The 181,241-nt window shown below is 68.2% G+C and carries 163 protein-coding genes and 1 tRNA gene; 83 read left to right on the forward strand and 81 right to left on the reverse strand.

Going from position 1 to position 181,241, the window contains the following annotated elements:
• Positions 1–433 precede the first annotated feature (433 nt).
• A complete protein-coding gene (gene ubiM, locus HLH21_RS06115; protein ID WP_182942375.1) occupies positions 434–1,612 on the reverse strand; it encodes a 5-demethoxyubiquinol-8 5-hydroxylase UbiM in 1,179 nt (392 codons plus the stop codon).
• 18 nt (positions 1,613–1,630) lie between these two features.
• Positions 1,631–2,218 carry a nitroreductase family protein gene (locus HLH21_RS06120; protein WP_182942377.1) on the reverse strand — a complete coding sequence of 196 codons (588 nt, stop codon included), beginning with the start codon at positions 2,216–2,218 and terminating at the stop codon, positions 1,631–1,633.
• A 178-nt stretch (positions 2,219–2,396) separates the two neighbouring features.
• Between HLH21_RS06120 and hisB the strand changes: the two genes are divergently transcribed.
• The 7 genes from hisB (at position 2,397) to HLH21_RS06155 (ending at position 7,217) form a co-directional block, all read left to right on the forward strand.
• The gene (hisB, locus tag HLH21_RS06125; protein WP_182942379.1) at positions 2,397–2,993 is read left to right on the forward strand and encodes an imidazoleglycerol-phosphate dehydratase HisB; all 597 of its coding nucleotides are present in this window, start codon (positions 2,397–2,399) and stop codon (positions 2,991–2,993) included.
• On the forward strand, positions 2,990–3,373 hold the full coding sequence (locus HLH21_RS06130; RefSeq protein ID WP_182942381.1) for a hypothetical protein: 384 nt from the start codon (positions 2,990–2,992) through the stop codon (positions 3,371–3,373). The genes hisB and HLH21_RS06130 overlap by 4 nt, the downstream gene beginning before the upstream one ends.
• Positions 3,374–3,392: 19 nt before the next feature.
• Positions 3,393–4,064, forward strand: a complete 672-nt coding sequence (hisH, locus tag HLH21_RS06135; RefSeq protein ID WP_182942383.1) for an imidazole glycerol phosphate synthase subunit HisH — start codon at positions 3,393–3,395, stop codon at positions 4,062–4,064.
• Complete coding sequence (gene hisA, locus HLH21_RS06140; protein ID WP_182942385.1) at positions 4,061–5,416, forward strand: 1-(5-phosphoribosyl)-5-[(5-phosphoribosylamino)methylideneamino]imidazole-4-carboxamide isomerase; 1,356 nt, start codon at positions 4,061–4,063, stop codon at positions 5,414–5,416. The genes hisH and hisA overlap by 4 nt, the downstream gene beginning before the upstream one ends.
• Complete coding sequence (hisF, locus tag HLH21_RS06145) at positions 5,416–6,177, forward strand: imidazole glycerol phosphate synthase subunit HisF (RefSeq protein WP_182942387.1); 762 nt, start codon at positions 5,416–5,418, stop codon at positions 6,175–6,177. Before hisA ends, hisF begins: the two co-directional genes overlap by 1 nt.
• A 26-nt stretch (positions 6,178–6,203) precedes the next feature.
• Positions 6,204–6,710: a phosphoribosyl-ATP diphosphatase gene (locus tag HLH21_RS06150; RefSeq protein ID WP_373319597.1), complete on the forward strand. Its 507-nt coding sequence runs from the start codon at positions 6,204–6,206 to the stop codon at positions 6,708–6,710.
• A gap of 129 nt (positions 6,711–6,839) precedes the next feature.
• Positions 6,840–7,217 (forward strand): histidine triad nucleotide-binding protein, encoded by a 378-nt coding sequence (locus tag HLH21_RS06155; RefSeq protein WP_182942389.1) that lies wholly within the window; start codon positions 6,840–6,842, stop codon positions 7,215–7,217.
• Between the two features lie 11 nt (positions 7,218–7,228).
• Here the strand turns inward: HLH21_RS06155 and HLH21_RS06160 are convergent, their stop codons facing one another.
• Positions 7,229–9,052, reverse strand: coding sequence for an ABC transporter ATP-binding protein (locus HLH21_RS06160; protein ID WP_246379322.1), 1,824 nt, complete (start codon positions 9,050–9,052; stop codon positions 7,229–7,231).
• A 216-nt stretch (positions 9,053–9,268) separates the two neighbouring features.
• On the opposite strand from HLH21_RS06160, the gene nth reads away from it, so the two are divergent.
• A complete protein-coding gene (gene nth, locus HLH21_RS06165; RefSeq protein ID WP_182942393.1) occupies positions 9,269–9,949 on the forward strand; it encodes an endonuclease III in 681 nt (226 codons plus the stop codon).
• A gap of 94 nt (positions 9,950–10,043) precedes the next feature.
• Here the strand turns inward: nth and HLH21_RS06170 are convergent, their stop codons facing one another.
• The gene (locus HLH21_RS06170; protein WP_264811779.1) at positions 10,044–12,176 is read right to left on the reverse strand and encodes a ComEC/Rec2 family competence protein; all 2,133 of its coding nucleotides are present in this window, start codon (positions 12,174–12,176) and stop codon (positions 10,044–10,046) included.
• Between the two features lie 102 nt (positions 12,177–12,278).
• Here HLH21_RS06170 and gltX point away from each other — a divergent pair, with 102 nt between their 5' ends.
• From gltX to HLH21_RS06220, 10 genes are all read left to right on the forward strand, one after another.
• Entirely contained in the window at positions 12,279–13,679 is a 1,401-nt protein-coding gene (gene gltX, locus HLH21_RS06175; RefSeq protein WP_182942395.1) for a glutamate--tRNA ligase, read from the forward strand.
• Entirely contained in the window at positions 13,676–14,641 is a 966-nt protein-coding gene (locus HLH21_RS06180) for an aspartate carbamoyltransferase catalytic subunit (RefSeq protein ID WP_182942397.1), read from the forward strand. The genes gltX and HLH21_RS06180 overlap by 4 nt, the downstream gene beginning before the upstream one ends.
• Entirely contained in the window at positions 14,638–15,945 is a 1,308-nt protein-coding gene (pyrC, locus tag HLH21_RS06185) for a dihydroorotase (protein ID WP_182942399.1), read from the forward strand. The genes HLH21_RS06180 and pyrC overlap by 4 nt, the downstream gene beginning before the upstream one ends.
• Positions 15,942–16,580: a glycerol-3-phosphate 1-O-acyltransferase PlsY gene (plsY, locus tag HLH21_RS06190; protein WP_182942401.1), complete on the forward strand. Its 639-nt coding sequence runs from the start codon at positions 15,942–15,944 to the stop codon at positions 16,578–16,580. The genes pyrC and plsY overlap by 4 nt, the downstream gene beginning before the upstream one ends.
• Positions 16,581–16,590: 10 nt before the next feature.
• Entirely contained in the window at positions 16,591–17,787 is a 1,197-nt protein-coding gene (gene dprA, locus HLH21_RS06195) for a DNA-processing protein DprA (protein WP_182942403.1), read from the forward strand.
• Positions 17,784–20,519, forward strand: a complete 2,736-nt coding sequence (gene topA, locus HLH21_RS06200; protein WP_182942405.1) for a type I DNA topoisomerase — start codon at positions 17,784–17,786, stop codon at positions 20,517–20,519. The genes dprA and topA overlap by 4 nt, the downstream gene beginning before the upstream one ends.
• Before the next feature lie 2 nt (positions 20,520–20,521).
• On the forward strand, positions 20,522–22,849 hold the full coding sequence (locus HLH21_RS06205) for a ribonuclease R family protein (RefSeq protein WP_182942407.1): 2,328 nt from the start codon (positions 20,522–20,524) through the stop codon (positions 22,847–22,849).
• A 32-nt stretch (positions 22,850–22,881) separates the two neighbouring features.
• Positions 22,882–24,561 (forward strand): S41 family peptidase, encoded by a 1,680-nt coding sequence (locus HLH21_RS06210; RefSeq protein ID WP_182942409.1) that lies wholly within the window; start codon positions 22,882–22,884, stop codon positions 24,559–24,561.
• Between the two features lie 6 nt (positions 24,562–24,567).
• A complete protein-coding gene (locus HLH21_RS06215; protein WP_182942411.1) occupies positions 24,568–24,906 on the forward strand; it encodes a DUF1491 family protein in 339 nt (112 codons plus the stop codon).
• A gap of 214 nt (positions 24,907–25,120) precedes the next feature.
• Positions 25,121–26,251 carry an OmpA family protein gene (locus HLH21_RS06220; protein ID WP_182942413.1) on the forward strand — a complete coding sequence of 377 codons (1,131 nt, stop codon included), beginning with the start codon at positions 25,121–25,123 and terminating at the stop codon, positions 26,249–26,251.
• Positions 26,252–26,376: 125 nt separating this feature from the next.
• Here HLH21_RS06220 and cysK read toward each other — a convergent pair whose 3' ends face one another.
• On the reverse strand, positions 26,377–27,366 hold the full coding sequence (gene cysK / locus HLH21_RS06225; RefSeq protein WP_182942415.1) for a cysteine synthase A: 990 nt from the start codon (positions 27,364–27,366) through the stop codon (positions 26,377–26,379).
• A gap of 155 nt (positions 27,367–27,521) precedes the next feature.
• Between cysK and HLH21_RS06230 the strand changes: the two genes are divergently transcribed.
• Positions 27,522–27,971 (forward strand): RrF2 family transcriptional regulator, encoded by a 450-nt coding sequence (locus tag HLH21_RS06230; protein WP_182942417.1) that lies wholly within the window; start codon positions 27,522–27,524, stop codon positions 27,969–27,971.
• A 34-nt stretch (positions 27,972–28,005) separates the two neighbouring features.
• On the opposite strand, the gene HLH21_RS06235 is transcribed toward HLH21_RS06230, so the two are convergent.
• Complete coding sequence (locus HLH21_RS06235) at positions 28,006–28,539, reverse strand: Ig-like domain-containing protein (RefSeq protein WP_182942418.1); 534 nt, start codon at positions 28,537–28,539, stop codon at positions 28,006–28,008.
• Positions 28,540–28,888: 349 nt separating this feature from the next.
• On the opposite strand from HLH21_RS06235, the gene HLH21_RS06240 reads away from it, so the two are divergent.
• From HLH21_RS06240 to HLH21_RS06250, 3 genes are all read left to right on the forward strand, one after another.
• Positions 28,889–29,428: a hypothetical protein gene (locus HLH21_RS06240; RefSeq protein ID WP_182942420.1), complete on the forward strand. Its 540-nt coding sequence runs from the start codon at positions 28,889–28,891 to the stop codon at positions 29,426–29,428.
• A gap of 130 nt (positions 29,429–29,558) precedes the next feature.
• A complete protein-coding gene (gene parE / locus HLH21_RS06245; RefSeq protein ID WP_182942422.1) occupies positions 29,559–31,604 on the forward strand; it encodes a DNA topoisomerase IV subunit B in 2,046 nt (681 codons plus the stop codon).
• Positions 31,605–31,685: 81 nt separating this feature from the next.
• Positions 31,686–32,639, forward strand: a complete 954-nt coding sequence (locus tag HLH21_RS06250) for an EamA family transporter (protein ID WP_182942424.1) — start codon at positions 31,686–31,688, stop codon at positions 32,637–32,639.
• 15 nt (positions 32,640–32,654) lie between these two features.
• Here HLH21_RS06250 and HLH21_RS06255 read toward each other — a convergent pair whose 3' ends face one another.
• From HLH21_RS06255 to ileS, 5 genes are all read right to left on the reverse strand, one after another.
• On the reverse strand, positions 32,655–34,166 hold the full coding sequence (locus tag HLH21_RS06255; protein WP_182942426.1) for an NADH-quinone oxidoreductase subunit M: 1,512 nt from the start codon (positions 34,164–34,166) through the stop codon (positions 32,655–32,657).
• 116 nt (positions 34,167–34,282) lie between these two features.
• Positions 34,283–36,166, reverse strand: coding sequence for a DNA mismatch repair endonuclease MutL (gene mutL, locus HLH21_RS06260; RefSeq protein ID WP_182942428.1), 1,884 nt, complete (start codon positions 36,164–36,166; stop codon positions 34,283–34,285).
• A 75-nt stretch (positions 36,167–36,241) separates the two neighbouring features.
• Positions 36,242–36,760, reverse strand: coding sequence for a DUF3035 domain-containing protein (locus tag HLH21_RS06265; RefSeq protein WP_182942430.1), 519 nt, complete (start codon positions 36,758–36,760; stop codon positions 36,242–36,244).
• 10 nt (positions 36,761–36,770) lie between these two features.
• The gene (gene lspA, locus HLH21_RS06270; RefSeq protein WP_182942432.1) at positions 36,771–37,307 is read right to left on the reverse strand and encodes a signal peptidase II; all 537 of its coding nucleotides are present in this window, start codon (positions 37,305–37,307) and stop codon (positions 36,771–36,773) included.
• Complete coding sequence (gene ileS / locus HLH21_RS06275; protein WP_182942434.1) at positions 37,304–40,201, reverse strand: isoleucine--tRNA ligase; 2,898 nt, start codon at positions 40,199–40,201, stop codon at positions 37,304–37,306. The genes lspA and ileS overlap by 4 nt, the downstream gene beginning before the upstream one ends.
• Before the next feature lie 428 nt (positions 40,202–40,629).
• On the opposite strand from ileS, the gene HLH21_RS06280 reads away from it, so the two are divergent.
• Positions 40,630–42,159, forward strand: coding sequence for a flippase (locus HLH21_RS06280; protein ID WP_182942436.1), 1,530 nt, complete (start codon positions 40,630–40,632; stop codon positions 42,157–42,159).
• Positions 42,160–42,216: 57 nt separating this feature from the next.
• Positions 42,217–44,943, forward strand: a complete 2,727-nt coding sequence (locus tag HLH21_RS06285; protein ID WP_182942438.1) for a GMC oxidoreductase — start codon at positions 42,217–42,219, stop codon at positions 44,941–44,943.
• Here HLH21_RS06285 and HLH21_RS06290 read toward each other — a convergent pair.
• The 7 genes from HLH21_RS06290 to HLH21_RS06320 form a co-directional block, all read right to left on the reverse strand.
• Entirely contained in the window at positions 44,940–45,887 is a 948-nt protein-coding gene (locus HLH21_RS06290; protein WP_182942440.1) for a bifunctional riboflavin kinase/FAD synthetase, read from the reverse strand. The genes HLH21_RS06285 and HLH21_RS06290 overlap by 4 nt on opposite strands.
• Before the next feature lie 7 nt (positions 45,888–45,894).
• Complete coding sequence (gene mtnC, locus HLH21_RS06295) at positions 45,895–46,608, reverse strand: acireductone synthase (RefSeq protein ID WP_182942442.1); 714 nt, start codon at positions 46,606–46,608, stop codon at positions 45,895–45,897.
• Between the two features lie 11 nt (positions 46,609–46,619).
• Positions 46,620–47,159, reverse strand: coding sequence for a 1,2-dihydroxy-3-keto-5-methylthiopentene dioxygenase (locus HLH21_RS06300; protein ID WP_182942444.1), 540 nt, complete (start codon positions 47,157–47,159; stop codon positions 46,620–46,622).
• Positions 47,156–47,779, reverse strand: coding sequence for a methylthioribulose 1-phosphate dehydratase (locus HLH21_RS06305; protein ID WP_182942446.1), 624 nt, complete (start codon positions 47,777–47,779; stop codon positions 47,156–47,158). The genes HLH21_RS06300 and HLH21_RS06305 overlap by 4 nt, the downstream gene beginning before the upstream one ends.
• 24 nt (positions 47,780–47,803) lie before the next feature.
• Positions 47,804–48,073, reverse strand: a complete 270-nt coding sequence (locus HLH21_RS06310) for a twin-arginine translocase TatA/TatE family subunit (RefSeq protein WP_182942448.1) — start codon at positions 48,071–48,073, stop codon at positions 47,804–47,806.
• A 150-nt stretch (positions 48,074–48,223) separates the two neighbouring features.
• A complete protein-coding gene (locus tag HLH21_RS06315) occupies positions 48,224–48,676 on the reverse strand; it encodes a CHAP domain-containing protein (RefSeq protein ID WP_246379353.1) in 453 nt (150 codons plus the stop codon).
• Between the two features lie 50 nt (positions 48,677–48,726).
• Positions 48,727–49,398: a RecX family transcriptional regulator gene (locus HLH21_RS06320; RefSeq protein ID WP_182942451.1), complete on the reverse strand. Its 672-nt coding sequence runs from the start codon at positions 49,396–49,398 to the stop codon at positions 48,727–48,729.
• 237 nt (positions 49,399–49,635) lie between these two features.
• Between HLH21_RS06320 and HLH21_RS06325 the strand changes: the two genes are divergently transcribed.
• The 5 genes from HLH21_RS06325 to HLH21_RS17145 all read left to right on the forward strand — a co-directional run bounded on the left by HLH21_RS06325 (position 49,636) and on the right by HLH21_RS17145 (position 54,180).
• Positions 49,636–50,844, forward strand: coding sequence for an aspartate aminotransferase family protein (locus tag HLH21_RS06325; RefSeq protein WP_182942453.1), 1,209 nt, complete (start codon positions 49,636–49,638; stop codon positions 50,842–50,844).
• The gene (gene argF, locus HLH21_RS06330) at positions 50,841–51,842 is read left to right on the forward strand and encodes an ornithine carbamoyltransferase (protein ID WP_182942455.1); all 1,002 of its coding nucleotides are present in this window, start codon (positions 50,841–50,843) and stop codon (positions 51,840–51,842) included. Before HLH21_RS06325 ends, argF begins: the two co-directional genes overlap by 4 nt.
• Positions 51,839–52,162, forward strand: a complete 324-nt coding sequence (locus tag HLH21_RS06335) for a hypothetical protein (RefSeq protein WP_182942457.1) — start codon at positions 51,839–51,841, stop codon at positions 52,160–52,162. The genes argF and HLH21_RS06335 overlap by 4 nt, the downstream gene beginning before the upstream one ends.
• Positions 52,163–52,183: 21 nt before the next feature.
• Positions 52,184–53,134 (forward strand): Hsp33 family molecular chaperone HslO, encoded by a 951-nt coding sequence (gene hslO, locus HLH21_RS06340; RefSeq protein ID WP_182942459.1) that lies wholly within the window; start codon positions 52,184–52,186, stop codon positions 53,132–53,134.
• A 134-nt stretch (positions 53,135–53,268) separates the two neighbouring features.
• Complete coding sequence (locus tag HLH21_RS17145) at positions 53,269–54,180, forward strand: hypothetical protein (protein ID WP_182942461.1); 912 nt, start codon at positions 53,269–53,271, stop codon at positions 54,178–54,180.
• Between the two features lie 53 nt (positions 54,181–54,233).
• Here the strand turns inward: HLH21_RS17145 and HLH21_RS06350 are convergent, their stop codons facing one another.
• Positions 54,234–56,375: a protein-disulfide reductase DsbD family protein gene (locus HLH21_RS06350; protein ID WP_373319594.1), complete on the reverse strand. Its 2,142-nt coding sequence runs from the start codon at positions 56,373–56,375 to the stop codon at positions 54,234–54,236.
• 76 nt (positions 56,376–56,451) lie between these two features.
• Here HLH21_RS06350 and hrpB point away from each other — a divergent pair, with 76 nt between their 5' ends.
• The 6 genes from hrpB (at position 56,452) to HLH21_RS06380 (ending at position 63,704) form a co-directional block, all read left to right on the forward strand.
• Positions 56,452–59,025: an ATP-dependent helicase HrpB gene (hrpB, locus tag HLH21_RS06355; RefSeq protein ID WP_182942465.1), complete on the forward strand. Its 2,574-nt coding sequence runs from the start codon at positions 56,452–56,454 to the stop codon at positions 59,023–59,025.
• A gap of 86 nt (positions 59,026–59,111) precedes the next feature.
• Positions 59,112–60,218, forward strand: a complete 1,107-nt coding sequence (locus tag HLH21_RS06360; protein WP_373319593.1) for a S1C family serine protease — start codon at positions 59,112–59,114, stop codon at positions 60,216–60,218.
• A 100-nt stretch (positions 60,219–60,318) separates the two neighbouring features.
• Positions 60,319–60,999: a winged helix-turn-helix domain-containing protein gene (locus HLH21_RS06365; RefSeq protein WP_182942469.1), complete on the forward strand. Its 681-nt coding sequence runs from the start codon at positions 60,319–60,321 to the stop codon at positions 60,997–60,999.
• A 34-nt stretch (positions 61,000–61,033) separates the two neighbouring features.
• Complete coding sequence (locus HLH21_RS06370; protein WP_182942471.1) at positions 61,034–62,605, forward strand: sensor histidine kinase; 1,572 nt, start codon at positions 61,034–61,036, stop codon at positions 62,603–62,605.
• Positions 62,606–62,625: 20 nt separating this feature from the next.
• Positions 62,626–62,955, forward strand: coding sequence for a hypothetical protein (locus HLH21_RS06375; RefSeq protein WP_182942473.1), 330 nt, complete (start codon positions 62,626–62,628; stop codon positions 62,953–62,955).
• A complete protein-coding gene (locus HLH21_RS06380) occupies positions 62,952–63,704 on the forward strand; it encodes an SIMPL domain-containing protein (protein ID WP_182942474.1) in 753 nt (250 codons plus the stop codon). The genes HLH21_RS06375 and HLH21_RS06380 overlap by 4 nt, the downstream gene beginning before the upstream one ends.
• Before the next feature lie 15 nt (positions 63,705–63,719).
• Here the strand turns inward: HLH21_RS06380 and HLH21_RS06385 are convergent, their stop codons facing one another.
• The 5 genes from HLH21_RS06385 to HLH21_RS06405 all read right to left on the reverse strand — a co-directional run bounded on the left by HLH21_RS06385 (position 63,720) and on the right by HLH21_RS06405 (position 69,961).
• Positions 63,720–65,147, reverse strand: a complete 1,428-nt coding sequence (locus tag HLH21_RS06385; protein ID WP_182942476.1) for a cryptochrome/photolyase family protein — start codon at positions 65,145–65,147, stop codon at positions 63,720–63,722.
• An 83-nt stretch (positions 65,148–65,230) separates the two neighbouring features.
• A complete protein-coding gene (gene infC, locus HLH21_RS06390) occupies positions 65,231–65,752 on the reverse strand; it encodes a translation initiation factor IF-3 (RefSeq protein WP_182942478.1) in 522 nt (173 codons plus the stop codon).
• A gap of 210 nt (positions 65,753–65,962) precedes the next feature.
• A complete protein-coding gene (thrS, locus tag HLH21_RS06395) occupies positions 65,963–67,894 on the reverse strand; it encodes a threonine--tRNA ligase (protein ID WP_182942479.1) in 1,932 nt (643 codons plus the stop codon).
• Positions 67,895–67,956: 62 nt separating this feature from the next.
• Positions 67,957–68,859 (reverse strand): glycosyltransferase family 9 protein, encoded by a 903-nt coding sequence (locus tag HLH21_RS06400; RefSeq protein WP_182942481.1) that lies wholly within the window; start codon positions 68,857–68,859, stop codon positions 67,957–67,959.
• A gap of 328 nt (positions 68,860–69,187) precedes the next feature.
• Positions 69,188–69,961: a tetratricopeptide repeat protein gene (locus HLH21_RS06405; RefSeq protein ID WP_220789703.1), complete on the reverse strand. Its 774-nt coding sequence runs from the start codon at positions 69,959–69,961 to the stop codon at positions 69,188–69,190.
• Positions 69,962–70,060: 99 nt separating this feature from the next.
• On the opposite strand from HLH21_RS06405, the gene HLH21_RS06410 reads away from it, so the two are divergent.
• The 12 genes from HLH21_RS06410 to HLH21_RS06465 all read left to right on the forward strand — a co-directional run bounded on the left by HLH21_RS06410 (position 70,061) and on the right by HLH21_RS06465 (position 78,321).
• A complete protein-coding gene (locus HLH21_RS06410; protein ID WP_182942485.1) occupies positions 70,061–71,287 on the forward strand; it encodes a glycosyltransferase family 4 protein in 1,227 nt (408 codons plus the stop codon).
• A complete protein-coding gene (locus HLH21_RS06415) occupies positions 71,277–71,504 on the forward strand; it encodes a hypothetical protein (RefSeq protein WP_182942487.1) in 228 nt (75 codons plus the stop codon). Before HLH21_RS06410 ends, HLH21_RS06415 begins: the two co-directional genes overlap by 11 nt.
• A 68-nt stretch (positions 71,505–71,572) precedes the next feature.
• Positions 71,573–71,773, forward strand: coding sequence for a hypothetical protein (locus tag HLH21_RS06420; protein ID WP_182942688.1), 201 nt, complete (start codon positions 71,573–71,575; stop codon positions 71,771–71,773).
• Positions 71,774–71,858: 85 nt separating this feature from the next.
• On the forward strand, positions 71,859–72,413 hold the full coding sequence (gene dcd, locus HLH21_RS06425; RefSeq protein WP_182942489.1) for a dCTP deaminase: 555 nt from the start codon (positions 71,859–71,861) through the stop codon (positions 72,411–72,413).
• A gap of 10 nt (positions 72,414–72,423) precedes the next feature.
• Positions 72,424–73,686 carry a UDP-N-acetylglucosamine 1-carboxyvinyltransferase gene (gene murA, locus HLH21_RS06430; RefSeq protein WP_182942491.1) on the forward strand — a complete coding sequence of 421 codons (1,263 nt, stop codon included), beginning with the start codon at positions 72,424–72,426 and terminating at the stop codon, positions 73,684–73,686.
• 106 nt (positions 73,687–73,792) lie between these two features.
• Positions 73,793–74,488: an ATP phosphoribosyltransferase gene (gene hisG, locus HLH21_RS06435; protein WP_182942493.1), complete on the forward strand. Its 696-nt coding sequence runs from the start codon at positions 73,793–73,795 to the stop codon at positions 74,486–74,488.
• Entirely contained in the window at positions 74,485–75,798 is a 1,314-nt protein-coding gene (hisD, locus tag HLH21_RS06440; protein ID WP_182942495.1) for a histidinol dehydrogenase, read from the forward strand. The genes hisG and hisD overlap by 4 nt, the downstream gene beginning before the upstream one ends.
• Positions 75,799–75,941: 143 nt before the next feature.
• A complete protein-coding gene (gene infA / locus HLH21_RS06445) occupies positions 75,942–76,160 on the forward strand; it encodes a translation initiation factor IF-1 (RefSeq protein ID WP_003622234.1) in 219 nt (72 codons plus the stop codon).
• Between the two features lie 13 nt (positions 76,161–76,173).
• Complete coding sequence (locus HLH21_RS06450; protein ID WP_182942497.1) at positions 76,174–76,818, forward strand: Maf family protein; 645 nt, start codon at positions 76,174–76,176, stop codon at positions 76,816–76,818.
• Positions 76,815–77,966 (forward strand): ribonuclease E/G, encoded by a 1,152-nt coding sequence (locus HLH21_RS06455; protein WP_182942499.1) that lies wholly within the window; start codon positions 76,815–76,817, stop codon positions 77,964–77,966. Before HLH21_RS06450 ends, HLH21_RS06455 begins: the two co-directional genes overlap by 4 nt.
• The gene (locus HLH21_RS06460) at positions 77,963–78,187 is read left to right on the forward strand and encodes a DNA gyrase inhibitor YacG (protein ID WP_182942501.1); all 225 of its coding nucleotides are present in this window, start codon (positions 77,963–77,965) and stop codon (positions 78,185–78,187) included. The genes HLH21_RS06455 and HLH21_RS06460 overlap by 4 nt, the downstream gene beginning before the upstream one ends.
• Positions 78,188–78,245: 58 nt before the next feature.
• Positions 78,246–78,321 (forward strand) — tRNA-Phe (locus HLH21_RS06465).
• Between the two features lie 125 nt (positions 78,322–78,446).
• Here the strand turns inward: HLH21_RS06465 and HLH21_RS06470 are convergent.
• The 5 genes from HLH21_RS06470 to HLH21_RS06490 form a co-directional block, all read right to left on the reverse strand.
• Entirely contained in the window at positions 78,447–78,662 is a 216-nt protein-coding gene (locus HLH21_RS06470) for a hypothetical protein (RefSeq protein ID WP_182942503.1), read from the reverse strand.
• Positions 78,655–79,758 carry a hypothetical protein gene (locus HLH21_RS06475; RefSeq protein ID WP_246379327.1) on the reverse strand — a complete coding sequence of 368 codons (1,104 nt, stop codon included), beginning with the start codon at positions 79,756–79,758 and terminating at the stop codon, positions 78,655–78,657. The genes HLH21_RS06470 and HLH21_RS06475 overlap by 8 nt, the downstream gene beginning before the upstream one ends.
• Positions 79,759–80,037: 279 nt before the next feature.
• A complete protein-coding gene (locus HLH21_RS06480; RefSeq protein WP_182942690.1) occupies positions 80,038–80,259 on the reverse strand; it encodes a hypothetical protein in 222 nt (73 codons plus the stop codon).
• A 69-nt stretch (positions 80,260–80,328) separates the two neighbouring features.
• Positions 80,329–80,928: a hypothetical protein gene (locus HLH21_RS06485; RefSeq protein WP_182942505.1), complete on the reverse strand. Its 600-nt coding sequence runs from the start codon at positions 80,926–80,928 to the stop codon at positions 80,329–80,331.
• A 212-nt stretch (positions 80,929–81,140) separates the two neighbouring features.
• Positions 81,141–81,689: a ferritin-like domain-containing protein gene (locus tag HLH21_RS06490; RefSeq protein ID WP_182942668.1), complete on the reverse strand. Its 549-nt coding sequence runs from the start codon at positions 81,687–81,689 to the stop codon at positions 81,141–81,143.
• A 449-nt stretch (positions 81,690–82,138) separates the two neighbouring features.
• On the opposite strand from HLH21_RS06490, the gene HLH21_RS06495 reads away from it, so the two are divergent.
• Positions 82,139–82,648: a hypothetical protein gene (locus HLH21_RS06495; protein WP_264811832.1), complete on the forward strand. Its 510-nt coding sequence runs from the start codon at positions 82,139–82,141 to the stop codon at positions 82,646–82,648.
• A gap of 52 nt (positions 82,649–82,700) precedes the next feature.
• Here the strand turns inward: HLH21_RS06495 and HLH21_RS06500 are convergent, their stop codons facing one another.
• Positions 82,701–83,267: a cytochrome b gene (locus HLH21_RS06500; RefSeq protein ID WP_182942507.1), complete on the reverse strand. Its 567-nt coding sequence runs from the start codon at positions 83,265–83,267 to the stop codon at positions 82,701–82,703.
• 161 nt (positions 83,268–83,428) lie between these two features.
• Here HLH21_RS06500 and HLH21_RS06505 point away from each other — a divergent pair, with 161 nt between their 5' ends.
• A complete protein-coding gene (locus tag HLH21_RS06505) occupies positions 83,429–84,895 on the forward strand; it encodes an amidohydrolase family protein (protein ID WP_182942509.1) in 1,467 nt (488 codons plus the stop codon).
• Between the two features lie 41 nt (positions 84,896–84,936).
• Here the strand turns inward: HLH21_RS06505 and HLH21_RS06510 are convergent, their stop codons facing one another.
• Complete coding sequence (locus HLH21_RS06510; RefSeq protein ID WP_182942511.1) at positions 84,937–85,638, reverse strand: GntR family transcriptional regulator; 702 nt, start codon at positions 85,636–85,638, stop codon at positions 84,937–84,939.
• 122 nt (positions 85,639–85,760) lie between these two features.
• On the opposite strand from HLH21_RS06510, the gene putA reads away from it, so the two are divergent.
• On the forward strand, positions 85,761–89,447 hold the full coding sequence (putA, locus tag HLH21_RS06515; RefSeq protein WP_182942513.1) for a bifunctional proline dehydrogenase/L-glutamate gamma-semialdehyde dehydrogenase PutA: 3,687 nt from the start codon (positions 85,761–85,763) through the stop codon (positions 89,445–89,447).
• Positions 89,448–89,527: 80 nt separating this feature from the next.
• Positions 89,528–90,400: an oxygenase MpaB family protein gene (locus HLH21_RS06520; RefSeq protein ID WP_182942515.1), complete on the forward strand. Its 873-nt coding sequence runs from the start codon at positions 89,528–89,530 to the stop codon at positions 90,398–90,400.
• A 31-nt stretch (positions 90,401–90,431) separates the two neighbouring features.
• Here HLH21_RS06520 and HLH21_RS06525 read toward each other — a convergent pair whose 3' ends face one another.
• On the reverse strand, positions 90,432–90,899 hold the full coding sequence (locus HLH21_RS06525) for an Lrp/AsnC family transcriptional regulator (protein WP_182942517.1): 468 nt from the start codon (positions 90,897–90,899) through the stop codon (positions 90,432–90,434).
• A 203-nt stretch (positions 90,900–91,102) separates the two neighbouring features.
• On the opposite strand from HLH21_RS06525, the gene HLH21_RS06530 reads away from it, so the two are divergent.
• Complete coding sequence (locus HLH21_RS06530) at positions 91,103–93,505, forward strand: TonB-dependent receptor (RefSeq protein ID WP_246379336.1); 2,403 nt, start codon at positions 91,103–91,105, stop codon at positions 93,503–93,505.
• Between the two features lie 20 nt (positions 93,506–93,525).
• Here HLH21_RS06530 and HLH21_RS06535 read toward each other — a convergent pair whose 3' ends face one another.
• Positions 93,526–94,863, reverse strand: coding sequence for a PQQ-dependent sugar dehydrogenase (locus tag HLH21_RS06535; protein ID WP_182942519.1), 1,338 nt, complete (start codon positions 94,861–94,863; stop codon positions 93,526–93,528).
• Between the two features lie 417 nt (positions 94,864–95,280).
• Between HLH21_RS06535 and HLH21_RS16985 the strand changes: the two genes are divergently transcribed.
• Positions 95,281–96,123, forward strand: coding sequence for a GNAT family N-acetyltransferase (locus HLH21_RS16985; RefSeq protein WP_246379338.1), 843 nt, complete (start codon positions 95,281–95,283; stop codon positions 96,121–96,123).
• A gap of 13 nt (positions 96,124–96,136) precedes the next feature.
• On the opposite strand, the gene HLH21_RS06545 is transcribed toward HLH21_RS16985, so the two are convergent.
• The 4 genes from HLH21_RS06545 to HLH21_RS06560 form a co-directional block, all read right to left on the reverse strand.
• Complete coding sequence (locus tag HLH21_RS06545) at positions 96,137–98,521, reverse strand: TonB-dependent receptor (RefSeq protein WP_182942521.1); 2,385 nt, start codon at positions 98,519–98,521, stop codon at positions 96,137–96,139.
• A gap of 415 nt (positions 98,522–98,936) precedes the next feature.
• Positions 98,937–100,268, reverse strand: coding sequence for an MFS transporter (locus HLH21_RS06550; RefSeq protein WP_182942523.1), 1,332 nt, complete (start codon positions 100,266–100,268; stop codon positions 98,937–98,939).
• Between the two features lie 26 nt (positions 100,269–100,294).
• A complete protein-coding gene (locus tag HLH21_RS06555; RefSeq protein WP_182942525.1) occupies positions 100,295–101,506 on the reverse strand; it encodes an FAD-dependent oxidoreductase in 1,212 nt (403 codons plus the stop codon).
• A gap of 6 nt (positions 101,507–101,512) precedes the next feature.
• Positions 101,513–102,508, reverse strand: coding sequence for an alpha/beta hydrolase (locus HLH21_RS06560; protein ID WP_182942527.1), 996 nt, complete (start codon positions 102,506–102,508; stop codon positions 101,513–101,515).
• A gap of 208 nt (positions 102,509–102,716) precedes the next feature.
• On the opposite strand from HLH21_RS06560, the gene HLH21_RS06565 reads away from it, so the two are divergent.
• From HLH21_RS06565 to HLH21_RS06595, 7 genes are all read left to right on the forward strand, one after another.
• Positions 102,717–103,139 carry a VOC family protein gene (locus HLH21_RS06565; RefSeq protein ID WP_182942529.1) on the forward strand — a complete coding sequence of 141 codons (423 nt, stop codon included), beginning with the start codon at positions 102,717–102,719 and terminating at the stop codon, positions 103,137–103,139.
• On the forward strand, positions 103,136–104,113 hold the full coding sequence (locus HLH21_RS06570) for an NAD(P)-dependent oxidoreductase (protein ID WP_182942531.1): 978 nt from the start codon (positions 103,136–103,138) through the stop codon (positions 104,111–104,113). The genes HLH21_RS06565 and HLH21_RS06570 overlap by 4 nt, the downstream gene beginning before the upstream one ends.
• 17 nt (positions 104,114–104,130) lie before the next feature.
• Positions 104,131–104,814: a GntR family transcriptional regulator gene (locus tag HLH21_RS06575; protein WP_182942533.1), complete on the forward strand. Its 684-nt coding sequence runs from the start codon at positions 104,131–104,133 to the stop codon at positions 104,812–104,814.
• A gap of 56 nt (positions 104,815–104,870) precedes the next feature.
• Entirely contained in the window at positions 104,871–105,329 is a 459-nt protein-coding gene (locus tag HLH21_RS06580) for a (2Fe-2S)-binding protein (protein WP_182942535.1), read from the forward strand.
• Positions 105,330–105,334: 5 nt separating this feature from the next.
• Entirely contained in the window at positions 105,335–107,530 is a 2,196-nt protein-coding gene (locus HLH21_RS06585) for a xanthine dehydrogenase family protein molybdopterin-binding subunit (RefSeq protein ID WP_182942537.1), read from the forward strand.
• 68 nt (positions 107,531–107,598) lie between these two features.
• Positions 107,599–108,021: a VOC family protein gene (locus HLH21_RS06590; protein ID WP_182942539.1), complete on the forward strand. Its 423-nt coding sequence runs from the start codon at positions 107,599–107,601 to the stop codon at positions 108,019–108,021.
• A 117-nt stretch (positions 108,022–108,138) separates the two neighbouring features.
• Entirely contained in the window at positions 108,139–108,951 is an 813-nt protein-coding gene (locus HLH21_RS06595) for an aspartate dehydrogenase (protein WP_182942541.1), read from the forward strand.
• Positions 108,952–108,966: 15 nt separating this feature from the next.
• Here the strand turns inward: HLH21_RS06595 and HLH21_RS06600 are convergent, their stop codons facing one another.
• Positions 108,967–109,875, reverse strand: a complete 909-nt coding sequence (locus HLH21_RS06600; protein WP_182942543.1) for a LysR family transcriptional regulator — start codon at positions 109,873–109,875, stop codon at positions 108,967–108,969.
• Positions 109,876–109,988: 113 nt separating this feature from the next.
• Here HLH21_RS06600 and HLH21_RS06605 point away from each other — a divergent pair, with 113 nt between their 5' ends.
• Entirely contained in the window at positions 109,989–110,729 is a 741-nt protein-coding gene (locus HLH21_RS06605; protein ID WP_182942545.1) for an SDR family oxidoreductase, read from the forward strand.
• 16 nt (positions 110,730–110,745) lie between these two features.
• Here HLH21_RS06605 and HLH21_RS06610 read toward each other — a convergent pair whose 3' ends face one another.
• Positions 110,746–111,066, reverse strand: a complete 321-nt coding sequence (locus tag HLH21_RS06610; RefSeq protein ID WP_264811836.1) for a hypothetical protein — start codon at positions 111,064–111,066, stop codon at positions 110,746–110,748.
• A 389-nt stretch (positions 111,067–111,455) separates the two neighbouring features.
• On the opposite strand from HLH21_RS06610, the gene HLH21_RS06615 reads away from it, so the two are divergent.
• Positions 111,456–112,403 carry a hypothetical protein gene (locus HLH21_RS06615; protein WP_220789706.1) on the forward strand — a complete coding sequence of 316 codons (948 nt, stop codon included), beginning with the start codon at positions 111,456–111,458 and terminating at the stop codon, positions 112,401–112,403.
• A gap of 2 nt (positions 112,404–112,405) precedes the next feature.
• On the opposite strand, the gene HLH21_RS06620 is transcribed toward HLH21_RS06615, so the two are convergent.
• The 4 genes from HLH21_RS06620 to HLH21_RS06635 are packed head-to-tail and all read right to left on the reverse strand — an operon-like array spanning position 112,406 to position 117,588.
• Positions 112,406–113,437 (reverse strand): ribose-phosphate diphosphokinase, encoded by a 1,032-nt coding sequence (locus HLH21_RS06620; RefSeq protein WP_264811837.1) that lies wholly within the window; start codon positions 113,435–113,437, stop codon positions 112,406–112,408.
• Complete coding sequence (locus HLH21_RS06625; RefSeq protein WP_182942547.1) at positions 113,400–114,392, reverse strand: 1-phosphofructokinase family hexose kinase; 993 nt, start codon at positions 114,390–114,392, stop codon at positions 113,400–113,402. Before HLH21_RS06625 ends, HLH21_RS06620 begins: the two co-directional genes overlap by 38 nt.
• 38 nt (positions 114,393–114,430) lie before the next feature.
• On the reverse strand, positions 114,431–116,836 hold the full coding sequence (gene ppsA / locus HLH21_RS06630; protein ID WP_182942549.1) for a phosphoenolpyruvate synthase: 2,406 nt from the start codon (positions 116,834–116,836) through the stop codon (positions 114,431–114,433).
• Positions 116,837–116,877: 41 nt separating this feature from the next.
• On the reverse strand, positions 116,878–117,588 hold the full coding sequence (locus HLH21_RS06635; protein WP_182942551.1) for a CBS domain-containing protein: 711 nt from the start codon (positions 117,586–117,588) through the stop codon (positions 116,878–116,880).
• Between the two features lie 270 nt (positions 117,589–117,858).
• Between HLH21_RS06635 and HLH21_RS06640 the strand changes: the two genes are divergently transcribed.
• Genes HLH21_RS06640 through HLH21_RS06650 form a run of 3 tightly spaced genes read left to right on the forward strand, consistent with a single transcriptional unit; the run spans position 117,859 to position 122,260 of the window.
• Positions 117,859–119,790, forward strand: coding sequence for a DUF47 family protein (locus tag HLH21_RS06640; RefSeq protein WP_182942553.1), 1,932 nt, complete (start codon positions 117,859–117,861; stop codon positions 119,788–119,790).
• Positions 119,780–121,405, forward strand: coding sequence for a PEP/pyruvate-binding domain-containing protein (locus HLH21_RS06645; RefSeq protein WP_182942555.1), 1,626 nt, complete (start codon positions 119,780–119,782; stop codon positions 121,403–121,405). The genes HLH21_RS06640 and HLH21_RS06645 overlap by 11 nt, the downstream gene beginning before the upstream one ends.
• A 54-nt stretch (positions 121,406–121,459) precedes the next feature.
• Positions 121,460–122,260, forward strand: a complete 801-nt coding sequence (locus HLH21_RS06650) for an SDR family NAD(P)-dependent oxidoreductase (RefSeq protein WP_182942557.1) — start codon at positions 121,460–121,462, stop codon at positions 122,258–122,260.
• 55 nt (positions 122,261–122,315) lie between these two features.
• On the opposite strand, the gene HLH21_RS06655 is transcribed toward HLH21_RS06650, so the two are convergent.
• The 3 genes from HLH21_RS06655 to HLH21_RS06665 are packed head-to-tail and all read right to left on the reverse strand — an operon-like array spanning position 122,316 to position 125,835.
• Positions 122,316–123,263: an ABC transporter substrate-binding protein gene (locus HLH21_RS06655; RefSeq protein WP_182942559.1), complete on the reverse strand. Its 948-nt coding sequence runs from the start codon at positions 123,261–123,263 to the stop codon at positions 122,316–122,318.
• A gap of 45 nt (positions 123,264–123,308) precedes the next feature.
• The gene (locus HLH21_RS06660) at positions 123,309–124,331 is read right to left on the reverse strand and encodes an ABC transporter permease subunit (RefSeq protein WP_182942561.1); all 1,023 of its coding nucleotides are present in this window, start codon (positions 124,329–124,331) and stop codon (positions 123,309–123,311) included.
• A gap of 13 nt (positions 124,332–124,344) precedes the next feature.
• Positions 124,345–125,835, reverse strand: a complete 1,491-nt coding sequence (locus HLH21_RS06665; protein WP_182942563.1) for a sugar ABC transporter ATP-binding protein — start codon at positions 125,833–125,835, stop codon at positions 124,345–124,347.
• A gap of 536 nt (positions 125,836–126,371) precedes the next feature.
• Between HLH21_RS06665 and HLH21_RS06670 the strand changes: the two genes are divergently transcribed.
• The 10 genes from HLH21_RS06670 (at position 126,372) to xylB (ending at position 137,876) form a co-directional block, all read left to right on the forward strand.
• Positions 126,372–127,382, forward strand: a complete 1,011-nt coding sequence (locus tag HLH21_RS06670) for a sugar ABC transporter substrate-binding protein (RefSeq protein ID WP_246379347.1) — start codon at positions 126,372–126,374, stop codon at positions 127,380–127,382.
• Positions 127,383–127,408: 26 nt separating this feature from the next.
• The gene (locus tag HLH21_RS06675) at positions 127,409–128,371 is read left to right on the forward strand and encodes an ABC transporter permease (protein ID WP_182942567.1); all 963 of its coding nucleotides are present in this window, start codon (positions 127,409–127,411) and stop codon (positions 128,369–128,371) included.
• On the forward strand, positions 128,368–129,210 hold the full coding sequence (locus HLH21_RS06680; protein ID WP_182942569.1) for an ATP-binding cassette domain-containing protein: 843 nt from the start codon (positions 128,368–128,370) through the stop codon (positions 129,208–129,210). Before HLH21_RS06675 ends, HLH21_RS06680 begins: the two co-directional genes overlap by 4 nt.
• Positions 129,211–129,290: 80 nt before the next feature.
• A complete protein-coding gene (locus tag HLH21_RS06685; RefSeq protein WP_182942571.1) occupies positions 129,291–130,919 on the forward strand; it encodes an FGGY-family carbohydrate kinase in 1,629 nt (542 codons plus the stop codon).
• A gap of 299 nt (positions 130,920–131,218) precedes the next feature.
• Positions 131,219–132,496 carry an ABC transporter substrate-binding protein gene (locus tag HLH21_RS06690; RefSeq protein WP_182942573.1) on the forward strand — a complete coding sequence of 426 codons (1,278 nt, stop codon included), beginning with the start codon at positions 131,219–131,221 and terminating at the stop codon, positions 132,494–132,496.
• Positions 132,497–132,505: 9 nt separating this feature from the next.
• Entirely contained in the window at positions 132,506–133,426 is a 921-nt protein-coding gene (locus HLH21_RS06695) for a carbohydrate ABC transporter permease (protein ID WP_182942575.1), read from the forward strand.
• A 5-nt stretch (positions 133,427–133,431) separates the two neighbouring features.
• Entirely contained in the window at positions 133,432–134,259 is an 828-nt protein-coding gene (locus tag HLH21_RS06700; RefSeq protein WP_182942577.1) for a carbohydrate ABC transporter permease, read from the forward strand.
• 40 nt (positions 134,260–134,299) lie between these two features.
• Entirely contained in the window at positions 134,300–135,406 is a 1,107-nt protein-coding gene (locus tag HLH21_RS06705; protein ID WP_182942579.1) for an ABC transporter ATP-binding protein, read from the forward strand.
• A 42-nt stretch (positions 135,407–135,448) separates the two neighbouring features.
• Entirely contained in the window at positions 135,449–136,222 is a 774-nt protein-coding gene (locus HLH21_RS06710) for an SDR family NAD(P)-dependent oxidoreductase (protein WP_182942581.1), read from the forward strand.
• Between the two features lie 154 nt (positions 136,223–136,376).
• Positions 136,377–137,876 carry a xylulokinase gene (xylB, locus tag HLH21_RS06715; RefSeq protein WP_182942583.1) on the forward strand — a complete coding sequence of 500 codons (1,500 nt, stop codon included), beginning with the start codon at positions 136,377–136,379 and terminating at the stop codon, positions 137,874–137,876.
• A 19-nt stretch (positions 137,877–137,895) separates the two neighbouring features.
• Here the strand turns inward: xylB and HLH21_RS06720 are convergent, their stop codons facing one another.
• Positions 137,896–139,308, reverse strand: coding sequence for a carbohydrate porin (locus HLH21_RS06720; protein ID WP_246379349.1), 1,413 nt, complete (start codon positions 139,306–139,308; stop codon positions 137,896–137,898).
• Between the two features lie 660 nt (positions 139,309–139,968).
• Between HLH21_RS06720 and HLH21_RS06725 the strand changes: the two genes are divergently transcribed.
• Complete coding sequence (locus HLH21_RS06725; protein ID WP_182942585.1) at positions 139,969–140,403, forward strand: hypothetical protein; 435 nt, start codon at positions 139,969–139,971, stop codon at positions 140,401–140,403.
• A 166-nt stretch (positions 140,404–140,569) separates the two neighbouring features.
• Here the strand turns inward: HLH21_RS06725 and HLH21_RS17150 are convergent, their stop codons facing one another.
• From HLH21_RS17150 to HLH21_RS06870, 29 genes are all read right to left on the reverse strand, one after another.
• Positions 140,570–142,144 (reverse strand): globin-coupled sensor protein, encoded by a 1,575-nt coding sequence (locus HLH21_RS17150; protein WP_281375017.1) that lies wholly within the window; start codon positions 142,142–142,144, stop codon positions 140,570–140,572.
• Positions 142,145–142,462: 318 nt separating this feature from the next.
• Positions 142,463–143,308, reverse strand: a complete 846-nt coding sequence (gene modD / locus HLH21_RS06735) for a ModD protein (RefSeq protein WP_182942589.1) — start codon at positions 143,306–143,308, stop codon at positions 142,463–142,465.
• 4 nt (positions 143,309–143,312) lie between these two features.
• On the reverse strand, positions 143,313–143,597 hold the full coding sequence (locus HLH21_RS06740) for a ferredoxin family protein (protein ID WP_182942591.1): 285 nt from the start codon (positions 143,595–143,597) through the stop codon (positions 143,313–143,315).
• The gene (locus HLH21_RS06745) at positions 143,594–144,901 is read right to left on the reverse strand and encodes an FAD-dependent oxidoreductase (RefSeq protein WP_182942593.1); all 1,308 of its coding nucleotides are present in this window, start codon (positions 144,899–144,901) and stop codon (positions 143,594–143,596) included. Before HLH21_RS06745 ends, HLH21_RS06740 begins: the two co-directional genes overlap by 4 nt.
• Before the next feature lie 12 nt (positions 144,902–144,913).
• The gene (locus HLH21_RS06750) at positions 144,914–145,963 is read right to left on the reverse strand and encodes an electron transfer flavoprotein subunit alpha/FixB family protein (protein WP_306414188.1); all 1,050 of its coding nucleotides are present in this window, start codon (positions 145,961–145,963) and stop codon (positions 144,914–144,916) included.
• Positions 145,964–146,027: 64 nt separating this feature from the next.
• Complete coding sequence (locus HLH21_RS06755) at positions 146,028–146,882, reverse strand: electron transfer flavoprotein subunit beta/FixA family protein (protein ID WP_182942597.1); 855 nt, start codon at positions 146,880–146,882, stop codon at positions 146,028–146,030.
• A 173-nt stretch (positions 146,883–147,055) separates the two neighbouring features.
• A complete protein-coding gene (gene nifW / locus HLH21_RS06760; protein WP_182942599.1) occupies positions 147,056–147,391 on the reverse strand; it encodes a nitrogenase stabilizing/protective protein NifW in 336 nt (111 codons plus the stop codon).
• A gap of 10 nt (positions 147,392–147,401) precedes the next feature.
• Complete coding sequence (gene nifV, locus HLH21_RS06765; RefSeq protein ID WP_182942601.1) at positions 147,402–148,589, reverse strand: homocitrate synthase; 1,188 nt, start codon at positions 148,587–148,589, stop codon at positions 147,402–147,404.
• A gap of 36 nt (positions 148,590–148,625) precedes the next feature.
• Positions 148,626–149,828, reverse strand: a complete 1,203-nt coding sequence (nifS, locus tag HLH21_RS06770) for a cysteine desulfurase NifS (RefSeq protein ID WP_182942682.1) — start codon at positions 149,826–149,828, stop codon at positions 148,626–148,628.
• 15 nt (positions 149,829–149,843) lie between these two features.
• A complete protein-coding gene (gene nifU / locus HLH21_RS06775) occupies positions 149,844–150,776 on the reverse strand; it encodes a Fe-S cluster assembly protein NifU (protein ID WP_182942603.1) in 933 nt (310 codons plus the stop codon).
• Positions 150,777–150,864: 88 nt separating this feature from the next.
• Complete coding sequence (locus tag HLH21_RS06780; protein ID WP_182942605.1) at positions 150,865–151,185, reverse strand: HesB/IscA family protein; 321 nt, start codon at positions 151,183–151,185, stop codon at positions 150,865–150,867.
• Positions 151,186–151,449: 264 nt separating this feature from the next.
• Positions 151,450–152,061 (reverse strand): nitrogen fixation protein NifQ, encoded by a 612-nt coding sequence (locus HLH21_RS06785; protein WP_182942607.1) that lies wholly within the window; start codon positions 152,059–152,061, stop codon positions 151,450–151,452.
• Positions 152,062–152,090: 29 nt separating this feature from the next.
• Complete coding sequence (gene fdxB / locus HLH21_RS06790) at positions 152,091–152,375, reverse strand: ferredoxin III, nif-specific (RefSeq protein WP_182942609.1); 285 nt, start codon at positions 152,373–152,375, stop codon at positions 152,091–152,093.
• 3 nt (positions 152,376–152,378) lie between these two features.
• A complete protein-coding gene (locus tag HLH21_RS06795) occupies positions 152,379–152,588 on the reverse strand; it encodes a CCE_0567 family metalloprotein (RefSeq protein ID WP_182942611.1) in 210 nt (69 codons plus the stop codon).
• 15 nt (positions 152,589–152,603) lie between these two features.
• Positions 152,604–153,071 carry a NifX-associated nitrogen fixation protein gene (locus tag HLH21_RS06800; protein WP_182942613.1) on the reverse strand — a complete coding sequence of 156 codons (468 nt, stop codon included), beginning with the start codon at positions 153,069–153,071 and terminating at the stop codon, positions 152,604–152,606.
• Between the two features lie 2 nt (positions 153,072–153,073).
• A complete protein-coding gene (gene nifX / locus HLH21_RS06805; protein WP_182942615.1) occupies positions 153,074–153,559 on the reverse strand; it encodes a nitrogen fixation protein NifX in 486 nt (161 codons plus the stop codon).
• The gene (nifN, locus tag HLH21_RS06810) at positions 153,534–154,925 is read right to left on the reverse strand and encodes a nitrogenase iron-molybdenum cofactor biosynthesis protein NifN (RefSeq protein WP_182942617.1); all 1,392 of its coding nucleotides are present in this window, start codon (positions 154,923–154,925) and stop codon (positions 153,534–153,536) included. Before nifN ends, nifX begins: the two co-directional genes overlap by 26 nt.
• 9 nt (positions 154,926–154,934) lie before the next feature.
• On the reverse strand, positions 154,935–156,374 hold the full coding sequence (gene nifE / locus HLH21_RS06815; RefSeq protein WP_182942619.1) for a nitrogenase iron-molybdenum cofactor biosynthesis protein NifE: 1,440 nt from the start codon (positions 156,372–156,374) through the stop codon (positions 154,935–154,937).
• Between the two features lie 66 nt (positions 156,375–156,440).
• A complete protein-coding gene (nifK, locus tag HLH21_RS06820) occupies positions 156,441–157,976 on the reverse strand; it encodes a nitrogenase molybdenum-iron protein subunit beta (protein ID WP_182942621.1) in 1,536 nt (511 codons plus the stop codon).
• Positions 157,977–158,039: 63 nt separating this feature from the next.
• Entirely contained in the window at positions 158,040–159,527 is a 1,488-nt protein-coding gene (gene nifD, locus HLH21_RS06825; protein ID WP_182942623.1) for a nitrogenase molybdenum-iron protein alpha chain, read from the reverse strand.
• 67 nt (positions 159,528–159,594) lie between these two features.
• Positions 159,595–160,494 carry a nitrogenase iron protein gene (gene nifH / locus HLH21_RS06830; RefSeq protein ID WP_182942625.1) on the reverse strand — a complete coding sequence of 300 codons (900 nt, stop codon included), beginning with the start codon at positions 160,492–160,494 and terminating at the stop codon, positions 159,595–159,597.
• Between the two features lie 236 nt (positions 160,495–160,730).
• Positions 160,731–161,558, reverse strand: coding sequence for an SIR2 family NAD-dependent protein deacylase (locus HLH21_RS06835; RefSeq protein ID WP_182942627.1), 828 nt, complete (start codon positions 161,556–161,558; stop codon positions 160,731–160,733).
• Complete coding sequence (nifT, locus tag HLH21_RS06840) at positions 161,555–161,773, reverse strand: putative nitrogen fixation protein NifT (RefSeq protein ID WP_182942630.1); 219 nt, start codon at positions 161,771–161,773, stop codon at positions 161,555–161,557. The genes HLH21_RS06835 and nifT overlap by 4 nt, the downstream gene beginning before the upstream one ends.
• On the reverse strand, positions 161,770–162,048 hold the full coding sequence (locus tag HLH21_RS06845) for a nitrogen fixation protein NifZ (protein ID WP_182942632.1): 279 nt from the start codon (positions 162,046–162,048) through the stop codon (positions 161,770–161,772). Before HLH21_RS06845 ends, nifT begins: the two co-directional genes overlap by 4 nt.
• Positions 162,032–162,844 carry a 4Fe4S-binding leucine-rich repeat protein gene (locus tag HLH21_RS06850; RefSeq protein WP_246379350.1) on the reverse strand — a complete coding sequence of 271 codons (813 nt, stop codon included), beginning with the start codon at positions 162,842–162,844 and terminating at the stop codon, positions 162,032–162,034. Before HLH21_RS06850 ends, HLH21_RS06845 begins: the two co-directional genes overlap by 17 nt.
• 17 nt (positions 162,845–162,861) lie before the next feature.
• On the reverse strand, positions 162,862–163,056 hold the full coding sequence (locus HLH21_RS06855) for a 4Fe-4S dicluster domain-containing protein (RefSeq protein ID WP_182942634.1): 195 nt from the start codon (positions 163,054–163,056) through the stop codon (positions 162,862–162,864).
• A 32-nt stretch (positions 163,057–163,088) separates the two neighbouring features.
• Positions 163,089–164,561 carry a nitrogenase cofactor biosynthesis protein NifB gene (nifB, locus tag HLH21_RS06860; protein ID WP_182942636.1) on the reverse strand — a complete coding sequence of 491 codons (1,473 nt, stop codon included), beginning with the start codon at positions 164,559–164,561 and terminating at the stop codon, positions 163,089–163,091.
• Between the two features lie 186 nt (positions 164,562–164,747).
• Positions 164,748–166,433, reverse strand: a complete 1,686-nt coding sequence (nifA, locus tag HLH21_RS06865; protein WP_182942638.1) for a nif-specific transcriptional activator NifA — start codon at positions 166,431–166,433, stop codon at positions 164,748–164,750.
• 159 nt (positions 166,434–166,592) lie between these two features.
• Entirely contained in the window at positions 166,593–167,189 is a 597-nt protein-coding gene (locus HLH21_RS06870; RefSeq protein WP_182942640.1) for a DUF2478 domain-containing protein, read from the reverse strand.
• 511 nt (positions 167,190–167,700) lie between these two features.
• On the opposite strand from HLH21_RS06870, the gene modA reads away from it, so the two are divergent.
• The 4 genes from modA to rpoN are packed head-to-tail and all read left to right on the forward strand — an operon-like array spanning position 167,701 to position 171,231.
• A complete protein-coding gene (gene modA, locus HLH21_RS06875; RefSeq protein WP_220789707.1) occupies positions 167,701–168,375 on the forward strand; it encodes a molybdate ABC transporter substrate-binding protein in 675 nt (224 codons plus the stop codon).
• A gap of 6 nt (positions 168,376–168,381) precedes the next feature.
• The gene (gene modB / locus HLH21_RS06880; protein ID WP_182942644.1) at positions 168,382–169,071 is read left to right on the forward strand and encodes a molybdate ABC transporter permease subunit; all 690 of its coding nucleotides are present in this window, start codon (positions 168,382–168,384) and stop codon (positions 169,069–169,071) included.
• Positions 168,966–169,805: an ATP-binding cassette domain-containing protein gene (locus tag HLH21_RS06885; RefSeq protein WP_182942646.1), complete on the forward strand. Its 840-nt coding sequence runs from the start codon at positions 168,966–168,968 to the stop codon at positions 169,803–169,805. The genes modB and HLH21_RS06885 overlap by 106 nt, the downstream gene beginning before the upstream one ends.
• Positions 169,798–171,231: an RNA polymerase factor sigma-54 gene (gene rpoN, locus HLH21_RS06890; protein ID WP_182942648.1), complete on the forward strand. Its 1,434-nt coding sequence runs from the start codon at positions 169,798–169,800 to the stop codon at positions 171,229–171,231. Before HLH21_RS06885 ends, rpoN begins: the two co-directional genes overlap by 8 nt.
• Before the next feature lie 42 nt (positions 171,232–171,273).
• Here rpoN and HLH21_RS06895 read toward each other — a convergent pair whose 3' ends face one another.
• Positions 171,274–172,806 carry a carbohydrate porin gene (locus HLH21_RS06895; protein ID WP_373319637.1) on the reverse strand — a complete coding sequence of 511 codons (1,533 nt, stop codon included), beginning with the start codon at positions 172,804–172,806 and terminating at the stop codon, positions 171,274–171,276.
• A gap of 321 nt (positions 172,807–173,127) precedes the next feature.
• The gene (locus HLH21_RS06900; protein ID WP_182942651.1) at positions 173,128–173,646 is read right to left on the reverse strand and encodes a hypothetical protein; all 519 of its coding nucleotides are present in this window, start codon (positions 173,644–173,646) and stop codon (positions 173,128–173,130) included.
• Positions 173,647–173,776: 130 nt separating this feature from the next.
• On the opposite strand from HLH21_RS06900, the gene HLH21_RS06905 reads away from it, so the two are divergent.
• The 3 genes from HLH21_RS06905 to HLH21_RS06915 are packed head-to-tail and all read left to right on the forward strand — an operon-like array spanning position 173,777 to position 175,522.
• Positions 173,777–174,118, forward strand: a complete 342-nt coding sequence (locus tag HLH21_RS06905; RefSeq protein WP_182942653.1) for a cupredoxin domain-containing protein — start codon at positions 173,777–173,779, stop codon at positions 174,116–174,118.
• Between the two features lies 1 nt (position 174,119).
• On the forward strand, positions 174,120–174,950 hold the full coding sequence (locus HLH21_RS06910; protein WP_182942655.1) for an FTR1 family iron permease: 831 nt from the start codon (positions 174,120–174,122) through the stop codon (positions 174,948–174,950).
• 47 nt (positions 174,951–174,997) lie between these two features.
• On the forward strand, positions 174,998–175,522 hold the full coding sequence (locus HLH21_RS06915; protein WP_182942686.1) for an iron transporter: 525 nt from the start codon (positions 174,998–175,000) through the stop codon (positions 175,520–175,522).
• A 71-nt stretch (positions 175,523–175,593) separates the two neighbouring features.
• Here HLH21_RS06915 and trxA read toward each other — a convergent pair whose 3' ends face one another.
• The 3 genes from trxA to HLH21_RS06930 all read right to left on the reverse strand — a co-directional run.
• The gene (gene trxA, locus HLH21_RS06920) at positions 175,594–175,920 is read right to left on the reverse strand and encodes a thioredoxin TrxA (RefSeq protein WP_182942657.1); all 327 of its coding nucleotides are present in this window, start codon (positions 175,918–175,920) and stop codon (positions 175,594–175,596) included.
• A 59-nt stretch (positions 175,921–175,979) separates the two neighbouring features.
• Positions 175,980–179,540 (reverse strand): double-strand break repair helicase AddA, encoded by a 3,561-nt coding sequence (addA, locus tag HLH21_RS06925; RefSeq protein ID WP_373319634.1) that lies wholly within the window; start codon positions 179,538–179,540, stop codon positions 175,980–175,982.
• Positions 179,507–181,241: PD-(D/E)XK nuclease family protein (locus tag HLH21_RS06930; protein WP_182942660.1), on the reverse strand; the 1,735-nt coding region annotated here is incomplete at its 5' end. The genes addA and HLH21_RS06930, both read right to left, overlap by 34 nt.

Here is a 181,241-nt window from a genome sequence, read left to right on the forward strand (position 1 = left end):
AACGAACAGATCCAAGTCAATCCAGTCTCTCTCACATCCAACCACTCAAACCAAAGGCCCAAGCAATCAAACTCGAAACACTTAAAAACGCATATCCAAAAGACATACGAAGAACAGCATCCCAAGAGAAACCAAAACACCCAGAACAAACCAGATGCCTAATCCTCCTTAACAACCCAGATCACTCCAGGTCGTCAGAACGCCGCCAACATATCCCTTCCAAACTCTCTTATTCTATTGTCAAAGACCTCTGAACTCACTCAGTCCAGCCCAACCGGGCCAAAGACCTTAGCAAACCCAGACCCACCAGGCAAGTGCCTTTCGGCCCCGCCCCTGCGGTGAACAGCGATCTACACCCCACCCACATCACCGTCAACAGCGGTCGTCCGATTTTTTCGGACCTTTTTTGACCAAGTGGACAAAAATGGCGGTTTCAGGCCGATTTCCGCTTATCCATCAGCATGTTCGTCACCGCCGACTTGAAGGGCGAAAGCGAATCGGCCAGCCGCAGCCCGGCCCGACGCATCTGCCGGAACGGCATTTCGTCACGGGTATAGAGGGTGGCGATTCCATTCGTCGCCGCGAACAGCGGCGCGGTGGCCAGGCGGTGCCGGGTTTCGAATCGCTTCAGCACGGACGCGCTGCCGGGGTCGCCGTCGCGGGCCAGGCCCACGCCGATTTCCTCGGCCAGCGCCTCCTGTCCCTTCAGGCCCAGATTGAAGCCGTGCGCCGTGATCGGATGCATGCCGACCGCCGCGTCGCCGATCAAGGCGAAGCGATGGGTGACGAAGCGATGGGCATAGACCGCGCGCAATGGATAGACATGCCGGGTGCTGACCAGACGTATCCCCCCCAGCCGATTACCGATCCGCGCCCTTATATCGGCATTGAAGCAGTCGCGGTCCATCACCCGCAATGCCTCGATCCGGTCAGGGGGCAGGGTCAGGACCAATGATGACGCGCCGCCATTGACCGGCAGCAGGGCCACCGTCTGCCCGTCGTCGAACCATTGGGTCGCCACATGATGATGGGGTGAGTCGTGGGCCATCCGGCACACCAGCATCGCGCGATGGAAATCGTGCACGATGGCGCCGATCCCCTGCAGGCGCCTGATGTCGGAAAACCGTCCGTCAGCGGCGATCGCCAGGCGGGTTTCGATTTCACCGCCGTCATACAGGACGCTGACCGCCCCCTGCCCGTCGCGAACCCGGCGCGTCCCCGTGCCCGCGCTTATGGTGATGCCGGGGCGCGACAGGGCCTCTTCATACAAGGCCCGCCGGATCAGGTGGTTGGACACCAGATAGCCCAAGGCTTCCACGCCCTTGCCGTGCGTGTCGAAGGTCAGCGGGTGGTTGTGCCGCCCGGTTTCCACCCGTGCCTCGCGCAGGGGGGAAATCCCGACCGGCGGGATCCGCGCCCACGCGCCGCAGCGCTGCAGGACCGAGACCGAATGGTGCGTCAGGGCGATCTCGCGCCCGTCGAAGGCCGGTTCGGCCAACTGGGCCAGCGGCGCGCGCTCCAGAACCGTGACCGACAGTCCCAACGCCTCCAGCGACAGGGCCGTGGCCAGCCCGGCCGGGCCGCCGCCGATGATCGTGACGTCGCTGTGCATCGCCCTTCCCCTTCCCGGTCAGGTGTCCGCGCCGAAGCGGACCGGCGTGCCCTGCCATTCGGCGACGTAATCCACGACCGGCCGCCGTTTGGGCACCAGCCGGTCCGGGTCGGGCGTACCGACGAACAGGAACCCCGCCAAACGGTGCGGCGCATCGAACCCCAGAGCCGAGGCCACCGCCGGATCGTACGTCATGTCCCCCGTCACCCAGACGCCTCCAAACCCGGTGGCATGCAGGGCGTCGAGGACATTCATCGCGGCGGCCGCCACGGCCATTTCCTGTTCGATGACCGGAATCTTGTCATCGGGGCGGATATGCATGCCCAATGCGATCGTCAGAGGCATGGTGGAAAAGCGCTGCCGACGTTTCTCGATCTTCTCGGCCGCCACGTCAGGATCGCGCGCGCGCATCCCGTCCACCACCAGCTCCGCCAGTTTCGGCCGCGCCTCGCCCCGGATCAGGACGTACCGCCACGGCCGCAGCTTGCCATGGTCGGGCGCGCGCATCGCGGCGGACAGGATGTCCTCCAGCACCGACCCCTCGGGCGCCGGGTCGGACAGCGCGTCGGTCGATGAACGGGACAGGAGGCTGTCGAGCGCTGCCATCCGGAATACTCCATACTAAGGTGATCGGCCGGCGCCCGGCCCGCACGGGGCGGCGGCGGCGGGACGGCACCATGCCGCAGAAGGTCGCCGAAGCCAATATCCGGCCACCCGGGCACCCCGGCGGGACTCGCACGGGAATGGTGGCCTAACCCGCCCCTATCCTGTAGGAGAACGGGACATGGATACCGCCCGCACCGCCACGATTCACCGCGTCACCAGCGAGACCGACATCACGGTCCGGCTGGACCTTGACGGCACCGGCCAGTCCCGCATCGCGACGGGGATCGGCTTCTTCGACCATATGCTGACGGCGCTGGCCCGGCATGCGATGTTCGACCTCGAGATCGCGGCGCAGGGCGATCTGCATATCGACTTCCATCACACGACCGAGGACACCGGCATCGCGCTGGGCCAGGCCTTCGTCCGCGCGATCGGCGACAAGCGCGGCATCCGCCGCTTCGGCCATGCGCTGGCCCCGCTGGACGAGGCGTTGAGCGAAGTCGTCGTCGATATCTCCGGCCGTCCCTACCTGGCCTGGTCGGTGGAGTTCACCCGCGACAAGATCGGCGAGATGGACACCGAACTGTTCGAGGAATTCTTCCGCGCCTTCGCCATGAGCGCACTGCTGACCCTGCATGTGACGCAAAAGGCCGGACGTAACTGCCATCATATCGCCGAGGCGTCGTTCAAGGCCGCCGCCCGCGCCCTTCGCATGGCATCCGAAGCCGATCCGCGCGCCGGCGACCTGATCCCCTCGACCAAGGGCGTGCTGTGACCAGCTATTCCTCCTGGTTCCGGGCCGAGGACGGTCGACCGCCGGTGCTGGTGGCCGAACGCCTGTCCTGGCGCGTGCTGATCCTGGGCTGGTTCGGGCTGGTGCTGCAGGGCTGCTGGATCGCCGGCCTGCTGGCCGGGGCGGCGACCATCGCGGTCTGGGCGGTGCTGGGTCATTCGACGCTGATCGCACCGGTGTGGCTGGGGCTGCATCTGGGGCTGGCGCTGTGCGCCGCCGATATAAAGGAATGGGAGTTGCGGCTGAACGGGCTGACCGCCGGCCCGGTGGTCATCGCCCCGGGCGCCGAGGCCGCGCTGCTGCGCCTGCTGGAACGGCATCCGGGCATCCTGGCCCCGCGCGCCGCGACGGCTGGGGAATGAAAAGGAAATGAGGGACAGGATGGCATCCGCGACCCAGTCCATCGTCGTCATCGACTATAATGGCGGCAACCTTGCCTCGGCCGCGCGGGCACTGACGCGCGCGGCGGCCGACAGCGGCATCGACGCCACCGTCACGATCACCGCAGCACCCGATGCCGTGCGCCGGGCCGACCGGATCGTCCTGCCCGGGCAGGGCGCGTTCGCCGATTGCGCCGCCGGCCTGGCCGCGGTGCCCGGCCTGCGCCAGACGATCCAGGAGGCGACGGACGCCGGCACGCCGTTCCTGGGCATCTGCGTGGGCATGCAGCTGATGGCCGAACGCGGGCTGGAACATGCGACGACCCCCGGCTTCGGCTGGATCGCGGGCGAGATCGCGGCGATGGACGCCCCCGGCCTGCGCCTGCCGCAGATGGGGTGGAACCGGCTGGATTTCGCCCCCGGCGCGCATCCGCTGACCGAGGGGCTGGACCCGGACGCCCACGGCTATTTCGTCCATTCCTACGCGCTGCGCGGCGGTGCGGCGGCCGACCTGGTGGCCACCACCGATTACGGCGGCCCCGTACCGGCCATCGTCGCCCACGGCAATCGCGCCGGCACCCAGTTCCATGTCGAGAAAAGCCAGGCGGTCGGCCTGCGTATCCTGTCCAATTTCCTGCGCTGGTCGCCCACACGCGAAGGAGCCGCCGCATGAACGAGATCGGCGGCATCCGCCGCGACCGGGTGCGGACCGAGCGGCTGCAATCCCTGCATGAAGACGACCTGGGGGCGCTGTGCGAGGCGACCGACGCCGCCATCCTGGACGGCGGCGGCTTCGGCTGGCTGAGCGTGCCCGGACGGCAGGCGATGGAACGCTATTTCCGGGGCCTGCTGATGGTGCCCGAACGCATGCTGTTCGTCGCGCGCCTGGACGGCATCATCGTCGGCGCGGCGCAACTGGTCCGCCCGCCCCGCAACAACGAGGCCCAGGCCATGAGCGCCACGCTCATGCACCTGTATGTGGCGCCCTACGCGCGCGGCCACGGGCTCGGCCGGCTGCTGCTGCTGGAGGCCGAGCAATGCGCGCGGGCCATGGGGTACCAGATCCTGAACCTGGACGTGCGCGAGACGCAGGTCGAGGCCATCCGGCTGTTCCAGTCCTTCGGCTTCCACCAGTGGGGCGTCCATCCCAGCTATGCCCGCACCGACGGCCGCACCGTGCGCGGCCTGTTCTTCACCAAGCGCCTGCAGGACAATGAACGGGTCGTACCCGCGCACCCGCGGGCCCTTTCCGTTCCCATTCCTGCCCGTGGACCTCTCAGCGTGACCGGACACAGCCTGACCCTCTACCCCGCCATCGACCTGAAGGACGGCGCCTGCGTCCGCCTGCGCCGGGGGGACATGGACGCCGCCACCGTCTATTCCGACGATCCGGGCGCGCAGGCCCGCGCCTGGGCCGCCGCCGGGTGCCAGTGGCTGCATGTCGTCGACCTGAACGGCGCCTTCGCCGGACGATCGGCCAACAGCGCCGCCATCGAGGCCATCATCGCCAACGCCACCGTGCCGGTGCAACTGGGCGGCGGCCTGCGCGACATGGCGGGGATCGAACGCTGGCTGTCGGCGGGCATCACGCGCGTCATCCTGGGCAGCGTCGCGGTCAAGAACCCCGCCCTGGTGCGCGAGGCCTGCCGCGCCTTCCCCGGCCGCATCGTCGCGGGCATCGACGCCCGTTCGGGCCAGGTCGCGACCGAAGGCTGGGCCGAAACGTCGGAAATGCAGGCGGTCGAGCTGGGCCGGCGGATGGAGGATGCCGGCGTCGCGGCCATCATCTTCACCGAGATCAGCCGCGATGGCATGCTGACGGGCATCGACATCGCCCAGACGGCGGAACTTGCGAACGCGCTGTCGGTCCCGGTCATCGCCAGCGGCGGCGTCGGCACGGCGGCCCACCTGCAGGCCCTGCGCCAGGCCACCGCCCAGGCCCCGGGCATCGAGGGCGTGATCGTCGGCCGCGCGCTGTACGACGGCCGGGTCGACCCGGCCGAGGCCCTGCGGATCCTGTCCTGATGCTGAAGCTGCGGGTCATTCCCTGCCTGGACGTCAAGAACGGCCGGGTCGTGAAGGGGGTCAATTTCGTGTCGCTGCGCGATGCGGGCGACCCGGTCGAACAGGCCGCGGTCTATGACGCCGCCGGCGCGGACGAGCTGACGTTCCTGGACATCACCGCCAGCCACGAAAACCGGGACACGATCCTGGACGTGGTGAACCGCACGGCCGAGCGGATCTTCCTGCCGCTGACCGTCGGCGGCGGGGTGCGTACCACCGAGGACATGCGCCGCCTGCTGCTGGCCGGGGCGGACAAATGCGCGATGAATTCCGCCGCCGTCAGCCGGCCCGACCTGATTAGCGAGGCCGCGCGGAAATTCGGCAGCCAGTGCGTGGTGGTGGCCGTTGACGCACGGTCGGACGGGCATGGCGGGTGGGAGGTCTATACCCATGGCGGACGCACCCCCACCGGGCGCAACGTCATCGACTGGTGCCGCGAGGTCGCCGCGCGCGGCGCGGGCGAGATCCTGCTGACCAGCATGGATCGCGACGGCACCGGCGCCGGGTTCGACCTGGACCTGCTGCGCGCCGCCTGCGCCGCCGTGCGGGTGCCGATCGTGGCATCGGGCGGGGTCGGCACGCTGGCGCATTTCGTCGAGGGCGCGCAGGCGGGGGCCACCGGCCTGCTGGCGGCCAGCGTCTTCCATTTCGGCCAGTTCACCATCCCGCAGGTCAAGCAGGCGCTGGCGGACGCCGGCCTGCCGGTGCGCCAGACGAACTGACGCGCCGGATATTTCCAGCAGAGTGCATGATGCCCAAGAGCCCCAAGCCCAAATCCGCCAAGCCCACGGCCCCCAAGGCTGCCGGCAAGAAGGCCCCCGCGCCGCGCAAGGCGGCGAAACAGGCCGAAAAGCAGATCGAATCGCCCCGCGCGCGCAAGAAGACCGCCGCCCTGGTCGCGCCGGTCGCCGACACCCCGCCGGCCACGCCCGACGTGCTGGACCGGCTGTTCGCCGTCGTGACCTCGCGCAAGGGCACCGACCCGTCGGTCAGCCATTCGGCGCGCCTGCTGTCGCGCGGCCGGCGCAAGATCGCGCAGAAATTCGGCGAGGAAGCGGTCGAATGCCTGATCGAGGCCGTCGCCGGCAACACCGGCGAACTGGTGGGTGAGAGCGCCGACGTGCTGTACCATCTGATCGTCATGTGGGTGGACGCAGGCGTGCAGCCCGCCGACGTCTGGGCCGAACTGCGCCGCCGCGAGGGCACCAGCGGCATCGCCGAAAAGGCCGCCCGTCCGCACGACCCCCTGGCCTGATGCCAGTTGCCTGATACCGTCAGGGCCCAGTCGTTTTATCCATGATCGGGGTCCAGGGCCTCAGGCCCTGGCGGGTTCGGGCAAAGCCCGGCCTTCACCGGCCCTGACACAACCCGAGGAAGCGCATCCATGGCTGTCTCCGGACTGGGTCCCTACGACCCGCAGAATATTTTCGCGAAGATCCTGCGCGGCGAGATTCCGTGCAACAAGGTGTTCGAGGATTCGTTCGCCCTGGCCTTCCACGACATCGCCCCCAAGGCGCCGGTCCATGTGCTGGTCATCCCCAAGGGCCCGTACGTGTCGTACGCCGATTTCAGCGCCACCGCCTCGGATGCCGAGATCGCGGGCTTCACCCGCGCCGTGGGCCACGTCGCGACCCTGCTGGGGCTGGACGGGGCCGGCTATCGCCTGCTGTCGAACATGGGGGCGGCAGCCGGGCAGGAAGTGCCGCATTTCCACGTTCATCTGTTCGGCGGCGCGGCGTTGGGGCCGATGCTGCATCGCTGAAGGCCTCGGCCCTACCCGTCCAGGGACTGCAACTCGAACAGCCGCCGGTACAACCCGCCATCCTGGGCGATCAGTTCGGCGTGCGATCCGTCCTCGCGTAGTTCGCCGCGGGCGAAGACCAGGATGCGGTCCAGCCCCACGACGGTCGACAGGCGGTGGGCGATGACCAGCACCGTGCGGCCGACCATCAGCCGTTCCATCGCCTCCTGCACCAGGATTTCCGATTCCGAATCCAGGCTGGACGTCGCCTCGTCGAAGATCAGGATCGGCGCGTTGGCCAGGAAGGCGCGGGCGATGGCCACGCGCTGGCGCTCGCCGCCCGACAGCTTGACCCCGCGTTCGCCGACCATGGTGGCATAGCCCTTGGGCAGCCGGTCGATGAAGCCCGCCGCGTTGGCCTGGCGCGCCGCCTCCTGGATTTCCGCCAGGGTCGCGTCGGGGCGACCGTAGGAAATGTTTTCCGCCAGCGACCGGTGGAACAGCACCGGCTCCTGCTGCACGATCGCGATCTGCGACCGCAGGCTGGACTGGGTGACGGTGGCGATGTCGGCGCCGTCGATCAGGATCCGCCCGCCCGACACGTCGTACAGCCGTTGCAGCAGCTTCACCAGCGTCGTCTTGCCCGACCCCGACGGCCCGACCAGCGCGACGCGGCTGCCGGCGGGAATGTCGATCGACAGGTCGCGGAACAGCGGGCCCCGCTGGGCGCGATAGCCGAACGACACATGGTCGAAGCGGATGACCCCATGCGTCACCCGCAGCACCGACGCGCCGGCCGCGTCCGCCACTCCCATCGGCAGGCGATAGATCGCGACCAGCTCCTCCATCTCGTTCACCGAGCGCTGGACCATCGAGATCTGCTGGCCGATATCGCGCAGATACCCCTGGACCAGGAAAACCATGGTCAGGACATAGGCCACATCGCCCGGCCCGGCGCGCCCCCGCCACCACAGCGCCAGCACCGCGCCCACCAGCAGCACGCGCATCGCCAGCGCCGCCAGGTTCTGCAAATTGCCGCTGTTGGTGCCGCGCACCCACGACCGCTCGGTGCGCTTCTGCCAGCGCGACAGGATCCAGGACAGGCGCGCGTCCTCGCGCTGTTCGGCGCCGAACGCCTTGACCACCGCGTTGCAGGTCACGGCATCGGCCAGCGCCGCGCCCATGCGGGTGTCCCACGCATTGGCCAGCCGCGCCGACGGCGCGACATAGCGCAGGGTCAGCAGGGTGGACATCAGCACCAGCCCCACCGAACTGCCGCCCAGCAGTCCCCCCATCAGCGGCCAGCGCAGGGCCAGTACCACCGTCGTCGCACACAGCACCAGGATGCCGGGCAGCAGCATCAGCGTCAGCGTGTCGCCCAGCGTGTCCACCGCCCACATGCCGCGCGTCAGCCGCCGCACGGTCGATCCGGCGAACGTGTTGCCGTGCCAGTCGGTGGAAAAACGCTGCACGCGGGCAAAGGCGGTCTGGGCGATGTCGCGCATCACGCGGGCGGTCAGGAAGGTGATGCCCAGATAGGACATCCGCCGCCCCGCGACCCCCAGCAGCCCCAGCACCCCCAGCCCGCCCAGCAGCAGCAGCACATCGTGCCGCGCCGCCACCAGGGCCGGGGCGGCCGGCCCGGTCATGGCCCCCGCGCGGGCAACATCGTCCACCAGCCATCCGGCCAGCAGCGGCGTCACCACATCGGCCACCGTCGCCACCGCGACACCCGCCAGGGTGCAGGCCAGCGATCCCGGATGGCGCAGCCAGCGCCGGATGACGAAGCCCAGGACCTCGCCGAATTCGTTGCGCGCGCGGCCATGGGCGCCGGGCGCGGTCTGTCTGTCCGCCATGATGTCCCGGCCGGTCCCGACGGCCATCCCTTCCATCCCTGCCGGCCACGGGCGGCGCACAGGCCGCCCCGGGAGCGCCGGGTCCGTTTCACGTTCGATCGGATTCAGGTCCGATTATCGCCATCCCCCCAGGCGAAAGCAAGCAACCGGCGATTTACAGGCCGCCCCATCCGGCCGACAAGAAAGGCTGGCGCCACCAACAGACAACAGGACCGCATGACCCAGCCCGCCCGCCCCGCGAAGGCCCGGCGCCGCATGACGCTGAAGGAAGTCGAACGCTTCATCACCCTGCTGGCCGAGGCCAATCCCGACGCCGCCAGCGAACTCGTGTTCGGCGACGACTATACGCTGCTGGTCGCGGTGGTCCTGTCGGCGCAGGCGACCGATGCCTCGGTCAACCGGGCGACGGCGGGCCTGTTCCGCGACGCCTCCGACCCCGCCGCGATGGTGGCGCTGGGCGAGGACGGGGTGGGCGCGCATATCCGGTCGATCGGCCTGTGGCGGACCAAGGCGCGCAACGTCGTCGCCCTGTCGCAGCGCCTGCTGGACCAGTACGCCGGCCAGGTCCCGCACGACCGCGCGGCGCTGGAGGCCCTGCCCGGCGTGGGCCGCAAGACCGCGAACGTGGTGATGAACGTGGCGTTCGGCGACAGCACCATGGCGGTGGACACCCACATCTTCCGCATCGGCAACCGCACCGGACTGGCCCCCGGCAAGACCCCACGCGCGGTCGAGGACCAGTTGATCGCCCGCATCCCGGCCCCGATGCTGCGCCCGGCGCATCACTGGCTGATCCTGCACGGACGATACGTCTGCAAGGCGCGGCGGCCGGAATGCTGGCGCTGCCCGGCGCAGGAGCCCTGCCAATATACGGCCAAGGTGCTGACGCCGCCCTGAAACCCGCCAAGGGCCACCGGCCGTTGGAAACCAGACTGTCTTATACCAACCCGCCTCGGGATTGACGCCCTGGTGGGTTCGGGCGAAGCCCGACTTATTCCGCCTCGGCCAGCGGCAGGGTCGGCATGCCGTGCTGGCCCGGCCCCATGACCCAGGGCCGCGCGCCGCGCACGGCGCGATCGGTCACGACGCGCGGGCCGTCCGGCCGCAGATAGACGGCCTGCGCGCCCGACTGCCACAGGCTCAGCCCGTCGATGGTGGCCACGCCCGGACAGCCCGCACCCTCGCCCCCCGGCGCGACCAGCAGCGCGACCCCGGCGCAATCGGGCGTGGCCGCGCCCGGGAGGCGCAGCAGCACCCGGCCACCCGCCAGGCGGCACAGCCCCTCGCGACAGGCAACGCGGCCATCGCCCGAGGACAGGGCCGCCAGGGGCAGGGCCAGCGCCTGGCGCCAGTCGGCCTCGACCACCCGGTCCGCTCCCGGATGCGGCCCCACCCGCAGCACACTGCCGTCGCGCACCGCCACCGCCCGCCCGTCCGCCGCCACCAGCAGGTCCGGCGACGTCACCAGGAACGGAGCGACCAGCGCCACCGCCATCGGTCCCACACCGGCCCAGCGCCAGCGCCGGGTCCACAGGCAGACCCAGCACAGGCCCAGCAGCCACGCCGCCAGCGCCCACCCCGGCATCGCCGGCACCATGATCCGCGCCGCCGGCCAGCCGGACACCGCCCGCGCCAGCTCCAGCACCACCCCGATGCCCCAGCCCATCGGCGCCAGGGCCACCGCCTCCAGCCCCAGCGGCATCAGCAGCACCGCCAGCAGCCCCGCCGGCAGAATCCACATCGCCATCAGCGGCACCGCCAGCAGGTTCGCCAGCAGGAACCAGGGTTGCAGCGTGCCGAAATGGGCCATGACCACCGGCACCGTCGCCCCGCCGGCCAGCAGGCTGGCCAAGGCCAGATGCGCGACATGGATGGCGCCGCGCCGCCACCAGCCCCCGTCCAGCACCAGGCGGCGCAAAGCGGGCCGCGCGGCCTCGAACCCGGCGGCCAGCGCCATGACCGCCGCCAGCGACATCTGCAACGGCGTTTCCATCAGGTCGCCCGGCCCGGTCAGCAGCAGCAGCGTGGCCCCCACCGCCAGGCCGCGCATCGACAGCGCCCGCCGCCCGGTCACGAGCGCCAGCACCACCAGCGCCGCCATCGTCAGGCCACGCAGCGCCGGCAGGTGCTGGCCCGTCAGCACCACATACGCCGCCCCGGCCACCAGCCCCGCCAGGGCCGCGACCTGCCGGCAGGGCCAGAACAGGCTGGCATGTTCCGAACAGGCCAGCAGCAGCCGCGCCGCCGCCATCGCCACGCCCATGACGATGCCCAGATGCAGCCCGGCGACCGCCAGCAGATGCGCCAGCCCCGCATCGGCGAAGGCATCGCGGTCGGCCTGCGGCATCGGCGCGGCGGACCCGGTCAGCACCGCCGCCGCCACACCGGCCCGGTCGGGGGGCAGCACGCGCAGGATGCGGGCAAGGATCGCCTCGCGCAGCGCCTCCATCGACCCACGGGCCGGAGCGGGTCCGTCTTGCACCCGCCGCACCATCGCCAGCGCGTATCCACCGCCCGCCGTGCCGTCGAACCAGGCCCGGCGCTGGCGGTCCGGCCCGCCGGGCCAGGCGGGCGGCATCGGCGGACGCAGCATCGCGCGCACCCGCACCCCCATCCCCGGCGACAGGTGCGCCGGATCGTCGGCCCGCAGCCGCAGCCTCACCATGCGGCGCAGGGGCGGCATCCCGTCATCGACCGGGTCCTCCAGCCGGACATCCGCCAGATCCACATACAAGGCCCCCGCCCCGTCGCGCGGCGACAGGACGGACACCGCAGCAACCCGGCCCACCACCATCGTCGCACGGCGCGGCAGGTCGGGCAGCGGCGGCTGGCGATGCGTGGCCGCCCAGGCCGCGACGAACCCCAGCGCCAGCGCCGCCGCGCCGCCGCCCAGCACCCGCGCCGCCAGCGCATGCGGCGCCCGCGCGATCCACGCGAGCGCCCCGCCCGCCACCACCAGCAGCGACAGGATCGCCCCGCCCGCCGGTTCCCGGGTCAGGGCGAAATAGAGCGCGATGCCGATCCCCAGCTCCACCGGCAGCCACAGCGCCAGCCGCGACCGCTCCGCCAGCAGCATCCGCGCCGGCCAGCGGCCCCGTTCGATATCTCCACCCGAATCGTCCACCCCGGCAGCCTAGCCGCCCCGGACGCTGATCGGCCATATGCCGATCCCCCCTTTGCTGATCCCCCTGTATGCAGGCGGCATCCCATGGTATGGAGCCGCCTCATGACCGTTCGTACGCGCTTCGCCCCGAGCCCCACCGGGTTGCTGCATATCGGCAACGCCCGTGCCGCCCTGTTCAATTTCCTCTATGCCCGCCACCACGGCGGCAAGTTCCTCCTGCGTATCGAGGACACGGACCGCGAGCGGTCGACCCAGCAGGCGGTGGACGTGCTGTTCGACGGGCTGGCCTGGATGGGGCTGACGCCGGACGAACAGCCGGTGTTCCAGTCCACCCGGCAGGCCCGCCATGCCGAAGTCGCGCATCATCTGCTGGCGCAGGGGCTGGCCTATCGCTGCTACTGCACGCCCCAGGAGCTGCAGCAGATGCGCGAGCAGGCGATGGCCGAGGGCCGCCCGCCCCGCTACAACGGCTACTGGCGCGACCGCGACCCGTCCGAGGCCCCGCCCGGCGCGCCCTACACGGTACGCATCCGCGCCCCGCGCGAGGGCGAGGCCACCATCCCCGACCTGGTGCAGGGCGAAGTCCGCGTCGCCAACGCCGAAATGGACGACATGATTATCCTGCGCGCCGACGGCACGCCGGTCTATCAGCTTGCGGTGGTGGTGGACGACCATGACATGGACATCACCCACGTCATTCGCGGCGACGACCACCTGACCAACAGCTTCCGCCAGGCGATGATCTATCGCGCCATGGGCTGGGACCTGCCGGCCTTCGCGCATCTGCCGCTGATCCACGGCCCCGACGGCGCCAAGCTGTCCAAGCGGCACGGCGCCCAGTCGGTGGTGGAATTCCGCGAGATGGGATACCTGCCCGAGGCCCTGAACAACTACCTGCTGCGGCTGGGCTGGGGCCATGGCGATGCCGAGATCCTGTCCCGTGACGAGCAGATCCAGTTGTTCGACCTGGATGGTGTCGGCCGGTCGGCCTCGCGCATGGACTACGCCAAGCTGCTGCACCTGAACGGCGTGTGGCTGCGCCAGGCCGACGACGCCCGCCTGGCGGACGACGTCGCCGAACGGCTGGCCGGCCGGCCCGACGTGACGCTGGACGATACCGTGCGCGCCCGCATCCAGACCCTGATGCCGGGGCTGAAGGACCGCGCGAAGACGCTGGTGGACCTGGCCGACAGCGCCGCCTTCCTGGGCCGCCACGTTCCGCTGTCCTTCGACGCGAAGGCCGAGAAGCTGCTGACGCCCGAGGCCCGGACGATGCTGGGCCTGCTGGCCCGCGACCTGGCGGTGATCGAGCCGTTCGACGCGCCGACGATCGACGCCGCCCTGCGCCGCTTCGCCGAGCACCACGGCCACAAGCTGGGCCAGGTGGCGCAGCCGCTGCGCGCCGCGGTGACCGGCAGCACCACTTCGCCGGGCATCGACGCGACATTGGCCGCGCTGGGCCGGGACGAGGTGATGGCCCGGATCGGGTCCGTCGCGCAATGAGCGACGGACCACGCGCCGCGCCACACCGCTTCTTCCAGCACCCGACGCGCCACCTGCTGGGCGTGCAGGGCATGCACCCCACGCGGATCGAGCCGTTCCTGGACCTGGCCGAGAGCTACGCGCTGATGAACCGGTCGCGCAAGACGCCGCGCGACCTGCTGCGCGGCCGCACCGTCATCAACCTGTTCTTCGAGGACAGCACCCGCACCCGCACCTCATTCGAACTGGCGGGCAAGCGGCTGGGCGCCGACGTCGTCAACATGACGGTGGCCAGTTCGTCGGTGAACAAGGGCGAGACCCTGCTGGACACCGCCACCACGCTGAACGCCATGCGGACCGACCTGCTGGTGGTGCGCCACGCGCAGTCCGGCGCGCCGGCGCTGCTGGCGCAGAAGGTCGAGGCCAGCGTGGTCAATGCCGGCGACGGCACGCACGAACACCCGACCCAGGCACTGCTGGACGCGCTGACCATCCGCCGGCATTTCGGCGGCCTGCACGGGCTGACGGTCGCGATCTGCGGCGACGTCAGCCACAGCCGCGTGGCGCGGTCGAACATCCACCTCCTGACGGCGATGGGGGCCAAGGTGCGCGTGGTCGGGCCGCCGACCCTGATCCCCGGCGCCATCGGGGCGCTGGGCGTGGACGTCCATTACACGATGGAAGAGGGGCTGCGCGACGTGGACGTGGTCATGATGCTGCGTATGCAGCGCGAGCGCATGACCGGCGGGCAGGTGCCCAGCGCGCGCGAATATTTCCGCTTCTACGGGCTGGACCGCAGGCGGCTGGCGGTGGCGCGTCCCGGCGCCCTGGTCATGCATCCCGGCCCGATGAATCGCGGTGTGGAAATCGACAGCCGCGTCGCCGATTCCGACCAGAGCGTCATCCGCGAACAGGTCGAGATGGGCGTCGCCGTGCGTATGGCGGTGCTGGACCTGCTGTCGCGCGCCGGAGAACCGACGTGACCATCCTGTTGTTCGAAAACGTCCGCCTGATCGACCCGGCAGCGGGCCTGGACCGTCCGGGGCGGCTGCTGGTGCGCGACGGCGCGATCGCCGGCGCCGACCTGCCGGGGGCCGAGGGCGCGCCCGAGGGCGCCGCCGTCATCGACGGCGGGGGTGCGATCCTGTGCCCCGGCCTGGTGGACATGCGCGTGGCCATCGGCGAGCCCGGCTTCGAATATCGCGAGACCGTGGCCTCGGCCGCGCGGGCGGCGGCGGCGGGCGGCATCACCACCATGGCGGTGCTGCCCAACAGCCAGCCGGCGATCGACGATCCGGCGCTGGTCCGGCTGCTGCGCGCCCGTGGCGAGGAAACGGGCACGGTCTCGATCCTGCCCTACGGCGCGCTGACCCGCCGGTGCGAGGGCGCCGAGATGGCCGAGATCGGCCTGCTGCACGAAGCCGGGGCCGTGGCCTTCACCGACGGCACCAGGGCCATCGCGGACACGCGGACCATGCGCCTGGCCCTGACCTACGCGCGCGGGTTCGACGCGCTGGTCGTCCAGCACCCCGAAGACCCATCGCTGGCGCGCGGCGGCTGCGCCACGGACGGCGAACTGGCGACGCGGCTGGGCCTGCCGGGCATCCCGGCGGCGGCCGAGGCCATCATGATCGCCCGCGACCTGCGCCTGGTCGAACTGACGAAGGGTCGGCTGCATTTCGGCCATGTCTCGACCGCCGAGGGGGTGGAGCTGATCCGCGCGGCCAAGGCGCGCGGCCTGCGCGTCACCTGCGACACCGCGCCGCCCTATTTCGACCTGAACGAAACCGCGATCGGCGATTTCCGCACCTATGCCAAGCTGTCGCCGCCGCTGCGCGGCGAGGCCGACCGGCAGGCCATCTGCGCCGCCCTGGCCGACGGGACGATCGACGCCATCGCGTCCGACCATGCCCCGTGCGACGCCGACGACAAGCGCCAGCCCTTCGCCGTGGCGGCGGCCGGCGGCACGGGCCTGGCCACCCTGCTGGCGGTCACGCTGGCGCAGGTGCATGGCGGCAGCCTGCCGATGATCGAGGCGCTGGGCCTGCTGACCCACCGCCCGGCCGCGCTGCTGGGCGCCGCCGCCGGAACGCTGGCCGATGGGCGGCCGGCCGACCTGTGCTTGTTCGACCCCGACCGCGCCTGGCGCGTCGATGCCGACGACATGCCCGGCCGCGCCCAGAACACCCCGTTCGACGGCCGCGCGCTGGAAGGCCGGGTGCTGGGTACCTGGAAGGCCGGGCGTCCCGTCTTTGCCCATCCAGCCACGGGGCAGGCCGCGCCATGACCGACACCGTTCCCACCTTCGCCCTGCCGCTGCTGGCCGCGATCGCGACCCTGTCCTACTGCATCGGCAGCATCCCGTTCGGCCTGCTGCTGACGCAGATCGGCGGCGCCGGCGACATCCGCCAGATCGGATCGGGCAATATCGGCGCCACCAACGTGCTGCGTACCGGCCGGCGCGGGCTGGCGGCGGCGACCCTGCTGCTGGATGGGGCCAAGGGGGCGTTCGCCGTCGTCTGCGCCTTCATCCTGTCGCCCTTCCATACCGCCCAGGCCGAGGCGATCGCCGCCCTGTTCGCCGTCGTCGGCCATTGTTTCCCCCTCTGGCTGAAATTCCGGGGCGGCAAGGGCGTCGCCACCGGGCTGGGCGCGGCGCTGGCCCTGTCGCCGCTGGCCGGCATCGCCTGCTGCGCGATCTGGCTGGGCGTGGCAAAGCTGACGAAACTGTCGTCGGCCGGGGCGCTGGCGGCGTTCGTGGCGCTGCCGCTGCTGCTGACGGCGCTGGGCGGCGGCGACCCGCGCGCACCGATCGCGCTGGCCGGCCTGCTGATCGCCCTTCTGGTCATCGGCCGCCATCACGAAAATATCCGCCGCCTGCTGGCCGGGACCGAACCCCGAATCGGCCGGTCCCGCCCGTGAACCCGCGCCCGTGAACCCCCACCGGCCGCTGGCCGCCCACCTGCGCCTGGCGCGCACCGAGGGCGTCGGCCCGGTCGGCTATCGCAAGCTGCTGCTGGATTATGGCGACGCCGAAGCGGCGCTGGCCGCCCTGCCCGCCCGCGCCCGGGCGGCCGGGCGGGCGGCCCGCCTGCGTATCCCCCCGCCGGACGAGATCGAACGCGAAATCGCCGGCACCGCCGCCATCGGCGGACGGATCCTGGTCCTGGGCGACCCGGACTATCCCGCCCTGCTGGCCGACCTCCACGACGCGCCGCCCATCCTGTCGGTGCTGGGCGATGCGGCGCGGCTGGGCGGGCGCGCCGTCGCCATCGTCGGCGCCCGCAACGCCTCGTCGGGCGGCGCGCGCATGGCCGAAAGCCTGGCGGCCACCCTGGCGGCGCAGGGGGTTGCGATCGTCTCGGGCCTGGCGCGGGGCATCGACGCCGCCGCCCATCGCGGCGCCCTCCATGGCGGCATTTCGGGCGCGGGGGTCACGATCGCGGCCATCGCCGGCGGCCTGGACCGCCCCTATCCGCCCGAACACGCAGAATTGCAGAACGCGATCGCCCGCCACGGCGTGGTGGTGACCGAAACGCCACTGGGCATCGCCCCGCAGCAGGGCCATTTCCCCCGCCGCAACCGCCTGATCGCCGGCCTGTCGCTGGGCTGCGTGGTGATCGAGGCCGCGTTGCGCTCGGGCAGCCTGATTACCGCCGACATGGCGGTCAATTACGGCCGCACGCTGTTCGCCGTCCCCGGATCGCCGCTGGATCCGCGCTGCCGGGGCAGCAACGACCTGCTGCGGCGGGGCGCGGTGCTGACGGAAAACGAACAGGACGTGCTGGCCGAACTGCCCCCCGCGCCGGTGGCCCGGCCGCCGGCTCCGGGCGCGTCCGGCCCCCCCGCACAGGAAACGAACGCGGGCAAGACGCCCCTTCCCCGGCCCCCTTCGGGGCCCGGGGACATGCGCGACGCAATCCTGTCCCTGCTGTCTTTCACGCCAACGCCGGTTGACGATCTTGTACGGCGCTGCCAGTTCTCGGCATCGGCTATCCTGACCGCGCTGTCGGAGCTGGAGCTGGCGGGCGACGTCGAAACCCTTCCGGGGGGAAGCGTCGTGCTGCCATCCGCCCCCACCGACACCGGCCGGCCCTGGAACGAGATGCGTGATCCGGAGACAGAATGACTGACGTCGTCGTGGTCGAATCGCCTGCCAAGGCGAAGACGATCAACAAGTATCTGGGGGACGGATTCACGGTTCTCGCCTCGTTCGGCCATGTCCGCGACCTGCCGCCGAAGGACGGAAGCGTCCGCCCGGACGAGAATTTCGCCATGGACTGGGAATCCGACGAGCGCGGCAACCGCCAGATCACGGCCATCGCCAAGGCCCTGCGCGGGGCCCGGCACCTGTACCTGGCCACCGATCCGGATCGCGAGGGCGAGGCCATCTCGTGGCATGTCCGCGCGGTGCTCGAGGAGCGGAACCTGCTGAAGGGGGTGGACGTCCAGCGCGTCACCTTCAACGAGATCACCAAGACCGCCATCCGCGCGGCGATGGCCCAGCCGCGCGACCTCGACCAGCCGCTGATCGAGGCGTACATGGCGCGCCGGGCGCTGGATTACCTGGTGGGCTTCACCCTGTCGCCGGTGCTGTGGCGCAAGCTGCCGGGCTCGCGCAGCGCGGGGCGCGTGCAATCGGTGTCGCTGCGCCTGATCTGCGAGCGCGAAGCCGAGATCGAAGCCTTCCGCAGCCGCGAATACTGGACCGTCGCCGCCCAGTTCACCACGCCCGGCGGCGCGCCCTTCACCGCGCGGCTGACGCATCTGGCCGGCCGCAAGCTGGACCAGTTCGACCTGCATGACGAGGCCGGGGCCATGGCGGCGAAGGCCGCCGTCGAGGCCGGCCGCTTCGCCGTCCGCTCGGTCGAACGGCGCAAGGTCCGCCGCAACCCGCCGCCACCCTTCACGACCTCGACCCTGCAGCAGGAAGCCTCGCGCAAGCTGGGCATGGGCGCGCAGGCCACCATGCGTACCGCGCAGCAATTGTACGAAGGCATCGACCTGGGCGGCGAGACGGTCGGCCTGATTACCTACATGCGAACCGACGGCGTGCAGATGGCCGGCGAGGCCATCGCCGCCATCCGCACCCATATCGGCGAGAGCTTCGGCGCGCCCTACGTGCCGGACAAGGCGCGGATCTATTCCACCAAGGCCAAGAACGCGCAGGAAGCGCACGAGGCGATCCGCCCCACCGAAATCACCCGCACGCCCGCCAGCGTCGCCCGCCACCTGACGGACGACCAGCGGCGGCTGTACGAGCTGGTCTGGAAACGCTCGGTCGCCAGCCAGATGCAGTCGGCCGAACTGGACCAGGTCATCGTCGAGATCGCGGACGACGCCGGCGCGGCCGGCCTGCGCGCCACCGGCTCGATGATCGCCTTCGACGGGTTCCTGAAGCTGTACAGCGAAGGCCGGGACGACGCCGGCCAGAAGGACGAGCAGGACGACGACAGCCGGATGCTGCCGCCGATGCGCGAGCGCGATCCGCTGAAGACCGGCGACGTCGCCGCCGAACAGCATTTCACCCAGCCGCCGCCCCGCTATTCTGAAGCGTCGCTGGTCAAGAAGATGGAAGAAATCGGGATCGGCCGGCCATCGACCTATGCCTCGATCCTGTCGGTGCTGCGCGACCGCAACTATGTGCGCCTCGACGCCCGCCGCTTCGTCCCCGAGGATCGCGGCCGGCTGGTCACGGCGTTCCTGACCTCGTTCTTCGAACGCTATGTCGACACGCAGTTCACGGCGGGGCTGGAGGAGCAGCTTGACGACATCTCGGGCGGGCGGGCCGACTGGCGCGACGTCATGTCGGCCTTCTGGCAGGATTTCTCGCGCGCGGTGGACCAGACGAAGGATCTGAAGATCTCCGACGTCATCAACGCGCTGGATGCCGACCTGGCCCCCCATTTCTTCCCCGCCCGGCCCGACGGCGGCGACCCGCGCGTCTGCACCGCCTGCGGCACCGGCCGGCTGGGGCTGAAGCTGGGGCGGTACGGGGCGTTCATCGGCTGTTCCAACTACCCCACCTGCCAGTTCACCCGCCGCCTGGTGGTGGACCCCAAGGAGGAGGGCGAGGCCGACACGCTGAAGGACGGGATGCGCGTCCTGGGCCAGTCCCCGGCCGGCGAGGACGTGACCGTGCGGCGCGGCCCGTGGGGGCTGTACGTCCAGCAGGGCGAACCCGACCCCGAGGACAAGAAGGCCAAGCCCCGGCGCGCCACCATCCCGCGCGGGATCGAAGGCGACAAGATCACGCTGGACCAGGCGCTGGGCCTGCTGTCCCTGCCCCGCCTCGTCGGCACCCACCCCGACACCGGCGAGCAGATCGAGGCCGGGCTGGGCCGCTTCGGCCCGTATGTGAAGATGGGCGCGGTCTACGGATCGCTGGACAAGGATGACGACATCCTGACCGTCGGGCTGAACCGTGCGGTCGATGTGCTGGCGCGCAAGCTGGCCTCGGTCCGCACCATTGCGCCCCACCCCAAGGACGGCGAGCCCGTCATCGTGCGAAAGGGCCGCTTTGGCCCCTATATCCAGCACGGCCAGATGGTGGCCAACGTGCCGCGCGGCGAGGCCATGGAGGACGTGACGCTGGAGCAGGCGGTGGCGCTGCTGGCCGAAAAGGGCAAGCCGCTGAAGCCAAAGGGCAAGGCCGCCGCGAAAAAGACGCCCACCCGCCGGACCAAGGCCGCCGCGGCCGACGCCGATGCGCCGAAGAAGGCGGCCGCCCCCCGCAAGGCCGCGCCCAAGAAGGCCGCGACCACCAAGACCAAGGCCGCAGCCAAAGCAGCCACCAAGACGACAACCAAGACGGGGACAACGACGCGGACACGGCGCGCGGCGGCCAGCGAGGCCGGTTGAGCATGGGGGGACGGGACCTGACCGACCCGCCGCCCGACCGCCTTCCGCCCGCCTCCCCGCACCCCGCGGACGGCCTGCCGGACCGCGAGGCCCTGCGGCGCTTCATCACCGAGTCCGCCGGCCGCGTCGGCAAGCGCGAGATCAGCCGCGCCTTCGGGCTGGGCCCCCAGCACAAGGCCGCCCTGCGCGCGCTGCTGCGCGACCTGGCGCTGGAGGGCACGCTGGTCCCGGCCGGGGCCAAGCGGTTCCGGGCATCCTCGGCGCTGCCCGAGGCCACGGTGGTGCAGGTCACCGGCACCGACCCGGACGGCGACCCGGTGGCGCGCCCCGTCGCCTGGGACGGCGACGGGCCTGCCCCGGTGGTCTTCATGCATCCCGAGCAGAAGGGCCGCCCGGCGCTGGCCCCGGGCGAACGCGTGGTGGCGCGGCTGAAGCGCCTCGGCCCCGGCCGGTACGAGGGCCGGACCCTGCGCCGGCTGACCGACGCGCCGGGTCGGATCGTCGGCCTGTTCCGCCCTGCTCCCACGACCGACGACGCCCCGCCCCGCCTGCGCGCCGAGGCCGGTCGCGTCACCCCGGCCGACAAGCGGTCGAAGGCCGAATGGATCGTCCCGGCGGGCGAGACGCTGGGGGCGGAGGCGGACGAGATCGTCGTCGCCGAACCCCTGCCGCAGGCTGGGCCGGGCCTGAAATCGGCGCGAATCGTCGAACGGCTGGGCCGCATGGGCGACCCGCGATCGGTCAGCCTGCTGGCCATCCACACCCACGGCATTCCTCACACCTTCCCCGCCGAGGCGCTGGCCGAGGCCGAGCGCGCGCGCGGCGTCTCCGCCACCGGCCGCGAGGATCTGCGCGCGGTGCCGCTGATAACCATCGACGGCGCCGACGCGCGCGATTTCGACGACGCGGTCTATGCCGAGCCCGACGGCGACGGTTTCCGCCTGATCGTCGCCATCGCCGACGTGGCGCATTACGTCCGCCCCGGATCGGCCCTGGACCGCGAGGCCCAGCGGCGCGGCAATTCGGTCTATTTTCCCGACCGGGTGGTCCCGATGCTGCCCGAGGCGCTGTCGAACGGCTGGTGTTCGCTACGCCCCGGCGAGGAGCGCGGCTGCCTGTTCGCCGAAATCCATATCGATGCCGCCGGCGCCAAGACCCGCCATCGCTTCGGGCGCGGCCTCATGCGTAGCGCCGCCCGCCTGACCTACGAGCAGGCCCAGGCCGCCGGCGAAGGGGCCGCCGACGAGGGGACGGCGGACGAAAACCAGCCGGAGACCGGCCTGCCGGACGGGCTGATCGCCACGCTGTTCGCGGCATGGCGCGCCCTGTCGACGGCGCGGGCGCGACGTGGCACGCTGGACCTTGACCTGCCCGAGCGTGTGGTGCGATTCGACCCCCAGGGGCAAATCGCCTCCATCGACCCGCGGCCCCGTTACGACAGCCATCGCCTGATCGAGGAATTCATGGTGCTGGCCAACGTCGCCGCCGCCGAGGAACTGGACCGCCGCCGCCGGCCGTGCCTGTACCGCATCCATGCCCCGCCCTCGCCCGAGCGGGCCGAGGCGATGCGCGACAGCCTGTCCACGCTGGGCTACGACCTGCCGCCGGTGGGGGCGATGCGGGCGCGCGACCTGGACGCGGTGCTGGATCGCGCGTCGGGCACCGACGCCGCCGGCCTGGTCAACGAGACGATCCTGCGGGCGCAGAGCCAGGCGGAATACAGCCCCGACAACATCGGCCATTTCGGCCTGGCCCTGCCGGCCTACGCCCATTTCACCAGCCCGATCCGCCGCTATGCCGATTTGATGGTCCACCGCGCGCTGGTCGGCATGGGCGCCACCCCGCCCGACGGCCTGCCCGCCGCCGACGCCGCCCGGCTGGACGAGATTGGCGCGCAGGTCAGCGCGACCGAGCGCCGCGCCGCCCTGGCCGAGCGCGAGACGACCGAACGCTATGTCGCCGCCTGGCTGGGCGGGCAGGTCGGATGCGAATGTGACGGTCATGTGTCCGGCATAACCCGGTTCGGCCTCTTCGTGACGTTGACGCAGACCGGCGCCACGGGTCTGGTACCGCTTTCCACCCTGTCCGACGATGTCTGGATGTACGACGAATCGACCCAAACCCTGCGTGCGCGCCCCCAGCACGGCCAACAGGGCAGCCAAAAGGGCGGCATGCGCTTTCAACTGGCCCAGAAGGTGACGGTCCGCCTGGTCGAGGCGACGCCGGTGACCGGCGGCCTGCTGTTCGCGCTGGCCGGCCCGCAGGCCCCGCCGGCGCGCCCCCCCGGGGCACGCGGGTCGCGCCATCCGCGTGGCGCACGCCCGCGCTGATGCGCCCCCGGACATCCCCCGTTCCGGCGGGCATGGCCCCGTCCCGCCCGCGCGGGACGGCACGGCGGGGCGCGCCCTTCGCGCGGGCGGCGCGGCACATCGCCCTGATCCTGATCGTGATGCTGCTGGTTGCGCCCGTCTCCGCCCACGCCGACCCGGCCGCCGCCCTGCCGACCGTCCCCGGAACACAGCCAGCCCCCGATGCCCAGCAAGCATCGGGGGCGCAGCAAGCGTCCGCGGCGCAGCCGGCGCTGGATTCGGACCAGATGAACGCGGTCATCGGCGCGGCGCTGGCCTTCCTGACACCCCGCACGCTGGACAGCCACAGCGCGCGCGAATTCTGCCTGTGGGGCCTGAACGGGCTGGGCGCGATCGACCCTTCCCTGGCGGTCAATGCCCAGGACGGACGGGTGCGGCTGTCGCTGGCGCAGGACACGCTGCTGGTGCTGCCCGCGCCGCCCGACACCGACCAGGGCGGCTGGACCGCCCTGGCCGTCCGCCTGATGCAGGCCGCGTGGGCGCGGTCCGCCCCGATGCGCGACGCCGGGGCGGACGGCACGCTGCAAGGCTTCTTCGACGAGCTGTTCAACCATATGGACCCGTATTCGCGCTACGTGGCCCCGTCGCCCGCCACCACCGACCGCGACATCCGCACCGGCGGCACGGCGGGCGCGGGCCTGACGCTGGGCCATGACGCGCGCTCCATCCTGATTACCGGGGTCAATGCCAACGGGCCGGCCTGGCCCGTCGGGCTGTCCAGCGGCCAGCGGCTGTATGCCGTCAACGGCCGTTCGACCCGCGACCAGACGCCCGCGACCGTCAGCCAGTGGCTGCTGGGCGACGTCGGCAGCAAGGTCACGCTGCTGGTGGGCGACGAGCGGACACGGCGCACAATCGTGCTGCGCCGCGCCTCGGTCCCGCCCGAGACGGTCTTCGCCTACGCCAGCAACCATACCGTCGTGATCCGCGTCACCGCCTTCTCGGCCGACACTGCCGAGGAAATGAGCCAGTATCTGGACCAGGCCTCCGACGACCCGCATCTGCGCGGGCTGGTGCTGGACCTGCGCGGCAACCGGGGCGGGGTGCTGCAACAGGCGGTGACGACCAGCGCGCTGATGCTCGACCGGGGGGTCGCCGCGATCACCCATGGGCGCGACCCGCAGGCCAACCATATCTGGGCGGTGCAGGGCGGCGACATGACCGGCGGCGCGCCGATCGTGATCCTGGTGGACGGGCGGACCGCAAGCGCCGCCGAAATCCTGGCCGCCGCCCTGGCCGATCACCGCCGCGCGGTGGTCGTCGGCAGCACCACGCTGGGCAAGGGCCTGGTGCAGACCATCGGCCAGATGCCCGACGGTGGTGAATTGTTCGTGACCTGGAGCCGCGTCCTGGCCCCGCAGGGCTGGCCGCTGCAAGGGCTGGGCGTCATGCCGCAGATCTGCACCAGCCGGGGCGAGGCCGACCTGGAACGGCAATTGCAGGACCTCGCCGCCGGCACGGTGGACATGCGCGACGCGGTCCAGGCCGCGCGGGCCGCGCGCTTTCCGCTGCCGGTGTCGCGCATCCTGGACATCCGCAAGGCCTGCCCGGCGGCGATCGGCACCGATTCCGACCTCGACGCCGCGCGGTCGCTGATCGACAATCCGGCGGAATACCGCGCGGCCCTGACCGCGATCCCCGACGACGTCGCCTATGCCCCCCAGGCCGAGTAGGACCCCATGACCGAAGCCCGCCTGCGGACCGGCCTGTGGGCCGCCGCCGTGATCCGCCATGCGAACCAGACCGGCCATCCCGCGATGGTCCTGCGGCGCGGCGACGCCGACGCGGGCGGCGTGCTGGCCGTCCTGCTGGGCCGCGACGGCCGACTGTCGGTGCTGGGCCAGACCCGCGCGCCCGACGGCCGTCCGGCCTGGATCAGGGGCACCGGGGCCGACCCGGTCGACCAGCAGACCGCCGACGCCTACATCGCCCGGCAGGTCGGGCGCGACCCCGACCTGTGGGTCCTGGAATTCGACGCCCCCGACCTGGTTCCGCCCTTCGAGGCCCTGCTGATCTGACGGCCCCGCAGTGTGTCCACCGGCACACACTCCGCCGCCGCCATCACCATCGCGCCGCATTCGGCAGGCCGCATGGCACCTATGGATTGCCATAAGCCCATCTTTCGGCAAAAGAAGGCAGGGACTGGCAGCCCAATGGCAGCCCACCGGACCCTGTCGCATTCAGTCGCCCGGACATCATGCCGTCACGTCCGGCGAAGGGAGAGAAGAAATCATGAAATTGCGGCACGGACTGCTCACGGGGTCAATTCTGGCGGCGATGGCCGCCCTCGGTCCCGTCCTTTCCGTCGCCCCGGCATCTGCCCAGCCCGTCCAGGGGCTGTATGTCGCCGGTGAAGGCGGGGCCAGCTTCAACCAGGACCAGCGCGTCCGGTCGTCGCCGAACTTCCCCGACGGACGCGACAGCTACCATACCGGCGCCACCGGCATCGGCAGCGTCGGCTGGGGCCTGGGCAATGGATTCCGTGTCGAAGTCGAAGGCGACTACCGCAATAACGGGCTGAAGAGCTTCGGCTCATCCGGCGAGGGCCACGGACGCCAGCAGACCTATGGCGTCATGGCCAACGCCCTGTTCGACCTGGATATCGGCAAAAGCTGGCTGTACCCGTATTTCGGCGCCGGCATCGGCTATGCGTGGCAGGCGATGAACGCCGGCGTGACCGCGCCGGGCTTCAGCCAGCAGATCGGCGGCACCTTCGGCAATTTCGCCTATCAGGGCATGTTCGGCCTGGCGTTCCCGGTGCCCTGGGTGGTCGGCCTGTCGGCAACGGCGGAATACCGGTTCTGGACGATGCTGGGCCCGCAGTCGCACGGCGCGCGGTCGGTCGGCACCGTCGGCGGCTATGACAGCGTCAAGGAATTCGGCGTTGCGACCGGCAACCGCAGCACCATGACCGATTTCAACCATTCGCTGATGCTGGGCCTGCGCTACGAATTCAATCCCGCGCCGCCGCCCCCGCCGCCCGCGCCCGAGCCGGCCGCCCCCGCCCCGACGCAGAGCCGCACCTATCTGGTGTTCTTCGACTGGGACAAGGCGGTGCTGACCGACCGCGCGCGCGCCATCGTGGCGACGGCGGCCCAGGCCTCGACCCACACCGGCACGACGCGGATCGAAGTCGACGGCTATACCGACAATTCGGCCGCCCATCCCGGCCCGCGCGGCGCGCGCTACAACATGGCGCTGTCCTTGCGCCGCGCCCAGGCGGTCCAGGCCGAACTGGTCCGCGACGGCGTGCCCGGCACGGCGATCGACATCCACGGCTTCGGCGAGACCCACCCCCTGGTGCCCACCGCCCCCAACACGCGCGAACCCCAGAACCGGCGCGTGGAAATCATCCTGCACTGACGCCACAGGGAGACGCGCCAAGCGCGTTTCCGAGCACTGGAGCGGAGCGGCCTTCATGGCCGTGAGCACCAGCGCGCAGGAAACGCGCGTCGGATCGCCGGCAAAATGCGTTTACAGACCGATTTTCAGGCGAGGCCGGTAAAGAGGGAGGTGGACAGGTACCGCTCGGCGAACGAGGGCGCGATGACGACGATCGTCTTGCCCTTGTTTTCCGGGCGCTCGGCCAGCTTCAGGCCGGCATGCAGCGCCGCCCCCGACGAAATGCCGATCGGCACGCCGTCCAGCCGGGCGCAGCGCCGGGCGGCAGCGATCGCCTCGCGCTCGGACACCGTCAGCACGCCGTCCAGCGCGGCCAGATCCAGTGTCTGCGGGCAGAAGCCCGGACCGATGCCCTGGATACCGTGCGGCCCGGCCTCGTCGCCGTTCAGGATCGCGCTTTCGACCGGCTCCACCCCGTAGACCTCCAGCCCTTCCTTGCGGGGCTTCAGCGCGTGGGCGATGCCGCTGGCGGTGCCGCCGGTCCCCACGCCCGCCACCACGATGTCCACCGCGCCGTCGGTGTCCGTCCAGATCTCCTCGGCCGTCGTCGCGCCATGGATGGCGGGGTTGTCGGGGTTGTCGAACTGGCGCGGCATCCAGGAATTCGGCGTCTTCTTCAGGATGTCCTCGGCCCGGGCGATGGCCCCGGCCATGCCCAGCCGCGCCGGCGTCAGCTCCAGTTGCGCGTCCAGCAGGCGCAGCATCTTGCGCCGTTCCATCGACGCACCCTCGGGCATCGTCACGATCAGCCGATAGCCGCGCGCCACCGCGACAAAGGCCAGCGAAATGCCGGTATTGCCCGATGTCGGCTCGACCAGCACCGTCTTGCCCGGCGTGATCTCGCCCCGCCGTTCGGCGGCCAGCACCATCGCCGCCCCGATCCGGTCCTTCACCGACGCCAGCGGGTTGAAGAATTCCAGCTTCAGCAGGATGCGGCTGGCGACCTCATCCTCGCGGGTCAGGTGGGGCAGCGCCACCAGCGGCGTCCCCCCGACCGTCTCGACGATCGACTCGTACACCCGCCCCCGGGGGGGTGCCAGACCCATCCGGCCGTCCGCCGCCACCGTTTTGTTCATGTTCGCGTCTCTCCTCGAATCCCATGTCGTGAATTTAATCGTAATCCCCGACATAATCCACCATCACACCAAACAGAAGCGTGGATCATCGCCGCCGATCCTGTTAGGTTTCGCCCGATCGTACGACGACAACAACAGGACAAGGGGTCAGGGGCATGCTTCTTCGGCGTGACAGGGCGATGATTGCGGTGCTCATCATGCTGGACGTCGCGTTCCATGCCGGACGCAGCGGCACGGTCAGCGCCGCCGACATCGCCGAGCGCGCGGGCCTGGCCCGACGCGGCATCGAACCCCTGCTCCAGACGCTGTCGCGCTCCAATCTTCTGGAAAGCGTGCGCGGACCGCGCGGCGGCTATCGCCTGGGCCGGCCCCGGCGCGACATCACCCTGGCCGACATTGTCGAGATCGCGACCGCCGACGATTCGTCATCCGACGACGGGCCGGCCGGCGCGCTGTTCGCCCGCGTGGTCGAGCCCTGCTGGCAGAAGCTGGATGACGCGGTGGCCGTGCAGTGCCGGAAGCTCAGCCTGGACGATCTGGTCCGGCGCGCCGAATCCAGCGGCATGCGCCGCCCGCTGGCCGAACCGATCTCCTTTTCGATCTGACGTCCCGGCCCGACTGGACCGGGACCGTAGCGCATCAATGCTTGGTCGTGGCCTTGCGGCGGCGCGCGGACGTCGCGGCCGGCTTGGCGGACGGCGCCGGGGCGGTGACGGCCGGCACCGGAACCACCACGCCGGTGGCGTCCACGGTCGCGGTGACCGCCAGATAGTCGCGCGGCAGGCCCGCGCCACGGATCAGCGTCACCGTGAACCGATCCTGCCCGGCATAGGCCGTATTGGGCGTATAGGTCACATAAGTGTGATTATTGTAATTATAGATGAACGCCTTGCCGTGCTCCGGCGCGGGCGACACCCCGAACGAGGCGTAGGCCCGCTCGCCGGACTGCTGGACGAGAACGCCGCAATTGCCGTCGTCGCTGCGGACGGTCATCGTCGCGGTCATCTGGCCCGGCGACGCCGAGCGCACCGGCCCGACCTGGCACACCGCCGAACGCTTGAGGTAGCCGAACGGATTGGCGGGTCCCCCCGCCTGAGGCATCGGCTTGTTCACACACCCGGCCAGCAGGGCGCCTGCCGTGACCAGGATTGCAGAAGACAGTCGCACTCGCACTCGTCGGCTCCGCTCGTTCAATGTCGTCCGCACCCCGCCAGGGAGCGCGTCACCGGCATTCGCTCTAGAACAATGGCGGCCGGCACGAAAGGCCTAACCGCCGCCGCGTCCGCGCCCCCCCACCCAAATCCTTGCGAGTCGGCGACCGTCGCGATAGAAGCCGTGCCAGGCCCGGTCCGCCCCGCGGACGGCACGGGACGCGGGCCGGACGGCAGAATTCGGTTGCCAACGCCATGGGCAAGGTTATTCTTGCTATTCTAGATGCCTAGAACGCCTGGTTCACATACCGGTTCATGTGGCAGGTCACGGGTCCGGTACTGCGTTTCGCTCGGTCTGGAGAATCCATACGATGTCTTTCTCGATTTGGCGCGTCGCCGTGGCTGGCCTGGCCCTTGCCGGCCTTGTGAACGGCGAGGCCGCATTCGCCGCCACGCAATGCACGTCCTCGCCCGCGCATGAGGCGTTCGACGTGCAGGGCCTCAAGAGCGAACTGATGGTCACCGCGCTGTCGTGCAACGTGCAGGACAAGTACAACGCCTTCGTCGGCAAGTTCCGCGCCAGGCTGCTCGCCGAGGAAAATACGCTGAATGCGTATTTCCACACGACCTACGGCCGCGCCGCCCAGCGCGAGCATGACGACTACATCACCCAGTTGGCCAACGTGCAGTCCGAGCGCGGGCTGAAATCCGGCACCGCGTTCTGCGACCAGCGCGTCGCCATGTTCGACGAGGTCGCGGCCCTCGAATCGTCGGCCGACCTGTCCAGCTACGCCCAGGCCAAGGACATCATCCAGCCGGCCTCGTACGAAACCTGCGCCGCCCCCGAGCGCGTGCTCCGCACCGAGGTGCGGACCCGCTACCGTCACGCGCGCGCCGCCGCACGCAGCTGAAGGACCCCGGCGGGGGACCGAACGGCGCCACGGCCGGGGCGGATGTCCCGGCCTTTTTTCATGCGGCGGCCCCTCGCCCGGCCGGTCGCCCGCTTGACAGGCGGCGGGGTGGCGGAACAAAGAACAGGACATGAACGACGATCTCTTCTCCTCGTCCCGCCCCAAACGGGACACCCACGCCCGCCCGGCCGCGCCCCCGGCGTCGGCACCGGTACCGGCGCGGGGCAACGACGGCGGAGAGTACGACGCCAGTGCCATCGAGGTGCTGGAGGGGCTGGAACCCGTCCGCCGCCGTCCGGGCATGTATATCGGCGGCACGGACGAGGCGGCGTACCACCATCTGGCCGCCGAGATCCTGGACAACGCGATGGACGAGGCCGTCGCCGGTCACGCCACCACCATCGACGTGACGCTGGAAGACGGCGACTGGCTGACGGTCCGCGACAACGGGCGCGGCATTCCCGTCGACCCGCATCCCAAGTTCAAGGACCGCTCGGCGCTCGAGGTCATCCTGACCACGCTGCATGCCGGCGGCAAATTCTCGGGCAAATCCTACGCCACCTCGGGCGGTCTGCACGGGGTGGGGTCGTCCGTGGTCAACGCCCTGGCCGCGCGCCTGGAAGTCGAGGTCGCCCGCGACCGCGCGGTCTGGCGGCAGGTCTACGAACGCGGCCACCCCGTCACCACGCTGGAAAAGATCGGCGCGACCCAGAACCGGCGCGGCACGCAGATCCGCTTCACCCCCGACCCGCAGATCTTCGGCCGGCTGCATTTCTCGCCCGCGCGGCTCTATCGCCTGTGCCGGTCCAAGGCCTATCTGTTCCGTGGCGTCACCATCCGCTGGTCGTGCGACCCGGCGCTGGTCCGCGACAGCGACATCCCGGCCGAGGCGGTGCTGCATTTCCCCGGCGGCCTGGCCGACAGCCTGCGTGACGAACTGGGCGCATCGGCCGCGCTGCTGACCGAAATCTGGTCCGGCGACGCCGACCTGCCGACCGCGCCCGACGGCGCCTCCACCGGGCGGATCGAATGGGCGGTGGCGTTCCTCGAATCGGGGGCGGCCAGCCTGTCGTCCTATTGCAACACCATTCCCACCCCGCTGGGCGGCACGCACGAGAACGGGTTCCGCACCGCCCTGCTGAAGGGCTTTCGCGCCTGGGGCGAACAGCGGTCGAACAAGCGCGCGGCGGCGATCAACGCCGACGACGTGCTGGGCGCCGTCGCGGCCAAGCTGTCGGCCTTCATCCGCGACCCGCAGTTCCAGGGCCAGACCAAGGAGAAGCTGACCTCGTCCGAGGCCAGCCGCCTGGTCGAGACCGCGCTGCGCGACCGGTTCGAACAATGGCTGGCCGGCCATCCGGCGCAGGCCGACAATCTGCTGGCCTTCATCATCGAACGCGCCGAGGAACGGCTGCGCCGCAAGGACCTGAAGGACACCCCGCGCAAGAGCGCCACCCGCCGCCTGCGCCTGCCGGGCAAGCTGACAGACTGCACGCGCGAAAACGCCGCCGACACCGAGATCTTCCTGGTCGAGGGCGACTCGGCCGGCGGATCGGCCAAGCAGGCCCGCAACCGCGAGACGCAGGCGGTGCTGCCCCTGCGCGGCAAGATCCTCAACGTCGCCAGCGCCTCGACCGAGAAGCTGCGCGCCAACCAGGAACTGCGCGACCTGGTCGAGGCCCTGGGCTGCGGCATCGGCGACCGGTTCGACGCCGCCCGCCTGCGCTACGGCCGGGTCATCATCATGACCGACGCCGACGTGGACGGCGCGCATATCGCATCCCTGCTGATGACGTTCTTCTATCGCGAACTGCCGGACCTGATCCGTCGCGGGCATCTGTACCTGGCGCAGCCGCCCCTGTACCGACTGACGCAGGGCGGCCGGACGGTCTACGCGATGGACGACCCCGACCGCGAACGGAAGCTGAAATCGGAATTCAAGCCCAATGCCCGCGTCGAGATCTCGCGCTTCAAGGGCCTGGGCGAGATGCCGCCGGGCGACCTGAAACAGACGACGATGGACCCCAAGCGCCGCACGCTGCTGCAGGTCGTCACCCCGCCCGAGGACCGCGCCCTGACCAGCGAGCGGGTCGAGCACCTGATGGGCCGCAAGGCGGAACTCCGCTTCCAGTTCATCCAGGACCACGCCCGTCTGGTCGATAATCTGGACGTCTGATATCCCATCCCGTCCGGGCGCCCCCGCCGCCCGGCCGGTCCGCATCGTGCGGCGCATCCACCCCGGGGCCGCAGGACACCGATGACCGCTTCCCCCCGCTCCTCCGCCCCTCATGGCGGCCCCGAACCCGATGGGCCGGGCGGCCGGCTGGTCGGCGTGCTTCTGGTCCTGGGCGGCATCATGTCGTTCCAGGTCGGCGGGTCCATGGCCAAGACGCTGTTTCCGCTGTTCGGGCCGCTGGGCACCGTCAGCCTGCGCCTGTGGGTCGCGGCGATCGTCCTGTGCCTCATCTCGCGGCCCTGGCGGGCGGCGCCCGACCGCGGCACCCTGCTGATCGTCGTCGGCTACGGCCTGTCGATCGGCCTGATGAACATGATGTTCTACCTGGCGCTGGACCGGCTGCCGCTGGGCATCGCCGTGGCGGTCGAATTCCTGGGGCCGCTGACGCTGACCTTCCTCGGGTCGCGCCGCCCGCGGGACATGGTGCTGATCGCCGTCGTGGTGCTGGGCCTGGTGCTGCTGCTGCAACCGGGGTCGATGCTGGATCGCCACGGGATCGACCCGGTGGGCGTGCTGTACGGCATGCTGGGCGCCGTGGCGTGGGGAACCTACATCCTGGCCGGGGCACGCATCAGCCACCGCATCGACGCAGCCCACGGGGCGGCCATCGGCCTGGCGGCCGGGGCGCTGGCGGTGACGCCGGTCTTCGTCCTGACCCTGCCGCGCGCCGCCGCCCACCCGCATGCGGCCCTGGTGGCCTGCGGGGTGGCTCTGCTGTCGTCGGCGCTGCCCTACACGCTGGAAATGCTGGCGCTGAAACGGTTGCAGGCGCGGGAATTCGGCATCCTGACCAGCCTGGACCCGGCGGTGGCGGCCCTGGCCGGGCTGGTGCTGCTGGGCGAATATCTCAGCCCCGCGCAATGGGCGGGCATCCTGTGCATCGTCACCGCATCGGTGGGCGGCGTGCTGCTCCGCCGCCCCGAAACCTCCTCCGCCGCCGATCGGCTGGAGCAGGAGGCCATTCCCGAAATCTGACGGGCGTGGCGGGCCTCAGCCCGCCGCCGGCCGCACCGGGCTGGCGGCCGCGGCGGCGGCCTGCGGCGGCGCGACGGCGCTGACCACCGCCGGGTCGAACACCCGCAGGAAGCTGGCGGGGTGGATGCCCATCCACAGCGTGACGATGGCGCACGGCACCAGCACCGCCAGTTCCGGCCCCGTCAGGTCGCGCAGCATGGCGACGACGCCGTGCCCGGCGCCGCCGAACATCACCCGGCGATACAGCACCAGCATATAGACCGCGCCCAGGATCATGCTGCTGCCGGCCAGGAACGCGACCCAGAACGAGACATGGATCGCGCCGACCATCACCAGCAGTTCGCCGACGAACGCCCCGGTGCCCGGCAGGCCGATATTGGCCATGACGAACAGCATCGCCAGCGTCGCCAGGACGGGCATCTTGTGGGCCACGCCCGAGAACGCCTCGATCGACCGGGTTTCCGCCCGCCACGACACGGCGGCGACGCAGAAGAACAGGGCCGCGATCACCACGCCATGCGACAGCATCTGGAAGATCGCGCCGTCGATTCCCTCGGGCGTCAGGGTGAACAGCCCGACCGCGATCACCCCCATGTGCGAGAACGAGGAATAGGCGATCACCCGCTTCATGTCCGTCTGCGCCAGCGCGATGATCGCGGCATAGATCACCGCGATGACGCCCAGCGTCAGCACATAGGGCGCGAACAGCCGCGCCGCGTCGGGAAACATCAGGATGCCGAAGCGCAGCAGCCCATAGGCGCCGGCCTTGGACAGCACGCCCGACAGCATGGCCGACGCCGGCGTGGGCGCTTCGGTATAGGCATCGGGCAGCCAGGCATGCAGGGGGAACAGCGGCAGCTTCACCCCGAAGGCCAGCACGAAGCCCAGCAGCAGCCAGCATTGCATGGCCTGCGGGAAATTCGCATGCATCAGCACGGGAATGTCGGTGGTGCCGGTGGCATTCCACATCGCCAACAATGCCAGCAGCATGAACAGCGACCCGCCGAAGGTGAACAGGAAGAACTGGATCGACGCCCAGATCCGCTTCGGCCCGCCCCACACGCCGATCATCAGGCTGCCGGGGATCAGCGTCGCCTCGTAGAAGACGTAGAACAGCACCAGGTCCAGCGCCGAGAATAGGCCCACCAGGGTGGTTTCCAGCAGCAGGACCGCGACCATGTAGTCGCGCACCCGGTTCGTCACCAGCTTCCACCCGCCGATGATCGACAGCGGCGTCAGGAAGGTCGCCAGCAGCACGAACAGGATGCTGATCCCGTCGACCCCGGCATGGTACGAAATCCCGAACGACGGCGCCCAGTCCAGCATCTGCACGAACTGGAAGCCCGGCTGATGCGGGTCGAATTCGATCCACATCACCACCGACAGCGCGAAGACCAGCAGGCTGGTCCACAGCGCCACCCAGCGCGACGCGCCTTCGACGGCCTCCGTGGTGCCCCGCGTCAGCAGGATGACAAGCGCACCGCCGAGCGGCAGGTACGTGACGAGGGGAAGCAGGATGGGATGCACGTCGGTCTCATCGTCCGTGAATGATGCGCGAAGCCTATCCCCCTTCCGGCAGGGAGGCCACCCATCGGCCGCTCACGTTCCGCCGAGGTGGAACATTCGCCCTTGCTTTTCGCCCCCTAGCGGCGGCCGAACATCCGTTCCAGGTCCGCCCGGCTCAGCTTCAGCCAGGTCGGCCGCCCGTGCGAGCAGGTGCCGGCGCGCGGCGTGCGTTCCATGTCGCGCAGCAGGGCGTCCATTTCCGCCCGGGTCAGGGCGCGGCCGGCCCGCACGCTGCCGTGGCAGGCCATGCGGGCGATGATGGCGTCCAGCCGCCCGTCCAGCGCCCGGACCTCGGCGGGGCCGGCCAGGTCGTCCTCGGCCAGTTCCTCGGCCATGTCGCGCAGCAGGCCGGCCGGGTCGTCGGTGCCCAGCAGGGCCGGCAGCGCCCGCACCAGCACCGCGCCGCCGCCGAACGATTCGATCTCGACTCCCAGCGCCGCCAGGGTGCCGGCGAAGGACAGCAGCACCTCCGCCTGCCCGCGCGGCAGGGTCACGATTTCGGGCAGCAGCAGGCGCTGCGCCCGTATGGTGCCGTCCAGATACTGCGCCCGCAGCCGTTCGTGGGTCAGCCGTTCATGGGCCGCGTGCTGGTCCACCAGCACCAGCCCCCCGTCGCCCGACACGGCGATGACATAGGTGCCCATCACCTGCGCCACCGCCGCCCCCAGCGGATAATCGGCCGGGTCGGACAGGACCGGATCGACCGGAACCGGGTCGGACGGGGCGGATGCCGTCGGGAACGGGGGCGGGGACTCGCCCGGCGGGTCCGACAGCATCCGCGCGGCGGGGCGGTCGCCCAGATCCAGCCGCGTCGCGGCCAGGCCGTCGGGCCGCGGCGGGAGGGGCGCCAGCGGGTCGGCGGCAGGCCGGTCGGGCGGCGGATACCAGATCCGCGCCGGGCCGGACGGCCGCGATTGCAGCAGGCCCGGCCGCACGCCCGCCGCCCCGGCGCCGCCCCCCAGCGCCCGGCCCAGCGCGCCGATCACCAGCCCCCGCACGGCGGCGGCATCGGCAAAGCGCAGTTCGGTCTTGGCCGGATGGACGTTGACGTCCACCTGGTCGGGCGGGATCGTCAACGACAGCGCCACCACCGCGTGCCGCCCCTGTTCGATCACATGGCGGTAGGCCACCCGCACCGCCGTCCGCAACACCAGATCGACGACCGGCCGGCCATTGACCAGCAGGATCTGCCCGGCCGCCGTGGCCCGGTGGACCGACGGGCCGCAGGCGAAACCGGTCAGGCCCAGGTCGCCCCGTCCCCCCTCGACCGCCAGCAGCCCGTCCGCGCCCTCGGCTTCCAGAATCGCGGCAACACGCGATTCCATGTCCTGCGCCGGCAGGTCGAACAGCACCCGGTCGTCCAGTTGCAGGCGGAACGCCACCTGGGGCACCGACAGGGCCAGGCGGCGCACCGTGATGTCGGCATGGCCGGATTCGACCCGGGGGCTCTTGAGGAATTTGCGGCGCGCGGGCGTGGCGAAGAACAGGTCCTCGACCACCACCCGCGTGCCGGGCGGGCCGGCGCAGGGTTCGGGCAGGCCGACCACGCCGCCCTCCACCGCGATCCGCCACGCGCTGTCGGCCCCATGCGGGCGCGAGACGACGCTCAGCCGCGCGGCCGCCCCGATGGACGGCAGGGCCTCGCCCCGGAACCCCAGCGTTTCGATCCGCACCAGCGTCTCGTCCCGCAGCTTGGAGGTGCAATGGCGCTCGACCGCCAGCAGCAGATCGTCCGGCGCCATGCCGCACCCGTCATCGACGACCTCGATCCGATCGATGCCGCCACGTTCCAGCAGGACGGCAATGCGGCGCGCGCCGGAATCGATCGCGTTTTCGACCAGTTCCTTCAGCGCGGCGGCCGGGCGTTCGATCACCTCGCCGGCGGCGATCCGGTTGACCACCTGTTCCGACAGGCGCCGGATGACCGGACGGGCGGGCAGGTGTGGCGAATCGGGCATCATGTCAGGATAAGGCAGATCGCCGCCACAGTGCGGATAAAGCGCGGGCCGGCGGGCGGACCGAGCGGCTCGGCCTGGTTAGTGGCCGCCCGCGACGGTCGGCGTCGCACCCTGGACGGGGCTGTTGCCCAGCGCCGCGTTCTGGCGCAGGCGGCGGTTCTCGGCCGCGCCATCGACCACGCCGCCGGCGCCACCGCCGTTCCAGAACATCAGGCGATCGACGAAGCCCTGCCCCGCCTTGCCCAGCTCGCCCTTGTCGGGCGAGGTGGCGGCAGTGTCGGCTTCGTTCACCAGGGCGGACTGGCCGGCGCTGGGCGGGCCGCCCGCGCCTTGCAGCGCGACGTTGGGCGACAGGGTTTCCAGCGCCTGCAGGCGCGGGCTTTCATCCTGCGGGCGCGAGGCGTCGCTGTGCGGCGCCGCCAGTTCGTCGGTCGGCGGCATCGACAGCGGCGCGCGCGTCGTCACCGTGTACTCGTCGGGCGTTTCGCGTTCCAGCCCGAAGGCCCGCGTAACATCCGATCCGGAGCAACCGGCAAGGAGGAGTCCGCCCGACGTCAGCAGGGCGAAGGACAGGGTACGGGTGACTGAGGGCGCCATGCTTCGCCTATTACCGCTCCTTCTCGGTTCCGGCAAGCGTCCCGCTCAATGCTGTCGTGCGCGGGCCGCGCCGGTCGGTCAGGCTGTCGATCAGCAGCACGGCCACGCCGCAGTCGATCGCCGCGTCGGCCAGGTTGAACACCGGCCACGACCAGCCATAGGCATGGGCGTGGATGAAATCGACCACCGCGCCATAGTGCAGCCGGTCGATGACGTTGCCCACCGCCCCGCCCATGATCGCGCCCAGCGCGCCGGCCACCCAGGGGCGGGTGGTGCGGGCGATCCACACCGCCAGCAGCACCACGATCAGCAGCGCCACGATGGGGAACACGATCCGCCCTGCCGCCCCCAGCCCGCCCAGCATGCCGAAGGTGATGGCGCGGTTCCAGACCATGGTGAAATTCAGGAACGGCAGCAGCGCCACCGTCTCGCGCTCGGGCAGGTTGAAGCGGTACAGGATCCAGTATTTGCTGACCTGGTCGATCAGCAGGACCAGCACGAACAGCGCCGCCCCCAGCAGGCGGCACAGCCGGGCCGACCCGGTCATGTCCCGGCCCGGGCGTCGACCACCTCGACGCAGCGCAGGCACAGGTCCGGATGCGCGGCACTGCTGCCCACCTCGTCCAGCACCTTCCAGCAGCGGACGCATTTATGCCCCCCGGCGGCGCGGATGACCGGCGCGCCATGCGCCCCGCCGACGGGCGTGCCCTCCGCCTCGGCCGCCTCGGCGTCGGTCAGGTAGATCGACGCCGCCCCGGCCTCGACCACCACGTCGGCCTGCGACACGATCGCCAGTTCGCACCAGTCGATGTCGGCGAACCGCGCGGCCTCGTCCTCGGACAGCGGCAGTTCCAGCGCCGCCTGCAACGACGACCCCACCACGCCGTCGCGCCGCGCGGCCTCGATCCCAGTGGTGACCACGCGGCGCACGGCGCGCAGCGTCGCCCAGCGGTCGGCCAGGTCGGGGCGGATCCATTCCTCCGGCAGGCTGGGGAAGGCGTGCAGATGCACGCTCTCCTGTTCGCCGAACCGGGCGGTCCAGGCTTCCTCGGCGGTGAAGACCAGCACGGGCGCCAGCCAGGCGCACAGGCAGCGATGCAGATGGTCCAGCACCGTCCGCGCCGCGCGGCGGCGCGGGCTGTCGGCCCCGTCGCAGTAGAGCGCATCCTTGCGGACGTCGAAATAGAACGCCGACAGGTCGGTGGCGCAGAACCCGTGCAGCGCCCCGTAGACGCCGACCCATTCGTGGCTGTCCACCGCGCCGGCGATCAGCCCGCCCAGCTCGGTCAGCCGGTGCAGCACCCATTGCTCCAGCTCGGGCATCTGCTCGTAGGGCACGCGCTCGGCCTCGGTGAAGCCGTCCAGCGCGCCCAGCAGCCAGCGCAGGGTGTTGCGGAGCCGGCGATACAGTTCGCCCTGCTGCTTCAGGATCTCGCCGCCGATACGCAGATCCTCGTTGGTGTCGGAATTCATCACCCACAGGCGCAGGATATCGGCGCCCAGCGAGTCGTTGACGTCCTGCGGGGCCACCACGTTGCCCAGCGACTTGGACATCTTGCGGCCCTGCTCGTCCAGCACGAAGCCGTTGGTCACCAGCGCGCGATAGGGGGCGACGCCCCGCGTGCCCACGCTTTCCAGCAGCGAGGACTGGAACCAGCCGCGATGCTGGTCCGACCCTTCCAGGTACAGGTCGGCCGGGAACGGCATCCCGTCGCGACCCAGCACGAAGGCGTGGCTGGACCCGCTTTCGAACCAGACATCGACGATGTCGAACACCTGTTCGTACTCTTCCGGGTCGCGCCCCTCGCCCAGGAAGCGCGCGGCCGGGGCGCTGTACCACACGTCCGCGCCCTCGGCGCGGAACGCCTCGACGATCCGCGCCATCACCGCCGGGTCGCGCAGCACCTCGCCGGTGCGCTTTTCCACGAACACCGCAATCGGCACGCCCCAGGCGCGCTGGCGGCTGATGCACCAGTCGGGACGCCCCGCGACCATCGAGGTCAGGCGGTTGCGCGCCTGCGCCGGCACGAAGGTCACGTCGTCCAGTGCGCGCAGGGCGCGGGCGCGCAGATGGCCCTCGCCGTCCATGCGGATGAACCATTGCGGGGTGGCGCGATAGATGACGGGCGCGCGCGACCGCCAGGAATGCGGGTAGGAATGGATCAGGGTGGACCGGGCGACCAGCCCCGCCGGGGCCTGCCCGCCCGCGACCGCGCGTTCCATCGCCGCCGTCAGCGCGGCGCAGACCGGGTCGGCGGCCTTGAAGACATGGGCGCCGGCGAACAGCGGCACCCAGTCGGCGTACCGTCCGTCGTCCAGCACCATTTCCGGCACCTCGACCCCGTTGGCCACCGACAGGGCGAAATCGTCCTCGCCATGGGCGGGGGCCATGTGGACCAGGCCGGTGCCCGCGTCGGTGGTGACGAAATCGCCCGCCAGCAGCGGGACCTCGAAATCGTAATTCTCGCCGCGCAGCGGATGGGCGCACACCGCGTCGGTCAGCGCCTCGCCCGGCAGGGTGTACAGCACGTAATGATCGGTGATGCCGGCGGCGGCGCAGAAGGCGGGGATCAGGGCCTCGGCCACCAGCAGGCGCGCGCCCGGCTCCAGCGTCGCCGCGTCGGTCACGCCATCGACGCGCAGCACGGCATAGGTGATGTCCGGGCCGAAGGCGATGGCGCGGTTGCCGGGGATGGTCCACGGCGTCGTCGTCCAGATGACCGCCGACACGTCCTCCAGCGCGCGGCCGGGGGTCGGGTCGTGCAGGAAGGGGAAGGCGACATGGATCGTGGTCGATTCATGGTCGCGATATTCGATCTCGGCCTCGGCCAGGGCGGTCTTCTCGACCGGGCTCCACATCACCGGACGCAGGCCGCGATAGAGCAGCCCGTTCAGCAGGAAGCGGCCGATTTCCTCGGCGATCGTGGCCTCGGAGGAAAAATCCATCGTGGCATAGCGCCGGTCCCATTCCCCCTGCACGCCCAGGCGGCGGAATTCGGCGGCCTGCACGTCCAGCCATTTCTGGGCGTAGGCGCGGCATTCGGCGCGGAATTGCAGGATGGGCACCGAATCCTTGTCGCGCCCGGCCTTGCGGTATTCCTCCTCGATCTTCCATTCGATCGGCAGGCCGTGGCAGTCCCAGCCCGGCACGTAATGCACCGCGAAGCCCGACATGCGGTGCGCGCGGTTGATGACGTCCTTCAGGATCTTGTTCAGCGCGTGGCCGATATGCAGGTTGCCGTTCGCATAGGGCGGCCCGTCATGCAGCATGAAGGACGGCCGGCCCTCGGCCTGCGCGCGCAGTCGCCCGTCCAGGTCGGACTGCGCCCACCGCGCCAGAATCTCCGGCTCCCGCTTCGGCAGGCTGCCGCGCATGGGGAAGCTGGTGGTCGGCAGGAACACCGTATCCCGATAGAGATCCTGTGGTTTTGACTCGGACATGACCCTGAATTTCTGACTGCTGGCGACAAGAACGGCGGACAAGGCCCGATCGGCGCGGATCGGGCTGTACAAAGGCCAACCTTATGCGGAGCAGCGGCCCCCGCGGTCAAGCGCCGCCCCCCGGCGTCGTTGTGGAAAGCCATCGAAGCCCGCGCCGGGTCATCGCCGCCACATAATCAGCGCGGCCCACCGCCTGCGGTGAAACTGTCGCGGATTTCACAAGTTAGAGAATGTCTCGCCTCAGGCCCGCAGATCTCCTGGGCCGATCGCGGTCATGACGAGGATGAAATCTGTGCAGCAAGATTCGCCTGAAATCCGCGGGAGCGCCATGACGCCGCCACACGCCCTCGCAGCAGCCTGAATGCCGGAAGCGCCTCTCCCATTCCCCGTCCGCCGGGGCCGTCGTCGCTTGAAGGATGCACTTGCCCATGGTGTCCCCGGTCCAGCAGTCCGGTCCCCGGCCGCGTCATGTCATCACGAATGCCGCATGGAACATGTTCGGGCGAATCGCCCCGGTCCTGGTGGCCCTGCCCGTCACGCCCCGGCTGATCCATGAGCTCGGCCTGTCCCGGTGGGGCATCTTCACCATCGCCCTCAGCCTGATCGGCACGTTCGGCATCTTCGACCTCGGCCTCGGCCGCGCCCTTACCCGCGCCATCGCCGGCCGCGCGCATGACGAGAGCGACCGCGAAACCGCCGACCTGATCCTGACCGGGGTCCTCACCCTCACCGGCATCGGCGTCATCGGCGGCCTCATCTCGGCGTGCGCCGTCAGTTTCTGGGTGCGGCACGGCCTCAAGATTCCCGAAAACCTCCAGCACGAAACCATCGTCGCGCTGCTGGTCTTCTGCGCGACCGCGCCCCTGGTCATGATTAACGCCGCCCTGTGGGGCGTGCTCACCGCGTACCACGAATTTCGCGCGACGAACCTCATCAATATTCCGATCTCGATCGCCTATTACATCGGGCCGCTGCTGGTCCTCACGTTCTGGGACAGCCTCGTCGGCGTGATGCTGGTCCTGGCAGGCTGCCGGCTGTGGATGGCGATCGCCTATATCCGCTTCTGCCTCAGGCTCGTACCGCAGCTTCGCGCCGCCCGGGTGCGGCCGCACCTGCTTGCGCCGCTGCTGCGGATCGGCGGCTGGATGACCGTTTCCAATATCGCCTATCCGCTTCTGGGCAATATCGACCGGTTCATGATCGCCAGCGTCATCTCGGCGGCGGCGACCGGCTTCTACACCACGCCGTCGGACGCGGTGGGCCGCTTCTCCATGGTCACCAACGCCGTCTCGGCATCCGCGTACCCGGCCCTGGCGTCCTCCTGGCGCACGGATTCCATCAGAACGGTGGAGCTTTACCGGACGTCCGTCCTGACCCTGGCCGCCCTGCTCCTCCCCCTCTGCCTGGGCACGGCGCTGTTCAGTTCCGAAATCCTCTCGCTCTGGATCGACCCGGATTTCGCCGCCCACAGCAGCACGATCATGAAACTTCTCTGCCTGGGCGTCTTCATCGGCAGCGCGGACGCCATCGCCGCCGGCTTCCTGGACGCGATCGGCCGGCCGGACGCCAGCGCCAAGCTGTCGATCGGCGAAATGCTGATCTACGTTCCCCTGCTGGTCGTGTTCCTGCACCAGTTCGGCGTCGTCGGCGCGGCCTTCGCCTGGGCCATCAGGACCGCGGTCGATTTCGTGGTGCGGATGCTCGTGAGCATCCGTCTCTACAGGCCCATCGCCCAGGGCGTCGCGCGTATCCTGCCCGCCGCCCTGACCGGCGCCGCCTGCATGTGCATCGCCCTTGTCGACATGCCCCTCCCCGTCGCCGGCCTGTTCTTCGCCGTCGCAATGGCCGTGTTCTACGGCGTCCTGTGGTTCGCCTGCCTCGACGACCTGGAACGGGATACCGCCGCCGGCATCCTGAAACGCATCATGACGCGGTTTTCCCGTGCGCCCGCGAGCTGACGGCCCGTGCATGGGGCGAAGGACGGGCCAGACAGTTCCACCGATACGGGTAACGACATGACGCACTATATCGACTTCGAGCACCTCACGGACCCGGCCGGCCTGCCGACTCGTTTCGATCTCGTCATCGTCGGCGGCGGCGCCGCCGGACTGACGCTGGCGCGTGAGCTTTCCGGACAGGGCCTCCATATCGCCATCCTGGAAAGCGGCGCCCTCGACGAGGATCCGGACCATGAGGAACTGAACGCCATCGACGTGTCCGCCGATCTTCTCGACCCCGACCTGCAGCAGGCACGCAGCGCCTGGCACGCGCCCCAGATGCGTTTCTGGAAGGCGAATATACAGAAATTCGGTGTCCGGTGCCGCGTCCTGGGCGGCTCGACGGCGGCCTGGGCCGGAAAAGTCGCCCCGTTTTCCCTCGCCGATTATGAACGGCGGCCGTGGATTGCGGGGTCGGGCTGGCCTTTCGGCGCGGACACGCTTGCCCCCTACATGAAACGCGCCGCGGCCTATCTCGACCTTGGCCCGCTGGTTCACGACCGCGCCTTCTGGGCGCAGGCGTCCCGCCGCGAGCCCGAGCAGATCGGCCGGCTGCGTCACTTCGGATCGTTCTTCTGGCAATTCGCGCGGTCACGCCACGCGCTGACCGACGTCATGCGCTTCGGCCCCGATTTCCGCAGGGAAACGCACAGGGGCGTCACGGTTGTGTACAACGCAACGGTGTCGTCCGTCAGCGTCGAGGGACGGAAGGCGGCCGGGGTCGAACTGCGCGGCTCCCTCACCGGGCGCAACCGGGCCGCCCTGCGGGCGGAATGTGTCGTCCTGGCGGCCGGCGCCATCGAAAACGCCCGTCTGCTGCTGCTCTCGCGCGACAGCGACGGACAGGTGCCCGGCAACGCCCACGATGTCGTCGGGCGCTATCTGATGGACCATCCCAGCATCGAGCTGGGGTGCTTTTCCGCCGAATACCGGGATGAGGCCGTCGACCTGCTCGGTTTTTTTTCGTTGCAGGAGCGCCACCGGGTCTTCATGTACGCGCACGGCCTGGCCCTGCGGCCGGACGAGCAGACCAGCCGGCGCCTGCCGAACATGGCCATTTTCACCGGCATCGAGATCTCGCACGATGATTCCCTTCTGGCGCTGAAACGCCTGGCAAAGCGCGAGAGCCGGAACCCGGTTGGCGACGTCATCACGGTCGTCCGGAATTTCGGGCTGGTGATGACCTCCCTTGGGCGCAAGATCCTCAATTACCAGAAGATTCCCGAACGTTTCCGGCGCCTGATGGCGGACACCGCGGTCGCGATCAATGCGAACTTCGTCGCACGGGACTACGCTGGCGGCGGAGATGGCCGCAAGCTCGCCAAGACCTCGCTGAACGTGATCTGCGAACAGCCGCCGCACCCGGACAACCGCGTCACGCTCTCGGCCCTGACCGACAGGCTGGGCCTGCCCCTTGCCCAGGTGCATTGGAAAATCGACGCCGACCTGCGTCGCGATATCGTGCAACTCGCCACTCTGCTGCAGGAGGATCTTGAACGGGCCGGGGTCAGGGGCTTCCATCTCAAGGAGGCGTTCCGCAACGCCGACATCTCGAAACTCCTGATCCATGACATGGCCCACACGGCCGGCACGACGCGGATGGGACTGGACCCCGCCACGAGCGTGGTCGATCCGGACTGCCAGGTTCACGGCATCAGCGGCCTGTACCTTGCGGGCGCATCGGTTTTCCCGACCAGCGGCCATGCCAACCCGACCATGGTCATCATGTCCCTCGCCATCCGCCTGGCGGACCATATCAAGGCCCGGTTCGTCGCGCACCGCGTGAAGCAGTTCTCCCCCCCTGCGCCGCGCGCGCCGGCGCGTCCGCTGATTCTCGTGACGGGGGCGACGGGAAATCTGGGCCAGGAGGTCATCGCGCAACTGGCCGCACAGGGGTACCGAATCCGGGGCGCGTTCCGACAGTCCATACCGGCCACGCCGGGCGTCGAATGGGTCCGGATCGATTTTTCCGACCCCGCCCTTCCGGACACGGAACTCGAAAAACTTGCCGACGGCGTCGAGGCCGTCATTCATCTCGCCGCCAGCCTGGAAAACGTCCAGGAGATGGAAACGACCAATGTGACGAACCTGGATCGCTTCGCGAAAATCTGCGCCACGGCCGGCGTGCGGTATTTTGGCCAGGCCAGTTCCATGGTCGTCTACGGCTCGCCGCGCGCGCGCTTCCTCAGCGAGGACGCGCCGATCATCAATACCGATCTTTCCTTGAGGAAGCAGTATTTTGCAGAACCCTACATGCTGGAATACGCACGCACCAAGGTTCTGGGCGAACGCGTATTGTCGCACTACGCGCGGACGATGCACATCGACCTGTACCGCATCGCCCTCGCGCAGAAACGCAGTTTTCTTGATGACTCCCTGTCATGGAGCGCGAAACGCGCCATGTTCGCGCTCTACCGGAACAGCCATTTCATCTCGCCACGCAACGTCGCCCGGGCGATCGTCCACCTGATGGAGCGTGACCTCGCCAACCACAAAGCAGGCGTGGAAATCTACAATATCGCCGACAGCCGCTCGCCGACCTATGCCGAGGTCTATCGCCGCGCGGGACGTAAGACCGGTTTCCACATCCCGGTCGTTTTCGACGTGCTGAAAGGCATGGCGGTCGGCCGCACCGTCGCCCGACGTTTGCCCATGGGGTATTTCCGCCTCGATGACCGCAAGCTGAAATCCACAGGCTTCGTGCTGGAAGACGACCTGCCCCCCGACCTGCGAACGGCCTCCTAGATGCCCGCGCGCAGCATCTCGGCCAGGTAGGCCCGGGCGGCGGTGGCGTCCAGGGCGATCTGGGTCTTCAGCGCGTCCAGGCCGGCGAAGCGGCGTTCCTCGCGCAGCAGGCTGTGCAGCGCGACCGACAGGGTCTGGCCGTACAGATCGCCATCGAAATCCAGCAGATGGACCTCCAGCCGGCTTTCCTGGCCGTCGTCGATGGTCGGGCGGCGGCCGATATTGGCGACGCCGGGCAGGGACCGGCCGTCCGTCAGGCGCACCGTCACGGCATAGACCCCGCGCGCCGGCTCCAGATGCCGGCCCAGCGGAATGTTGGCGGTGGGAAAGCCCAGCAGGCGGCCGCGCTTGTCGCCATGCTGCACGATGCCGCGAATCGACCACGGGCGGCCCAGTTCCTCGGCCGCGCGCTCGGGGTAGCCGTCCTGCAGCAGGCGGCGGATGCGGGTCGAGGAATAGGGCCCGCCGGCATCGGCCAGCGCCGGCACCACCGTCAGCCCCAGCCCCAGTTCCTCGGCGCGTTCGGACAGGAAGGTGACGGTGCCGCCGCGCCGGTGGCCGAAGGCGAAATCGGCCCCGCAGGCCAGATGCCGCAGGCCCAGCCCCTCATGCAGCACGTCGGTCACGAAGCGTTCGGCCGACATGGCGCTGAACGCGGCGTCGAAGGGAATCTGGAAGACCTGCCGCACCCCCAGCGCCGACAGGGCCGACAGCCGTTCGTCCGGCAGGGTCAGGCGGAAAGGCGGGTCCTGCGGGCGGAACAGTTCGCGCGGGTGGGGCTCGAACGTCACCACCGCCAGGCCCAGGTCGGGCCGCGCCGCGTGCAACGTGTGCAGCAGGTGCGCGTGGCCCAGATGCACGCCGTCGAAATTGCCCAGCGCCGCCGCCATGCCGCGCGCCTCGTCGGGGATGTGGCGCCAGTCGGTATGCAGATGCGTCCTCATGCCGCCCTCATGCCTCCGGCAGCGCGAACAGGCGCGACACGTCGTCCAGCGTGGCGGCGACGGGGTGGGTGGCGCCGGCAATCGTCCCGTCCTCGGCCCGGACCAGTTGGCAGGTGTGCAGGCCGGCCTGCACGGCCGCATCCAGTTCGGCGACGATGTCCGACAGGAACAGGGTGCGGGCGGGCGTCCAGCCGGTTTCGGCCAGGATGGCGCGATAGCTGTCGGCCGCCCGCTTGCCGCCGATCCGCAGGTCGTAGAACCCGTCGAACAGCCCGGCGACATCGCCTTCGGTCGTGTGGCCGTAGATCAGGCGCTGCGCCGCCTCGGACCCCGAGGAATAGACCGCCAGCCGCAGCCCCGCCGCCCGCCAGCGCCGCAGGGCGGGCAGCACGTCGGCGAACAGGGGCGCCTGCAACGCGCCGGTGCGATAGCCCTCGGCCCAGGCCAGGCCCTGCAGGGCCTTCAGCGGGCCGATCTTGGCGTCCCCGTCCATCCAGGCGTTCAACTGCGCCAGCGGCGGCACGCCGGGGGCCAGCTCCGCGATGTCGGCCAGCGCCGCGCGCACGGCGGGGTCGTCGGCCCGCTGCGCCAGCAGGGCGGGCATCGCCGCCCGCGCATAGGGAAACAGGATTTCATGGACGAACGAGACCGGGATGGTGGTCCCCTCGATATCCAGCAGCACCGTGTCGATCGCGGTGGATGCGCGCGCCGTCGCCGTCATCTGTACCGCCTTCAGGTGACGGGGAACTGCCGGGCGATATCGTCGCCCGTATAGCGGGCAACCCAGCCCGTGGTGTCGGTGAAGACCCGCAGCGCCACGACATCGGGCTCCAGCCCGGCATCGAACCAGTGCGGCACCCCCTGCGGGACCGAGATCAGATCGCCTTCGGTGCAGCGCACGTCATAGACATGGCCCCCGACATGCAGCACGAAATTGCCCCAGCCATGGACGAAGAAACGCACCTCGTCCTCGCTGTGGATATGTTCGGACAGGAATTTGTCGCGCAGCGCGGGCAGGTTCGGGGTGGCGGCATTGATCCGCACCACGTCCGCCGATCCGGCCCCGGTTTCGCCCATCAACCCGTCCAGATAGGGGCGGTAGGCCGCCAGCACCTCGTCCGGCGTCGCATCGCGGGGCGGTACCACCGGGCTGTCCCAGCGTTCGAACCGGACGCCGATGCCGCGCAGGTCGGCGGCGATCTCCGCCGCGTCCTCGGTGCGCCGCACGATCGCCTCGGGGCTGTCGTCGCGATAGACGGTCAGGCGGCTCATCGCGCGATCTTCCTTCGTTCCAGTTCGCAGGCCAGCAGGAATTCCAGCCCCTCCAGCCGCGCCAGGGCGCCGTCCATGGTCCCGCCCCAGACATAGACGCCATGGCCGCGGATCACATAGCCCGCCGGCATCCGGCCCAGATGCGGCGCGACCACCCGCGACAACCGGGCGATGTCCTGATCGTTGTCGAACACCGGCACGCGCACGGTGGTGTCGTGGGTGTCCTGCCCCTCGAACACCTTCAGCACCTCGTAGCCCGTCAGTTCGATGACGTCGGCGGCCGCCATCGACAGCACGGTCGAGGCCACCGAATGGCCATGCAGCACCGCGCCGATTTCGGGCGCGAAGGCGTAAAGCTGGCAATGCAGCAGCGTCTCGGCGCTGGGCCGCTCGCCCGGCCGCACGGCGCGGCCGTCGGGCGTGACCTCGATCACGCCGTCCGGTGTCAGATGGCCCTTGTGGCCGCCCGAACGGGTAACGGCGATCCGCCCGTCGGCCAGCCGGCGGCTGATATTGCCGGCCGTCGCGGGCACCCAGCCGAAGCGGTCCATCCGCCGCCCGGCCGCGACGATGTCCTGCACCGCCCCGGCCCACGGGTCGGCGGAAATCATGCTCTCCATCTCAGCTCCGGTCGGCCCCGCCCGTCACGAACGGGGCGAGCCGGACGGATGGCCCGCGCCGGAGAAGCTGGCGTCCTTCTGCGCGTCGATGGTCGGGCCGGGCGGCGCGATATGCCCGCCGGGCTGGCCCGAGGCCCCGGCCTCCATCGACTCGTCGTCGGCCATGTTCTTCTTGAACGATTTGACGCCGCGCGCGACGTCGCCCATCAGCGTACTGATCTTGCCGCCGCCGCCAAACAGGACCAGCACGACCGCAAGCACGATCAGCCAGTGCCAGATGCTCAAGCTACCCATAGCACACCCTCGATTCCGCGCCGTGACGCGAAGCTGCGTTCATCCATCGTCGGCGTTGCTGGCGCCGGCCGGCTCCGTGACGTGAAACCGCCCCATGACATGGAACCGCGTCGTCCATCATGCAAGCGCCGTCTTGCGTCCCCGCCCCCGTCAGGCGTCCGGCGACGGACGTTGCGGCAGGTCGCGGGAAATGAAGCCATATGTCGGATAGACGCTTTTTCCCATGCTGTGAACAGGCTGCCACCAGACCCGCACCGCCGACCAGTCGTTGTCGCGCGACACATCGACCACCGGCACGCCACGATCGACGCGCCCGGGCTCCCAGTTCGCCTGGTCGACCAGGATCGCCCGCGTGCCCCGCACCTGCCGGACGACCGACACATGCCCGTCGGGCAGGCGTGAGGTCGAACGGAACACCAGCACGGCGCCGGGGGCCGGCATGCGGGAATGGGCGTAGACCCCCGCCGACTGCCGCCACCACCCGGCCGCCGCCCCGCTGAGCCGCAGCCCGGTCTCGGCCCGGGCATAGGGCGCGCACTGCACCGGCCCGTTCCAGCCGCCCCTGCCCCCGCCGCATGCCGCCAGCGGCAGCACGCCCGCCATCGCCAGCACCCCCGCAAGGCGGCCGATCCCGCGGCCCACCAGGCCGTCGTTCATATCGACTTCATCCGGATGATCCGCTCCTCGGCCTCGTCGGGGTCCATGTCCAGGGCGGCCTCGGCGACCGCGCGGCCGAAGCCGGCGCGGGCCATCGCCTCCAGCGCGCGCAGGCGGCGCGCGGACGCCGCCGCGTCCTCGACATCGTCGGAATCGTCATCTCCGGCCGGGCGGAAGGGTCCCACCCGCCGCCTGCGCGCGAACACCAGCGCCGCCGCCAGTTCGGTCTCGTACCCCGTGCCGTCGCGCGCGCCCAGCGCATCGTCCAGCACGGCGCCGGCCACATCGTCCCCCACCCCGCGCGCGGCCAGATGCGCCTGCACCGCGCGGCGCGAGCGGCCCACGCGCGTCAGCGACCGCGCGCGCGACCCGGCGAAGGCCGCGTCATCCACCGCCCCCAGCTCGGCCATGTCGCCCACCACGCCGGCGACCAGCGCGCGCGCCGTGGCGGCCTGGGCCTCGATTTCGTCGGCGGGGAGTCCGGCCTCGGCCGCGCGGCGGGCCCAGCGCTGCACCATCCGCGCCAGCACCTGCTCCAGCCCCGCCCGCGTGGTGCCGAAACGCGCCAGATGCGCCAGCGCCGCCGCACGCAGGGCGGCGCGATCGGGCGCCGGGCCGTCCACCCGCCGCGCGCGCCTTTTCGTTCCCGGTGCCGCACGATCCGTCATGCAGGCCAGCATGGCACAAACCGGCCGGAACACGGAACAGGGGGGCGGCCCCGCGCGGGCGAATACGCGGCATGCGCGCGCGGACATGCGACAGAATTTGACTTGTGGCCGCACCCGCCCGCATCATGCGGCCGAGACGAATGCCTGCCCGCCCCCGGCGTGTGGGCCGTTTCGCGTTTCCGATCTTCCCGCAACCCGGACAGCAACGACCCCGGACAGAGAACGACAAGGTCCATCATGATTCCCGCCCTGATGCCCACCTACAACCGTGCCGACCTCGCCTTCGAGCGTGGAGAAGGCTGCTGGCTGTACACGGCGGACGGACGACGATTCCTGGATCTGGGCGCGGGCATCGCGACCTCGTCGCTGGGGCACAACCACCCGCATCTGGTCGCGGCCATCGCCGGCCAGGCGGCGCGGGTGATGCATGTGTCCAACCTGTATCGCGTCCCGCAGGCCGAGCGGCTGGCCGAACGGCTGGTCGCCGCCAGCTTCGCCGACAGCGTCTTCTTCTGCAATTCGGGCGCCGAGGCGAACGAGGGCATGGTGAAGATGATCCGCCGCGCCCAGGCCCGCACCGGCCACCCCGAGCGCAACCGGATCATCTGTTTCGACGGCGCGTTCCACGGCCGCACGCTGGCCATGCTGGCGGCCACCGGCAACCCGAAATATCTCGACGGGTTCGGCCCGGAGGTCGAAGGCTTCGACCATGTGCCGATGAACAACATGAACGCGCTGCGCGCCGCGATCACGGCCGAGACCGCCGGCATCATGATCGAACCCGTGCAGGGCGAAAGCGGCGTCAACGTCGCCGATCCGCGCTTTTTGCAGGAACTGCGCGCGGCGTGCGACGAGTTCGGCCTGTACCTGGGCATGGACGAGGTCCAGAGCGGCATGGGCCGCACCGGCCGGCTGTTCGCCCACGAATGGTCGGGCGTGACCCCGGACGTGATGTCCACCGCCAAGGGCATCGCCGGCGGCTTCCCCATGGGCGCCATCCTGGCGACCGAGGCGGTGGCCCGCCACCTGACGCCGGGTTCGCACGGCACCACCTTCGGCGGCAACCCGCTGGCCTGCACGGCGGCGAACGCGGTGCTGGACGTGCTGCTGGCCCCCGGCTTCCTCGACCAGGTGCAGGCGCGCGGCGGCCTGCTGGCGGGGTACCTGGACGAACTGGTCGCGGCCTTCCCCGACATCTTCGACGCGCGGCGCGGCATCGGCCTGATGCTGGGCCTGCGCTGCGTGGCGCCGGTCGGGCTGGTGCAGGACGCGGCGATGCATGACGGCGTGCTGGGCGTGACCGCCGGCGACAATGTCCTGCGCCTGGTCCCGCCGCTGGTCCTCACCGAGGACGATTGCGCCGAGGCCGCCCGCCGCCTGCGCCAGGCCGCCCTGCGGGTGCGCGCCCACCTGGCCGCGACCGCCGGGCAGGAGAGCGCGGCATGAACGCCATCCCGACCGGCCCCGCCCGGACCGCCGCCCGGACCCCGCGCCATTTCCTGGACCTGCGCGATTTCGACGGCGCGACGCTGCGCGCGATCCTCGACCTGGGCAGCCGCATCAAGCGCATGCAGCACGGCCGCGCCCGCCCGCTGCATCCGCGCCAGCCGCTGCTGGGCCGCGCGCTGGGGCTGATGCTGTCCAAGCCCTCGACCCGCACCCGCGTGTCGTTCGAGGTCGGCATGCGCCAGCTCGGCGGCGACGTCATCCTGCTGTCGCCCAACGACATGCAGATCGGCCGGGGCGAGACGATCGCCGACACCGCGCGCGTGCTGTCGCGCTTCGTCGACGCCATCGTCCTGCGTACCGGCGACACGGCGGCGCTGCACGAACTGGCGCGCTGGGCCAGCGTGCCCGTCATCAACGGGCTGACGCCGGCCTCGCACCCGGTGCAGATCCTGGCCGACATCATGACGTTCGAGGAACATCGCGGCCCCATCGCCGGCCAGACCCTGGCCTGGGTGGGCGACGGCAACAATGTCGCCACCTCGCTGATCGAGGCCGCCGCCCTGTTCGGCTTCCGCCTGCGGCTGGCCACGCCGGCCACCCACGCCCCGTCGGACGACGCCCTGGCCTGGGCGCGGCTGGCAGGCGCCGACATCACGGTGACGACCGACCCGCGCGCCGCCGTGGCGGGCGCGGCCTGCGTCATCACCGACACCTGGGTCAGCATGTCCGACACCGACGCGGCGCAGCGCCTGGTGGCCTTCGCCCCCTATCGCGTCGATGCCGCCCTGATGGCGAACGCCGCCCCCGACGCCCTTTTCATGCATTGCCTGCCCGCCCATATCGGCGAGGAAGTGACCGAGGACGTCTTCGAAGGCCCCCGTTCGGTGGTGTTCGACGAGGCCGAGAACCGCCTGCACGCCCAGAAGGGCCTGCTGGTCTGGGCCATGGCCGGCGAACGCTGGCAGGACTATGGACAGGAGGACGCAACCCCATGACCACCGGCCCCGCCGAAGTTCCCGCCCACCCCACCACCACCGAGGACGTGCCCGCGACGCCGGGCTGGGTGGAAGGCAGCGTCGAGGCCGCCTTCGCCACCCTGCCCTGCCGCGGCCCCGGCGTGACCATCCTGCGTAACGCCTATCTGGACTGCCTGGCCGGCGTCGGCCGGACCGAGGACCTGGATGCCGGCCATGACCGCTGCCGGCAGGCGCTGCTGACGGCGCTGGTCGCCAAGGAAGGGGTCCGCCCCGACCTGCTGCGCGCCTTCGAGACGAAGCTGGAGGCGCTTGAGGCGGAAATCAGCGCCCGCATCTGATCCGCCCACACAGGACACGCCATGATCGACACCCCCGCCTTCCTCGACACCCATCGGCCCGACGTCCCGGACCTGGTCGTGCCCCAGGGGGTGACGCCCTTCTACCTGGCCGGACGGCCTGTGCGCGGACGGCTGGTGCGGGTGGGCGCGCTGACCGACGCGCTGCTGACCCGGCACGACCATCCGGACATCGTGCTGCGGCTGGCCGGCGAGGCCCTGGCGCTGGTCGCCGGCCTGGCCTCGGCCCTGAAGTTCCAGGGCTCGTTCTCGGTGCAGGCGCGCGGCGACGGGCCGGCGTCGTTCCTGGTCGCCGACTGCACGCACGCGGGCGCGCTGCGCTTTCACGCGCGCTCGGACGCGGCGCGCATCGCGGAACTGGCGGTCACCGACCCCGACCTCGACGCGGGGCGGCTGCTGGGGGCGGGCTATCTGGCCTTCACCGTCGACCAGGGGCCCGACACCGACATCCACCAGGGCATCGTCGAGATCCAGGGCGCGTCGCTGTCGGACATGGCCGCGCATTATTTCCAGACCAGCGAACAGCATGCCTGCTGGATCCGCCTGGCCTGCGTACATACCGACGCCGGCTGGCGGGCCAGCGCCCTGCTGCTGGAACGCATCGCCACCGAAGGCGGGATCGCCGCCGAACACGCCCCCCCGGGTGACGAGGACGATAGCTGGACCACCGCGCTCACCCTGGCCGCGACCGTCACCGACGCCGAGTTGACAGACGAGTCCCTGCCGCCGGAAGACCTGCTCTACCGCCTGTTCCACGCCGAGGACGTCTGCGCCGACCGTCCCCGCGCCCTGGCCTTCGGCTGCCGGTGCAGCCGCGCCCGCCTGTCGGGCATCCTGGAAACGTTCTCGACCGACGACCTGGACCACATGACCGAGGACGGGACGATCAGCATGAGCTGCGAGTTCTGCAATATCTGCTTCCGCTTTCCCCGCGCGGAGATCGGCGGCGGCTGACCTGCGGATGTGTGGCCGGATCATGGCGGCCGATTGACCGGGGCGGCGCGGGGCGGCAGGCTTGCGACAGTTTTCTGTTTTGCCTGCGCTTTCCGTCCCTTCCCTGTCGATCCACCCGTTGGAGATGCCATCCCATGCGCCTGTCCCGCCGGACCGTCCGGCTGCCCCTGCTGCTCCTGCTTGCCTGCCCGCTGCTGCCGCTGGCGGCGTGCGACGAGACGCCGCCGCAGACCAGCTTCGCTCCCCTGCATTACGATTACCTGTCCGTGCTGCATCTGAACGTGGGCACGGTGACGACCGTCGATAACGGGCAGCCGGGGTCGGTGCCGGGCGACATTTCCGGCCGCGCGCCCACCCCGCCCGACCAGGCCCTGCTTCGCATGGCGGCGGACCGGCTGATGGCGGTGGGCAACGCCGGCAGCGCGATCTTCACCATCGACGGGGCGTCGATCCTGCATCTGCCCGGCGGCGTGCTGGACGGACGGCTGGACGTGCATCTGGACATCGTGACGGCCAACGGCCAGCACGCCGGCTATGCCGAGGCGCATGTCCGCCGCACCTTCCGCCCCAGCTCGTCCGACGGGGACGGCAACGCCGATACCCAGGCGCATCTCTATACCCTGACGTCGCAGATGATGCAGGACATGAACGTCGAGCTGGAATTCCAGGTCCGTCACCATCTGGCGGACTGGCTGGTGGAAACCAGCGGCGCGGCCTCGACCAGTGCGATCCAGCAGCAGGCGCTGGGCCTGCCGGGCGCCCAGCCCCCGGCGGCCACCCCGGACGCGGCGGCCCCTCCGGCCGCCGCACCGGCCACACCCGCCGCACCCGCCCCCACGGACACGCCGGCAGCACCCGCCGCCCCGGCGACGCCCGCCGCCCCGCCGGCGGACGAGGTGCCGGACGCGGTGTTTCCGACCGGCGCCCCATCCGACGCCACCCCCGCCGCCCCACGGGTGATGTCGCCCCAGCCCGGCTACCTGAGCCTGCCGCCCGGCACGCCCACCGCGCCCGCCGCATCATCGACTTCGACCGGCGGCTACTGATCCCCTTGCCCAAGGCCAGGGCCTCGGCCCTTGCCTTGGGCAGCACCCGGCCTTCAGCTTTTCAGCGCGTCCAGCACCAGCCCCGTCGTCAGGATCTGCGGCAGGGGCCGTCCCTCGCCGCCGCCGGCCGGGTAATACAGGTAGAACGGCACGCCCGCGCGGCCATGGGCATCGAGGAACGCGCTGATCTCCGCGTTGCGGTTGGTCCAGTCGCCCTTCATGTAGACGATCCCCCGGTCATGGAAGGCCGCCTGCACGGGGGCCGACGACAGGGCCACGCGCTCGTTCACCAGGCAGGAAATGCACCACGCCGCCGTCATGTCCACAAAGACCGGACGGCCCTGCGCCCGCAGCGCCGCCAGGCGGGCGGTGGAAAACGGCTCCGCCCCGTCGGCACGCACCGCCAGGCCCCCTCCGCCAGTCCCGGCACCGCTTCCGGTCACGGGCTGGCCCAGCCCCGGCAGCAACGCCAGCACGATGCCCAGCGCCGCCAGCGCCACCGCGCGGCACAGGCGAATCCGGCGCGCGGGCGCGTCGCGCATCGCCATGGCCTGCGCCAGCCCGGTCAGCCACGCGGCCATCCCCACCAGCACCAGGCCGGTGCCCAGCACCGCCACCGCGCCCGCCCCGGCCTGCAACGCCAGCACCCACAGCAGCCACACGCAGGTGCCCAGCACCGGAAAGGCCAGCCCCTGCCGCAGGATGTCCATCCACGGCCCCGGACGCGGCAGGTGCCGCGCCAGCCCCGGCACGCCGGCCAGCACCAGGTAAGGCGCCGCCAGCCCCGCCCCCATCGCGACGAAGACCAGCATCGCCACCGGCGCCGGCGCCGACAGCGCCCCGGCGATGGCCGCCCCCATGAAAGGGGCCGTGCAGGGGGTGGCCACCAGCACCGCCAGCACCCCGGTCATGGCGTCGCCCAGATAGCCCGCGCGCACCGTCCCGGCACCCCCCAGCGCCGCGATGCCGTTGCCCATGCCGAACACTCCCAGCAGGTTCAGCGCCACCGCGAACAGCAGCCAGCAGATCGCCGCGACGAAGGCCGCGGACTGGAACTGGAACCCCCACCCCGCGACGTCGCCGGCCGCCCGCACGGCAAGGATGACGCCGCCCAGCGCCGCAAAGGCGCCCACGACGCCCGCCGTGTACGCCCCCGCCCCGGCCAGCCGCGCCGACGCCCGGCCACCGGCCAGGCGCGTCAGCGCCATGGCCTTCATCACCAGCACCGGGAACACGCAGGGCATCAGGTTCAGCACCAGCCCGCCCGCGAACGCCAGCAGCAGGATGCGCCCAAGGCCCGCGACACCCGCCGGATGGACGGCGACGGCCAGGGGCGCCCCCGCGACGACACCGGGACGCGCCGAAACCGACAGGCCGCGCGTCTGCCCCCCCGCGTCCTTCAGCACCACCACCCCGTCCAGGGTCGCGCCCGCATGGAAGGCGTCGCCGGGCTTCAGCGCCAGGGTCAGCCCCCCGTCATGCACCGACAGGGCCTGTGCCGCGTCGTGGTCGATCGCGCCGGAGGTCAGGGGCATGAACCAGGCGTCGCGCACCGTGTCGGACGACAGCCCCTCGCCCGACAGCGCCAGCGTTCCATCCGGCGCGATCGTCGCCGCGAACGGCGAGGCAGCCGGCAGCGCGGCGGCGGCCCGCGCGAACAGCGGGGCCTCGGCCGACGGGGCCGGATCGCCCGCCGGCAGGCTCAGGGTGAAGACGCCGTGCTCGGGCACGCAGACGGCGGCGCAGACCAGCCAGTCGGCGGTGGCCTTCAACACCATCGCGCCATCGCCCGCGCCATCGCCCGCGCCTTCGACCGCGACCGGGCGCAGTTCGGCGGGCAGCAGCACGTCGCCGGTATAGGCATAGGACATCAGCGGCCCGTCGCGCAGGCGCTCGGGCACCGGCCAGGCGATGGCGCCGGACCGGCCGGTGGCCCCGCCCGCGCCGCGCACATCCAGGGTCGGGGCCTCGCCCGCATCGCCGGGATTGATCCAGTAGGTGTGCCACCCCGGCTGCAGGCGCAGGCGCAGGCCGACATGCAGCGGCGCCCCCGGCCGATAGCGGTCGGTGTCGGTCACCAGCGTCGCCACATCGCGCGCGCTCGTCACCGGTGCGCTTTCCGCCGCCCCGGCGGGGCGGGGCGACAGCGCCGCAAGGGCGAGCAGGAAGACAGGCCAAAGCCGGGACAGGATCACCAACGCATTCTCCGATAGACAAGGCAACCCGGCGCCGGCGATTGCCGACGCCGGGCCACCGACGCATAAGCAGGATATGGACTCCCGCCCCAACCTGCAAAAGCCCGATCGGCAGCCCCCCGGCTGGGCCATCCCGGCCGACCTGCCGGTGGCCGAAATCCTGCCGGCCCTGCGCGACAGCCTGGCGCGCGTGCCGGGCGCGGTGCTGGTCGCCCCGCCCGGCGCGGGCAAGACCACAACGGTGCCGCTGGCGCTGCTGGACGCGCCCTGGCGCGGCGACGGGCGCATCGTCATGCTGGAACCCCGCCGGCTGGCCGCCCGCGCGGCGGCCCAGCGGATGGCCGGCCTGCTGGGCGAACAGGCCGGCGGGCTGGTCGGCTACCGCACGCGCCTGGACTCCGCAGTGTCCGAGCGCACGCGCATCGAGGTGGTGACCGAGGGGCTGATGGTCCGCCGCCTGCTGTCCGACCCGACGCTGGAGGGCGTGGCCTGCGTCATCCTGGACGAAATCCACGAACGCTCGCTGGATGCCGACGCGGCGCTGGCCTTCTGCCTGGATGTGCAACGCAGCCTGCGGCCGGACCTGCGGCTGGTGGCGATGTCCGCGACCATGGACGGCGCGGCGCTGGCGACCCTGATGGACGCCCCGCTGATCGAAAGCGCGGGCCGGATGTTCCCCGTGGACATCCAGCATGCCCCCCGCGACATTCCCCATCTGCGCGACCTGCCCGACGCCATGGCCCGGACGATCCGCGCCGCGCTGGCCGCGCATGAGGGCGACATCCTGGCCTTCCTGCCCGGCGTGGGCGAAATCCGGCGCACCCAGACGGCGCTGGCCGGCGTATCGGCCGCCGTCCTGCCGCTCTATGGCGAAATGCCCCCGGCCGAGCAGGACCGCGTCCTGCGTCCCGCGCCGGATGCCGGGCGGCGGGTCATCCTGTCGACCTCGATCGCCGAGACGTCGCTGACCGTGCCCGGCGTGCGAATCGTGGTCGATGGCGGCTTCCGGCGCAGCCCGCGCCTGGACCCCGGCACCGGCCTGTCGCGGCTGGACACCGTGCGGATTTCCCGCGCGGCGGCGGCCCAACGCGCCGGCCGCGCGGGGCGCGAGGCCCCCGGCGTCGCCCTGCGCCTGTGGAGCGAGGCGACCGGGCGCGGCATGGCCCCGCACGACCGGGCCGAGATCCTGGACGGCGAGCTGACCGGCCTGCGGCTGGACACCGCCGCGTGGCAGGACGCGATGGGCACCCCGCCCGAGGCCCTGCCCCTGCCGGACGCCCCACCCAACGGCGCGTTCGCGGCGGCGCGCACCCTGCTGGCCGACCTGGGCGCGCTGGATGCCGAGGGCCGGATCACCCCGGCCGGCCAGCGCATGGCGGCGCTGGGCGCGCATCCGCGCCTGGCGGCCATGATGCTGGCCGCCGGCGACCCGGCCGAGGCCGCCCTGGCGGCCGACATCGCCGCCCTGCTGGAAGAACGCGACCCCCTCCGCCCCCGGCCCGCGCCCGCCGGCAGGGGAGCCAGAGGCGGCGCGCCCGCCATCCCGCCCGCCGACATCGCCCTGCGGCTGGAGCTGATCGCCGGCGGCGACCATGCCGATGCCGATCGCGGCGCGCTGGCGCGCATCCGCCAGGCGGCGGGGCAGTACCGCCGGCGCATGGGCCTGCGCGGCGACGCCTCCGCGTCGGGCGACGCCGGCGCGCTGCTGGCCGCCGCCTTCCCCGACCGCATCGCCCAGCGGCGCGGCGAGCCCGGCAGTTTCCGCCTGTCGGGTGGCGGCGGCGCGCGCCTGGGCAAGACCGACCGCCTGGCCGATGCCGGCCTGCTGGCGGTCGCGACCCTGCAGGTGCGCGTGGCGGCCGACATCCGGCTGGCCGCCCCGCTGGACCCCGACCGCCTGCCCGACACCCTGCGCGCCCGCGCGCACGAGCAGGTGGAAACGACGCTGGACCCGGTGACCGGAACAGTGATGGCGCGCCGCCGCCTGCGGCTGGGGGCGCTGGTGCTGCGCGACCGCACGGTGGCCGCCGCCCCCGACGAGGTCGCGGACCTGCTGCTGCGCCAGGTGGCCGACCGGCTGGACAGCGCCCTGGACTGGACGCCGGCGGCGCGGCAGTTCCAGGCCCGGCTGGCGCTGGCGCGCGCCCTGCCGGGGCGCGAGGACCTGCCCGACCTGTCGGACGCGGCGCTGGCCCGCGATGCCGCGGACTGGCTGCCGCCCTGGCTGGCCGGCCTGACCCGCCTGTCCGAGGTCGCGGCCCTGGACATGCTGGCCATCCTGCGCGGGCGGCTGGACCATGCGACGCTGACCTGGCTGGACCGCACGCTGCCCGCGTCCCTGGACCTGCCGGGGGGGCGCGTGGCCATCGATTACACCCAGCCGGTGCCCACCGCCTCGGCGCGGGCGCAGACGTTCTACGGCCTGCGCGAGACGCCGCGCCTGGCCGACGGCCGCGTGCCCCTGCAGATCGCCCTGCTGTCGCCCGCCGGACGGCCGCAGGCGATCACCGCCGACCTGGCCGGGTTCTGGGCCGGGTCGTGGGCCGACATGCGCCGGGACATGCGCGGGCGCTATCCCCGGCACGACTGGCCGGAACAGCCGGCGACCGCCACGCCGCCCGCCCGGCGGGGCCAATCGGGCCGGCCATGACGCCGGCCCGTTTATCGGCTATCGTCGCGATGGACCGGCCGATCGGGCCGCCCGATCAGGAACAGGACCCCGTGCCCATGCGGCGGATGGCTGCCCTCTCCCTTCGCCGCGCGGCTCCCGCGCTTTTACTGCCCCTGCTGGCCTGCCCGCCCACGACGGCATTCGCGGCCGACGCCCCCCTGTTCGCCTCCCCGATGCCGCCGCTGGTGGCCACGGGGCCGCTGACCTTCGCGCCGCTGGTGCGGCTGGTCGTCCCGGCCGTGGTCAATATCGCGGTGACGCAGGACGCCGACGATCCGCACAAGCGCCAGCCCGTACCCCCCGGCGTCAAGGGCACCCCGTTCGAGCGTCGGTTCCGCGACCGCATGCGCTCGCGCGGCGAGGAAATGCTGGGCGCGGGCTCCGGCTTCATCATCGACCCCAGCGGCGTGATCGTGACCAACAACCATGTGGTGGGCGAGGCCGACCGCATCATCGTGTCGCTGTCCGACGGCACGGAATTTCCCGCCAAACTGCTGGGCAGCGACGACCTGACCGACATCGCGGTCATCCAGATCCAGGCCCCGCACCCGCTGCCGTTCGTGACCTGGGGCGACAGCCGGCAGATCAATGTCGGCGACTGGATCATGGCGGCGGGCAACCCGTTCGGCCTGGGGTCGTCGGTGACGGCCGGCATCGTGTCGGCGCGCGGGCGCGACATCGGCGCCAGCCCGTTCGACGATTTCCTGCAACTGGACGCCCCGATCAATCCGGGCAATTCCGGCGGCCCGTCCTTCAACCTCAGCGGCCAGGTGGTGGCGCTGAACACCGCCATCGTCTCGCCCACCGGGGGGTCGGTAGGCATCGGCTTCGGCATCCCGTCGGAAATCGTCGCCCCCATCGTCGCCGAACTGCGCCGCACCGGGCATATCGACCGCGGCTGGCTGGGCGTGACCCTGGCCGACGGCGACACGCACGACGGGGTACGCATCACCGACATCGACCGCGACGGCCCGGCCCAGCGGGCCCATCTGCGTACCGGCGACATCGTGCTGACGGTGGGGGACGAACCGATGGACAGTTCCCGCACCCTGATCCGCACCATCGCGGCGGAACATCCCGGATCGACCGTCCAGGTGAAGATCCGCCGGCGCGGCGTGGTGCAGACGGTGGCGGTGGTGGTCGCCCATCGCCCCGAAGGCATGGACGACTAAGATTAAGACCATCCGACAAGGCGTGGACGGCTGCTCTGGTCAGCGGGGCGTCCGCGAGGGTAAGATACTGTTATCCACAGGAACCGGGAGCCGGACCGACATGCATATCCTGGTCGTCGAGGACGATCCGACCGTCCGCAATTTCATCGCCAAAGGCCTGCGCGAGGCCGGGCATCTGGTCGAACCCGTGGATAACGGCAAGGACGGGCTGTTCCTCGCGGTCAGCGAGAATTTCGACCTGATTATCCTGGACCGCATGCTGCCCGGCGGGATCGACGGCCTGCGGCTGCTGGAGACGATCAGGGCGCAGAACAACAGCACCCCGGTCCTGCTGCTGTCCGCGCTGGCCGATGTCGACGACCGCGTGCAGGGGCTGAAGGCCGGCGGCGACGATTACGTGACCAAGCCCTTCGCGTTCAGCGAACTGCTGGCCCGTGTCGAGGCCCTGTCGCGCCGGGGCCGTAGCGACAACGCGCCGCAGACGCGCCTGACCGTGGCCGATCTCGAGGTCGACCTGCTGTCACGCTCGGTCCGGCGCGGAGGGCAGAAGATCGACCTGCAACCCCGGGAATTCCGCCTGCTGGAATATCTGATGCGCCATGCCGGACAGGTCGTGACGCGGACCATGCTGCTGGAAGGGGTATGGGACTATCATTTCGACCCGCAGACCAACGTCATCGACGTCCACGTCTCGCGCCTGCGGCAGAAGGTGGACAAGCCCTTCGACACGCCGCTGATCCACACGATCCGCAACGCCGGATACATGCTGCGGGCGGACTAGGGCGGGCAGTGGCGCGCATGGAAATCGCCTGATTATGCCCGATGGACACGACAGCGCGACTGGCAGGCGCAGGCGGCGGTTCCGCATCCCGCGTTCGGCCAGCCTGCGCTTCTCGCTGGGCTACGGGGTGCTGTTCGCGCTGTCGTCCATCCTGTTCATGTCCTTTATCTGGTGGGGCACGATCGGCTTCCTGGAACGGCAGGTGGAAACCGCGATCAATGCCGACGCCCGCGCGCTGAGCCAGCGCTGGGCCGAAGGCGGGCTGCCGACGCTTGCGCTGACCATCGACGACCGCCTGGAACAGAATCTGGACGACGACGCGATCTACCTGATGGTCGACCCGTCGGGGCATCGCCTGGCCGGCAACCTGTCGGAATGGCCGGCCCCGGTGGTGCGTACCGACGCATGGTACGCGCTGCAGGTCACGCGGGCGGGCATGCAGGATACGGCGCAGGTCCATGCCTTCGACCTGCCGGGCGGCTTTCGCCTGCTGGTCGGCCGGGACATCCGCGCGCGCGCCGTGCTGCGCCGGCTGCTGACCGATTCGCTGCTGTGGGCCTGGATGATGGTGACGCTGCTGGCCGTCAGCGGCGCCGTGCTGGTCCACGGCATGTTCCGCCGCATGATAAAATCGGTCGCCCAGACTACGTCCGCGATCGCACATGGCGACCTGTCGCGCCGCATGCCGCTGGTGGGCAATGGCGACGAACTGGACCAGGTGGCCGAGGCGATCAACGAGATGCTGGACCGCATCGTCCGGCTGATGGACGGCGTGCGGCAGGTATCCAACGCCATCGCCCACGACCTGCGGACCCCGATCACCCGCGCCCGCACCCAACTGGAAGACGCCGCCCTGCACGCCCATGGCGAGGACGAGCTGCGTGCGGCCGTCGAACGCGCGGTGGGGCATCTGGACAACGTCACGGCGGTGTTCGAAGCCCTGCTGCGGATTGCCCAGATCGAGGCCGGGTCGCGGCGCTCGGCCTTCGCGCCCTTCGACCTGGCGCCGCTGCTGGTCGATGTCGGCGACCTGTACGAAGCGGTGGCCGAGGAACGGCAGATCCGGCTGGTGCTGCGCCTGCCGCCCAGCCTGCCCTTTTATGGCGATTCGGCGATGATGCAGCAGGCGGTGGCCAACCTGCTGGACAATGCCATCAAATTCTCGCCCGCCGGCGGAACGGTGACGCTGGCCGCCGCGCTGGGCCCGGCCCTGCCGGGGCTGGCCATGTCCGCGCCGGGCCGCAACGCCGTGTCCATCGCCGTGACCGACGAAGGCATCGGCATGAACGAGGCCGACCTGGCCCGGGCGTCCGAACGCTTCTTCCGCGCCGAGACGGCGCGCAACACGCCGGGCGCCGGCCTGGGCCTGTCGCTGGTGCAGGCGATCGTGCAACTGCATGGCGGCGTGCTGCGCCTGCGGGCGCAGCAGCCGGGACTGTCGGTCCGCATGATCCTGCCCGTGGCGCGCCAGGCCGCCCGCCCCCGCTCCACCCCGCGCCCTCCCATCCCCATCCCGCCCGTGCCGCGGCCGGGCGCCACGCCACTCCCGGCCCCGCCGGGGGGCGTGACGGAGACTTCACAATCACCCAATGGGGGCGACAGATGACCCGCCCTAGGTTTCGATTCATGATTACACGGCCTCTCGCGGTTCCGGTCCTGATGGCCATGGGCTTGTGCCTGTGCGGCTTCGCGCCGGTGTCCGACGAGGACACGCCGCCGATCCTCGGCAATCGCACCGATTCCGCAACCGGACATCCGGTGGTCATCACCAGCGACAGCCGCGCGTTCTGCGACCGGCTGGTAACGGTCATCGATGCCTATGGGCCACCCCTGACGCATGAGGTCCATGATCTACGCAACCAGGGCGCGCATCTGTGCCGCGAGGGCAAGCTCCGCTCGGGCATCGAGCAGTTGCGCCGCGCGCTGATGGTGCTGAAGGAAGACAATCATTCATGACACGCCGCTCCCCCGTCCCCCACGCCGTGCTGGCCGTTCTGGCGCTGGCCGCCGCCCCCGCCACGCTGCTTCCGCTGCTGGGCCCGACGCCCGCCCTCGCCCAGGACGTCCCGCCGGACGCGCCCCGGCCCGGCCCGGCCGCAACCGAACTGACCCTGTCCGGAACGGGCACGGTCCACGCCGCGCCCGACCGGCTGACGGCGACGCTGTTCGCCGAAAGCACGGCCGCCAATGCCGCGACGGCGCAGGGAAAGGTCAACGCGCTCGTGCGCCAGACGTTGGACGCCGCCAACGCCGCCGGCGGCCTGACCACCGTCACCGAAGGCTATTTCGTCCAGCGTGACGACACCGCCAGGCCGCAATCATCCCAGTGGACGGCGCGCCAGACCATCCGCCTGACCGGCGCCGACGGCGCCGCATTGCTGGACCTGGTGGGGAAACTCCAGGCACGCGGGCTGGCCCTGTCGGGGCTGGACTGGTCCCTGTCCTCCGACCGGCGTCAGGAGCTGACCAGCCAGGCCGAAGCCGAGGCGCTGAAGGACGTACGCCGCCGGGCGGATGCCGCCGCGACGGTGCTGGGGATGAAGGTCGCCACCATCCGCTCGGTCTCGCTGGGCGACCGGACCATGCCACGCCCCATGCCGATGATGGCGATGGCCGCCCGCGCCGCCGCCTTCCCCCCTTCTGCCCCCGCGGAGGAACAGGACGTCACGGCATCGGCCACCGCGACGGTCCTGCTGCGGCCGTAGGCGGGCGATTCCGTCTCATCCGTTCCGGAGGGCCGTCCACACGGCAAGCGCGCGTGCCCGCGCCTGCCGGTGATCCACGATCGGCGCCGGGTAATCCCGCCCCAGGACCACGCCATGCGCCCCCAGCGCCCCCGCACCGGCCACCCAGGGGGCATGAATCAGGTTCGCCGGCACGGCCGCCAGTTCCGGAACCCAACGACGGATATAATCGCCCCCCGGATCGAATTTCTCTGACTGCGTGACCGGATTCATGATCCGGAAGAACGGGGCCGCATCCACGCCCGTACCCGCACTCCACTGCCAGTTCATCGGATTGCTCGCCGGATCGTGGTCCACAAGCGTGTCGGCAAACCAGGCCTCGCCGTGCCGCCAGTCGATCAGCAGATGTTTCACGAGAAACGACGCCACAACCATCCTGACCCGGTTGTGCATCCAGCCCGTCCGCCAGAGCTGCCGCATACCGGCGTCCACCAGCGGGTACCCCGTCCGCCCCGTCTGCCAGGCCCGCAGCCCCTCGGGGTCTGTCCGCCAGGGCAATCCGTCGAACACGCCGCGAAGATTCCGCCGCGCCAGATCCTCGTGCTGGAACAGCAGCGACCAGGCGAACTCGCGCCAGCCAAGTTCGGTCAGAAATTTCGTGGCCTCCTGTCCCGAATCCGCAACGGCCTGCCAGATCTGGGCCGGCGTGACATGGCCGAACCTCAGATAGGGCGACAGTCGGGACGTTCCCTCCGCCGCCGGAGTATCCCGCTCGCGCCCGTACGCCGCCAGATCCTCCGCCAGGAATCGCGTCAGGCATTCCTGTGCCGCCGCTTCGCCCGGCTCCCATTCCTCGCGCAGGCCGGCCGCCCAGTCCGGAGTCGCAGGCAACAGCCCGAAGCCTGCCGGCGCCACACGGCTTTCCTCGAACGTCTCGGGCAATTGTGCGAATGACAGGTCCGCCGGAGCCGGCAGGGGCGGTCGCGGCCCCCCGAACGCACAGGCCGCACGCCAGAAAGGCGTGAACATCTGGAATGGCGCGCCACCACGGGTACGGATCGTCCAGGGTTCATGCAGCAACGCGCCCGCGAAGCTGTGACCCGCAACGCCGATCTGCCGCAGCGCCACCTTGAGCGCGGCATCCACGCCACGCCCGGCCGGATCGTACCGACGGTTCCAATGGACGGCGACGGCCCTGCTGCCTCGCGCCAGTTCGGGAATCAGATGGCCGGCCGCCCCGCGCAGCACATGCAACGCACCGCCATGCGCGCGCAAGGCGGCGTCCAACGCGCGTAAGGCCCCGGCCAGCCACCAGCGCGCCGCCCCTCCGGGAAATGTGGCGGCATCCAGCACGAACACACACAGCACCGGGCGCCCCGTTCCGACGGCCGCCGACAGGGCCGCATTATCGGCCAGCCGGAAATCCTCGCGAAACCAGACGAGTACGGGATTGGATCGCGTCATGATGGAAAACGTGCTCCCGGAACGAAAAAAGCCCGGACGAACTGTCCGGGCCTTTTCTGATCTTCGGTTCCTCGGATCCCGGTTCAGCGGGGCGAGAGGACCATAATCATCTGGCGGTTTTCCAGCTTCGGCATCTGCTCGACCTTCGCCTGTTCGTCCATTTCCGAACGAATCCGCTCCAGCACCTTGATGCCCAGGTCCTGATGCGCCATCTCGCGGCCGCGGAAACGCAGGGTCACCTTGACCTTGTCGCCTTCCCCGATGAACGACTTCATGGCGCGCATCTTCACCTGATAGTCGTTTTCATCGATGTTGGGGCGGACCTTGACCTCCTTGATCTCGATGACCTTCTGCTTCTTGCGGGCCTCGTTGCGCTTCTTCTGCTGCTCGTACTTGAACTTGCCGTAATCCAGGATCTTGGCGACCGGCGGTTCGGCGTTCGGACTGATTTCCAGCAGGTCGAGACCCACGGCATAGGCACGCATCAGCGCGTCGCGCGTGGGCATGACACCCAGCATCTCGCCGTCCGCGTCGATCAGACGCACCTGCGGGACGCGGATTTCCTCGTTGACGCGTGGGCCCTCGCGGTTAGGCGGAGTGGGCATCGGAGGTCTGGCTATGGTCGGCTCCTGTCTTCATTTCGGTACGGAGGACACGCCGCCCTGGACCTGCACCCAGGGGCCAGGCGAGCGGGTTGGCGTGAAAAACCTCCGGTTAGGCCGCTATGTGGCGCAATCTGGCCACTCAGATCAAGTATTCTCGGCGCATGGAGGACGAAGCCAGCCATGCGCCGCAAGCAGACGCCGCCTGAAAGGTCAGCGCGTACGGCGCAAGTCGGGCGGCAGGGCCTCGTCCGCCAGCGCCCGCGCCGCGTCGTCCAGCGACACGACCTCCTGCGCCGCGCCGCCCAGCCGGCGGATGGCGACGGTACCCTGCTCGGCCTCCTTGCGGCCCACGACCAGGATCACGGGCACGCGCGCCAGGCTGTGCTCGCGGATCTTGGCGTTGATCTTCTCGTTGCGGGTGTCGGTCTCGACCACCAGTCCCGCCGCCTTCAACGTGTCGGCCACCTGCTGGGCATAGGGGGCGGCATCGGTGACGATCGAGGCCACCACCACCTGCACCGGGGCCAGCCACAGCGGGAAACGGCCGGCATGCTGTTCGATCAGGATGCCCAGGAAGCGCTCGAACGAGCCCAGGATCGCGCGATGCAGCATCACCGGGCGGTGGCGGGCGCTGTCCTCGCCGATATAGGATGCATCCAGCCGTTCCGGCAGCACGTAATCGACCTGCAGCGTGCCGCACTGCCAGTCGCGGCCGATGGCGTCGCGCAGCACGAATTCCAGCTTCGGCCCGTAGAACGCGCCCTCGCCGGGATTATGCTCGTACGAAACCCCCGCCAGGCGGCAGGCCTCGATCAGCGCGCCCTCGGCCCGGTCCCAGGTCTCATCGGTACCCGCGCGCTGGTCGGGCCGGTCGGCGAACTTCACCCGGAAGCTCTCGAACCCCAGGTCGGCATAGACGTCGGCCAGCATGCGTACGAATCGCGCGGTCTCGGCCGCGATCTGGTCCTCGGTGCAGAAGATGTGCGCGTCGTCCTGGGTGAACGAGCGCACGCGCATGATCCCGTGCAGCGCGCCCGACGGTTCATAGCGATGGCAGGCGCCGAATTCCGCCATCCGCAGCGGCAGTTCGCGGTACGAACGCAGGCCGTGGCGGAAGATCTGCACATGGCACGGGCAGTTCATCGGCTTGAGGGCGAGGGTCTTGTCCTCGTCCTCGACGGTCGCGACGAACATGTGCTCGCGATATTTGTCCCAGTGGCCCGAGGCCTCCCACAGCGCGCGATCGACCAGCTGGGGGGTGCGGACCTCCTCGTACCCGCCGCGCGTCTGCGCCCGGCGCATGTAGTCCTGCAACACCGTATAGAGGCGCCAGCCCTTGGCGTGCCAGAAGATCGACCCCACGGCCTCCTCCTGGATGTGGAACAGATCCATCTCGCGCCCGATGCGGCGATGGTCGCGGCGCTCGGCTTCCTCAAGCTGGTGCAGGTGGGCGTCCAGTTCCTTCTGGTCGCGCCACGCGGTGCCGTAGATGCGCGTCAGCATCGGGTTGCGGTGGTCGCCGCGCCAGTATGCCCCGGCCACCTTCATCAGCTTGAAGGCATTGCCCACGTCGGCCGTGCCGCGCAGATGCGGCCCCCGGCACAGGTCCAGCCATTCGCCCTGGCGGTAGATCGAGATCTGCTCGTCCTCGGGCAGGTCGCGGATCAGCTCGGCCTTGAAGCGTTCGCCCCGGTCCTCGAAGAAACGGATCGCCGCGTCACGCGGCCAGACCTCGCGCGCGAAGGCGGCGTTCGCGGCCACGATCTCGCGCATGCGGGCCTCGATCGCCGGGAAATCCTCGGGCGTGAAGGGCTCGTTGCGGTAGAAATCGTAATAGAAGCCGTTTTCGATCGACGGGCCGATCGTCACCTGCGTGCCGGGCCACAGCGACTGCACCGCCTCGGCCAGCACATGGGCGGCGTCGTGGCGGATCATCTCCAGCGCCGCTTCGTCCTTGCGGGTGACGAAGCGCACCGACGCATCGTCCGAAATCTCGCGCGACAGATCGACCAGCCGGCCGTCGATTTCCATCGCCAGGGCGGCGCGGGCCAGTCCGGGGCCGATGGCCTCCGCCACCGTAGTGCCCGTCACCGGACCGTCAAAGCGGCGAACGGATCCGTCAGGCAGGGTGATGGCAGGCATGGATGGATGCTCCGGGCAAAAAGAACAGGCGGAAAAAACAGGGAAACGTCGCTGTAATGGCCTCAGCCGAGCGACGCCGCAACCCTCTCGACGCTCAGGGTGGCCAGATCGTCCACGCGGATGACCCGCACCTGCCCCGGCACGTGGCCCAGCGGGGCGGTCAACGACGGGTCGCTGTCGCGCGAAAACAGGACCGTCGCCGGGCAGCCCATGGCCGCGGCCAGATGCATCGGCCCGGTGTCGTTGCCCACCGCCAGCCGCGCCCGCGCGGCCAGGCCCGCCAGCTCGGCCAGGCTGGTCCGTCCGGTCAGGTCGCGGGCCTCGGGACAGGCGGCCAGGATCACGGCCGCCAGCGGGGCCTCGGCCTGCGTGCCGACCACCACCGGCGTCACGCCCGCATCCCGCAGGCGGCGGGCCAGCCCCCCGAACCGTTCGGCGGGCCAGCGTTTCGCCGGGCGATGCGGGGCAGCCCCCGGCACCAGCAGGGCGTAGGGATCAGGCAGCACCGGTCCGCCCGTCGCCAGCCATGACAAATCGGCGTCCGGGACGTCGGCAATGCCGGCGCGGCGCAGCTGGTCGCGCTGGCGCGCGCGGGTGTGCATGTAATTGCGCTGCGGATTGTCGTGCGGCCGGGACGCGCCCGCCGCGATGCCCGACCAGGCGGGACGCCCCGCCAGGCGGAAATAGCGCGACGACCGGCCGGAGGTCTGCAGGTCATAGACCATGTCGTGGCCCGACAGCACCCGCCGCAGCGCCACGAGTGCCGCCAGGTTCCACCACGGCGGCCGCGCGTCCACCACCACGCGGTCGAACCACGGCGCGGCGCGCATCAGCCCGGCGAACGGCGCGGTCGTCAGCAGCGTCACCTCGGCGGTGGGATGATGGGCGCGGATTGCGGCGAAAGGGGCGAAAGCCTGGACCAGATCGCCCAGCGCACCCAGCTTAATCACGAGAATACGCGTCATGCGTCCTCGTTAATCCAGAACCCCCCGCAAGAAAACAGCGGGGCCGCATGAAGGAACGGAAACCCGGATAAACCGGCGTCGCCCCCGGAACGGAGCGCTGACGCGCCGCGATCGGGGGCAACGCCGGAGAAAAGAGGAGACAGCAGACGCGCCGCCCATCTTCATGGAGGTTTCCGTTTCTTCTTGCTTCTTCTTGTTCTTCTATCTTCTTGGAGGTGATGGCCCACCCCATGACATGATCTGTAGCACATGCCGGGGCCCTGTCCATGTTACACGGTCACATATGACGCGAACGTGACCCCTGCGCCCCAAGCATACCTCGAATGCATCACGGCGCGTCGGGGTCGGCCTCCAGCACCGCCAGGTCCTGCCGCGCCATGTCGGCCTGCCGGGAATCCGGGGCAAGGGCCTTCACCTGCTCCCAGTCGCTGCGCGCGCCCGTCAGGTCGCCCTGCCGCTGCCGCACGATGCCCCGTTCCAGCAGGGCCGCGACGTCCTGCGGCGCACGGCCCACGGCCGCGTCGATATCCGCCCGCGCCAGGTCGATCCGCCCCAGCCTCCGGTAGGCCGACGCCCGGACCACCAGGGCCTGGGCCAGCATGTCGGCGCGCGCCGGCAGCGGCGACAGGTCGGCGACCGCCTGCGCGGCATGGCCGCTTTCCACCCCCGCCCGCGCCCGGACCATCCGCAGGCCCGGATCGTCCGGACGCAGGGTCAGGCCGTATCCGGCGCTGTCGAACGCCCGCGCGGGGTCGCCGTCCTCCTGCCAGGCGCGCGCCGCCTCGCCCGCGATGTCGGCGCGCGCCGCCGGGTCGCCGGGGGCGTGCGCCAGACTGTCCAGTTCGATCGCCGCGTCACGCGGATCGCCCAGGGCGACCAGCGCCAGCGCCCCGCAGCGCGCGGCCTGGGCGCCGCCGCCCCGCGCCCGCCACGCGGTGGCGTAGTCGCGCGCGCCATCGGGGTCGTCGGGCAGCCGCGCAAGGCATGCGGCCAGGTCCGGCGCGCGGGCCCGGCCGTCCCCGGGCGCCGCCGCGACGAACCACCCGGCCAGCAGCGCCGGGGCCGACCCATGCCGCACGGCCCGGAGAAAGGAGGATGTCATGCCACGCATTGGGACCCGTGGCGGGAGGGCGGTCAAGGCCGCGCCTTCCCTTCCGGCAGGACGATGCGTTTCCGGTCCGTTCATGCTAAGGCAGCCCGCATGGAGTCGCCGCATCGTCCCGTCATTCTTCAGGTCCTGCCCGCGCTGGATGCCGGCGGCATCGAACAGGGCACCATCGAGATGGCCGACGCCATCGTCCGGGCCGGCGGCGCCGCCCTGGTGGCCAGCGCCCATGGCCGGCTGGTGCCGCGCCTGCGCCATGTCGGCGCGACGCACCTGCCACTCGACCTGCGGTCCAAGAACCCACTGACGATCCTGGCCAACGCGCGGCGGCTGGCGCGCCTGATCGCCGAGCACGGGGTGACGCTGGTCCATGCCCGCTCACGCGCGCCCGGCTGGTCGGCGGCGCTGGCCTGCCGGCGCACCGGCGTCCCGCTGGTGACCACCTGGCATGGCGTGTATCGCGAGAACGTGCCGGGCAAGCGCCGGTACAACGCCGTCATGGCGTCGGGCCGCCGGGTCATCGCCATCAGCGCCTTCATCGCCCGGCGGCTGGCGCGCGATTACGGGGTCGGCCCCGACCGCCTGCGGCTGATCCCGCGCGGCGCGGACACCGCGTGGTTCGATCCCGATGCGGTCCAGGGCCCGCGCATGCAGGCCCTGGCCGAGCAATGGGGCCTGCCGGACGACGCGGCGATCATCATGCTGCCCGGACGGATCACCCCCTGGAAGGGCCAGGCCCTGCTGCTGGACGCCCTGGCGCGCATGGAGGCCGCCGGCGGATGCGGCCGCGCGTGGGCCTGCGTCTTCGTCGGGCCGGCCCGCGCGCGCGACCGCCACGGCCAGGCCCTGCTGCGCGCCGTCGCGGCGCACCCGGCGCTGCACGGGCGGGTGCATTTCGCCGGCCATTGCGCCGACATGCCGGCGGCCTTCGCGCTGGCCGACATCGTCGTCGTGCCGTCCCTGCACCCCGAACCGTTCGGCCGCGTGGTGGTCGAGGCCCAGGCCATGGCCCGCCCGGTGATCGTCGCCGCCCACGGCGCGGCGATGGAAACCGTGACGGACGGCGAAACCGGCCTGACCGTCCCGCCGGGCGACGCCCACGCCCTGGCCCTGGCGATCCGCCGCATCCTGTGCATGCCCCCGCAGGACAGCGCGGCCCTGGGCCAGGCGGCGCGCGCCAACGTCCTGGCGCACTACACCACCGCCGCCATGCAGCAGGCCACGCTGGCGGTCTATGACGAAGTGCTGGGCTCCACCCTGGCCTGGCACTTCGCCGCCACGGCCGACCTCCCCGACACGACAGGTCCCGACCATGCAGAATGATCCCTTCCGCTCTCCCCGCCCCGCTCCCCGCGTGGTGTCCTGGACACAAAGCATCGCGCTGTTCTGCTTCGGCGCCAGCATCCTGCTGGAAATCGGCCAGGCCCAGTGGCGCTGGCCGGTCATCGGGCGAGGCTGGCCCATCCTGGGGCTGGACGTCGCGGGGGCCGTGCTGATGGCGACGTCGCTGGGCCTGCTCTGGGCGGCCCGTCGCCGATAGAACGAAGGTCGGGCGCCTCCGGAACCCCTTCTCGCCCGGCACAGCCTGCTGCTAGACTGTCACGCACCATGACCCGCCCTCCCACACCGCCCTCCGCGACCGCCGCCGAACGGGCCGAGGCCGCGCGGCAGGAACGCCATGCCCGCGCGGCGGCGGCCCTGCGCGAGAATCTGCGTCGGCGCAAGCAGCAGTCGCGCGCCCGCGCCGACGCGGACCCGGCCGGAAAAGACGGCGCGACCGGCAAGCCGGGCGACGACGCAAACGCGTGATTGCGGTTCGCCTCGCCCTTCGCTAGTGGTCGGGCTGGCACAGGGGGAGGATCGTTTCCCTCCACGCGACGGAGGCCGAAGACACATGCCCATCATGCCCGACACCTGGATTCGCACCATGGCCCGCGAGGCCGGGATGATCGAACCCTTCGTGGAGCATCAGACGCGCGAGGGCGTGATTTCCTACGGCCTGTCCTCCTACGGCTACGACGCGCGCGTGGCGTCGGAATTCAAGATCTTCACCGACGTCGACAACGCCATCGTCGACCCCAAGAATTTCGCGGCCAACAGCTTCGTCACGCGCGAAGGGCCGGTCTGCATCATCCCGCCCAACAGCTTCGCGCTGGCGCACACGGTGGAATATTTCCGCATCCCGCGCGACACGCTGGTGGTCTGCCTGGGCAAATCGACCTACGCGCGCTGCGGCATCATCGTGAACGTCACCCCGCTGGAACCGGAATGGGAAGGCCAGGTGACGATCGAAATCAGCAACACCACCCCCCTGCCGGCGCGGATCTACGCCAACGAAGGCATCTGCCAGTTCCTGTTCTTCCAGGGCGCCTCGCCCTGCGAGGTCAGCTATGCCGACCGGGCGGGAAAATACATGGGGCAGCGCGGCGTCGCCACGCCCCGGATGTAGGAGCCGGCGCATGGACCGTTTCATCATTCGCGGCGGGCAGCGGCTGCGGGGCGACATCGTCATCGGCGGCGCGAAGAACGCGGCGCTCAAGCTGCTGGTCGCGGGCCTGCTGACGTCCGAACGGCTGGTGCTGCACAACGTGCCGCGCATCGCCGACATCGCCACGATGCGCCGGCTGCTGGAACAGCACGGCCTGACGGTCGAGGACGTGGACGGCACCGGGGGCACGCTCGCGGTCGGCGGCGCCATCACCAACACCGAGGCCCCGTACGACATCGTATCGCGGATGCGCGCCTCGATCCTGGTGCTGGGCCCCCTGCTGGCCCGCTGTGGCGAGGCCCGGGTGTCGCTGCCCGGCGGCTGCGCCATCGGCACCCGCCCGGTAGACATGCACCTCAAGGGGCTGGAGGCGCTGGGCGCCGAGATCACGCTGGAAAACGGCTATATCAACGCCCGCGCCCCGCGCGGCCTGGTGGGCGATCGCATCGTCCTGCCGTTCGCGTCGGTGGGGGCCACGGAAAACCTGCTGATGGCCGCCTGCCTGGCGCGCGGCCGGACCGAGATCATCAACGCGGCGCGCGAGCCCGAGATCGGCGACCTGGTCGCCTGTCTCAACGGCATGGGCGCGCGCATCACCGGCACGGGCGGCGGCACGCTGACCATCGACGGCGTCGAAGCCCTGCACGGCGCGACGCACCACGTCATGCCCGACCGCATCGAATGCGGCACCTATGCCTGCGCGGCCGGCATCACTGGCGGCGAACTGCGCCTGGTCGGCGGCCGGCTGGAGCATCTGGGCGCGGTCGTCCGCACGCTCGAGGAAGCGGGCGTCGAGGTCCTGCAGGAAGACGACGCCCTGCGCGTCCGCCGCACCGGCGCGCTGCGCGGCGTGGACATCATGACCGAACCCTATCCCGGCTTCCCCACCGACATGCAGGCGCAGTTCATGGCCCTGCTGTCGGTCGCCGAAGGGGCCTCGATGGTCACCGAGACGATCTTCGAGAACCGCTTCATGCATGTCCCGGAACTCAACCGGATGGGTGCGCGCATCAACGTCCACGGGTCGTCGGCCATCATCCGAGGCGTCCACGCCCTGTCGGGCGCGCCGGTCATGGCGACCGACCTGCGGGCGTCGTTCTCGCTGATCCTGGCGGGCCTGGCGGCGCACGGCGAAACCATCCTCAGCCGCGTCTATCATCTGGACCGGGGATATGAGGCGGTGGAACAGAAACTGGCCCGCTGCGGGGCGCAGATCGAACGCGTGCGGGACTGAGACCGTCAAAGGGTATAGCCCGGCCTCCCCTGCCCCGCGTCACATACCCTTCCTGCGACAGGGCAGAATGTGATAAGGCGCAGCGCGCTTTGTACCTGGAGAACGCATGACCGCCCCGACCCCGGACACGCCGCTGGTTCTCGCCCTGCCCAAGGGGCGTATCCTGAAGGCCGCGGCCCCCCTGCTGGCCGGGGCCGGTATCACCCCCGCCGCCGACTGCCTGGACGAGGGCAGCCGCCGCCTGCGCTTTCCCACCGACGACCCGATGCTGGACGTCGTGCGCGTCCGCTCGTTCGATGTCGCGACCTTCGTCGCGTTCGGCGGCGCGCAACTGGGCATCTGCGGCGCGGACGTGCTGATGGAATTCGACTATCCCGAGATCTACGCCCCGCTGGACCTGCGGATCGGTGCCTGCCGGGTCTCGGTCGCCCGCCCGGTCGGGCATGGGGCGGCCGACATCCCCGCCCACTGGTCGCGGGTGCGGGTCGCCACGAAATATCCCGCGCTGACCCGCCGCCATTTCGCCGCACGCGGCATCAACGCCGACATCGTGCATCTGCATGGCGCGATGGAACTGGCCCCGGTGCTGGACCTGTCGCAGTTGATCGTCGATCTGGTGGATACCGGATCGACCCTGCGCGCCAACGGGCTGGAGGAGACCGAGACGATCGCCAGCGTCACCAGCCGGCTGATCGTCAACCGCACGGCGCTGAAGACCCAGCCGGAACGGATCGGCGCGCTGATCGCCCGCTTCCGCCATGCGCTGTCCGCCACCCCCGAGCACGAGGCCGCGACGGCATGAAGCGCCTGGACACCACCCAGCCCGATTTCCGGGCCGCGTTCACCCGCCTGCTGGCCGACCGCGAGGGCGACACCGCCCGCGTCGACACCCTGGTGGCCGAGATCCTGGCCGACGTGCGCGCCCGGGGCGACGAGGCCCTGTGCGCCTACACCGCGCGGTTCGACCGGATGACGGTGACGCCGGACGGCCTGCGCGTCACCGAAGCCGAGATCGAAGCCGCCTGCGCCGCGGTCCCCGCCCCCCTGCTGGCGGCGCTGGACCTGGCCGCCGAGCGGATCGAGGCCTTCCACCGCGCCCAGATGCCGTCCGACCTGCGCTATGTCGATGCGGACGGCGTCAGCCTGGGCATGCGCTGGACGGCGCTGGATGCCGTGGGGCTGTATGTGCCGGGCGGCACGGCGGCCTATCCGTCATCGGTGCTGATGAACGCGCTGCCCGCCCGGGTCGCCGGAGTCGAGCGGCTGGCGATGTGCGTGCCCACGCCCGACGGCGTGCTGAACCCGCTGGTGCTGGCGGCAGCCCGCCGCGCCGGCGTCAGCGAAATCTACCGTATCGGCGGCGCGCAGGCCGTCGGCGCCATGGCCTACGGCACCGCGACCATCCGCCCGGTCGATCGCGTGGTCGGCCCCGGCAACGCCTATGTCGCCGAGGCCAAGCGCCAGGTGTTCGGCCGGGTGGGCATCGACAGCATCGCCGGCCCGTCCGAGGTCGTGGTCGTGGCCGACGGCGGCAACGACCCGCGCATCGTGGCGCTGGACCTGCTGGCGCAGGCCGAGCATGACGCCCTGGCGCAATCCATCCTGATTACGACCGACCCCGACCTGGCCGAGCGTGTGGCGGCGGCGGTGGCGACCGAGCTACGCACCCTGCCCCGCGCCGCCATCGCCGGGGCAAGCTGGTCGGGCCACGGCGCCATCGTCACCGTCCGCGACGAGGACGAGGCCGCCGCCCTGATCGACGAGATCGCGCCGGAACATCTGGAACTGCTGCTGGCCGACCCCGAACCCCTGTTCGCCAAGGTGCGGCATGCCGGGGCGGTGTTCCTGGGCCGCTATTGCGCCGAGGCCATCGGCGATTATGTCGGCGGCCCGAACCATGTCCTGCCGACCAGCCGCACGGCGCGATTCGCCTCCGGCCTGTCGGTGTTCGACTTCCTCAAGCGCACGACCTTCATCGGCGCGGGGCCGGACGCGCTGCGCCGGATCGGGCCGGCCGCCGTCGCCCTGGCCCGCGCCGAAGGGCTGGACGCGCATGCGCTGAGCGTGTCGGCGCGGCTGGACGCGCTGGGCCCGGATTCGGACAGAACTTGACCGCGACGCCTACAATCCGCACATATCCGCCTGCAATCCATTTCCAGGGCCACCGGGCATCCCCCAAAAGGGGACGCTCCGGCGGTTTCGCCCGCCCATGACCGCCGAACGGACGACGGCCAACAAGATGATCGAAGGACACGATGTCTAAGGAAGACATGATCGAATTCAGCGGCACGGTGACCGAGCTGCTTCCCAACGCCATGTTCCGCGTCAAGCTGGACAACGAACACATGATCCTGGCGCACACCAGCGGCAAAATGCGCAAGAACCGCATCCGCGTGCTGGCCGGCGACCGGGTGAATGTCGAAATGACGCCCTACGATCTGAGCAAGGGTCGCATCACCTTCCGCTTCAAGTAAGGCCGCGCGCCCCGTGACCGGACAGCCCCCCGGGTCGGCCGCCCGCCCGGATGCCGAGGGGCCGGGGCCCGGCCTCGTCCTTGCCTCCGCCTCGCCCCGCCGGCGCGACCTGCTGGCGCAGATCGGCCTCGTGCCCCGGCATGTCATCGCCGCCGACATCGACGAACGCCCCGGCCCGGCCGAACTGCCGCGCCCGTATGCCCTGCGGCTGGCGCGCGACAAGGCGGCGGCGGTTGCCGCCGGCCTGGCGGAGCCCGCCCTGGTGCTGGGCGCCGATACCGTGGTCGCGGTCGGCCGGCGCATCCTGCCCAAGGCCGGCGATCGCGACACCGCGCGGCGCTGCCTGACCCTGCTGTCGGGGCGGCGCCATACGGTGCTGACCGCCGTCGTCCTGCGTCCCACCACCGCCTGGGCCGACGGCCGCCCGGCCGAACGGCTGGTCGAAAGCACGGTGACCTTCTCGCGCCTGACGGCGCGGCAGATCGACGCGCTGCTGGATGCCGGCGACTGGGACGGCAAGGCCGGCGGCTATGCCATCCAGGGCCACGCCGCCGCCTTCATCCGCTTCCTGTCCGGCAGCCATTCCAACGTGGTCGGCCTGCCGCTGTTCGAGGTCGCGCAGATGCTGCGCGGCCAGAAAGGGGACTGGATCCGGTGACCGTCCGGATCCGGGCCGCCAGCGCACCGGGCGAAATCCGCATCGCCGTCACCGACGACGCCCGCATGGATGACACCGAAGGCGCGGGCCTGATCGAGTACGCGCTGTGGCGGCCGGGGGCGCCGGACGGCATCGGCGATGTGCATCGCGGCCGCGTCGCCGCCCGCATGCCGGCCATGGGCGGGGCGTTCGTCGATCTGGCCGACGGCGCCAGCGGCTTCCTGCCCGATTCCGCCGGGGCCGCCGGCCTGACCGAGGGCGACGCCACCCTGGTCCGCGTCACCCGCAGCGCCCAGGGCGGCAAGGGCGCGCGCCTGGCCGCCTGCCCTGCCGACACCGTTCCCGCACCCGACCGCACCGGCCCCCCGGCCCTGCTGGCGCGCGGCCCCTCCCCGCTGGAGGTGTTGGCGGCCGCCTGGCCCGACGCGCCGATCCTGATCGACGACGCATCGGTCGGCGCGCGCCTCCCGCCCGCGCTGCGCGAGCGCGTGGAGCGCGTGCCCAATGCCTTCGACCCGGAGACCGAGGCCGCGTCCGACGCCCTCGACGATCCGGCCGTCGCCCTGCCGGGCGGGTTGCGCGCCACCATCACGCCCACCCCGGCGCTGGTGGCGATCGACATGGACGGCGGCGCGGCCAGCGCCGACCGCCGCGCCAAGCAGACCGCGCAATTCGCCGCCAACCGCGACGCGCTGCCGGCGTTGCTGCATCAGATCCGCCTGCGTAACCTGTCGGGCGCCATCGTGCTGGACGTCGCCGGGCTGGCCATCCGCAAGCGCCAGGCCCTGCGCCCGGTCTTCGAGGAATCGCTGGCGCGCGACCCACTGCGCCCGCGCTTCCTGGGCTTCACGGCGCTGGGCCTGGCCGAGATCCTGCGGCCGCGCATCCGCCCGCCGCTGCACGAACTGGTGTCGGGCCCGCACGGCCAGGCGCTGCGCGCCCTGCGCCACTGGGTCCGCGCCACGCACGGCACGCCGGGCACCGCCGCCCCGCTGCGGGTCGGCACCGATATCGCCCGCGCGCTGGACCGCGACCCCGGCGCCGTGGCCGATGCCGCGCGCCTGTCGGGCCATGTGCCGACCCGGCAGTTCGACCCCTCCCTGCCGCCCCTGGGCTGGAGCCTGTCGGGGCCGGAGAACCGACCATGACCGACCCCACCACGCCGCCGTCCACATCCCTCCCTCCGTGCCCGACCTGCGGCCGCCCGGCCGTGGCGGCGTTCCGCCCGTTCTGCTCGAAACGCTGCGCCGACGTCGATCTGGGCCGCTGGTTTTCGGAACAGTACCGCGTCCCGGTCCGGGACGAAGACACACAAATCTTCGAGGAAAACGACCCGAGACGGGTTGATCCCGACGATGAGGTGGGATAGATCACACCCCCAACGGCGGCCCGCCCAGGCGGACCGCCCGCGCCGGAGACGGCCCGGTGCCCAAGTAGCTCAGTTGGTAGAGCATGCGACTGAAAATCGCAGTGTCGGTGGTTCGAATCCGCCCTTGGGCACCATTTCCACAAGAAATATCCATATAAAAATACCCCTCTGGCCAGCTTGTCAGCATCGTCCGGGCACACCGGAGAGCGCCGGATCAACGCCTGGACCTGACGGGGGCCACCCGGACGCGCCGTCACGCTCAGCCGGGGCGCGTGGCCGAACCGGTAGCGCCGTTCACAATCCCGCCGGGCACCAGATAGAGGCGGCGATAGGCGTCGTCGACATGCGGATGTTCGGCCCGCCAGGCGGCGGCCAGATCGACCAGGCCGCACAGCAGGCCGAATGCCGCCAGGCCCAGCAGCCGGCGCCGGCCCGCGCGTCGCGCGACGGCCCCCGGTTCCCGCGCGTCAGACAAGGAACCGTCTTCCATGCAGCCAACTGTCCGCGAACACGACATCCAGCCCCAGGCATAGCACCACCACCCAGGGCCGCCAGCGTCGCGGCAGCCGGCAGGCCAGGATCGCGATCAGCATGTTGGCGAACGGGTTGGCCAGGACGTAGCGATGGATGGAGACCAGGCCCGTGCTGCTGGCCAGCAGGAACGTCACCAGCAGGATGCTGCTTTCCATGACCCAGCGGATGCGGAATCCCCACCAGATCAGCGCGATTTCCCCAATGGCGGCGATGGCGAGGTCCAGCGTCCTGCGATGGGTGAACCCCTCGTAGATCCATACCACCGGCGTCAGGAAGCGATGTCCCCACGCCACCTGCACATGCCCGAAGGCCAGCCCGTCGCCCACCAGCCGGTCCAGGAAGAAGATGAACAGGGCCAGCCCGACCGCGCCGGCCAGGACCAGGACTGCCCCCTCGACCCACCGGGTCAGGCGATCCGGCGGCGTCCGTTCCGTCGGCCCGGCCAGCCGGGGGGCGAACATGTGGAACAGGGCGATCGTGACAATGCAGAACAGGCCCGTCGGACGTGTCAGGCACAGGCCGGCGGCCAGCAGGGCGGCCGCCATCGTCCATCCCCGCGCCATCGCCATGGTGGTGGACAGCAGCAGCACGCCATACAGGCTTTCGGTATAGGGCAGCCTGTACCAGAACCCGGTGGGCAGGATCACGAACAGCACAACGCGGAACAGCCCGTCGGCGCCGCTCTCGTCCTTCTGCCGCATATAGGCGGCGGCCAGCAGGGCCAGGACGGGAAACAGCGCCACATTGATGGCGAAGCCCGCGCCATCGGCCCCCATGCCGGTCGCCGCCATCACCGCGCGGACCAGCAACGGATAAAGCGGAAAGAACGCCCAGGACGCCTGGCCGAAATCCGCCGGATTCGTCACCGGATGGGGCGCGTAGCCGCCCACGGCGATGCGTTCGTACCAGGCGCAATCCCAATGGCATACCGCGTGGGGAAGCCCTCCCAGCGGCCAGGCCTGCACGGCCAGCAGCACCAGCAGCGACAGATGCAGCAGGGCGACGCAACCCGCCGTCCGGGCCATGCTGCCGGGCATCGGGGTCGGGACCCGATCAACGGCGCCCGCGGTCACAAGCTGCACCCGCTCACGCGAAGCTCCCTATCGTGAAACGGCCCCCGGCCGCGCCTCCGGCGGCCGGCCCCCCACCTCCTCAGAGCCTGTTTGAAAATGTGGGCTGGCGAGCGAGAGCGGAACGCAGTGAAGCGCCCGGCGTGTGTTTTCGCGCACCGAAGCGGAGCGGCCTTGTCGGCCGTGAGCATCGGAGCACAGAAAACGCGCGTCGGATCGCCGCCAGCCCACATTTTCAAACAGGCTCTAATAGCCATGGCCCTCGAAGCCATAGCTGCCGCGGGCGTATCCGACATTGCCGTAGCCGTCACCCCGGAATTTGCGTGTCCCGCGATCGCCGTAATCCGGCCCACAGGCCGCCAGAAGCAGCACCGCGGCCAGCGGCAGCAGCATCAGCATCCGCCGTGGTCCGCGTGCCGTTACCGGCGCCGCGCCCTTGGCCCTATCCGTATCCGTGCCCATCACCATGCCCCTATCGTCCGGAGTCGGGGTACCCCCAGGCGTGGCAGGCCGCAAGACCGCGCGTGGCGGCCCCGATCACGAACCGCGCATCTCTGTCCGGAACGTCGGGCTTCGCCCGGCACGCGGCCACAGGACATGGGTCATTCCCATGTCCAGCTCATGCCAGCGCGCCATGGCGCCCAGGCATCCCGCACCGACAATGTGCGGGCGCGGCGCGGGGGCCGTCACGGGCGGGGCCTCGCGCCGCCTGGGCAGCCAGTGCCCGGCGACGGCCAGGCAGGCGCCCAGCAACGTGACCGCGGCGGCAAAGCGCGACTGGACGTAGCGATGAGGAAACACGGGCCGCAATGCCCCGCGCACGCCGGCGTCATCCTCGTTCTGGGCGGCGGCGATGGCCTCGAGGAACCGCCCTTCGGTCCGGCTGACGGCCTGCTGCCCCGTCATGCCGACATCGAGACCGCCGATGCCCGTGTCGGCCATGCGGGCGACCCCTTTGCGAAAAGCGCGCGCGACGCCGTCGAATTCCCGCCGCAAGCCAGGCACATACAGCCCGCGCGCGTCGGCCGGGCCGTGCGGACAGGCCGGCGCCTGCCGCCCGGCGAGACGACGGACCGTCCAGACCGCCAGCTTCTCGCTACAGGAAAAATCGTTGAGGAAAAGCACTGCCTGGGTCATGGGCACTCCTGACCGGCGATTCCACCGCTCTGTTGCTGTCACCTCACCCTAATTGCGATCGACTCGCACTTTCAATACGAAAATAATCACCCCACCGTTATCGTCGGATGCCCCCACGCCATGCGCGTGATCTTCCCCATCGCATCAAAAAAGGGCGGATCGTCTTCACGATCCGCCCCTGGCGCGAAATATGCCGATTCGGCCGGTGCGGCCTAGCTATTGCTGCCGAAGGCCGGCCGGGTGGATTCGAACAGGAACCAGGTGCGGCGTTCGGTTTCGTCGATCCAGTTTTCCAGCAGGCTGGCCGTGGCGATGTCGCCGCCCTCGTCGCACACGCCATGCACCTGGCGCATCCGCGCCGTCAGCGCCAGATTGTCCTCGCGCAGTTCGGACAGCATGTCCTCCGGCGTCACATACAGCGCGTCATTGTCGGCCACCTTGGTCAGGCGGGCGATTTCACCCACCGAATGCAGGGTCGTGCCGCCGATCTTGCGCGCCCGTTCGGCCAGCGGATCGGTCATCGCGAAGATCTGCTCGCCCTGCTCGTCCAGCAGCAGATGGTAATCGCGGAAATGCCGGCCGCTCATGTGCCAGTGGAAATTCTTCGTTTTGATATACAGCGCGAAGACATCCGCCAGGACCGCGCGAAGCCCGGCCGAAATCTCGTGCACCGCCGTCTGCTTCAGGTCCGTCGGCGTCCCCAGATGCGACCGCACCTCTGCCTCGCCTGCGGCACTCGCATTCGCTTTCGTGGTCATGATGAACCTCCTGAATACCATCCGTTCGATCCACGGACAGTCCTATTGACGGATCAGGACTGGGCACCATGCCCTGCGGCCCGGCCATGATCCATCTCAACATCACCCCGCATGACGCTGTCCCGCAAGGGGTGACAGGGCCGGCATCCCTCCCTTTTTTGACATTGCAATTGAGAGTCGATCGCAATATGAAGAAGGAACCCACAGGCCGCGACAGATAGCCGAGCGTCGATTTCCCAACCCGTCCCGTGGCCCCTTCAGGCGGCATCGGAAGGATTCCGGCCCTCCGATGCCGCCGCCTTCTTTCGATCCACCCGGGACGTTGCCCCAGGAGGTTACCGACGATGACTGAGACAATCGGCTGCGACGTCCCCTGGCACCTTGCCCATTCGCGGCCCGCCGATCTGCTTGATTAACGCGCTGGCCTTCCATCTGGTGAAGATGTCCCGGTGGTGGGGGTTCGATTTTGCCCGCGCGGCCTGACGGGTGTACGCAATCCGCTGTTTCTGGGTTACGTGAAGGCGCACGCCGCCCGCGTGCCCGAGGATGAATCGTTCTTCGATCTGTTCACCCTGCAGCGTCACATGCATGCCAACGATGCCGGCCATATCCTGGTCCTGGGCCGGGATGGCGCGGCGCCCCGCACCCGGCCGGCGGTCCAGCTCTATGCCGAAGCCTGTGCACAGCTTTCGGTCTGCCAGTCGTCGTTCGGACGGTCGGAATTCGAGACCATCGTGAACGACCTGGTCTTCAAGATCGCAAGAACCGCCTTCGCGCGCGCCATGAGCATCGCCGACATGATCGCGGAAGGCGGGATGGCCGACATGAGCCTGCATGTCGCCGACACCATCAGGCAGCGCGCCCGCACCTTCGTCGCCACCTGCGTCGATCCCTGCCGGCAGCCCGAACTGGATACCCTGCTGGACCGGACGACGGCCTGTCGGCCTCGCCGCTGTTCATGACGATGTGTCGCGGCTTCGGATCGCCGGTAGAGGCCGGTAGATTACGCGGCTTTCAGCCCCACATGCGGCGCAGAACGCCGTCCCGCAGCACCAGGGCGTGATAGAGCGCCGCCAGCCCGTGGCCGGTGGCCAGCACGATGATGCCCCAGGCCAGCCAGCTATGCGCCTGGCCCAGCAGATGATGCGTCGCATGGTCGAACGGGCCGAAAGGCGAGTTGATGGGGACGCCGAACGCCACCACCGGCCGCCCGCCCGACCAGCGCGCCAGATACCCCAGCGCCAGTTCCACCCCGATCATGACATAAAGCAGCCCGTGCACGGCATGCGTCACCCGGTCGGCCGCCGCGCCCGCCGAGGCGAAGCGGATGGCCCGCCCACCGGTGACCCGCCACGCCACCCGCGCCACGAACACCGCCGCCAGCAGCACGCCCAACGACAGATGCGCCGACACCAGCGGCGCGCGATCGGCACGCGGCAGGCGGATCCAGATCTCGCCCAGCGCGAACTGCGCCACGATCAGCAGCGCGGTGGCCCAATGCAGCCAGCGGGTCTCGCGGCTGTAGTGGACAGGGGGGGCGACCCGCCCCCCGTCGATGTCGATCACGCCCGCGCCGTCCATGTCCCGCCCCTTCGCTCTGCTGCCTTCGCCGATACGCCAGCGGACCGGACGAATGCAAGAGTCGCCGCAGGAAACAGGGCACGGGGCTTCTGGAACGCGCGCCCGGCAGCTAGGAAAGATGCGGACGCATCGCGCGGGCAGCCAGGGGGGAAGCGGATCGGATGAACGGGATCGGATGGGCAGGCGGTCTGGGGTTTCTGGCGCTGCTGGCGGTCACGGGCGGCGGCGCGCGGGCGGCGGGCTGCACCATGACGGCCGGCGGCCCGGAAACGGTGATCGAGGCCGTCATCCTGACCGACACCGCCGATCCGCGCCCGGGGCGGGTGGTCGTGGATGCACGGGGAATGATCGCCTGCGTCGGCGCGACCTGCCAGGCGCGGATGGCGCATCCGCGCGTGATCCGCTGTCCGGCGGACAGCCTGTCGCCGGGGCTCATCAACCCGCACGACCATATCGCCTATACCGGTGACGCCCCCCGGCCCGACACCGGCGAACGTTTCGTCCACCGGCATGACTGGCGCAAGGGGCTGGAGGGGCACGCGATGCGCGACCCCGCGCCGGATCACGACCCGGAGGTCATCGCCTGGGGCGAACTGCGTTTCCTCATCAGTGGAATCACCGCCATGGTCGGCGGCGACATGGCGCCCGGCCTGGTCCGCAACATGGATTTCGGCACGGGCCTGGACGGGCTGCCGATGCGGCCGGTGACCTATCGCATCTTCCCGCTGGACGACGCGTCGGGGGTCATGCGGACCCGGGATTGCAATTACGGCCCCCACCCCGCCGACCCGGCGGACGTGGCCTCAAGCACCGCCTTCCTGGCCCATGTCGCCGAGGGAACGGGCGACGCCGCGCGCAACGAGTTCCGGTGCCTGAGTTCCACGACCTACGACCGCGTGCCGCAGCCGGGCGGCGGCGGGGTCAGCCAGGACCTGATGCAACCGAACATGACGATCCTGCACGGCGTGGGGCTGACGACGGCGAACCTGGAGACGGTGCGCCGGCAGGGCGGGGCCATCGTCTGGTCGCCCCGCAGCAACCTGTCGCTCTACGGCCGGACCCTGGATGTGATGACGGCGCGGCGCATGGGCATTCCCCTGGCGCTGGGCACCGACTGGCTGCCGTCCGGATCAATGAACATGAGCCGCGAATTCGCCTGCGCCATGCGGTACAACCGGCGGCACCTGGGCGCGGCGCTGAGCGCGCGCGACCTGTGGCGCATGGCCACCGGCGGCGGCGCGCGGGCGGTCCATGCCGAAACGATGCTGGGGGCGATCGCGCCGGGGCATGTCGCGGACCTGGCGCTGTTCCGCCCGGCGGGGGACGACCCGTTCGACGCCGTGGTGCGCGGCCGCCCGGCGGCCATCGACATGGTGATGCGCGGCGGGCGCATCCTGTATGGCGACGCGGCGCTGGTCGCGGGGCTGGACCTGCCGGGATGCGAGGCGCTGGACGTGACCGGGCAGCGCAAGGCCCTGTGCATCCGCACCGATCAGCCCTTCGCCTTCGCGATGTTGCGCGCGGACATGGCCCGCAAACGGCTCTATCCGGTGGTCGCCGACGGGACACCGCCGGACGAACCGCCCTGCGACACGCTGGACGACACGGCAGCCCGGACCCGTCCGTAGCCACCGGCCAGGGCGGCGTTACCGCATCGGCCCCCGCGCCATCAGCCTTCCCCCGCGCGACGACGGTGCAGCACGTCCACCGAAATCGTGGCGGCATCCAGGATGTGCTGGCGGGTCAGGCGGGCGACGGCGTCGGCGTCGCGGCGGCGGCAGGCGTCCAGCAGGGCCAGATGTTCGGTGTCCGTCACCTGCTTGCGGCCGGCGATTTCCAGATGGCCGCGAATATAGCGATCGACCCGGCGATGCAGGGCCTCGATCATCTCCAGCAGACGGGGGCGGCCGGCCGCCGCGTAGATCGCGCCATGGAAGGCCCAGTTCAGCGGCCCGGAGCGCGCCATGCCGTCCGGGGCGTCGCTGGTGCCGGCGACGAAGGCGTCGTACGCGTCCTCGATGCGGGCCAGGTCAAGGCGCGTCATGCGCGCGACCGCCTGGGCGGCGGCCCGTTCTTCCAGCATCGCGCGGATCTCGGAAAATTCGATGATGTCGGCCTCGGACAGGCCCGTCACCATCGCGCCGCGATTCGCCTGGAAGGCGACCAGCCCTTCGGCCTCCAACTGCTTCAGCGCCTCGCGCACCGGGATGGTGCTGACGCCGAAGCCGCCGGCCAGTTCGGACTGTGGCAGGGCCTGCCCCTCGGTCAGCAGCCCGTCCAGGATCGCATCGCGCAGCGCATTGCCCACCGCCTCGGACGCGATGCCGCGCGGTTCGGCGCCCGCGCGTGTGTAGATGCTCGCCGGCAGCATGGCTGTCCCCCTCGGTTCGCCGTTGGCACGGATCATATACGCTCTTGTGAATCGTATATGATATGATAGGGGATCGGTCCAGAGCGACTTCCTTTCCCCCATGGCCAGCGGACCCCAAGACCATGACCCCCACCTCGCCGACCGCCGCCGTTCCCACATCGGCCCTGGCCGCCGCCCTGCCCGCGCGCGACGGCCGGCGCGCGCGGATCGCCGCCGCCCTGCGCCGGGCCGAGCCCGCCTGCATCGCGGCCCTGATCGACGACGCCACCCTGTCGCCGGCGCAGGAGGCCCAGGCCGACGCCACCGCCCGCCGGCTGACCCAGGCGCTACGCACCGGGCGGCGCCCCGGCGGGGTCGAGGCGCTGGTGCAGGAATTTTCCCTGTCGTCGCGCGAGGGCGTGGCGCTGATGTGCCTGGCCGAGGCGCTGCTACGCATCCCCGACATGGCGACGCGCGACGCGCTGATCCGCGACCGCATCGGCACCGGCGACTGGCTGGCGCATGTCGGCCGGGGGCGGCCCCTGTTCGTCAATGCCGCCGCCTGGGGGCTGGTCGTCACCGGCCGGCTGGTCGGGCCGGAACGCCAGCACGGGCTGGGCGGGGCGCTGCTGCGGCTGGTCGCGCGCGGGGGCGAACCGCTGATCCGCCGGGCGGTGGACGTGGCCATGCGTATGATGGGCGAGCAGTTCGTCTGCGGCGAGACCATCGAAAGCGCGCTGGCGGCCAGCCGCGCCCGCCACGACAAGGGCTTCCGCTATTCCTTCGACATGCTGGGCGAGGCCGCGCTGACCGAGGCCGACGCCGTGCGCTATTTCCGCGACTACGAGACCGCGCTGCACGCCATCGGCCAGGCGGCGCGCGACGGGCGCGACGTCTATGATCGCAACGGCCTGTCGATCAAGCTGTCGGCCCTGCATCCGCGCTACGCCCGCGCCCAGCGCGAACGGGTGATCGAGGAACTGCTGCCGCTGCTGGCGCGCCTGGCGCGGCTGGCGCGGCGGTACGACATCGGCCTGAACATCGACGCCGAGGAAAGCGAGCGGCTGGACCTGTCGCTGGACCTGCTGGAAGGGCTGTGCCTGCACCCCGACCTGGCGGGCTGGAACGGCATCGGCTTCGTCGTGCAGGCTTACGGCAAGCGCGCGCCCGCGGTGCTGGACTGGATCATCGACCTGGGCCGGCGCAGCGGCCATCGCATCATGGTGCGGCTGGTCAAGGGCGCCTATTGGGACAGCGAGATCCAGAAGGCGCAGGTCGACGGCATGGAAGACTTCCCGGTCTTCACCCGCAAATGCCACACCGACATCAGCTACGTCGCCTGCGCGCGCCTGCTGCTGGGTGCGCCCGATGCGGTGTTCCCGCAGTTCGCCACCCACAACGCCCGCACCCTGGCCAGCATCCACGCGCTGGCCGGCCCGGACTTCACCCACGGGCAATATGAATTCCAGTGCCTGCACGGCATGGGCGAGGGGCTGTACGACGCCGTGGTGGGGCCGCGCAACATGGACCGGCCCTGCCGGATCTATGCCCCCGTGGGCTCGCACGAGACGCTGCTGGCCTATCTGGTGCGGCGCCTGCTGGAAAACGGGGCCAATTCGTCCTTCGTCAACCAGATCGGCGACGACTCCGTGCCCGTCGAGACCCTGGTCGCCGACCCGGTACGCACCGCGCGGGCGCTGGCCGCCACCGACGGCGTCGTGCTGGGCGCGCCGCATCCCGCAATCGCCCTGCCCCGCGCGCTGTTCGGAGGCGAACGGCGCAATTCCGCCGGGCTGGACCTGGCCGACGAGCCCAGCCTGCACGCCCTGGCCCAGGGCATGGACGACGGCCCCGGCACCTGGCAGGCCGCGCCGATGCTGGCCGATGGCGCGCCGTCGGACGCCCCGATGCGCGACGTGCCCAACCCGGCGCGACCCGACGACCGCCCCGGCGCCGTGCGCTTCGCAACCCCCGACGACGCCGCGCGCGCCGTGGGCCTGGCGGCCGACGCCATGACCACCGACACCCTGGCCGGCTGGTCCGCCCGCCCGCCCGCCGACCGCGCCGCCTGCCTGGACCGCGCGGCCGCGCTGCTGGAGGCCCGACAGGCGGAACTGATCGGGCTGATCGTGCGCGAGGCCGGGAAATCCTATCCCAACGCGGTGGCCGAGATCCGCGAGGCGGTCGATTTCCTGCGCTATTACGCCGCCACCATCCGCCGCGATTTCGACAATGCCACGCATGTTCCGCTGGGGCCGGTGGTGTGCATCAGCCCGTGGAACTTCCCGCTGGCGATCTTCCTGGGCCAGGTGTCCGCGGCCCTGGCCGCCGGCAATGTGGTGCTGGCCAAGCCCGCCGAGGAAACGCCGCTGGTCGCCGCCTGCGCGGTACGCATCCTGCACGAGGCCGGGGTGCCGCTGGGCGCTCTGCAATTCCTGCCGGGCGCGGGCGACGTGGGGGCGGCGCTGGTGGCCGACCGGCGCATCGGCGCGGTCATGTTCACCGGCTCGACCGAGGTGGCGCGCCTCATCGCGCGGCAGCTTGCCGGGCGCATCGGCGCGGGTGGGCAACCGGTGCCGCTGGTGGCGGAAACCGGCGGGCAGAACGCGATGATCGTCGATTCCTCGGCGCTGGCGGAACAGGTGGTGGCCGATGTCATCGCCTCGGCCTTCGACAGCGCGGGGCAGCGCTGTTCGGCCCTTCGCATCCTGTGCGTGCAGGACGATTGCGCCGAGCATGTGCTGGCGATGCTGCGCGGCGCGATGGCCGAACTGCGGGTCGGCGACCCGGCGCAACTCCGCACCGACATCGGCCCGGTCATCACCGCCGAGGCCCGCGACGGCATCGCCGCCCACATCGCGCGGATGCGCGCGAACGGCGCCCGCGTGTGGGCGCCGGCCACGCCGCACGCGGTGCCCGGCGGCCATTTCCTGCCGCCCACCCTGGTCGAGATCGACAGCATCGCCGAAATCGGGCGCGAGGTGTTCGGCCCGGTGCTGCATGTGCTGCGCTGGCGGCGGCCGGATCTGGACGCGCTGATCGACGCGATCGACGCCACCGGATACGGCCTGACCTTCGGCCTGCACACCCGCATCGCCGAAACGGTGGACCATGTGACCGGCCGCATCGCGGCGGGCAATTTGTATGTCAACCGCAACACCATCGGCGCGGTGGTGGGCGTGCAGCCCTTCGGCGGGCGGGGCCTGTCGGGCACCGGGCCGAAGGCCGGCGGGCCGCTGACCCTGCGGCGGCTGCTGGCAGCCTGCCCGGCTTTCATCCCGCCCGCCCCGGCCGCCCTGCCCGAGGCCGCGCGGGAATGGCAGGCCTGGTCGGCAGGCAGCGGCCTGCCCGACGGCGTGACCGGCCCGGCCCTGCACGGGCTGTCCGTCGCGCTGCCGGGGCCGGTGGGCGAGACCAATATCTGGTCGCTGGCCCCGCGCGGTACGGTGCTGTGCCTGGCGCGGAGCGTGGACGGGGCGCGGCGGGCCACCGGCATGGCGCTGGCGGCGGGCAACGACGTGGCGCTGCTGGCCGACGATGCGGCGGCGGGCTGGGTCGCCGACCTGCCCCCCGCCCTGCGCGCACGGGTCCGCCGCGTCGCCGGCGCGGCGCAGGCGGTGGCAGCCCGCCCGGCGGTGGTGCTGGCCGAAGGCGACGCGCCCGAACTGGACGCCGTGCTGGCGGCGCTGGGCGAAGGCGATGGGCCCGTGGTGCCGGCGCATGTGCTGACCGCGACCGGCCCCCTGCCGGAATGGCTGCTGGAGGAACGGCTGGTCAGCACCAACACCACCGCCGCCGGGGGCAATGCGTCGCTGATGGCGATCGGCTGATCGCCGAACGGAGGGATCCCGCGCGCCTCGGCCGTGTTATGCTGGTTCTGGTCCGCCCATGACCGCTGACGGGAGGCGCCATGGCCCTGCCCCATCTCTTTCCCCGCCTGCCCGCGCCACCGGGCAGCGCCTGGCTGAAGCGCCGGCTCGCCGCGCGCGTTTCGGACGTCTTCAATGATCGGGCGCGGGGCGAAACGCCGGTCGTCCGCCAGGCCGACGGGCTGTTCGCCCCGGACAGCGTGGTCCGCCAGGTGCATGGTGACGTCGTCGCCATGCTGGCCGGCGGGATCGCGGCCCTGCTGCTGCAGATGCTGCATCCCGCGGTGCTGGCCGGCGTCTGGGACCATTCCCGCTTCCGCGACGACATGCACGGGCGGCTGCGGCGCACGGCGCGCTTCATCGCCCAGACCACCTACGGACATCGCGACGATGCCATGGCCGCGATCGCACGGGTCCGGCGGATCCACGACGGGGTCAGCGGCCTGCTGCCGGACGGCACGCCCTACCACGCCAACGACCCGTCGCTGCTGGCCTGGGTTCATCTGGCCGAGACGACCAGCTTCCTCGCCGGCTGGAGACGCTTCGCCGAACCGCTGATGCCGGAACACCGGCGCAACCAGTATTTCGACGAGATGGCGCAGATCGGCGCGGCGCTCGGCGCGGAGCCGGTGCCCCACACCGAATATGCGGCCTACCGCCAGATGGAGGCGATGCGCGGCGCGCTGGCCGTCAGCGAACGCACGCGCGAGATATGCGAGATCCTGCTGACGCGCCCGGCGGCCTTCCCGGGCGGCAGGCACGCCCACCGCCTGGTGACGCAGGCCGGCATCGACCTGCTGCCACCCTGGGCGCGACAGATGCACGGGTTTGCAGCACCCGGTCCGGCGACGCCGCTGGTGCACGCCACCACCTTCGGACTGGCCGAAACCGTCCGCTGGGCGTTCCGCGCGTGATGGGGCCCGGCGGGACAGGACGCCGGGCCTGTCAGAAATGCAGATACGTCCGCTGGACGACCTCCTTCATCGAGAAGAACGTCCGGGTCAGGCGGATGCCCGGCAACGACACCAGCCAGTCGCCATAGATCGCGTTGAATTCGTCGATCGAAGCCGCACGGATCATGACCAGGTAATCGAACTCGCCGGAGACGAGGTAGCACGAGACGACCAGCGGGTGGTCGCGGATCGCAGCCTCGAATTCCGCGAAGGCCTGCTTGTTCAGCCGGTCCAGGCAGACCCCCATGACGATGATCGCGCTGCGTCCGACCGATGCCGGGGCGATATCGGCACGGAAGCCGGTGATGACGCCGTCCTCGGTCAGGCGCTGTACGCGCCGGAAACAGGTCGCGGTGCTGGTCGCCGCCTGACGCGCCAGGTCCGTGATGGATATGCGCCCGTCAACGCTGAGAACCCGCAGGATTCGCCGGTCGACGGCATCTATGTCAAACTGTGTCACTTTTCGGTGATGCAGGGAAAAATGAAAGGATCGTTCATTTCTGTCTCCATACTGATGCCATTCCCCTTCATTTTGATTGAAGAACGAATGCACCGATCATAACGCATTCAGTATGTTTTGCCCTCGGATTTTGAGGGGCAGATATGCAAAAACGTAATAATTCCCGTCCGGATGCCGCCGCGTTCGTTCGGACATCGGGGGATATGCGTCCCATCGGCCGCCGTCGCCGGCTGACGCTGGCAACGGCCCTGGGCGCGCTGGGGGCAACGGTTCTGGCGCCCCTGGCCAGCCAGGATGCCCGCGCGCAGGCCGCTCAGGACGGCAGCACACCCGGGGGGCGGCCGGTGCCGGGCCATGCCACCCACGCGCCGGTGCGGCACACGGCCGCCCGGCCCGCCCCCGCGCGTCGCGCGCCGGCCACCGAGTCCCGCACGGCCGAGACGTTTTCGGTCGTGGGATCGCACGAGACCTCGCACGGCATGGAACAGACCATCACGCGCAAGACGCTCGATCGCTTCGTGGCGGGGACCAGCCCGCTTCAGGTGCTGGGGGCGACGACGCCCGGCGTCAGCTTCGCCACGGCGGATGCGCTGGGCCTCGATACCTATGCCAATTCCCTGTATATCCGCGGCTATAACCAAAGCCAGCTGGGCGTCACGCTGGACGGCATCCCCCTGGGCGACCAGGGATTCATCAACACCAACGGCCTGGATATCAACGAGGCCGTCACACCCGACAATATCGCGCGCATCGACATGTCGCAGGGCGGCGGCGCGCTGGATGTCGCGTCGACCGCGAATCTGGGGGGCGCCCTGCAATATTACACCCAGGACCCGCGGGACAGGCTGGGCGCCGACGTCTCGCAGACCTTCGGCAGCAACAGCACCTATCGCACCTTCGGGCGGTTCCACAGCGGCGTGCTGAATCGGACCGGCACGAAATTCATGGCGTCCTACGCGCGCACCGACGCGCAGAAATGGAAGGGCCATGGCAACCAGTACGAGCAGCAGGCCAATTTCAAGTTCGTCCAGCCTCTGGGCGACCGGGGGCGGCTGACCGGATTTTTCGATTATTCTGAATTCAATCAGTATAACTATGGAAACATCAGCCTGGAGATCAAACAGAAGCTGGGGTCGAGGACCGACTATTTCTACCCCGATTACAAGGGGGCCTACCTGGCCGCGCAGGGGATCTTCCCCGCCGGCTGGGACCAGGTGTCCAGCCCCACGGACATCGCGTACTACGACGCCGCACAGGACCAGAGGAACTATCTGACCGGGCTGAACGGCAATTACGATCTGACGTCGCGGCTGCGGGTGAAAAGCGTGCTGTACGCGCAGGTATCGGGCGGAGATTACGAATTCACCAACCCGTACGTGTCGTCACCCAATGGCGCACCGATGATCCAGCAGGCCGATCACCAGTGGTTCCGCCGCGTCGGCGGCACGCTGGCGCTGCAATACACGCTGGGCCATCACGACCTGGAATCCGGCGTCTGGTACGAAAACAACGATTTCACCTATTCGCAGCGGCTGTACAGCCAGCCCCTGCTGGGCGAGGGCGCGCCGCGCAAGGGTACCGGCCCCTACGAGAATTCGTTCGCCACGCGCTATGGCGTGCAGATGAACACCAACGCCTTCCAGTACTATCTTCAGGATGCCTGGCACATCCTGCCCAACCTGCGCCTGCATGCCGGCTTCAAGTCGCTGCTGGTCACGACGGCGGGCGGCGCGTTCGAGAACAACGAGACCTATACCGGCCAGAGCGCGCTGCCCAGCGGCAGCCTGACGACGGCGGGCGCCTTCCTGCCGCATGTCAGCCTGAACTGGACGTTCCTGCGGCATCATGAACTGTTCTTCGACGTGTCGCGCGACATGCGCGCCTATTCCTATGGCGGATGGAATTCGCCGGTCGCCTGGGGCGTCGACAATCAGGCCATATTCTCGGACCTACGCAAGACGCTGAAGCCCGAAAGCACCTGGAACTACCTGGTCGGCTACCGCTACAACGCGAAATATGTCACCGGCGTGCTGAACCTGTATCATTCGGATTATTCGAACCGCCTGGCGCCGATCACCAGCGGCACGCTGGTCAATGCGAACCAGACCTTCCTGAATGTCGGGTCGATGGCGATGTGGGGCGTCGATGCCGGCGTAACCGTCCGGCCGCTGCCGCACCTCGAGATCTTCAACAGCATCAGCTACAATCATTCGACCTACGGTCAGGGAATCTACAACGCCGGCACCTATTACGACCTGAAGGGCAAGATGGAGGTCAATTACCCCTCTGTCATGTACAAGTCGAACGTGGCCTATACCTATGGGAACGCGACGCTGAACTTCAACGTATATTACATGGGGCGGCGGTACCTGTCGTACATGAACGACACGTCGGTCGATCCCTACTGGAACGCGAACCTGACGGCATCGTACGATTTCAAGCATGTTCCGCACGTCGCGAACCTGAATTTCTCGCTTGGCATCTACAATCTGTTCAATCAGGAATATATCAGCTCGATCGGCGCCAACCCGATTTCGGGCGACCGCCAGTCCATGTTCGCAGGCGCGCCGCGCCAGTTCTTCGGAACGCTGCGCGCACGCTTCTGAGGACGCTGCGCCGGGGCCGCCTACGGCGTGGCGGCCCCGGTGACCCGCCAGATGGTATCGCCCACGTCGTCGGCGACCAGCAGCGCGCCTTTGCCGTCCAGGGCCAGCCCGACAGGGCGGCCGTGGACATGCTTCTGGTCGTCGGCCAGGAAGCCGGTCAGCACGTCCTGCGGCGGGCCGGAAGGACGGCCGTCGGTGAAGGGCACGTAGATCACGCGATAGCCGCTCTTGGGCCGGCGGTTCCATGATCCGTGCTGGGCGACGAACAGGCCGTGCCGCCAGGCGTCGGGCAGGCTGCTGGCGTAGGAAAAGGCGATGCCCAGCGACGCGGTATGCGGCCCCAGCGCGTAATCGGGCGCGATCGCCTGCGCGACCAGGTTGGGCCGGGGCGGCTGGACGCGGACATCGACATGCTGGCCATAATAGCTGTAGGGCCAGCCATAGAACGCGCCCTCGCGCACCGCCGTGATATAGTCGGGCACCAGGTCGCTGCCGATTTCGTCGCGTTCGTTCACCGCCGTCCACAACGCGCCGGTCTGCGGTTCCCACGCCAGGCCGTTGGGATTGCGCAGTCCGGTGGCGAAGGGACGCAGCGTCCCGCCGGCGATGTCGTAGCGGTCGATCCGCGCGCGTCCTTCCTCGACCGCCATGCCCTGCTCGGCGACATTGCTGTTCGACCCCACGGTGACGTACAGCGCGGTGCCGTCGGGGCTGGCCAGGATGTTCTTGGTCCAGTGGTGGTTGTAGCCGGCCGGCAGGTCGATCAGCCTGGTCCCCGGATCGTCGATGCGGGTCTGCCCGTCATGATAGGGAAAGCGCATCAGCGCATTGGCGTTCGCGACGTACAGCCCGTCGCCGATCAGCGCCATGCCGAACGGCGAATACAGATGATCGAGAAAGACCGTGCGCTGGTCGGCGACGCCATCGCCGTCGGTATCGCGCAGCAGGGTGATGCGGTTCGGGCTCTTCTCGCCCGCGCCGACGGCCCCCATAATCAGGCCGGCGACCCAGTTCTTGAAGGTCTGGATATCGGTGCCCGGCGAATTCGATTCCGCAACCAGGACGTCGCCATTGGGCAGTTTGTAAAGCCAGCGCGGATGGTCCAGGCCGGAGGCATACGCCCTGACCACCAGCCCGGCGGCGGCACGCGGGGCCTCGGCCCCCTTCCAGCCGATCGGGGTGGCGATATTGACCGTCGGCATGAACGTCTTGTTGGGCGGCGGCAGAACGGGGTGCGTGCCCGTCCCGGCCGCGACCGGCAGCGTCGCCTGTTCCGGCTCCAGCAACCCGTAGCATCCGGCGGTCAGCGCCACGATGGCGGCCGCCCCGCCCAGCAGCCAGAGACGAGAATGTTTCATGTCGCGACCCCTGTCCCGCAGCCCGAACCGGGCCGGATGGGGCGCGGCAGTACACGCGGCCCCGAAATAGAAGGACGCCGATCACACCCCAATTCACCCCGGCGTGCAAGCCGGGCGGGGCCGCCGGCACATTCCGAATCGCAGGCGGCCACGAACGCCTCCTTGCGCTTCGCGCGAAGCTGAAACACTTGACGCAACGAACCCGAAAAAGGCAGTCTGACCGGGCAATGTGCCAGACCCGGGACAACGCCGACCGACGCCGACGCCGCAGCAATCGCGGCGGGTTCGTCGTGTCTGCCGGACTCCGGCCAGGCTGGTGAAGGGTAAAACCGTCACCTGAGCCACGGTTCGTTCGAGACACGCTTCACCCCCCGCGACACCCGTCGCGGGGGGTTTTTGCATTTGGAGAGACACATCATGGATATCAGCGGCATCCCCGACATCGCCCGTCCGGTGCAGAAACAGCTCGACGCCTACAACGCGCGCGATATCGACGCCTTCATGCGATACTGGGCCGAGGACTGCCGGTATTACGAATTTCCCGACCGCCTGCTGGCCCGCGGCGCAGCCGAAATCCGCGCACGCCACATGGCCCGGTTTCAGGAGCCGAACCTGCACGGGCGGCTGGTCAACCGCATGGTCGTCGCCGACATGGTGGTCGATCACGAGACGGTCACGCGCACCTTCCCCGACGGCGCCGGCGAAATCGACGTCGTGGCCATCTACGAGGTGAAAAACGGCGTGATCGCCCGAGCCTGGTTCAAGATCGGGCCGCCACGGCTGTTGACCGACGCGGTCCTCCGGCGCGCCCTTCCGTCCGACGCCGCCGCCATCCGGGACCTGACGCACGCGGCCTATGCCAAATGGGTTCCCGTCATCGGCCGCGCGCCCAAACCGATGACGGCCGACTATCACGCCAGGGCGCGGGACCACATCATCGACCTGCTGCACGCCGAAGGCCGCCTGGCCGCATTGATCGAGATGGTTCCCCAAACCGACCATCTCCTGATCGAGAACGTGGCCGTCCTGCCGGCATTCCAGGGACGTGGATACGGGCGCCGGTTGCTGGCGCACGCCGAAGCGGTTGCCGCCACGCGCGGCCTGGGCGAGGTCCGCCTCTACACCAACAGGCTTTTTGCCGAAAACATCGCCCTCTATGCCCGGCTGGGCTATCGCGTGGACCGCGAGGAACCCTTCATGGGCGGCTTTACCGTCTACATGAGCAAGCCGCTCCATGAGGCGCCCCCGGCTTCGGGTTGACGCCTTCCGGGCCTCAGAACTCCGCCGTCAGGCTGAGGCCGACCGTCGCCGGCGGGGCCGAGTTGATGACCAGCGGCTGGACCGAGTTCAGGCGGCCCGAAACGCGGGTCTGCCGGTTCAGGATATTGTTGGCATAGATCTGCGCGCTGTAGCGTCCGATCTTGGTCCCGACATTGAGGTTGGCCAGGAACCAGCCCCCGATATAGGTATAGTTCGGGCTGGCGCGGTTGAACGCCGTGGTGCGGCCGCTTTGATAGGCGACATCGCCGCGCACCCAGCTTGGCAGGCCCAGCACGTCGAAGCTGTAGGTCGCGTTCGCGTTCAGGGTCCAGCGGGGCACGTAGGGCAGGTCGTCGCCAGACTGCGTCTGGTTGACCGGCAGGGGCTGGTAGGGCTGCCTTCCGACCAGATGAGCGTCGGTGTAGTTGACGCCCATCCCCAGTTGCAGCGGGCGGATGGGCCGTACCGCCACTTCGGCCTCAACCCCCGTGGCGGTCGCCGAGCCCGCATTGGTGATGAAATCGAACGCGCCCGACGGGTCGGTGCCCTGCTGCTGGATGTTCGACCAGTTCATGCGGTAGACCGCGCCGTTGAACGTCAGGCGGTTGTTCAGCCACCCGGTCTTCCAGCCGAATTCGTAATCCCACACCGTGTCGGGGGCGTACGGGGCCGGGGTGGTGACGGTGAAGCCGACCGGCAGGTTCGGCCCGCCGATCCGGTAGCCTTCCGCCGCCTGGACATAGACCATGGCGTGCGGCGTGATGTCATACGACAGCAGCGCCTTGCCGGTGGCCGATGTCTCGTTCGACGACGAGCCCGGATAGAAGGTCGGGATGGCGTTCTTCTCGCCGAACGGCATGATGGCCAGCGAGGTCAGGCTGCGGTCGGCGGTAAAGACCCGCACGCCGCCAGTCAGTTTCAGGTTCTTCAGGATCGGGTACGTGGCCTCGCCGAAGCCCGCGATCTGTTCCGTCCGATCCCAGTTGGCGCGGGCGAACATGGTGGTCGGCGCGTAGCCGTTGGAATCGTAGTCGAAGAACCCCGCCGAATCCACGCCACCGTAATAGAGCTGGAACGTGTTTTTCCGGATCTGGTAGAAGCTGCCGACCGTCCACTGGATTTTGCTCTGCGCCGGTGAGGACAGGCGCACCTCGGCCGTCCAGGCGCTCACCCGCTGGCGGTCGTCCACCGCGTTGATCTGGCCGGCGGCCAGGCGCTGCTGGAACACGTCCAGCGGATAGCAGCTCGCGAAATCACCACTGCTGCAATCGACGCCGTAATTGAACGACGTGTCATGGGTATAATGCATCTTGCGCTGCTGCCACGACGCGATGGCCGTCAGCGTCGCCCAGGACATGCGATAGGCCGAAATCAGGTTATAGGCCTGGAATTCGTCGCGCATCGGCTGGCGCACGAAGCTGGCCGCCGCCCATTTGCTGTGCGCCACGCTGTCGAAGATGGGGTTGAGGTTCGACAGGTCGTTGGTGTTCGCGTTCTGGTAATAGCCGATGAAATCGATCGTCCAGTTGTCCATCGGGCGATAGCGGATGTTCAGGCGGCCGCCGTAATCGTCGGTGCTGTTGGTGCCGTTCTGCTGCAGGTAATATTGCTTGATCCAGCCGGCATTGCTGTCGCGATAGGCGCTGAGGCGGACCGACAGCTTGTCCTTGACGATGGGGACATTGACGGTGCCGCTCTGCGAATTGTTGAAACCGCCGGTGGCGTAGGTCGATATCGAACTGTTCACCGTGCCGCCCAGCTTGGTCATGTTCGGCCGTTCCGAGATGATGCGGATGGTGCCGCCCTCCGACCCCGATCCGTACAGCGTGCCCTGTGGGCCCTTCAGGACCTCGACCCGCTGCATGTCCCACAATTTCACGTCCGGCTGCGCGGACCCGGAATCGGTGTTTTCCCCGGTGAAGCCGGCGATGGGGATTTCGTCCAGATACAGCCCGACCTGCGGTTCGCCCGCCGCCGTCAGGTTGCGGATGGCATAGCGTTTCTGCCCCGGCCCCTGGTCCTGCATGCTCAGGCCCGGAACCTGGATGAAGTAATCGGCGATCGTCTGGGCATGGGTCTGCTGCAACGTCTTGGCGCTGATGGCGGTGATGGCCATGGGCGTGTGCTGGACGTCCGTGCTGCGTCGCGTGGCGGACACCGTAACCTGTTCTATTCCGTCATTTTCCTTTTGAGCAGACGATTTTTTGGAAACAACGCGCTTGGCGTCCTTCGTGCCGGTGGTTCCGGCGCCGGCCGTGGGGGCCGCGTCCGCCTGGGGGGGCGTGGTCCCGGCCGCCCCAGCCGCCAGCGCGGGGGACATCAGGAACACCGGAGACACCGTCAGCAACAAGGCAAGCCGCAATCCGAAACCACGTGAGCCATTTCCGATGGGGGGCATCCCAGAAATCCTTTTTTGAATGTGATGGGAGTGTGTCGAATCTTGAGTCGATTTGTCGATATTATTTTGAATGTGTCACGAGTTTTTTTTAACGAAAATGTATGAATATGGTTTCCTGTGTGCACAGAGCACACTTTTGACATACGGACAGGCGCCGGCCTGCGCGGCGGCGGCCGGGTGAAGCAGGTCGTGGCGCGATGCCACGTCAGCCAATGAAATTCACCGATCGGATCACGATGTTCGCCAAACACGGGTCCGGACTATCGTCGGCGGGGCGATCCGCGCGAACAACGCCCCGCCCGCCCGTCTTCAACCGCGCATCGTCATCCGATCAGCCAGGTTCCGTCCGATCGGATGACGAGCAGGCAGCCCGATTTCGAAATCCGCCTGCGGATTTCCGGCGACAGGCGGCCCGCTAGCGCAGCCCGCGCCCACGGGTCTCGGGCAACAGCACAGTCGCCACCAGCACCAGAACGTAGCTGAGCACGCAGACCGCGAGCAGGGCCGGGCCGATGCCGTAGCCATGGGCCAGCACGCCGACGAAGGCGACGCCCGACGCCGCCCCCAGCCGGCCGGCGCTATAGGCGAAGCTGGTGCCGCTGGCGCGCACCGCCGTGGGAAACAGTTCGGAAAAGAACGTGCCCATTCCGCCATACAACCCCTGCGAGAAGAACCCCAGCGGCGCCCCTGCGACCAGCAGCAGCCAGGGCGGCATGGGCAGGCACAGATAGGCCAGCAGCGTCACCAGGCTGCCGGTCACGTAAAACAGGAAGTTCGGACGCCGCCCCCGCGCGTCGGCCAGGTACGCGCTGGCGATATAGCCCAGGAAGGCCCCGGCGGTCAGCACGATCACATACAGCCCCGCCGCCCCGTGGGACAGATGCCGCGACATCGTCAGGTACGCCGGCAGCCAGGTGGAAATGCCCAGGCCGCTGCTTTGCACCCCCAGCGCCAGCAGGGTGGTCAGAAAGGTGGTCCGCATGACGCCGGGGCGGAAGATGTCGTGGATCTTCATCCGCGCGGCATGGGTGATCGCCTGTTCGCGCTGTTCCTTGTAGATTTCCGGCTCATCGACATAGCGACGGATGGCGATCAGCAGCAGGCCCGGTGCGATCCCCGACCAGAACACCGCGCGCCAGGCGACCCAGTCCGGCAGCCAGGCCAGCGCCAGGCTGGCGATGATCGCGGCCAGCGCCCATCCGGCGGCGACGCCGCTTTGCAGGCAGCCGACCGCCTTGCCCCGGCTGCGATCACCGACGATTTCCGCCATCAGCACCACGCCTGCGGTGATTTCGCCGCCGAAGCCGAAGCCCTGGATGGTGCGGCAGACGAACAGCTGGTCGTACGAGGTGGCGAAGCCGCTGAGGAAGGTGAACAGCGAATAGATGACGATGGTGAACTGCATCGCCTTGACCCGCCCGAACCAGTCGCCCAGCAGGCCGGTGATCCAGCCCCCGGCGGCGGCGGCATACAGCGCGGCGCTGCCCAGGAAGCCGACCTGGGCGGGCGAAACATGCCACGCCTTCATCAGCGCGGGCATCAGGAAGCTGAAGATCCGCAGGTCCATCGCGTCCAGCGCGACCCCGCCGTAGCAGCTCCAGAACGTAATCTTCTCGACCCGCGACAGGGCGCGGAACCAGGCGAACGGCGCGGCCGGCGCGCGCAGGGGGGCGCGGGCCGGCCCATCGGCGACCATGTTGGCCGCCAGATCGGCGCGGGAGGAATCGACATCTGCGGCGGGGGGCATCGCGCGGTCCTTCTGGCGGGGGGGGGTTACGTGACGCTTTGCGCGTCGTTCAGGCTGTCTTGCAACGAGGCGCGGCGCATGAACGCGCGGGCGCGTTCGGGGTCGGCGGCGGTGGCGCGCAACTGGCTCAGATGGGCCGCGCGCACGGCGGGGTCGCCTTCTTCCAGCAGGCGCTTGTTCTGGATGCTCTGGGCCTGCACGAAGGCGGTCGCCGCGTGGCGGCGCTGGCGGCTGTACAGGTCCAGCACCGCATCGGGCTGCTCGCCCCGCAGGACGGCGCCCAGCTTGCCGCACAGGTTGACCGCGTCATGGATGCCGCCGTTCATGCCCATGCCGCCGATGGGGTTGTTCACATGCGCCGAATCACCGGCCAGCAGCACGCGGCCGCGCCGGAAGGTCGCGGCGACGCGCTGGTTGACGGCGTACATGTTGGAATAGGCGATGTCGTACTCCCCCGCTTTCGGAAAGAATTTCTGCAGCCTGGCCTGCAGGCCGGCATGGCTCAGGGCCTCGTCCTCGGTCTCGCCCAGGCGGGTGGGGAAGATGGCGCGCCACAGCCCGCGACCGTCCGCACCCCGGACCTTGAACAGGTTGCACCATTCCGTGGGGTCCGAGAAATAGTTCCGGAACGCATAGTCGGTCTTTTCGGCGCCGAAATCGAACGGCGTTGCGATCTTCACGAAGCATTCGTCGTAGGTGAAGCCCTCGAAGGCGATGTCCTGCGATTTGCGTACCGTGCTGCGCCCGCCGTCGGCGCCGATCAGGTAATCGACGCGCATCGTCTCGACCTCGTCGCCATGGCGCAGGGTCACCAGCACATGGTCGTCCTTCTGGACGATGTCCGTGGCCTCGGTCGAGAACCGGACGGCGAAGCCGATCTCGTCCGCGTAGCGGGTGCTGACATCGTCGGTCAGCTTGTACTGTTCGTATTGCAGCACGAAGGGGTAGCGGAATTCGTCCTTCATCAGCCCCAGGTCGAATTCGGCCACGATCTCGCCCGCGACGCGGTCATGGTACTGGAAATTCGGGGCGATCAGCCCCTTGGCGATGATCGTGTCGGCGATGCCCAGATCGGCCAGCATGGCGATGGTGGGGGGATGCAGCGAGGCCGCGCGCTGGTCCATCACCGGCGCGGGTTCGCGTTCGACCACCGTGACGGGAATGCCCTGCCGGCCCAGCGCCAGGGCGCAGACCATGCCCACGGGCCCCGCGCCGACGATCATGACGTGCTGTGACATCGGATTCTACTCTGCTCCTGCTTGGGGCGACCCGTCATGGTCGCGAAAGAAGACGTCCAGCGCGCGCGCCAGACGGTCCTCGCCTGAATTGATATGGGCGACGATCGACGTGTGGTTGTGGCCGGCCAGGCGCAGGAAGCGGACCGGCACCCGCCCCGCCGCCCGCACATCTTCGGCGAATTCCGCGCCGTAGACGTCCAGATGCCGGTTTTCATATTCCGCCACCGCCACCAGCACCGGCAGGGGGCAGCGCGCGGCATGGGTGACGGGCGAGCGTTCGGCATACAGCCCGGCGTCGTCCCCGCAATAGGCCGCGACATGGCGGGCGTTGGGGTTGTCGGGCAGGCCGTCGATCCGCAGCCGGCCGCTGACCAGCGCCAGCGTCCGCACCCCCGGCGGCATCGCCCGCCCCACCGCCGGGTCCACCGCCAGCGACGCGACATGGGTGCCGCCGGCCGAATGGCCGATGACATGCATGCGCGCCGCATCCCCGCCCCAGTCGGCGATATGCGCCGCCACCCATTCCAGCGCCAGGGCGACGTCGCGCGCGCCGTCGGGATAGAGGATGTCCGGCGCCAGGCGGTATTCGACATTCACCCCGACATAGCCATGCCGGGCGAACCAGTGCAGCACATTGTCATAGACCTGCCCGTTGGCGCTCTTGCCGCCCCGGGTGAAGGCGCCGCCATGGACGAACACCACCACCGGGGCGGGCGAGGCAGTGGGCGCGGGCGTGAAGATGTCCAGCACCTGGCGCGGCGCGGCGCCATAGGGCAGGTCGCGCGCCACGCCGCCGGGGGCCTGGTCCATGCCCGCCAGGATAGCGGTGTAGCAACGCACGGTTTCGGCCCGATGGCCGACGATATCGTCATTCCAGACCGGCCCCAGCGCCAGCAACCGTGCGCGGTCGGCCGGCGGCAGGCCGCTGAACGGGGCCTCGTCCGCCAGGGGGTCGGCAGCGGACGGCACGGGGGGGACGACGGCGAGATGGCGCGCGGTCATCGGTGAATCGTGCCTATTTTGCAGTCACAATGATGCATATGCGGTCATCCATGACGGGGGCGATGGGGGTTGCGCCTGCCGTGCACAGAAACTCATCATAAATACAATCCAAAGTCAAAGTATTTTGTAGCGTTCTTGTGTATGCATGTGCATAGTGTGTGCACGCTGTGCGGCAGGAGCACACGCGATGCAAACGGAGAGCCATCACATGAGCAAACTGCGACACATTGCCCTGTCCGTGCCGGACCCCGAGGCGGCCGCGACCTTCTTCGAACAGGCGTTCGGCATGACGCGCGCCGGCCGCGCCATGCGCGGCGTGTACATGTCCGACGGGACGGTGAACGTCGCCCTGCTGAATTTCGGCGACGAGCCGGTGCCGGGCTTCGAGGACAAGAAGAATTATTACGGCATCATCCATTTCGGCGTCTGGGTGGACGATCTGGAGAAGGCCGGCGCGCAGGTGATCGAGGCCGGCGGGGCCTATGTCACCGGCCGCAAGGAGACCGATCCCAACGTCTTCTATGAAGTGAAGTACAGCACGCCCGAGGGCATCGTCTTCGACATGACCGAAAGCGGCTGGCGCGGCGCGGTCAAGAACGTGACCCCGGCAGGCGACGGCGCCCCCGCATGACGCCCGCCCCCGTCCCCGGCCGGGCAGGCGACATCCTGCTGCGTGCGCCGCTGCCCGCCGACAGCGTGGCGGCGCTGGCGCACCTGGCGCGCCTGCACGACCTGTCCGGTCCGGGAAACGGGGCAATCCCGCAGGATGCCGCCGCCTGCCGGGCCATCGGCATCGTCGTCACCAACGGGTCGATCGGGCTGGACGCGGCGGCGATGGCGGCCCTGCCGGCGCTGGGCCTGGTGCTGTGCACCGGGGCCGGGTACGAAGGGGTGGACCTGGCCGCCGCCCGCGCCCGGGGCATTATCGTCGCCAACGCCCCCGGCACCAACGACCGCACGGTGGCCGACCATGCGCTGGCGCTGATGCTGGCCATCACGCGGGACCTGGTGTTCCTGGACCGCGCGGTGCGCGACGGACTGTGGGATTCGGTGCGCCAGGCGCGCCCGACGCCCAGCGGCGCGACCCTGGGCCTGCTGGGCTATGGCCGGATCGGCCAGGCCATCGCGGCGCGGGCCAGGGCGTTCGACATGACGATTCTCTATCACACCCGCACGCCGCACCCCGACCCCGACGCGCGGCATGTGCCCGACCTGGCCGACATGGCGCGCCAGGCCGACTACCTGGTGGTGGCCTGCCCCGGCGGGCCGCGAACGCGGCACCTGGTGAATGCCACGGTACTGCGCGCGCTGGGGCCGGGCGGGTTTGTGGTCAATGTCGGGCGGGGCAGCGTCGTCGATACCGACGCCCTGGCCGCCGCCCTGCTGCGCGGCGATATCGCGGGTGCGGCGCTGGACGTGGTGGAAGGCGAGCCCGCGATCCCCCCCGCCCTGCTGGAAACGGGACGCGTGATCCTGACCCCGCATCTGGCCGGACGGTCGCCGCAGGCGCGCCTGGCCCAGAAAGCGTTGCTCGAAAATTATGTCGCTACGTATATTCAGGGGGGCGTTCTGCCTAATCTGGCGGAACAAAAAGCGGCTACCTGAATGCAAGGAGACCCTGCGTGTCGACCTACGCCGAAGACATATATAATAACCTCGCCGAACAGATTCTGCACGGCAAGCTGCGCCCCGGCCAGCGCCTGGACGAGCAGAGCCTGGCCGCGACCTTCAACGTGTCCCGCACCCCGGTGCGCGAGGCGCTGAAGGAACTGGCGACGCGCGGGCTGATCGACTTCGTGCCGCGGCGTGGGGCGATCGTCACGCAGATCAGCCTGGAGCAGCTGGCCGACATGCTGGACGCCGAATGCGAGATCGAGGCCCTGTGCGCCCGCCTGGCGTCGCAGAAGATGAACGCGCTGGAAAAGAGCATGCTCCAGGGCCTGTACGAACAGGGCAAGGACGCGGCCCAGCGCGGCGACCAGACCGCGTACTGGGCGATCAACCGCAGCTTCCACGAGCTGATCGGCCGTGGCGCGCATAACGAGACGCTGGCCGGGCTGATGCAGGACCTCCGCACCCGTCTGGCCCCGTTCCGCCAGGCGCAGCCGCTGGCCCACGGCGAGCGGCTGAACCGGTCGCGCGACGACCATGGCGCGGTGGTGCGCGCCATCGTCGCCGGCGACCCCGAGTCCGCCTACACCGTCATGCGCGACCATAACGCGCGCCTGGCCGCCGGCGTGCTGCAACTGCTGCGCTCGCACCATGACAGCCAGGCCCGGCAGCCCGAATTCATGCCCACCCCCTGACCACCGCCCGCCGGCCCCCGGCCGGGCCGGTCCGTCGTGAAGGAGAGTCCGGACCCATGTCGATTCCGTTTCAGCTCAACGGCCGACCCGTCAGTTTCGACGGGCCTGAGGACACCCCCCTGCTGTGGGTGGTGCGCGAGCATTTCGGCCTGACCGGCAGCAAGTTCGGCTGCGGCATCGGCATGTGCGGCGCCTGCACCATGCATGTCGACGGCGCGGCCAGCCGCACCTGCGTGCTGGCGGTGGGCAATGTGCGCGGCCGCGCGATCCGCACCATCGAGGGCGTGGCCGCCGAGGCGGACAACGCCGTGCGAAAGGCGTGGAACGATCTGGACGTGCCGCAATGCGGCTATTGCCAGTCGGGGATGATTATGACCGCAACGGCGATGCTGGCCGACACCCCGTCCCCCACCGACCAGGACATCGACCGCTGGATGACCAACCTGTGCCGCTGCGCGACCTATGTCCGTATCCGCCAGGCGATCCACGCCGCCGCCCGGTCGCTCAAATCATGAAGGGCGTGACCCGGTCCGTGGGGCCATCCCTCGGGCGACGCCGTTTCCTGGAGGTCGCGGCCGCGTTCGGGGCGCTGCTGGCGGTGCCGCTGGACCCGGCGGTGGCGGCGAAAGGCGACGCGGATGCGGACATCGAACTGACGGACTGGATCTTCATCGACGCGCAGGGCGGCGTGACCCTGGGCCTGTGCCAGCCCGAGGTCGGCCAGGGGTCGTACACCGCGCTGCCGGCGATCCTGGCCGAGGAGCTGGATGCCGACTGGCCGGCGGTGAAAGTGCGCTGGGTCATGGGCCGCGACGCCTATAAAATCCAGTTCCGCAACGAAAAGCCGTCGCAGAAGGAAGGGGCTTCGACCTCGACCACCAAATTCTATGCCCGCCTGCGCGTCGCCGGCGCCGCGGCGCGCGAGGTGCTGGTGCGCGCCGCCGCCGCGCGCTGGCAGGTGCCGGTCAGCGACTGCGCCACGGAATCGGGCACGGTACGCAACATCCGCACCGGCGCCACCCTGCCCTATGGCGCGCTGGCGGCCGAGGCCGCGCGCCTGCCGCTGTCGTCCACGCCCCGGCTGAAGACGCCCGCCGAATTCCGCCTGATCGGCAAGGCGCTGCCGCGCCGCGACACGGCGGCCAAGACCGACGGGTCGGCGAAGTACGGGCTGGATGCCGATGTGCCGGGCATGCTCAACGCCGCCATCGCCCTGTCGCCGACCATCGGCGGCTGGCTGGTGCGGATCAACAACGAGGCCGAGATCCGCCAGCAGCCGGGGGTGCGGGCCATCGTCCGGCTGGATGACGGGGTCATCGTGGTGGCCGACCGCTTCTGGCAGGCGCTGCGGGCGGTGCAGATGCTCGATGCGACCTTCTCGCCCGGCGAGAACGGCGGGCTGTCCACCGAACTGATCGACCGGCTGGCCGAGGCAGGGCTGGACGCGGAAATCGGCGTGACGGCGCTGGCGCGCGGCGACGCCCCGCGCATCCTGGGCCAGAACCCGGACCAGGTGATCGAAAGCCGCTTCAGCGTCCCGCACCTGGCCCATGCGGCGATGGAGCCGATGAACGCCACCGTGCATGTCCAGCCCGACCGGGTGGACGTGTGGGGGTCGATCCAGAGCACCGACGCCTCGGTCGCCGTCATCTCCAAGATCTCGGGCGTGCCCGAGGACAAGGTGCATCTGCATATCGGCTTTCTGGGCGGCAGCTTCGGCGGCAAGATCGCCCCGGATTTCGTCGCCCAGGCCGTCCGCGCGGCGATGGCGGTCGGCCGCCCGGTCAAGCTGATCCGCACGCGCGAGATGGATATCCAGCACGATCATTTCCGCCCCAACAACAAGGGGCGGCTGCGCGCGGTGGTGGACAAGGACGGCTACCCCGTCGCGGTGCACGCGCGCGTCTGCGGGCAGTCGCTGTTCGCCACCACGCGGCCGAACTGGCTGACCAAGACCCCGCTGGGCGATTACGACGAGAGCATGGTCGATGGAATCTATAACCAGAGTTACGAGATTCCGAATTTCCATGTCGACGTGATCCAGACGCCACTGCCGATTCCGGTCTATTTCATGCGTTCGGTCGGCTCCAGCGCCGGGGTGCTGTTCTGGGAGAGCTTCATCACCGACCTGGCGCACAAGGCCGGGATCGACCAGTACCACTACCGCCGTCACCTGCTCCGCAACAACCCCGCCGCGCTGAAGGTGCTGGACGCCGTGGCCGCCGCCGCGTCGTGGGACACGCCGCCGCCCGCCGGCACCGCGCGCGGCATTGCCTTCGACACCTACCACGGACGCGGCGGATCGTTCGTCACCCATGTCGCGGAAGTCGTCGAACTGGTCCGCAAGGGCGACGGCTGGAAGGTGGCGCGGGTGTTCTGCGCGATCGACGCCGGTCTGGTCGTCAACCACAACACCTTCGTCGCGCAGATTCAGGGCGGGATCGGATTTTCCCTGACCTCGGCATTGAAAAGCGAGATCACCTTCAGTCGCGGCGGGGCCGAGCAATCGAACTTCACCGATTATCCGCTGCTGTCGATCGGAGAAATGCCCGAGGTGGTGCCGATCGTCGTCGAAAGCGACCGGCCGCCGCAGGGCGTGGGCGAAATCATGGTCGCCCCGCTGGCGCCAGCCATTTCGCAGGCGCTGCTGCACGCCACCGGCCGGCGGCCCGACCGCATGCCGTTCCGTCCGGACGTCTTCAAGGCGACGGCGTGACAGGTAGTGGACTTCCAGACCTCATTAATGTATATTTATAACTAAATTTGTATATACGGAGACGTGACGTGCCCTCGCCCTTCCATCTTGCCTTTCCGGTTGACGACCTCGATGCCGCCCGCACGTTCTACGGCACCGTCATGGGGTGCCCCGAGGGACGCAGTTCCGAAAGCTGGATCGATTTCGACCTGTTCGGCCACCAGATCGTCACCCATCTGACCCACGCGCCCCAGGCCCCTTCGAGCTGCATGGGCGCGGTCGATGGACATGCCGTGCCGATCCCGCATTTCGGCGTCGTGCTGGACATGGAAAGCTGGACCAGCCTGGCGGACCGCCTGCGTAGCCATGGGGTAACGTTCGTGATGGAACCCCAGATCCGCTTCAAGGGCCTGCCCGGCGAGCAGGCGACGATGTTCTTCCTCGACCCGGCGGGCAACGCGCTGGAATTCAAGGCGCTCCGCGACATGGGGCTGCTGTTCGCCAAGCAGTAGGCGGGGCGAAGGCTTTATAAAACGAATGGGATGCAAGGGCCGAAGCCCTTGCCGGGTTCGGACAGAGCCCGAAAAGCCTGACACAGGAAGGACGACCGGATGCATTTCGGGGCAACGATGCGGCAGAGGCCCCTGCGGATCGGGCTGGCGGGCCTGGGGTCGATCGGGCAACAGGTCGCGCGCCAGCTCGATGCCGGGATCGACGGGCTGGAACTGACGGCGGTGGCGGCCGCGGATGTGGAAAAGGCCCGCCAAAACCTGGCAGGTTTCCGCGCCCTGCCGCGCATCGGCACGCTGGCCGACCTGTCGGACACCGACGTGGTGGTCGAGATGCTGCCGGCCCGCATCTTCGCCGACATCGCCCGGCCGACACTGGAGCGTGGCGCCACCCTGGTGGTGGCGTCGGCCGGGGCGCTGCTGTCGCATATGGATCTGGTCGAGGTCGCGCGCCGCACCGGCGGGCGGATCATCGTCCCCAGCGGCGCGATCCTGGGGCTGGATGCCGTCCGCGCGGCGTGCGAGGCCCCGGTGGCGTCGATCACCATCGAAACCCGCAAATCCCCCGCCAGCCTGGCCGGCGCGCCGTACCTGGCGCAGCAGGGCATCGACGTGCACGCCCTGCGCGCCGCCACGACCATCTTCAGCGGCACCGCCGAGGAAGCCGCCCTGGCCTTCCCCGCCAACACCAACGTCGCGGCGGCGCTGGCCCTGGCGGGGCTGGGGCCGCGCAGGACCGAAATCCGGGTGATCGCCGACCCGGCGGTGGACCGCAACATTCATACCATCACGGTCGAGTCCGCCGTCGCGCGCTTCACCTGCCATATCGACATCGTTCCCAATCCGGAAAACCCACGCAGTGGTCAGTTGACATCCCGATCCATCATCGCCTGCCTGCGCGACATGGTCTCGCCGGTGCGGATCGGCACATAAGGCCAGTTCGCGCCCTCAGGGGGAACAAAGCCCGGTGGCCTGTGCGGCGAACAATTTCGCAAGCCAGTCGATGAACACGCGCACGCGCGGCGATAACTGCCGGTTGCGCGGGTAAAGCAGCGAAACCGGCGTCGGCGACGGGGGGCAATCGGGCAGGACAACCACCAGCGTCCCCTGTTCCAGATCCCGCGCGACGTGATAGCGCGGCACCTGGATCAGCCCCAGCCCCAGTCTGGCCGCCGCGACGAAACTCTCCGCCCCGTTCACCGCCACCGGGCTGGGCAGGGTGACGTGGCGCAGCACGTCCCCGACCATGAATTCCAGCGGCAGCAGCCCGCCGGTCGCCGACGATCGAAACCCGACCATGCGATGCCCGTCCAGCGCCGCGATGTCCCCAGGCATGCCGAACCGCGCGACATAGGACGGGGCCGCGCAGGTCACTTCCTCCAGCATCGTCACCCGTCGCGCCACCATGTCGCTGTCCTGCAAATCGCCCACGCGCAGCACGCAATCGATCCCCTCGCGGATCAGGTCCACCAGCCGGTCGCCCTCGCTCATGGTCAGTTCGATCTCGGGATAGGCGGCCAGGAAGTCCGGCAGGCGCGGCAGCACGAAATGGCGGGCCAGCGTGCCATGCACATCGACCCTCAGCATGCCGCGCGGCTTCGCGCCGCCGAAGGCGGCCTCGGCATCCTCCAGATCGGCAATGAGCGCAAGACAGCGACGATGATAGGCCTCGCCATCCAGCGTCGGACTCACATGCCGCGTGGTGCGTTGCAGCAGCCGGACGCCCAGCCGCGCCTCGAGTTGCTTGATCGCATCCGTCACCGTCGAGCGCGGCAGGCCGAGGTCGCCCGCTGCGAGCGTGAAGCTGCGACGCTCCACCACCCGCGTGAACACCCGCATGGCGTCAAATCGGTCCATTGATTTGTTCGTTTATCCCGGATTGTGATGCCGGATCATGACTGATTATCCGACCAGAGAAAAGGTTCATGGTCCCTTCATCCCCAGCGGATACCCCAGACAGGAGACCGACCATGACCCGGAACACCAACACAGTCGCCCTCGTCACCGGCGCCTCGCGCGGCATCGGCGCGGCCATCGCCGAACGGCTGGCGCGGGACGGCTTTACCGTCGTCATCAACTATTCCGGCAACGCCGCCCCGGCCGAAGCCCTGGCGCGCACGATCGAAGAACAGGGCGGCCGCGCGCTCACCGCCCAGGCCGATGTCAGCGACCCCCAGGCCGTGCGCGGCATGTTCGATGCGGCCGAGGCCGCGTTCGGCGGCGTCGACGTGCTGGTCAACAACGCCGGCATCATGACGCTGTCGCCCATCGCCGACACCGACGACGCCACGTTCGATCGCCAGATCGCCGTCAACCTCAAGGGCACGTTCAACACGCTGCGCGAGGCCGCCGGGCGGCTGCGCGACGGCGGGCGGATCATCAATTTCTCGTCCAGCGTCACGGGCCTGCTGCAACCGGGGTACGGCGTCTATGCCGCCACCAAGGCCGCCGTCGAGGCGATGACCCCCATCCTGGCGAAGGAACTGCGCGGCCGCGCCATCACCGTCAACGCGGTGGCCCCCGGCCCGACCGCGACCGACCTGTTCCTGAACGGAAAATCACCCGAACTGGTCGAGCGCCTGTCGAAGCTGGCGCCACTGGAACGGCTGGGCCAGCCCGAGGACATCGCCGCCAGCGTCGCCTTCCTCGCCGGGCCCGATGGCGCGTGGATCAACGGCCAGACGCTGCGCGCCAATGGCGGCATCATCTGAACCAGCCCCGGACGGGTCATGATACGCGCTTCGGATCTTCCTCAAGAAAATACTGCACCGTTTCCAGTATCGCATTCCAATAGGCCGTCAACGCCGCGTCGTCGGCCTCCTGCGCTTCATCCCGATGCATGCGGGCCACGTGTACGGCCGCGTCGCCATGACGGTCCACCAATTCCATGGCCGCTTCCGGAACCGGTTTCGGGGGCGGTTTCATCGTCGCTCTCCCATCAGGACGGCAATGGAAGCTGGGGATGCGGGCGGGCGTTTCAATCGCCTGCGCGAGAACGTGATGCGGCTGTAATTTTGGATGGAACAAGTCCAGCTCAAGAAATCTCACAATGAACTTTTAATTCCGCTCCTTTCAGAACCGGGTTTCCGCCCCATGTGGTGGGAAAAGGGAGGGTGGAATGTCGTCTAAAACTCCGCCGACACCACGTGGCAGCAGAACATCACGCGCGACGCGCGGTCCTGCGGCCGGGCACGATCCCGGCCCCGCCGGACAGGAACCTTCCGCCAACCCGGATCGACCGCATGGCGGCCCCGAGCCGCAAGAGGCGGAAGGAGACGAGGCAGAGCAGCAGCCCGCTTCCGCCCGGACACCCGGGCAAGGCGGCATTTGCCGCTAGCGTCCCGGCGCCCGTCTCGCTGGAGCGCAAGGTCCAGTTTCTGTCCCGGCCGCAAAGCTATGCCGGTTCCATAAAGACGGTCATCGCGCGTGAGACGCATATGTCCTGGGTCTTCCTGGCCGGACCGCGCGTCTACAAGCTCAAGAAGCCGGTGCGCTTTCCCTATCTGGATTTTTCCACCCTGGACCGTCGGGCCGACGCCTGCCGTACCGAAGACCGCCTGAACCGCCGGCTGGCGCCGGATGTCTATCTGGGCGTCGTCCCTCTGGTCGAGGGGGCGTCGGGCCTGGCCATCGGCGGGGCGGGGCAGGTCGTGGACTGGCTGGTCGTCATGCGCCGCCTCGACGACGCCGGCTTTCTCCAGTCGGCATTGCTGGCGCATGCGGTGCAGTCGTCGCAGCTCGACCGGCTGGCCGCCGTCCTGGCGTCGTTCTACGCGCATGCGCCCCCGCTTTCGGTCCGGGGGCCGGCGGCCGCCTTGCGGGTGTCGTGGCGGAGGGCATTGTCCCACAACCGCCGCGTGTTGCTCGACCCCCGCTTCCATCTGCCGCGCGGACTGGTGGCGCGGGTCGATCGGATCCAGACGCGCTTTCTGGACCGGCGGTTCGGGGTGATCGTGGCGCGCGCGCGTGCCGGCCGCATCGTCGACGCGCATGGGGACCTGCGCCCGGAACATATCTGGCTGGACGGGCGCGTGAGCATCATAGATCGCCTGGAATTCGACCCGGCCCTGCGGGCGCTCGATCCGCTGGACGAAATCGCCTTCCTGCAGCTCGAATGCACGCGCCTGGGCGCAGCCTGGGCGGGCGAGAGGATCGGCCGGCATCTGCGGCCGATCCTGCATGGGCGGCATGTCGGCGGATTGCCGCTGTTCTATCGCAGCTATCGCGCCATGCTGCGGGCCCGGCTGGCGATCATGCATCTGTGCGACAGTTCGCCGCGCACGCCCGAAAAATGGCCGCGCCAGGCGCGCCTGTATCTGCGCCTGGCCCTGTTCGACGCGCTGAAGCTGGACCGGCTTGAAAATGCCGCCCTACCCGCCCCCTGACCTCAGAATACGAACAGGTCCGACAGCGGCACGTTGCGATGCAGCCTGCGGATGGCTTCGGCAAGCAGCGGCGCCGCGGACACGACCTCCAGCTTGCGCCGGACCGGCCCGTCCGGCAACCGGATGGGCTGGACCGTGTCGGTCGTCAGGATACGGTCGATGGCCGGTTCGGCCAGGACGGTGTCCGCCCCGGCCGCGAACAGCCCATGCGTGACGCAGGCCACGACCTGCCGCGCCCCGCCGTCGCGCGCCGCGCGGGCCGCGCGGGCGAGCGTCCCGCCGGTGCTGACTAGGTCGTCGATGACGATACAGGTCGCGCCCTGGACATCGCCGACGAACAGGTCGCCGGAGACCTGCCCGCCGCTGCGGTGCTTCTCGGCGAAGGCCGTCCCGACCGGGCGTCCGGTCGCCTCCTCCAGCGCCCCGCGCAGGCGTTCGGCCCGCTTGCCGCCGCCAAGGTCCGGCGAAACGACGCACAGGCGCCCGGCGTCGGCGGTCAGGCTACGGATGGAGGCCACCAGCAGGGGAACGGCCGTCAGCGCCACCGTCCGCCGGCGGAAGGCGTTTTCGAACGCCGCCTCGTCATGCACGTCCATCGTGACCAGACGGTCGGTTCCCACGGCTTCGAACAGCGTGGCGACATAGCGCGTCGTCACCGGGTCGTTCGGCTTGGTCCGCCGGTCCTTGCGCCCATAGCACAGATAGGGCGCGATGGCGGTCACGCGCGCGGCCCCCGCGTCCTTGCAGGCGCCGATAAAGAACAGCAGCCGGCACAGCCGGTCGTTGGCGCTGCCCGCCGCATCGCCATGCAGACTGTGCAGCAGATAGACATCCGCGCCGCACACCGGGTCCAGCGCGCGGGTCTTGTGTTCCCCGTCCTCGAAATCGCGTTCCTCGTGCCGGCTCAGCGCCAGGTCCAGGTGCCGGGCAATCGCCTGCCCCAGCACGTCGGTGCCGGCCAGGGCGAAAAGGCGGATGTCGCCTTCCGCCAGGGGGTCAGCCTGCCGGCCGGGTCGTGCCTGTCGCGGGTCCACTGGTCGGTCCCTTTACGCTGGGCGGGGCGCTTGCCCCGATCTGCCGGAACAGGGCCTCGACCGTCTCGCGCCGGGCCTGGGCCGTGCCATAGAATTCGACGCTCGCGGACCCGGCGGCGACGGCCAGGGCCAGCGCCTCGTCGGGGGACATGCCGCGTGTCAGGCCCAGCACCAGGCCCGCCATGAAACTGTCGCCCGCGCCCACGGCGCCGCGCGCCTGCACCGGCGGGGCGGCCAGGTACGTCAGGCCGGCGGCGGACCCCAGCCATGCCCCGTCCGGCCCAAGGCTGACGGCGACCATCCGGGCCGCGCCGGCACGCAGCACCCGCTCGATCTCCGCCGCCAGGGCGTCCTGTCCCTCGACCGGATGGCCGACCAGGGATTCGAACTCCCCATGGCTGAGTTTCAGCAGATCCACCCCCTGCCCCACGACCGCGCGCAGGGCCGCGCCGGATGTATCGACGGCAAAGCGCCAGCCCCGCCGCGCCCCGACGGCGGCCGCCCGGGCATAGAAATCCTCGGGCACCCCGCGCGGCAGGCTGCCGCTTGCGACGACCCAGCCGGCGTCAAGGCCCTCGAGGATCGCCAGGCTGTTCCGCCATTCCGCCGCCTCGATCAGGGGGCCCTCGGACACGAAACGGTATTCCAGGTGGCTCGCGCGCTCCTGCACGTTCAGGCAGATGCGGGTCCGCCCCCCGATCGGCAGGCTTTTCCAGGGCACGCCGGCCTGGTCGAGCAATTCCTCGACCAGGCGCCCGGTCACCCCGCCGGTCATGATGACGGCCAGGGTCTCGCCGCCCAGCTCGTGGATGACGCGGGCGACGTTGATCCCCCCGCCGCCGGGGTCCAGCCGCTCGTCCGCCGTGCGGATCTTCTGCGTCGGGCGCACCTCCGCCGCGACGCAGGCGACGTCCACGGCGGGGTTGAGCGTCAATGTCGCAATGGTCTGGGACATGTCTGGGGATCCCGCGCAAGGGGGCGGTGGCGCGCCGCTCAGGCCATGGCGTCCTCGGCCCGGCGGACGACGTCCATGGTGCGAAGCAGGCTGGACGGATTGACGCTGATCGAATCAATCCCGATCGCGACCAGGAAGCGGGCGATGTCCGGATCGTTCGCCGGGGCCTCGCCACAGATCCCGATCTTGCGTTCGTTGCGCCGGGCGCCGGTCACGGCCAGGCGCAGCATCTCGCGCATGCCCGGATCGCCTTCGTCGAAATCGAACGCGACGATTTCGGAATCGCGGTCCACGCCCAGCGTAAGCTGGGTCAGATCATTCGAGCCGATCGAGAATCCGTCGAATTCCGCGGCAAAGGAATCGATCTGGATGACGTTGTTGGGGATTTCGCACATCATGTAGACCTCCAGCCCATCCTTGCCGCGCGCCAGGCCGTTCCGGCCCATCGCGGCCAGGACCTGTTCGGCCTCCACCACCCGGCGGCAGAACGGCACCATGACGATCAGGTTGGTCAGCCCCATGTCCCCGCGCACCCGCGACAGCGCCGCGCATTCCAGCGCGAAGCCGTCGGCATAGGCCGGATGGGCATAGCGCGACGCGCCGCGAAAGCCGATCATGGGGTTGGCCTCCCGCGGCTCGAACGTCGCGCCGCCGATCAGGGCCGCATATTCGTTGGTCTTGAAATCCGACAGCCGCACGATGACCGGCCTGGGATGGAAGGCGGCGGCGATCGTGCCGATCCCTTCCGACAGGGTGCGGATGAAATAGTCGCCGGGCGACGGGTTCCCGGCCGTGCGTTCGGCGACCCGCCGCCGATCGTCGGGCGACAGGCGTTCGGGGTGCGCCAGCGCCATCGGATGGATACCGATGGATTCGCTGATGATGAATTCCATGCGCGCCAGCCCCACCCCCGCGCAGGGCATCATCGCCGTCCTGAAGGCCAGTTCCGGATTGCCCAGATTGACCATGACCGGGGTGCGCGGGCGCGGCAGGTTGCCGACGTCGGTCCGGGTGACCGCGAAGGGGACCTCGCCGTCATAGATCTCTCCGCTCTCGCCCCCCGCGCACGAGACCGTGACACGCTGTCCCGAGCGCAGGACCCGCGTCGCATCGCCGGTTCCGACGACCGCCGGAACCCCCAGCTCGCGCGCGATGATGGCGGCGTGGCAGGTACGGCCGCCATGGTCGGTCACGATGGCGGCCGCGGTCTTCATGACCGCCTCCCAGTCGGGATTGGTGGACGGCGCGACCAGCACCTCGCCCGGCTGGAAGGACCCGAGTTCGTCACGGGTGGAAATCACGCGGACCGGACCGCCCCCGATCTTCTCGCCCACGGCCCGGCCGCGCGCCAGCACGGCCCCCTCTCCCGTCAGGGCATAGGTTTCCAGCAGGGCGGCGCCCCTGCGCGAGGCCACGGTCTCGGGCCGCGCCTGAACGATATAGAGCCGGCCGTCATCGGCATCCTTGGCCCATTCGATGTCCATCGGCACCGGGTGGCCGGCCTGTCGCGAATAATGATCCTCGATCAGCAGCGCCTGGTCGGCCAGGGACAGGGCTTCGGCATCGCTGATGCAGAACTGCCGCTGCCGGTCCGGCGGGGTCGGCGCGTTGCGGGTGCGCGATCCGCCGGGCCCCGGCTCCAGGCCCATCGTCAGTTGCTTCCGTCCCAGGACATGCCGCAGCACGATACGGTGTCCCTGGCGAAAGGTCGGCTTGTGGACATAGAATTCGTCCGGGTCGATGGCGCCCTGGACGATGTTTTCGCCCAGCCCGTAGGCCCCGGTAATCAGGACGACGTCGCGGAAGCCGGATTCGGTATCCAGGGTGAAGATGACGCCGCTGGACGCGCGATCGGCATGGACCAGCTTCATGACCCCGACGGACAGGCTGACCTTGAAATGGTCGAAGCCGTTATTGGCGCGATACACGATGGCCCGGTCCGTGAAAAGCGAGGCAAAGCAGTGGCGGCATGCCTCGAAGATCGCCTCGACCCCGCTGACGTTCAGGTAGGATTCGTGCTGGCCCGCGAAACTGGCCGTGGGAAGATCCTCCGCCGTGGCGGAACTGCGGACCGCGACGGCGACATCCGGACCATATTGCGCTTCGAGAAGACGATAGGCATCGCCGACAAGCCGGTGCAGCGCCCCGGTGCCGGTGGCGGCATAGACCAGCTCGCGCGCCCTGGCTGCCTGGCGCGCCAGCAGGGCGATGTCGGTCGGGTCCAGAGGGTCCAGCAGGGCATGCAGGGCCGGCCAGGCGTCGGCTTCGTCCAGCGCGTCGCGATAGGCGCGCGCCGTCAGGACGAACCCGTTGGGCACCAGAATGCCCTGCGCCGCCAGCCCCCGGTACATCTCGCCCAGCGAGGCATTCTTGCCGCCGACCAGGGGCACATCCCCAAGCCCGATCTCCTCGAACCATCGCAGGGACTCTGAAGACTCCGTCATCATGTCGCTCCTGCTGTCTGGCCGCGAAACGCCGCGATGCCTTACGGCAAGGGGGGCGGTGGGATGGTGACGCCCGCGAACGGGTCGACGCATATGATGTGGTCCACGACGGAAACGACCCCCTTCGCGTTTTCCGCCGCCACACGGGCCGCGGTACGCAACCGGTCGTCCGTGACGGTACCGCCAAGGTCCACCACCCCGTTCCTGACATCGACGCTGATGGTATTGCGCCCGCCCAGGTGCAATTCCGCCTGGTATTCCTCCAGGATGGACTGCCTGATGCTCTGGTCATCGGATACCGCAGGCGCGCCGGACATCAGCGGCAGCAACGCGCGCAGCACGTCGGCGCGCGACAGCACGCCCACAAGCTGATCGTTCTTGACGACCGGCAGGCGCCTGACATGCTGCAGGATCAATGTGGCGACAGCGTCGCGCAACGGCGTCTCCGGCCCGACGGACATGGGGCGGTCCGACATGATATCGGCAACCTTGCGGCCATGACTATGGACATAGTCCTCGGCCTGCCGCCCCGACGACCGGAACAGGTCTCCGAACCACGAATGCCCGGCCGTCTCCAGCTCGCTCCGGCGCATGAGGTCGCCTTCGGTCAGAATGCCGACCAGGTGCCCCTTCTCGGTTATGACCGGCAGCCCGCTGACTTTGTGCGCCACCATCAGCCGGATGGCGTCCGCGATGGATTGCGTCGGCGCGACACAGATTGCCGGCGAGGTCATGACGTCCTTGACCTGCATGACACGCGGTCCCCGATGCGTAGCGCCCCGCCGCCGGAATTCATGGGCGAATACCGGATATCGGCAGGACACTGCATGAATGTTCTGGGTGTCCACCCTTCGGGACACCCGGTGACCCTAGATGCGCGCGCGCCGGCCCTCCTGCAATCGCACTCCGGGATTCGTGATGATGCAACCGGACACCGCGACGGCGTTTAGGGACCATGTTCCCCGCCATCCCGCGCCCGACATGGTCAATGGCCCGGCCGGCCCCCTGGGAGGGAAAACAGAATGCCCATTCAGAAGGAGGCCATGGTTGCCGAGCTCGCGCAGGGCGCGCTGCTTCTGCCCAACCTGATTGCGGACGGGCTGGCCGCGAATGGCCGCATAAAATTCGCGCTGAGCTGGCTGCAGGCCGTCGAGGCGGCGTCGGGCCGGGACGATCGTACGCCTTTTGCCGACCTGGTGGCCGAACGGACGCTGGCCGGGCTGGACCATAACCCGCTTTATGACCCTCCCGCCCCGCTGGAGCGAACCGGCGACGGCGTCCGGGTGCCGCAGATCGGCGCGATGATGTCGCGCCTGCTGGACGATCTGTCGCACATGCGCGCGGCCGTGGAGGCAGGCGCGGCCGCGGGCCTTTTCGACCCCGCGGCGGCAGCCGCCTTCCGCGGACGCGAGGAGGCGCTTCGCACGTCCCTTCATCTCGACGGCGACATCCTGCCGGCCGGCCTGGTCTCGCGGTTGTCGCGCCTTTCAGGCGGCGACGAGGCATCGTTCCACGGCCTGGTGATGGAGATGCACAAGGCCATCAACGAGATCGCCGCTGGCCTGGCGGAAACGGACGTTGCCGGCGCCCGCGCCTACCTTCTGGGCCAGGCGGACAGGGACCGCCTGGCCGCATTCATGCATGGGCTGAATCGCACGGCGCCATTGAAATTCAATCATCCGGGGCTGGCCACCAACGCGATGCGCGACGGCACCCACATGACCATCCAGAACGATCTGGGCACGACCGACGCGCATGTGCTGATCGCCCAGGTCGAAGACCGTCGCCTGACCATCATCCACAGCGATATTCACAAGCAACGTCTCGATTTTTTCCAAAGACACCTGCCCCGGTTTTCCTGGACCGTCTCCAACCGGCACGCGCAGGGCATGGAGGACGATATTTTCCTTGTCACGGTTGGAACGTTCGAAGCCCCCGACCTTGCCACCCTCGATACCGCGCTGGAGGAGCTGGGCGCGTCACTCGTCTTTCTCATCGACTGGAACAAGGCGCGAAAAAGCCTTGGCCGTTTCGTCCCGCGACGGGAAGCCGTCGCCATTCTGGACTGGGCCGCCGATCACGAATACGGCCACCGCGCCTATCTGGAAATCGGCGGCGAGGCCGTGATCGACGATCTGCTGGAAACCGTGTCGCGGATCACCGGCGTATCCTACACGTCCCTGCAACGCGCGCTGGGCAAGGACGACACGACGATATTCCTGCGTGAGACATTACGCATCGCCAGCGAGACCCTGCGCGACGGCCGATCGCCCTTCGTCATCCGCGATCTGTTGCAGGCGGAACTGATGATGCGCGTCGGATCCGTGGCCGATCGCATTCTTGATGAGGCCGTGGACCATGCCGCGCTGATCCTTGACCTCGGCAACCTGGTGCAGGCCACGCTGCTGGACACTGTCGCCGACCCCGGCGGGGCCGCCACGCGGGCCAAGCTCTGGGAAGCCCTTGCCGACCGGCAGGTGGGACGCATATGCGACCTGTCCCGCGACGGCAAGGTACGCGCCTGGCGCGTGATCGCCTCGGAAGCCGACGACGCCGCCGACAAATTCGAAGAGGTGGCGTTTCTCCTGCAATTTCTGCCCCGCGACCTGCCGGCCGAGCTGCACGAGCGGTTCCTGCTTCTGGTCGAAGGCGCCATCATGGCGGTCAGGGACTATGTCCGCCTGCTGTGCGCGCTACGCAACGAACACCAGACCATCGCACGGCGGGACATGCGCGCGTTCATGGCGTTGCTCGACCGGCTGCACGAGCATGAACACGCAACGGACGACATCCAGCGCGACCTGTTCACGAATCTGATGCACGCGGATGTCGACGCCAGGGTGTTCCATGTCACGACCGCCGTCGCCGGCGGCCTGGAGGAAGTGGCGGACGCGTTGCTGAATGCGGGTCGCCTCGTGTCGGATCATGCCGTGGGAGAGTGGTTTGCAACCTGACCCCATCCAGATCATCGAAGCGGGCGTACTGCCGCCCCCGGCGGGCGCCCTGTCCCTGCTTGGCGGGAAAGCCTTCAATCTCGTGGTCCTGGCCGCGATGGGCCTGCCCGTACCACCCGGTTTCGTCCTGCCGACCTCGCTCTGCGCCCAATGGATCGCCAACGGCCCGCCGCCGATGGACGAGTTCCGGGCGCGCGTCGCCGGCCCGTTGAGCCGTCTGGAGCAGGCGACCGGCCTGGCGTTCGGCGATGCGCGGCGGCCATTGCTGGTCGCGGTCCGCTCGGGTCCCCCGATCTCGATGCCCGGCATGCTCGATACCATCCTGAATGTCGGGCTGACGCGCACGACCCTGCCGGGGATGATGGCGCTGACGGGCGATCCCCGTCTTGTCTGGGACTGCTATGCCCGACTGGTCAGCTCGTACGGGCAGGTCGTGCACGGCCTGGACCCGACGCCATTCGAGGACGCATCGGCAAGCGCCCTGCTGGCCGGGCAGGCCGGGGCCCTGTCCGACCTCGATACCTTGTCCCTGCGCGGCCTGGCCTTGCGATATCTCGATATTTTCGAGGAGATGTCCGGACGGACCTTTCCCGACACGCCCATGGAGCAGCTTCTGCAGTCGGTGGACGCGGTGTTCCGGTCATGGGAGTCGGATCGCGCGAAAACCTATCGGCGGATCCGGAATCTGACCGACCTTCCTGGGACGGCGGTGACCGTGCAGCGCATGGTCTATGGCAATTCGGGGCCGAAATCGGGATCGGGCGTCGGCTTCACGCGCGACCCTGCGACGGGCGAGAAACGGCTCTATCTGGATTTTTCCTTCAACGCCCAGGGCGACGACGTAGTGTCCGGCCGCAGGCGCGTCACCCCCGCCGTCACGCTCTCCCGCATCATGCCGCAGGTCGCACAGAGCCTGGAGCACTTCGCCAGGCAGATCGAAGACAAATTCCACGATATGCAGGATTTCGAATTCACGGTCGAGGACGGACGGCTTTTCCTGCTGCAGACCCGCGCGGGCAAACGATCCGCCTGGGCGCGCCTGAAGATCGCCGTCGATATGGTGCGCGAGGGCCTGATCGGCGTCGATGAGGCGCTGCGGCGCCTGGAAGGGTTGAATTATACCGCGATCGCGCGCCGGCGCGTGGTGGGCGCGCACGGTGACGCGATCGCCCGAGGCACGCCGGCCGGGATAGGCGCCGCAACGGGCGCCATCGTCATGAGCGCGGACGTCGCACAACAATTTGCCCGGCAGGGGCGGCCGGCCATCCTGGTCAGCAATGACGTCCTGACCGAGGATATCGAAGGGATCGCCAGTGCCGAGGGACTGCTTGCGGCGCATGGCGGCCGTACCAGCCACGCGGCGGTCGTGGCGCGCGAACTCGGCAAGGTCGCCATTGTCGGATGCGCCGATCTTGTGGTCGCGCCCGACAGGAAAAGCTGCCTGATCGCAGGACGGCGTTTCGACAGCGGCGCGGACATCACGCTCGATGGGGAAAGCGGCTGCGTCTATGAGGGACGCATCACCGTCGATGAAGTACGCCCCCATGATGAACTGGCGACCGTGGAAGCCTGGATGCGGGCGCGCGGCGCAGACGCAGGCGACAGCCTTCCATGAAAATCCCCGGATTTCACGTCCCCTCCCTTCGGGGAGCATCCAGAGGGCAACGCCATGGCATCCCACGATCGGTCCCGTTTCGCCGGCCGGCGCGTGTTCCTCACGGGGGGCGGCCAGGGCATCGGCGCCGCCACCGCGCGCGCCTTCGCGTGCGAGGGCGCGCGTATCGCCCTGAACGACCTCAGCCCCGAAACGCTGCGGCAGACCATGGCCGGCCTGCCCCCGGTCGGCGCGGGTCCCCACCTGGCCCGGCCGGGCGATATCGCCCGGGAGGAGACGGTCGATGATCTGGTGGGGACCGCGATCGCGGAGATGGGCGGCCTGGACATCGTGGTGTGCAACGCCGGAATCCAGATCCCGAGCCCGTCGGAGGCCGTCACGACCGAGGATTTCGCCAAGGTCCTGGCGGTCAATGTGACGGGTGTCATGCTCTGCGTCCGCGCGGCCCTGCACCATTGGCTGAACGCCGGCGCGCCGGGGATCGTCGTGGTGACCAGTTCGGTGCACCAGGTCATCCCCAAGCCGGGTTACCTGGGCTATGCCGCCAGCAAGGGGGCGATCGGGAACATGGTGCGGACATGGGCGCTGGAATATGCCGCGCGCGGCATCCGCGTGAACGCGGTCGCGCCGGGCGCCATCGAAACGCCGATGAACAGGGCCTGGATCGACGACCCGCGCGGGCGCGCGGCGGTATCGCGCCATATCCCGATGCGCCGCCCCGGCGGCGCCGGCGAGGTGGCGGATGCGATCCTGTTCCTGTCGTCCGATCAGGCCAGCTATGTGACCGGCCAGACGCTGTTCGTCGATGGCGGGCTGACGCTCTATGGGGATTTCCAGGAAAACTGGGCGTCCTGAGGGGGGATCGACCGGGGCGCGCGACGCGCCCCGGCCGCCGGCCCGTGGCGAAAGGTCAGTGGCTGGTCCAGCCCTGGTAGCTTGCGACGTTGTCGCGGGTAATCAGCTTGGGCGTAATCAACTGAACCGTGCCGTCCTTCATCTTGCCGTCCAGCAGGCTCTGCCCCGCGGTCACCGCGTCGATGCCCATCTGATACGGGTCCTGGCTGGAGGACGCGAGGATCGACGAGGTCTTGTCCTTCAGCGCGGCGACGATTTCCGGCGCGCCGTCGACCGAGGTGATGACCAGGCCCGAACGATGCGCCTGCCTGGCGGCAAGGTCGCTGCCGACGGCCTGCGGGTCGTTGATGGTGAACACGCCGTTGAGGTCGGGGAACCGCACAAGGTATCCCTGCATGACGGCGAAGCCGGCGTCGCGCGACCCCTGGCCGTTCTGGTCGTCGGACACGATCCTGATGCCGGGGTTCTTGGCCAGCACTTCCTTGCAGCCATTGACGCGATCGATGACCGAGGACACCTGCGGGCCGTTCTGGATGGCCACGTTGCCCTTGCCGCCCAGTTGCTGCGCCAGGAACGCGCAGGACAGGCGGCCGGCCTCGACATTGTCGGTCTGGACGATGGCGCTGGCGCCGACCGCGCCGACATCGACCACCACCACCACGGCGCCCGCATGCCGCGCGCGCCGGATGGCCGGCAGGATGGCCTGCGGATCGACCGCGTTGACCAGGATGAGATTGTCGCCCGAGGCGATGAAATTGTCGATCTGCGAGAACTGCTTGTTCAGGTCGTAATCGGCCGAGACCGAGGTGATGCGCGCCCCCGGCGCCAGCTTCGCCGCCTGGGCGGTGGCGCCTTTGACCAGCGCCACGAAATAGGGGTTGCCCAATGTGCCGAGCGAGATGCCGATGCCCGTGATCGCCTTGGCCTGTGCCGTGGCGCCGCCCGAAGCCCCACTCAGAGCGAGGAAAGCCAGACCGGCGAAAAGCGCGGATTTGAACGTCATGATGACAGGTCCGATGAGAGGGAGGGAGGGAAGATGAGGCGGAGTTCAGGTCCGCGCGGCGGGCTGGCGGAAGCGGTCGAGCGCCACGGCGATGATGATGACGAGGCCCTTGATGATGAACTGCCAGATATCGGACACCCCGATCAGGATCAGGCCGTTAGACAGCACGGCGATCATCAGCCCGCCCACCAGCGTGCCCCAGACCGAGCCGATGCCGCCGACGAAGGACGTGCCGCCCAGGATGACCGCCGCGATGGCGTCCAGTTCGTAGGACTGGCCGAGTTGCAGCCCGTTGGCGGCATAGAGGCGGGCCGAGGACATGACGCCGCCCAGCCCCGCCAGCAGGCCGGACAGCGCATAGACGAACATCAGCACGGCGGGCACGTTGATGCCCGCCAGCCGCGCGGCGGCGGGGTTGCCGCCCACCGCGTAGATATGCACGCCCAGCACCGTGCGCCGCAGGACGAACCAGCAGGCGACGATGACGACCAGCGCGATGACCGCCAGCCACGGGATGACCAGCGTCGAGGTCACGGGAATGCCGTCGTTGCCGATCCAGGCATAGGACAGGGACGGGTTGAAGATGGTGCGGTCCTCGCCCATCAGCCGGGCCAGGCCCCGTACGGCGGTCAGGGTGCCCAGGGTGACGATGAAGGGCGGGATCTTCAGCCCCGCGATCAGCGAGCCGTTCAGCAGGCCGATCAGCAGCCCGGCGCCCAGGCAGGCCGGGATGGCCAGCCAGCCCAGGCCGGGCACCAGCGAGACCATCAGCCCCCCCATGGCCGAGAACGCCAGGGTGGAGCCCACGGACAGGTCGATGCCGCCCGTCAGGATGACGAACGTCATCCCCGCCGACAGCACCACGTTGATCGCGGCCTGCTGGGCGACGATCGACAGGTTCTGGCCGCTGAGGAAGCGGTGGCCGCCGAAGACATGAAAGCCGATGGCCAGCAGGACCAGCACCGGCAGCATGCCGGCCGCCTGCATGACGCTGCGAAGCCGTTCGGATGTGCGGGCGGACGACGGGATTTCCGCCGGGCCGGCAGGGGGGACGAGTGCGCTGGACATGCTCTGATGTTCCTCAGGCCGCGACGCCGGCGGCATAGGCCATGATGGCTTCCTGGGTGATGTCGGGCCGGTCCGGCCCGCCGACCTCTCCGGTGATGACGCCCTCGCGCATCACCAGCACGCGGTCGCAGATGCCGACGATCTCGGCCATTTCGCTGGAGATCACGATGATTCCCAGGCCCTTCGCCGCCAGGTCGCCGATCAGGCGGTAGATTTCGGATTTGGCGCCGATATCGACGCCGCGTGTCGGCTCGTCCAGGATCAGCACCTTCGGACCCGTCTCCAGCAGGCGGCCCAGCAGCACCTTCTGCTGGTTACCGCCCGACAGGCCGCCGACCGACACCAGCGTGCTGGCCGCACGGACCTTGAGCATCGCGAACGCGCTGCTGGCGCGCGAGCGGCCGCGACGGCTGTCGAGCACGCCGCCATGGGCATCGCGCCCGATGACGCCCATGTTGATGTTCCCGGCGCAGGACATGTCCAGGAACAGGCCCAGCGCCTTGCGGTCCTCCGTCAGGTAGGCGATGCCGGCATCCAGCGCCTCGCGCGGGGAACGGATCTCGATCGTCTTGCCGTTCAGCCTGATCCGTCCGCTGGGATGGGGGTCGGCGCCGAAGATCAGCCGCGCCAGCTCGGTCCGTCCCGCGCCCACCAGGCCCGCGATCCCCAGCACCTCGCCTTGGTGCAGCGTGAAGCTGCTGGGCTGCACGCGCGCGCCGTCCGTCAACCCGTCGACTTCCAGCACCGGCGGCCCGAAGACCGGCCTGCCCCCGCGCTGCTTGACGTAGAAGCCGGACAGGTCGCGACCGACCATCATCCGCACGATGGCGGCGGAACTGATCTCCTGCTTCTCCAGCATGCCGACATAGGTGCCGTCGCGCAGGACCGCCACGCGGTCGGCCAGCTCGTCGATCTCGGCCATGCGGTGGCTGATATAGATCAGCGCGATGCCCTCGGCGCGCAACTGGCGGATCAGCGCGAAAAGCCGGTCGGTCTCGCGGGCCGACAGCGCCGTGGTGGGTTCGTCCAGCACCAGGATGCGGGCCTGGCGGTGCAGCGCGCGTGCGATCTCGACCAGCTGCTGCTCGGCGACCGACAGGGTGGCGACCAGGGTCTCGGGCCGGAAGGGCGTGCCCAGCCGTTCGAGAAGCGGGCGGCAGGCCTCGTTCATCGCGACACGGTCGATCAATCCGGCCCGGCCCAGTTCCGCGCCCAGATGGATGTTCTCGGCCACCGTCAGGTTCGGCGCCAGCGCCAGTTCCTGATAGATGATGGCGATGCCGGCCGCGCGCGCCGCCGCCGGATTGCCGAGCTTGACCGGCCGCCCGTCGATCCGGATCTCGCCGCCCGGATCGGCGACATAGGCGCCCGACAGGATCTTCATCAGCGTCGATTTTCCGGCGCCGTTCTCGCCCATCAGCGCCAGCACCTCGCCGGCATAGGCGGCAAGCTGCACATTCTGCAGGGCCTTGACCCCAGGAAAACTTTTGGAAATTCCAAACATTTCCAGAACCGGCCTGGCATGTCCGGCGGAATTTGCACGTGCGGCGCCATCGGCGGCCACGGGTTGAAACGTTGCGGAATTCATGAGCACACCATTTTCGAGCCGTGGGGCAGCTCTTGTTTTTCTGAGGTGTCCGGCCGTCGGTAACGCAAACTGTCATCGCGGGGACGAGTTTCACGCGCGCTGCGGTATTTCATGCGCGACGGGCCGGCATATCGACGTTGAAATAAAGCCGCGCGGGTTGCACTGCGTCAAAGTAAAAGAACGGTGTATACAACGCCGATTTCTATCGCGCTTTATTGATCGGGCGGTCACCTCGAAATGCTTTGTTTCCATGGCCATCGGCAGTAACGACAACAGGCGCCGTTCAATCGAGGCCCTGCACCCGGCTGGACCACGCATCTTTCCCAGGCATTCCGACAACATAACGGACCAAGAACGCAAGATCGCCTTCCAAAAGGCGGCCCTGTCTGGAGGACACGATGTGGAACCGGTCTTTCGCGCCGACGCAAAAGGGCGTCGGTCGTCGAGGAATCATGCAGACTGCGGCCCTTGGCGCCTCGCTGGCGGCGCTGGGCGGCATACGCCGCGCCGCGGCCGAGGAGGCCAGCCATCCCAGATTCCGGTTTGTCTTCGTCAATCACGTGACGACCAACCCGTTTTTCACCGCGACGCAGTACGGCATCCGTGATGCGGCGGCGCTGGTCGGCGCGGACACGCAATGGACAGGGTCGCAAAACAGCATCGCGGCCGAGATGATCGGCGCGATCAACGCCGCCATCGCCGCCAAGGCCAGCGCCATCGCCGTCAGCCTGGTCGATCCGCATGCGTTCAACGACCCCGTGGAGCGCGCCCTGGCCGCCGGCATCCCGGTGTTCGCCTATAATGCCGACGTCCCGCCGGGGTCGGGCAACAAACGGCTGGCCTATATCGGGCAGGATCTGTTCAAGGCCGGGCAGTTGATGGGCCAGCGCATCCTGGAGCTGGTGCCGGGCGGGCGCGTGGCGCTGATGATCGCCACCCCCGGGCAGTTGAACATCCAGCCCCGCATCGACGGCGCGCGGGATGTGCTGGACAAGAGCGGCCGGTCCTACCAGATCGACATTGTCGCGACCGGCGCCACGGTGAACGAGGAACTGTCCAAGGTCAAAGCCTACTATCTGGGCCATCAGGACGTCAAAGGCCTGTTCTCGGTCGATGGGGGCACCACCCAGAGCGTCGCCGAAACGATGGAACAGTACGGACTGGCCGCCAAGGGCGTGCATGGCGGCGGCTTCGACCTGCTGCCGCGCACGCTCAGCCTGATCCAGGGCGGCCACCTGGATTTCACAATCGACCAGCAGCCCTATCTGCAGGGCTACTACACGGTCATGGAAATGCACAATTACCTGATGTCCGGCGGGCTGGTGGGGCCGGCGGACATCAATACCGGCCTGAAATTCGTGACCAGGGCCAACGTCGCGCCCTATCTCGCAACCAAGAGCCGCTTCGAGGGCAGTTCGAGCGAGGCGCAGTTCATCCCGCGGTCAGGCCCCATCCAGTCATAGGCCCCGTGCGACAAGGATGCGACCTCATGGCAAGAACGATCAACAGCATGTTGAGATGGCGTGAACTGAGCGTCATCGTCGTGGCGGTGGTGCTGGCGATCTATTTCCAGATCGCCAACGCCAACTTCCTGCTGTCCAACGCCAGCCTGCAGAACCTGTCGCAATTCATCGCCCCCGTCGCGCTGATCGCGTGCGGCGAGGTGATCCTGATGATCGGGGGAGAGATCGACCTGTCGGCCGGCATGGTCTACGCGCTGGCGCCCTTCCTGATGTATTTCCTGACCCGGGCCGGCCTGCCCGCCCCCCTGGCCATCGTGGGCGCGCTGGCGGGCGCGGCGGCGGTCGGCGCGGTGAACGGCATGGTGACCGTGCTGCTGCAGGTGCCGTCGTTCGTCACCACGCTGGGCATGCTGTTCCTGCTGAACGGGCTGACGCTGACCATTTCCGGCGGTACGCCCGTCGGGGTGGACGCCAGCCCGACCCTGGCCTTCATCATGGGCCGGGGCGGCTATGCGGAATTCGTCTGGGCGGCGCTGGTCGTGCTGGTGATGCACTTCATGCTACGCAACACCCGCTGGGGGCTGCACACCATCGCGGCCGGGGCCAACCCCGTCGGGGCCAGCGAGGCGGGGATCCGCACGCGCGAACTGAAGATGGTCAATTTCGTCATCAGCGGCGCGCTGGCCGGGCTGACCGGGATACTCGAGGCCTTCCGGATCTCGTCGATCGACCCGACGGCCGGGGGCACGCATATCATGTTCCTGGCCGTGGCGGCGGCGGTCATCGGCGGAACGCCGCTGGCCGGCGGGTCGGGGACCATCGCCGGCGCCATGATCGGGGCCATGGTGCTGGGCATCCTCAATGACGGCTTCACCCTGATCGGGATCAACGCCTTTACCTTCGACCTTATCCTGGGCGGGGCCATCCTGGTGGCCATGCTCTGCAATATCCTCATCGGCCGGTATCGGCGCAGGATGGCTGTATCATGACCCACACCCCGATCGCCGGCCTCCGCGCGCCCCCGACGACGTACGCCGCCCTCGACGGCGCCGAGCCGCTCGCCGTCACGGACCTGTTGCGGGCCGAGAACATCGTCAAGACCTTCGGCCCGGTCACCGCCCTGAACGGGGTGTCGCTGCGGCTGCGCCGGGGCGAGATCCTGGGCATCCTGGGCGATAACGGCGCCGGAAAATCGACGCTGATGAAGATCCTGACCGGCTACCAGCCGCAGAGTTCGGGAAAATTATATATCGACGGCGCCGAGACCGCGCTGCGGTCGGTCGATCACGCGCGCGCCCTGGGCATCGAATGCGTCTACCAGGATCTGGCGCTGGCAAATTCGCTGTCGGTCTATCACAATATTTTCCTGAATCGCGAAATTCTCTATCCCGGATTCCATATCCTCAACAACCGGGCGATGCGGCGCGAGGCCATCCGCTGCCTCGAGGAAATCGGCGTCTATATTCCTTCGGTGGATGCCGAGGTGGGGGCGCTGTCGGGCGGGCAGCGGCAGGCGATCGCGATCGCCCGCGCGGTGCACGCCAGGGCCCGCATCCTGCTGCTGGACGAGCCGCTGGCCGCGATGGGCGCGCGCGAGGCCGCACTGATTATCGACCTGATCCTGCGGCTGAAGGCCGAGGGCAACATGTCGATCATCATGATAATGCACAATTACGCCCAGACGCTGGACATCGCGGACCGCATCATGCTGATGCAGCGTGGCCAGGTCACATACGAAAGCGACGCCCGTTCGACGTCGGTTCCGGAACTGATGACGATCGTGCGACGGGAATACCAGCATTTCCAGACGCATAAGGAAAGCGCGTAATACCGATAAAACCACTGGTTTTCCAAAGGCCGGTGGCCTTTGGCGGTTTCAGGGCAGCGCCCCGAGGAAGGACACGGCGCATGGATGTCGTTCTGGGAATCGACGTGGGGACGGGCAGCGCCCGCGCCGGGGTCTTCACCGCCGACGGCCGCAAGCTGGGGGCCGCCAGCCGCGCGACCCGGACATGGCATCCACGCCCGAATGTCGCCCAGCAATCCTCGGCCGATATCTGGCGGGCCGTGTGCGCCAGCGTGTCCGATGCGATGACCACCGCCGCGGAGCGCGCCGGCGCCCCGCTGCATGTGCGCGGAATCGGGTTTGACGCCACATGCTCGCTGGTGGTGCTGGACAGGGAAGGCGCGCCGCTGTCGGTCGACCCGCACGGCGCGGCGGGCCAGGACGTGATCCTGTGGATGGACCATCGGGCCATGGCCGAGGCGGCGCGGATCAATGCCGGGGGATATGAGGCCCTGCGCTATGTCGGCGGCGTGATCTCGCCCGAGATGGAAACGCCGAAGCTGCTGTGGCTGAAGGACCATCTTCCCGACATCTTCGACCAGGCCGGCTTTTTCTTCGATCTGCCGGATTTCCTGACCTGGCGGGCCACGGGGTCGGAGTCGCGGTCGCGCTGTTCGACGGTCTGCAAGTGGACCTATCTGGCGCACGAGGACCGATGGGACGATTCCTATTTCCGCGGCATCGGCCTGGGCCGGCTGGTGGACGAGGGCTATCGCCGCATCGGCACCGATATCCGCCCGCTGGGCGGGCATGTCGGCGCAGGATTGACCGCGCAGGCGGCCGAGGAACTGGGCCTGCCCCAGGGAACGCCGGTCGCGGTCTCGGCCATCGACGCACATGCGGGCGGCATCGGCCTCATCGGCGCGGCGCCCGCCCCCGGCGGCGCGGCATTCGACCGGCGTCTTGCGCTGATCGGCGGGACGTCGAGCTGCCACATGGTGGTGTCCTCCGCGCCGCGCTTCGTACCGGGCGTCTGGGGGCCGTATTTCGATGCGATGCTGCCCGGCCTCTGGCTGAACGAGGCCGGCCAGTCCGCCACCGGCAGCCTGGTCGATTTCGTGATCGCAAGCCATCCGGCCGCCACGGCGCTGCGCCGCCAGGCCGAGCAGGACGAGCGGACGATCTATCAGGCGCTGAACGACATCCTGGCCGGGCTGGAGCAGGGACAGCCCCCCGGCACCTGCACGCGCGATGTGCATGTCATGCCCGATTTCCACGGCAATCGCTCGCCCCACGCCGACCCCGACCTGCGCGGCATGATCTGCGGGCTGGGCCTGTCGGCAACCGATGAAGATCTGGCGTGTTTATACCTGGCGACGATCCAGGGCCTGGCCTACGGAACCCGCGACATCATCGACGCCTTGAACGGGCAGGGCTATGCCATCGACACGATCCTTGCGACCGGCGGCGGGACGAAGAATCCGGTTTTCGTCCGCGAGCACGCCAATGCGACCGGCTGCCGCATCCTACTGCCCGAGGAGCCCGATGCCGTCCTGCTGGGCAGCGCCATCCTGGGCGCCGTGGCGGGCGGGGTCCATCCGTCGATCGGCGACGGAATGGCGGCCATGAGCCGCACCGGCGCCGAAATCCTGCCCGACGCGCGGACCCGGGGGTTCCACGACGCCAAGTTGCAGGTCTTCCGCGCGATGTACGCCGACCAGAGGCAGTATCGGCAGATCATGTCCCGATAACGCGTCTTCCCGACCACACCGGACCGAACCGCCTGCCGGAACACGGCGTCACCCGACAACACGGGCGGAATGAAGAAAAAAAGGGTTGCGATATGGTGCATTCGACCACTCTGAGAGCCTGTTTGAAAATGTGGGCTGGCGAGCGAGAGCGGAACGTCGTGAAGCGCCCGGCGTGTGTTTTCGAGCACCGAAGCGGAGCGGCCTTATCGGCCGTGAGCATCGAAGCGCAGGAAACGCGCGTCGGATCGCCGCCAGCGCGCATTTTCAAACAGACTCTGAGGCGTTGGGCCGGCCTGTCCATGCTTGTGCTGGGGGCGGGGCCGGCGCATGCGGCGGGCACGCTGACGATCGCCACCGTCAACAACGCCGACATGGTCGTCATGAAGCAATTGTCCGGCGAATTCGAAAAGAGTCATCCGGACATCCATCTGAACTGGGTGACGCTGGAGGAGAATGTCCTGCGCCAGCGCGTGACGACCGACATCGCGACCCGGTCGGGCCAGTTCGACATCCTGACGATCGGCAATTACGAAGTGCCGATCTGGGCGAAACAGGGCTGGCTGGCGGCCTTGTCGCCCGACGCCGCCTATGACGCGGACGATATCCTGCCCTCGGTCCGGGCCGGGCTGACGGTCGATGGCAAGCTGTATGCCCTGCCGTTCTATGCCGAAAGCGTCATGACCTATTACCGCAAGGATCTGTTCGCCAAGGCCGGCCTGACGATGCCCGACGCCCCGACGTACGACCAGATCCGCACCTTTGCCGACAAGATCACAGACAAGGGCAACCAGATCTACGGCCTGTGTCTGCGCGGCAAGCCGGGCTGGGGCGAGAACATGGCCTATGTCACCTCGCTGGTGAACACGTTCGGCGGCCAGTGGTTCGACATGGCGTGGCGTCCCATGCTGGAGTCCGCCGAGTGGAAGGCGGCGCTGACCTGGTACGTCACCGCCCTGAAAGCCGGCGGCCCACCCGGCGCGACATCGAACGGCTTTAACGAGAATCTGGCCCTGTTCGGCAGCGGCCATTGCGGCATGTGGGTCGATTCCACCGTCGCCGGCGGCCTGCTGTTCGACCCGGCGCAGTCGCATGTCGCCGGCACCGTCGGCTTCGCGGCGGCGCCGCTCGGGCCGTACGGGAAGGGACCGACCTGGCTGTGGAGCTGGAACCTGGCCATCCCGGCCTCGTCCAGCCACACGGCGGACGCTCAGCTTTTCATCACCTGGGCGACGTCGAAGGAGTATGTGCGGCTGGTGGCGAAGACGCACGGGTGGGTCGCGGTGCCCGCCGGGACACGCCTGTCGACCTATGACAGTCCGGAGTACCAGAAGGCGGCTCCGTTCGCGTCGTTTGTCCATACCGCCATCGACCGTGCCGACCCCAACGGGCCGACGAAGCAGCCCCGCCCCTATGGCGGCGCGCAATTCGTCGCCATTCCCCAGTTCCAGGCCATCGGCACCCAGGTCGGGCAGATCGTCGCCGCGTCCTTGTCGGGCCAGACGAGTGTCGAGCAGGCCCTGGCGACGGCCCAGGCGTCGGTGACACGCACCGTGCGCCAGTCCGGCCTGATGCGGTAGGAGGGGCAGATGGACCAGGCGGCAGGACGGATCCCGGTCGCGGCGGCGCCTGTGGGCAGGCCGTCGCGTGCCCGGCGCACCGGCGGGGCGCTGCTGCTGTCGCCGGCGGTCATCCTTCTGCTGGTGTGGTCGCTGGTCCCGCTGGCGATGACGCTGTGGTACTCGGTCCGCCGCTACAATCTGGTCGACCCAACCCAGGTCGGGTTCGCGGGCCTGGGCAATTACTGGTACCTGCTGACCGATCCCGATTTCCTCACCGCGTTGTTGAACACCGCCATCCTGGTGGGGGGCGTTCTGGTCATCACCGTGGGGCTGGGCACGCTCCTGGCCGTGCTGTTCGACCAGTCGTTTCCTGGGCGCGGGATCGCACGGGTTCTGGTCATCTCCCCGTTTTTTGTCATGCCGACGGTGTCCGCCCTGTTGTGGAAGAACCTGATGCTGCACCCGATCTACGGCGTCTATTCCGCCATGATGCGGGCGGTGGGGCTGACCCCGGTGGACTGGCTGTCGCGCTATCCGCTGGCGACGCTGGTCATGATCGTGTCGTGGGAATGGCTGCCTTTCGCGATCCTGATCCTGCTGACGGCGATCCAGTCGCTGGATGCCGAACAGAAGGAGGCCGCGCGCATGGACGGCGCGGGGCCGCTGGCGCAGTTCCGCTATATCATCCTGCCGCATCTGTCGCGCGCCATCACGGTCGTCATCATGATCGAGACGATCTTCCTGCTGGCGGTCTTTGCCGAGATTTCGGTCACCACCGCGGGCGGGCCGGGCGTTGCGTCCACCAACCTGGCCTTCCTGATCTATTCCCGCGCGTTGCTGCAATTCGATGTCGGCGGCGCATCGGCGGGCGGGGTGGTGGCCATCGTCATCGCCAATATCGTGGCGGCGTTCCTGCTGCGCGCCGTCGCCCGCAACCTGGAGGCCTGACGCCGATGACCCGGAAGCGCGCGCGCCTGCGGCGCATTGCCATCGGCGGGGCGGCCTGGGCCGTCGCGCTGTGGGTGTTCTTTCCCATCCTGTGGATGGTGCTGACCGGCTTCAAGACCGAGCCCGACGCGATTTCGACGCCCCCGCACCTGATCTTCCACCCCACCCTGTCGAGCTATCGCGAGGTCTTCGCCCGCGAGACATACTGGCACTTCGCGCTGAACAGCGTCGCCATTTCCGTCCTGGCCAGCATCGCGGCCATCCTGCTGTCGATCCCGGCGGCCTATGCCATGGCGTTCCTGCCGGGGCGGCGCACGCGCGGCACGCTGTTGTGGATGCTGTCCACCCGCATGCTGCCGCCGGTGGGCGTGCTGGTGCCGATCTACCTGCTGGCGCGCGGCATGGGCCTGCTGGACAGCCGCACCGGGCTGGTCGTGATCTATACGCTGACCAACCTGCCGATCATGGTCTGGATGCTGTACACCTTCTTCCGCGAGGTGCCGATCCCGATCCTGGAGGCCGGGCGCATGGACGGCGCCACGCGCTGGCAGGAAATCACGCAGGTGCTGCTGCCGCTGGCGCTGCCGGGGATCGCGTCGACCGGGCTGCTGTCGATGATCCTGTGCTGGAACGAGGCGTTCTGGTCGCTGAACCTGACATCCTCCGCCGCCGCCCCGCTGCCGACCTTCATCGCCTCGTTCTCCTCGCCCGAGGGCCTGTTCTTCGCCAAGCTGTCCGCGGCATCGACGCTGGCGGTGGCGCCCATCCTGGTCTTCGGGTGGCTGAGCCAGAAGCAGCTTGTCCGCGGGCTGACCTTCGGCGCGGTGAAATAGCCGGACGATCTGAACCATACAGGATTGCCAGGGGGGCGTCATGGCGACCGTAGAATTGCGGGACATTCGCAAGACCTATTCGGACGAGGAGATCATCAAGGGGGTCTCCCTCACGATCCACGACCGGGAATTCGTCGTCTTCGTCGGGCCGTCCGGCTGCGGCAAATCGACCCTGCTACGCATGATCGCGGGACTGGAGGAGATCACCGCCGGCGAACTGCTGATCGACGGGGTGCGCGCCAACGAGAAGGGGCCGGCCGAGCGCGGGCTGGCCATGGTGTTCCAGTCCTACGCGCTGTATCCGCATATGAACGTCTACCGGAACATGGAATTTTCCCTGCGGCTGGCCGGCATGCCCGAGGCCGAGCGGCGGCAGCGCATCGCCGACGTCGCGCGAATCCTGCAACTGGAACCCTATCTGGACCACAAGCCGGGCCAGTTGTCCGGCGGCCAGCGGCAGCGCGTCGCGATCGGGCGCGCCATCGTCCGCAACCCCAAGGTCTTCCTGTTCGACGAACCCCTGTCGAACCTGGACGCGGCCCTGCGCGGGCAGATGCGCGTGGAACTGGCGACGCTGCACCGGCGGCTGGGGGCCACGACCATCTACGTCACCCACGACCAGGTCGAGGCCATGACCATGGCCGACCGCATCGTGGTCCTGCGCCGGGGCGTGGTCGAACAGATCGGCACCCCGCTGGACCTGTATCACCGGCCGCGCAACCTGTTCGTCGCACAGTTCATGGGGTCGCCGGCGATGAACGTGCTGCCGGCGCATATCGTCTCGGTCACCGATCGCACGGCGACGGTCACCACCGGCCCCCTGACCGTGACCGTGCCTGTCCATGCCGGGTCGTTGCAGCCCGGGGCAGCCGTCACGCTGGGGGTGCGGCCCGAACATATCGGGCTGGACATGGCCGGTGCGCCGCAGGGCCTGGTCGAGATCAGCGAGCGCCTGGGCGCCGCGACGCTGCTGCATGTGCGCCTGTCCGACGGGCGGCAGATCGTCGTGCAGACCGGCGGCGACAACATGAACGCCCCCGACAGCGCGGTCGGCGTGACCCCCGATCCCGCGCATTGCCACCTGTTCGACGCCGACGGCGTCGCGCTGGATCACCTGGCCGCGCACCCGTTGCAGGTCGGGTCGTAGCCCCTCTTTTCAACCGGCTGACATGCTTGGGATGCGAATGGAATGTATACGCAAAAGCTTCGCCTGGACGGTCGCACCGCCATCGTGACGGGCGGCGCCCAGAATATCGGCCTGGCCTGCGTGACGGCGCTGGCGGAATTCGGCGCACGCGTCATCATCGCCGACCTGGACGAGGCGCTGGCGACCAGCGCCGCCGAGGCCCTTCGTGCCGAGGGCCTGGACGTGGCGGGCACCAGGCTGGACGTGACCAGCACCGAACAGGTGGATGCGGCCGCATCGCGCCTGCGGGCCGAGGAAGATCATATCGACATCCTCGTCTGCAATGCCGGCATCTGTATCTCCGAGGTCAGGGCCGAGGACATGACGGACGCCCAGTGGCTGAAACAGGTCGATATCAATCTGAACGGCATCTTCCGCTGCTGCCGGGCCTTCGGGCGCATCATGCTGGACCAGGGGGGCGGCGCGATCGTCAATATCGGTTCGATGTCGGGCCTGATCGTCAACAGGCCGCAGGAACAGGCCGCCTATAACGCGTCGAAGGCCGGCGTTCACCAATATACCCGTTCGCTCGCGGCGGAATGGGCGACGCGCGGTATCCGCGTCAACGCCGTCGCGCCCACCTATATCGAAACGACGCTGACGCGCTTCGGCATGGAACAGCCACGGCTGTACGACGCCTGGCTGGACGGCACGCCGATCCACCGCGTCGGCCAGCCGGACGAGGTGGCATCCGTCGTCCAGTTCCTGGCCTCCGACGCAGCCAGCCTGATGACGGGGGCGATCGTCAATGTCGATGGCGGCTTCACCGTGTGGTAAGCAAAGGCAAGGGTTTCACCCTTGACCCACCAAGGGCATAACCCTTTGGAAACCCAGGACTTTGTGAAACGAATGGGATGCAAGGGCCGAGGCCCTTGCCGGGTTCGGGCAGAGCCCGACCTTCCTTTTCCATGGAACCATGACGCGGACTGCCATGACCTACCTGGGACTCGATATCGGCACCACCGCGACGAAGGCGATCCTCGTCGATGACCGGCAATCGGTCCTGGCGGCCGCCACCGTTCCGTCGCGCATCGACCAGCCCGGGCCGGGCCTGAGCGAGCAGGATCCCGAAACATGGGTGGAAGGTATCCGCCTGGCACTGGCGCGGCTGAAGGCCACCGCGCCGGAACCCTATGCCGCCATCCGCGCGATCGGCCTTTCGGGGCAGATGCACAGCGTCGCGCTGCTGGACGACCGGCTGCGCCCCGTGCGCCCCGCCCTGCTGTGGAACGACACGCGCGGCCAGGCGCAGGCCTGCCGCCTGCAACAGGATGTGCCGGGCCTGGGCCGGGCGACGGGCGTGCGCCCCATGGCCAGTTTCAGCGCGGCGAAACTGCTATGGATCCGCGAGAACGACCCTGCCGCGTTCGCGGCCATGCGGCATGTGCTGTGGGCGAAGGATTATGTGCGGCTCTGGCTGACCGGAGACCTGGCGACAGACATGTCGGACGCTGCCGGATCGCAACTGTTCGACCAGCAAAACCGCGCCTGGTATGGCCCGGTATGCGACTATCTGGGACTCGGCGCCGATCGCCTGCCTCCCTTGCGCGAGGGCACCGATTGCGCCGGCCGCCTCCGCATGGACGTGGCGCGCGATCTCGGGCTGTCGCCCGGCGTGACCGTGGCCACGGGCGGCGGAGACACCCCGGTGGGGGCCGTCGGCCTGGGCCAGGTCGAAGCCGGGCAATCCTTCATTTCGCTGGGCACGGGGGCGGTCTACGTCACCGTGCAGGACGCATACGCGCCGGACGCCGAAATCCGGTTGCACAGCTTCGCCCATTGCGTTCCCCGGCGCTGGTATCAGATGGCCGCCATGCTGAACGGGGCAAGCTGCCTGGCATGGGTTGCCGCCCTTTGCCACGAAAGCGATATCGCCGACCTGCTGCGGCGGGTGCAGAAGCGTGGCACGCGGCCGAGCCGCGTCCTGTTCCTGCCCTATCTGCGGGGGGAACGCACGCCGTATCACGATACCGACGCGCGCGGCGCGTTCATCGGCCTCGATGCGTCGTGCGACGCGGTGGATCTGGCCAGGGCCGTGCTGGAAGGCGTTGCGTTTTCCCTGCGTCAGGGCCAGGACCTTCTGGCAGGGCAGCAGCCGATAGCCGGCCCGGTCGCGCTGATCGGCGGCGGCGCGCGCAGCACCGAATGGGCCGGCATCGTGGCGACGGTTCTGGGGCGCGAACTGGTCGTCCCGCGCCATGCCGAACATGCCTGCGCCATCGGCGCCGCCCGGCTGGCGATGGTCGCGGATGGATGGACCACGGCTGACGCCATGCCGCCTTTCGCGGCCGAGAAGACGACCGCCCCGGACCGCGACGCGATGCCGTTCTACGACGAACGGTACGCCTGTTTCCGTGACGTGTACCCCGCGCTTCGGTCGATCGGCCGGAACGCGGGGCCGCAGGACGGCTTGTCCGGGAAATCCCCGTAAGAATTTCCCGAAAGGAACACTAGAAAAGTTCGATATGGGTCTTGAAGCCGAGCATGGCCGTATCGCGCAACGCGCGCTGGCCGCCGGGATGGAAATAATACTGAAAATCGGGCGCAAACGTCATGCCCCGATAAACATGGATCTGATAGTCCACTTCCAGGTTCATGCCGTAGGATTGCGGACCATACGCGCCATTCAACAGATTCCCCGGAAGCACGCCTTGCAGCAGCTGCAATTCCTGGGTCTTCGCCGCCAGCGCCGATTCGCGAATATAGGCAAAATTGATGCCGATACCGTCTTTCGGCCGCGCCGCCCAGAATCCCCGCCCCAGGAAGCCGGCCTGATATTGCTGCGACCGCATCGAGATTTTTTCGTCGTTGTAATAGAAGCCGCCGAGGAATGTGATGCCCGCGTCCTTCGCCCCGCCCTTGAAATGATGCAGCATCTGATCGACCAACACCCACGCCGCGTTCGCGCCATGGTCCGCCCGTCGCGGCAATCCCGTCAATGCCCACGGGTCTCCGTAACCGTCACGATAGACATCCTGATGGTCGACCGTATCGCGGGCGTAGCCGATCTTGTAATGGCCGGGCAGTGTGCCGTGGTTGAAAATCGGTTCCCATCCAAATTCGATAGGGATCGCCTCGCCATTGATATCGGCGCCGTTGAGCTTGAAGCCGGTGCGATATTGTTTCACCCCATAAATGCCGGCCTGGCTGAAGAAGACACCGGTCTGGAAATAGGTCGATACGGTAGGACGAACGCGGAACCGGATGGCCCAGACCGAATCCGGGTAGGAGGAATGGGAGGTATTGTCGGACGATGCCTTGGGATTTCCACAGAAGGCATTGTTCATGAAATTGCAATACAGCGGGTTGGACGAGAAGTCGTTCAGGAACGGGATGCGGCCCGCCGCGACGTCGAACCGGCCGTGCCATAACGTCTCTTCGCCATAGGCATAGACGAAGTGTACGGCCACATTGCCGCCGGCACCATAGATTTCCTGGCTGGGGGCCACATTGTCGCCGAACATGCGGCTGGCCGGAATACCGTAACGGCCGACGAACACCGCATGCGTGCTGAAGCCGGTCAGCCCCGCCAGGCGCTCCCAGTCCGTATCGTTTTCAAACCCGTATTGCCCCGCGTTGGAACTTCCCTTACGCAGGCCGTAACCGGGTGTCACGGTACCGATATTTCCCGCAAATTCATTTGTGTTATCGAGAAGAAACGCCACCCCGCGATCGCGCAGCCAGGTGTTCCAGCCGAACGGATCCGGCCACAATGCCTCGGGCTGAGGCAGGGGCGGCACCGATGTCGACCCGAAATTGATCTGATTCAGCGGGGTTGCGACCCGGACACTCGGGTTAAGAGAGGTCTGCGCCGCCGCCCCGGTTGCGGCACACAAGGCAAGAGCGGTGCCGACGGACAGCAACGCGCTGCGTTGCGTTGGACGACAAAGATGAGTTTTCGTTTTCATTTTTCTTTGTTTTCTTTTTATTTTGGGGCATTTATTTCTTCTGAAGTCTCGATCCGCGAATTATATTTCAGAAATAAAAATACACAGAGGGCTCATCATTTTAAGTAAGTAAAACCTGAGCTATTGAGATGACCCTGTTATGGGTCGCAAAACCAAATCTATATTATATTTGTCTTTTATTTCTTATTTCCCGGCGATCTTGCCGTTTGTGCAACGTGCACTGGTTCCCCGGTCCTTGCAGCGCTCTGAACGTGGGACACAAAAAATAGTTTATGACAATTATTACACGATTGTGCGATTCCCCCCTGCATTCCGCGCGGTGGGGCAAAGGACGCCCGCAACGTCTGATTCACCGCCTTGTCGCAATCGCCACGCCCATCCCGTTCACGCGGGGGCGCAAAGCACACCACAAATGGAACGACCCGATGTGCGTTCCAATGCCTTGTTTATAGATACTTTTTCCGCGTTCCGGTCTGCGACCCGAACCCGCTCGGCGCTCATGGGGTGTCCGCACGCTCTTGCATACCCCGAGCGAGAGGTGCTCGAATATGACAAAACTTTGCTGAGCGTTGAGGGGGAGGAAACATGGCAATGCGATGCCGCGCAGGATTTTTCATGATGGGCGCCCTTGCGCTGGTAACGCTGCTGCCATCCTGCAAGAGCGCCAGCGAAATCGTGGCGCAGAAGGAGGACCATCTTGCGGCGGCGGGGTTTGCGTTCAAGCCCGCCAGTACGGCCCAGCGGCAACAGATGATAAGCCGGCTGCCGCCGCATCATTTCGTTCGGCGGATGCAGGGAGGCCAGCTGTTTTACGTCTATTCCGATCCGACGGTGTGCAACTGCCTCTATGTCGGCGATCAGTCGGCTTATGCGCGCTACCAACAGTACAGACAGGCGCAGGCTCTTGCCGATGAGCACGAAATGACGGCGATGGATTACCAGGATACGCAATGGAACTGGGGGGCCTGGGGGCCTTGGGGAGAAAGCTGGAATGGATGGAATCCAGCCTGGGGGAACTGGGACCCCGGGATGGGGCCACTCGGGTGGTGAGTGACCCTGCCCCCTGAAACGCCCGGATCGAGACCAGGGCGCTTCGGCTTCGCGACGTTTTACGACCGCAAGGCCCTGGTCACCCGCCTTTTCCGCGCAAGATCCTTCAGACCGACCTGGTGAATGGACGGCGGCACACGACCAGGCCGGGGTTCGGCGGGGGTCGCTATTGTCTCGGCAAGGCCCCCATGCTGATTCTTCTTGACGCGGCAACCGGCAGGCTCCCCCGCCCGTTGGCATAGGACGCCATCGGAATCTCGGTCTCACTGTCGAGATGGAAAGTGGCAAGCAGTTCCTTCAGTCGTGCGGCCTCCGACGCGAGGCTGCGGCTGGCGGCGGAGGTCTGTTCGACCATGGCGGCGTTCTGCTGCGTGCCCTGGTCGATCATGGCAACGGCGGCGTTGACCTCCCGCAGCCCCGTCGCCTGCTCGCGCGCGGCATCCACGATGGCCGAGACATGCTGGTTGATGTCCTTCACATCCGTAATGATGGCCTGAAGCGCCCCGCCGGTTTCGCCGACCAGAGCCACGCCTGACGCCACCTGCCGGCCGGACTTGGCGATCAGCACCTTGATCCCTTTTGAGGCCTCGGCGGCGCGCTGGGCGAGCACACGCACTTCCTGCGCGACCACGGCAAACCCCCTGCCGGCGTCGCCGGCCCGGGCGGCCTCGACGCTGGCGTTGAGCGCCAGCAGGTTCGTCTGGAAGGCGATCTGGTCCATCAGGTCGGTGATCGCCCCGATCTCGTTGGACGACCGTGAGATCTCGTCCATGATGGCGATTGCCTGTTGAACGATGGTTTCCGAATTCTCCGCGCTGGTCCTGGCGCGTGCGACAAGGTTGCCGGACTCCTCGGCCCTTTGCGCCGTGGTCCGCATTGTCGTCATGATCTGGTCAAGGGCGGCGGCGGTTTCCTCGACCGAGGCCGCCTGCCGTTCCGTGCGATAGGCCAGGTCATCGGCGGCAGTGCTGATCTCGGCGGTTGCCACCTCGACCGAGGAAGAAACAGCCTCGACCGAAAGCAGGGACTGGCGCAGGGTCTCGATGGAGTTGTTGAAATGGTTGCGTAGCGGCTGATACGCGACCGGCAGTTCGCCTTCTATCTCACAGGTCAGGTCCTTGTCGGCAAGGCAGGCCATCGCATTGCCGAAGCTCTGGGACACCAGCTTCTGCTCGTTGGCGATCGCCTCGGCCTGCGCCTTCTGCTTGGCCTTTTCGGCTTCCTCCAGATAGACGGAAATCGCCAGGTCCATATCGAGAAACACCGCCTTGGCGAGACTGCCGAGCGCCTTGCCGAAATCGGCGGCGGTCATGGTCTGCTTCGAGAAAAGGCCGGCTTTGGGGAACATCTCTTCGACGGCGGCGTTGATGAGGTGATCCAGGACGATCGCATACCCCCCGATGCACCATCTCGGCTCCAGGCCGATACGGGCATGAACCGTGCCGATCGTGCGCACCTTGGCCGCGTAGTCACCGGTGAAATCCCCGTTGGAGATGTTGACCCAATGACCGGTCTGGGCCCCTTTGGCACGGGCGATATGGTCCTCGGACGAAAAGAACTTCCGGGTTTCCGGCGTCTTGCGTACCTGTTCGTAGAACCTGTCGAGCGCGACGGGCAGTTCCCGGTCAACAACGTTTTTCAGGGACCGGAGCGCCGTGCCCGAGGCCGGTGTCATCTGCATGAAGCGCAGGCGTTCCTCGACCGCCTGCACATCACTCGTCTCGCCGTGAGAATGTTCCATGTCTGCCATGTTGTGCATCGGGCTGCTCGGGGCAACCCTCCTTTGGTGTCAAGGGTGGCGAGGGACCGAACCTGTCATTGTCCCATTCGATATTCCGGATGAAGAACGATATGTCCAGTTCTTCTAAGCGCCAGGTTGTTGCTCACATCCAATTCTGCGTGATGGGACGGCCGGGAACACGGGCGGCGTATTCATCGCACGCGGCGCAGGCCGATCGTGGAAATGGACCTGAACCCGACCAAAAACCGTGGCCGCCCGCGGGTCCGGACCAGGCCTCGCCTACCGGCATCGCGCCAGCCCACGCAGCGGCGAATGGCGCTATGCGCGATCCAGGGTGACCTGCACGTCGCGAGGCGGTGCGAAATAAGGCGCGGACGTCACGATCACGCGAGCGCCTTCAGACACGTAAGCCGCGGCGTTCGAGCGGTTGACCCCTCCCGCCGCCGCCAGAACCGGACATACGCCCCGTTCCGACAACGCATCATGAACGCGCCGCAGTTGCTGAGGAGAGAATTTTTCCAACTGCAGCACATCCGGGGCATGACCGGCGACCTCGATCGCCTGCACCGGATCCGTCACTTCGACCACGATCTTCCGTTCGGGCGCCGTCGAACGCATACGCCGGATCGCCGCGCCAATTTCCGTTTTCCCTCCCATGAACGTCATATGTTCCTGAAAAATAAGGATAGTCTCGGACAGATTGATCCGGTGCATGACCCCCCCACCGGCCAGCACCGCCCGCACCGCCAGAACCCGCGTCATGGGTGGCATCTTGCGCGTGCAGGCCACAACGGCATCCGGGTGGGCCGTCCGCGCGGCGGCCACGATCGCCTGTGTCTCCGTGGCGATACCCGACGCCCATTCCATCAGCGTCTGGGCGGATTTCCATCCCATATGCAATGCCGCCGCCGCGCCTGTGGCGGCAAGCAACAATGTACCGGCCGGCGCGGAACTGCCCGAAGGCAGGATATAGACCGTCTCCGCACCCAGGTGCCGCAGAAGCGCCGCCGCCTCCTCGGTTCCGCAGGCCACCTGATCGTCCCGGGCGACGAAGGTGATCCGGCCGGGACAGGACCCGATACCCAGCGTCCGCGTCGTCAGATCGCCGAATGCGGCATCCTCGGCCAGCAACGTGTCGATCAGCCCGGCCGGTATGCCATACATTGGATCAGCCGAACTTGAACAGCACGCCGAAGCCACCCCGCGGATAGCTCCATTCGATTTCGCCCGTCTGCGCGCAGACGACCCGGCATGTGCCGCATTCCATGCAGCCGTCGGCCACAATTTCCACCTGCCCCTGCTCGTTACGGCTGTAACAGCCGGCCGGGCAGACGCGGGTCATGGCGACCAGGGCATTGGACGGATTGACATGCGGCTTGACCGTAATATGCGGCCGTCCCACATCCACCACATACCGGTTCTGGAACAGCCGGTTTTCAACGCGATCGCTCATCTCCATGCCCTCATCAGCTTGAATGCGTCACCCATCAGCCCACCGATTCCCCGTGCGCGCCATGCCTCTCGCACAATGGTGGATTCCTTGCTTTTCTTATCCACGCCATCCACACGGAACCACGTCTGCGCCGCGCGGTTCATCAGGCGGGGATACAGATCGACGACATGACGCCCCTTTTTCAGGAACCCATGAATATCCTTGTATTTTTTCATATCCTTCATCACGAAGGAATCCTTCACCGCCTCGACATAGGCAGCCAGATTGTGGCGGGAACAACTGCCGCCGGACAGGATGATGTCGGCAACCGTCTCGGCCGCCAGACGGCCTGTCGTCATTGCCAGGTTCGATCCTTCGCGGTGCACGGCATTGACGAAATGCCCCGCATCGCCCACCACCAGCCATCCGTTACCGACCAGTTCCGGAATCGCCCTGTATCCGCCTTCTGGAATCAGATGCGCGGCGTATTCCTTGATTTCGGAACCTTCCAGCAGCGCACGAATGCTGGGATGCGCCTTGAAGCGGTCAAGCAGTCCGTGCGGGGTCGCCTGTCCGACATCGGTAAAGTCACTGACCATGCAGCCGATGCCGACCGATATCGATTCCCGATTGGTGTACAGGAACGCGGTTCCGACCATCCCTTCGGTAATGGTCCCCATGGCCTCGATGACCACGCCCTCATTCCCTTTCAGGTTGAAGCGGGCGTCGATGACCTCCTGGGGCAGGAAGTGCATTTCCTTGACCGCCAGCGCCACGTTCTCGGGTTTCAGCTCCTCCCGCAGGCCGGAGGTGCGACCGACCAGGCCGTTCACGCCCTCGGCCAGGATGACGACATCCGCCGTGATCCCCTCGCCGTTGCGATCGGTATGGACGCCGACCACCCAGCCGGACGCGTCGCGCATCAGTGACGTCACCGTCGTTTCATAGATGACGGTCGCCCCGGCCTCCTTCACGCAGCGGCTGAACCATTTGTCGAACTGCGCGCGGAGGATGGTATAGCGGTTCGGCTTGTCCTCATTATAGTCATCGCTGCGATGATGCATGCCGGTATGTCCGGCATCGTCCATCATCCACACCCGCTGCTCGACGATGTGGCGTTCCAGCGGCGCCTCGTCGCGGAAATCGGGAATGATCTTTTCCAGCGCGTCGGCATACAGGATCGCGCCCTGCACGTTTTTCGAACCGGCATATTCCCCGCGTTCGATCTGCAGGACGTTCAGCCCCCTCTGCGCCAGCGTGTAGGCGGCGGCATTGCCCGACGGCCCCGCGCCCACGACGATCGCATCGAAATGGTTCTGTTTCATCGACGATGCTCCTCAGCCAGCCAGCCGGTTGACGGCAAGGCGCGAACGAAATGCCTCGGTCAGCGCGGGCAGAAGGACCGTCGCATCGCCGACGACCCCCAGGTGCGCGAACTCGAAAATGGGTGCGTTGGGGTCGGTATTGATCGCGACGATCAGGTCCGATCCCTCGACGCCCACCCGGTGCTGGATCGCGCCCGAAATGCCGGCCGCGATATACAGCCGGGGCCGGATGGTCTTGCCGGTCTGGCCGATCTGACGGTCGGACGGAATCCAGCCCTTCTGCACCAGCGGCCGCGACCCGCCCCAGTCCCCGCCCAGGACATGCGCCAGGTCCTGCACCAGGGATATGTTTTCCGCCGAACGCAGGCCAAGCCCGCCGGCCACCACGACGTCCGCGAAGGCAAGCTGCGAACTTTCCGAATTCCGATCGGCCAGGAAGTCGATCACCTTGGTGACGATGTCGGATTCCTCAAGCTCCGCCTGGTATTCGATAATCCGCCCGGTGCGGCTGGTGTCGGGCGCCGGCAGGGGCATGACGCGCGGGCGCACCGTCGCCATCTGCGGCCGGAAATTCAGCGTATGGATCGTGCAGAGCAACGACCCGCCGAACGTCGGACGCGTCGCGGCCAGCGAGCGTTCGTCGTCGATGGCCAGTTCGGTACAGTCGGCCGTCAGTCCCGTCTGAAGCGTCGTGGCGACCGAACCCGCCAGGTCGCGCCCCAGCACGGTCGCCCCCAGGAGCATGATCTCGGGCTCGAACTTACGCACAAGGTCGGTCATGACGCGCGTGTACGGCTCGTTCCGATAGTCGGCCAGCACGGGATGGGCGGCCACATAGACCACATCCGCACCGTAGCTGTGGCAGATCCCCGCCGCCCCCGTCAGCGCGGCGCCACACCCCCCCAGCAGGACACCGGCCAGTTCGACCTGCAACCGGTCGGCCAGCTTCCGCCCCTCACCCAGAAGCTCCAGGGAAACCGGATGGATTTCGCCCTGTTCGAACTCGATAAAGACCCAGACATGCTTGTACGACCGGAAATGTTCCGGAAGTTCCTTCTTCATGCCGGCCCGGCTGCCGGCCGCGGCAGGAGGCCGGGGTGCAGAACTATTCATGACGCCTTGCTCCTCAATGCCTGGCTGCTGCGTGCATCAGGTCGCCTTCCAGCACGGGCTGGCGGGCGAATATCTGCGTAATCAGGTCGTTCGCGACAGCGGCGGGATTTGCCGCGCCCTCACCCACCAGCGTCGCCTTTTCCTCGCGCGAGGGGGGGGCGAAGACTTTCTTGACCACCGTCGGCGAGCCGCGCAGCCCACAATGGCCAAGGTCGGTGATGCCCGCCGCCGCGGCATTCCACTGAACGACTTCGGCACTGGCGGCGCGCAACGCATCCTCGATTCGGCCGCGCCGGATCTCGTTGCTGCCTTCCATCATGGTTATCATGGCGGGCAGCCGCGACTGCAGGACCTGCACACCATGGTCGGCGCGACGCCGTACCGTGATCGTGCCATGCGACGGGTCGATCTCGTCGATCGACGAGACGTAGGTCAATTGCGTCAGCCCCAGGCGGCGCGCGATACCCGGACCGACCTGGGCCGTATCGCCGTCAATGGTCTGCTTGCCGCAGAACACGATGTCCGGCTGTCCCCAGTTTTCGGAGGCCTTCTGAATCAGATTGGCCAGCGCATAGCTGGTCGCCAGCGTATCCGACCCGGCGAAGAAACGGTCCGTCAGCAGCACCGCCCGATCCGCGCCGTAGGTCAGCGCCTTACGCAGGCTGTCCGAAGCCATCGGCGGCCCCATGGTCATCACCGTGACCTCGCCCCCGAAACGATCACGAAGGCGCAGCGCCTCCTCCAGACCGAACAGATCGTAAGGGTTGATGATCGTGGGCACGCCCTGGCGCATGATCGTATTGGTTACCGGGTGGACGCGGATCTGCGCGCTGTCGGGAACCTGTTTTATGCACACGAATATTCGCATTCTTCCTGCTCCGCGATTGCGCTTTGCTTCCGATGGCACGCCCTGCGGGGGCAATTTCATCCTGTTCCGCTAAACGCAAGCATCGTGCCAGTCGTCACCGTGGCGGAAACCGGGCGTTCCATCGGCGCCACGCGCACGCCGCCACACGCCTGTCCGCAAGCCGACAGACTTCGTCAGGTCTCATCACCTGGCTGTGTCAGTTCCGACAGGCCGACAAATCCCGAATAGGCGGGACGCACCGCATCCTTGTGCACCTTGAACACACGTTCGGAAATCGGGGTCGAACGCGTGAAATCGTCATAGGCACGCTGCAACTGGGCGCGGCACATCTCCCTCTGCCGTGTCGCGTCCACCTCGTCCTGCGCTGCGGCGTCGACAAGATAGGCGCCCATGCGCCGCAGAATGTGCAGACGCGCGACGTTCAGCACCTGCGGGTCGTAGGGCACCCCCAGAACGCGAAAGAAATCCTCGGCGGCGGCAAGCCGTTTCAGTTCGTCCAAAACAGTCATGTCTGTTTCCTCATCCGCAAGATGTGGTGATACCGGGTGACACGCCGCCGGCGTCCGGTGGCAGGACCCGGCGTGGGTGCAACGATGCGTACAGCTCGCTGACCTCATCCAGGCCGACGGTCCGTTTGTTCTGAAGCGCACGCAGACGTACCGCATTCAGCAGATCCGCCACGAATCCGTCATCGGCATCCAGCCCCAGCATCGCCAGCGCATGGCTCATGGCGGCACGGCCCGAATGCCGGCCAAACACGATTTCGCGCTGGCGACCAAACAATGTGGGGTCCAGATCCTCATAGGTTGCGGCATCCCGCAGCAGGCCCGAAACATGAATCCCGGATTCATGGCGGAAGACGGCCTCACCCACGATTGACTTGTCCGGCGCGATGGCCCGGCCCGTGGCGTCGGCCACCGCCCGGGCAAGCCCCGGCAGACAGCGCAGCACAACCCCCGTCTCCCGCCCCAGCAGGCGTTGCGCGCCGACAACCACCTCCTCGAGCGGCGCATTTCCCGCCCGTTCGCCCAGACCCAGCACCGTCACGCTGGCCCCGCGCGCGCCGGCGCGGATTGCCGCCAGCGTATTGGCGGTCGCCAGGCCCAGATCGTCATGGCCGTGAAACTCGATGTCCAGGTCGCTGGCCTGAACAAGATGCGCGATCATCTCGTAAGTCGAAAAAGGGTCGAGTACGCCAAGCGTATCCGCGAAGCGGAACCTGAACGCCCCCGCCTCGGCGGCGGCGCCCAGCAGATCGACCAGAAACGATGGAACGGCGCGGCTGGCATCCTCGCCACCGACCGAAACATCCAGTCCCCGGTCACGGGCATAGGCAATCACGCCGGCCGCCATCTCCAGGACCTGGCCCAGCGATGTCCGATATTTTGCCTGGATCTGCGCCGGCGAGGTCGAAACAGACAGATGTACGGTCTTCAGACCGGTCTTCAGCGCCACATCGACATCGGCGCGCGTCATGCGGCACCAGGGAATGACGCGCGCGCGCGTCGCGATCCGGCCGATTTCGGCGATGGTCTCGATCTCGGCTGGCCCCATCGCCGGGACGCCGGCCTCGATCTCGTCCACACCGGCCTCATCGAGCATCCGCGCGAGGGCGAGCTTCTCGGCTATGGTAAAGGCAACACCGGGAGCCTGCTCGCCATCGCGCAAAGTCGTATCGTTGACGATCAGGCGTGCGGTTTCAGACATGCCAGATCCTCCATTCCAGGCAAATTCCGCCGGAGTTCACGCATAAGTCGGGGTAAAGGCAGTCCTTGTCTTGCTTTCGCCGTCCCAGAACGGCGACATCTGGCGCAACTGGGCGATAATGCCGGGCATGACCTCCAGCACCCTGTCGACATCCGCTTCCGTATTTTCGCGCGAGAACGAAAACCGGATCGCCCCGTGCGCGGCCGTATAGGGCACCTTCATCGCGCGCAGCACATGCGACGGCTCAAGCGAGCCCGACGTGCAGGCCGAACCCGAAGACGCGGCGATCCCGGCCTTGTTCAGCAACAGCAGGATCGCTTCGCCCTCGATATATTCGAACGCGACATTGGCCGTGTTGGGCAGGCGGTTTTCGATATCGCCCGTGACGACGGCATGGCTGATGCGCTGGACCAGACCCTGTTCCAGCCGGTCGCGCAGGTCGCGCACGCGGGTATTCTCGTCCTCCATGTGCTCCTGCGCCAGGGCAGCCGCCGCGCCAAGGCCGACGATACCCGGCGCGTTTTCCGTGCCCGCGCGCCGTCCCCGCTCCTGATGGCCGCCACGGATCAGCGGGCGCAGGCGCACGCCGCGACGAACGTACAGCGCGCCGATTCCCTTCGGCCCATGCAGCTTGTGTCCGGACAGCGACAGCATGTCGATTTCCGAACCGGACAGATCAATCTTGATCTTTCCGACGGCCTGCACCGCGTCCGTATGAAACAGCGCCCCGGCCTCATGCGCCAGCGCGGCCAGCGTTTCGACGGGGAAGATCGTGCCGGTTTCGTTATTCGCCCACATGATCGAGGCGATGGCCGTGCGCGGGCCGAGCGCCTTGCGATAGGCGTCGATATCCAGGCGTCCACGCGCATCCACGCCGATATAATGCACCTTGGCCGCGCGCGTCTTTTCCAGCCACGCACACAGGCTGAGGATGGCGGGATGCTCGACCGTGCTGGTCACGATCTCGTTCCGGCCGCCCTGGGTTTCCAGCGCCGACAGAATCGCCGTGTTGTCGGATTCCGTACCGCCACCGGTATAGACGATCTCATGATCGAATTCGGCGCCCAGCAGCGCCTGCAGCTGCCGGCGCGCGGTACGCAGCCCGGCGCCGACCTCCGCGCCAAAGGCATGGATGGATGACGCGTTACCAAACTGCTCGGTAAAATAGGGCAGCATCGCGGACACGACCGCCGCGTCGACGCGGGTGGTCGCATTGTTGTCGAGGTAGACCGGATCCATCGTCATTCTCCCTTTTCAGTGCCCGGATGGAACAGGAATGACACGCACGGGCGTGCCCAGCCGTTCGGCAAGGCGGCTCTGGATGCCCTGCACCGTCACGGATGCAAGCTGGCAGTTCACGCATGCGCCGGTCAGGCGCACCATGACCTTGTTGTCCTCCACATCCACCAGCTCGCAGTCGCCGCCGTCACTTTGCAGGGCGGGACGCAGGGCCTCCAGCTCCGCCTCGATCAGCTTGATACGCTGCAGCGTCGTCATTTTCGTGGCCGGCGGGCTGGTCAGCGCAACAACGGGCGAGTTGCGCGGCGTCTTGCGCCCCACCACGGGCGCCGCCCCGACGACGAAGGCCTGTGACGCGGCAAGTTCCCCGGCCTCGACCATCGCGGCATTGGTGCGTTCCAGCACTTCCTCGATGCCTTCGACACAGGTGCCGCAGCTGCCCGTCGCCTTCGTGAAATGGGCGACCTGCTCCATCGTGGTCAGCACGTTGTTGCGGATCGCGCGCTCGACCATGCCTTCGTCCACGCCGAAGCACTTGCACAACAGCGCGCCTTCCTCGTGGTCGTCCTCCCAGACTTCGCCGCGGTAATTCGCAATCGCCGACCGCAGGGCCTCATACCCCATGACCGAGCAATGCATCTTCTCCGGCGGCAGCCCGCCCAGGAAGTCGGCGATGTCCTGATTGGTGATCGCAAGCGCTTCATCCAGCGTCTTGCCGATGATGATTTCCGTCAGCGCCGAAGACGATGCGATCGCCGAGCCGCAGCCGAAGGTCTGGAACTTGGCTTCCGTGATGCGGTCGGTCTCGGGATCGACCTTAATCATCAGCTTCAGCGCGTCGCCGCATGCAATCGCACCGACCTCGCCCACGCCGCTGGCATCTTCCAGAACGCCGGCGTTCTTGGGGTTGAAGAAGTAATCCTTTACCTTTTCCGAATATTCCCACATCTGCCCTGCCTCCTGCACTTAGCCAACCAACCTGGACGCCCGTTGTCCCCGGGCTTCTACATCGACCGCGTCGCGACCCGCCCCGCCGTCAACTGAACGACTTTCCGCAGGAGCATTTCGAGCCGGCGTTCGGATTGTCGAAGGCAAATCCGGACTGCTCCAGGCTGACGACGAAATCGACCGTCGTACCCTCGATGTGCGGGCCGCTTTCCGCGTCCACGAACACCTTCACACCGTCGAACTCGACGATGATGTCGTCGGGTTCGGGCGCGGAGACCAGACCCATCATGTATTTGAAACCCGAACATCCGCCCGACTGGACCATGATGCGGATGCCCTCAACCGGCGTCTTCGCTCCAGCGATGGCGGAGCGGACGGCCTCGCAGGCCGAATCAGTCAACTGGATCATTGCGACCTCCCGTCGATACCGTTATCCAACAGGACAGGACGCAAGCATCGTGCCAGAGGCCCGTGGTCGCCAAAGGTATTTTATTGCGGAACCGCTCCATAATCCGGCGGGACTGTTGTCACCTTCCGGACGCCGGCGATGGCCGATGGCGCATATGCGACACATGACCCGACGGACGGGCGCACGCCGCAACGCCGGCCGTACATGAACGCCCCGGCGGGGGTACCCGCCGGGTGCGTCAGCCTGTCTTATCGACCCTGAAGGTCAGTGGGTATCGCGGAGGGAGCGCGCGAGCAGGCTTTCGCCGCTTTCATCACCAAAGCATTCGTCGAAATCGTCGCAATCGTCGCAGACCGGCACCGTGCACAGGCGGAACCCCTCGTCACGGCAAATCGTCCTGAACAGGAATTTCTTCCATTTCATGTCCGCGGTATTGCGCCGTGCAATGGGTTCGAAGTGCCGCTCCATGAGCCAGGACAATTCACGTCGTCCACGCAAGCCCAGATCCTGCCAGAGATGATTGGGCGCCATCGCGCGCCGCGCCATCATGTCCGCCAGCCAGAGTTCCGTCGTCGACCCCTCGCTGGTGCAGCTACGCAACAGGTCGCGCAGACATTGCTCGTCCTCGCCGCGGTCGGGTTCGGCCAGCCCGGCCAGACGCCCGAACAGCGACGACGCATGCGGAAAGATGCGGGCTGCGACCTCCCCCAGCGTATCGCCATCCAGTCCGACCGTATCGGGAACCGGGCAGGCCCGCTGGTTGGATTCGCACAGACCGATCGACAGGACCGAGGCGAAGACATGCGCGTCGAACCGATCGCAGATCCCGCCATTTCCTCCGGCCATCAGCCAGGCGTGTACGTCCGCTGCCTCCATGATCCCCCCCGTCTCTCTGTCGCCCGTGTTCAGGCCGCGCCGTGCGTCTGGCAGTTGGTCGGACAGACCCGCGCGCAGGCGCCGCATCCGACGCATGCCCCCGCATCCGCCATCGCCATGACCTGCCGGTCGATATCACCATCATCATCGTCGTCGGAATCGACCAGGTTCCCGTCCTCGTCGACGCCGCGCAGCGTCATGACGCCGCGCCCACACACCTTGTAGCAACGGCCGCACCCGATGCAGACCGCCGCGTCAATGGCCAGCAGGTAGTCGGGGGTCCAGTTTCGTCCGTCGCGCGTTACTGCCGTCATGTCCTAATGCTCCACCTGTTCTTCGAGCACCTTAAGTGCCTCACGCTTTTCGGTCAGTTCGGCGTAGGCCGCCTGCGCGCGCGCGGCGACCTCCGTGATCGACTGCCAGTTCACCGGCAGATCTTCGGACAGATCGTGCAGGTCCATCTTCGCCTTGGTCGCCCGTGCCGACAGCTTCTTCAACTCGGCCTTGAGCGTTTCGATGTCGCTCATGGACATGTCCTCCCCTTATGCCCGCGCCACTTCCGGAAATTCCTCGATGGCCGCGACGGCGGCCTGGACCGCCTTCATGCCCTCGCGCGCCAGCGCCGCGTGATCCTCGAAGCCGAAGCGGTGCATGTCGCGCAGCGTCTTGGAATAGACGACCAGTTTTCCGCTGGTCAGCATCACGCGGCCGAATCCCTCATGGCTCATCTTCATCATCGGCGACGCCATCAGCCCGGTGACCTGCTCCACCGCCAGGCCGACCGCCTGATAGAAATGCTCGACACGGGACAGCGTGTCGGGATCGGGATCGCCGATCATGGGAATGGCCCGACGCTCCTCCTTCGTAACGATATACTCCCGCAGCAGGGCGCTGTCCTTCTTGTTTTCCCACGCGCCGTACATGTCGTCGGCCCGGATCCGGCTGATAAGCGCCCGGACAAAGGGCGAGTCCATCGGGTCGGTTTCGGCAGTTGCCACGGTATCAGACATTCTCAATCCTCCTCATCCAGAAAATCCATCGAACGGGTCCGGACCCCCATGACCTTACGCAGCCACGGCGGCGGATTGCCGACCATCATCGCCTGCACCCGCGCCACGACCGAGGCGATGGTCTCGGGTGCGGAAAGCTTGACCGGATGGATCTGCGCGCGCACGACCTTTGCCGCCGCGGGTCCACCGATCGCAAGAACGAACAGCAGGTTGCACCCTGCCAGGGCGTCCACCTTCGGGCCGATCCTGTCGTCGACATCGGTCTGATGCGCGCCCGATTCATCCGACACATCGTCAAAACCCACGGCTTCGACGAACTGGGCATCCGTCGGGGTGACGTCCCAGATCGCAAACCGCCGGGCCGAGCCGAAATGCGCGTTCATCGACTTCATGTCCTGCGTCGCCACGGCAATACGCAGCTTCAGGCTGGGCGCATCCGCCTTGTCCCCCTCGTTTTCCGTTTCAATGAGTTGCAGGCGGACTGACATGGCTGCTCTCTTCCACAATCGGGGCAGGCAGCACGTCGGCGAAATCCGCCGGCACATGATCGTGCATCTGCCCCATGAACAGATTGGCCACACGGAAAATCAGATCCCGCGTGCCGCGATAACCGACCGACAGCATATGGGCGGTACCCAGCCGGTCGAAAATTGGAAACCCCACGCGCATCAGCGGGATGTCCAGACGGTGCGCCCCCTGCCGCCCATGACTGTGCGTGACCAGCACTTCCGCACCATGCTCGCGCGCCGCATCTTCGAGGTCCGTCAGGTCTCCGATGATGACCGTCTCGGCGGGAATGGCGTCCAGAGAGGGCGAATTTCCCGTCGAAGCGACCGCCGCCACGATCTCCGCCCCCATTCCGGCAAAGAAATGCGACAGCGCGCACAACAGGTCGGGGTCGGCGCCTATGGCGATCTTGCGGCCGCCAAAATGAAAATGTCCGTCCAGCATCGCATCGACCAACTGGCTGCGTTCCCTGCGATACCGACCGGGAACGGCATTGCCCGACAGACGCGACAGCAACGCGACAAGCCGATCGCACGGGGCAAGACCGGTCAACGTCGGAAACACGGTCAGCGGTACGCCGGTCAGGCTGCCCAGCAGCTCGGCCGGCGCACGCATGTGCTCGCCGATGGCGATGGTATGCGTCGCGCGCGCCATCTGTTCGATTTCTTCCAGCCGTGCCCCGCCCATCGTCGTCGGAATCCAGGCATCGGCGACATGGCCATCCAGCGATCCGGACAGGTCGGGCAGGACGACGGGATACAGGCCGAAACTCTCGACCATGTCCTTCAGCGCCTCGATATCCGCCGGCGTCTGATGCACACCGGGCAGGATATTGACCTGACGGAACGGCGTGACGGCGGGCGACCACGGCAGAACGATGGACGAGATGACGGCGCTGACGGCCCTGGCCCATCCATCCTCCAGCGCGCCCGCATAATCGGGCGTCGAGGCGAACACGACCCGCGTATGGGCGAGCTCGGGCTGACGATCCATAATCAGCTTCAGGTCGCCCGCATAATCCTCGCCCCGCGTTTCGACCAGCGCCGTCGAGGCGATTCCGATGAAGCGCGGCTTGACGCGGCGCGTCAGGTTCAGCAGCGCTTCCTCCATATTGCCCGATCCGCCGAGGATCGTCGCGACCTCCTCCATGGCGGTCGTCTGCAACGGAATGGTTTCCTTGAAATGCCGCACCAGCAGGACCAGCGCGAAAGACGTGCACCCCTGCGACCCGTGGAGCAGCGGGATCGACCCGTCAATGCCCAGGTACGCAAGGGCCGCCCCCAGCGGCGCTGAGGATTTCAGCGGATTGATCGACACCGCACGGCGGCGCTGGATAATCGTGGCCATGACGTCCTCTCAGGAAATCGGGACGAGAAGCGGTGCGTCGTCAAGGAAGGCGTCGATATCGCCGACCTCCCACGGGGCGGGATTACGCACCTCCTGCCACATCGGGTTGGACAGCGACCTGTCCAGTTCCCGCACCAGGGTCACCATCCCGTCATATCCGGCGAAGGCATGGTGACGTTCCTGGTTGATATCCAGCCACGGCACCTTGGCCTTCAGCGCGACGAACTGCGTCCGGCCGCCCGACAGCAGGATGTCCGCATCGCCGCGTCGCAACTGGGCATACATCTCGCGCGGGGGAATATTGTCGACCATATGCGCGTCGCCCCCCATCAGATCCGAGATTTTCTTCTTGTCGTTGTCGGTCGATTTCCGGACCGACGTGCCGACAACGACCATGCCCATTTCCTGAAGGGCCGAGACGATGGACCACGATTTGACGCCGCCCGTGTACAGCAGCACCCGCTTGCCTGCCAGGCGGTCGCGATACGGCGCCAGGCGCTGCCAGGCGCGGGCCTCCTCGGACGCGATCAGCTCCTCGGTGCGGTCCAGCAGGTCCGCCGGGGCGCCCTGCTTCACCAGAAGCTGCGCTATGGCGCGCAACGCCGTGGACGTATCGTCAATGCCGTAGAAAGACCCCTCGAAGTACGGGATCCCCCAGCGGTCCTCCATCTTGCGCGCCACGTTGATGAGCGCCGTCGAACAGACCATCATGTTCACGCGCGCCCGATGCGCCGACGCGACCTCGCGATACCGGGCGTCGCCGGTGATGCAGGCATGCAGGCGAATGCCCAGCCGGTCCAGCAACGGCCGGATCTGCCACAATTCTCCTGACAGGTTGTATTCACCCAGAATATTGATATCGGTCGGTGTGCTGACCTCGGGCTCCATCGTGCCGATCACATGATCGAGCAGCGCCTCCCCGGCCAGCTTGTTTCCCAGATTCTTGGAGCCCACGAACCCTGGGGCATTCACCGGAATGCAGGGCGTCCCCAGCTTGTCCGTCGCATGGCGGCAGACGGCCTCGACATCATCGCCGATCAGCGCGGGAACACAGGTGGAATAGACGAACACCGCCGGCGGCGCATAGCGCGCGATCACCTCGCGAATGGCCTTGTAGAGGCGCTTTTCCCCACTTCCCATCACGATGTCCATTTCCGTGATGTCGGTGGTGACGCCCAGGCGATACAGCGTCGGGCCCGAGCTGGCGGCATGGCGATTGTCCCAGCCGTTGCCCTCGCATGCCAGCGGGCCATGCACCAGATGCACGACATCGACGATGGGTTGCAGCGCGATCTTGGCCCCGTCGAACGCGCACCCCCCAGCCGCCGCGCCTGGCGTCAGCGGCTTGGAACATCCCTTCTTGCGTTCCTTCTCCCCCTTGGCGACATTCTTGTCGCATCCGGGTTCGTTGAACAGTTCGGTGACCTTTGCCTTCAGAGATTCGCTCATGCTGCCCCCGGACAGACGCCAGTGCGATGCCTCCGGGCGGGAGCGACCCGCCCGGAGGCTCTGTTGCTATCGTGTCAGATCAAAGGAATAGTCAGTCACGCCCGGGTCGATCGTATCGGCATCGAGCTTGTCGAAGATCTTGTCGAGCAGCGTCACCAGCACACGCAGTCCGCCCTGGTAGCCCCAGACCGGGAAGCGATGATGATGATGGCGGTCAAAGATCGGGAACATCAGACGAATCAGCGGCGTATCCGTGTCACGTTCCAGATATTTTCCGTACGAGTTGCCGATCAGCAGATCGACCGACTCGGTGGCCAGCAGCGAACGCATATGCCACAGGTCCCGGCCGCCCCACGCCTTGCAGCCCGCGCCGAAGGGCGAGGAAGCGAACAGCTCCTGCATCTGCTCTTCCCACGCCTTGGTGCCGTTGGTCGCCAGGCAGTGCTTCGGCTCGCCGCCGGTTTCCAGAATGAAACGCGCCATGCCATAGACGAAATCGGGATCGCCGTAGATCGCGTAGGTCTTGCCATGCAGCCACGACTGGCTGTCCGCCATCGCGTCGATCAGCCGGCCGCGTTCCAGTTCCAGTTCCTGGGGAACCGGCTTGCCGGTCAGCTCGGAGATCTTCTGCAGAAGCTCGTCCGTCGCCTGCACGCCAAGCGGATAATGGAACGACGCCGTTTCCTGACCGAAGGATTCAGCGTATTCCAGCGTCTTGGGCGTGCAGTATTCCTGCAGCGACAGCGTGGCGCGGGCATTGACGGCCTCGCGGGCGGCTTCCAGCGACGTGCCGCCATCGAACATGCGGAACTCGCCATCCGAAGGCGTGTCGAACTGATCGGACACGTCGGACAGGATCGTGTATTTCACGCCCATCAGGCCCAGCACGCGCTTCAGTTCGCGGTTGTTGCCCACCGCAAAGCCGTCAAAGCCGGGAATGATGTTGATCGACGTGTCCGGGGTGCGGGTCTGCCCCTTCCAGAAATGCTCCAGGATACCCTTGAGCATATTGTCGTAGCCGGTCACGTGGCTTCCGACGAACGCCGGCGTATGGGCGAACGGCACGTCGAAGGTTTCGGGCACCGATCCCTTGAGCTTCGCCGTGTTGATGAACGAATGCAGATCGTCACCGATGACTTCCGCCATGCAGGTGGTCGAAACCGCGATCATCTTGGGATCGTACAGCTTGTACGTGTTCGCCAGCCCGTCGACCATGTTGTTCAGGCCGCCGAACACCGCCGCGTCTTCCGTCATGGACGAGGACACCGCCGAGGACGGCTCCTTGAAATGACGTGACAGGTGCGAACGATAGTACGCGACGCAGCCCTGCGAGCCATGAACGAAGCTCATGGTCCGCTCGAAGCCGGCCGATACGAACACGGCGCCCAGCGGCTGGCATGCCTTGGCCGGATTGACCGACAGGGATTCGCGGGCGAAATTCTTCTCGCGATACTCCCAGCTCTTGGTCCAGTCGGCGATCTGCGTCACCGTCTCGGCCGACGGCATGTTCTCAAGCTTGGCCTTCTCGGCCAGCATCTGCTTGTATTCCGGCTCGCGGAACAGCGGTGCGTGATCGAGAATCTTGTCCACATTCTGTGGCATTGTCTGGTCCCCCTTTCCTGGGCGGACGTGCATGCGCCATACGGCATGCACGTCCATGCGGCGCTAGGCCGCGCTTTTCCACGGGGCCTTGAACATGCCCCAGACCGGGTTATTGATCGCGAGGTCCATGTCCCGCGCGAAGATGGCAAAGCCATCGTAGCCATGATACGGGCCGGAATAGTCCCACGAATGCATCTGGCGGAAGGGAATGCCCATCTTCTGGACCGGATATTTTTCCTTGATCCCCGAGCCGACCAGATCCGGACGCATCCCTTCGATGAAGCGTTCCAGCTCGTATCCCGTCACGTCGTCGTAGATCAGCGTGCCTTCCTTCACGTAATGTCCGGTGCGCTGATAATCGTCGTTGTGGCCGAATTCGTAGCCCGTGCCGGTAATTTCCATGCCCAGGTCATGATAGGCGTTCACGACGTGGCGGGGACGCAGGCCGCCGACGTACAGCATGACCTTCTTGCCCGCCAGCCGGGGACGGAACTTCTCGATCACGGCGTCGACCAGAGGCTGGTACTTCGCGATAACGCGTTCCGCGCCTTCCTTGATCCGGTCGTCGAACCGTTCCGCGATCGCCCGCAGCGACGCCGCGATCTGCGACGGACCGAAGAAGTTGTACTCGATCCAGGGGACGTTGTACTTCTCTTCCATGTGCCGGCAGATATAGTTCATCGACCGATAGCAATGGATCAGGTTCAGCTTCGCCTTCGGGGCGCGCTCGATCTCGGCCAGGGTCGCGTCACCCGACCAGTTGCCGACCACCCGCAGACCCATTTCCTCCAGCAGAATGCGCGAGGACCAGGCGTCGCCACCGATGTTGTAGTCGCCGATGACATTCACGTCATAGGGCGTCGTCTCGAAATCGGCGTGGTTGTCGTTCTTGTCGAACACCCAGTCCCGAATGGCGTCGTTGGCGATATGATGGCCCAGCGACTGCGACACGCCGCGGAAGCCTTCGCAGCGCACGGGCACGATGGTCTTGCCGCTTTCCTGCTTCTTCTTCTTCGCGACCGCTTCGATGTCGTCGCCGATCAGGCCGATCGGGCATTCCGACTGGATCGAAATTCCCTTGGCCAGCGGAAACAGCTCATTGATCTCGTCGACGATCTTCTCGAGCTTCTTGTCGCCGCCGAACACGATGTCACGCTCCTGGAAATCGGAGGTGAACTGCATCGTGACGAAACTATCGACACCCGTGTTGCCGATATAGTAATTGCGGCGCTGCGACCACGAATACTGGCCACATCCGACCGGACCATGGCTGATATGCACCATGTCCTTGACCGGGCCCCAAACGACGCCCTTCGACCCCGCATAGGCGCAGCCGCGGATCGTCATCACGCCGGGGACCGACTTCACGTTCGACTTGACGTCGCACTCGCTCAGCCCGCCTTCGGCCTTTTCCTCGGCATCCGGGGCCTTGGCGACGGCCAGATGCTTCTGCCGACGCTTCTTCGCCTTGTCCGGATAGGCCTCCAGAACTTCCGCGATGAGGCGTGCGTGAAGCTCGCGGTCGTTGTTGTCTTCTTCGTCCAGGCTCATCTTCCTTGTCCTCATCATCGGAAGCGTGGGTGGTGCCCGCAGGATCGTCCTGCGGGCATTAAGCCGTTCAGGCTACGGCTGCAGCCTGCTTCGCCGCTTCTTTCGCGGCCAGTTCTGCGAGCGCCTGCTCGTCGGTCTTCATGATGCCGAATTCCAGCAGCATCTCTTCCAGTTCTTCCATGGTGATCGGCGTCGGGATCGTGCCCTTGCCGGAGTTTTCATGGATCTTCCGGGCCAGCGTGCGGTATTCTTCCGCCTGCTGCGAGTCCGGCGCGTACTCCAGGACCGTCTGCTTGCGCAGCTCGGCATGCTGCACGATATTGTCGCGCGGCACGAAGTGGATCAGCTTGGAATTCAGGCGCTTGGCCAGGGCGTCGGCCAGGTCGTATTCGCGGTCGGTCTGACGCTCGTTGCAGATCAGTCCGCCCAGACGGACGCCGCCGGAATGCGCGTACTTCAGAATGCCCTTCGCGATGTTGTTGGCGGCATACAGCGCCATCATCTCGCCCGACATCACGATGTAGATTTCCTGCGCCTTGTTCTCGCGGATCGGCATCGCGAAGCCGCCGCAAACAACGTCGCCCAGCACGTCGTACGAGACGTAGTCGACATCGTCATACGCGCCGTTTTCCTCGAGGAAGTTGATCGAGGTGATGACGCCGCGTCCCGCGCAGCCCACGCCGGGCTCCGGCCCGCCGGACTCGACGCACTTGATGCCCTTGTAGCCGAGCTTCAGGACGTCATCGAGTTCCAGATCCTCGACCGAACCCGCCTCGGCGGCCAGGCTGAGCACCGTGTCCTGCGCCTTGGAGTTCAGGATCAGGCGCGTGGAGTCGGCCTTCGGGTCGCATCCGACGATCAGAATCTTCTGATCCATCTCGACCAGGGCTGCGAGTGTGTTCTGGGAGGTCGTCGACTTTCCGATCCCCCCCTTTCCGTAGAAAGCGATTTGGCGAAGCTTGCTCATGGTAACGTCCCTGTCCCAGTGAAACGCATGATGCAGACCGACGGTCCTGCGTCTTCCTTGTCGCAAGGGCCGTGCCAAACGGATGGACCCGCACATTTCGGGAATGCGGCCCATCACAGGTCAGGATCGGGAGGATTTTGTTGGAAGCGCGACAAAGGCGACAGGATATGTAGGGCAAAAAAAACCCGCATCTTTCGATGCGGGTTCAGCCGGAAAACAACACGGCGGCAGGCCGATCAGCCGGCGGCGAGCAGCGCCTGCACCTGGGCCAGGGGCATTGGCACCAATGTCACGCCAAGGTCGTCGAACAGACGCTGCTCATTGCGCGTCAGCTCCCCGGGATCGACGATCGCGTAATTCGGACCGGTCGAGCGCTTGAGGATCTGGCGCGCGTAGATCCGCAGCATCTGGTCGTTGAACCGGCACCCCAGGAACACGAACCCGCAGTTCGTCCGACGGCGACGGACGATGTCGGGAATGGGTGTCTGGATGTCGATTTCCGTCAGAACCTCGACATAGTCGGAATCCGCGACCAGATAATTATGATCCGGCGTGACCGCGCCATGGGGCTTGTACAGGATCGTGTGCCATTCTTCGGCCTCGTCCATTCCCGCCTCGGTCCCGTCGGGACGATAGGCGCGGAACCACCGGGCCTCGCCGATGCCGGCGCGGGTGATGCCCTGGATCTCGCCCCAGCTTTTCCCGGGCGTCGCCTGCAGGGCGGCGCGCATCGCGCCATCGTACCACGTATCCACGATCATCGTGGGGCGCAGCCCGGCCAGCGTCAGATGCAGCGATCCCGGCGGGACCGGATTTTCGTAGGCCTTGTCCATCAAGGCAATCAGCGTCGCGCGGTGCCGGCTGCTTTCGATATACTGGCCGGCCGCCCATGGGTTGCCCCGCGCGCGCCGTGGCAGGGCAACGTGCTGCCCCATGAATGTCGCCAGCCCCTCGGGGGTGACCGGCACACCCTCGCCCGCCGCCAGCGCCGTGGCGCCCGGGCCCAGATAGGGGACGAGATGGCCCGCGCGCATCCCGTCCAGCAGATCGTTCGCCATACTCATGCTTCGACCTCCTCACCGCGCTTGCGCGCGTTGACGGTGACCGGCAGGCGCGTATCGGCCGCCATGGGCGGCAGCTCCAGCACCCAGCCGTTCTTCAACCGGACCCATCCACCCCACAGTTCGTCGTGTTCCTGTTCGACCACGAACTCCTCCAGGTCCTTTTTGGGGACGTAGACGGACAGCCCCCGCGCCTCACGGCGAATCATGATCTTCATCGTGCCTGCTCCGGCTCCTGGTTCAGTTCCCGGCCGCGCATGCCAACGACCGTACCCCGGTCGATGAATTCCACGGCGTAAATGTAGTATCGCTGCAGAAAGACGCCGACATCACGCACGTAGCCGACGTCCCCCTTGTGCACGAGCATCTCCCCGATCTCGCGGCCCGCGAAGGTGCCGTCATTCTTGACGTACCGGTTTGCGCGGACCTTGGTCCCCGGCATGAAGATCGGCTTCCCGCGGGTCTCGATCTCCTCCTCACGTCCCAGTCCCATGATCGTCCTCCCTTTCGGATGCGTCGGACAACCTCCGCAGCACCAGTTCACGAATGATCGTCTCGTCATCGTCGACGAATGCGTCGAGAGCCCGACGTGGCAGGCGTTCAATTGCCGCATATCGGACACGAATGTCCGGATCATGCGCCAGCGCCTCCAGGCAGCCGGCGGTCGCCCGTTCGGCGGCGCAGCGCCGCACGGTCGGTTCCGGGTCGGTCTTGATCCGCCACAACTGCGCCGGCGGAAGCCGCCGCGCGACCCAGCGGCGGATATCGGGCTCGACATCGTGAAGGGCGGCCGGCAGCAGGTCGGCGGGCAGGCGCCGCACCGTGACCAGACGGACGAACCAGTCCGGGTCGTCGAGAAACCGCAGCAAGGCCCGCCCGGTCATTTTGCTTGCGACCACCACGCGCACACGCCGGTCCGGATCATGGACCAGCGCTTCGAGGCGGATGACGGGCAGGCGCGCCGCGGCGGCCGCGCGAACTTCCGGCTCCGGATCCCGCAGCAGAGGCGGAAGCCGGAACAGCGAGCAGAACCGCGCGGCAATCGCGCGTACCTCGAAATACGGATGATCGAGATAACCATCCGCCATGCCGCCGTTTTCACGAAAGAAGCGATCGACGCGCCTTGCACGACGATCGCGTACGCAACTCAACCCACGGCGGCATCGCCCTTCACGATGCATCGGCTCATGCCGGCACTCGTGACACAGCACCGGATGGCCGAGCCAGTCCACAGACTCGGTCATGCCATCACCCTGCATGTCCTGCCCGTCCGCGGAATGCTCGTCCATGACGGCGGCGCCTGGGATCAGGCAGGCACGCAGGTATTGGGCACCGGGCAGACGGCGGCGCACTGCGCCACGTCGAAATGCCCTTCGCATTCGGTGCATTTCTTGGGGTTAATCACATACAGGTCGTTCTTGAGCGTAATCGCCGCATTCGGGCATTCGAATTCACACGCGCCGCAAACGGTGCACTGCGAGGTGATGATCTTGTAAGCCATGTTGGTTCTCCTTGTTGAAAATGTAATATGGGTCAGGCGATCTGACGGGCCTGGCTGGCATGCTCCTGGGCATACCAGCTGGAAATCCCGGCCTCGATCCAGTCGTGCGCGAAGGCATCGGTCGCCTCGATCCCGGCCGCGGACAGGCTTTCGCGCGGGCAGTCGCCGATCTTGGCGCACAGGACGACGCGCACGCCCTCCAGGGCCTCGATCACGCCATCCAGCGTTGCGTCCTCGCCCCATCCGCCTTCGCAATACTGATCGGTTTTCCGATGGCCTACGAACGTCACGCCGGCGGGCGACACCTCATAGACCTGGAATTCCTTCGCATGCCCGAAATGCTGGTTGATCCGGCCACCGCCCTTGGTTGCCACGGCCACCAGCATGGCCTGATCCGCTTCGACCGAGGCCAGCGCCACATCGCCCTTCTGCCGCGCCGCGATATGCTGCCCACGTTCCTCGGCGACGACCTCGCGGTAGGTCTCACGTTTTGTCGGATCGTACTCGACCTCGTCGGCCACCAGATCCATCGTGAATTCCTGGCCGCGATCCTCTCCCAGCAGGCCGACGGCATCGGCGCGGCACTGCCGGCAATGGCGCATCAGCTTGGTGCCGTCCGACAGCTTGTCCTGCAGCGCTTTCAGTTCCATCGCGCGCGGCCCCCGCTGCCCGGTCAGGCCGTAGTGGGTACCGTGGGCGGGGTCCGAAATCAGGGGCATGATGTTATGCAGGAACGCGCCCTTGCTCTTGACGACCCGGTTCACCTCCATCAGGTGCTCGTCATTGACGCCCGGTATCATGACCGAATTGATCTTGGTCAGGATGCCGCGCGCGGTCAGCATCTCCAGCCCCAGCATCTGCCGCTCGTGCAGGATTTTCGACGCATCGAGGCCCGTCCAGCGACGGTTCTGATAAAAGATCCACGGATAGATCTTCGTGCCGATTTCCGGATCGACCATGTTGATGGTGATCGTGACGTGGTCGATATTCATGCGCTCGATCTCATCGACGTGATCGGGCAGCATCAGGCCGTTGGTCGACAGGCAGAGCTTGATGTCGGGAATATCGGCGGAAATCAGCTCGAACGTCTCACGCGTCTTGCGCCAGTCGTAACAGGCATCGCCCGGCCCCGCGATACCCAGGACCGAAAGCTGGGGCACCTCGTTGGCCACCGAAATGACCTTGCGCCGCGCCTGCGCCGGCGTCAGCTTTTCCGATACCACGCCGGGTCGGCTTTCATTGGCGCAATCGTATTTGCGGTTACAGTAATTGCACTGGATGTTGCATGCGGGCGCTACGGCCACGTGCATGCGGGCAAAATAATGATGAGCTTCCTCCGAGTAACAGGGATGGTCCTTGACCTTTTCCCAGATCTCGGCCGGCATATCGTCCGGACCGGATGAACTGCCGCAGCTGGAAGACGAACATCCCTGCTCGTCAAGAGCGGCGCGCATATCCTGCGCCCCGGTCGGCATAAGGGTCTCAAGACCAACAAGCTGAGCCATGACCATTTCCCCCCGAATAACGATCTCCCTCTGGAAAGACGCAAGATGCGTGCCATGGGGATTTCACGGAGGAAGGCGTTTCCGGCATGTCCAATACGGACAAGGAATGTCCGATGTCCGACATAACGCCGCCGTCACGATCGCGGGCATCCGGACCTATGAGGATGAACGCGATACCGGCCGGCATCAAAATTTTCGGATGGAAATTCCATTCTTCCGAAGGGCGTAGCCGACCTGGCGCGGCGTCATGCCCAGGATCCGCGCGGCCTTGGCCTGCACCCAGCCGGCCGTTTCCATGGCGTCGATCAGTTCCTGCTTTTGTGACGGCCGCTCCCCGCCGCCCAGCGCGCAGGTGGCCGACGAGGGACAATCCGCAGGGCCGGAAATCGTATGCAACGGCACCTCATCCTGTGGCGCGGCAACCGGCGCCCGGCTCGGCGTCATCGGGGGGTCGTCATGCAACGAACCACTGAAGATCGAAGACAGACATCCGTCGCTCTTGCAGGAGAAATCCTGCGCCCGGATCGAAGGACCGTTCGCCAGCGTGGCGGTACGCCGGATGCAGTTTTCCAGCTCCCTGACATTTCCGGGAAAATAGCATTTCGACAACACGTCGAGCCCGTCGGACGAAATCGACAGTCGCGTGTGATTTTCCTCGTTGAAATGCCGCAGGAATTCCTCAGCCAGCAGCGGGATGTCGGAAGGACGGTCCCGCAGGGGGGGCAGGAAGATGGGTATGACGCTCAACCGGTAATACAGATCGGCGCGAAACAGCCCCTTGCTGACCGCATCCTCAAGATTACGGTTCGTCGCCGCGACGATACGCACATCCACTTTCAGCGTCCGGGTCCCCCCGACCCGCTCGAATTCGCCCTCCTGCAGGACACGCAGAAGCTTTGCCTGAAAGCTGGCCGAAATCTCCCCGATCTCGTCCAGGAACAGGGTACCGCCATCGGCCATCTCGAAGCGGCCCTTACGCATGCTCAACGCGCCGGTGAACGCCCCTTTTTCATGGCCGAACAGTTCGGATTCGAGCACGCTTTCAGGCAGCGCCGCGCAATTCAGCGTCACGAAGGGCGCATTGCTGCGCGGGGAAAACGCATGAACCGCGCGGGAAAACAGTTCCTTCCCCGTTCCGGATTCTCCGCGCAGCAATACGGTGACGTTTCGTTTCGCCACACGCTGGATCTTGTCGATGACGGACTGGATTTCCGCGCTTTCGCCGATAATTCCGGTCTCCGCGCTCGATATGGCCTCGGGCTTGCGCTCCTTGGTCAAGGCGGCTTTCAGAAGATATTCGCGGTCCTGCCGCACCATGCGATGCAGGCGCACGGTATGGCCGATCAGCCCCGCCACCATCGACAGAAGCCTGACGTCCAGATCGGTGAGCTGGGAATCCGGCCGCATGGCTGACCGGTCGATGATAAGTATGCCCGTCACCCGCCCGCGATCAATGATCGGCACGCCGATCAGTCCGATCTTCCCTGGGGCCACGCCCCAGGCCGGGGTGACGGAAAACCCGAACGCGCGGTCCAGCGCGACATCCGGCACGATCAGCGGCATGCGGCTGGTGACGATATGGCCGATCGCCTGTTCCGGCATGGAAGAAAAATAGGCGACGGCCTCCATCTGGTTGGCCGGCGCCCCGATGGTCGTATCCACGCGCTGCGCGTCATCGAACAGGACGACGACGCCATTGTTCATGTCGACGAAGCCTTCCAGCACCGTCAGCACACGCCGGATGGCGTCTGTCGTTTCGATCGGGGCACAAAGAATCTTGGAGATCTCATGCAGTCCGAACAGAGCCGTATGGGCCCAGCTCGATCCATGCTCCGACAGACCCGATCCGTTCGCAGAATTTTCCGTAGGCATGATCTCAAACCCTGCCTCTGTCCGGCCGTTCCGACACATGACCACCTAACATTAAGGAAATGTGACACCCCACGTCGGAAACTTCAACATTCATTTACGATGAAGAAATATTTACTGACACATCAACGCGAGGAGATTCCCGCCTTCCCACGTCTATATTTATGCAGATATAGATGTTCCGTATCCATGACGTGGGTCAACTGGCATTGATATTACAGGGGACGCTCCCCGCACCGCATCGCTCCAGCGCAGAATGGCCTGGGTGCTGGGCGCCACGACATGCGCCGCCCCGCCCAGGAATGATTCCCATGCCGAAAAAAACCGCGCCGGAACAACGATCAGGACCGGAATGCCTTCCATGATCGCCTCGGCAATTTCGGCGCGCAGCCCGTGACCTTCGGCCTCCCGCAGACCAAATCGGTTAATCATCAGGATATCGGGGGCCTGGGCGATATGGTCCCGCAGAACCGTCGAAACCCGGCCGAACGCCGAGATGTCCAGGGAACAGACGGTCGGGTCGTCCCCACCCGGCGTGTCCAGACGAATCTGCTCGTTCGACACCAGGTCCGCGACGAACATTTCACGACGCCCGTTGGGAAGTGGTCCGCCCCAATATTGCACGACCCCGCCGACACACAGGCCGCGCGTCCTCAGGGCGGCGACGGTGTCTGTCAGGACGGCCGGCAGGTCCACCCGGTCATCCTGAAGCAGCGTTGCAATCGGAAGATCGGGTTGACGGATAGCAGAGACTGTCATGGATGCCTCCCTTGATGGCCCTTGCCCGGACGACGGCCCCTTCGCCGATCGCGGCGACGCCAGGAGCGACGGGACAATCCGGCACTCACGCAAAAAACATGCCACGGCAGCCATACCGTTACACACCAGAAACCATATGACCGCAACTGGCTGACCGCAGGCATGATTGCACCTGGGGATGTTCCGAACGGGCCGCGATTGGAGCGATCCGGTGCGCCCAAGCCGTTGTTTTGAGAAGGCATCGTCCGCATGCCGGCCTGCGATCCAGACCGGGATCCAGTCCCAGGCATCACGCACCAAACCCCATCACGATCCCGAGATGACCTGCCGTCGCAGATGTGGCATGCTTCTTGCGTGAAATCCAAATGCGGGCCAACCCGCACGATTCCGGCCCGTCCGGACAGCAGGGAGTTCTCGACCCATGGCGCCGATCCGGATAATCCGCATAGCCGTCATAACCGCTGCGATCGTGACGATAAAAGCCACGGGCTGCATTGCCGCGGATGTACGCGTGGCGGTCGCCGCGAATTTCGCCGACGTCGCGAAGGACATCGCCGACGAATTCCATACCGCCACCGGAAACACCGTGATCCTGAGTTCGGGGGCCAGCGGGCAGATCTATAATCAGATCACCCAGGGGGCGCCCTACGACGTCTTCCTGAGCGCCGATCACACACGCCCCGAAATGCTGGTCCAGCATAATCTGGGCGTGCCGGCATCCCTGTTCACCTATGCGATCGGGCAACTGGTCCTGTGGAGCGGCCGCCCCGGCCTGGCGACCGACGGCGCGGTGCTGAAATCCGATCATCCGGGCATCATCGCGATTTGCAACCCGCGCACCGCGCCCTACGGTCAGGCTGCGATCGAAACGATGCGCGCACTGGGCGTTCTGGACACGCTCCGGCCGCAAATCGTCGAAGGGCAGTCGGTGGCCCAGGCCTATCAATTCGTCAAATCCGGAAACGCCGGCAGCGGCTTCGTCGCGCTGTCCCAGATCCAGCACGAGGAAGGCGGGTCCCGATGGGTCGTTCCCGCGCGCCTTTACACCCCCATCCTCCAGGACGCCGTCCTGCTGAAGGGGGCGGCGACCAGTCCCGTCGCGCTGTCCTTCATGGCGTTCATGAGATCGCCCGCGATCCAGTCTCTGATAAAAAGCCGGGGCTATCGCCTTCCCGGTGGAGACTAGATGGCGATGCAGTCACTTCCACCTGACCTCTGGCAGGCAGCGTGGCTGACAGTGCGGCTCGCCACCACGGCCACGATCTTCCTGCTGGCGTTCAGCCTGCCGCTGGCGTACTGGCTGGCACGGGGCGCCTCGTTGTGGAAGGACGCCATCTTCACCGCAGTCTCGCTGCCGCTCGTGCTGCCCCCCAGTGTCCTGGGCTATTATCTGCTTCTGGCACTTGGGCCATCGGGGCCGGGAGGGTGGCTGGCCCGCATTTCCGGGGCGGGGCAGACACTGGCCTTTACGTTCTGGGGCCTGGTCCTGGGGTCTGTCCTCTATTCCCTTCCGTTTGCGGTGCAGCCGATCCACAATGCGTTCGAGGCAATCGGCCCCCGCCCGCTGGAGGTCGCCGCCATGCTGCGCGCATCCCCCTGGCGCGCGTTCTGGACGGTCGCCGTGCCTCTGGCCTGGCCCGGCATCCTCAGCGGTGCGATCCTGGGCTTTGCCCACACCGTCGGCGAATTCGGAATCGTCCTGATGATCGGCGGTGACATTCCGGGCCGGACGCGGGTGCTGTCCGTGGCGCTCTACGACTACGTGGAAAACAGCCAGTGGCGCGAAGCCAATATCATCGCCGAAGGGATGGTGATCTTTTCCTTCGCGATCATCTTCCTGATGTCGTTGCTGCGCCGGCGGATCGGGAGGTACCAGTCATGAGCCCGCCCCGAGATCTGAAGGTCATGTTTCAGGGCAGGCTGCAAGCATTCCATTGCGATCTTGCCTTTACGGTCCCCGGCCAGGGCGTCACCGCTCTGATGGGCCCTTCCGGCTGCGGCAAGACCACGATCCTGCGGGCCATTGCGGGCCTGCACCGTTTCAAAAACGGGTTTTGCGCGCTTGGCGACGTCATATGGCAGAAACCCGGTGTGTTTGTGCCGCCGCATCGTCGTTCGGTCGGTTATGTCTTCCAGGAACCGAGTCTGCTGCCGCATCTCTCGGTCCGGCAGAACCTGCTGTATGGCGCGCCCGCCCAGGCAGGCGGCGGCATGCCGACACTGGACGAGATCACGTCCGTGCTGGGCCTGACCAACCTCCTGCACCGCAGGCCGGCCGGCCTGTCGGGCGGTGAGCAGCAGCGCGTCGCCATCGGTCGCGCCCTGCTGGCGGCGCCCGAGTTCCTGCTGATGGACGAACCGCTCTCGGCACTGGATCGCGACCGGAAGAATACGATCATTTCGTTTCTGAAGCGACTTCCGATACCGATCCTGTATGTCAGTCACGACAGCGACGAGATTTCAAAAATTTCCAGTGAAATCATAAGATTCGTTGATGGTTCCATCATACGCACCAACCGGTTCGAACCGGATGCCGACACGATAACCACCATCACCCGCATCTGCCAGCAGCCGGAAGACAGATCCGGCCATCGGGAGGAGAGACGCCATGGCTGAGGTCAGACAGGAACTCCACCAGACGCAGGGACTGGTCATGACGGCGCAGATGCGCCAGTCGCTCCGCCTTCTGCAATTTTCGAATTTCGATCTCCAATCCTACGTCGATGAACAGCTCGATCTCAATCCGCTGCTCGAACGCGCCCAGCCCGACACACAGCAGCCGACCGACCGGCCGGCGGACGGCCTGGACACCTCCTCTCCCGCCGTCCAGACCGGGCCCGGCGAGACGGGCATGGATGAAGGACGGAGCATCTACGGGGACAGCGCGCCACGGTCCACGGGCGCCTCAGGCTCCGCCCCCGTCCGCGAAGATGACGGCACCGGCAACATCCCGCTGGCCGAATGCCCCTTGCGCGACCAGATCTATCAACAGCTCTGCCTCTCCCCCGCCGACGCGGAAGACCGGTTGATCGGCGCGTACCTGATCGAGGCGCTGGATCCCGCCGGCCGCCTGGGCACCGATCCGGCCGAAATCGCACGCACGCTGAATATATCACCCGCCCGGGTCGAGGCCGTCCGCCAACGCATGATGCGCTTCGATCCGCCCGGTCTGTTTGCGTTATCCTTGCAGGAATGCCTGGCGGCCCAGTTGATGGAAAAGAACCGCTACGACCCGGCGATGGCGGCTCTTCTGGACAATCTGGATATGCTGGCGCGACAGGAACTGAAGCGGTTGCAGGCCGTCTGCGGCGTCAATGCCGAAGACCTGGCCGACATGATTGCCGAATTACGGGCCCTGAACCCCAAGCCGGGGGTGGAAGCCGCATCCGAAACCGTCGCGTCGGTCATCCCGGACATCCTGACCTACCGTGCCGCGTCCGGGGAATGGATGCTGGAACTCAACCCGGAGACGACACCGCGCCTTGTGCTCAACAGCGCGCTCCAGACGCGCATCGCCCTGCATGCCAATCGCAAGGACGACCAGGCGGCATTGAACGAACAATTATCGAACGCCAACTGGCTCATCCGCGCGCTGCAGCAACGCAGCATGACCATTCTGAAGGTTTCCAGCGAGATCATGCGCCGGCAGGAAGCGTTCCTCACCCACGGTGTCGGCAGCCTGCGCCCCCTGACCTTGCGGAACGTCGCCGATGCCGTGCAATTGCATGAAAGTACGGTCAGCCGCGTCACGTCGAACAAATATATCGCAACCCCGCGCGGCACGTTCGCGCTGAAATTCTTCTTCACGACGGCGCTGAACGGACATGACGGGGAGACCCATAGTTCCGAATCCATCAGACATACCATTCGTCAACTGGTGAACGCGGAACGGCCGGACGCCATTCTGTCCGACGATGCGATCGTCGCCCGCCTGCGCCGGGATGGCGTGGACATCGCACGCCGGACCGTCGCGAAATATCGGGATTCGCTGAATATCCCAAGCTCCGTCCGGCGCCGCCAGCTCAAGACCATGTCATCATGAGTCGATCGGGCCGGGGCCTGCCGGGTTCGGCCGCCGTAACGATCAGAACACGATGTTGCTATGCAGCCCGAACACGGCCTCGTCCCCGATCCGACGGACGCCGGTCCAGTCCCCCACGCCGCCACCCGGATGCCAGACGTACTGGAAGTCCGGCTGCATCACGAGCCACGGCATGATCTGCGCCTGATAGGTCAGTTCCAGATGGTTCTCGTTCCCCTGGACAAGCGATCCGGTGTTGCGGTCATACTGACGCAGGCCGGAACTGGCGCGGCCAATGCCCCAGCCCAGCCCGAGCGTGTCGTCATCGCGTCCGTTGAACGGCGCTTTCAGGCTCAGGCCCGCATCAATGGCAAAACTGATCAAATTGCGATCGCCGCCATTGCCGGTGGCGCGCGCGAACAGGCCCACAGAACGCGCCGAGGTCAGGGACGGCCGCCACAGCATCTGGTCGATGATGCCGTAGACTATCCAGTTGCCCCGGTCCCAGCGCGGCATGTGGGTGGTATCGTCAGGGCCACCCAGCGCCACCCCCTGATTGTTATAGCGATAATCAGGGAACTGGGCGGTGTCATATAAACCACCCAGCTTGTAGACACCGGGCAGGCCGGGATCCTTCGCCGCCTCCGGCATGTCCGCCGGCTGCGGATTGATGGCATATTGCAGTTCGGTCATCAGCAGCGCGCCGGTCCCCATGTTGAACCGGGTGCCGCTGCCGTCATTCGTGGTCTGGTTGGTGGGGTCCGCGCGGTTGCCGCCATTCTGGATGCCGAAGGTATTGGAACGGTTGCCCGGCGGGTTGTCGTCGGCGGCGGCGAACATGAAGGTAAACTGCTCGCCGGGCCGATAGCGGATGCGCACGGCGGGCGATGCCAGCGGCCAGGACGGGCCACCGGCATACAGGTTCACGGACGGCGCCATGGGCCAGCCGAAATTGGCATTGAGGTACATTGCGCCGTACCCGCTAATCAGGAATTCGGTGTCCAGGTCCTGCTGGCCGATCTTCACATCCAGCCTGTCGTTCAGGAACGACTGCTGGTACCACAATTCGAACAGGCGGGTGGAGCGGTCGGCCTCGAACCCGCTGATCGGGTTGAAATTGCCCAGATGATCCTGCGATATCGAACGCCCGCGGATCTGCAACGCGCTGATGTTGAAGAGGCCGCCTTTCAGCCCGAACAATTTGTCCAGATCGACCGTCAGCGTCGGCATGGTCACGCCGTCATAGGCCGCACCGGTGCCCGATCCGGTACCGCCATTGCCATCCATCCCGGACGGCGTACCACCCGTGGCATTGCCCCACAGTTCGTCAAATTCCTGAATATCCAGCGTAATGCCATGTTTATACAGCCAGGATCGCGCGCCCCACATGTCGCCCAGCAGGTTGCCGCTGGTATCCAGCCTGTCGCTGTCGCCATCGGCCTTCTGTTGCGCATCGTGCCGCGCGCGTTCGGAATCGCGCACCGTGGCGGGATCGGTCTGGTTCAGCAGCGGCGTGGAATTACCCAGACGCGCACGATCTTCCGCAACCTGGGTTTGCGGCTGGGACTGGGCAAAGCCGGTGGCCGGCAAGGCAATTCCCAGACACAGGATATACGAACCATGTCGAAAGCATGATCGCAGGGCTGCGGGAGAGCAGGAAGATCCGTTCCGGATCAGGAAGAATCCGGACCGGAACTCACGCCAAAGGGAATGGGCAATCATCTCACACCACTGCAATTGCGAATTGGTCTCATTAATAATAATTCTCAACTACCGGGTGGACTCTTTCCTGACAAGCCGCATTTCCTTCCTTTCCACGCATTCCTCCCCATACCGGAGTTTTCGGACCGAACCGTGCCACGATTTCCGAAGATCTTGCCTTCCGGGAGAATGGGTTCACGACGCGCCGGAGTGGTGCTAACGAAGAAATACCTTCGGCACACCTTCGCTATTCAGGCAGGAGGCGATGATGACCGCCGACCACAGCGTAATCGACGCAATGGCCACTAGGCGGGCCTTCGTGGTGGTCCCGCCCTGCCCCGCAAGCGCCGGCAGGTACACCCGCCGGTGACCGATTGCGGCCACTCCCATGGCCAAGGCGATAAAGAGCAGCTTCGGCGTCAGATAGGCACGGCTGCCGATATGGACCGGATCGTAGAAAAACAGCGCCACGCCGGTGACCATGGCCACGGCGAACAGGCTGTGAACCCATTGCACAAGCAGTCGTGAGACAGCCGACAATACGTGCTTTTCTCTGTTGTGGCACAGGGTTATGCTGAACAGTAGATCCATTCCGAAAAAACCGGCCATACTGAGGATATGGACGGTCCGCACCAGATAGTGCACCGGCTGCATCCAGTAATGATACATCCTGCTGTCCATTGCGACCAGCACATCATACGGCAGGCGCATGAACGCCAGAGGATGAGAAATCATGAGCGCACTCCGGTTCGGTACTCCTGCCAGACATAACTGAGACTGTGGATCAGTGACAGGCCTGCGCCTCCTGATTTGACAATGCAAATTATTCGCACTAATTAAATGGACATAATCCGATGGACGACCCATGCGAATTGCACTTCCACTTGTAATCCTGATGTCCGCCACGATGGCCAATGTCGGTACCGCGCACGCGCAGGACCCGATTCGACTGGAAGTGAAGAACCATCACTTCATCCCCGACCATTTTACCGTGCCCGCCGGTCAGCGGTTCGTGATCGAACTGACGAATCATGACGACACGGTAGACGAATTCGAGAGCTATGACTTGAAGTTCGAAAAAATCGTCGTGTCGGGCGGCACGATCTCGGTCCATGCCGGCCCGTTGCACCCCGGCACCTACAAGTTCTTCGACGATTACCACCCGGACAGCGCCACCGGCACCGTCACCGTGACGGAGGCCCCCTGACATGTTGGGTAGTCTTCTGATCGTCTTCCGCGAAGTCATCGAAGCCGGGCTGATCGTGGGAATCGTCATGGCCGCGACACAGGGCATTGCCTGTCGCGGACGCTGGGTGGCAGGCGGGATCGGCGCCGGCGTGCTGGGGGCGGGTGTCGTCGCCCTCTTTGCCGGGGCGCTGTCCCAGGCTTTGTCGGGCAACGGCCAGGATGTCTTTTCCGCCGTCATCCTCTGCCTGGCCGTCGTGATGCTGGGCTGGCACATCGTCTGGATGGCGCGACATGGTCGCGAAATGGCCCAGGACATGAAAGCCATCGGGGCCGCGGTCGCCAGTGGCAACCGGTCGCTATTCGCGATGGCGGTTGTCGTCGCCGTGGCCGTCCTGCGTGAAGGGATGGAGGTCGTGCTGTTCCTCTACGGCATCGCCATTTCCACCGACACGGGCCCGGTGCCGATGCTGATGGGCGGCATTCTGGGGGTCCTGGCCGGGGCGGGCCTGTCCTGGGCCCTGTATCGGGGGCTGGTCATCATCCCGTTGAATCATTTGTTTGCCGTAACCGGCCTGCTGGTGACGTTCATGGCGGCCGGCATGGCCAGTCAGGCCGCGGCCCTGCTGGCCAATGACGATCTGGTGCCTGCCCTGGGTTACGACATCTGGGATTCCTCGTGGCTGCTGTCGGACGGCAGCATGGTCGGCCGGGCGGCGCGGGCGCTGGTGGGCTATTCGGATCGGCCGACAGGGATCCAGATCCTGGCATGGATTTGCACATGCCTGGTCCTGATCGTCACCGGCCACCTGGTTCGTCATCGGACCCCGCCCAGGACGACGCAGGCGTCATGAACCGCGGACCGGCTGCTTTTCCTCTAGCCACACATGGAAGTATAATGATGAAGACCAAGCATATCGCTTCCGCCCTGCTTGCCGGCGCGAGCGTGCTTGCCCTCGCGCCGCAGGCGCTGGCGCGGGAGTATCCGATTGGCGGCCCGGTTCATGCCCACGACATGGAAATCGCGGCCAGCTATCTGGTCGGGATCGATCTCGCCCCCATGCCGGCGGACATGCCGATGGGTGATGACGTCATTCATCTGGAAACCGACGTCCATGCCACGGCCGATAACGTCTGGGGCTACCCGGACGGGGCCTGGATTCCCTATCTGACGATTGATTACACGCTGTCCAAGGACGGCACCGACTGGAAAGTGTCAGGCACGATGCGGTCGATGACCGCGAAGGACGGTCCGCATTACGCCAACAACGTAAAAATGGACGGGCCGGGGAAATACACGGTCGAACTGCGTTACGGCTCGCCGGAGAAAAACGGCTTCCTGCATCATGTAGACACGGAAACCGGCACGCCCGGCTTCTGGGACACGATCACCGAGAAATTCACCTTCGCCTATCCGCAGAAATAAGCGACCCGTTTACGATCCTGTCCAAGACGGCCGGCATGGCGTCCTGACACGCCATGCCGGCATCGGCCGGATTACAGGCTGCTCTTGACCCAGTCCTTGAGCTGGCTCTTGGGCATCGCGCCGACCTTGGTCGCCGCCGGCTGGCCGTTCTTGAACAGGATCAGCGTCGGGATGCCGCGCACGGCATATTTGTTCGGCGTCGTCGGATTGTCGTCGATATTCACCTTCGCGACGGTCAGCTTGCCCTTGAATTCGGCGCCGATTTCATCCAGCGCCGGGGCGATCATCTTGCACGGCCCGCACCACTCGGCCCAGAAATCCACCAGCACCGGCCCCTCGGCCTTCAGAACATCGCTTTCAAAGGTGGCGTCGCTGACGGCCACGGTATTTTCGCTCATCACATCACTCCTCGGGTTCCGACGGCTTCGTCAGGACATGGCAGCCTGACCGCCTTGTTTCAAGATTGCCCGGCGTCCGGCCCCTCGGCGCCGGGCGCATGACGCTCCAGCAGCGAATCGGGCAGGATCGTAATCCGGACATCCTCGGTCCAGACCAGCGTGCACCGAACCGGCCGATCCGGATAGAGGGCCGTCAACAGGGCGCGGTACGACGCCATCTGCCGCAGATACAGCACCGGCGTCGCCGCGACGTCGGCGGGCGGCAGGCGGTTGGTCTTGAAATCGCACAGCCACACGGCGTCGGGCCGGACGACCATGCGGTCGACCTGCCCCACGATCACCGACCCGCCGGCCACGCCGGCCAGCGGCTGTTCCGAGCGGCTGCCCGGACCGAACAGCGGCGCGATCCGCGGATCGTCCATCACCGCCAGAACCTGCGTCACGATCCGGTCCTGGTCCGCCCGCTCCAGCGCGTTGCCCGGCCGCGCCAGCCAGTCGCGCGCCACCTCGGCACGGCGCACCGCCGGCAGGTCGGGCAGATATTGCAGCAGCGCATGGACAAGCTGCCCCCGGCGCAGGGCCTGCTCGCGCGCGGCCGGCCGGCGCGCGCCCACCACCGCCAGGGGCGAGCGGACGGCGGGCTGCGGCCCCAGGGGCGCGTCATCGGGCCGGCTGGGCACCAGCGGACGCAGCAGCGGGGATTCCGGCGCCGGGGACCGGGCGACCCAGTCCGGCGCGCGCCCCATCCAGTCCGGCAGATCGACCGGGGCCGCATCGCCCCGCACCGTCGGGCGTTCGCTGGACGGCGCCGACGCGGCCTCCTCCAGCACCAGGCGGGTGCCGGCCCAGCCCAGGTCGAAGGGCCGTTCCTCGGCCCCCGCGTGCTCGAAACCGGCGCGACAGAGCGCGTACCAGCTATCGTCCGCCACGGTGCGTTTCTGTTGCCAGCCGCAGATCACCAGCCGGTCGCTGGCCCGGGTCAGCGCGACATAGAGCAGGCGGTTATATTCCTCGATCGCCGCCGCGCGGATGGTCTGCTGCAATCCCCGCGTGGCGCCCGTCGCCATTTCGGCGCGCGGCACCCACAGCGGCAGGTCCAGTCCGCTGTCTTCGTCCCGCGCCCAGACCACGCCACCGTCGAACTTCGCCACGCCCACCGTGTCGGGCAGGATCACCAGCCGCGCCTGCAACCCCTTGGCGCCATGGGCGGTCATGACGCGCACCATGTCGGCGGCGGCGTCGGGTTCGCGCTTCACCGTTTCGGCCGACGCCCGCAGCCAGTGCAGGAAGCCCTGCAACGACGCCGGATGCAGCGATTCATAGCGCAGGGCCGCCGACAGCAGCTCGTCCACCGGCTCGGCGGCCTCGGGGCCCAGCCGGGCCAACAGGCGCGCCCGGCCGCCCAGCGGCCCCAGCGCCTCGGACAGCAGGCCGTAGGGCGAGGCGTAATCGACATGCCGGAACAGGCGTCCCAGCATCGTCCAGGCCGCCCCCCAGTCCGCCCGCTCGCCATGCCGCTCGCGCAGCACGGCCCACAGCGGCCGCCCGCCGCGCCCGGCCGACAGCTCCATCAGGCTGTCGTCCGCCACGCCGCCCAACGGCGAGGTCAGGACGCAGGCCAGGGTCAAATCGTCCTGCGGCAACAGCAGCGCATCGCACAGGGCCATCAGGTCCTGCACCGCCACCTGGTCCACCAGCCCGGTGCGGACCAGCGTCGCCACCGGCACGTCCTGCGTCTTCAGGGCGCGGATCAGCGCCCGGACGAAATTCGACCGCTTCGGCACCAGCACCAGGATGTCGCCCGGCGTCAGCGGGGCCTCGCCCGGCGCGGGGGCACGCCGCAGTTCGGCGACCACCCAGGCCGCCAGGCTGTCGGCCAGGCGCTGCGCCGCCGTGGACTGGCCCCCGTTCTCCAGCGGGGCGATCCATGGATTGGCGTCCTCAGCTCCGTCCTCGACCGGGGTCAGGGGCCAGAGCTCCACCCGGCCGCCCTGCCCCGGCCGGGCGGACAGATGGCCGGGCACGCCCGCCTCCCCCTCCACCAGTCCGCGCGCGGCGTCGGGCAGGGCAAAGACGCTGTCCACCAGTTTCAGGACCGGCGCGGTGGACCGAAAGGACACGGTCAGCGCCGGCTCCTTCCACGGGCAGCGCGCCTGTTCCACCCGCTGGCGGAACAGGTGCCGCCAGTGCCGGAAGGCCGCCGGGTCGGCGCCCTGGAACGAATAGATCGACTGCTTGTAATCGCCCACCGCGAACAGCGTGCGCGGCTGTGCCGCGGCATCGCGCGTGGCCTCGCCGGCGAAGAATTCGGACGTCAGCCCGCCCGCGATCGCCCATTGGTCGGGCGAGGTATCCTGCACCTCGTCCAGCAGCAGGTGGTCAATCCCGCCATCGAGCTTGTACAGCACCCACGCCGCGCCCGGGTCCTTCAGCAGGTCCAGCGTCCGTTCGATCAGGTCGTCGTAATCGACCAGCCCGCGCCCGCGCTTGCGCTCGGCATAGCGGCGCAGCACCGGGGCCGCGACATCCAGCAGGGCGGCGCTGACGCGCAGGATGGCGATGGCCCGGCATTCCTCGTCCACCGCGATGATGCGCGCGGCCTCGGCCAGCAGGGCATCGCCGATCTCGGGCCGGCTGTCGTCCAGCTTGGGGTTCAGGCCGCCGCGCTTGCGCGGCTCGCCGTCCTGCTTCACCAGGGCCGTGCGCCAGACGTCCCAGCGTGCGGCCCGCGCCTCGACCGGCAGGGCCAGCCAGTCCAGCATGACCCCGGCGGCCCGCCGCACGGTGGCCGCGCCCTGCTCCGCCACGATCCGCAGCATGTCGCGCAGGCCGTCCTCGTCCGGCACCTCGGCGCAGGCCGCGCGGCGCAGGGCTGCGGCGTCGCGCGTCCGCACCCCCAGCACCCGCATCAGGGCGGCATCCACCCCGGCACGGTCCCGCTCCATCGCCTGGATGACGGGCTGCACCTGCCGCAGCCGCGCCTGAAGGCCGCCGACCAGCCGGGCGAAATCCGCCGCGCCGATCTGCCCGGCGAGGATCGCGACCGCATCCCCGCCCGCGCCCACCACGGCCTCGACCGCCTCGCCCATCGCCATCCGGGCGTCCGTGTCCTCGACCAGCGTGAAATGCGGGCTGATCGCGGCTTCGACGGGGAAGCGGCGCAGCAGCGACTGGCAGAAGGCATGGATCGTGCCGATCCGCATACCGCCCGGCAGGTCCAGCACCCGGGCGAACAATTCCCGCGCCGCCTGCCGCGTGTCCGCACCCGGCGGAACCGACAGGCCGGCCAGTTCGCCGTCCAGCGCCGCGTCGGGCAGGGTCACCCATTTTCCCAGGCGATTCTGCAGGCGGATCGCCATTTCGGCCGCCGCCGCCTTGGTGAATGTCAGGCACTGGATCCGCGCGGGGTCCGACCCGGCCGCCAGCGTGCCGTCCGGCAACAGGCGCGGCAACATCAGGCGCAGCAGCCGGTCGATCAGCAGCTTGGTCTTGCCGCTGCCCGCCGAGGCCGAAACGAAGACCGAGGCCTCGGGGTCCGAGGCCTCGGCCTGGCGGGTGTTGGCCAGTTCGATGGCGTCGCGCGGGCTCATGCCCCGCCCTCGTCGCGGGCGGCGCTCCATTCCGCGACGCGGGCCAGTTGCGCGTAATCGGCGAAACGCGGCCCCTCGTCGGGATACGGATGGGACAGGTACGGCTGCTCCACCTCGTCATAGGTCGCGATCAGGCCGCGCAGGTTCAGCCAGCAGGCGGCGACCAGATCGGCCAGTTCCTCGCCCGACGCCACCGGCAGCGCCTCGCCGGGTTCGTACCCGCCGGTCAGCCGCCAATAGATCAGTTCCCCGGCCCGGCCCGTAAGCTCCGGCCCGAACCCGCCGCGTTCCATCATCGCCGCCTCCAGCACCAGTTGCGACGACCAGCCGGCGATGACGCTCCTGCGCCGGGGCAGGGTGCCGGTCTTGTAATCGAACAGGGCCAGTCGCCCCTGCCGGTCCAGGTCCACCCGGTCCGCCCGGCCCTGCAAGGTGAAGTCGCCCCCGGCGAAACCCTTCAGCACCACGCGCCCCTTCTGTTCGGTCCGCACCAGTTCGGGGGGGCCGTCGGCGCGACGCGCGGCTTCCTCGCGCGCGACCCAGCCGGCGATGCGCGCCAGGCGCGGGGCCCACCATGCCGCCAGCGCCGGGCGCAGCCGCGCGTCGGCCAGCCGCATCAGGAACAGCCGCCGCAGCCCGTCCTCGGGGTCGCCGGCCCAGACCTCCGGCCCCATGGCGAACCAGCGATCCAGCGCGTCATGGACGATGGTGCCGTAATCGGCGGCGTCCGCCGCTTCCTCCAGGTCCGGCAGGCGCCGCAATCCCAGGACCCGCCGCGCATAGATCGCATAGGGGTCGCGCATCCAGGTCTCGATCTCGGTGACCGCCAGGGCGCGGGGCCGCCAGGCGACAGGCGGGCACGGCCGGGGCGGCGCGACGGGCCGGGGCGCGCCCACCGGCCGGTCGAGGCGCGACAGCCACGACAGGGCCGGATGCGCCGGCACCGACTGCCCCCGCCCCGACAGGAACGCCTCCAGCCGGACCAGCCAGCGCGCCGGGACGGCGGGCGCGCCCTCGCGCCGGCCGGGGACGGACAGCACCACCTGGGGCGCCGCGCAGGCGCAGGCGACGAAATCGTGCGCCGCCTGCCCGATCGCCCGCTCGGGCGAGGGCAGGCCGGCGCGCGCGCGCATCGGGCGGCTCATCCACGGGCCGGGATCGGTGGCGGGGGGCCAGGCGGTTTCGACCAGGCCGCCCAGCACGACCTGCTCCACCGCCTGCAAACGGGCCTCCATCAGGCCCCAGATGAAGATGCGCGGATGCACCGCCGCCTCGTTCCGGCCACGCAAGGCCCGGCGCGACCGCACCACCAGCCCGGCCATCGACGCGGCCAGCAGCCCGTCCAGCACGTCGGCGCGCTGCGGCGGCAAAATATTGCAGAACGCGATCAGCCCGGCCAGATGCTGCCCCAGCGCGTTGCCTTCCTCGCCCGACCACAGCCGGTCGGCGCCCGTCCGATCCTCGGTTCCGGCCAGCGCCTCGGCGGCTTCCACCAGGCCGGCCAGCATGTCGGCAACCGGCATCGGCCCGCCATCGACGCAGGCCTGCAAGGGCGCCAGGGCGCGTTCCACGCGGTCGAGGAAGCCGGCCAGATCCTCCGGCGCGTCGGGCCGGTCGGCCAGCGCCCCGTGCGGGTCGTCGCGCCCGCGCGCCAGCGCGTCGCGCAGCCCGCCGATGCCGGGCCGGGGGGCCGGCCCGCGCAGCAGCACGCGCTCCAGCAGCCGGGCCGAG

Source organism: Gluconacetobacter johannae, assembly GCF_014174305.1.
Taxonomy (GTDB): domain Bacteria; phylum Pseudomonadota; class Alphaproteobacteria; order Acetobacterales; family Acetobacteraceae; genus Gluconacetobacter; species Gluconacetobacter johannae.

Excerpts from the sequence above, each read along its gene's own strand:
- ubiM (WP_182942375.1), bottom strand. The coding sequence starts at position 1,612 with ATGCACAGCGACGTCACGATCATCGGCGGCGGCCCGGCCGGGCTGGCC.
- HLH21_RS06120 (WP_182942377.1), bottom strand. The coding sequence starts at position 2,218 with ATGGCAGCGCTCGACAGCCTCCTGTCCCGTTCATCGACCGACGCGCTG.
- hisB (WP_182942379.1), top strand. The coding sequence starts at position 2,397 with ATGGATACCGCCCGCACCGCCACGATTCACCGCGTCACCAGCGAGACC.
- hisH (WP_182942383.1), top strand. The coding sequence starts at position 3,393 with ATGGCATCCGCGACCCAGTCCATCGTCGTCATCGACTATAATGGCGGC.
- hisA (WP_182942385.1), top strand. The coding sequence starts at position 4,061 with ATGAACGAGATCGGCGGCATCCGCCGCGACCGGGTGCGGACCGAGCGG.
- hisF (WP_182942387.1), top strand. The coding sequence starts at position 5,416 with ATGCTGAAGCTGCGGGTCATTCCCTGCCTGGACGTCAAGAACGGCCGG.
- HLH21_RS06150 (WP_373319597.1), top strand. The coding sequence starts at position 6,204 with ATGATGCCCAAGAGCCCCAAGCCCAAATCCGCCAAGCCCACGGCCCCC.
- HLH21_RS06155 (WP_182942389.1), top strand. The coding sequence starts at position 6,840 with ATGGCTGTCTCCGGACTGGGTCCCTACGACCCGCAGAATATTTTCGCG.
- HLH21_RS06160 (WP_246379322.1), bottom strand. The coding sequence starts at position 9,052 with ATGGCGGACAGACAGACCGCGCCCGGCGCCCATGGCCGCGCGCGCAAC.
- nth (WP_182942393.1), top strand. The coding sequence starts at position 9,269 with ATGACCCAGCCCGCCCGCCCCGCGAAGGCCCGGCGCCGCATGACGCTG.
- gltX (WP_182942395.1), top strand. The coding sequence starts at position 12,279 with ATGACCGTTCGTACGCGCTTCGCCCCGAGCCCCACCGGGTTGCTGCAT.
- HLH21_RS06180 (WP_182942397.1), top strand. The coding sequence starts at position 13,676 with ATGAGCGACGGACCACGCGCCGCGCCACACCGCTTCTTCCAGCACCCG.
- plsY (WP_182942401.1), top strand. The coding sequence starts at position 15,942 with ATGACCGACACCGTTCCCACCTTCGCCCTGCCGCTGCTGGCCGCGATC.
- topA (WP_182942405.1), top strand. The coding sequence starts at position 17,784 with ATGACTGACGTCGTCGTGGTCGAATCGCCTGCCAAGGCGAAGACGATC.
- HLH21_RS06205 (WP_182942407.1), top strand. The coding sequence starts at position 20,522 with ATGGGGGGACGGGACCTGACCGACCCGCCGCCCGACCGCCTTCCGCCC.
- HLH21_RS06210 (WP_182942409.1), top strand. The coding sequence starts at position 22,882 with ATGGCCCCGTCCCGCCCGCGCGGGACGGCACGGCGGGGCGCGCCCTTC.
- HLH21_RS06215 (WP_182942411.1), top strand. The coding sequence starts at position 24,568 with ATGACCGAAGCCCGCCTGCGGACCGGCCTGTGGGCCGCCGCCGTGATC.
- HLH21_RS06220 (WP_182942413.1), top strand. The coding sequence starts at position 25,121 with ATGAAATTGCGGCACGGACTGCTCACGGGGTCAATTCTGGCGGCGATG.
- cysK (WP_182942415.1), bottom strand. The coding sequence starts at position 27,366 with ATGAACAAAACGGTGGCGGCGGACGGCCGGATGGGTCTGGCACCCCCC.
- HLH21_RS06230 (WP_182942417.1), top strand. The coding sequence starts at position 27,522 with ATGCTTCTTCGGCGTGACAGGGCGATGATTGCGGTGCTCATCATGCTG.
- HLH21_RS06240 (WP_182942420.1), top strand. The coding sequence starts at position 28,889 with ATGTCTTTCTCGATTTGGCGCGTCGCCGTGGCTGGCCTGGCCCTTGCC.
- parE (WP_182942422.1), top strand. The coding sequence starts at position 29,559 with ATGAACGACGATCTCTTCTCCTCGTCCCGCCCCAAACGGGACACCCAC.
- HLH21_RS06250 (WP_182942424.1), top strand. The coding sequence starts at position 31,686 with ATGACCGCTTCCCCCCGCTCCTCCGCCCCTCATGGCGGCCCCGAACCC.
- mutL (WP_182942428.1), bottom strand. The coding sequence starts at position 36,166 with ATGATGCCCGATTCGCCACACCTGCCCGCCCGTCCGGTCATCCGGCGC.
- HLH21_RS06265 (WP_182942430.1), bottom strand. The coding sequence starts at position 36,760 with ATGGCGCCCTCAGTCACCCGTACCCTGTCCTTCGCCCTGCTGACGTCG.
- lspA (WP_182942432.1), bottom strand. The coding sequence starts at position 37,307 with ATGACCGGGTCGGCCCGGCTGTGCCGCCTGCTGGGGGCGGCGCTGTTC.
- ileS (WP_182942434.1), bottom strand. The coding sequence starts at position 40,201 with ATGTCCGAGTCAAAACCACAGGATCTCTATCGGGATACGGTGTTCCTG.
- HLH21_RS06280 (WP_182942436.1), top strand. The coding sequence starts at position 40,630 with ATGGTGTCCCCGGTCCAGCAGTCCGGTCCCCGGCCGCGTCATGTCATC.
- HLH21_RS06285 (WP_182942438.1), top strand. The coding sequence starts at position 42,217 with ATGACGCACTATATCGACTTCGAGCACCTCACGGACCCGGCCGGCCTG.
- HLH21_RS06290 (WP_182942440.1), bottom strand. The coding sequence starts at position 45,887 with ATGAGGACGCATCTGCATACCGACTGGCGCCACATCCCCGACGAGGCG.
- mtnC (WP_182942442.1), bottom strand. The coding sequence starts at position 46,608 with ATGACGGCGACGGCGCGCGCATCCACCGCGATCGACACGGTGCTGCTG.
- HLH21_RS06300 (WP_182942444.1), bottom strand. The coding sequence starts at position 47,159 with ATGAGCCGCCTGACCGTCTATCGCGACGACAGCCCCGAGGCGATCGTG.
- HLH21_RS06305 (WP_182942446.1), bottom strand. The coding sequence starts at position 47,779 with ATGGAGAGCATGATTTCCGCCGACCCGTGGGCCGGGGCGGTGCAGGAC.
- HLH21_RS06310 (WP_182942448.1), bottom strand. The coding sequence starts at position 48,073 with ATGGGTAGCTTGAGCATCTGGCACTGGCTGATCGTGCTTGCGGTCGTG.
- HLH21_RS06315 (WP_246379353.1), bottom strand. The coding sequence starts at position 48,676 with ATGGCGGGCGTGCTGCCGCTGGCGGCATGCGGCGGGGGCAGGGGCGGC.
- HLH21_RS06320 (WP_182942451.1), bottom strand. The coding sequence starts at position 49,398 with ATGACGGATCGTGCGGCACCGGGAACGAAAAGGCGCGCGCGGCGGGTG.
- HLH21_RS06325 (WP_182942453.1), top strand. The coding sequence starts at position 49,636 with ATGATTCCCGCCCTGATGCCCACCTACAACCGTGCCGACCTCGCCTTC.
- argF (WP_182942455.1), top strand. The coding sequence starts at position 50,841 with ATGAACGCCATCCCGACCGGCCCCGCCCGGACCGCCGCCCGGACCCCG.
- HLH21_RS06335 (WP_182942457.1), top strand. The coding sequence starts at position 51,839 with ATGACCACCGGCCCCGCCGAAGTTCCCGCCCACCCCACCACCACCGAG.
- hslO (WP_182942459.1), top strand. The coding sequence starts at position 52,184 with ATGATCGACACCCCCGCCTTCCTCGACACCCATCGGCCCGACGTCCCG.
- HLH21_RS17145 (WP_182942461.1), top strand. The coding sequence starts at position 53,269 with ATGCGCCTGTCCCGCCGGACCGTCCGGCTGCCCCTGCTGCTCCTGCTT.
- hrpB (WP_182942465.1), top strand. The coding sequence starts at position 56,452 with ATGGACTCCCGCCCCAACCTGCAAAAGCCCGATCGGCAGCCCCCCGGC.
- HLH21_RS06360 (WP_373319593.1), top strand. The coding sequence starts at position 59,112 with ATGGCTGCCCTCTCCCTTCGCCGCGCGGCTCCCGCGCTTTTACTGCCC.
- HLH21_RS06365 (WP_182942469.1), top strand. The coding sequence starts at position 60,319 with ATGCATATCCTGGTCGTCGAGGACGATCCGACCGTCCGCAATTTCATC.
- HLH21_RS06370 (WP_182942471.1), top strand. The coding sequence starts at position 61,034 with ATGCCCGATGGACACGACAGCGCGACTGGCAGGCGCAGGCGGCGGTTC.
- HLH21_RS06375 (WP_182942473.1), top strand. The coding sequence starts at position 62,626 with ATGATTACACGGCCTCTCGCGGTTCCGGTCCTGATGGCCATGGGCTTG.
- HLH21_RS06380 (WP_182942474.1), top strand. The coding sequence starts at position 62,952 with ATGACACGCCGCTCCCCCGTCCCCCACGCCGTGCTGGCCGTTCTGGCG.
- HLH21_RS06385 (WP_182942476.1), bottom strand. The coding sequence starts at position 65,147 with ATGACGCGATCCAATCCCGTACTCGTCTGGTTTCGCGAGGATTTCCGG.
- infC (WP_182942478.1), bottom strand. The coding sequence starts at position 65,752 with ATGCCCACTCCGCCTAACCGCGAGGGCCCACGCGTCAACGAGGAAATC.
- thrS (WP_182942479.1), bottom strand. The coding sequence starts at position 67,894 with ATGCCTGCCATCACCCTGCCTGACGGATCCGTTCGCCGCTTTGACGGT.
- HLH21_RS06400 (WP_182942481.1), bottom strand. The coding sequence starts at position 68,859 with ATGACGCGTATTCTCGTGATTAAGCTGGGTGCGCTGGGCGATCTGGTC.
- HLH21_RS06405 (WP_220789703.1), bottom strand. The coding sequence starts at position 69,961 with ATGACATCCTCCTTTCTCCGGGCCGTGCGGCATGGGTCGGCCCCGGCG.
- HLH21_RS06410 (WP_182942485.1), top strand. The coding sequence starts at position 70,061 with ATGGAGTCGCCGCATCGTCCCGTCATTCTTCAGGTCCTGCCCGCGCTG.
- HLH21_RS06415 (WP_182942487.1), top strand. The coding sequence starts at position 71,277 with ATGCAGAATGATCCCTTCCGCTCTCCCCGCCCCGCTCCCCGCGTGGTG.
- HLH21_RS06420 (WP_182942688.1), top strand. The coding sequence starts at position 71,573 with ATGACCCGCCCTCCCACACCGCCCTCCGCGACCGCCGCCGAACGGGCC.
- dcd (WP_182942489.1), top strand. The coding sequence starts at position 71,859 with ATGCCCATCATGCCCGACACCTGGATTCGCACCATGGCCCGCGAGGCC.
- murA (WP_182942491.1), top strand. The coding sequence starts at position 72,424 with ATGGACCGTTTCATCATTCGCGGCGGGCAGCGGCTGCGGGGCGACATC.
- hisG (WP_182942493.1), top strand. The coding sequence starts at position 73,793 with ATGACCGCCCCGACCCCGGACACGCCGCTGGTTCTCGCCCTGCCCAAG.
- hisD (WP_182942495.1), top strand. The coding sequence starts at position 74,485 with ATGAAGCGCCTGGACACCACCCAGCCCGATTTCCGGGCCGCGTTCACC.
- infA (WP_003622234.1), top strand. The coding sequence starts at position 75,942 with ATGTCTAAGGAAGACATGATCGAATTCAGCGGCACGGTGACCGAGCTG.
- HLH21_RS06460 (WP_182942501.1), top strand. The coding sequence starts at position 77,963 with ATGACCGACCCCACCACGCCGCCGTCCACATCCCTCCCTCCGTGCCCG.
- HLH21_RS06475 (WP_246379327.1), bottom strand. The coding sequence starts at position 79,758 with ATGCCCGGCAGCATGGCCCGGACGGCGGGTTGCGTCGCCCTGCTGCAT.
- HLH21_RS06480 (WP_182942690.1), bottom strand. The coding sequence starts at position 80,259 with ATGGTGATGGGCACGGATACGGATAGGGCCAAGGGCGCGGCGCCGGTA.
- HLH21_RS06485 (WP_182942505.1), bottom strand. The coding sequence starts at position 80,928 with ATGACCCAGGCAGTGCTTTTCCTCAACGATTTTTCCTGTAGCGAGAAG.
- HLH21_RS06500 (WP_182942507.1), bottom strand. The coding sequence starts at position 83,267 with ATGGACGGCGCGGGCGTGATCGACATCGACGGGGGGCGGGTCGCCCCC.
- HLH21_RS06505 (WP_182942509.1), top strand. The coding sequence starts at position 83,429 with ATGAACGGGATCGGATGGGCAGGCGGTCTGGGGTTTCTGGCGCTGCTG.
- HLH21_RS06510 (WP_182942511.1), bottom strand. The coding sequence starts at position 85,638 with ATGCTGCCGGCGAGCATCTACACACGCGCGGGCGCCGAACCGCGCGGC.
- putA (WP_182942513.1), top strand. The coding sequence starts at position 85,761 with ATGACCCCCACCTCGCCGACCGCCGCCGTTCCCACATCGGCCCTGGCC.
- HLH21_RS06520 (WP_182942515.1), top strand. The coding sequence starts at position 89,528 with ATGGCCCTGCCCCATCTCTTTCCCCGCCTGCCCGCGCCACCGGGCAGC.
- HLH21_RS06530 (WP_246379336.1), top strand. The coding sequence starts at position 91,103 with ATGCGTCCCATCGGCCGCCGTCGCCGGCTGACGCTGGCAACGGCCCTG.
- HLH21_RS06535 (WP_182942519.1), bottom strand. The coding sequence starts at position 94,863 with ATGAAACATTCTCGTCTCTGGCTGCTGGGCGGGGCGGCCGCCATCGTG.
- HLH21_RS16985 (WP_246379338.1), top strand. The coding sequence starts at position 95,281 with ATGGATATCAGCGGCATCCCCGACATCGCCCGTCCGGTGCAGAAACAG.
- HLH21_RS06545 (WP_182942521.1), bottom strand. The coding sequence starts at position 98,521 with ATGCCCCCCATCGGAAATGGCTCACGTGGTTTCGGATTGCGGCTTGCC.
- HLH21_RS06550 (WP_182942523.1), bottom strand. The coding sequence starts at position 100,268 with ATGCCCCCCGCCGCAGATGTCGATTCCTCCCGCGCCGATCTGGCGGCC.
- HLH21_RS06555 (WP_182942525.1), bottom strand. The coding sequence starts at position 101,506 with ATGTCACAGCACGTCATGATCGTCGGCGCGGGGCCCGTGGGCATGGTC.
- HLH21_RS06560 (WP_182942527.1), bottom strand. The coding sequence starts at position 102,508 with ATGACCGCGCGCCATCTCGCCGTCGTCCCCCCCGTGCCGTCCGCTGCC.
- HLH21_RS06565 (WP_182942529.1), top strand. The coding sequence starts at position 102,717 with ATGAGCAAACTGCGACACATTGCCCTGTCCGTGCCGGACCCCGAGGCG.
- HLH21_RS06570 (WP_182942531.1), top strand. The coding sequence starts at position 103,136 with ATGACGCCCGCCCCCGTCCCCGGCCGGGCAGGCGACATCCTGCTGCGT.
- HLH21_RS06580 (WP_182942535.1), top strand. The coding sequence starts at position 104,871 with ATGTCGATTCCGTTTCAGCTCAACGGCCGACCCGTCAGTTTCGACGGG.
- HLH21_RS06595 (WP_182942541.1), top strand. The coding sequence starts at position 108,139 with ATGCGGCAGAGGCCCCTGCGGATCGGGCTGGCGGGCCTGGGGTCGATC.
- HLH21_RS06600 (WP_182942543.1), bottom strand. The coding sequence starts at position 109,875 with ATGGACCGATTTGACGCCATGCGGGTGTTCACGCGGGTGGTGGAGCGT.
- HLH21_RS06605 (WP_182942545.1), top strand. The coding sequence starts at position 109,989 with ATGACCCGGAACACCAACACAGTCGCCCTCGTCACCGGCGCCTCGCGC.
- HLH21_RS06615 (WP_220789706.1), top strand. The coding sequence starts at position 111,456 with ATGTCCTGGGTCTTCCTGGCCGGACCGCGCGTCTACAAGCTCAAGAAG.
- HLH21_RS06625 (WP_182942547.1), bottom strand. The coding sequence starts at position 114,392 with ATGTCCCAGACCATTGCGACATTGACGCTCAACCCCGCCGTGGACGTC.
- ppsA (WP_182942549.1), bottom strand. The coding sequence starts at position 116,836 with ATGACGGAGTCTTCAGAGTCCCTGCGATGGTTCGAGGAGATCGGGCTT.
- HLH21_RS06635 (WP_182942551.1), bottom strand. The coding sequence starts at position 117,588 with ATGCAGGTCAAGGACGTCATGACCTCGCCGGCAATCTGTGTCGCGCCG.
- HLH21_RS06640 (WP_182942553.1), top strand. The coding sequence starts at position 117,859 with ATGCCCATTCAGAAGGAGGCCATGGTTGCCGAGCTCGCGCAGGGCGCG.
- HLH21_RS06650 (WP_182942557.1), top strand. The coding sequence starts at position 121,460 with ATGGCATCCCACGATCGGTCCCGTTTCGCCGGCCGGCGCGTGTTCCTC.
- HLH21_RS06655 (WP_182942559.1), bottom strand. The coding sequence starts at position 123,263 with ATGACGTTCAAATCCGCGCTTTTCGCCGGTCTGGCTTTCCTCGCTCTG.
- HLH21_RS06660 (WP_182942561.1), bottom strand. The coding sequence starts at position 124,331 with ATGTCCAGCGCACTCGTCCCCCCTGCCGGCCCGGCGGAAATCCCGTCG.
- HLH21_RS06665 (WP_182942563.1), bottom strand. The coding sequence starts at position 125,835 with ATGTTTGGAATTTCCAAAAGTTTTCCTGGGGTCAAGGCCCTGCAGAAT.
- HLH21_RS06670 (WP_246379347.1), top strand. The coding sequence starts at position 126,372 with ATGCAGACTGCGGCCCTTGGCGCCTCGCTGGCGGCGCTGGGCGGCATA.
- HLH21_RS06675 (WP_182942567.1), top strand. The coding sequence starts at position 127,409 with ATGGCAAGAACGATCAACAGCATGTTGAGATGGCGTGAACTGAGCGTC.
- HLH21_RS06680 (WP_182942569.1), top strand. The coding sequence starts at position 128,368 with ATGACCCACACCCCGATCGCCGGCCTCCGCGCGCCCCCGACGACGTAC.
- HLH21_RS06685 (WP_182942571.1), top strand. The coding sequence starts at position 129,291 with ATGGATGTCGTTCTGGGAATCGACGTGGGGACGGGCAGCGCCCGCGCC.
- HLH21_RS06690 (WP_182942573.1), top strand. The coding sequence starts at position 131,219 with ATGCTTGTGCTGGGGGCGGGGCCGGCGCATGCGGCGGGCACGCTGACG.
- HLH21_RS06695 (WP_182942575.1), top strand. The coding sequence starts at position 132,506 with ATGGACCAGGCGGCAGGACGGATCCCGGTCGCGGCGGCGCCTGTGGGC.
- HLH21_RS06700 (WP_182942577.1), top strand. The coding sequence starts at position 133,432 with ATGACCCGGAAGCGCGCGCGCCTGCGGCGCATTGCCATCGGCGGGGCG.
- HLH21_RS06705 (WP_182942579.1), top strand. The coding sequence starts at position 134,300 with ATGGCGACCGTAGAATTGCGGGACATTCGCAAGACCTATTCGGACGAG.
- HLH21_RS06710 (WP_182942581.1), top strand. The coding sequence starts at position 135,449 with ATGTATACGCAAAAGCTTCGCCTGGACGGTCGCACCGCCATCGTGACG.
- xylB (WP_182942583.1), top strand. The coding sequence starts at position 136,377 with ATGACCTACCTGGGACTCGATATCGGCACCACCGCGACGAAGGCGATC.
- HLH21_RS06725 (WP_182942585.1), top strand. The coding sequence starts at position 139,969 with ATGATGGGCGCCCTTGCGCTGGTAACGCTGCTGCCATCCTGCAAGAGC.
- HLH21_RS17150 (WP_281375017.1), bottom strand. The coding sequence starts at position 142,144 with ATGGAACATTCTCACGGCGAGACGAGTGATGTGCAGGCGGTCGAGGAA.
- modD (WP_182942589.1), bottom strand. The coding sequence starts at position 143,308 with ATGTATGGCATACCGGCCGGGCTGATCGACACGTTGCTGGCCGAGGAT.
- HLH21_RS06740 (WP_182942591.1), bottom strand. The coding sequence starts at position 143,597 with ATGAGCGATCGCGTTGAAAACCGGCTGTTCCAGAACCGGTATGTGGTG.
- HLH21_RS06745 (WP_182942593.1), bottom strand. The coding sequence starts at position 144,901 with ATGAAACAGAACCATTTCGATGCGATCGTCGTGGGCGCGGGGCCGTCG.
- HLH21_RS06750 (WP_306414188.1), bottom strand. The coding sequence starts at position 145,963 with ATGAAGAAGGAACTTCCGGAACATTTCCGGTCGTACAAGCATGTCTGG.
- HLH21_RS06755 (WP_182942597.1), bottom strand. The coding sequence starts at position 146,882 with ATGCGAATATTCGTGTGCATAAAACAGGTTCCCGACAGCGCGCAGATC.
- nifW (WP_182942599.1), bottom strand. The coding sequence starts at position 147,391 with ATGACTGTTTTGGACGAACTGAAACGGCTTGCCGCCGCCGAGGATTTC.
- nifV (WP_182942601.1), bottom strand. The coding sequence starts at position 148,589 with ATGTCTGAAACCGCACGCCTGATCGTCAACGATACGACTTTGCGCGAT.
- nifS (WP_182942682.1), bottom strand. The coding sequence starts at position 149,828 with ATGGATCCGGTCTACCTCGACAACAATGCGACCACCCGCGTCGACGCG.
- nifU (WP_182942603.1), bottom strand. The coding sequence starts at position 150,776 with ATGTGGGAATATTCGGAAAAGGTAAAGGATTACTTCTTCAACCCCAAG.
- HLH21_RS06780 (WP_182942605.1), bottom strand. The coding sequence starts at position 151,185 with ATGATCCAGTTGACTGATTCGGCCTGCGAGGCCGTCCGCTCCGCCATC.
- HLH21_RS06785 (WP_182942607.1), bottom strand. The coding sequence starts at position 152,061 with ATGGAGGCAGCGGACGTACACGCCTGGCTGATGGCCGGAGGAAATGGC.
- fdxB (WP_182942609.1), bottom strand. The coding sequence starts at position 152,375 with ATGACGGCAGTAACGCGCGACGGACGAAACTGGACCCCCGACTACCTG.
- HLH21_RS06795 (WP_182942611.1), bottom strand. The coding sequence starts at position 152,588 with ATGAGCGACATCGAAACGCTCAAGGCCGAGTTGAAGAAGCTGTCGGCA.
- HLH21_RS06800 (WP_182942613.1), bottom strand. The coding sequence starts at position 153,071 with ATGTCTGATACCGTGGCAACTGCCGAAACCGACCCGATGGACTCGCCC.
- nifX (WP_182942615.1), bottom strand. The coding sequence starts at position 153,559 with ATGTCAGTCCGCCTGCAACTCATTGAAACGGAAAACGAGGGGGACAAG.
- nifN (WP_182942617.1), bottom strand. The coding sequence starts at position 154,925 with ATGGCCACGATTATCCAGCGCCGCCGTGCGGTGTCGATCAATCCGCTG.
- nifE (WP_182942619.1), bottom strand. The coding sequence starts at position 156,374 with ATGAGCGAATCTCTGAAGGCAAAGGTCACCGAACTGTTCAACGAACCC.
- nifK (WP_182942621.1), bottom strand. The coding sequence starts at position 157,976 with ATGCCACAGAATGTGGACAAGATTCTCGATCACGCACCGCTGTTCCGC.
- nifD (WP_182942623.1), bottom strand. The coding sequence starts at position 159,527 with ATGAGCCTGGACGAAGAAGACAACAACGACCGCGAGCTTCACGCACGC.
- nifH (WP_182942625.1), bottom strand. The coding sequence starts at position 160,494 with ATGAGCAAGCTTCGCCAAATCGCTTTCTACGGAAAGGGGGGGATCGGA.
- HLH21_RS06835 (WP_182942627.1), bottom strand. The coding sequence starts at position 161,558 with ATGAGTATGGCGAACGATCTGCTGGACGGGATGCGCGCGGGCCATCTC.
- nifT (WP_182942630.1), bottom strand. The coding sequence starts at position 161,773 with ATGAAGATCATGATTCGCCGTGAGGCGCGGGGGCTGTCCGTCTACGTC.
- HLH21_RS06845 (WP_182942632.1), bottom strand. The coding sequence starts at position 162,048 with ATGGGACTGGGACGTGAGGAGGAGATCGAGACCCGCGGGAAGCCGATC.
- HLH21_RS06850 (WP_246379350.1), bottom strand. The coding sequence starts at position 162,844 with ATGGACGAGCATTCCGCGGACGGGCAGGACATGCAGGGTGATGGCATG.
- HLH21_RS06855 (WP_182942634.1), bottom strand. The coding sequence starts at position 163,056 with ATGGCTTACAAGATCATCACCTCGCAGTGCACCGTTTGCGGCGCGTGT.
- nifB (WP_182942636.1), bottom strand. The coding sequence starts at position 164,561 with ATGGCTCAGCTTGTTGGTCTTGAGACCCTTATGCCGACCGGGGCGCAG.
- nifA (WP_182942638.1), bottom strand. The coding sequence starts at position 166,433 with ATGCCTACGGAAAATTCTGCGAACGGATCGGGTCTGTCGGAGCATGGA.
- HLH21_RS06870 (WP_182942640.1), bottom strand. The coding sequence starts at position 167,189 with ATGACAGTCTCTGCTATCCGTCAACCCGATCTTCCGATTGCAACGCTG.
- modB (WP_182942644.1), top strand. The coding sequence starts at position 168,382 with ATGCAGTCACTTCCACCTGACCTCTGGCAGGCAGCGTGGCTGACAGTG.
- rpoN (WP_182942648.1), top strand. The coding sequence starts at position 169,798 with ATGGCTGAGGTCAGACAGGAACTCCACCAGACGCAGGGACTGGTCATG.
- HLH21_RS06900 (WP_182942651.1), bottom strand. The coding sequence starts at position 173,646 with ATGATTTCTCATCCTCTGGCGTTCATGCGCCTGCCGTATGATGTGCTG.
- HLH21_RS06905 (WP_182942653.1), top strand. The coding sequence starts at position 173,777 with ATGCGAATTGCACTTCCACTTGTAATCCTGATGTCCGCCACGATGGCC.
- HLH21_RS06910 (WP_182942655.1), top strand. The coding sequence starts at position 174,120 with ATGTTGGGTAGTCTTCTGATCGTCTTCCGCGAAGTCATCGAAGCCGGG.
- HLH21_RS06915 (WP_182942686.1), top strand. The coding sequence starts at position 174,998 with ATGAAGACCAAGCATATCGCTTCCGCCCTGCTTGCCGGCGCGAGCGTG.
- trxA (WP_182942657.1), bottom strand. The coding sequence starts at position 175,920 with ATGAGCGAAAATACCGTGGCCGTCAGCGACGCCACCTTTGAAAGCGAT.
- addA (WP_373319634.1), bottom strand. The coding sequence starts at position 179,540 with ATGGAGCGCCGCCCGCGACGAGGGCGGGGCATGAGCCCGCGCGACGCC.